Source organism: Lysobacter claricitrinus, assembly GCF_045866565.1.
Lineage (GTDB): Bacteria > Pseudomonadota > Gammaproteobacteria > Xanthomonadales > Xanthomonadaceae > Cognatilysobacter > Cognatilysobacter claricitrinus.
Window position 1 is genome coordinate 571,383 of sequence record NZ_BAAFZV010000001.1, and the last position, 230,686, is coordinate 802,068.

General features: G+C 69.1%; 188 protein-coding genes, 1 tRNA gene and 2 pseudogenes (2 of these 191 only partly in view). 86 read left to right on the top strand and 105 right to left on the bottom strand.

Going from position 1 to position 230,686, the window contains the following annotated elements; genetic code table 11:
• On the top strand, positions 1-300 hold the end of the coding sequence (rho, locus tag ACKTTN_RS02485; protein WP_407908290.1) for a transcription termination factor Rho. The gene continues 1,413 nt to the left of window position 1, outside the view; only the last 300 of its 1,713 coding nucleotides appear in the window; the start codon falls outside the window, past its left edge; it ends in the stop codon at positions 298-300.
• A 235-nt stretch (positions 301-535) separates the two neighbouring features.
• Here the strand turns inward: rho and ACKTTN_RS02490 are convergent, their stop codons facing one another.
• On the bottom strand, positions 536-1,513 hold the full coding sequence (locus tag ACKTTN_RS02490) for a GGDEF domain-containing protein (protein WP_407908291.1): 978 nt from the start codon (positions 1,511-1,513) through the stop codon (positions 536-538).
• Positions 1,514-1,655: 142 nt separating this feature from the next.
• Here ACKTTN_RS02490 and ACKTTN_RS02495 point away from each other — a divergent pair, with 142 nt between their 5' ends.
• Positions 1,656-3,455, top strand: a complete 1,800-nt coding sequence (locus tag ACKTTN_RS02495; RefSeq protein WP_407908292.1) for a monovalent cation:proton antiporter-2 (CPA2) family protein — start codon at positions 1,656-1,658, stop codon at positions 3,453-3,455.
• 12 nt (positions 3,456-3,467) lie between these two features.
• Here the strand turns inward: ACKTTN_RS02495 and ACKTTN_RS02500 are convergent, their stop codons facing one another.
• From ACKTTN_RS02500 to ACKTTN_RS02525, 6 genes are all read right to left on the bottom strand, one after another.
• Entirely contained in the window at positions 3,468-4,226 is a 759-nt protein-coding gene (locus ACKTTN_RS02500; RefSeq protein WP_407908293.1) for an alpha/beta hydrolase family protein, read from the bottom strand.
• On the bottom strand, positions 4,223-4,483 hold the full coding sequence (locus tag ACKTTN_RS02505; protein ID WP_407908294.1) for a hypothetical protein: 261 nt from the start codon (positions 4,481-4,483) through the stop codon (positions 4,223-4,225). The genes ACKTTN_RS02500 and ACKTTN_RS02505 overlap by 4 nt, the downstream gene beginning before the upstream one ends.
• A gap of 108 nt (positions 4,484-4,591) precedes the next feature.
• Positions 4,592-7,891 carry an ankyrin repeat domain-containing protein gene (locus ACKTTN_RS02510; RefSeq protein WP_407908295.1) on the bottom strand — a complete coding sequence of 1,100 codons (3,300 nt, stop codon included), beginning with the start codon at positions 7,889-7,891 and terminating at the stop codon, positions 4,592-4,594.
• Positions 7,884-8,165 carry a YcgL domain-containing protein gene (locus ACKTTN_RS02515; protein WP_407908296.1) on the bottom strand — a complete coding sequence of 94 codons (282 nt, stop codon included), beginning with the start codon at positions 8,163-8,165 and terminating at the stop codon, positions 7,884-7,886. The genes ACKTTN_RS02510 and ACKTTN_RS02515 overlap by 8 nt, the downstream gene beginning before the upstream one ends.
• 44 nt (positions 8,166-8,209) lie before the next feature.
• Complete coding sequence (cydB, locus tag ACKTTN_RS02520) at positions 8,210-9,226, bottom strand: cytochrome d ubiquinol oxidase subunit II (RefSeq protein ID WP_407908297.1); 1,017 nt, start codon at positions 9,224-9,226, stop codon at positions 8,210-8,212.
• Positions 9,223-10,641, bottom strand: coding sequence for a cytochrome ubiquinol oxidase subunit I (locus ACKTTN_RS02525; protein WP_407908298.1), 1,419 nt, complete (start codon positions 10,639-10,641; stop codon positions 9,223-9,225). Before ACKTTN_RS02525 ends, cydB begins: the two co-directional genes overlap by 4 nt.
• 213 nt (positions 10,642-10,854) lie before the next feature.
• Between ACKTTN_RS02525 and ACKTTN_RS02530 the strand changes: the two genes are divergently transcribed.
• Positions 10,855-13,242 (top strand): S9 family peptidase, encoded by a 2,388-nt coding sequence (locus tag ACKTTN_RS02530; RefSeq protein ID WP_407908299.1) that lies wholly within the window; start codon positions 10,855-10,857, stop codon positions 13,240-13,242.
• Between the two features lie 139 nt (positions 13,243-13,381).
• Positions 13,382-14,572, top strand: coding sequence for a BaiN/RdsA family NAD(P)/FAD-dependent oxidoreductase (locus ACKTTN_RS02535; protein ID WP_407908300.1), 1,191 nt, complete (start codon positions 13,382-13,384; stop codon positions 14,570-14,572).
• A 1-nt stretch (position 14,573) separates the two neighbouring features.
• Here the strand turns inward: ACKTTN_RS02535 and ACKTTN_RS02540 are convergent, their stop codons facing one another.
• Positions 14,574-15,590 (bottom strand): LacI family DNA-binding transcriptional regulator, encoded by a 1,017-nt coding sequence (locus tag ACKTTN_RS02540; protein WP_407908301.1) that lies wholly within the window; start codon positions 15,588-15,590, stop codon positions 14,574-14,576.
• 217 nt (positions 15,591-15,807) lie between these two features.
• Between ACKTTN_RS02540 and ACKTTN_RS02545 the strand changes: the two genes are divergently transcribed.
• The 8 genes from ACKTTN_RS02545 to ACKTTN_RS02580 all read left to right on the top strand — a co-directional run bounded on the left by ACKTTN_RS02545 (position 15,808) and on the right by ACKTTN_RS02580 (position 29,107).
• Positions 15,808-17,094 carry a sugar MFS transporter gene (locus tag ACKTTN_RS02545; protein WP_407908302.1) on the top strand — a complete coding sequence of 429 codons (1,287 nt, stop codon included), beginning with the start codon at positions 15,808-15,810 and terminating at the stop codon, positions 17,092-17,094.
• Positions 17,078-18,379, top strand: coding sequence for a glycoside hydrolase 5 family protein (locus tag ACKTTN_RS02550; RefSeq protein ID WP_407908303.1), 1,302 nt, complete (start codon positions 17,078-17,080; stop codon positions 18,377-18,379). Before ACKTTN_RS02545 ends, ACKTTN_RS02550 begins: the two co-directional genes overlap by 17 nt.
• A 123-nt stretch (positions 18,380-18,502) precedes the next feature.
• Positions 18,503-21,040, top strand: a complete 2,538-nt coding sequence (locus ACKTTN_RS02555; RefSeq protein ID WP_407908304.1) for a glycoside hydrolase family 3 protein — start codon at positions 18,503-18,505, stop codon at positions 21,038-21,040.
• Between the two features lie 163 nt (positions 21,041-21,203).
• Positions 21,204-24,239 carry a TonB-dependent receptor gene (locus ACKTTN_RS02560; RefSeq protein ID WP_407908305.1) on the top strand — a complete coding sequence of 1,012 codons (3,036 nt, stop codon included), beginning with the start codon at positions 21,204-21,206 and terminating at the stop codon, positions 24,237-24,239.
• 89 nt (positions 24,240-24,328) lie between these two features.
• Positions 24,329-25,879 carry a tryptophan halogenase family protein gene (locus ACKTTN_RS02565; protein WP_407908306.1) on the top strand — a complete coding sequence of 517 codons (1,551 nt, stop codon included), beginning with the start codon at positions 24,329-24,331 and terminating at the stop codon, positions 25,877-25,879.
• Position 25,880: 1 nt separating this feature from the next.
• Positions 25,881-26,588: a SapC family protein gene (locus ACKTTN_RS02570; protein WP_407908307.1), complete on the top strand. Its 708-nt coding sequence runs from the start codon at positions 25,881-25,883 to the stop codon at positions 26,586-26,588.
• A complete protein-coding gene (locus ACKTTN_RS02575) occupies positions 26,572-27,585 on the top strand; it encodes a cupin-like domain-containing protein (protein WP_407908308.1) in 1,014 nt (337 codons plus the stop codon). The genes ACKTTN_RS02570 and ACKTTN_RS02575 overlap by 17 nt, the downstream gene beginning before the upstream one ends.
• Positions 27,586-27,592: 7 nt before the next feature.
• On the top strand, positions 27,593-29,107 hold the full coding sequence (locus ACKTTN_RS02580; RefSeq protein ID WP_407908309.1) for a tryptophan halogenase family protein: 1,515 nt from the start codon (positions 27,593-27,595) through the stop codon (positions 29,105-29,107).
• 3 nt (positions 29,108-29,110) lie between these two features.
• Here the strand turns inward: ACKTTN_RS02580 and ubiB are convergent, their stop codons facing one another.
• The 9 genes from ubiB to ACKTTN_RS02625 form a co-directional block, all read right to left on the bottom strand.
• Positions 29,111-30,772 carry a ubiquinone biosynthesis regulatory protein kinase UbiB gene (ubiB, locus tag ACKTTN_RS02585; protein ID WP_407908310.1) on the bottom strand — a complete coding sequence of 554 codons (1,662 nt, stop codon included), beginning with the start codon at positions 30,770-30,772 and terminating at the stop codon, positions 29,111-29,113.
• The gene (locus tag ACKTTN_RS02590) at positions 30,769-31,410 is read right to left on the bottom strand and encodes a ubiquinone biosynthesis accessory factor UbiJ (RefSeq protein WP_407908311.1); all 642 of its coding nucleotides are present in this window, start codon (positions 31,408-31,410) and stop codon (positions 30,769-30,771) included. The genes ubiB and ACKTTN_RS02590 overlap by 4 nt, the downstream gene beginning before the upstream one ends.
• Before the next feature lie 60 nt (positions 31,411-31,470).
• Complete coding sequence (oleD, locus tag ACKTTN_RS02595; RefSeq protein WP_407908312.1) at positions 31,471-32,463, bottom strand: 2-alkyl-3-oxoalkanoate reductase; 993 nt, start codon at positions 32,461-32,463, stop codon at positions 31,471-31,473.
• Positions 32,460-34,115, bottom strand: coding sequence for an olefin beta-lactone synthetase (gene oleC / locus ACKTTN_RS02600; protein ID WP_407908313.1), 1,656 nt, complete (start codon positions 34,113-34,115; stop codon positions 32,460-32,462). The genes oleD and oleC overlap by 4 nt, the downstream gene beginning before the upstream one ends.
• A 58-nt stretch (positions 34,116-34,173) precedes the next feature.
• Entirely contained in the window at positions 34,174-36,399 is a 2,226-nt protein-coding gene (locus tag ACKTTN_RS02605; RefSeq protein WP_407908314.1) for a hypothetical protein, read from the bottom strand.
• A 96-nt stretch (positions 36,400-36,495) separates the two neighbouring features.
• On the bottom strand, positions 36,496-37,428 hold the full coding sequence (locus tag ACKTTN_RS02610; RefSeq protein ID WP_407908315.1) for an alpha/beta fold hydrolase: 933 nt from the start codon (positions 37,426-37,428) through the stop codon (positions 36,496-36,498).
• A 75-nt stretch (positions 37,429-37,503) separates the two neighbouring features.
• The gene (locus ACKTTN_RS02615; protein ID WP_407908316.1) at positions 37,504-38,520 is read right to left on the bottom strand and encodes a 3-oxoacyl-ACP synthase III; all 1,017 of its coding nucleotides are present in this window, start codon (positions 38,518-38,520) and stop codon (positions 37,504-37,506) included.
• 129 nt (positions 38,521-38,649) lie between these two features.
• Positions 38,650-38,976: a DUF4156 domain-containing protein gene (locus tag ACKTTN_RS02620; protein WP_407908317.1), complete on the bottom strand. Its 327-nt coding sequence runs from the start codon at positions 38,974-38,976 to the stop codon at positions 38,650-38,652.
• A 70-nt stretch (positions 38,977-39,046) separates the two neighbouring features.
• On the bottom strand, positions 39,047-41,905 hold the full coding sequence (locus ACKTTN_RS02625; RefSeq protein ID WP_407908318.1) for a M16 family metallopeptidase: 2,859 nt from the start codon (positions 41,903-41,905) through the stop codon (positions 39,047-39,049).
• Between the two features lie 142 nt (positions 41,906-42,047).
• Here ACKTTN_RS02625 and ACKTTN_RS02630 point away from each other — a divergent pair, with 142 nt between their 5' ends.
• Both ACKTTN_RS02630 and ACKTTN_RS02635 read left to right on the top strand, forming a co-directional pair.
• Complete coding sequence (locus ACKTTN_RS02630; RefSeq protein ID WP_407908319.1) at positions 42,048-42,752, top strand: SDR family oxidoreductase; 705 nt, start codon at positions 42,048-42,050, stop codon at positions 42,750-42,752.
• Between the two features lie 30 nt (positions 42,753-42,782).
• Positions 42,783-43,262 carry a tRNA (cytidine(34)-2'-O)-methyltransferase gene (locus tag ACKTTN_RS02635; RefSeq protein ID WP_407908320.1) on the top strand — a complete coding sequence of 160 codons (480 nt, stop codon included), beginning with the start codon at positions 42,783-42,785 and terminating at the stop codon, positions 43,260-43,262.
• A gap of 42 nt (positions 43,263-43,304) precedes the next feature.
• On the opposite strand, the gene wrbA is transcribed toward ACKTTN_RS02635, so the two are convergent.
• The 3 genes from wrbA to ACKTTN_RS02650 all read right to left on the bottom strand — a co-directional run bounded on the left by wrbA (position 43,305) and on the right by ACKTTN_RS02650 (position 53,566).
• Complete coding sequence (gene wrbA / locus ACKTTN_RS02640) at positions 43,305-43,904, bottom strand: NAD(P)H:quinone oxidoreductase (RefSeq protein ID WP_407908321.1); 600 nt, start codon at positions 43,902-43,904, stop codon at positions 43,305-43,307.
• Positions 43,905-44,081: 177 nt separating this feature from the next.
• A complete protein-coding gene (locus tag ACKTTN_RS02645; RefSeq protein ID WP_407908322.1) occupies positions 44,082-47,612 on the bottom strand; it encodes a hypothetical protein in 3,531 nt (1,176 codons plus the stop codon).
• Between the two features lie 14 nt (positions 47,613-47,626).
• Complete coding sequence (locus ACKTTN_RS02650) at positions 47,627-53,566, bottom strand: Ig-like domain-containing protein (protein ID WP_407908323.1); 5,940 nt, start codon at positions 53,564-53,566, stop codon at positions 47,627-47,629.
• Between the two features lie 636 nt (positions 53,567-54,202).
• Here ACKTTN_RS02650 and ACKTTN_RS02655 point away from each other — a divergent pair.
• On the top strand, positions 54,203-54,772 hold the full coding sequence (locus tag ACKTTN_RS02655; protein WP_407908324.1) for an OmpO family porin: 570 nt from the start codon (positions 54,203-54,205) through the stop codon (positions 54,770-54,772).
• A gap of 180 nt (positions 54,773-54,952) precedes the next feature.
• Positions 54,953-55,528 carry a hypothetical protein gene (locus ACKTTN_RS02660; protein ID WP_407908325.1) on the top strand — a complete coding sequence of 192 codons (576 nt, stop codon included), beginning with the start codon at positions 54,953-54,955 and terminating at the stop codon, positions 55,526-55,528.
• A gap of 64 nt (positions 55,529-55,592) precedes the next feature.
• On the opposite strand, the gene ACKTTN_RS02665 is transcribed toward ACKTTN_RS02660, so the two are convergent.
• The 5 genes from ACKTTN_RS02665 to ACKTTN_RS02685 all read right to left on the bottom strand — a co-directional run bounded on the left by ACKTTN_RS02665 (position 55,593) and on the right by ACKTTN_RS02685 (position 58,727).
• A complete protein-coding gene (locus ACKTTN_RS02665) occupies positions 55,593-56,648 on the bottom strand; it encodes an NAD(P)H-dependent glycerol-3-phosphate dehydrogenase (RefSeq protein WP_407908326.1) in 1,056 nt (351 codons plus the stop codon).
• Positions 56,649-56,655: 7 nt separating this feature from the next.
• Positions 56,656-57,171, bottom strand: coding sequence for a protein-export chaperone SecB (secB, locus tag ACKTTN_RS02670; protein WP_407908327.1), 516 nt, complete (start codon positions 57,169-57,171; stop codon positions 56,656-56,658).
• A 74-nt stretch (positions 57,172-57,245) separates the two neighbouring features.
• Positions 57,246-57,683 (bottom strand): rhodanese-like domain-containing protein, encoded by a 438-nt coding sequence (locus ACKTTN_RS02675; RefSeq protein ID WP_407908328.1) that lies wholly within the window; start codon positions 57,681-57,683, stop codon positions 57,246-57,248.
• Positions 57,684-57,753: 70 nt separating this feature from the next.
• Entirely contained in the window at positions 57,754-58,170 is a 417-nt protein-coding gene (locus ACKTTN_RS02680) for a hypothetical protein (RefSeq protein ID WP_407908329.1), read from the bottom strand.
• A gap of 92 nt (positions 58,171-58,262) precedes the next feature.
• Positions 58,263-58,727, bottom strand: a complete 465-nt coding sequence (locus ACKTTN_RS02685; protein ID WP_407908330.1) for a YiiD C-terminal domain-containing protein — start codon at positions 58,725-58,727, stop codon at positions 58,263-58,265.
• 33 nt (positions 58,728-58,760) lie between these two features.
• Between ACKTTN_RS02685 and ACKTTN_RS02690 the strand changes: the two genes are divergently transcribed.
• A complete protein-coding gene (locus tag ACKTTN_RS02690; protein ID WP_407908331.1) occupies positions 58,761-59,519 on the top strand; it encodes a uroporphyrinogen-III synthase in 759 nt (252 codons plus the stop codon).
• 72 nt (positions 59,520-59,591) lie between these two features.
• Positions 59,592-60,824, top strand: a complete 1,233-nt coding sequence (locus ACKTTN_RS02695) for a heme biosynthesis protein HemY (protein WP_407908332.1) — start codon at positions 59,592-59,594, stop codon at positions 60,822-60,824.
• 55 nt (positions 60,825-60,879) lie between these two features.
• On the opposite strand, the gene ACKTTN_RS02700 is transcribed toward ACKTTN_RS02695, so the two are convergent.
• Together ACKTTN_RS02700 and ACKTTN_RS02705 are read right to left on the bottom strand one after the other, a co-directional pair.
• Complete coding sequence (locus ACKTTN_RS02700) at positions 60,880-61,887, bottom strand: DUF4349 domain-containing protein (protein WP_407908333.1); 1,008 nt, start codon at positions 61,885-61,887, stop codon at positions 60,880-60,882.
• Positions 61,888-61,988: 101 nt separating this feature from the next.
• Entirely contained in the window at positions 61,989-63,266 is a 1,278-nt protein-coding gene (locus ACKTTN_RS02705) for an acetyl-CoA C-acetyltransferase (RefSeq protein ID WP_407908334.1), read from the bottom strand.
• An 88-nt stretch (positions 63,267-63,354) separates the two neighbouring features.
• Between ACKTTN_RS02705 and ACKTTN_RS02710 the strand changes: the two genes are divergently transcribed.
• Entirely contained in the window at positions 63,355-64,263 is a 909-nt protein-coding gene (locus tag ACKTTN_RS02710) for a hypothetical protein (protein ID WP_407908335.1), read from the top strand.
• Between the two features lie 9 nt (positions 64,264-64,272).
• On the opposite strand, the gene ACKTTN_RS02715 is transcribed toward ACKTTN_RS02710, so the two are convergent.
• The 11 genes and pseudogenes from ACKTTN_RS02715 to ACKTTN_RS02765 all read right to left on the bottom strand — a co-directional run bounded on the left by ACKTTN_RS02715 (position 64,273) and on the right by ACKTTN_RS02765 (position 77,772).
• Complete coding sequence (locus ACKTTN_RS02715; RefSeq protein ID WP_407908336.1) at positions 64,273-64,497, bottom strand: DUF378 domain-containing protein; 225 nt, start codon at positions 64,495-64,497, stop codon at positions 64,273-64,275.
• 256 nt (positions 64,498-64,753) lie between these two features.
• Positions 64,754-65,248, bottom strand: a pseudogene (locus tag ACKTTN_RS02720) (pyridoxamine 5'-phosphate oxidase family protein); the annotation flags it as partial.
• A 152-nt stretch (positions 65,249-65,400) separates the two neighbouring features.
• Positions 65,401-65,679 (bottom strand): hypothetical protein, encoded by a 279-nt coding sequence (locus ACKTTN_RS02725; RefSeq protein ID WP_407908337.1) that lies wholly within the window; start codon positions 65,677-65,679, stop codon positions 65,401-65,403.
• 246 nt (positions 65,680-65,925) lie between these two features.
• The gene (locus ACKTTN_RS02730; RefSeq protein WP_407908338.1) at positions 65,926-66,423 is read right to left on the bottom strand and encodes a GNAT family N-acetyltransferase; all 498 of its coding nucleotides are present in this window, start codon (positions 66,421-66,423) and stop codon (positions 65,926-65,928) included.
• 2 nt (positions 66,424-66,425) lie between these two features.
• Positions 66,426-67,007 carry a superoxide dismutase family protein gene (locus ACKTTN_RS02735; protein WP_407908702.1) on the bottom strand — a complete coding sequence of 194 codons (582 nt, stop codon included), beginning with the start codon at positions 67,005-67,007 and terminating at the stop codon, positions 66,426-66,428.
• 51 nt (positions 67,008-67,058) lie between these two features.
• Positions 67,059-68,474 carry a nitrogen regulation protein NR(I) gene (ntrC, locus tag ACKTTN_RS02740; RefSeq protein ID WP_407908339.1) on the bottom strand — a complete coding sequence of 472 codons (1,416 nt, stop codon included), beginning with the start codon at positions 68,472-68,474 and terminating at the stop codon, positions 67,059-67,061.
• Complete coding sequence (locus ACKTTN_RS02745; protein ID WP_407908340.1) at positions 68,467-69,495, bottom strand: two-component system sensor histidine kinase NtrB; 1,029 nt, start codon at positions 69,493-69,495, stop codon at positions 68,467-68,469. Before ACKTTN_RS02745 ends, ntrC begins: the two co-directional genes overlap by 8 nt.
• Positions 69,496-69,537: 42 nt before the next feature.
• Positions 69,538-69,903, bottom strand: a complete 366-nt coding sequence (locus tag ACKTTN_RS02750; protein ID WP_407908341.1) for a nuclear transport factor 2 family protein — start codon at positions 69,901-69,903, stop codon at positions 69,538-69,540.
• 50 nt (positions 69,904-69,953) lie between these two features.
• Positions 69,954-70,592, bottom strand: coding sequence for a sensor histidine kinase (locus ACKTTN_RS02755; protein WP_407908342.1), 639 nt, complete (start codon positions 70,590-70,592; stop codon positions 69,954-69,956).
• A complete protein-coding gene (locus tag ACKTTN_RS02760) occupies positions 70,589-72,313 on the bottom strand; it encodes a response regulator (protein WP_407908343.1) in 1,725 nt (574 codons plus the stop codon). The genes ACKTTN_RS02755 and ACKTTN_RS02760 overlap by 4 nt, the downstream gene beginning before the upstream one ends.
• Complete coding sequence (locus ACKTTN_RS02765) at positions 72,298-77,772, bottom strand: HAMP domain-containing protein (RefSeq protein WP_407908344.1); 5,475 nt, start codon at positions 77,770-77,772, stop codon at positions 72,298-72,300. Before ACKTTN_RS02765 ends, ACKTTN_RS02760 begins: the two co-directional genes overlap by 16 nt.
• Before the next feature lie 237 nt (positions 77,773-78,009).
• On the opposite strand from ACKTTN_RS02765, the gene ACKTTN_RS02770 reads away from it, so the two are divergent.
• Positions 78,010-80,946: a bifunctional diguanylate cyclase/phosphodiesterase gene (locus ACKTTN_RS02770; protein ID WP_407908345.1), complete on the top strand. Its 2,937-nt coding sequence runs from the start codon at positions 78,010-78,012 to the stop codon at positions 80,944-80,946.
• A gap of 110 nt (positions 80,947-81,056) precedes the next feature.
• Here the strand turns inward: ACKTTN_RS02770 and ACKTTN_RS02775 are convergent, their stop codons facing one another.
• From ACKTTN_RS02775 to ACKTTN_RS02790, 4 genes are all read right to left on the bottom strand, one after another.
• On the bottom strand, positions 81,057-82,364 hold the full coding sequence (locus tag ACKTTN_RS02775) for an ammonium transporter (protein ID WP_407908346.1): 1,308 nt from the start codon (positions 82,362-82,364) through the stop codon (positions 81,057-81,059).
• An 11-nt stretch (positions 82,365-82,375) separates the two neighbouring features.
• Positions 82,376-82,840 (bottom strand): GNAT family N-acetyltransferase, encoded by a 465-nt coding sequence (locus ACKTTN_RS02780; RefSeq protein ID WP_407908347.1) that lies wholly within the window; start codon positions 82,838-82,840, stop codon positions 82,376-82,378.
• 123 nt (positions 82,841-82,963) lie between these two features.
• Positions 82,964-84,373, bottom strand: a complete 1,410-nt coding sequence (gene glnA, locus ACKTTN_RS02785; RefSeq protein ID WP_407908348.1) for a type I glutamate--ammonia ligase — start codon at positions 84,371-84,373, stop codon at positions 82,964-82,966.
• A 197-nt stretch (positions 84,374-84,570) separates the two neighbouring features.
• Complete coding sequence (locus tag ACKTTN_RS02790) at positions 84,571-85,734, bottom strand: GGDEF domain-containing protein (RefSeq protein WP_407908349.1); 1,164 nt, start codon at positions 85,732-85,734, stop codon at positions 84,571-84,573.
• Positions 85,735-85,880: 146 nt separating this feature from the next.
• On the opposite strand from ACKTTN_RS02790, the gene ACKTTN_RS02795 reads away from it, so the two are divergent.
• The gene (locus ACKTTN_RS02795) at positions 85,881-86,711 is read left to right on the top strand and encodes an undecaprenyl-diphosphate phosphatase (protein ID WP_407908350.1); all 831 of its coding nucleotides are present in this window, start codon (positions 85,881-85,883) and stop codon (positions 86,709-86,711) included.
• Between the two features lie 94 nt (positions 86,712-86,805).
• Here ACKTTN_RS02795 and ACKTTN_RS02800 read toward each other — a convergent pair whose 3' ends face one another.
• From ACKTTN_RS02800 to ACKTTN_RS02855, 12 genes are all read right to left on the bottom strand, one after another.
• Positions 86,806-87,972, bottom strand: coding sequence for a COG3904 family protein (locus ACKTTN_RS02800; RefSeq protein ID WP_407908351.1), 1,167 nt, complete (start codon positions 87,970-87,972; stop codon positions 86,806-86,808).
• 115 nt (positions 87,973-88,087) lie between these two features.
• The gene (locus tag ACKTTN_RS02805) at positions 88,088-88,714 is read right to left on the bottom strand and encodes a YbhB/YbcL family Raf kinase inhibitor-like protein (protein WP_407908352.1); all 627 of its coding nucleotides are present in this window, start codon (positions 88,712-88,714) and stop codon (positions 88,088-88,090) included.
• A 27-nt stretch (positions 88,715-88,741) separates the two neighbouring features.
• On the bottom strand, positions 88,742-90,811 hold the full coding sequence (locus ACKTTN_RS02810) for a tetratricopeptide repeat protein (protein WP_407908353.1): 2,070 nt from the start codon (positions 90,809-90,811) through the stop codon (positions 88,742-88,744).
• Positions 90,812-90,857: 46 nt separating this feature from the next.
• A complete protein-coding gene (locus ACKTTN_RS02815; RefSeq protein WP_407908354.1) occupies positions 90,858-91,847 on the bottom strand; it encodes a YheT family hydrolase in 990 nt (329 codons plus the stop codon).
• Positions 91,848-91,854: 7 nt separating this feature from the next.
• On the bottom strand, positions 91,855-92,658 hold the full coding sequence (locus ACKTTN_RS02820) for a lysophospholipid acyltransferase family protein (protein WP_407908355.1): 804 nt from the start codon (positions 92,656-92,658) through the stop codon (positions 91,855-91,857).
• Positions 92,659-92,707: 49 nt separating this feature from the next.
• Positions 92,708-93,148, bottom strand: a complete 441-nt coding sequence (locus tag ACKTTN_RS02825; RefSeq protein ID WP_407908356.1) for a hotdog fold thioesterase — start codon at positions 93,146-93,148, stop codon at positions 92,708-92,710.
• A 31-nt stretch (positions 93,149-93,179) separates the two neighbouring features.
• A complete protein-coding gene (locus tag ACKTTN_RS02830; protein ID WP_407908357.1) occupies positions 93,180-93,548 on the bottom strand; it encodes a PDZ domain-containing protein in 369 nt (122 codons plus the stop codon).
• 20 nt (positions 93,549-93,568) lie between these two features.
• On the bottom strand, positions 93,569-93,760 hold the full coding sequence (locus tag ACKTTN_RS02835) for a hypothetical protein (protein WP_407908358.1): 192 nt from the start codon (positions 93,758-93,760) through the stop codon (positions 93,569-93,571).
• Between the two features lie 93 nt (positions 93,761-93,853).
• On the bottom strand, positions 93,854-94,255 hold the full coding sequence (locus ACKTTN_RS02840; RefSeq protein WP_407908359.1) for a VOC family protein: 402 nt from the start codon (positions 94,253-94,255) through the stop codon (positions 93,854-93,856).
• A gap of 23 nt (positions 94,256-94,278) precedes the next feature.
• Positions 94,279-96,363 carry a phospholipase D family protein gene (locus ACKTTN_RS02845; RefSeq protein WP_407908360.1) on the bottom strand — a complete coding sequence of 695 codons (2,085 nt, stop codon included), beginning with the start codon at positions 96,361-96,363 and terminating at the stop codon, positions 94,279-94,281.
• A 25-nt stretch (positions 96,364-96,388) separates the two neighbouring features.
• The gene (locus ACKTTN_RS02850; protein WP_407908361.1) at positions 96,389-96,934 is read right to left on the bottom strand and encodes a YceI family protein; all 546 of its coding nucleotides are present in this window, start codon (positions 96,932-96,934) and stop codon (positions 96,389-96,391) included.
• Positions 96,931-97,407, bottom strand: coding sequence for a SixA phosphatase family protein (locus ACKTTN_RS02855; protein ID WP_407908362.1), 477 nt, complete (start codon positions 97,405-97,407; stop codon positions 96,931-96,933). Before ACKTTN_RS02855 ends, ACKTTN_RS02850 begins: the two co-directional genes overlap by 4 nt.
• 161 nt (positions 97,408-97,568) lie before the next feature.
• On the opposite strand from ACKTTN_RS02855, the gene ACKTTN_RS02860 reads away from it, so the two are divergent.
• Together ACKTTN_RS02860 and ACKTTN_RS02865 are read left to right on the top strand one after the other, a co-directional pair.
• The gene (locus ACKTTN_RS02860; protein ID WP_407908363.1) at positions 97,569-99,056 is read left to right on the top strand and encodes an AAA family ATPase; all 1,488 of its coding nucleotides are present in this window, start codon (positions 97,569-97,571) and stop codon (positions 99,054-99,056) included.
• Between the two features lie 101 nt (positions 99,057-99,157).
• Positions 99,158-99,361, top strand: a complete 204-nt coding sequence (locus ACKTTN_RS02865; protein ID WP_407908364.1) for a hypothetical protein — start codon at positions 99,158-99,160, stop codon at positions 99,359-99,361.
• On the opposite strand, the gene ACKTTN_RS02870 is transcribed toward ACKTTN_RS02865, so the two are convergent.
• From ACKTTN_RS02870 to ACKTTN_RS02880, 3 genes are all read right to left on the bottom strand, one after another.
• Entirely contained in the window at positions 99,362-100,174 is an 813-nt protein-coding gene (locus tag ACKTTN_RS02870; RefSeq protein WP_407908365.1) for a metallophosphoesterase family protein, read from the bottom strand.
• The gene (locus ACKTTN_RS02875; RefSeq protein ID WP_407908366.1) at positions 100,174-101,106 is read right to left on the bottom strand and encodes a diacylglycerol/lipid kinase family protein; all 933 of its coding nucleotides are present in this window, start codon (positions 101,104-101,106) and stop codon (positions 100,174-100,176) included. Before ACKTTN_RS02875 ends, ACKTTN_RS02870 begins: the two co-directional genes overlap by 1 nt.
• 83 nt (positions 101,107-101,189) lie before the next feature.
• Positions 101,190-101,837, bottom strand: a complete 648-nt coding sequence (locus ACKTTN_RS02880; RefSeq protein ID WP_407908367.1) for a tetratricopeptide repeat protein — start codon at positions 101,835-101,837, stop codon at positions 101,190-101,192.
• Positions 101,838-102,050: 213 nt separating this feature from the next.
• Between ACKTTN_RS02880 and ACKTTN_RS02885 the strand changes: the two genes are divergently transcribed.
• The 4 genes from ACKTTN_RS02885 to ACKTTN_RS02900 all read left to right on the top strand — a co-directional run bounded on the left by ACKTTN_RS02885 (position 102,051) and on the right by ACKTTN_RS02900 (position 110,454).
• Entirely contained in the window at positions 102,051-105,737 is a 3,687-nt protein-coding gene (locus tag ACKTTN_RS02885) for an indolepyruvate ferredoxin oxidoreductase family protein (RefSeq protein WP_407908368.1), read from the top strand.
• 118 nt (positions 105,738-105,855) lie between these two features.
• Entirely contained in the window at positions 105,856-107,742 is a 1,887-nt protein-coding gene (locus ACKTTN_RS02890; RefSeq protein WP_407908369.1) for a beta-propeller domain-containing protein, read from the top strand.
• A 110-nt stretch (positions 107,743-107,852) separates the two neighbouring features.
• Positions 107,853-109,268 (top strand): MBOAT family O-acyltransferase, encoded by a 1,416-nt coding sequence (locus tag ACKTTN_RS02895; protein WP_407908370.1) that lies wholly within the window; start codon positions 107,853-107,855, stop codon positions 109,266-109,268.
• Complete coding sequence (locus tag ACKTTN_RS02900) at positions 109,243-110,454, top strand: hypothetical protein (RefSeq protein ID WP_407908371.1); 1,212 nt, start codon at positions 109,243-109,245, stop codon at positions 110,452-110,454. The genes ACKTTN_RS02895 and ACKTTN_RS02900 overlap by 26 nt, the downstream gene beginning before the upstream one ends.
• 18 nt (positions 110,455-110,472) lie before the next feature.
• Here the strand turns inward: ACKTTN_RS02900 and ACKTTN_RS02905 are convergent, their stop codons facing one another.
• Positions 110,473-111,294, bottom strand: coding sequence for a L,D-transpeptidase family protein (locus tag ACKTTN_RS02905; protein WP_407908372.1), 822 nt, complete (start codon positions 111,292-111,294; stop codon positions 110,473-110,475).
• 216 nt (positions 111,295-111,510) lie between these two features.
• Here ACKTTN_RS02905 and ACKTTN_RS02910 point away from each other — a divergent pair, with 216 nt between their 5' ends.
• The 5 genes from ACKTTN_RS02910 to ACKTTN_RS02930 all read left to right on the top strand — a co-directional run bounded on the left by ACKTTN_RS02910 (position 111,511) and on the right by ACKTTN_RS02930 (position 116,358).
• Entirely contained in the window at positions 111,511-112,002 is a 492-nt protein-coding gene (locus ACKTTN_RS02910; protein ID WP_407908373.1) for a hypothetical protein, read from the top strand.
• An 81-nt stretch (positions 112,003-112,083) separates the two neighbouring features.
• Positions 112,084-114,600: a DEAD/DEAH box helicase gene (locus ACKTTN_RS02915; RefSeq protein WP_456237279.1), complete on the top strand. Its 2,517-nt coding sequence runs from the start codon at positions 112,084-112,086 to the stop codon at positions 114,598-114,600.
• Positions 114,597-115,598: a ribonuclease H-like domain-containing protein gene (locus ACKTTN_RS02920; protein ID WP_407908374.1), complete on the top strand. Its 1,002-nt coding sequence runs from the start codon at positions 114,597-114,599 to the stop codon at positions 115,596-115,598. The genes ACKTTN_RS02915 and ACKTTN_RS02920 overlap by 4 nt, the downstream gene beginning before the upstream one ends.
• 61 nt (positions 115,599-115,659) lie before the next feature.
• A complete protein-coding gene (locus ACKTTN_RS02925) occupies positions 115,660-115,983 on the top strand; it encodes a hypothetical protein (RefSeq protein WP_407908375.1) in 324 nt (107 codons plus the stop codon).
• Positions 115,984-116,046: 63 nt separating this feature from the next.
• Positions 116,047-116,358: an I78 family peptidase inhibitor gene (locus ACKTTN_RS02930; protein WP_407908376.1), complete on the top strand. Its 312-nt coding sequence runs from the start codon at positions 116,047-116,049 to the stop codon at positions 116,356-116,358.
• Positions 116,359-116,458: 100 nt separating this feature from the next.
• Here ACKTTN_RS02930 and ACKTTN_RS02935 read toward each other — a convergent pair whose 3' ends face one another.
• The 5 genes from ACKTTN_RS02935 to egtB form a co-directional block, all read right to left on the bottom strand.
• Entirely contained in the window at positions 116,459-117,658 is a 1,200-nt protein-coding gene (locus ACKTTN_RS02935) for a DNA topoisomerase IB (RefSeq protein WP_407908377.1), read from the bottom strand.
• A gap of 55 nt (positions 117,659-117,713) precedes the next feature.
• Positions 117,714-118,964, bottom strand: coding sequence for a TCR/Tet family MFS transporter (locus ACKTTN_RS02940; RefSeq protein WP_407908378.1), 1,251 nt, complete (start codon positions 118,962-118,964; stop codon positions 117,714-117,716).
• Positions 118,965-119,031: 67 nt separating this feature from the next.
• Positions 119,032-120,030, bottom strand: a complete 999-nt coding sequence (locus ACKTTN_RS02945) for an NAD(P)/FAD-dependent oxidoreductase (protein WP_407908379.1) — start codon at positions 120,028-120,030, stop codon at positions 119,032-119,034.
• Positions 120,027-121,022, bottom strand: coding sequence for an L-histidine N(alpha)-methyltransferase (gene egtD / locus ACKTTN_RS02950; RefSeq protein ID WP_407908380.1), 996 nt, complete (start codon positions 121,020-121,022; stop codon positions 120,027-120,029). Before egtD ends, ACKTTN_RS02945 begins: the two co-directional genes overlap by 4 nt.
• Positions 121,019-122,311 (bottom strand): ergothioneine biosynthesis protein EgtB, encoded by a 1,293-nt coding sequence (gene egtB, locus ACKTTN_RS02955; RefSeq protein WP_407908381.1) that lies wholly within the window; start codon positions 122,309-122,311, stop codon positions 121,019-121,021. Before egtB ends, egtD begins: the two co-directional genes overlap by 4 nt.
• 75 nt (positions 122,312-122,386) lie before the next feature.
• On the opposite strand from egtB, the gene ACKTTN_RS02960 reads away from it, so the two are divergent.
• On the top strand, positions 122,387-123,535 hold the full coding sequence (locus ACKTTN_RS02960; RefSeq protein ID WP_407908382.1) for an aminotransferase class V-fold PLP-dependent enzyme: 1,149 nt from the start codon (positions 122,387-122,389) through the stop codon (positions 123,533-123,535).
• A 3-nt stretch (positions 123,536-123,538) separates the two neighbouring features.
• On the opposite strand, the gene ACKTTN_RS02965 is transcribed toward ACKTTN_RS02960, so the two are convergent.
• The 6 genes from ACKTTN_RS02965 to recC form a co-directional block, all read right to left on the bottom strand.
• Positions 123,539-124,660, bottom strand: coding sequence for a flavodoxin family protein (locus tag ACKTTN_RS02965; RefSeq protein ID WP_407908383.1), 1,122 nt, complete (start codon positions 124,658-124,660; stop codon positions 123,539-123,541).
• Between the two features lie 58 nt (positions 124,661-124,718).
• Positions 124,719-125,312, bottom strand: coding sequence for a GTP cyclohydrolase I FolE (folE, locus tag ACKTTN_RS02970; protein WP_407908384.1), 594 nt, complete (start codon positions 125,310-125,312; stop codon positions 124,719-124,721).
• Positions 125,313-125,638: 326 nt separating this feature from the next.
• On the bottom strand, positions 125,639-126,100 hold the full coding sequence (locus tag ACKTTN_RS02975) for a glycine zipper domain-containing protein (RefSeq protein WP_407908385.1): 462 nt from the start codon (positions 126,098-126,100) through the stop codon (positions 125,639-125,641).
• A gap of 168 nt (positions 126,101-126,268) precedes the next feature.
• Positions 126,269-128,014, bottom strand: coding sequence for an exodeoxyribonuclease V subunit alpha (gene recD, locus ACKTTN_RS02980; RefSeq protein WP_407908386.1), 1,746 nt, complete (start codon positions 128,012-128,014; stop codon positions 126,269-126,271).
• Complete coding sequence (locus tag ACKTTN_RS02985) at positions 128,011-131,616, bottom strand: UvrD-helicase domain-containing protein (protein WP_407908387.1); 3,606 nt, start codon at positions 131,614-131,616, stop codon at positions 128,011-128,013. The genes recD and ACKTTN_RS02985 overlap by 4 nt, the downstream gene beginning before the upstream one ends.
• Positions 131,613-134,933, bottom strand: coding sequence for an exodeoxyribonuclease V subunit gamma (gene recC, locus ACKTTN_RS02990; protein WP_407908388.1), 3,321 nt, complete (start codon positions 134,931-134,933; stop codon positions 131,613-131,615). The genes ACKTTN_RS02985 and recC overlap by 4 nt, the downstream gene beginning before the upstream one ends.
• Positions 134,934-135,193: 260 nt before the next feature.
• On the opposite strand from recC, the gene ACKTTN_RS02995 reads away from it, so the two are divergent.
• The 6 genes from ACKTTN_RS02995 (at position 135,194) to ACKTTN_RS03020 (ending at position 139,430) form a co-directional block, all read left to right on the top strand.
• The gene (locus ACKTTN_RS02995; protein ID WP_407908389.1) at positions 135,194-135,985 is read left to right on the top strand and encodes an ABC transporter ATP-binding protein; all 792 of its coding nucleotides are present in this window, start codon (positions 135,194-135,196) and stop codon (positions 135,983-135,985) included.
• On the top strand, positions 135,982-136,731 hold the full coding sequence (locus ACKTTN_RS03000) for an MlaE family lipid ABC transporter permease subunit (RefSeq protein WP_407908703.1): 750 nt from the start codon (positions 135,982-135,984) through the stop codon (positions 136,729-136,731). Before ACKTTN_RS02995 ends, ACKTTN_RS03000 begins: the two co-directional genes overlap by 4 nt.
• Before the next feature lie 61 nt (positions 136,732-136,792).
• Positions 136,793-137,296, top strand: a complete 504-nt coding sequence (mlaD, locus tag ACKTTN_RS03005) for an outer membrane lipid asymmetry maintenance protein MlaD (protein WP_407908390.1) — start codon at positions 136,793-136,795, stop codon at positions 137,294-137,296.
• 3 nt (positions 137,297-137,299) lie between these two features.
• Entirely contained in the window at positions 137,300-137,947 is a 648-nt protein-coding gene (locus ACKTTN_RS03010; RefSeq protein ID WP_407908391.1) for an MlaC/ttg2D family ABC transporter substrate-binding protein, read from the top strand.
• Positions 137,944-138,219, top strand: coding sequence for an STAS domain-containing protein (locus ACKTTN_RS03015; protein ID WP_407908392.1), 276 nt, complete (start codon positions 137,944-137,946; stop codon positions 138,217-138,219). The genes ACKTTN_RS03010 and ACKTTN_RS03015 overlap by 4 nt, the downstream gene beginning before the upstream one ends.
• 38 nt (positions 138,220-138,257) lie before the next feature.
• A complete protein-coding gene (locus ACKTTN_RS03020) occupies positions 138,258-139,430 on the top strand; it encodes an MlaA family lipoprotein (RefSeq protein WP_407908393.1) in 1,173 nt (390 codons plus the stop codon).
• A gap of 66 nt (positions 139,431-139,496) precedes the next feature.
• On the opposite strand, the gene rmuC is transcribed toward ACKTTN_RS03020, so the two are convergent.
• Together rmuC and ACKTTN_RS03030 are read right to left on the bottom strand one after the other, a co-directional pair.
• Positions 139,497-141,041: a DNA recombination protein RmuC gene (gene rmuC / locus ACKTTN_RS03025; RefSeq protein ID WP_407908394.1), complete on the bottom strand. Its 1,545-nt coding sequence runs from the start codon at positions 141,039-141,041 to the stop codon at positions 139,497-139,499.
• Between the two features lie 73 nt (positions 141,042-141,114).
• Positions 141,115-142,281 (bottom strand): class I SAM-dependent rRNA methyltransferase, encoded by a 1,167-nt coding sequence (locus tag ACKTTN_RS03030; RefSeq protein ID WP_407908395.1) that lies wholly within the window; start codon positions 142,279-142,281, stop codon positions 141,115-141,117.
• Between the two features lie 178 nt (positions 142,282-142,459).
• Between ACKTTN_RS03030 and ACKTTN_RS03035 the strand changes: the two genes are divergently transcribed.
• A complete protein-coding gene (locus ACKTTN_RS03035) occupies positions 142,460-143,158 on the top strand; it encodes a rhomboid family intramembrane serine protease (protein ID WP_407908396.1) in 699 nt (232 codons plus the stop codon).
• Here ACKTTN_RS03035 and ubiA read toward each other — a convergent pair whose 3' ends face one another.
• Positions 143,159-144,055, bottom strand: coding sequence for a 4-hydroxybenzoate octaprenyltransferase (gene ubiA, locus ACKTTN_RS03040; RefSeq protein WP_407908397.1), 897 nt, complete (start codon positions 144,053-144,055; stop codon positions 143,159-143,161).
• Positions 144,056-144,200: 145 nt separating this feature from the next.
• On the opposite strand from ubiA, the gene ACKTTN_RS03045 reads away from it, so the two are divergent.
• Positions 144,201-144,277, top strand: a tRNA-Arg gene (locus ACKTTN_RS03045).
• Positions 144,278-144,390: 113 nt separating this feature from the next.
• Entirely contained in the window at positions 144,391-145,383 is a 993-nt protein-coding gene (locus tag ACKTTN_RS03050; RefSeq protein ID WP_407908398.1) for a DUF2272 domain-containing protein, read from the top strand.
• Position 145,384: 1 nt separating this feature from the next.
• Here the strand turns inward: ACKTTN_RS03050 and ACKTTN_RS03055 are convergent, their stop codons facing one another.
• The 6 genes from ACKTTN_RS03055 to ACKTTN_RS03080 form a co-directional block, all read right to left on the bottom strand.
• Complete coding sequence (locus ACKTTN_RS03055; protein ID WP_407908399.1) at positions 145,385-146,833, bottom strand: efflux transporter outer membrane subunit; 1,449 nt, start codon at positions 146,831-146,833, stop codon at positions 145,385-145,387.
• Positions 146,827-147,561, bottom strand: coding sequence for an SDR family oxidoreductase (locus tag ACKTTN_RS03060; RefSeq protein ID WP_407908400.1), 735 nt, complete (start codon positions 147,559-147,561; stop codon positions 146,827-146,829). Before ACKTTN_RS03060 ends, ACKTTN_RS03055 begins: the two co-directional genes overlap by 7 nt.
• A gap of 18 nt (positions 147,562-147,579) precedes the next feature.
• The gene (locus ACKTTN_RS03065; protein WP_407908401.1) at positions 147,580-150,753 is read right to left on the bottom strand and encodes an efflux RND transporter permease subunit; all 3,174 of its coding nucleotides are present in this window, start codon (positions 150,751-150,753) and stop codon (positions 147,580-147,582) included.
• Between the two features lie 88 nt (positions 150,754-150,841).
• Positions 150,842-152,014, bottom strand: a complete 1,173-nt coding sequence (locus tag ACKTTN_RS03070; protein ID WP_407908402.1) for an efflux RND transporter periplasmic adaptor subunit — start codon at positions 152,012-152,014, stop codon at positions 150,842-150,844.
• Complete coding sequence (locus ACKTTN_RS03075) at positions 152,011-152,805, bottom strand: SDR family NAD(P)-dependent oxidoreductase (protein WP_407908403.1); 795 nt, start codon at positions 152,803-152,805, stop codon at positions 152,011-152,013. The genes ACKTTN_RS03070 and ACKTTN_RS03075 overlap by 4 nt, the downstream gene beginning before the upstream one ends.
• Complete coding sequence (locus tag ACKTTN_RS03080; RefSeq protein WP_407908404.1) at positions 152,802-153,071, bottom strand: hypothetical protein; 270 nt, start codon at positions 153,069-153,071, stop codon at positions 152,802-152,804. Before ACKTTN_RS03080 ends, ACKTTN_RS03075 begins: the two co-directional genes overlap by 4 nt.
• Before the next feature lie 153 nt (positions 153,072-153,224).
• Here ACKTTN_RS03080 and ACKTTN_RS03085 point away from each other — a divergent pair, with 153 nt between their 5' ends.
• Positions 153,225-154,253, top strand: a complete 1,029-nt coding sequence (locus ACKTTN_RS03085; protein WP_407908405.1) for a LysR family transcriptional regulator — start codon at positions 153,225-153,227, stop codon at positions 154,251-154,253.
• Between the two features lie 16 nt (positions 154,254-154,269).
• Here the strand turns inward: ACKTTN_RS03085 and ACKTTN_RS03090 are convergent, their stop codons facing one another.
• From ACKTTN_RS03090 to ACKTTN_RS03100, 3 genes are all read right to left on the bottom strand, one after another.
• On the bottom strand, positions 154,270-156,099 hold the full coding sequence (locus ACKTTN_RS03090; RefSeq protein ID WP_407908406.1) for a putative bifunctional diguanylate cyclase/phosphodiesterase: 1,830 nt from the start codon (positions 156,097-156,099) through the stop codon (positions 154,270-154,272).
• A 91-nt stretch (positions 156,100-156,190) separates the two neighbouring features.
• Positions 156,191-156,916 (bottom strand): response regulator, encoded by a 726-nt coding sequence (locus ACKTTN_RS03095; protein WP_407908407.1) that lies wholly within the window; start codon positions 156,914-156,916, stop codon positions 156,191-156,193.
• Positions 156,898-158,430, bottom strand: a complete 1,533-nt coding sequence (locus tag ACKTTN_RS03100; protein WP_407908408.1) for a sensor histidine kinase — start codon at positions 158,428-158,430, stop codon at positions 156,898-156,900. Before ACKTTN_RS03100 ends, ACKTTN_RS03095 begins: the two co-directional genes overlap by 19 nt.
• Positions 158,431-158,656: 226 nt before the next feature.
• On the opposite strand from ACKTTN_RS03100, the gene ACKTTN_RS03105 reads away from it, so the two are divergent.
• From ACKTTN_RS03105 to ACKTTN_RS03135, 7 genes are all read left to right on the top strand, one after another.
• Positions 158,657-160,147 (top strand): ATPase domain-containing protein, encoded by a 1,491-nt coding sequence (locus ACKTTN_RS03105; RefSeq protein WP_407908409.1) that lies wholly within the window; start codon positions 158,657-158,659, stop codon positions 160,145-160,147.
• Positions 160,148-160,149: 2 nt separating this feature from the next.
• Positions 160,150-161,751, top strand: coding sequence for a hybrid sensor histidine kinase/response regulator (locus ACKTTN_RS03110; protein WP_407908410.1), 1,602 nt, complete (start codon positions 160,150-160,152; stop codon positions 161,749-161,751).
• 100 nt (positions 161,752-161,851) lie between these two features.
• On the top strand, positions 161,852-163,063 hold the full coding sequence (locus ACKTTN_RS03115; RefSeq protein ID WP_407908411.1) for a GAF domain-containing sensor histidine kinase: 1,212 nt from the start codon (positions 161,852-161,854) through the stop codon (positions 163,061-163,063).
• 90 nt (positions 163,064-163,153) lie between these two features.
• On the top strand, positions 163,154-163,558 hold the full coding sequence (locus ACKTTN_RS03120; RefSeq protein ID WP_407908412.1) for a group III truncated hemoglobin: 405 nt from the start codon (positions 163,154-163,156) through the stop codon (positions 163,556-163,558).
• A gap of 182 nt (positions 163,559-163,740) precedes the next feature.
• Complete coding sequence (locus ACKTTN_RS03125; RefSeq protein ID WP_407908413.1) at positions 163,741-164,391, top strand: carboxypeptidase regulatory-like domain-containing protein; 651 nt, start codon at positions 163,741-163,743, stop codon at positions 164,389-164,391.
• Positions 164,392-164,394: 3 nt separating this feature from the next.
• The gene (locus ACKTTN_RS03130) at positions 164,395-166,728 is read left to right on the top strand and encodes a putative bifunctional diguanylate cyclase/phosphodiesterase (RefSeq protein WP_407908414.1); all 2,334 of its coding nucleotides are present in this window, start codon (positions 164,395-164,397) and stop codon (positions 166,726-166,728) included.
• A complete protein-coding gene (locus ACKTTN_RS03135) occupies positions 166,725-167,942 on the top strand; it encodes a hypothetical protein (protein ID WP_407908415.1) in 1,218 nt (405 codons plus the stop codon). Before ACKTTN_RS03130 ends, ACKTTN_RS03135 begins: the two co-directional genes overlap by 4 nt.
• Positions 167,943-167,949: 7 nt before the next feature.
• Here ACKTTN_RS03135 and ACKTTN_RS03140 read toward each other — a convergent pair whose 3' ends face one another.
• The 3 genes from ACKTTN_RS03140 to ACKTTN_RS03150 all read right to left on the bottom strand — a co-directional run bounded on the left by ACKTTN_RS03140 (position 167,950) and on the right by ACKTTN_RS03150 (position 171,051).
• A complete protein-coding gene (locus ACKTTN_RS03140; protein ID WP_407908416.1) occupies positions 167,950-168,516 on the bottom strand; it encodes a DUF1003 domain-containing protein in 567 nt (188 codons plus the stop codon).
• Positions 168,517-168,577: 61 nt separating this feature from the next.
• Positions 168,578-170,317: a putative ABC exporter domain-containing protein gene (locus ACKTTN_RS03145; RefSeq protein ID WP_407908417.1), complete on the bottom strand. Its 1,740-nt coding sequence runs from the start codon at positions 170,315-170,317 to the stop codon at positions 168,578-168,580.
• Positions 170,314-171,051: an ABC transporter ATP-binding protein gene (locus ACKTTN_RS03150; protein WP_407908418.1), complete on the bottom strand. Its 738-nt coding sequence runs from the start codon at positions 171,049-171,051 to the stop codon at positions 170,314-170,316. The genes ACKTTN_RS03145 and ACKTTN_RS03150 overlap by 4 nt, the downstream gene beginning before the upstream one ends.
• Positions 171,052-171,200: 149 nt before the next feature.
• Here ACKTTN_RS03150 and ACKTTN_RS03155 point away from each other — a divergent pair, with 149 nt between their 5' ends.
• The 4 genes from ACKTTN_RS03155 (at position 171,201) to zapE (ending at position 174,605) form a co-directional block, all read left to right on the top strand.
• Complete coding sequence (locus tag ACKTTN_RS03155; protein WP_407908419.1) at positions 171,201-172,094, top strand: pirin family protein; 894 nt, start codon at positions 171,201-171,203, stop codon at positions 172,092-172,094.
• A 132-nt stretch (positions 172,095-172,226) separates the two neighbouring features.
• Complete coding sequence (locus ACKTTN_RS03160; protein WP_407908420.1) at positions 172,227-172,742, top strand: c-type cytochrome; 516 nt, start codon at positions 172,227-172,229, stop codon at positions 172,740-172,742.
• Between the two features lie 77 nt (positions 172,743-172,819).
• Positions 172,820-173,518 carry an alpha/beta hydrolase gene (locus ACKTTN_RS03165; RefSeq protein ID WP_407908421.1) on the top strand — a complete coding sequence of 233 codons (699 nt, stop codon included), beginning with the start codon at positions 172,820-172,822 and terminating at the stop codon, positions 173,516-173,518.
• On the top strand, positions 173,511-174,605 hold the full coding sequence (gene zapE / locus ACKTTN_RS03170; RefSeq protein ID WP_407908422.1) for a cell division protein ZapE: 1,095 nt from the start codon (positions 173,511-173,513) through the stop codon (positions 174,603-174,605). The genes ACKTTN_RS03165 and zapE overlap by 8 nt, the downstream gene beginning before the upstream one ends.
• Before the next feature lie 80 nt (positions 174,606-174,685).
• Here zapE and ACKTTN_RS03175 read toward each other — a convergent pair whose 3' ends face one another.
• Positions 174,686-174,883: a hypothetical protein gene (locus tag ACKTTN_RS03175; RefSeq protein ID WP_407908423.1), complete on the bottom strand. Its 198-nt coding sequence runs from the start codon at positions 174,881-174,883 to the stop codon at positions 174,686-174,688.
• A gap of 142 nt (positions 174,884-175,025) precedes the next feature.
• Here ACKTTN_RS03175 and ACKTTN_RS03180 point away from each other — a divergent pair, with 142 nt between their 5' ends.
• From ACKTTN_RS03180 to fghA, 3 genes are all read left to right on the top strand, one after another.
• A complete protein-coding gene (locus ACKTTN_RS03180; RefSeq protein WP_407908424.1) occupies positions 175,026-177,146 on the top strand; it encodes a TonB-dependent receptor family protein in 2,121 nt (706 codons plus the stop codon).
• Positions 177,147-177,218: 72 nt separating this feature from the next.
• On the top strand, positions 177,219-178,328 hold the full coding sequence (locus tag ACKTTN_RS03185; protein ID WP_407908425.1) for an S-(hydroxymethyl)glutathione dehydrogenase/class III alcohol dehydrogenase: 1,110 nt from the start codon (positions 177,219-177,221) through the stop codon (positions 178,326-178,328).
• Complete coding sequence (gene fghA / locus ACKTTN_RS03190) at positions 178,328-179,155, top strand: S-formylglutathione hydrolase (protein WP_407908426.1); 828 nt, start codon at positions 178,328-178,330, stop codon at positions 179,153-179,155. The genes ACKTTN_RS03185 and fghA overlap by 1 nt, the downstream gene beginning before the upstream one ends.
• A gap of 3 nt (positions 179,156-179,158) precedes the next feature.
• Here fghA and ACKTTN_RS03195 read toward each other — a convergent pair whose 3' ends face one another.
• On the bottom strand, positions 179,159-180,499 hold the full coding sequence (locus ACKTTN_RS03195; protein WP_407908427.1) for an APC family permease: 1,341 nt from the start codon (positions 180,497-180,499) through the stop codon (positions 179,159-179,161).
• A gap of 182 nt (positions 180,500-180,681) precedes the next feature.
• On the opposite strand from ACKTTN_RS03195, the pseudogene ACKTTN_RS03200 reads away from it, so the two are divergent.
• The 6 genes and pseudogenes from ACKTTN_RS03200 to ACKTTN_RS03225 form a co-directional block, all read left to right on the top strand.
• A pseudogene (locus tag ACKTTN_RS03200) lies at positions 180,682-181,932 on the top strand (amidohydrolase); the annotation flags it as partial.
• On the top strand, positions 181,929-182,741 hold the full coding sequence (queF, locus tag ACKTTN_RS03205; protein WP_407908428.1) for an NADPH-dependent 7-cyano-7-deazaguanine reductase QueF: 813 nt from the start codon (positions 181,929-181,931) through the stop codon (positions 182,739-182,741). The pseudogene ACKTTN_RS03200 and the gene queF, both read left to right, overlap by 4 nt.
• 83 nt (positions 182,742-182,824) lie before the next feature.
• Complete coding sequence (locus tag ACKTTN_RS03210) at positions 182,825-183,127, top strand: LysM peptidoglycan-binding domain-containing protein (RefSeq protein WP_407908429.1); 303 nt, start codon at positions 182,825-182,827, stop codon at positions 183,125-183,127.
• A gap of 14 nt (positions 183,128-183,141) precedes the next feature.
• Positions 183,142-183,660, top strand: coding sequence for a hypothetical protein (locus ACKTTN_RS03215; protein ID WP_407908430.1), 519 nt, complete (start codon positions 183,142-183,144; stop codon positions 183,658-183,660).
• 96 nt (positions 183,661-183,756) lie between these two features.
• Positions 183,757-184,464: a UPF0149 family protein gene (locus ACKTTN_RS03220; protein WP_407908431.1), complete on the top strand. Its 708-nt coding sequence runs from the start codon at positions 183,757-183,759 to the stop codon at positions 184,462-184,464.
• Positions 184,465-184,750: 286 nt separating this feature from the next.
• Entirely contained in the window at positions 184,751-187,777 is a 3,027-nt protein-coding gene (locus ACKTTN_RS03225; RefSeq protein ID WP_407908432.1) for a hypothetical protein, read from the top strand.
• A gap of 81 nt (positions 187,778-187,858) precedes the next feature.
• Here the strand turns inward: ACKTTN_RS03225 and ACKTTN_RS03230 are convergent, their stop codons facing one another.
• The 3 genes from ACKTTN_RS03230 to ACKTTN_RS03240 all read right to left on the bottom strand — a co-directional run bounded on the left by ACKTTN_RS03230 (position 187,859) and on the right by ACKTTN_RS03240 (position 190,581).
• Entirely contained in the window at positions 187,859-189,115 is a 1,257-nt protein-coding gene (locus tag ACKTTN_RS03230; RefSeq protein ID WP_407908433.1) for an FAD-dependent oxidoreductase, read from the bottom strand.
• 212 nt (positions 189,116-189,327) lie between these two features.
• Positions 189,328-190,071: an SEL1-like repeat protein gene (locus tag ACKTTN_RS03235; protein WP_407908434.1), complete on the bottom strand. Its 744-nt coding sequence runs from the start codon at positions 190,069-190,071 to the stop codon at positions 189,328-189,330.
• A gap of 90 nt (positions 190,072-190,161) precedes the next feature.
• Entirely contained in the window at positions 190,162-190,581 is a 420-nt protein-coding gene (locus ACKTTN_RS03240) for a hypothetical protein (RefSeq protein WP_407908435.1), read from the bottom strand.
• Positions 190,582-190,717: 136 nt separating this feature from the next.
• Between ACKTTN_RS03240 and ACKTTN_RS03245 the strand changes: the two genes are divergently transcribed.
• The 4 genes from ACKTTN_RS03245 (at position 190,718) to ACKTTN_RS03260 (ending at position 193,592) form a co-directional block, all read left to right on the top strand.
• Positions 190,718-192,520 (top strand): DUF885 domain-containing protein, encoded by a 1,803-nt coding sequence (locus tag ACKTTN_RS03245; protein ID WP_407908436.1) that lies wholly within the window; start codon positions 190,718-190,720, stop codon positions 192,518-192,520.
• A 174-nt stretch (positions 192,521-192,694) separates the two neighbouring features.
• Complete coding sequence (locus ACKTTN_RS03250; RefSeq protein WP_407908437.1) at positions 192,695-193,072, top strand: hypothetical protein; 378 nt, start codon at positions 192,695-192,697, stop codon at positions 193,070-193,072.
• A complete protein-coding gene (locus ACKTTN_RS03255; RefSeq protein WP_407908438.1) occupies positions 193,069-193,326 on the top strand; it encodes a DUF5985 family protein in 258 nt (85 codons plus the stop codon). Before ACKTTN_RS03250 ends, ACKTTN_RS03255 begins: the two co-directional genes overlap by 4 nt.
• Positions 193,326-193,592: a DUF5985 family protein gene (locus tag ACKTTN_RS03260; RefSeq protein ID WP_407908439.1), complete on the top strand. Its 267-nt coding sequence runs from the start codon at positions 193,326-193,328 to the stop codon at positions 193,590-193,592. Before ACKTTN_RS03255 ends, ACKTTN_RS03260 begins: the two co-directional genes overlap by 1 nt.
• Here the strand turns inward: ACKTTN_RS03260 and ACKTTN_RS03265 are convergent.
• The 3 genes from ACKTTN_RS03265 to ACKTTN_RS03275 are packed head-to-tail and all read right to left on the bottom strand — an operon-like array spanning position 193,589 to position 196,390.
• The gene (locus tag ACKTTN_RS03265; protein WP_407908440.1) at positions 193,589-194,212 is read right to left on the bottom strand and encodes a 2-hydroxychromene-2-carboxylate isomerase; all 624 of its coding nucleotides are present in this window, start codon (positions 194,210-194,212) and stop codon (positions 193,589-193,591) included. The two genes, ACKTTN_RS03260 and ACKTTN_RS03265, sit on opposite strands and share 4 nt — an antisense overlap.
• Positions 194,213-194,220: 8 nt before the next feature.
• Positions 194,221-195,339 carry a Trm112 family protein gene (locus ACKTTN_RS03270; RefSeq protein WP_407908441.1) on the bottom strand — a complete coding sequence of 373 codons (1,119 nt, stop codon included), beginning with the start codon at positions 195,337-195,339 and terminating at the stop codon, positions 194,221-194,223.
• 4 nt (positions 195,340-195,343) lie between these two features.
• The gene (locus tag ACKTTN_RS03275) at positions 195,344-196,390 is read right to left on the bottom strand and encodes an SPFH domain-containing protein (protein WP_407908442.1); all 1,047 of its coding nucleotides are present in this window, start codon (positions 196,388-196,390) and stop codon (positions 195,344-195,346) included.
• Between the two features lie 90 nt (positions 196,391-196,480).
• On the opposite strand from ACKTTN_RS03275, the gene ACKTTN_RS03280 reads away from it, so the two are divergent.
• The 3 genes from ACKTTN_RS03280 (at position 196,481) to ACKTTN_RS03290 (ending at position 199,939) form a co-directional block, all read left to right on the top strand.
• Complete coding sequence (locus ACKTTN_RS03280) at positions 196,481-197,149, top strand: XAC2610-related protein (protein WP_407908443.1); 669 nt, start codon at positions 196,481-196,483, stop codon at positions 197,147-197,149.
• 42 nt (positions 197,150-197,191) lie between these two features.
• Positions 197,192-197,551, top strand: a complete 360-nt coding sequence (locus ACKTTN_RS03285) for a YkgJ family cysteine cluster protein (RefSeq protein ID WP_407908444.1) — start codon at positions 197,192-197,194, stop codon at positions 197,549-197,551.
• Positions 197,552-197,710: 159 nt separating this feature from the next.
• Positions 197,711-199,939, top strand: a complete 2,229-nt coding sequence (locus tag ACKTTN_RS03290; RefSeq protein WP_407908445.1) for an NADP-dependent isocitrate dehydrogenase — start codon at positions 197,711-197,713, stop codon at positions 199,937-199,939.
• 45 nt (positions 199,940-199,984) lie between these two features.
• Here the strand turns inward: ACKTTN_RS03290 and ACKTTN_RS03295 are convergent, their stop codons facing one another.
• Entirely contained in the window at positions 199,985-200,317 is a 333-nt protein-coding gene (locus ACKTTN_RS03295) for a hypothetical protein (protein ID WP_407908446.1), read from the bottom strand.
• On the opposite strand from ACKTTN_RS03295, the gene ACKTTN_RS03300 reads away from it, so the two are divergent.
• From ACKTTN_RS03300 to ACKTTN_RS03310, 3 genes are all read left to right on the top strand, one after another.
• Complete coding sequence (locus ACKTTN_RS03300; RefSeq protein ID WP_407908447.1) at positions 200,316-201,155, top strand: class I SAM-dependent methyltransferase; 840 nt, start codon at positions 200,316-200,318, stop codon at positions 201,153-201,155. The two genes, ACKTTN_RS03295 and ACKTTN_RS03300, sit on opposite strands and share 2 nt — an antisense overlap.
• Before the next feature lie 48 nt (positions 201,156-201,203).
• Positions 201,204-201,737 (top strand): pseudouridine synthase, encoded by a 534-nt coding sequence (locus ACKTTN_RS03305; protein WP_407908704.1) that lies wholly within the window; start codon positions 201,204-201,206, stop codon positions 201,735-201,737.
• 126 nt (positions 201,738-201,863) lie between these two features.
• Complete coding sequence (locus ACKTTN_RS03310) at positions 201,864-202,949, top strand: hybrid sensor histidine kinase/response regulator (protein ID WP_407908448.1); 1,086 nt, start codon at positions 201,864-201,866, stop codon at positions 202,947-202,949.
• 296 nt (positions 202,950-203,245) lie between these two features.
• Here ACKTTN_RS03310 and ACKTTN_RS03315 read toward each other — a convergent pair whose 3' ends face one another.
• Complete coding sequence (locus ACKTTN_RS03315) at positions 203,246-203,644, bottom strand: hypothetical protein (protein WP_407908449.1); 399 nt, start codon at positions 203,642-203,644, stop codon at positions 203,246-203,248.
• Between the two features lie 118 nt (positions 203,645-203,762).
• Between ACKTTN_RS03315 and ACKTTN_RS03320 the strand changes: the two genes are divergently transcribed.
• Entirely contained in the window at positions 203,763-204,434 is a 672-nt protein-coding gene (locus ACKTTN_RS03320; RefSeq protein WP_407908450.1) for a Fe2+-dependent dioxygenase, read from the top strand.
• Between the two features lie 73 nt (positions 204,435-204,507).
• Here the strand turns inward: ACKTTN_RS03320 and hrpB are convergent, their stop codons facing one another.
• The gene (gene hrpB, locus ACKTTN_RS03325; RefSeq protein ID WP_407908451.1) at positions 204,508-207,009 is read right to left on the bottom strand and encodes an ATP-dependent helicase HrpB; all 2,502 of its coding nucleotides are present in this window, start codon (positions 207,007-207,009) and stop codon (positions 204,508-204,510) included.
• Between the two features lie 99 nt (positions 207,010-207,108).
• Here hrpB and ACKTTN_RS03330 point away from each other — a divergent pair, with 99 nt between their 5' ends.
• The 4 genes from ACKTTN_RS03330 to ACKTTN_RS03345 all read left to right on the top strand — a co-directional run bounded on the left by ACKTTN_RS03330 (position 207,109) and on the right by ACKTTN_RS03345 (position 212,585).
• Entirely contained in the window at positions 207,109-207,903 is a 795-nt protein-coding gene (locus tag ACKTTN_RS03330; RefSeq protein ID WP_407908452.1) for a TatD family hydrolase, read from the top strand.
• 5 nt (positions 207,904-207,908) lie between these two features.
• On the top strand, positions 207,909-208,307 hold the full coding sequence (locus ACKTTN_RS03335; RefSeq protein ID WP_407908453.1) for a VOC family protein: 399 nt from the start codon (positions 207,909-207,911) through the stop codon (positions 208,305-208,307).
• 94 nt (positions 208,308-208,401) lie between these two features.
• Positions 208,402-209,514 carry an efflux RND transporter periplasmic adaptor subunit gene (locus tag ACKTTN_RS03340; protein ID WP_407908454.1) on the top strand — a complete coding sequence of 371 codons (1,113 nt, stop codon included), beginning with the start codon at positions 208,402-208,404 and terminating at the stop codon, positions 209,512-209,514.
• On the top strand, positions 209,511-212,585 hold the full coding sequence (locus ACKTTN_RS03345) for an efflux RND transporter permease subunit (RefSeq protein ID WP_407908455.1): 3,075 nt from the start codon (positions 209,511-209,513) through the stop codon (positions 212,583-212,585). The genes ACKTTN_RS03340 and ACKTTN_RS03345 overlap by 4 nt, the downstream gene beginning before the upstream one ends.
• A 344-nt stretch (positions 212,586-212,929) precedes the next feature.
• Here the strand turns inward: ACKTTN_RS03345 and ACKTTN_RS03350 are convergent, their stop codons facing one another.
• From ACKTTN_RS03350 to ACKTTN_RS03385, 8 genes are all read right to left on the bottom strand, one after another.
• The gene (locus tag ACKTTN_RS03350) at positions 212,930-213,829 is read right to left on the bottom strand and encodes a DUF2167 domain-containing protein (protein ID WP_407908456.1); all 900 of its coding nucleotides are present in this window, start codon (positions 213,827-213,829) and stop codon (positions 212,930-212,932) included.
• Between the two features lie 86 nt (positions 213,830-213,915).
• Entirely contained in the window at positions 213,916-214,269 is a 354-nt protein-coding gene (locus ACKTTN_RS03355) for a hypothetical protein (RefSeq protein ID WP_407908457.1), read from the bottom strand.
• Between the two features lie 66 nt (positions 214,270-214,335).
• Positions 214,336-215,556, bottom strand: coding sequence for an ABC transporter permease (locus ACKTTN_RS03360; RefSeq protein ID WP_407908458.1), 1,221 nt, complete (start codon positions 215,554-215,556; stop codon positions 214,336-214,338).
• Positions 215,556-216,254 carry an ABC transporter ATP-binding protein gene (locus ACKTTN_RS03365; protein WP_407908459.1) on the bottom strand — a complete coding sequence of 233 codons (699 nt, stop codon included), beginning with the start codon at positions 216,252-216,254 and terminating at the stop codon, positions 215,556-215,558. Before ACKTTN_RS03365 ends, ACKTTN_RS03360 begins: the two co-directional genes overlap by 1 nt.
• On the bottom strand, positions 216,251-217,510 hold the full coding sequence (locus ACKTTN_RS03370) for an efflux RND transporter periplasmic adaptor subunit (protein WP_407908460.1): 1,260 nt from the start codon (positions 217,508-217,510) through the stop codon (positions 216,251-216,253). The genes ACKTTN_RS03365 and ACKTTN_RS03370 overlap by 4 nt, the downstream gene beginning before the upstream one ends.
• A 7-nt stretch (positions 217,511-217,517) precedes the next feature.
• The gene (locus ACKTTN_RS03375; RefSeq protein ID WP_407908461.1) at positions 217,518-218,192 is read right to left on the bottom strand and encodes a YIP1 family protein; all 675 of its coding nucleotides are present in this window, start codon (positions 218,190-218,192) and stop codon (positions 217,518-217,520) included.
• A gap of 78 nt (positions 218,193-218,270) precedes the next feature.
• Positions 218,271-219,071 (bottom strand): ABC transporter permease, encoded by an 801-nt coding sequence (locus ACKTTN_RS03380; protein WP_407908462.1) that lies wholly within the window; start codon positions 219,069-219,071, stop codon positions 218,271-218,273.
• A gap of 33 nt (positions 219,072-219,104) precedes the next feature.
• Entirely contained in the window at positions 219,105-220,055 is a 951-nt protein-coding gene (locus tag ACKTTN_RS03385) for an ABC transporter ATP-binding protein (RefSeq protein ID WP_407908463.1), read from the bottom strand.
• A gap of 91 nt (positions 220,056-220,146) precedes the next feature.
• On the opposite strand from ACKTTN_RS03385, the gene ACKTTN_RS03390 reads away from it, so the two are divergent.
• From ACKTTN_RS03390 to ACKTTN_RS03425, 8 genes are all read left to right on the top strand, one after another.
• Positions 220,147-220,944, top strand: a complete 798-nt coding sequence (locus ACKTTN_RS03390) for a ferredoxin--NADP reductase (protein WP_407908464.1) — start codon at positions 220,147-220,149, stop codon at positions 220,942-220,944.
• A 215-nt stretch (positions 220,945-221,159) separates the two neighbouring features.
• Positions 221,160-221,741 (top strand): hypothetical protein, encoded by a 582-nt coding sequence (locus ACKTTN_RS03395; protein WP_407908465.1) that lies wholly within the window; start codon positions 221,160-221,162, stop codon positions 221,739-221,741.
• Positions 221,742-221,744: 3 nt separating this feature from the next.
• On the top strand, positions 221,745-221,945 hold the full coding sequence (locus tag ACKTTN_RS03400; RefSeq protein ID WP_027083673.1) for a helix-turn-helix transcriptional regulator: 201 nt from the start codon (positions 221,745-221,747) through the stop codon (positions 221,943-221,945).
• The gene (locus ACKTTN_RS03405) at positions 221,942-222,103 is read left to right on the top strand and encodes a hypothetical protein (RefSeq protein WP_407908466.1); all 162 of its coding nucleotides are present in this window, start codon (positions 221,942-221,944) and stop codon (positions 222,101-222,103) included. Before ACKTTN_RS03400 ends, ACKTTN_RS03405 begins: the two co-directional genes overlap by 4 nt.
• Positions 222,104-222,138: 35 nt before the next feature.
• A complete protein-coding gene (locus tag ACKTTN_RS03410) occupies positions 222,139-223,644 on the top strand; it encodes an alpha/beta fold hydrolase (protein ID WP_407908467.1) in 1,506 nt (501 codons plus the stop codon).
• 7 nt (positions 223,645-223,651) lie between these two features.
• Complete coding sequence (locus tag ACKTTN_RS03415) at positions 223,652-224,398, top strand: ABC transporter ATP-binding protein (RefSeq protein ID WP_407908468.1); 747 nt, start codon at positions 223,652-223,654, stop codon at positions 224,396-224,398.
• A complete protein-coding gene (locus ACKTTN_RS03420) occupies positions 224,395-225,579 on the top strand; it encodes an ABC transporter permease (RefSeq protein ID WP_407908469.1) in 1,185 nt (394 codons plus the stop codon). The genes ACKTTN_RS03415 and ACKTTN_RS03420 overlap by 4 nt, the downstream gene beginning before the upstream one ends.
• Before the next feature lie 125 nt (positions 225,580-225,704).
• Positions 225,705-226,229, top strand: coding sequence for a hemerythrin domain-containing protein (locus ACKTTN_RS03425; protein WP_407908470.1), 525 nt, complete (start codon positions 225,705-225,707; stop codon positions 226,227-226,229).
• 98 nt (positions 226,230-226,327) lie between these two features.
• Here ACKTTN_RS03425 and ACKTTN_RS03430 read toward each other — a convergent pair whose 3' ends face one another.
• Positions 226,328-227,383, bottom strand: coding sequence for an energy transducer TonB (locus ACKTTN_RS03430; RefSeq protein ID WP_407908471.1), 1,056 nt, complete (start codon positions 227,381-227,383; stop codon positions 226,328-226,330).
• A gap of 191 nt (positions 227,384-227,574) precedes the next feature.
• Positions 227,575-230,686 carry the 3' portion of an ATP-binding protein gene (locus ACKTTN_RS03435; RefSeq protein WP_407908472.1) on the bottom strand. The gene runs 806 nt beyond the window's last position, so only the last 3,112 of its 3,918 coding nucleotides appear in the window; its start codon lies beyond the right edge, outside the window; the stop codon is at positions 227,575-227,577.

Sequence of the window (230,686 nt, forward strand, 5' to 3'; positions counted from 1 at the left end):
CTGATCGACACCGGCTCGAAGATGGACGAGGTGATCTACGAGGAGTTCAAGGGCACCGGTAACTCGGAAGTCCACCTCAACCGTCGCATCGCCGAGAAGCGCGTCTACCCGGCGATCGACATCAACCGGTCGGGCACGCGCCGCGAGGATTACCTCATCGAGCCGGAGCTGCTGCAGAAGATCTGGATCCTGCGCAAGCTGCTGCACGGCATGGACGAAATCGCCGCGATGGAATTCCTGCTCGACAAGATGAAGAACACGAAGTCCAACGACGAGTTCTTCAGCTCGATGAAGCGCTGAGTCGGTTCGATCGACGCAATAAGGAAAAGCCCCGCTTCGGCGGGGCTTTTCTTATCTGGGGCATGGCGCCGGTTTCAGCGCGCCGGCGACGGCGAGTGAAACGAGGCGCTCGCCCGTGGATTCAGCGCGTCGCTTCTGGGGCTCCGAAAAGACACGCGGCGGCGAAAGAAGTGGTCGTGGCGCGGTACATGGCTGATCTCCCCGGATCAGCCCGCATTCTGCCACCGTGCCCGCGCTAGCCCTCCACCACCACGCGGTCCCGTCCCCCACGCTTGGCTGCGTACATCGCCGCATCCGCACGCGCCAGCCACTGCGCGTTGTCTTCGCCTTCGCGCAGGACTGCGCCACCAACGGACACGGTGATCGGCCGATCACCGACACGTACGCGCTGTGCTACGGCGGCGCGCAGTTCATTCGCCAGTAGTTGCAGGGTGTCGAGGTCGGTGCCCGGCAGGAGCAGCACGAACTCCTCGCCGCCGTAGCGGAACAGTCGATCGCCGGCGCGGCAGCGTGACTGCACGACGCGCGCGAACGAGACCAGCACGTCGTCGCCGGCTTCGTGACCGAATTCGTCGTTGACGCGCTTGAAGTGGTCGAGGTCCATCACCAGCAGGCCGACCGGCGTGCGGTGGCGACGGAACGTTTCGGCGGCGATGTGCAGCTCGCGGTCCATCGCGCGACGGTTGGCGACGCCGGTCAGCGGGTCGCGCGAGGCGAGCTGCACGAGTTGCGCGCGCTGCAGGTCGGTGCGCCGCGCGAAGACGTAGGCGAGCACGCAGCCCACCGATGCGCTGGACACGTACATCAACCGGTCGAGCATCGTGGCGAACGCACCGCCGTCGATCACGATCGCGGCGATCAACGCGATCGACGCGACAAGCCCGTAATGGCGCTTCACCAGCAGGAAGTTCGCGATCAGCACCGGGCACGACCAGAACGCGCCCGCCAAGCCGATGACGTGGCTGACGACGGCGCACGCGATCGTGGTCGACATGACAACGAACGCACCGGCCCGGGCCGCGCTGCCGCCGCGCCATGCATACGCTAGCGCGCCGCCGAGCGACGCCACGATCAGCGCGTCGACGATCGCCGCCTGCCATTCGCCCTGCGCGGCGCGATAGACGACGAAGGGCGCGATCCCGATCACGCCCACGAGGCAGAACAGGACGAGGACGGTGAACTGGAAGTCCGTGCGCAATCGCTGCAGCGACATCGCGACCTCGTCCTCGGCCGGGGGAAACCGGACGTTGGCGCCCGGCAAGCGAGCGTAACCCGGTGGACACTGCGTCGCGATGAGGGCGGCCGCGTGGCGCCGCGCGCCCGCTACGATGGTGCGTCCGGTACGGGAGCTTTCCATGCACGGCAGCGGTCTCGATCTCGCGCTCGTATTCCTGCTCGCCGCCGTCGTCGCGGTGCCGCTGTTCCGTCGACTCGGCCTCGGTGCGGTGCTGGGCTACCTCGCGGCCGGCGTGCTGCTGGGGCCGCAGGGCCTGCGTGTGGTGGCGGACGCCGACCCGGTGCTCGCGGCGTCGGAAATCGGCGTCGTCATGCTGCTGTTCGTCCTCGGGCTGGAGCTGTCGCCGTCACGATTGATCGTGATGCGACGGCCGGTGTTCGGCGCCGGCGGCGCGCAGATGCTCGCGTGCAGCCTGGCGCTGGCGGCGATCGCGCGCCTGTGCGGGCTGTCGTGGACCGCGGCCGGCGTGGTCGGCGTCGCGCTCGCGTTGTCATCGACTGCGGTCGGGCTGCAGCTGCTGTCCGAACGCCGCGCGGTGCACAGCGAGCACGGACGCCTCGCGTTCGCCATCCTGCTGTTCCAGGACCTCGCCGCCATTCCGTTGCTGGCGGCGATGCCGGTGCTCGGCCGCGTCGGTGCATCGTTCGACGGCCACACCGTCGGCAAGGCGATCGGCGCGGTGCTGCTGGTGGTCGTCGGCGGGCGACTGTTGTTGCGGCAGGGCTTTCGCCTGATCGCGCGTACGGGCATGCCCGAAGTGTTCACCGGCGCGGCGTTGCTCACGGTGCTGGGCGCGGCGTGGATCATGTCGCGCGCGGGTCTCTCGCCTGGCCTGGGCGCGTTCCTCGCCGGCGTGCTGCTGGCCGACTCCGAGTTCCGCCACGAACTCGAAGCGCAGATAGACCCGTTCAAGGGCCTGCTGCTCGGCCTGTTCTTCATGGCGGTGGGCATGAGCATCGACGTGGCGCGCGTACTCGCCGAACCGCTGCGGATGGCCGCGCTGGTCAGTGGGATGCTGGCGATCAAGTTCGTGCTGCTGGTCATCGTCGGACGCCGGCCCGGACGGCTGTCCACGCGCGACGCGGTGCAGCTCGCCGCCGTGCTCGCACTTGGCGGTGAGTTCGCGTTCGTGGTGTTCTCCGAGGCGAACCGCGTGGGCATCATCGATGCGCTCACACGCGACCGACTGGTCGCGACGGTTGGGCTGTCGATGGCGATGGGGCCGCTGCTGTTGCTGGTCGTCACGCGCGCGCTGGGACGTGCACCGGGCAAGCCGGCGCGTGCGTTCGACGCGATTCCCGACACCCAGCCGAAGGTGCTGATCGCCGGATTCGGGCGATTCGGGCAGGTGGTCGCGCGCCTGCTCGCCGCACAGAAGCTGCCCTTCATCGCGATCGAACCCAGCGCCGACCAGGTCGACTTCGTGCGGCGTTTCGGCAACCCGGTGTACTACGGCGATCCGAGCCGTTCCGACCTGCTGCGTTCGGCTGGCGCGGAGTCGGTCGAAGTGTTCGTGATCGCACTGGAGGATCCCGAAGCCTCCGTTCGCACCACGCGCGCGGTGCGCCAGTTGTATCCGGAGGCCAAGGTCTACGCGAGCGCGCGCGATCGTCGCCATGCCTGGGAATTGATGGACCTGGGCGCGCATGCGATCCGCGAGGCCTTCCATTCGAGCCTGCATACCGGTGAGCGCGTGCTGGTCGACCTGGGCCTCGACGCGGCGACCGTGCACGCGCAGGTCAAGCGCTTCCGCGAGCATGACGAACGCCTGCTGCGCGCGCAGTACGAAGTGCGCGACGACGAGGCGGCGCTGATCCAGACCTCGCGCGAGGCGCGCCGCGAGCTGGAGGAGCTGTTCAACGCCGACGTCGGCGAAGGCGTGCTCGGCGGGATGGTGCGCGAGACGGAAACGCGTTGACCGACGTCAGCATCAGCGCGCGAGCGTGCGCTGGAAGAACGCGACGACCTGCGCATCCATCGCCCGGTGCATCGCCGCGCGATCGAGCCCCGGCGGATCGGCGCAGAGCATAGGCGGACGCAGCAGACGGCACGGCGCGAGGAAGGAGAGGTGTGCGGCGCCGGGCACCACATGCGTCTCCAGCGTGGCGCCGGACCACGCCCGTTGCAGCGGAACGGCGTTGCTGGACGGCGGCACCGTGGTGTCGCGATCGCCCGTCCACAGTTGCACCGGCACGCGCACATCGCGCAGGTCGTCGCCGGCCACGGTGAAGCCGAGTCCCGGCGCGACCAGCACCGCGGCGCGCACGCGCGGATCGGTCGCGAAGTCGCTCGCCGCGGCCGGCGCCTGCGTGAGCAGCGGCGACTTCGCCGCACGCAGGACGTCGCAGACGAATTCCGGCGTCGCCGCGCAATGCGGAGCGATGCGCGCGAGGTCGGCATGCGCGCCCAGCAGCGTGAGCACGGTGAAGCCGCCAGCGGAAAAGCCATAGGCGCCGATGCGGTCCTGATCGATTCGCGCGTGCCCGGGCCAGCGCGTGAGCAATGCGTCGATGGTCGCGCGCACCTGGTGCCCGCGTTCGACGAACAGCATCGGCGAGGCAAGGGCGGACGCGTCACCCAGGCTGTCGCCCGGATGCTGCGGCGCGGCGACCACGAAACCCGCCTGGGCGAGGGCCAACGCGAGATCGACATGGCTGGCGACGCCGCCACCGTTGCCGTGCGAGATCACGACCGCCGGAGATGCGTGCCATCCGGCGGTGCGTCGCGTGCGACATCGAGCAGCGCCGCGCCGAGCAGCGTCGTCGGCCAGGGCCGCGCGCGCGTCGGATACCAGACGGCGACCGGGAATGCGCGACCATCGGCTTCCGCGCGCATGACCTGCATGCCGACGGGTCGCGTCGTGCGCCATGCACTGGCGACCGCCAAGCCAAGCACGGCGACCACCACGACGGCGAGCGCCATCAGTGCGCGGCGCAACCACTTCATGGCGACGACTCCGTTCGCGCAGCCAGCAGGGTGGCGATACGCAACGCTAGCAAGCGGTCGTCACGCGTCCGCGTGTCGGTGGTCGACGTGACCAACGGCAGGGCCGATTCAGCGATCGCGCAGGAACCGCGCCATGGAGACATCACGCTGCGACGCCGTCGGCGCGAACTCCGCCGCGATGTCGACGAAGCCGCGCATCAGCGCGATCTCGCGCGGCGTGCGGTTGAGCGAGTCACGCAGTTGCGGATCGGCGCCGGCCTTGATGAGGCGCTGCACGATGCGCGGCAAGCCGTGCAAAGCCGCCAGATGCAGCGGGCCGAAGCCGCGCGCGTCGCGGGCATCGAGCTTCACGTCCTGCGCGAGGAACTGTTCGAGCGCGGTCAGCAGCACGTCCTCGTCGGTCGCCGTGCCGGGTTCGGCGCGCGCGCCGAGCAACAGCAGAAGTGGCGTGACGCCGTTCGCCGATTCGTCCGGCTCGACACCGGCGAGCACCAGCGCATCGAGCAGCGCCGCGACGCGCGCACGCTCGCGTGAGGTGAAGGCGTAGAGCGCGGCGCAGTGCAACGCGTTGCGGCCCTGGTTGTCGACCGCATGCACGTCGGCGCCCGCCGAAATCAGGCGCATGACGAGATCCGGCAGGCCGAGCGCGCTCGCCACCATCAGCACGGTGAGATCGCCCGGCAGGCGCTGTTCGAGCGACACGCCCGACGCGACCAGCCGGTCGACGATGTCGAGGTGGCGCATCGACACCGCCGCCGACAACGCGGTCGCGCCCGACTGCGCAGCAAGGCCCGGATCGGCACCGCGTTGCAGCAGCAATTCGACGACGGCGCGATGACCACCGCCGGCCGCACGCAGCAACGCGCTGCAGCCCTGGCGATCGACCGCGTCGACCGCCATGCCGAGGTCGAGCAGGCGACGCACTGCATCGTCATCGCCGGCCATCGCGGCCGCCGGCACGTCGAGCGCGCGCAGCGGACGCCGCGGCAGCGGCCAGCCGCGCCAGTCCAGCCAGTCGGCGATGTCGCGACGGCCCGCGGCAAGCGCGACGCCGAGCGGCGTCTGCCCGTCGGTCGCGCGCAGTTCGGTGCACGCGCCGTGCGCGACCAGCAACTTGACGAGATCGACACGGCCGAGCGCCGCGGCGAGGTGCAGCGCGCTCATGCCGCGACTGTCGCGTGCATCCAGACCGACACCGGCCTGCAGAAGGCGCTCAACCAACGCGACACCGCCCATGCGCACCGCGAGCGTGATCGACGGATCGCCGCCGCGCGATGGACCGAACGGATCGGCGCCGCGCTCGAACAACTCAAGCGCCATGCGCGCGCACGCGGCGTCGCCGGCAACGCATGCGGCGAGGAAACGCGCAAGGCCGCCGCGCCCGGTCGGCGACACGCCGGCATCGAGCAGGCGACGCAACGCGGGATGCGCGGCGGGACCGCGACCGAGCAACACGAACAGTGGCGTCTGGCCCTGACCGTCGCGCACGTAGGGATCGGCGCCGCGCGCGAGCAGCCATGCGACGTTGGCCGGATCCGCGACGATCTCGTCGTCGTGCAGCAGCGAACCGAGATCGGCCGGCGACATCAATCGCGCAACGTTGTCGAGACCGTCGCCATGTTCGCGCAGGCCTTCGCGCAGCAGCGCCATGGGCGTGCGATCGGGCAGCGGGGTGTCGTCATCCTCACGGAGCGCCGCGGGCAGGCGATAGCCCGCATCGAGCGCGGCGACCAGTGCCCAGCGCCCCGCTTCCGCGGCGCGGTCGACCGGGCGCTTGCCCTGCTTGTCGACCTGCGCGGGATCGGCGCCGAGTTCGAGCAGATGGGTGATCAGTTCCGGCGTCGCACGTTCGGAATCGCAGGCGAGCGACAGCAGGCCGCGACCGTCCGCGTCCACGCGCGACGCCTGCGCCGCGCCGCCATCCGGCAGCTGGCGCAGCAGTTCGTCGGCGACTTCGAGTTGCCCGCCGCGCACGGCTTCCATGATCGGCGTGCGGCCCTGCGCGTCGGCGAGCGCCGCGTCAGCCCCGGCTTCGAGCAGCGCGATCACGATTTCCATGTGCCCGGCATGCGCGGCGACGTGCAGCGCGGTGCGGCCGGAGCGATCGCGCGCGTCGACGCGCGCCTTGTGCTTGAGCAGCAGCTGCACGCCGGCCGGGTCGTCGTCTTCCGCGCCGGCGGCGGCGAGCAATGCGGGTTGCCCGCCCGGCGGTTCCGGGCGCGCGCCGCGCTCGAGCAGGAAACGCGCGACGCGCCAGTTGCCGGCGGCGCAGGCCATGCCGAGCGGCGACAGGCCTTCGGAATTGACGACCTCGAGTTCCGCCGCGGCATCGCGCAGCAATGCGGCGACGCCGGGATCGGTGCTGCGCGCGGCGAAATGCAGCGCGGTGTTGCCGTCGGCATCGCGCAGGCGCGGATCGGCACCGTTGGACAACAGCGTCATCACCGCTTCCGGCCGGCCGTGCCAGCTGTCGCGCGTGGCGGCGAGCAGCGGCGTCATGCCCGCATGCAGCGCGTTGAGGTCGATGCCCTTGGCGATCAGTGCGCGCAGCAGGCGCAGGTCGGGCAGCACCGCGGCGAGCACGGGTAGCGCGCGCTGGTCACGTTCGCCTGCGGGCGGCGGTGCGGTGACGTCGACCCCGGCGTCGATCAGTGCGAGGGCACGCTCGACACGGCCACCGCGTGCGGCGTCATACAGCTCGCGCAGCATCACCTGCGGATCGACCACCGGCGCCGCGGGTGCGACCACGGCGGTTTCAGCGCGCGCCGCCTCGATGGACACGACGTTCTCGCTGCGCTCGGGTTGCACGCGTTCGGTGTCGCGTGCCGGCGCGTCGACACGCGCGATCAGCGCATGCAACGCGGGCCCAAGCAGCGCGACGGCTGCAGCGACCGCGATGCGCGACATGCCCGTCAACAGGCCCGGCCACGCCAACACGGTCACCGACGCGGCGACGGCAACGACCGCAGCCGCGACGCCGAGACCACGCCATGCGGTGCGATCGCTGTCGGCCATCGCATCGAGATGTTCGCGCCAGTCGCCGTCGCGTTCGACGCCGCTCCACAGCGTCCACGTCGGCCAGACCACCAGCAGCGCGATGCCGACCGCGAGGCTCAGCGCGATCGTCGCGGGAAGCGAACCGCTGCGCAGCAACGCCATCAGCGGCCATGACAGCAGCACACCGACGCCGATCGCCGCCAACGTCCACAGGCCGAGCACGACCGACGCGTGGCGACGCGGCTCGACCGCACGCCCGCGCCATGCCGACAGCCCGAGCGCTGCGAGCGGCTGCGCGAGCAACACGCCGACTGCGGTCGCCGGCGACGGCAGTGCCGCGATCGCCGCGGCCACGACCGACGCGGCGAGGAGCGCGATCGCGCGCCCGTGCAAAGAGCCGCGATCAGGCATCGCGGCTCCGGTAGTACTCGCCCGCGTCATAGGCCGCGGCGTTCGGCGGCGGCGGCATCTGCAGGAAGAAGCCGCGCGAGTCGAGCGCTTCGCGCACCTGCGCCGCGTCGGCGCGCGCGAGACGGCGCTCGGGCGACAGCTCGACTTCGAGCACGTACTCAAGCGCACCGAGTTGCGCGCGCACGCCTTCGGGCAGCGCGTCGAAACCATCGCGCTGCGCGAGATAGACGTAGGTGTCGGCCTTTCGCAGGCTCTTGTAGACGTGGGCGTGCATGACGGCAACGCTCGTGGCGGGCGTCGCTACAGCATACCCGCGGACTAGTGGTGATAGCCGCTGTCGGCGGCGACTTTGCCGGCGAACACGCGGTAAGACCACCACGTGTAGCCGAGGATCGCCGGCAGCAGCACGGCCATGCCGACCATCACGAACCCCTGCGACGACGGCGGCGACGCCGCGTTCCAGATCGTCAGCGAGGGCGGAAGGATGTGCGGCCACACGCCGAGCACCAACCCGACGAAGCCGAGCAGGAAGAAGCTGAGCGTGAGCACGAACGGGGCGGCGTCGCGACCTTCGCGCAGCGCCGCGCGCCACAGCCAGGCGGCGTTGACCAGCGCGAGCAATGGCACCGGTGCGAGCCACCAGAAGTGGCCGCCTTCGAACCAGCGCGCCATGATCCGCGAGCTCAGGAACGGCAGCCACGCGCTGACCAGGCCCATGAACGCGACCACCACCAGCACCAGCGGCCGCGCCATGTGCCGCGCCAGTCGCTGCAGCGGACCTTCCGTCTTGAGGATGAGCCACGTGCTGCCGAGCAGCGCGTAGCCGAACACCACGGCGACGCCGGTCAGCATCGAGAACGGGCTGAACCAGCCGAACGTGCCGCCGAGGTAGTGGCCCGCGTCGAGCGGAATGCCTTCGACGATCGCGCCGAGGATCACGCCCTGGGCGAACGCGGCGAAGGTCGAACCCAGCCCGAACGCCGCGCCCCAGAAGCGCTTTGCACGCGTGGCCTTGAAGCGGAACTCGAAGGCGACGCCCCGGAAGATCAGCGCGATCAGCATCAGCAGCACCGGCAGGTACAGCGCCGACAGCATCACCGCATACGCCTTCGGGAATGCCGCGAGCAGGCCCGCGCCGCCGAGCACCAGCCAGGTCTCGTTGCCGTCCCAGATCGGCGCGGCCGTGTTCATCATGTGGTCGAGCTCGTCCTCGTCGCGCGCGAACGGGGCGAGCACGCCCAGCCCGAGTACGAAGCCGTCGAGCAGCACGTACATCAGCACGCCGAAACCGATCACGCCGAACCACAGCACCGGCAGCACGGTCGCGGCGGTCACGGGCGCACCTCGCGCGCGGCGCCTTCGTCGACCGAATCCACCGACAGCGGCCGCTTGGGGCTGCGGTCGCCGTGCTCGGCATCCGGCCCCGGGTCGTGCGGCACCGGCCCGACGCGCACGAGCTTGCGGATGTACCAGATGCCCGCGCCGAACACGATCGCGTAGACGCTGATGAACGCGGCAATGGACGCGATGACTTCGCCCGTGGTCAGCATCGGGCTGACCGCGTTGGCGGTGCGCAGCAGGCCGTAGACGACCCAGGGCTGGCGGCCGATCTCGGCGACGTACCAGCCCGTCAGCAGCGCGACGAAACCGGCGAACGTCATCCATCGCCAGCCGTTGATCAGCCATCGCGTGTCGAACAACCGACCGCGACGCAGTTGCAGCGCCGACAGCCACGCAAGCGCGAGCATCGCCACGCCGAGCCCGACCATCACGCGGAACGAAAAGAACACCGGCGCGATCGGCGGTCGCTCATCGCGCGGCACCGCCTTGAGCGGCGTGATCTCGCCGTCCCAGCTGTGCGTCAGCACCAGCGACCCCACGCGCGGCAATGCGACCTCGTAGTCGTTGCGTTCGGCCTGCGGATCCGGCAGCGCGAACAGCACCAGCGGCACGCCGGCGCCGGGCGCGCCCTGCTCCCAGTGCGCTTCGATCGCGGCGAGCTTGGTCGGCTGGTACTTGTGGACCTCGAGGCCATGCAGGTCGCCGACGAAGATCTGCGTGGGCACCGTGATCGCGGCGAACAGCACCGCCATCTTCAGCATCTTGCGCGCGGCGTCGACGTGCTCGCGCCGCCACAGGTAACCGGCGCTCACGCCACCAATCACGAAGCACGTCGTGATGAACGCGGCGAGCACCATGTGCGCGAGCCGGTACGGGAACGACGGGTTGAAGATGATCGCCCACCAGTCGGCAGGCTCGAAGACGCCGGCTTGCGTGACCGTGTAACCGGCCGGCGTGTGCATCCAGCTGTTGGCGGAGATGATCCAGAACGTCGACACCAGCGTGCCGAGCGCGACCATGCAGGTCGCGAAGAAGTGCAGTTTTTCCGGCACCTTGCGCGCGCCGAACAGCATCACGCCGAGGAAGGTGGCCTCGAGGAAGAAGGCGGTCAGCACCTCGTACGTCATCAACGGGCCGAGGATGTTGCCGGCCTTCTCGCTGAGCACGGCCCAGTTCGTACCGAACTGGAAACTCATGACGATGCCGCTCACCACGCCCATGCCGAAGCTGATGGCGAAGATGCGCAGCCAGAAGAAGTAGATGTCGCGCCAGACGCTGTCGCGCGTCCTCAGCCATCGCCATTCGCAGAACGCCAGCCAGCTGGCCAGGCCGATCGTGAATGCGGGAAACATGATGTGGAACGAGATCACGAACCCGAACTGGATTCGCGAGAGCAGCAATGCATCCATCGAGGGCCCTTCCCGTCGATCGTTGGTCGTCTATTCGCCCGCGTATTGTGCGCCGCAGCGACGGTGCAGGCCAGCGACGGTCGAGCCTGCCGCCGGGCGCGTCGGCCGCGTCGCGCAAGGCGTGAAACGGCGCACGCCGGCGATGACCGACGCCACAGCCGCCCCGCGCCAGCGGCTGCTACGCTCCGCCGACTTCGTACGACCGGACCTTCCATGCGTCGCAGCAGCCTCGTCACCGCCCTCGTTCTCGCGGGCCTTGCCCCGCTCGCCCACGCGCAGTCCGCCCCGCGCATCACCCTCGACCAGGCGATGGCCGACCCGGACTGGATCGGCAATGCGGTGGAACAGGCGTGGTGGTCGTGGGACGGCCAGAACGCCTACTTCAACCAGAAACGCACCGGCGCGACCATCCGCGACACGTTCCGGCAGCCGATCGCGGGCGGCGCGGCGGCCAGGCTCGACGGCGCGGATCGCGCGGCCATCGACGGCGACGACCAGACCGTCGACGCGTCCGGCACGCGCATGGCGTTCTCGCGCGGCGGCGACATTTTCGTGCGCGATCTCAAGACCGGCGCGCTGACCCAGGTCACGCGCACCGACGCCGAGGAATCGCGTCCGCAATGGGGGCCGCAGGGCCAGCTGGTTTTCCGCGCCGGCAACGACTGGTTCGCCTGGCGCGCCGGCATCGGCGTCGCGCAGGCGTCCGCGCTCAAGACCGAGGACGACCCCGACAAGGCGAAGAAGGACGACGACCTGCGCACGCGCCAGCTGCGCCTGATCGACACCCTGCGCACCGACCGCGAGAAGCGCGAGGCCGCGAAGGCGCAGGACAAGACCTGGCGCGCCGCCGACCCCACCGCCGCGCCGCCGACCGCCTATCTCGGCAAGGATGTCGAACTGGTGGACAGCGCGTTGTCGCCCGACGGCCGCTGGCTGCTTGCGGTGACGTATCCGAAGGACGCCAACCTCGGCCAGCAAAGCAAGCTGCCGAAGTACGTCACCGAATCGGGCTACGAGGAAACCGAGGAAGCGCGCACCCGCGTCGGCCGCAACGCACCGGCCGCGCATTCGCTGTGGCTGGTCGAAACCGCGACCGGCACCGTCACGCCGCTCAAGTTCGACGACCTGCCCGGCATCAAGGCCGATCCGCTCGCCGAGCTGCGCAAGAAGGCCGGCAAGAAGCCGCTCGACGGCGCGCGCGACGTGCGCATCGAAACCGACGGGGACGGCACCGGCCCGGCCATCCACTGGAGCGACGACGGCCGCGACGCAGCGGTGCTCGTGCGCGCGGTCGACAACAAGGATCGCTGGATCGCGCAGGTCGACCTGAGCGCGAAAAAGCTGGTCACGCGCGACCGCCTCACCGACGGCGCGTGGATCAACTGGGCCTTCAACGACTTCGGCTGGATGCCCGGCGCGAACGGCCGCAACCGCCTGTGGTTCCTGTCGGAGAAGTCGGGTTACTCGCATCTGTATGTCAGCGACGCGGCGGGCACGTCGCGCGCGCTGACCTCGGGCAAGTGGGAAGTGTCGTCGCCGCACCTCACGCGCGACGGCCGGCGCTTCTACTTCGAATGTAACCGCAGCTGGCCGGGCGACTACGAAGTCTGTGCGGTCGATGCGAACGGCGGCGACGTGCGCGAGGTGACGAGCCTCGACGGCGTCGAGGACTTCGCGCTGTCGCCGGACGAATCGAAGCTGCTGGTGCGGCATTCGTCGAGCTACCTGCCGCCGCAGCTCGCGGTGGTCGACGCCAAAGGCGGCGCCGCGCGTGAACTCACCGACACGCGGTCCGCGCAGTTCAAGGGCATCGATTTCATCAAGCCCGAGATCGTGCAGATCCCGAGCAAGCACGGCGCCGGCACGATCTGGGGCAAGTTCTACGGCCCGAAGAACTACGAGGCTGGCAAGGCGTATCCGATCGTGTTCTTCATCCACGGCGCCGGTTACCTGCAGAACGTGCACGCGCGCTATCCGAATTACTTCCGCGAGCAGATGTTCAACAACCTGCTGGTGGATTCGGGCTACGTGGTGCTCGACATCGATTACCGCGCATCCAGCGGTTACGGCCGCGACTGGCGCACGGCGATCTACCGCGACATGGGGCATCCGGAGCTCGACGACCATCTCGACGCGCTCGACTGGGCGGTCGCCAACCGCCATGCGGATCGCGACCACGCCGGTCTGTACGGCGGCAGCTACGGCGGTTTCATGACGCTGATGGCGCTGTTCCGCGAGCCCGGCACGTTCAAGGCCGGCGCCGCCCTGCGCCCGGTCACCGACTGGTCGCAGTACAACCACGAGTACACGTCGAACATCCTCAACACGCCGGAACTCGATCCCGAGGCGTACGCGACGAGCTCGCCGATCGAATACGCCGCCGGCCTCAAGGACAACCTGTTGATCGCGCACGGCATGATCGACGACAACGTGTTCTTCCGCGATTCGGTGATGCTCACGCAGAAGCTCATCGAACTGCACAAGGACAAGTGGACGCTGGCGCCGTATCCGCTCGAACGCCACGGCTTCGTGCACGCGGACTCGTGGTACGACGAGTACCGCCGCATCCGCGAACTGTTCGCGCAGTCGCTCGGCAAATAATAAAGGTCGCGAACGCCTGATGCAGGACGCCGCCTCCGGGCGGCGTCTTCGTTTCCGCGTCCCGTGATCGGTTCGCGGCGATAATGGCGACACGCTATTCGTCGGCCAGATCCGGCGATCGCTTCAGCCTACGGATCCCATGCAAGACGTCGATGTCCTGATCATCGGTGGCGGTGCCGCCGGCCTCATGTGCGCGTTCACCGCCGCGCGCCGCGGCCTGCGCGTGCAGGTCATCGAGCACGCGAACCGCGTTGGCAAGAAGATCCTGATGTCCGGTGGCGGGCGCTGCAATTTCACGAACACCGGCACGACGCCCGCGAACTACCTGTCGGGCAATCCGCACTTCTGCAAGTCCGCGCTGGCGCGTTACACGCCATGGCATTTCATCGAGCTGGTCGAGCGCCATCGCATCGCCTACCACGAGAAGGAACTCGGTCAGCTGTTCTGCGACGAGTCGTCCAAGCTCATCGTAAAGATGCTGATGGACGAGTGCGACGCGGCCGGCGCGCGCGTGCGGACGAATTGCAGCGTCGAACGCATCGAGCACGAAGGCGACCGCGACTTCCGCGTGCACACGACGGCCGACATCGTACGTGCGCGAGCGCTGGTCGTCGCCAGTGGCGGCCTGTCGATCCCGAGCATGGGCGCGAGCGGTTTCGGTTATGAGCTCGCGCGAACATTCGGCCACACCGTGCTGCCTACGCGCGCAGGTCTCGTACCGCTGACGTTGAGCGGCACGCACCAGGAGCGGTTGGCCGACCTCAGCGGCGTTGCATTCCCGGTCACCGTGGAAGCGAACGGCGCCAGCTTCAGCAACCAGATGCTGATCACGCATCGAGGCCTGAGCGGTCCGTCGATCCTGCAGATCTCGTCGTACTGGCAGCCGGGCGACGAACTGCTCGTCGACCTGTTGCCCCAGCACGATGCGCATGAGTTCCTGACCTCGCAACGCCACGCGCGGCCTGACGCGATGCTGCACACCATTCTTTCGGAGGTGCTCCCGAAACGTTTCGCGCAAAGGCTCTGCGATGTGTGGCTGCCCGATCGCCCGATCAAGCAGCTCACGCCGCCGCAGCTGCGCGACGCCGCCACGCTGCTGCAGCGCTTTCCGATCGTCGCCAGCGGGACCGAGGGCTATCGAACCGCGGAAGTCACGCTCGGCGGTGTCGATACCAACGAGTTGTCGTCGACGACGATGGAATCCAGGCGCGTGCCCGGCCTGTACTTCATCGGCGAAGTCGTCGACGTGACCGGCTGGCTCGGCGGCTACAACTTCCAGTGGGCCTGGGCCGCGGGCGACGCCTGCGGTCGCGCCGTCTGCACGGACTGAGTCAGCGACGCGGCGCGACGCCGCTCGAACGCCGCACGCACAGCGTGTACGGCACATGCAGCATGCGGCCGCTGCCCGGCGTCTGCACCGCGGCCAGCAATTCCAGCGTCGCAAGCCGGCCCATTTCGTGCGTCGGCTGGTGCACGGTGGTGAGCGGCGGAAAGATCTGCGTCGACATCGGCGTGTCGTCGAAGCCGCAGACGGAGAGATCTTCCGGAACGCGCAGCCCCTGCTCCAGCGCGACCGAAATCACGCCTGCGGCCATGTCGTCATTGGCGGCGAAGATCGCGGTAGGGCGGCGCTTCTGCGCGAGCAGCTCGCGTGCGGCGCGTGCACCGGATTCGAACGAGAACTCGCCCGGCATCAGCAGCGATTCGTCGATGTCGAGCCCCGCGCGCTGCAGCCCGAGCCTGTAGCCGGCGATGCGCCAGCCGGTCGCGCCGTGCGCGACATGGCCGGAAATGTGTGCGATGCGGCGATGCCCGAGCGATGCGAGGTGCTGGACCATGTCGCAGGCCGCCTGCGTCTCGTCCATGCCGACGCCGATGCTGCCGGCGCGATCCTTCGGCGAAATGCACGCGACCGGAATCTGCATTTCCGCGAGGCGCGCGCGCAGTTCGGGGATGTCGGTGATCGGCGGCGTCAGCACCAGGCCGTCGGGTTGCGAGCGTCGCACCAGGCCTTCGACGCGTTCCAGCAATGCCGGCACGTCGGTCTCGACCGGGCACAGCAGCATCGCGTAGTCGTTCTGCTCGCAGGCGGCGAGCGCGCCCGACATCACGCCCATCAGGTAGTTGTCGGACGGGTTGTTGTAGAGCAGCGCGACCAGGAACGACTTACTGCCGGCGAGGCTGCGCGCCGAGAAGTGCGGGATGTAGTTGAGGCGCTTCACCGCTTCGAGCACGCGATCGCGGGTCTCCTCGCGCACGTTCGGCTCGCGGTTGAGCACGCGCGAGACGGTCTTCATCGAGACCTGGGCGGCCTCGGCGACGTCTTCGATGCGTACTCTCGACACCATTGATCGCTCCCATCGGCCTGCGTTCGGCCGGCGCTGCCCTGGTTGGCAGGCGACGCGGCGCGGCACAGTGTAATGGCCCCTTCCGGGCAGCCCGGCACGGCATTCCGGAATGGCGATTCCCCGGACGCCGCCGATCCTACCCGAAAAATTGACAGCGCTATCATCCGGCCAAAGTTTGCGGCAGACTCCGGCCGACCCTCCGCTGGAGACCGTGTCAATGGCTTCGTACTCGGCTGCATCGCCCGTCTCGACCACCGACGCGCCCGCGGACACCACGCGTCCGCTGGTGATCGTCACCGTGCTGTTCTTCATGTGGGGATTGCTGACGTCGCTCAACGACGTGCTGATCCCGCACCTCAAGTCGATCTATACGCTCAACTACACCCAGTCGATGCTGGTGCAGTTCTGCTTCTTCGGCGCGTACTTCCTGGTATCGCTGCCGGCCGGCGCGTTGATCCGCCGCATCGGTTACCAGCGCGGCGTGGTCACCGGCCTCGCCATCGCGGCGACCGGTTGCCTGCTGTTCTTCCCCGCGGCACGCAGCGGCTACGCGCTGTTCCTGGTCGCGTTCTTCGTCCTCGCGTCGGGCATCACCATCCTGCAGGTTGCGGCGAATCCCTATGTCACCGTGCTCGGCGATCCGCGCACCGCGTCGAGCCGGCTCACGCTCACGCAGGCGTTCAACTCGCTCGGCACGACGGTCGGCCCGTACTTCGGCGGTGCGCTGATACTCGCCGGCGCGCAAGCGCTGACGCCCGAACGCATCGCGGCGATGGACGACTCGGCGCGCGCGCTTTATCGCAGCACGGAAGCCGCGACCGTACAGGGTCCATACCTCGGCCTAGCCGCGGCGCTCGCGTTGCTCGCCGTGGTGTTCGCGATCGTGCGACTGCCGCGCATCGCGCACGACGACACGCTGCCCGGCACGCCGTCCGCATCGATCCTCCGCCATCGCCATCTCGTGCTCGGCGCCGTCGCGATCTTCCTGTACGTGGGCGCTGAAGTGAGCATCGGTTCGCTGCTGGTCAACTTCCTCGGCGAGCCGCGTATCGGCAGCCTGCCGGCGGCGGATGCAGCGAAGTACGTCAGCTACTACTGGGGCCTGGCGATGGTCGGGCGTTTCATCGGCTTCGCCGCGATGCGCCATGTGCGGCCGGGCATCGCGCTGGGCTTCAACGCCGCGATGTCGATGCTGCTGGTGCTCACCGCGACGCTCGGCAGCGGCACGCTGGCGATGGCGGCGATCATCGGCGTCGGACTGTTCAACTCGATCATGTTCCCGACCATCTTCAGCATGGCGTTGCATCGCCTCGGCGATCTCACCGGCAAGGGGTCGGGCGTGCTGTGCATGGCGATCGTCGGCGGCGCGATCGTGCCGTTCCTGCAGGGCGCACTGGCCGATCGCGTCGGCCTGCAGCCGTCGTTCTTCCTGCCGATCGCCTGCTACGCGTTCATCCTGTTCTTCGGGCTGAAGTACGCGCGGCTTTATGAGTACGCGGACTGACGCGCTGGTCGCCGCGGCGTTCGTTGCGGCGATCGCGTTACCGACGGTCGCCGCGCCGTCGGTCGTGCGCATCACGCACGACGCGGCCGGTGCCTACCACCTGCAGGTCGACGGCCGTCCGTTCGTGATCCGTGGCGCCGGCCTGCAGGACGGCAACCATGAAGCGCTGCGCGAACGCGGCGGCAATGCGTTCCGCACCTGGCGTCCCGGCGACGATGCGGACGCGATGCTCGATCGCGCGCATCGAAACGGCCTGCATGTCGCGCTCGGGCTCGAGGTGGAAAGCGAGCGCCACGGTTTCGATTTCGACGATGACGCCGCTGTGTCGCGCGAAGTCGATCGCATCCGCGACGAGGCATTGCGTTATCGCGACAAACCAGCGCTGCTGATGTGGATCGTCGGCAACGAGCTCAACCTCGATGCGAAGAACCCGCGCGTGTGGGATGCGGTGAATCGCATGGCGGCCGCGATCCACGCGGTCGACCCGAACCATCCGGTGATGACCACGCTCGCGGGCATCGATCCCGCCGTCGTCGCGCAGGTGAAGGCCCGCGCACCGCAGCTCGACCTCATCGGCGTGCAGCTCTATGCCGACATCGCCGGGCTCGACGCGAAGATCCGCCAATCAGGCTGGACCGGGCCTTACGTCGTCACCGAATGGGGACCGACCGGGCACTGGGAAAGCCCCGCTACGCCGTGGGGCGCGCCGATCGAGGACGACAGCGCCGGCAAGGCGACGCTGCTGCGCGATCGCTACCTGCAGGAGATCGCGCCCGACGATCCGCAACGCCTCGGTTCGTTCGTGTTCCTGTGGGGCGCGAAGCAGGAACGCACGCCGACGTGGTACGGGCTGTTTCTCGACTCGGGCGAATCGACGCCGGCGGTCGACGCTCTGCAGGCGGCATGGACCGGTCGCGCGCCCACGAACCGTGCGCCGCTGGTCGCGACCTTGACGATCGATGGCCGCGTGGCATCGAGCGGCGTCGTGCTCGCACCGGGCACATCGCATGCCGCGCATGCGAACGTCGACGAACCCGACGGCGACCGCACACAGGCGCGCTGGTACGTGCTCGAGGAAAGCCGCGCCACCTCGACCGGCGGCGATCCCGAAGCACGGCCGACCGCGATCGACATCGATGCGCAGCCCGTCGACGCCGGTACCGCGCGCTTCGTCGCGCCGACGCACCCGGGCAATTACCGCCTGTTCCTGGAAGTGCGCGACGGCCGCGGCCACGCCGGCTACGCGAATACGCCGTTCCGCGTCGAAGCACGCACGCCCGACTGACACCGCGCGCGGTCATGCGGCAGTGCAGCGTGCACGTGCCGCCGGTCGCCTTCACGCTTCGACTGACAACGCTGTCAGGCCAACCGGGCCGACGCGCCACTGCACGCCGCTTCGGAGTTCCACATGCCGTCATTTCCGTCCCGTGCCCCGCGCCGCCTCCTCCTCGCGGCATCGCTTGCCGTCGCGGTATCGGGCATCGGCAGCGCGACCGCGCAGTCGGCCGCTGCAGCATCCGCCGTCGCGCATCCCGACCTCTGGCCGAAGATGACCTCGCCCGTGCCGCGCGATGCACGCATCGAAGCGCGCATCCGCGAACTGCTCGGGTCGATGAGCGTGGAGGAGAAGGTCGGCCAGGTGATCCAGGGCGACCTCGGCAGCCTCACGCCGGACGACGTCCGCACGTACCACCTCGGCTCGGTGCTCGGCGGTGGCAATTCCGACCCGGGCGCGAAGTACAACGCACCGGCGAAGGACTGGCTGGCGCTCGCCGATGCGCTGCACGACGCCTCGGTCGACACGACGAAAGGCGGCCACGGCATTCCCGTGCTGCTCGGCATCGACGCCGTGCATGGCCACAACAACGTGGTCGGCGCGACGCTGTTTCCGCACAACATCGCGCTGGGCGCGATGAACGACCCCGCGCTGGTGCGCCGCATCGCGCGGGCGACCGCCGAAGAACTGCGTGCGACCGGTTTCGAATGGACATTCGCGCCCACCGTCACCGTGCCGCGCGACGATCGCTGGGGCCGCACGTACGAAGGCTATTCGGAAGATCCGGCGCTGGTGTCGCGCTATGCGACCGCGGTGGTCGAGGGCCTGCAGGGTGGCGTCGGCACCAAGGACTTTCTCGACGCACGCCACGTCGTCGCATCGTCCAAGCACTACATCGGCGACGGCGGCACGTTCGAGGGCAAGGACAAGGGCGATACGCGCGTATCCGAACAGGAACTGCGCGACGTCCACGGCGCGGGCCACATCGCCGCGCTGAAAGCGGGCACGCAGACGGTGATGGCGTCGTTCTCGAGCTGGAACGGCGCGAAGATGCACGGCAACCGCACGCTGCTCACCGACGTGCTCAAGCAGCGCATGGGCTTCGACGGATTCGTGGTCGGCGACTGGAACGGCCACGCCGACGTACCGGGCTGCACGCCGACCAACTGCCCGACCGCGCTGCTCGCGGGCGTCGACATGTACATGGCGCCCGACAGCTGGAAGGGCCTGTACGACACCACCGTCAAGCAGGTGCGCGACGGCACGATCCCGATGCAGCGTCTCGACGACGCCGTCGCACGCATCCTGCGCGTCAAGCTGCGGATGGGCCTGTTCGATGCGCCGAAGCCGTCGCAGCGCGTGCTTGGCGGACACTTCGAACAACTCGGCAGCGACGCGCATCGTGCGCTCGCGCGCGAAGCCGTGCGCAAGTCGCTGGTGCTGCTGAAAAACGACGGCGTCGTGTTGCCGATCAAGCCGAACGCGAACGTGCTGGTCGCCGGCGACGGCGCGGACGACGTCGGCAAGCAGTCCGGCGGCTGGACGCTGAGCTGGCAGGGCAGCGGCACCGAACGCGCGGATTTCCCGAACGCCGAATCGATCTGGGACGGCATTCGCGCCACCACCGCGAGCGCGGGCGGACATGCGCAGCTGTCGGTGGACGGCGCGTACACGACGAAACCCGCCGTCGCGATCGTCGTGTTCGGCGAGGACCCGTATGCGGAGTTTCTCGGCGATATCCCGAGCCTCGCGTTCCGCCACGGTCGCGGGCACGACCTCGAGATGCTGCGCCGGTTCAAGGCCGCCGGCATTCCGGTGGTCGCCGTATTCCTGTCGGGTCGTCCGTTGTGGATGAATCGCGAGATCAACGCGTCGGATGCGTTCGTCGCCGCGTGGTTGCCGGGCTCCGAAGGCGCGGGCGTCGCCGACGTGCTGTTCGCCGATGCGTCGGGCCAGCCGCGCCATGACTTCAGCGGTCGCCTGTCGTTCTCGTGGCCGCGCACTGCGGTGCAGACGCCGCTCAATGCCGGCCAGCCGGGGTATGACCCGCAGTTCGCGCTCGGGTACGGGCTGAGCTACGCCGCGCCGCGCAAGGTCGGCGTGTTGTCGGAGGAATCCGGCCTCGGCAACGCCGACGCCGATCCCGCGGTGTTCTTCGAACGCGGCAAGGTCACGCCGGGCTGGACGTTGCGCATCGCCGACAAGGACGGCGAGGCGAAGAACGTCCGAACGCTGCCCTCGCGCGATCTCGTGCGCGGGCTCGCCGTGAGCGCGACCGACCACTACGCGCAGGAAGACGCGCGTCGCCTGCAATGGCGTGGCCCGGCCGAAGTGTCGTTGAAGGCCGACGCACCGATCGACCTCTCGCGCGAGGCGATGGCCGGCGCGTCGCTGGTGACGACGCTGCGCATCGACACGCCCGCGCGTGGCGACGTCGACATCGCGATGGGGGGCGGCCATGTGCCATTGACCGCCACCCTCGCCGAGATTCCGACCGGGCGCTGGACGCGCGTCGCGGTGCCACTGGTGTGCTTCGCGCGTGGCGGCGCCGACCTCACGAAGGTCGACGACGTCTTCCATGTCACCGCCGATGCGGGCCTGGACATCGTGTTCTCGCAGATCGAACTCGACACCCAGGCCGACCACGCGGTGCAGTGCAACATGCACTGAGCGCTGCACCGCAACACGGTTTTCCCGGGTTTTTCCAGTGTTTCCCGCGTCATCCGACCGGCTGTCGCCTTCCGTTTGACAACGCTGTCATGTCCGCGTGCAATCCGACGCACCACGGCCGGTCGTCGGGCCCATCCATATGCAGTGCGCTTCAGGGGGTTTCATGAAGAAGTCCGCGCAGTACCGACCGCAACAGAGCCTGCTCACCGCCGCCGTGCTGTTCGCACTCGCGGGTCCCGCGGTCGCACAGCAGGCGACGTCGACGACGGGCACGACTGCGACCACCACGCCTGCGGGTCAGGACCCGACCGCACGCGAACTCGACACCGTGGTGGTCAAGGGCATCCGCGGCAGCCTGACGTCGTCGATGAACCTCAAGCGCAATGCGCAGGGCGTGGTCGACGGCATCGTCGCCGAGGACATCGGCAAGTTCCCCGACACCAACCTCGCCGAATCGATGCAGCGCATCAGCGGCGTGTCGATCGACCGCAAGGACGGCGAAGGCTCGAAGGTCACCGTGCGCGGCGTCGGCCCGGACTTCAACCTGGTGCTGCTCAATGGCCGGCAGATGCCGGGCTCCAACCTCGAGGACGCGAGTGCCCCCGACTCGCGTTCGTTCGACTTCGCCAACATCGCATCGGAAGCGGTGAGCGCGGTCGAAGTATTCAAGACCAGCCGCGCGAGCACGCCGGTCGGCGGCATCGGCGCGACCATCAACATCAAGACCGCGCGGCCGTTCGACAACCACGGCGACACGCGCGCGAGCATCGGCGTCAAAGGCGTGTGGGACACCTCGGCCGACAACGTGCCCGACAGCTACGACCTGAACAAGGTCACCCCCGAGCTGGCCGGCATCTATAGCACGACGTTCGCCGACGGGCGCTTCGGCATCGGCCTGAGCGGCAGCTACCAGGAGCGCGACTACGGCTTCAGCTCGGTCAACGTCGGCAACGGTTGGAAGACCTTCCACGGCGACGAGAACAACTGGGGCACGATCCCGCAGGAAGGCCAGCCGGGCTCCGAACGCATCGTCAACCGTCCGGGCCCGAACGACATCTACTCGGTGCCGCAGAACCTCAACTTCAACGTCAACGGCGTGCATCGCGAGCGCACCAACGGCCAGCTGGTGCTGCAATGGGCGCCGACCGACGACGTCACCGCCACCCTCGACTACACGTACTCGCAGAACAAGTTCGAGCGCCGCCGCAACGAGATGTCGGTGTGGTTCAACTTCGGTCCGTCGTCGAGTTCGTGGACCGATGGCCCGGTCGCCGCGCCGAACATCTATTCCGAGATCATCAACCCCGCCAACAGCGATTACGCGATGGGCGGTGCGCTGAACAAGACCAAGAGCGAGAACAAGTCGCTCGGTCTCAACGTGGCGTGGAAGGCGACCGACCGCCTCAACTTCGCGCTGGACTGGCACAACTCGACCGCGACCACCGGGTCGGACAGCCCGTGGGGCTCGAGTGGCGTGCTCGGCACCGCGGGGTTCTTCCGCGGCACCACCACCGCCGACTTCTCCGGCGAGTTCCCGATCCTCAACATCCAGCTGCCGCCGGGCCAGGCCACGGTCGATCCGGCGCAGATGCTGGTCACCGGTTCGAGCTTCCGCAACTCGTACCAGAAGGCGGAAGTCGACCAGCTGCAGCTGTCGGGTGATTTCTCGTTCGAGAACTATTCCAAGCTCAACTTCGGCGTGGCATCGACCGAAGTGAAGAACCGATCTGCGTTCTCGAACGTGCAGCTCGATACCTGGGGCGGTGCGACCAGCGCGGCCGACTACCCGGACGAGGTCTGGCACCTCGACCACATGGGCAACTACTTCGACCAGTTCTCCGGCGCGAACAATCCCAACTTCACCGACGCGTTCTTCGTGTGGGATTTCGACACCGTGCGCAACCTCGCCGAGCAGGCGTGGGTGGCGGCCGGCCACAGCGCGGCGGACTACCGCGCGTCGAACGACTTCACCACCGATCGGCGCACCACCGAGACGTCGCGGAGCGCCTACCTGGAGTGGAGCAATACCTACGACTTCTCGATGCCGCTCAACGTCGCCGCCGGCGTGCGCTACGAGAGCACGCGTGTCGAATCCGAAGCGCGCGTCCCGGAGCGCACCGGCATTTCGTGGGGGTCGGCGAACGAGCTCACCGTGCTCAGCGGCGGCTCCACGTTCACCAGCCTCATCGGCAAGTACAACTACGTGCTGCCCAACCTCGACCTCAGCCTCGACGTCACGCCGACCATGAAGCTGCGCGGCAGCTATGGCCGCACGCTGGGCCGGCCGTTGTGGTCGCAGATCCAGGGCGGGCAGACGCTCGACAACCTGGTCCGCGTCGACGGCGGCACCGGCACGCAGGGCAATCCCGCGCTCAAGCCGCTGCTGTCGGAGAACTTCGACCTGTCGTTCGAGTGGTACTACGGCCCGTCGAGCTACATGTCGGTCGGCTACTTCCGCAAGAACATCGACAACTACGTTGGCACCACGCAGATCGTCGACACGCCGTTCGACCTGCACACGCCGGTGGGCGGCGCGTACTGGAACGCCGCGATTGGCGCGGGCGGCTGCCCCGCCAGCGACGTGGTGTGCATCCGCAACTACATCTTCGACAACTTCAACGGCCAACCCGGTGTGACGCGCACGGGCGTCTCCAGCGCCACCGGCGAACGCACCGGCACCATCGTCGGCCAGCCGAACGACCCGATCGCGCAGTTCCGCATCACCGTGCCGAGCAACCAGGGCTCGTCGGCGATCGACGGCTGGGAGTTCAACATCCAGCACATGTTCGGCGAGAGCGGTTTCGGCCTGTCGGCGAACTACACCATCGTCGACTCCGGCCTGACCTACGACAACTTCGTCATCGGCCAGCAGTTCGCGTTGATCGGCCTCAGCGATACCGCCAACGTCGTCGGCTTCTACGAGAAGAACGCGTGGTCGATCCGCGCGGCCTACAACTGGCGCGACCAATTCCTCGCCAGCGTGTTCGACGGCAACGGACCGAACCCGATCTACGTCGAGCCCTATGGCCAGTTCGACCTCAACGTCACCTACATGTACAACGACAACCTGTCGTTCTCGTTCGAAGGCATCAACCTGACCAACGAGACGCAGCGCACGCACAGCCGCCACGAGAACCAGATCGAGGCGTTGTCGCAGGGCGGTCCGCGCTACATGCTCGGCGTGCGCTACAAGTTCTGATCCCGCGGTTTTCGCTGCACGAAGGGCCGCTGCGATTGCAGCGGCTTTTTCGTCAGCGGTAGTCTCGGCGGCTCAGGGGAGTTTCGCGCTTGGATCGACCGGTTCGGCACATCGTGATCGTGGGTGGTGGCACCGCCGGGTGGCTGACCGCCGGCGTGCTCGCGGCCGAACATCGCGCCGATCGCCCGGGCGGCCTGCGCGTCAGCGTGGTGGAATCGCCCGACGTTCCGATCATCGGCGTCGGCGAAGGCACGTGGCCGACCATCCGCGACACGCTGCACCGCATCGGGGTGTCGGAAGCGGATTTCATCCGCGAATGCGACGCCTCGTTCAAGCAGGGTTCGCGTTTCGACGGCTGGGTGCACGGTGGCGACGGTGAGCGCTACTTCCATCCGTTTTCGCTACCGGACGGGCATGGCGAGGTCGACCTCGCCACCGCATGGCGCGCGCTCGCGCCGCAGACGCCGTTCGCCGAATGGGTCTGCGCGCAGCCGCACCTGTGCCTGCATGGCCGCGCGCCCAAGCAGGCGGCGACGCCGGAATACGCGGCGGTCGCCAACTACGCCTACCACCTCGACGCCGGCAAATTCGCGGTGTTCCTGCGACGGCACTGCGTCGAAAAGCTCGGTGTGCAGCATGTGGCCGACCACGTGCTCGATGTCGAGATGCACGAGGACGGCGACATCGCCGCGCTGCGGTTGCGCGTGCAGGGCCGGCTCGACGCCGACCTGTTCGTCGACTGCAGCGGCTTCCAGTCGATGCTGCTGGGCCAGCGCCTCGGCGTGCCGGCCGTGCCGCTTCGCGACGTGCTGTTCAACGACCGCGCCCTCGCCCTGCAGGTGCCGTACGCGCATGCGGACGCACCGATCGCGTCGCAGACGATCTCCACCGCGCAGCGCGACGGCTGGATCTGGGATATCGGCCTGCCCACGCGCCGCGGCATCGGCTACGTGTATTCAAGCGCGCATGTCGACGACGCGACCGCCGCGGAGGCGTTCCACGCCTACATCGCGCGCACTGCGCCTGGCGTCGATACGCCGCAGCCGCGCCAGCTCGCGTTCGAACCGGGCTGGCGCGAGCGGCCGTGGACGCGCAACTGCGTCGCGATCGGTCTGTCGGCCGGCTTCATCGAACCGCTGGAAGCCTCCGCGATCGCGCTCGTCGAACTCTCCGCGGCGATGCTCGCCGACCGACTGCCCGCCACCCGCGCCGACATGGACCGGCTCGCGCCACGCTTCAACGCGGCGTTCGCGCACCGCTGGCGTCGCGTGATCGACTTCCTGAAGCTGCACTACGTGCTGAGCCGGCGCGACGGCGACTACTGGCGCGCGCATCGCGATGCCGCGTCGATGCCCGACCGCCTCGCCGAACTGCTCGCGATCTGGAAACACCACTCGCCGTCGCGCTACGACCTCGACCGCGTCGACGAAGTGTTCCCGTCGGCGAGCTGGCAGTACATCCTCTATGGCATGGGTTTCGTTCCCGCGCCACCGGCCGGCCCCAGCCGTTTCGCCGACACCGAGCGTGCGGCCGCGTTCGTCGATGGCACCGCGCAACGCACGCGTCGCATGCTGGCCGCGCTGCCGATGCACCGCGACCTGCTCGACCACATCGCCCGGCACGGGCTGCCCCGGATCTGACATGCCCCGACCTGTGCTGCTCAACAACGTCGACCACGCCGACCTGCGCATCGACACGCGCCATGCCGCCGCGCTCGGCGACGACGTGATGCTCGCGCTCACGTTCCCCGCCGAATTCCGCGACGTGCAGGCGCACTACCCGATCGTCTTCGCGAAGACGCCCGACGGTACGACGTTCCAGCCGATCGCGCTGCTCGGCCTGCGCGACGGCGAGAACCTGTTCCTCGACGGCGAGCGATGGGACGCCGCCTACGTGCCGCTCAGCATCGCGCGCCAGCCGTTCCTGATCGGCAACGCGAACGGCGAGCCGGTGATCCACGTCGACCTCGACCATCCGCGCGTCGGTCGCGCCGGCGAAGCGGTGTTCCGCGAACATGGCGGCACCACCGACTACCTCGAACGCGTCAGTTCCACCCTGCTCGCGCTGCACAACGGCCTGCAGGCCACGCGCGCGTTCGTCGACGCGCTGCTCGCGCACGACCTGCTCGAAGCCTTCGTGCTCGACGTGCAGCTCGATGACGGCTCGCAGAACCGTCTTGCCGGCTACTACACGATCCACGAGGAGCGCCTGACCCGGCTCGACGCCGCGGCCATCGTCTCGCTGCACGCCGCAGGGCACCTCGCGTCGATCTACATGGTGCTGGCCTCGCTGTCGCAGCTGCGGCCGCTGATCGATCGCATGAACGCGCGCCATGGCCGCGACCGCTGAAGCGATTCGCACGCTGACGGGCGCCGATCCGCGCGCCCTGCCGGACGACGTACTGACGTCGAAGCAGCCGGTGCTTCTACGCGGGCTGATACGCGACTGGCCGCTCGTGCAGGCCGCACGACGTGGCGCCGGCGAAGCGATCGACTACCTGCGCGTGCAGGATCGCGGTGCCATTGTCGACGTGATGGTCGGCCCGCCGGCGATCGACGGTCGCTTCTTCTACAACGACGATCTCAGCGGGTTCAATTTCCATCGCGAGCGCGCGCCGCTGGCGGCGATGCTCGATGCGATGCAGCGCCATCTCGACGATGCGTCGCCGCCCGCGCTGTATGTCGGCTCGACCACCATCGACACCGCGCTGCCCGCGCTCCGCGCCGACAACGATGTCGATCTCGGCGCGCGCGACCCGCTCGCGAGCATCTGGATCGGCAACCGCACGCGCATCGCCGCGCACCAGGACGTGCCCGACAACCTCGCCTGCGTCGCTGCCGGTCGTCGTCGCTTCACGCTGTTTCCGCCGGAGCAGCTCGCGAATCTCTACGTCGGTCCGATCGACTTCAACCCGGCGGGCCAGGCGATCAGCCTGGTCGACTTCGCCGCGCCGGACCTCGCGAGTTATCCGCGGTTTGCCAAAGCGCTGGAACACGCCATCGTCGTCGAACTCGACGCGGGCGATGCGGTGTTCATCCCGAGCCTGTGGTGGCACCACATCGAAGCGCTCGACACGTTCAACGTGCTGGTCAACTACTGGTGGCGGCGGTCGCCGGCGTGGATGGACTCGCCGATGAACGCGCTGATGCTTGCGCTGATGACCATCCGCGACCTGCCGTCGACCGAACGCGATGCGTGGCGCGACATCTTCGAGCACTACGTGTTCGCACCCGATGCGGACACGGTCGACCACATCCCACCGGCCGCACGACGCGTGCTCGCGCCGCTCGACGCCGCCACGGCGCGCGAACTGCGCGCACGCCTGCTCAAACGCCTGAACCGCTGAGGTCGCCATGGACACCGCATCGACTGCCCGCCCCGTCCGCCGCGTCGTGATCGCTGGAGGCGGCACCGCGGGCTGGATGGTCGCCGCCGCGCTGGGCAAGACGCTCGGTCGCGGGCTCGACATCGTGCTGGTCGAATCCGACGAGATCGGCACGGTCGGCGTCGGCGAAGCGACGATCCCCACGCTGGTGACGTTCCACCGCCTGCTCGAGATCGACGAACGCGAGTTCATGGCGGCCACGCAGGCCACGTTCAAGCTCGGCATCTCGTTCGAGAACTGGCGCAACGTCGGCGAGGACTACATCCACTCGTTCGGCACCACCGGCACCGACCACTGGACCGCCGGCTTCCAGCACTTCTGGCACAAGGGCCGCGAGCGCGGCCTGGCCAGCGACTACGGCGACTACTGCCTGGAGTTGCGGGCGTCGCTGGAAGATCGCTTTGCGCACCTGCCGCGCGGCGGCATGAACTACGCATTCCACCTCGACGCCGGACTCTATGCGCGCTTCCTGCGCAAGTTCAGCGAAGGCTTCGGCGTGCGCCGCATCGAGGGCAGGATCGCGGCGGTCGATGCCGATCGCGACTCGCAGACCATCCGCGCACTCACGCTCGACTCGGGCGATCGCATCGAGGGCGACCTGTTCATCGACTGCACCGGGTTCCGCGGGTTGCTGATCGGCGAGACGCTCGGCATTCCCATGCAGGACTGGTCGCAGTGGCTGCACTGCGACCGCGCGGTCGCGCTGCAGACCGAACACGACGGCGATCGTCGCCCGCTGACGCGCGCGATCGCGCACGAGGCCGGCTGGCGCTGGCGGATTGCGCTGCAGCACCGCGTCGGCAACGGGCTCGTCTACAGCAGCCGCCATCTCGACGACGACGCGGCGATCAGCAAGCTGCTCGGCCTGATGCGGGCCAAGGTGCTGACCCAGCCGCGCGTGATCCGCTTCAAACCGTGCCAGCGCGAGACGACGTGGGTGGGCAACTGTGTCGCGATCGGGCTGTCGAGCGGGTTCCTCGAGCCGATCGAATCGACCAGCATCCACCTGATCCAGCGGGGCATCATCCGGTTGATGCAGATGTTCCCGAACGCCGGGATCAGCGCGGCCGACGTCGCCGAGTACAACACGCAGACGCGCCACGAAGTCGAGCACATCCGCGACTTCATCATCCTGCACTACCACGTCAACAACCGCAGCGATGCGTTCTGGCGTGGCTGTCGCGAGATGGAGGTTCCGGCGTCGCTGCGTCACCGCATCGAGCTGTTCCGCGAGACCGGCCGCGTGTTCCGCGTGCCGAACGAGCTGTTCGCCGAGAACTCGTGGATCCAGGTGATGCTGGGCCAGGGCATCCACCCGGCCACTCACCATGCATCGGCCGACCTCATGGGCGACGCGGAACTCGCGCGCTTCCTGGATGCGATTCGCGGCAACATCGAGAACACCGTGCGGCAGTTGCCGCCACACCAGGAATACGTGAGCCGTTACTGCCCTGCAGCGAGCGACGTACCGGTGCCCGCGTAACGGTCAGCGACGCGGCCAGCCCGCCCGCAGCGCCCACAGGCCCGCGACGCCCGCGATCCACGCCGCAGCGGGAATCGACCACAGCCTGGGCCCGCCCGCCTCCAGCGCGTACAGGAGCGCGGCGGCGATCATCAGGCCGGTGCCGAGAATCGCGGCCACGGTGCGCCGCTGCATGCGGCGCACTTCGTCGACCAGCGACGTGAGTTCCGCCGAACGCAACTGCAGCTCGTGCCGCCCTTCGACCTGTTGCTTGAGCCATGAATGCAGCAGGCGCGGCATCTCCGGCGCGTGCGTCACGAGTTCGGGCAGGCGCTTGCGGAATTCGCTGGCAAGCCGCTTCGGGCTGTAGCGCTGGCGCAGGATGCGTTCGAGCACGGGCTGCGCGACGCCCCAGATGTCGATCTGCGGATCGAGCAGGCGGCCGACGCCTTCGATGTTGAGCAGCGTCTTCTGCAGCAGGATCAGCTGCGGCTGCAGCGTGAGTTCGTACTTCTGCGCGGTGCGGAACAGCTTGACCAGCACTTCGGCCAGCGGCACTTCCGATAACGGACGTGTGAAGTAGGGCTCGCACACCGCGCGTGCCGCAGCTTCGAGTTCGTCGATGCGCGTGTGCGCGGGCATCCAGCCGGCATCGACATGCAGCTCGGCGATGCGCCGGTAGTCGCGATGGAAGATCGCCATGAAATTCTCGGCGAGCCAGTACTGGTCCTCGTCCGAGAGCTGGCCCATGATCCCGAAATCCAGCGCGATGAAGCGCGGATTCGCACGACGCGCGGGATCGTCGTCCACCCAGATGTTGCCGGCGTGCGCGTCCGCGTGGAAGAAGTTGTCGCGGAACACCTGCGTGTAGAACACGCGCACGCCCTTGGCGGCGAGGGCGCGACGATCGATGCCGGCGGCGTCGAGCGCGGCGATGTCATCGGACGGAATGCCGCGCACGCGTTCGAGCGTGAGCACGCGATCGGCGCTGTGCGACCAGATCACTTCCGGCACGTAGAGGTCGTCGCTGCCTTCCCAGAACCGGCGCAGGACGCTGGCGTTTCCACCTTCGCGTTGCAGGTCGAGTTCGGCGTCGAGCGTGTGTTCGATCTCGTCGACGATCGCCTGCGGGCGGATCTTGTCCGCTGCCGGATGCGTACGCTCGGCGATGCCGGCGAGCGCACGCAGCAGCGAGATGTCCTGCCTGATCTGCCGGCGGATGCCGGGGCGCAGCACCTTGACCACGACTTCGCGTTCGCTGCTCGGCAACGTTGCCGCGTGAACCTGCGCGATCGATGCCGACGCGAGAGGCGTAGTGTCGAAGCTGGCATACAGCTCGGTGACCGGGTGGCCGAGCGATTCCTCGACGATCTGGCGCGCCGCCTCGCCGTCGAACGGCTTGACGCGATCCTGCAGCAGCGCGAGTTCGTCGGCGATGTCCTGCGGCACGAGGTCGCGACGCGTCGACAGGATCTGCCCGAACTTGACGAAGATCGGCCCGAGTTCCTGCAGCGCGAGGCGCAGTCGCGCACCACGCGGCAACCCGGCGATTTCCGGCGATGCACTCGGCACGAACGGGCGCGCGAGGCGCAACCAGCGCTCGACGGGCGTGTCGTCCAGCAACGCATCAAGCCGATAACGCAGCAGCACGCGGCCGATGCGCCAGGCGCGGATCACCGGCGTCACGCGCTACCCCGCGCTTGCAGGCGCGCCACGCGTGCGGCGATGCGCTCGACGTCGTCGCGCAGCGTGTCGATGTCGTCGTAGAACGCCGTGAGTTCGTCGCGGCTGACCACGTCCTGCGTTTCGTGTTGCACGTAGTCCGCGGCGTTCGCCGCGAGCACGCCGGCGGCCGTCTTCGCCGTGCGCAGCGCGCCCGCGAACAGCTGCGCGACCTGCACGCCGACGATGTCGCCGAACGCGGCGACGAAGGGCTGCTGCCAGTCGGGATCGAAACGCTCGGCCAGGCGCTGCAGGCGACGCGCGAGGTCGGCATCGCCCTCGATGCGCATCGCACCGACCGCCGGCGCGTCGTCGCGACGCATGAACGGCAATTGCGCGATCAGGCCGCCGATCGTTGCGCGCACCGAGAGGTCCGGCTCGCCGCCATCCTCGACCGGCCCGACGCGCAGGCGCTCGCCATCCACGCTGATCTGCAGCGCGAGCGGCGGCGTGGCGAGGCGCACGACCAGGCGTCGCCCATCGAGCGGACGCAGGCTGTCGCGGGTGTCGGGATCGAGCGCGACCGCGCGGTTGAGCGCGGCCTCGAGCGCGCGACCGGCGAGCGGCTTGAGCGTGTCCAGCGGCGTGCGGCGTTCATCCATCGCCGCATTGTAGGGCGGGGCCGTGCCCGCCACGCCTTCACGATGCCGTCGCCATGCGTCCTATGCCCGGTTCGCGGCACGCAGCCGCGCGAGGCCTTCGTCGAAGCTGATGCGCGGCGCCCAGCCGAAATCGCGCAGCGCGGGCGCCATCGAATACCAGTGCGTGGTGACGAGCTGCTCGGCAAGGAAGCGCGTCATCGGCGGCTCGCCGCGCAGCGGCAGCACGCTCCACAGGCCTTCGCAGGCCGCACCGATCGCGTAGGCGGCGCCGAAGGGAATCGACCCGCTTGGTGGCGGCGCACCCACGGCGTCGAGCAACGCGATCAGGGTGTCGCGCATCGCGCGCGGCTCGCCGTTGCTGACGAAGTACGCGCGCCCGGCGCAGGCCGCGCCCGGCGCGAGGTGGTCGAATGCGGCGAGATGCGCGTCGGCGGCGTTCTCGACGTAGGTGGTATCGACGAGATTGCTGCCGTCGCCGACCAGCTTGAGTCGACCGGCGCGCGCGCGTTCGGCGATGCGCGGCAGCAGCTGGTTGTCGCCCGGGCCCCAGATCAGCCGCGGGCGCAGCGCGACAACGGCCAGCGACGGCCCGTTCGCGGCGAGCACCATCTCCTCGGCGAACTTCTTGGTGCGCGCATAAGGCGACTTCAGGTGTTCGCCGTACGGCACTTCGTCGGCAGTCAGCCCCGCGACCGGATGCGTCGCGCGATGGGTAACGCTCGGCGTCGAGGTGTACACGAGCTTGGCGATGCGGTGCGCACGGCACGCGTCGATGACGTTCCCGGTGCCGACGACATTCGCGTTGTAGTAGTCCTCGTACGGGCCCCACGCGCCCGCTTTCGCCGCGTTGTGGAAGATCGCATCGCAACCACGCGCGGCGTCGATCACCGCATCGCGGCTGGCGAGATCGCCGCGCAACTGGGTGACGCCGATCGCGTCGAGCTCCGGATAGTGACCGCGATTGAAACTGGCGACCTCGTAGCCGCGTGCGCGCAGGCCGCGGCACAGCGCCTGACCGAGGAAACCACCGCCACCCGTCACCAGGATCTTCATGACGCCACCTTGTCCGTCGCCCACGCGGCAAGTTTCTCCCGGCCGATCTTCGCGTTGTGGCGGATGTCGACCGGGAAACCGGCATGTCGCACGAAATTGTCGATGCGCGCGGTATGCACGTGGCCGCGGCCGATGTCGCGAAGCTCGCGCTCGATGCGCGGCCATTGCGCGGCGTCGACACCTCGCTTCAGTTCGACGCACAACACCGGCGTCTGCGCACCGAACGCGCCGACACCGACCAGCGCAGTGCGACGCACGTCGGGATGGGTATTGAACACCGGCTCGACCTGTTCGGTGTACAGCGGACCCTGTGATGTTTCGACGCGCTGCGTCTTGCGTCCGCAGAACCACAGGCGGCCGTTCGCATCGATGTAGCCGACATCGCCCATGCGATGCACGACGCGCGATGTGCCGTCGGCGAGCGTTTCGCGGATCTTCGCGATCTGCGTCGACGCATCGCGGCGAAAGTAGGTGTCGGTGGCGGTCGGGCCGGCGACGGTGATCTCGCCGATCACACCGGTACCGACAACCAGGTCGGGCGACCACGTCGCGATCGGTGCGTCATCGATGCGGATGATGCGAACGTCGTTCGGCGGCACCGCGCGACCGACGCAGGTGCCCGCGCCCGTTTCGGTCGCGACGCGCGTGCCCTGCAGCTCGCGGCTTTCGATCACTGCGACCGGCAGGCACTCGGTCGCGCCGTACGGCGTGTAGAAGCAGGCGTCGTTCGGCAGCAACTCGCGCATGCGTGCGACGACATCTGCGGGAACGGGCGCGCCGGCAGACGTGACGCGGCGGATCGTCGGCAGCGGCTTTCCGTAGTCGGCGAGCACGCGCATCAGCGCGGGCGAGCCGAAAAGCTGCTGCGCACCGAAGCGTTCGATCGCCGCATGCAGCTTGCGCGGATCCGCGCTGGCCGGGCGCGTCGCATCCATGTCGGGAATGATCGAGGTGAGCCCCAGCGCAGGGCCAAACAATGCGAATGGCGGGAACGTCGGAAAGTCGACCTCGCCTTCGCGAATGCCCAGCGCGTTGCGCATCAGCTCGATCTGTGCGACGAAGTGGCGATGCCGGTACACGACGCCTTTGGGTACGCCGGTCGAGCCGCTGGTGAACAGGATCGCTGCGACGTCATCCGGCTGCGTGTCGGCGAGTTGCGGGCCCGCATTCGCGCCGTCGGCTTCGACGCGCGCGAGCGTGTCGTCGGCGAGAAATGCATGACGTCCGGTCGTGATGCGCATGCGCGCGCTCTTCGACCAGCCGAGCAGCACGCGCGCGACGTGCGCAAGCGGAATGCCGATGAAGGCGTCGGGCTCGGCTTCGTCCAGGCATTGCCGCAACGCGCGCCGGTCGATACCGGGATCGACCAGCACCGGCACGGCGCCGGCCTTGAACAGGGCGAACATCAACAGGAAGAACTCGGGCGACGGCTTGACCATCACCACCGTGCGCGTGCCCCGTACGACGCCACGCTTCGCCAGACCGGCAGCGATCGCGTCGCTGCGCGCATCGAGTTGCGCGTAGGTCAGTGCGACGTCGTAGCGTGCAAGTCCATCCGGTCCGCGCGTGCCCGGGCAACGCATCGCGATGCGGTCGGGTTCGCGCGCGGCCATGTCAGGCAGCGCGGCGGCGATGTTGCAGGCAGACGACATGCCCGCATTGTCGCCCGGCCGACGCGGCAGGGCGAGGTTGCGGGCTAGGTGCGCGACATCAGGGGTGCGGAACGGGATGGGGAGCCGGCTTGATCTCTGGGCGGATCACCGGCGTCACGCGAATGGGCAGCCGCGGCTTGGCGGAGGCGCGTGCCTGCGACGCGTTCACCTCCGCCTGCGCGGTGGCTTCGGCCGTAGCGAAGAGGGGCGCGAGCGCCTCGTACTTCGTGGTCGGATGGTCGCCGAGCGCGATTTTGGACGTCAGGTACGCCTTCAGGCTCGCGTCCTTGACGTTCTGCTTGCAGACGTCGTCGACGCACTTGGGCTCCCAGCGCGCGTTGAAGTCGTTCATCCACTTCGCCACTTGCACCATCACCGGCGAGCTCTCGCTGCTCTGGCTCGAGACCTTCGGCCCGTAGTGATAGTTGCGGGTGCACACCGTGTCGTCATGACACGCGAAGTCGATGCCGCCCGGCGGGAGTTCGATCGCGAGTTCCGGGAACCAGATCGGCCAGTCCCAATGGTCCGACCAGACTTCAACGTCGATGAACAGCCGCGCATCGAGGCCCGGCGTGATCAGGAAGCCGAGGTTGTAGATCGGATCGCCGATCGTGAAATCGGACGCCTTGCTGTCGGCGTCGACCTGCAGCTTCACCGGCGCGCTTCCCGCCGGCAGTGCGATGTCCTTGCCGGCGATGTTGTCGTGCAACGTCAGCGCGAGCTTGTCCGAGTGCAACCCGACCTTGACCGCGGGGAAGACCTGCCCGCCGGCGACGCCGAAATTCGCGCGGCCGCCGATGAGATCGAACGTGTCGAACACGATGGGATCGCCCTCGAGGTCCGAGCCCGGCATCGGCGGCATGAACTGGCCGTTGGTGAACGGTGCCGGCAGGCCTTCCGTGAAGTCCTTGCCGATCTTGAACTCGACGTTGCCGTCCCCGAACAGCGGCACGTCGTAGTTCGCGCCCGCGTAGGCACCGAACTGCGCGACGAGCTCCTTGCCGTCGAACAGCTTCGGCCCCGGCAGACCGCTCGCCGCGTAATCGGCGGTGCTGCCGTTGATGGACTTGATGTCCGGCGCGAACGTGCCGTACGAACCGAAGCCCGGGTATTTGTAGTGGCCGCCGACCGTCAGCGGAAAGCGCAGGCCGAAGCCGTAGTCGAAGCCGGCGTAAAGCTCGGCGTAGTACGTCGACTCGCACCCGAGGATGCACCACGCGATCGTCGTCTCCACGCGCTCGCGCCATTCGTACGCGCGGCCCAGCGTGAAGCCGGTCAGGAAGACGTGTGGATCGATAGTGGCATCGGCGGGTTCGGCGGCGATCGCGGCGCCGACGGCAGGAACGGCGACCTTCTGCACGCCCGGCAGCATCGACGTTCCCGGTTGCTTCTTGTCTCGGCCCGTTTCGACCGCACCGAAGTCGACGGCCGACTGCATGTTGCCGAACCGCGCGGGATCGGCGCGTCCGTCGCCCGGCACGAACAGCACCTGTTCGACGCGTGTCTCGCCGGCGTTGGCGACGTCCTGTTCGAGCTGCGTGTCGTCCAGTGCGGCCAGCCGCGCCGCTTGCCCGGCGCCGAGCCGCGCATCGATCGCCGCGCGCTGCGCGGGGTTGGCGAGCGATGCGCGCAACGTGGCGAGGTCATGCGCGATCCTGGCACGCACCTCGCCGGCCTTCGAATCCGCACGTTCGATCGCCGCGGCGCGTTTCGCCGGATCTTCGACGAAATGCGCGTCCTTGGGATTCGCAAACGCCGCCGCGCGCGTGGCCGCATCGAGCCTGGTGAAACAGTTGACGCCAATGCGCGCGAGTTGCGCCCGACGCGCGCTGTCGGTGCAGGTGCCGGGGCGGATGCGATAGCCGACCACGGTGTGCACGACGAGGCCCTGGTCGATTTCCAGCACCTTCGTGTCGTCGACGGTGACCTCGGCGAGCTGCGGCATCGTGCGAAGACGCTCCGCGATGTTGAACGGCGCGCGTGGATTCGCGAACAGCGGCTTCAGATTCGCACGGCCGGCGCTCAGCGTGATGACCGACTGCCTGCGCAACTCGGCGAGGTCGTATTCCCGCTTGATGTGCAGCGATGACGGCAACGCGGCCGCGCCGTGGAGGATCACCGCAGGGAGCGGCGCCTTCGGCGCGAGGCTTGCGCGCGACGCGATCGCGCCTGCGGATGTCGGTGCACGCACGAGCGACTGCTGCGCATACGCCGGCGCCACGCTTGCCAGCGCCAATGCAGCGCCCGCAATCCACTGCGATCGCTGACCGCGTTCCATGCTCATCGCGTCGTCTCCCCTTGGGCGATGGCGCGAGATTAGACGGGCCACGCGCGCGCGGGCCGTCGGACAAATCCGAAGGCGACGAACGGTCGCCCGGTGTCAGGCCGGATTGCGTTCCAGGAAATCGCGGATCGCCGGCACCAGCACCTCATGCTTGTCCTGCAGCACGTAGTGGTTGGCGTCCTCGAACGCGTGCACTTCCGCATTCGGCAGCGCGCGACGGAAACCGTCGAGGAAGTGCCTGTCGAACACGAAGTCGCGCAGGCCCCAGCCGATGAAGGCGGGACGATCAGCGAACTCCGGCAGGCGCGCGCCAACCTCGGCGACCAGCGGCCACGCGCGATCGCCTTCGTGCAGCGGGATGTCCTGCATGAAGCGGATCGTCGAGATCGCGTTCGTCCAGCCGTGGTACGGCGCGTCGAACGCGTCACGCACGGTGCGTGGCATCGGGCGCGACACGCCGAAGCGCGAGGCGCCGCGCGCGAACAGGTTGAAGCGACGGATCAGCCACGCGCCGATCGTCGAATCGCGGCCGAGCGAGAGGCGCCACGGCATAGGCTTGGCCGAGGGCAACGGAAACGCCGCGGTGTTGAGGATGACCAGGCGCTTGACCTGCCGCATGTGCGAAATCGCCCAACCGAAGCCGACCATGCCGCCCCAGTCGTGCACCGCCAGCGTGACCGGGCCGGCAATGCCGAGATGCGCGAGCAGCACGGTGAGATCGTCGACGCGCGACTGCAGCGTGTACTCGTACTTGCCGGCAACCGGCGTGCGCGGCGGACGCGTGCCACCACCGTCGTCGGGCTTGTCCGACAGGCCCATGCCCACGTGGTCGGGCACGATGCAGCGATAGCGGTCGCGCAGGCCGAGCACGAGTTGCCGCCAGTAGTAACTCCACGACGGATTGCCGTGCAGCATGACCACGACCTCGCCGTCGCGCGGGCCTTCGTCGAGGTACGACATCGCAATGCCGGCGCGCACGTCGAAGCGCTGCGGCGTGAAGGGATAGTCGGGAAAGGTCGCGGGATCCATCGCGGGTTCGCGTCTCGCAAAGCACGCGGCCGCACGAGGCGGCCGCGGAAAATCAGGAGCTGGCGCGCGTACGCGTCACCAGACGACTTCGGCCATCGAGCAGTTCAGGCCGGACCCGATGCCGAGCAGCGCGATGCGCGTGCCCTTCTTCAGGCGACCCATCTCGCGCAACTTGCTCAGCACGATCGGCACCGACGCAGGGCCGATGTTGCCGTGCTCGCCGAAGATGGTGAGCACCTTCTTGGGATCGATACCCATCGCCTTGGTGAACGCGGCGGTGTGCACCTTGCTGACCTGGTGCACGACGAACTCGTCGAGTTCCTCGGCAACCCAACCGAGCTTCTGTCGCGCGACCAGGAAAGTCTTCTGCGCGAGCTTCACGCCTTCGATCAGCAGCTGGCGCGTATCCGTCACCATGCCGTCGAGGTTGCCGCGGCAGAGCTTGTTCCACTCCGTCGCCGCGCGGGTGACGCCGCCTTTGTAGCGCGGCGCGCCGGGTGCGAGTTCGGCACGCGCCATCACCATCGCGGCGGCGCCGGAACCCAGCGTCAGCGTCGCGAGTTCGTTGCGGAATGCTTCCTCGGTGACGTCGGCGCGGGTAAGGCGCTCGATGGTCTTCTCGTAGGCGAGGTCGGCGGTTTCGCCGTCGACGACCAGCGCGTAGTCGATCTCGCCGCGCTCGATCATGCGCGCCGCGATGTCCATGCCGTTGATGAAGGCGAGGCAAGCGTTGGCGACGTCGAAGTTCTGGCAGGTGTCGGGCAGGCCGAGGTTGCCGGAGACGATCGACGCGGTGGACGGCTCGAGATAGTCGCGGCTCACCGACGTGTTGACGAGAAGCCCCATGCGCTCGGGTTCGACGCCGGCATCGGCCAGCGCCTTCACCGCGGCGAGCGTGGCCGCGTCGGAGGCGAGCATCGGCCCGTCCCACAGACGGCGCGCGTCGACACCCGCGATGTCCTTGATCACGTCGGTCTTGATGCCCAGGCGGTCGAGCGTCGGCTGCAGCCGTGCGTTGATCTCGTCCGTCGTGAGGCGGCGCGGCGCATCGATATGCGCAAGGCCGGCGATGGCGACGTGTTGGAACAGCATGGGGACGACTCGCAAAGGCGGGGAACACGCTAGCTTAACGCGCGGCTGGATAGCGCGCACACCAGCGTACGGCGACGCACGTCGCCGTTCAGCCGCGTGCTGCGGCCGCTTGGCGACCGTTCGTCCGGGTCAGCGGGTGCAGCGCCAGGCCGAGAAGCGCTGGCGGCCGTCGTGCGGCGCTTCCAGCGGCACCACCGTATTGGCGTTGAGGCCGACGGCTTCGTTGCGCGCCATCGTCTCCAGTTCCTCCTGCACGCGCAGCGGGTTGCGCTCGTACAGCGCGACGCGGTCGGTGACGTTGCCCTCGATCTCGCCGAGCTTGGTGCAGCCCGTCGTGGACGCATTGAGCGCGCGCACCTCCACGGTGGCGGCGCCCTGCTGCATCGGCACCCAGGTGCAGGCGGTGGCGGCGAGGACCAGCGATACGACGACGGCAAGGCGGATCGGATGCGGCATCGACAGGCTCCCTAAACGACGACGCGCGGGATTGTCGCCCCGCGCGTCTGAACCGCGAAACCCTGCGGCGTTACTTGCTGACGGGCTTGCCGTCGGCGTCGACCACCTGCACGTCGCCGAGGTTCAACTCGCGCACGCCCTTCTCGATCTTCGAGAGGTCGCCGACGATCACCCACGTCAACGCATCGGGATGCACGATCTGCGTGGCCGCGGCCTGCACCTCGGCATCGGTCTGCGCTTCGGTGCGCTGGCGCAGCGTGGCGACGTAGTCGTCCGGTCGGCCGTACAGCACGTTTTCCGCCAGCGCGCCGAGCACGGCGCCGGTGGTTTCATAGCTGCCCGGCAGGCTGCGCACGTCGTTGACCTTGATCTTGGCGATCTCGGCACTGCTGAGCGGACGTGAACCGACGACGTCGCGCACTTCGCGCAGGATCTCCGCCGCCGACTCCTTGGTCTTGTCGGTCTGCACCGGTGCGTAAAGCATGTACGGGCGCTGGCCGAGGGCGTCGTACATGAAGGAATACGCGCCGTAGGCCCAGTGCTTGTCTTCGCGCAGGTTCATGTTGAGGCGCGAGGTGAACGTGCCGCCGAACGCGGAGTTCATCGTCTGGATCGGCAGGTTGTTGGCGACGGTGGTCGACGGCGCGAGCAGGCCGGCAAGGATCAGCGACTGCTGCGCGCCCGGCTTGTCGATCAGGAACACGCGCGGCTTGGCCTGCGCAGTCACCTGCGGCACGGACTTGGTGCCCTTGGCCACCGACGGCGGCGTCCAGTCGGCGAACACCTTGTCGAGCTGCGCGGTGATCGCCGGCAACGTGGTGTCGCCGGCAACGATGATGCGCACGTTGTCGGGACGCAGCCATGCCGCGCGCCATGCGGTCAGATCGTTCGCGGTGAGCGAGGCGATGCTGGCCTCGGTACCGGTGCCGGAGAACGGAATCGCGTACGGGTGGCCGTCGCCGTACAGCAGCGGCGGCAGGGTGCGCAGCGCGATGCCGGTCGGCTGGGTCTTTTCCTGCGCGATGCCGGCGATCCACTGCGCGCGCACGCGCTCCATGTCGGGCGCGCGGAACGCCGCATTGCGCACGACGTCGGCGAGCAGGCCGAGCGACGGCGTGAGCTGGTCGCTCAGCATGTTCGCGCCGACGCTGCAGCTGTCGAGGCCGCAACCCGACGACAGGCCCATGCCCAGGCGCTCACGCTGCTTGGCGATCTCGACCGAGTCGAGCTTGGCGGTGCCTTCGTCGAGCATCGCGGCGGTGAACGCGGCGGTGCCGAGCTTGCGACCGACGTCGCTGGCGTAGCCGGCGTCGAACTGCAGGCTGACGTTGACCACCGGCACGCTGTGGCGCTCGGCCAGCACGACTTCGATGCCGTTCTTCAGGTGGCCGCGCTGCACGGCCGGGAACGTGAGGTCGGGATAGTGATCGACCGCCGGCACGCCGGCCTTGCGATCGACATCCGACGCGGTGACGGTGAACGCGGTGGTCGGCTTGCCGGCGATGTCGGCGGGGCGCTGCGCCGCCGGCAGGCCGGCGACGGTCTCGTCCTTCGGCGTGCCGGTGGTCGGCACTACGGTGAGCGTGTAGTCACCGCGCGCGATCCAGCGCTTCGCCGCCTTCAGCACGTCGGCGCGGGTCGCCGTCTGGTTCCACTTGAACGAAGTTTTCCACGCATCCGGATTGCCCAAGTAGACCTGCCCTTCGGCGAGCTGCGACGCCTTGCCGGCCACGCGTTCCATCGAACGCACGACGGCGGCGCGGTTGGCCGCCTGCAGGCGCGTCAGTTCTTCTTCGGTCGGGCCACTGGCGAGGAACTTCGCCCATTCGTCCGCGACCGCGGCTTCGACCTTCTTCGGATCGACGCCCTGCTTCACGTCGACCTGCAGGACGAACTGGCTCGCAAGCTCGAACGGGGTGATGCCGACCGACACGTCGTCGGCGAGGTGGTCCTTGTAGACCAGGCGCTGGTACAGGCGCGAGGTCTTGCTGCCACCGAGCACGTCGGCGGCGAGGTCGAGCAGCGTGAGGTCGCGCTCGCCGCGCCCGGGGATATTCCATTCGCGATAGATGCGCGTCTGCGCGACGCGGTCGTCCATCGAATCGCGCGTCGACGTCGTGCGTTCGGCGACCCACTTGGCCTGGCGGGCGACCGGCGAACCTGCCGGGATGTCGCCGAAATACTTCAGCGCCTTGGCCTTCGCGGTGGCGACGTCGATGTCGCCCGACATCACCAGCACGGTGTTGGCGGCGCCGTAATAGCCGCGGAACCAGTTCTTGACGTCCTCGAGCGAGGCGGCGTCGAGGTCGGCCATGGAGCCGATGGTGTCGTGGTGGTAGGGATGATTCGCCGGGAATGTCTGCAGCAGCATGCGTTCGTCGACGCGGCCGTAGGGCTCGTTCTCGCCCTGGCGCTTCTCGTTCTGGACGACGCCGCGCTGTTCGTCGAGCGTCTTCTTGTCGATCGCGCCGAGCAGGTGGCCCATGCGGTCGGACTCCATCCACAGCGCCATGTCGAGCGCGGTGGTGGGCACGGTTTCGTAATAGTTGGTGCGGTCGAGCCAGGTCGTGCCGTTCTGGCCGGTGGCGCCGGCCTGCTCGAAGGGCTCGAAGAACTCGCCCGGATGGTTTTCCGAGCCGTTGAACATCAGGTGCTCGAACAGGTGCGCGAAGCCGGTCTTGCCGGTCGGCTCGTCCTTGGAGCCGACGTGGTACCAGACCGCGACCGCGACGACCGGCGCCTTGTGGTCCTCGTGCACCAGCACGGTGAGCCCGTTCGGCAGCACGAAGCGCTCGTACGGGATATCGAGCGCGGCGGGTGCGCGCGTCGACGCGGCGACGGCGGGCGCGGCGATCAGGGTCGAGGGAGCGCCGACGGCGAAAGCGATGCCGAGGGCGAGGGCGGTGGCGCGGACAGGAAGACGGGACATCGAAGGCTCCGGACGCCGGCAATCCGGCCGGCCGCTGGATGCTAGCCGAGCGGCGGGCCGTGCGGACCGGCCGAAGGTCCTGCCCGCGCGGCCTGAACAGGCGTGGGGCTAGAGTCGGGCGATTCCCCGAGCGGAGTCCGCCATGCCCCGTCGCAATGTCCTGCTTACCGGCGCCAATCGCGGCATCGGCCTGGAGTTCGCCCGCCAGCTGCTCGCGCGCGGCGACCACGTGATCGCCACCGCGCGGCATCCGTCGCAGGCGCACGAGCTCGGTCGCCTGATCGGCGAGCATCCGGGGCGACTGCACGTACTCCCGCTCGACGTCATGGACCCGAAGGCGGAGGCCGAAGTCGCGCGCGAGTTGCCGCTCATCCTCGGCAACGAACGCCTGGACCTGCTGATCAACAACGCGGGCCTGCTGCATTCGGGCGAACGCTTCGGCCAGGTGCCGGCGAAGAACCTCGAAGACAGCCTGCGCACCAACGCGATGGGCCCGTTCCTGCTGACGCAGGCGGTCGCGCCGTTGCTCGCCGATGGTGCGAAGGTCGCGAACATGTCGTCGCAGCTGGGCTCGATCACGAACACGCAGAGCTTCGGCACGCCCACCTACTGCATCAGCAAGGCCGCGCTGAACATGGCGACGCGACTGCTCGCGGCGGCGCTGGGCGATCGCGGCATCGCGGTGGTGTCATTGCATCCGGGCTGGGTGCAGACCGACATGGGCGGCGAACAGGCGCCGGTGCAGCCCGCCGATTCGGTGCGCGGCCTGCTGCAGGTGATCGACCGCCTCGACATCGCGAAGTCCGGTTCGTTCGTCGACTGGCAAGGCAAGTCGCTGCCGTGGTGAGTCGACCAGCGCGACGGCGATAATGCGCGCATGTTCGACGTCGTCCTCTACCAGCCCGAGATTCCGCCGAACACCGGCAATGCGATCCGCCTGTGCGCGAACACGGGCGCGCGCTTGCATCTGGTCGAGCCGCTGGGTTTCGACATGGACGACAAGCAACTGCGTCGCGCGGGACTCGACTACCACGAGTACGCGACGGTAAAGGTGCATCGCGATCTCGACGCCGCGCTCGCGCATCTGCGCGAGCAGCACGGGGAGGCGTTGCGTGTGTTCGCCTTCAGCACGCGCGGCAGCGTGCGTTTCGATACGCCGGATTACCGCGTCGGCGATGCGTTCCTGTTCGGCCCGGAGACGCGCGGCCTGCCCGACGACGTGCTCGATGCGTTGCCGCCCGAACAGCGCCTGCGCCTGCCAATGCGCCCCGGCGTGCGCTCGCTCAACCTGTCGAACGCGATCGCGGTGACGGTGTTCGAAGCGTGGCGGCAGCAGGGCTACGCCGGCGGCGCGTGAGGCCGCACGACGCAAAGTAGTCACGACGCCAACGTCGATCGATCAACCGAATACCTTCTTGGCGAGCGTCGCGACCTCGCGGCCCTGGAAACGTGCGCCGTCGAGTTCGTTCTGCGACGGTTGCCGCGAACCATCGCCACCCGCGATGGTGGTCGCGCCATAGGGCGCGCCGCCGGTGACTTCGTCCAGCCGCATCTGCCCCTGGAAGCTGTAGGGCAGGCCGACGCAGACCATGCCGAGGTGTAGCAGGTTGGTGAGGATGGAGAACAGCGTCGTCTCCTGCCCGCCGTGCTGCGTGGCGGTCGACGCGAACGCCGCGCCGATCTTGCCGTTGAGCGCGCCCTTCGCCCACAGCCCGCCGGTCTGGTCGAGGAAGTTCGCCATCTGCGAGGTCATGCGCCCGTAGCGCGTTCCGCTGCCGATAATGATCGCGTCGTAGTTCGGCAACTCGTCCACCTTCGCAATGGGCGCCGGCTGGTCGAGCTTGTAATGCGAGCTCTTCGCGACGTCGTCCGGCACCAGTTCCGGCACGCGGCGGATGTCGACCTGCGCGCCGGCTTCGCGCGCACCTTCGGCGATCGCGTTCGCCATCGTTTCGATGTGGCCATAGGCCGAGTAGTAGAGAACAAGCACCTTGGCCATCGTCGCGCTCCGCAATGAAAACGCGATTGGGCGGCCGGGTGCGTCAGCGCAGTGTTCAAGCGGCGCTGCCGACGGCACGCGATCGCCAACGACGCTCAGGTGACTGCGAAGCCGCAAGGAAAAACGCCGCCGGAATTTCCGGCGGCGCGACATCGAGGGAGACCGCCCGCCGGGCGATCAATAGAAGCCGGCGAGATTCAGGAACACACCGTGGTGGTCGTACTCGAGGTCGGTGAGGTCGTCGCTGAAGTCGGTGAAGTTGTAGCCGACGCCGATCTTGAAGTTGTCACCGAGCTGTCGGTCCACGCCGATCAGGCCGCCGTGGCGCGTGCCGCCATCGCGCACGTCAAGTCGACGCAGTTCCGCGAGAGCGTCCCAGTTCTTCGGCAGGTGGTAGCGCAACTGCATCGCCGAGAAATCCGCGCGGCTGTCGAGCCATTGGCCGACGCCGCGTCCCATGCGGTAGTCGCCCCAGCGGCTGGCGAGCTTGGGCGCCAGGCTCCAGCGATCGCCCAGCTGCACGACGCCTTCCAGCGAAACCACCTGCGAACGCTGGTCGTACTGCGCGCCGCCGTCCTGGCCGAGCGTGGCGAGGTCGAGCAGGTACGTGTACTTGCCGAACATCGCGTAACGCGTGGTGTCGTGCGGGCGCCATGCGAAGCCCAGGTTGCTCTCGGCCAGGCGCGCGCCCGCGGCGGCATTCAGCGCATCGTCCGTGTCGGCGTAGTTCACGCGCGCGGCGATGCGCCAGTCCTCGTTGACGCGATACAGCAGGCGGTTGGTCGTCACCCATTGCGTGCGCTGCTCGGCGCCGCTGTCGCGACGGTATTCGAGCTTGCTCGACCATTGCGTGCGCAGGTCGGTATGACCGGCGCTGACGCTGTAGGCGTTGCGATCGACATGGCCGGTGCTCGCATCGAGCGCGCCGTCCATCACCGTGAAGCCGAGTTGCCAGCCGTCGGCCGGATACAGGTCCATGCCGAGCGTATGGCTGACGCCGTCGTCGCCGTTCGCCGAGCGGATGCCCTGACTCTCGTTGTAGACGTTGACGCGATTCGAGACACGCCAGCGCTGGCCGAGCGTCCAACCGTTGGCGAGCACGCGGTCGAACTCGCTCGCGACGCGCGATGCGGTGGTGTCGGTGCTGTACGTATACGCGCCGTAGACCGAGTGGTCGTCGCCCAGGCGATATTCGCCGTTGACCTGCGCGGCGTGGCCGCGGCTGCCGTCGCTGAGTTCCGCACCGACGTTCGAGCCGTTGCCGAACAGGTACTTCGCGCCGGCGGTGACGCGGTTGTTGCTGGCGTAGCCGCCGTCCTCGCCGAAGCTCGCCTGCCCGCTGCCGTACAGCTCGAGCGACGAACCGACGCGCCGGCGGTATTCGAGCGCGGCGAGCAACGCCTTCTGGTCGGCGCCGGCGCCCTGCTCGCGAACGCGACGCAGCTCCATGCCCAGCTGGTCGACATCGGTGGGGCGCCACGTGCCGGTGAGCTGGGCATCCTCGAGCGTGGAGGCGCCGCGCTCGACGCGCGACACGCGACCGAACAGATCGAAGCGCTCACCGACTTGCCCGGAGAACTCCGCACCGGCCTCCGTTGTCGGTGACGCGGTGTCGAAACGCGCGACGGAGAAGCCGGCGTCGACGTCACGCCACCACGCGCCCACGCTCCAGTCGCGCGCGGTCCAGCCGAGTTCCTTGAGGTTGGCGCGCGCATCGACTGCGCTCGCCGTGCCCGACCGTTCGGCCGCCACCGGATTGCGCACGACGAACCCGAGCCCGCCGTTGTCCGAATAGAACACCGGTGCCGCAGTCGAATCGCTGCGATGCTGTTCGAGCTTGAGGTAGGTACCGCGGCCCGCCTGCAACGTAAGGTCGCCGCCGAGCAGGCGGTAATCGTCGCCGTCGCGGTTTTCGTCGACGTAGGTGCCGCCGATGGCGAGGTGGTCGCCCATCCACTGTTTTGCGCGCACGCCGGTGCTGGCATGGCCCGCATCGAAACCCGCCGGGATGTATTCGTAGTCGGCGAGCAGGACCTGCTCCAAGCCGTCGAGCGGCATGTCGCGGGTCAGCGTGTGCACGTTCTCGCGCGTGATCTGCGCAAGCGGACGCTCGAGGATGATGCGGCCCTGCAGCTCGTCGATGTCGTAGTCGGCGCCGCGCTGCAGGTCGACGCGCGCCTCGGTAAGGCCCGTGCGTGCGTCGCGGACTTCCAGCACGACGTGGTCCGAACCCGGCAGCAGGTCGGTGTGGCGCAGGTAGTAGAGCGAGCCGCCGGTACCGAGGAACTCGCTGTGGCCCGGCGCGCTCTGCGCCTCGCTGCCGAACGCGCGCAACGTGGTGCGCGGCTCGCCCAGCGGCGTGCTGCCGCGCGAGACGTAATTCAGCGCCGCCCCGTACAGCGAACGCTGGTACTGGCCGTACTCGGTGCCGGTGAAGCCGGTCGAGAAATTGCCCCACAGCGCCTGGCTGCGATCCCAGTCGACGCGTACGTAGAGCTTGCCCTGCGTGTCGACGTCGCGCGTGGTGGTGGAGTCGTCGCCGTACACCGGGTAGTACGCATCGGGGTCGAGGCGACGGAAGACGTCGGTCGGCGTCGCGTCGAGGAAACCGTCGAACAGATGGTCGAGTTCGCGCTCCTGCGTATCGGCCTGCGCGGTGACGAGGTATTTCCCCTTCACCTTGCCCTTGAGATAGAACGCGAGGCGACCGTCCTTGATGAAGCCGTCGTCGAACTTCTCATCGCCGGCAAGGGGCTCGATGTGATCGTTGCCGCCCGACTTCGACAGCGTGACGTCGGCGAGGGCGACCAGGAACAGATAGCGGCCGGTGACGTCGACGGTGAGCGGCGCGGACGGCGCGGCGACGTCGTTCGCACCGGTCGACAGCGCGTAGCGATGCGTGCCGACCGGCTCGAGGAATTCGGCGACGAACGTGCCGTCCTGCGCGACCGGGAACGGCTGCCCGTTGATGGACAGCGCGGCGCCGCGCGGAACGTCGCGACCGAACAGCCGCACGCGCGAACCGTGGATCGCGATGGTCTGGCTGCGCAGGCCGTTGTCGGCCGATGTGGCCGCCTGCAGCTGCAGCGACTGCGCCGCATCGCCCGAGTCCAGCGCGCCGCGGCTGCGCTCGACCTGCGCGCGCACCGACTGCACGCCGCGCGCATATTCGTCGCGCGTGACGAGCTGGATCAGCTGCGGATAGGTTTCATCGACGCCGCCATCGCGACCGTAGGCACGCGTGACGTAACGCAGCGAATCGCCCGCATGCAGCACGACATTCGACGGCAGCGCGCCATCCCATTCGCCCTGCACGGTGGCGCCGGGTGCGAGCGCGATCGTCGCGAGCGGCGTGACGAGGTCGTCGTCGTTCGCGCGATAGACCGACACCTCGATGCGTTCGACGAACGCCGCGTAGTTGGTCGCACCCTGAAAGCGCAGCGGGCCGACGACATGGCCGTTGTCGAACGCCGCGGTGGGCGCCGACATGACCGAAAGGCGCGGCGCAGTCAGCGTCGGATCTTCGATCGCCCACACCACGCTGCCATTCGGCAACGTGGCGACACTGCGGCCGGCCGGCACGATCGCCGGCGCGTTGGCTACGGACATCGACGCCGTGTCGGCCGCCTGCGCGGCGGCCATCGGCGCCGCGCCGGTGTACAGGATGCCGATCAGCGCGAGATCGAGCAGTTTCATCTTGAAGGTCATGGCGTGCTCGTGTCTCAGCGCGTGGCGGTGCCGGCGTCGCTGCCCGCGGGCAGCGTCACGCCGAAGTCGAAGCGCACCGGCAGGCCCGGCGTGATGCGACGGACCAGGGGGTTCGAGGTGGTGAACGTGCTGCCCGGCGGCAACGTGGCGGCGTCGACCTTCAGCACGAAGTTGCTGCCGCGCAGCGCGTTCTGCGGCTGCACGCCGGCGACGTGGAAACGTCCGTGCACGTCGGTCTCGATGACGAGGCCTTCGACCGACGCCATCCGCACGCCGGGCAGGCCGGGCTCGCCGTCCTGCTGCACGCCGTCGCGATTCGTGTCGACGAACACCGTGCCGAGGATCAGCGCGTCGTCCATGGTCGGATCGCCTTCGACGGTGACGTCGGCGGTGGCCGTGTTCGACACCGCGGTGCCGGTCGCATCGATCGCGCTCACCGCGTTGGTGTGCGTGCCACGGCCGACGCCCGCGCCGACGCGCAACACGTAGACGATCGTCGCGCGACCGCCCACCGGAACATCCACGCCGTTGATGCGGATCGGCTGCACGCCGGCGAGCACGAAACGGTCATCGGCGTCATCGACCGCCAGCGAACCCTCGACGTAGGTGAAGCCCGCCGGCGGCGTGTCGATGACGGTCGCATTGTTCGCCGGCGAGATGCCGGTGTTCTCGACGACCACCGTGTAGCGCACGAGATCACCGACGTGGACGCCACGCGCGGGAACCGTCTTCACCAGGCGCAGCTGCGGCGCCTGCATCGCGACGCCCACCGTCACCTGCGCGACGTCGCAGACCGGCGTGGGTGCCGAGCGGTCACAGATGCGATAGCGGAAGCTGACCGTGCCGAAGAACAGGCGGTCCGGCGTGAACGTGATCGTGCCGTTCGGGTTGACCACGACGGTGCCGTTGGACGGCGGCGTCACGACCTGCACCGACGACGGATCCAGCGGCGCACCGCCACCGTTGATCGTCGTGCGCATCGGATCGATCACCACCGGACCGGTCTGCGGCGTACTCAATGCCTGGTCGATCGCGTCGACCGCGTTCGGCGTCACCAGCAGCGCGGCGGTCGCCGTGGCGCACACCGTCGGGTTGACGATGTCACACAGGCGATACGTGAAGGCATCGACGCCGCTGTAGTTGCTCGCAGGCGCGTAAGTGACCACGCCGTTCGCGCCCACTGTCGTGGTGCCGTGCTGCGGGGCAACGGTCACGGTGATGGTGACTGCGGTGGACGCGACGGTGCCGCCGGCCATCGTGTCGTTGGCGAGCACGCTCATCGCGAGCGGCGTGTTCTGCGACGTGGTGCCGACGTCGTTGGTCGCGGCCAGCGCGGGCGCGACCACGTCGATGCTGGCGGTGGCGGTGTCGCAGTTGGCGGGATTGAGCTGCTCGCACAGGCGGTAGGTCACGATGTACGTGCCCGCCGGTGTGCCTGCGGCGACGGCGACCGCACCGGTCGACACGCTGAGCGTGACGTTCGCGTTGGTGGTCGACACCTGCGCCAGCGTCGCGTTCGACACGGTGGCGGTTGCACCGTTGAGCAGGTCGTTGCCGAGAACGTTGAGCACGTTCGCGTTGCCGGCCACGCCGTTGACGTTCGAGGCGGCGTCGTCCACCGCGTCGATCGCGGCGGCGGACACCACCACCGTCACCGTCGCGCTGTCGCAGTTGGACGGGTTGAGCTGCTGGCAGATGCGGTAGACCAGCGTGTACGTGCCGGCCGGGGTACCGGCGGCGACGTTCACGGCGCCGGTCGCGACGTCCAGCGCGATCGCCGGGTTCGACGTCGACTGCTGCGTGAGCGTGACCGTCGCGAGCGAAGGCGCCGCGATGCCCAACGTGTCGTTGGCGAGGACGTTCGCCATGGCCACGCCGCCCGTTGCACCGGTGATCGGCGACGGCGCGTCGTCGTTCGCGGCGATCACGGCGGCCGACACGATGATGCTGACGGTCGCGGTATCGCAGTTGGTGGGATTGAGCTGCTCGCACACCGTGTACGTCAGCGGATACGTGCCGGCCGGCGTGTTCGCGGCGACATCGACGGTGCCGTTGGCGTTCACCGAGAGCGGGCCGTTGCCCGACGGAGTGACCGTTGCGATCGATGCGGTGGCCGGCGCTGCGCCGATGGTGTCGTTGCCGAGCACGTTCACGACGCCGGTGGCGCCCGCGCTGCCCTCGATCGGCCCCGCGGCGTCGTTGACGGCGTTCACCACCGCGGCGCTGACCGTCACGGTGACGGTGCCGGTCTGGCAGTTGGACGGGTTGATCGCTTCGCAGACGCGGTACACCAGCGTGTAGGTGCCCGCGGGCGTGCCGGGCGCGACGACGACGGCGCCGGTCGCGATGTCGAGCGTCACGTTCGGTTGCGTGGTCGACACCTGCGCCAGCGTCGCGTTCGACGGCGTGGCGGCGCCGCCGTTGAGCGTGTCGTTGGCGAGCACGCCGGCGACCGCGGTCGCACCGGTCTGGCCGTTCGCGCTGCCAGCGTCGTTGCTGGCGACGAGCGCCGCGGAGGTGACCGTGACCGTCGCGGTCGCGGTGTCGCAGTTGCCCGCGTTCGCGGTTTCGCAGATGCGATAGACGATCGTGTACGTCGCCGACGGTGTTCCAGCGGCGACGGTGACGGCGCCCGTCGTCGTGTCGAGCGCGACGTTCGCGTTCGAGGCCGGCGTAACCACCGACAGCGTCACGTTGCCGACGGTCGCCGCGCCGCTGTCGAAGTTGTCGTTGCCGAGCACGTTGGCGATCGCGCTACCGCCCGACGCGCCGCCGGTGCTGCCGGCGTCGTCGATCGCAGCGATCGGCAGCGCGAGCACCGGCACGGCCGGCGCCGTTGCCGAGTCGTTGCTCGCATCGGTGTCGATGGCGAACGTGGAGGCGGTGACCGACGCGGTCGCCGCGGCGATCGTCGACGGCGTGGTCGTCGGCGCCGTGCCGCTGACCAGGATGGTGATGCTGCCGCCGACCGGTACGGTGATGCCGACATTGATGTCGCCCGCGCCACTGGCGACGTCGCAGCCGCTGGCGCAGGTCCACGTCGCGCCGCCGAGCTGGGGCGGCATCGTCTCGAGCAGCGTCGCGCCCGGCACCGACGACGGTCCGTTGTTGCTGACGGTGATCGTGTAGGTGACCTGCGAGCCCGCGCTCGCCGGGGTGCCGCTGGTGAGTACATGCGTGACGGCGAGGTCCATCGCCGCCATCGCGGTGCCGCCGTTGCCGGTGGTGTCGGTGTTGTTGCCCGGCGTCGGATCGTTTTCGGTGGCGCTGACCGCGGCGGCGTTGTCGAACGTGCCGGCCAGCGGCTGCGCGGTGACGTTGATCGTCGCGCTGGCGCCCGAGGCCAGCGACGCGATGGTGCAGGGCAGCGCCGCACAGCCCGCGCCGCTGACGTTGGTGATCGTCAGGTTGGTCGGCGTGTCGGTGACCTGCACGTTGGTCGCGGTCGCCGGACCGGCGTTGCTCACGACCAGCGTGTACTGCAGGTCCTGGCCTTCGTGGTACGTACCAGTGGTGACGAGCGTCTTGCTGATCGAGACGTCGGCGCCGGCATTGACGGTGAACGATGCGGTCGCCGTGTTGTTCGTCGGATCCGGATCCACCGGCGTCGCGCTCGCCGTGGCGGTATCGGCGAATGCATCGCCGTCCGCCGCACTGTTGGGAATGCGCGCGACCAGCGTGAACGTCGCGCTCGCGCCCGCAGCCAGGCTGGCCGTCGTCGCGCTGATCGTGCCATTCGTACCGGCGGCCGGTGTCGTGGCGCTCCAGCCCGCGGGCGCGGCGAGCGAAACAAACGTCATGCCGGCGGGCAGCGGGTTCGACAACGCGGTCGACGTCGCGGCACCGGCGCCGTTGTTGGTGACAACGATGGTGTAGGTGACCGTCTGCCCGGGATAGTGCGCGCCACCGGAGACAGCGTTGGTCACCGCGAGATCCGCCGGCGTCGCCACGCTGCTGACGACCGGGCCGGCGCTGTTGTTGGCAGGCGTCGGGTCGCTCACGCCCGCGGGCATCGCGACCGACGCGCTGTTGCTCAGCGAGGTCGGCGACGCCGGCGTCGTGCCGTCGATGGTGAAGGTGACGCTGCCGCCGGACGGAAGCGTCGGGATCGCGAGCGCATTGAGCGTGGTCAGGCCCGTCGTCGACGGACACACCGCGCCACCCGCGGCGACGCAGCTGATCGACACGCCGGTGAGGCCCGCCGGCACGTTGTCGGTGACCTTCGCGCCATCGGCGCTGTCGGGCCCCGCGCTGCTGACCACGATCGTGTAGCGGATCGGCGCGCTGGTGCCGACGTTCGCCGGGCCTGCCTTGGTGATCGCGACGTCCGCCGCGTTGGTGACCGTGAACACGGACTGCGGCGTGTTGCCGGAGCCGGCGATGCCGCTCGTGTTGCTCACGTAGTTGACGTTCGCGACGTTCGACAACGACGCGCCGTTCGCGACCGGATCGATCTTGACCTTGAAGCGCACGGTGGTGCTCTCCGCCGGCGCGATCGCGCCGCCGGTGGTCGCGCCGGCGGCGTAGCCGACGCGGAACGTCACCGTGCGCGTGCCCGCGACGTAGTCCGCCTGGTCGTCGCCGGTGGCGTCCGTCATCGCGCCGGCGTTCGCGCCGCTCGTGATCTCGAGCGAACCGGGGACGTAACTCACGCCCACGGGCAGCGGATCACTGATGCGCGTGTTGTTGGAGTTGTCGTTGCCGCGGTTGGTGAGCGCGATCGTGTAGGTGACGATGTCGCCGGGATGGAAGCTGGTCGTGCCGTTGTCGTTGGTCGCGGTCTTGGTGAACGAGGTGACGATTTCCGGCTCGAACACGTCGGTCGCCAACGTGATCACGCCGGGGTAGTTGACGTCGTTCGCACTCGCGTGGAATCGCGCGATCGCGCCCGTCGCGCTGTGCGGCAACGGCGTGTTCGGCTTGACGTTGTCGATGTCGACGCCGAGCAGGTTGGTGTACGCCGGCGTGCGACCCGCGGTGACGTTCGCGCCCTGGTAGGAAATCGAGCTGTTCCAGACGTCGGCCTGCGGATTCACCGCGTCGGAGACCGGGAACAGGTTCGACGTGTCCACGCCGAACAGCAGCGACGCGGCGCCGCCGGCGTCGTCGTTCTGGCCGCGGTCGCCGTCGTAGACGACCAGGCCGATGTTGCTGTTCACCGTGCCGGCCGGTGGCGTGTAGAAGCCGTTGATCGCGATGTCGAGCTGGGTGGTGGTGCCATTGCCGGCCTGCAGGCCGTCGAACACGGACAGGTTGCGCAGCTGCGCACCGGCCTTCTGGTAGGCGACGACGAGCGTCCAGCCGGACCAGTTGCCCGATGCCGCGGTCTGGCCGATGTTGCCGACCGTGTACGCACCGTTGCCCGCGGCCGACACCGTCGACGTGACGTCGGCGAACGACTGGTAGGTCGAGCCGATCGCGTCGGTGACGCTTGCCGTGACGGTGGAGTAGCCGCCGCCCGGCGCTTTCAGTCGCACCGTCGTGCGTGCCGATGCGGTGGCCTGCACCGCACCCCAGTACAGGCCGGCGAACAGCACGTTCGAACCTGCCGGCAGGTTGAGCGTCGCGATGCTCGAGTTGGTGTTGGTGCCGTCCGCGTCGACGTTGACCGCCGCCATCGCGAAGCCGTTGTTGCGACCGTTCGCGCCGGCCTGCACGGCCGCGCAGGTCGCGCCGTCGTCCGTCGAGGTCGAACCCGCGGGGCACGTCAGGTTGACGTTGCCGATCAGCACGACGTCGCCTTCGATGTTCAGCGACGGCGCGCCCACCACCGGGAAGCGCCGCGCGAACGCGCGCTGTGCATGGGCGTCGGGCAGTGTCGCCAGGGTGGCGACGCCGACCAGCAAGGTGACGGCCAGCGTGCGCGTGGGCGCAAGCATCGTGGCGAGCCGCACCATCCAGCCGCCATCGCGGGTCGTCGCACGCGCGGCGCGCGATCCTGTGAACTTGATCATCGGGTCTGCACTCGGTGTCACCGCCGACACGCGGGTCGGCTTCGGGTCATGGCGAAGGGGCGGCCGGGCTTGGAACGCCGCGCCTCCCCAGGTCCGCAGACCGTGCGCGGCCGGGTCGGACCTCACGGTCGACCCGATAGGCGTTCCCGGGGGCAGGCCCGCGGGGCCGGCGGACGCCGGACGCTCGGCGACCTAAGGCAGCTTCCGTGCCAAACCGGTCACGGTTCGCGTGTGGCCGGGTTCAAAAGTGGCCGCGGTAGCGCCGTACGCATGCGCATCGCCTTGTTTTCACGTGGTTTTTACATCCACGGACAGGCTGGCGGCGGCGACCGCGCCGGGCCGTCAGGCGTAAGTGTCGGAAAACATGTCGGATTTCGCCCGACACGCAGCGCGTCGTTGTTCGGCAGCGAACGACACGGTGCGACGGCAGAACATGACGCAGTGCGTCATCACTTGTGAGGCGAGTCACATACGTGACGGCGGGCGCGCCGGCGACCGGCACAGTTGCCGAAAAGTTCCTAAACCGAACGGTTCACTATTAAGGGCGCGTTCGGCTTCATTCGGGATACTGCCCACCCACCGGCCGCTCGAGCCGGGCGTTCGACCCAGAAGAACAAATTCCTAGGACCAGACCCCATGAAGCGCACCCTGCTCGCCCTGACCCTGCTCGCCGCCCTCCCGTTCGCTGCTTCCGCGGCCGAAGGCGTGTCCTACAACTACGTCGAGGGTGGCTACACCCGCGTCGACGCCGGCCACACCGGCACCAACAACGACGCCGACGGCTGGGCCCTGAATGGCTCCGGCGCGATCAACCCGAACTTCCACGTGTTCGGCGGTTATTCGAAGGTCGACATCAGCGATACCGACGTCAGCCTCGACCAGTGGCGCCTGGGCGTCGGCTACAACCGCGAGATCAACCCGAAGCTCGACCTCGTCACCCGCGTCGCCTACGAGAAGTTCGACGCCGGCCAGGGCGTCGATGGCAACGGCTACAGCGTCGAAGCCGGCGTGCGCGGCGCGATCAACCCGAACTTCGAGGCCTATGCGATGGCCGGCTACGAGGACTACCAGGACTTCGACGGCGACTTCTACGGTCGCGTTGGCGCCCAGGTGAAGTTCAACCCGACCTGGGGCATCAATGCCGACGTGAAGTTCGCCGACGGCGGCGACACCCAGTGGTTCGTGGGCCCGCGCATCTCGTTCTGACGCACCGCGTTCCAATCACGAGTCGAGTCTTCTCTCTCTCCCCACGATTCGTGAGTGCAAAAGCCCGGCTCCGGCCGGGCTTTTTTTGTGACACTTACGTGACGATCTGGTGAATTTTCCGTTAGGATGCGCGCCCGACCGGCAGCCCCGGCGGGTTTCAGAACGCATCAGGAAGACTTAATGAACAAGAAGATCGTCATGGCGGCCCTCGTCGCTCTCGCCCCGCTCGCCGCGCCGGCCGCGGAACTCAGCTACACCTACGTCGAAGCGGGCTACAGCCATGCCGACGTCAGCGGCCTGAACCTGCACGGCTTCGCCCTGAAGGGCTCGGCCGACTTCGGCCGCGGCTTCTACGGCGCGTTCGGTGGCCACCAGGACAGCTACGACAGCGACAACAAGCTCGCGCCGGCCGAGATCACCCTCGGCTACCACAAGGCGATCGGCGGCAATACCGACTTCGTCGGTGAAGCCAGCTACGTCGGCGTCAACTCGACCGTGCTCGGCACCGACTACCACAACGACGGCTACCGCGTGGCCGCGGGCGTGCGTTCGGCCGTTGGCGACAAGGTGGAACTGGGCGCCAAGCTCACGTACACGGGCGTCGAGAACATGGATCAGGCGGTCGGCGTGACGCTGTCGGGCCAGTTCAAGTTCAACGCGACCTGGGGCCTGGTGGCCGAGTACCGCTACAAGGAACTGAACTTCCTCGGCGACGACGGCGACAGCTACCAGGTCGGCGTGCGCGCCAGCTTCTGATCGTAGTCGCGTCACGAAAAAGCCCGGCATTCGCCGGGCTTTTTTTTGCCGGTGGCCTGTCGAATCAACCGAACAGATCGGTTGGATATTCCGGTTTCTGCTCCCGCGCCAGCAACTGGCGCAAACCGTCCGATGGCGTGAGCTGACCGTGCAGCACCGCGCGCACCGCGCTCGAAATCGGCAATTCGACGCCGGCGCGTTCGGCCTGCCGCATCACTTCGTCTGCGGTCTGCACCGATTCGACGACCTGCCCGATCTCGCGCACGGCGTCGGCGATCGACTGCCCTCGCCCGAGCGCGAGGCCGAGGCGCCGGTTACGCGACAGGTCTCCCGTGCAGGTCAGCACCAGGTCGCCGAGGCCGGCTAGGCCCATCAGCGTTTCCGCCTTGCCGCCGAGTGCCTGGTTTAGGCGCAGCATCTCGTTGAGCCCGCGGGTGATCAGGCCGGCACGCGCGTTGAGGCCAAGCTGCATGCCATCAGCGACGCCCGTCGCCACCGCGAGCACGTTCTTCATCGCGCCGCCGAGTTCCGCGCCGAGCATGTCGTCGCCGGTGTACGCACGGAACGCCGGGCCGTGCAGCGCTTCGGCAACGCTCTGGGCGAAGTCCGCGTCGTCGGAATGCACGGTCAGCGCGGTCGGCAGGCCCTGCGCGACTTCCCTGGCGAACGACGGACCGGTGACGACGGCCAGCGGCACGTCCGCGCCGAGCACTTCGGCCGCGACCTCGTGCAGGAAGCGCCCGCTGCCGGGCTCGAAGCCCTTGGTGGCCCACGCCACGCCCGCGTTCGGCGGCCGATGCGGCGCGAGCGAACGCAGGGTTTCGGCGAATGCGTGCGACGGCACGACGACGAGGACAAGGTCGGCGTCGCGCAGTGCGGACGCCATGTCGACGGTCGCCCGCAGGTTCGCGGGCAACGCGACGCCCGGCAGGTAGCGGGGGTTTTCGTGCGTGGCGTCGATCGCCTGCACGACGTCGACGTCGCGGCCCCAGAGGGCCACGACCTCGTCGTTGCGGGCCATCAGCGCGGCGAGCGCGGTGCCCCAGGAGCCCGCACCAAGCACCGCGACGCGCCGGGGCGCGCGCGGATCATCAGCGCGGTCCGCTTCGGACGCCACCATCGCCGGATCAGGCGTTGCCGGCGGCCTCGGACGACTCGAGACCCTGCGTCATGCGCTGGCGCAGGCCCTCGGCGTACAGGCCTTCGAAGTTCAGCGGCTGCAGCAGGAACGGCGGGAAGCCGCCGGCCTGGATCAGGTCCGAGATCAGCTGGCGCGCGTACGGATACAGCGCGTTCGGGCAGTGCGTGCCGAGCATGGCATCGAGCGTCTGTGCGTCGAAACCGGCGAGGCCGAACACGCCGGCCTGCTTCACTTCGGCGAGGTAGAGCGGCTTGTCGTCGGCCAGGCAGGTCAGGGTGATGCCGAGCACGACCTCGAAGGCCGCGTCGTTGAGACGCGTGACCTGCTGGTTGAGGTTCATCTGCAGCTGCGGCTGCGTCTGCTCGTTGAACACGGCGGGCGCGCCCGGCACTTCGAAGGACACGTCCTTGACGTAGATCTTCTCGACGGTGAAGGACGGACCGGTGGCCTCGGCGGCGTCGGTGGCGCCGAACTCGGCGTCGTTCTGGATCTCATCAGTCATGGCGCGTGCTCCGGCACGAATATCAATGCGAAAGGGGCGGGATTATGGCACGGCGCACAGGCCGCACCGCCCGGTCAGGCGCGGCCTTTCACCAGTGGAAGGCCGGCCTGCTGCCACGCGGCGATGCCGCCGTCGAGCCAGTGCACGTTGGTGAAACCGCCCTTCTTGAGCTTGCCCGCGACGTCCGCCGAACCCTGCCCGGTGCGGCAGACCACCACCACCGGACGGTCCTTCGCGCCACCGAGCACCTTGTGGTCCGGGCCGAACGCGCTGGCCTGCGCGTGGCGGCTGCCGGCGATATGGCCCTTCTCGAAATCGCCCGCGGCGGACAGGTCGACGACCAGTGCGTCCTCGCGGTTGACGAGTGCGGTCAGCTGCGCCGGCGACAGCGCCTTGTACGGACGGAACAGCCGCGCAAGCTCGGTCGCGATGATGGCGATCGTCAGGACGACGAAGGCGATCGCGTAGAACGAGTGGCGGCCGGCGAAATCGAGGACTTCCTGGAAGGTCACGGACGGAGCGCCGACGGAAACGGGCGCGGATTGTCGCATGCGCGGGCCGGAGTCCGGCCGCGCGCCGGCGTCAGTCGCCCTGCCAGAGATCCGGCAGACCGCTGACGATCCACCACGCCTTGGCCTGCGGGTCCCAACGCCACATCTCGCGATAGCGCACCGTGCGCTCGGCCAGCGTGTTGCGGTTGATCACGCCGATCTGCACGTCGCGCACCGCGCGGCCGGCCTTGTAGTCCACGCTGGCGCCGACATCGTGATAGGTCGAGATCTGCACCTGGCGGTAGCGCGCGGCTTCCAGCGAGCTCGGCGTCTGTTCGGCGCGCAGCGCGGGGTCGATCAGGTTCACCGCGCCTTCGAAGTCGTTCCAGCGGATGGCGGCGGCCCAGGCGTCCTGCGAACGGGGCAGTTCGCGCTGGGCGGGGCCGGCCGACGCGAGGCCGAAGACGAGCAGCAGCAGGAGCGGCAGGTAGCGGAGCAGTCGGCGCATGGTGGTCTCCCCGGGATGCGCCGATCCTAGGACGCAACGGGCCGCGCGCACAGCGGACGGGGTCGCGTTAACACCCCGGCGTGGGCGACGGTTCAGTCGCCCGGCGCCCGCGCGATCGCGGCGAATCGGGCGTCGAACGTCGTCGCCGGGCGGCCATCAGGCAGGTCGACGCGCGCGACGAGGTCGATGCGGCCGCGGCCTTTGGCGCGGATCGCGGCGATGAAGTCGTCCCACGACGCGTCGTCCGCCAGCGATGCCTCCGCGAGCAGGTCGTCGTACAGCGGCGCGAGATAGCGGATGCGACTGTCGGCGACGTAGATGTCGCAGTCGAGCCCCGCGTCGTTCAACGCGAGCCAGACGCGTCCCCAGCAGGCGAGCGTCATCAGCGATGCGAGCGAGCCGCCGAACGCGCAGCCCTTGTCGTTGACGTTGGCGGCGAGCGGCGCCGAGAGCCGCAGGCGTTCGCCGTCGAATGCATCGATCGCCACGTGCAATGCGCGCACGGGCGGCATGCCCTGGTAGTGCGCATCGAGATGCGCGAGCGCGTCGGTGCTCATGGCGTCATCGGCCGGTGTGAGAAAGTGCGCGTCATGCACGACTCCCTGTCGACGGGCCCGCGATGGTACGTGATCTCGCTGCGTCCGCGCGGGCAGCACCAGCGGTTGCGGGACGCTGCGCGACGCTTCGGCCATGCGGTGATCGCGCTGTCGCCGGTGCGCATCGCGATGCACGAGGACGGCGCGACGCGCGCCGCGCTGCATGACGCACTCGCCTGCGACGTCGTCGTGTTCACCAGCCCGAATGCGGTCGCTGCGGCGAAGGCGCTGCAGCCGCTCGCTGCGACGGCGAACGCGGTTGCGCTCGGTGACGGCACCGCCCAGGCGTTGCGACGCGCCGGCATCCGCGACGTCGCGAAACCCGCGCGCATGGACAGCGATGGCGTGCTCGCGCTGCCGGTGTTCGACGCGATCGACGGACGCAGTGTCGGTGTCGTCACCGCGCCGGGCGGCCGCGACCTGCTCGCGCCGGCGCTGCAGGCTCGCGGCGCGCGCGTGGTGCGTGCCGACGTCTACGCACGCGAGCCATGCGGCCTTCCGCGCACCGGCCTGCGTGCGCTGCGCGGCGCGGATGGGCGACTGGCGATCGCGCTGTCGAGCGGCGAAGCACTCGACCTCGCCACCGCGCAACTCGAGCCAGCCGACCTAGCGCGTCTGCGGCGCGCCCGCGTGCTCGCCGCGAGCGAGCGCCTGGCCGCGCACGCGAAACGGCTCGGCTTCGACGACATCGTCGTCGCCGACGGCCCACGCCCCGCGCAACTTGTCGCCGCGCTGAATCGAAGCGACCGCTGAAGCGGCTTTTCACGGGTTCTCACACCGCCGCTATCGACACTGCGGGTCATCGCCGTCCCATCGGGGCCCGTCATGTCGTTCATCCGCAGTCTGCTGCTCTGGACAGTCGTCGTCCTCGCCGTCGCGCTCGCCGCGCAGGTGCTGTTGCCCGAACCCGGCCTGGTGCTCATGCGCTACGGCGGCGTCGACTACACGACCACGATTCCACGTGCCATCGCCGTCGGCCTCGCGATTTTTGCCGGCGCATGGCTGCTCACGCGTCTCGTCGCAGCGCCCGGCATCGCATTGCGTCGCCGCCGCGAGCGCATGGAACGCGCGCGCCTGAGCGGTGCGTTGGAGGACCTGCATCTGGGCCGCTGGGATCGTGCGGAACGTTCGCTGGCGAGCGTCGATGATCCGGACACGCTGGCCATCGCCCGCGTGCATGCCGCGCGTGCCGCCGCGGCGCGTGGCGAGCCGTCGGTCGCGCAACAGCATGTCGATGCTCTCGCCGCGACGCATCCCGCGTTGCGCGCGGTCGCGCTTGCCGAACTCGCGCTGGCGAACGGCCGCGCCGCTGATGCACTGCTCGCGCTGGATGCACCGAACGCGCAGCCGCTGCCGCCGCGCGGTCTCGCGTTGCGCGCGCAGGCGCTCGCCGACATCGGTCGTTACGACGAGGCGTACGGCATGCTCGGCGCGCTGCGCAAGGCGGACGCCGTTCCCGAAGCCGACCTGCCGCGACTCGAAGCGCGTTGGGCGCGTGGCGCGTTGCTTTCGGCGGCCGATGGCAATGCATTGGCATCGCGCTGGGACGGCGTGCCCACGTCGCTTCGCCATGATCCGGCGATCGTGTCGGCCTACGCCGAACGCGCCGCCGCGCTGCATTGGGATGACGCGGCGGCGCGCGCGATCGAACAGGCGCTCGACGCGCATTGGGACGATTCGCTGGCGGCGCTCTACGGGCGGCTGTCGATCGGTCGACTCGATGAACGCGCATCGCGCATCGAGCGATGGCTGGCGCAGCATCCGGGCAGCCCCGGCCTGCTGCTGAGCCGCGCGCGCCTGCAGTACGCGCACGGCGACTGGACCGGTGCGGAAGCGACGCTGCACCAGGCGATCGAACGCGGCGCAGGACCGGAAGCCTGGGAGCTGCTCGGCCATGGTTACGCGGCGAACACCGACGACGCGCGTGCGCGGCTCGCCTATGCGAACGCGCTGCGCAGCACGCGTGGCGACGGCCTGCTCGAGCTGACGCCGGACCCGCGCATCGCGCGGCCGCTCGATCCGCTCAACGATCCGCGCGCCAGCACCCGACTGCAATAACGCTCAGCGGGAAGAACGCCTGCGTCGCTGATCCACCGGCGGCGCAGGCGTTCGATCATCCGGCGCGCGAGCGCTTCCAGGCGCGCACCACGACGACCGCGAGCGCGATGCCGAGCCACAGCGGCCACACCGCGATGAACGCGATCAGCACGTCGAGCAGGCCGCGGCCACCCTGCGCGATCGCAGTGCCGAGGCGCGCGAAGAAGTTCGGACGTTCGTTGCGCAGGATCGCGTCGACGTCGGGGCGTTCGGCGCGTCGCACCTGCTGCGGCTGGCGCAGTGCGAAATCTAGCGTCGCGAATTCGACGCGATCCTCGTACGTGCGCTGCTCGACCAGCGCTTCGTCGCGCGCGGTCTGCTGGTCGACACGGCCCTGGATCGCATCGGTCTTGTCGGCGAGCTTGCCGCCCTGCTCCGCCGCGTGGCCGATCGCGGCCTGCGCCTGGTCGTGGCGAGCGCGCGCAAGCTCGCGACGCATCAGTTCGAACTGCGCGTCGACCGCCTCGTAGTGGCGGCGATCGAGGAATTCGAACTCGCCCGCGACCGAACGCAGGAACATCTGCGCACGATCGCTGGGCACGCGCACCTGCAGGTCGCCGCGCACGGTGTAGGTCGACAGTTCGACGAGCCGGCCGTTGCCGAGCGGGCGTGCCTCGACGCGATCGATGCCGGTGCTGACGTCGTCGCGCGTCACGAAGCCGCCCTGCGAGGCGACGAGGTCGGCGATGCGCACCGACGCGCGCTGCACGTCGCGCACCTGCGCCTCGACCTGCGCGGTGCGGATGAAGCGCCGGCTGCCCACCTGCTGCGTCATCGCGGCCGAACCCATCGCATCGGCGTAGACACCCGGGCCGGTGACCGCGCTCGTCGCCGCCTGCTCCGCCCCGCCGTCGGCTGCGGCGACGGGACTCGCCGACGCGGCTGCGGCGGCATCCGCTTCGTCGCGTGCGGCCTGCATCGCGGCCGGCGCACTTGCGGCGGACGAATCGGCGGCCTGGTCGCCGCGGCTGCAGCCGGCGGCCAGCAGGACCAGTACGAGAGGTACGACAAGACGACGACGCATGCGCGACTCCGGAAGATGGGGTGCCGTTCCCAACGGCCGACCGACCTTACCGGGGTTGCGAAGCGGCCGCACGCGCGGCGGCCATCGCATCCATCGCGCGATCAGCGCTCGAGGATCGCGACCACGCCCATGCCGCCGGCGGTGCAGATCGACACCAGGCAGCGCCCGCGACCACGCATCGCGAGTTCCTTCGCCGCGGTGGCGACGATGCGCGCGCCGGTGGCCGCGAACGGATGGCCGGTGGCGAGCGACGAACCGTTCGGATTCATCTTCGCCGGATCGATGGCACCCAGCGCGCGATCAAGGCCGAGGCGCTCGCGGCAGTACGCATCGCTTTCCCACGCGCGCAGCGTGCACAGCACCTGTGCGGCGAACGCCTCGTGGATCTCGTAGAAGTCGAAGTCCTGCAGCGTGAGGTTGTTGCGCACCAGCATCTCGGCGACGGCGACCGTCGGCGCCATCAGAAGGCCTTCGCCTGCGACGAAGTCGACCGCGGCGACATGCGCGTCGCGGATCCAGCACAGCGGTTCGATGCCGCGCGACTGCGCCCATTCGTTGCTCGCCAGCAGGCAGGCGGCGGCGCCGTCGGTGAGCGGCGTCGAATTGCCCGCGGTGAGCGTGCCGCGACCGCTGGTGCGATCGAACGCCGGCTTGAGCGACGCGAGCTTCGCCATGGTGGTGTCCGCGCGCAGGATGTTGTCGCGCGATACGCCGCGGAACGGCACGACGAGATCGTCGAAGAAGCCGCGCTCGTAGGCGGCGGCGAGCTTGTGGTGCGACGCGATCGCGAGTTCGTCCTGCGCCTCGCGCGGAATGCCCCATTCCTTCGCCATGTCCTCGCAGTGCTGGCCCATCGACTTGCCGGTGCGCGGCTCGGCGACGCCGGGGAAATCCGGCTTCAGCTCGCGCGGCGAAAACCCGGCGAACGCGGCGAGTTTCTGGCCGACGGTCTTCGCGGCTGCGACCTTCAGCAGGCGGCGACGCAGCTTCGCGCCGTACACGATCGGCACGTCGGACGTGGTGTCCGAACCGCCGCCGATGCCGGCGTCGATCTGGCCCAGCGCGATCTTGTTGGCGATGTGCACCACGGTGTCGAGCGAGGTGCCACAGGCGCGCTGCAGGGTGATGCCAGGCGTCAGCGGCGACAGGCCGGACGACAACGCGGCTTCGCGGCCGAGGTTCCAGTCCGACGAATGCTTGATCACCGCGCCCATCGCCACTTCGCCCAGCTGCGCGCCCTGCAGGCCGTACTTCTCGACCAGCGCGCCGAGCGTGCGTACCGACAGGCCGAAGTTGCCGACATCGGCATAGGCGGTGTTCTGGCGGCAGAAGGGAATGCGGACGCCGCCAAGCACGGCGACGGGACGATGCAGCTGCATGGAAGGCCTCGTGGGTCGAATGACGCGGCGCGCGGCGCGCCGTGGGCATAATGCGGCGAGTGTAGCGCTACCACACGCCAGCGTACTGATGACCGACTCCCCGATCACGACCAACCCCGCTGGCGCCGTGCATGTGCTCGGCGCGCTCGCGCTCGAAGTGCCGGGCGATGCGCCGGCACGCACCGATCGCCTCGCGCAGGCCGAAGCCGGCGAACTCGCCGCGCTGATCGCCGCGGACCTCGCGACGTTCGCGCCGGGCGCTGCGGAACTCGAACTGGTCGTCGTCGGCGCGCACTACGACCCGGTCGAACTGCTGCGTCCCGGTTGGCCGCTGCATCGCGAACTCGACGACCTCGCCGCACGCGCACCCGGCCGCGGGCGCGCACGCGTCATCGCGTTCGGCGCGCACGAGGGTGGCCTGCCCGGCGCGTTGAGCCCGCGCGATGACTTCGCGGGCGGCCCGCTGCGCCTCGTCCCGTTCGTGCTGACCGGCGACATCGACCAGGTGTCGGCAGTGGGCGACCTGTTCGAGCACGAACTGCTCGAACGCGGCATGGCGGGTGCGGCGACGGCGCTCGCCGCGCAGTCGATGTTCGGCCTGCAGGTCGAGCATGCGCGCTATCTCACCGTGCACGACCTCGCGGCGATGACGTCGCTGCAGTACGAACACGCCGGCCTCGCGTCGCTATGGCCGCTGATCGAGACCGCGCTGCTCGCGCCATTGGACGAAGCCTGGCTCGACGAACCACCGGAACCGTTGATCCATTACGCCGACGGCGAAGCGCGCATCGCGATGTTCTCGACGCAGGCGTGGCAGAAGCGCTATGCGGTCGGTCTCGACTGCGACTCGGAAGCGAGCCGCGAGCGTGCGTATCGACAGCACGCGCATTTCGAAGCGCGCCAGCGCCAGCTCGCGGCAGTGCTGCAGGCGCATGGCGTGCCGGTCAATTTCGTGCACTGCGACCGCGACGACGACGCGGTGCACGCACTCGCCTAGGCGGCGACGTCAGCCCGGTTGCGCGGTCGGCGTGTCGACGCGCAGCAGGCGCATCAGCAGCATCAGCTGCCAGAGCGCGGACGCGCCGATGATGAGGTCGACCATCCGCGCCAGCGGCGAGGCGGCCCCACCGAAGATCGCGGCGACCAGATCGACCTGCAGCAGGCCGACGAGGCCCCAGTTGATGCCGCCGATCACCACCAGCACGAGCGTGAACAGGTTCAACGCTTTCATCGCGCACCTCCGCTGACCCGGGGACGGACGCAGGACCGCACGCGCGCAGCATGCCTCGGGCAGGCGCGCCCGCGTGCGGTCCGTCCCGTGTCGGCCGACGGGTGGCGCGTAGCGCCGATCAGTGCAGGGTGGTGGTCCTGCGCGCGGTGGCGCGCTTGCGCGTCAGCACGCCCGCGGCGGCCTTCTTCGTCGACGCCTTCGAGCGACCGCGCGCCGATTTGTCCGACGGCGCGCGCAGCGCGGCGCGCTTGCCGTCGCGCAGGTCGAGGATGCGGTTCTCGCCCATCAACTCTTCCTTCTTGGTGACGCGCGCCACCACGAACGACAGCAGCTTGCCGATGCCTGTGCGCGGCCCGCTCCAGTACTCGGCGCTGCGCACCTGCACTTCGATCATGACGAGGTTGGGGTCGTTGACGCCCTTCGGGAAGAACGCCTTCATGGCGTCGCTCCACAGCGATTCGAGCTTGGCGCGATCGCGACTCACGCGTGCCTCGCCGGCCACCGACACGTACACGTTCGAGTCCTTCGACGCATAGGCGACGTTGACCTTCTTCCTGCGGCGGATCTCACCGATCTTAGGGCTGTCGGCTTCGGTGAAAAACCAGATGCGCTCGCCGTCGAAGCTTGCCTGCTGCGTCGACAGCGGACGGCTGACCAGCCAACCGTCCGGGCCAACGGTGGTGAACATCGCGATGTCGATGCCTTCGATCAGGGTGGCGAGCTGCTGGGCACTGGTGGGCTTGCGGGCCATGGCGGGGATCCGGTGGAAAGACCGGGCCACGCTGCAAGCGCGCGCGCCAAAGCGCGGTGAATCGACGACGCGATCGTTCAGTCGCCGATGCCGCCGCATCAACGAAAACGGCCGCCTCGCGGCGGCCGTCGACATGCAGCGATGTGCGCGGCTCAGACCAGGCCGAGCGCCAGCTTGGTCAGCATCATGACCACGGCGGCGCCGGCGGCGACGAGGGCCAGCAACAGCGGGCTGCGCACGGGGTTGATGCCCGCGGCCTGCGCGAGGCCGCCGACGAACACCGGCATCAGCGCATCGGTCGCCTGCCACATGTCGCGACCGCTCGACTTGAGCGCGAGCGCGAGGCCCGCGGTGAGCGCGAGGCTGAACAGCATGGCGGTCATGCCGTCCCTGAGAGTGATCTTGCGCAGCGTCGCGCCCATAACCTGCATGACACGGAACTCCTGACGGAACATCGCGCCACGGCGCGATTCAAGGTGGATTCGAAGGACCCGACACCGCGGCCTCGACCGATGTAACGGCGCGCCGCGAAGGTTCTACAGGGTAATCACGTCACCCGCCTTTCACATGAACGGGCCATGCAACGACGATGCCGCGTGACGGCCGTCGCAGCCGCATGCGTGAAGGCGGCCGTGGCCTGCGCCCAGCCGGCTGTGACGGTCACGCGGCGAGGCGCGTCAACGCGCCTCGCGCGTCGTCGCCTCGAAGATGCGGTAGCCCGCGTCGCGCATGCCGAGCGCGGTGTAGGTCGACTTCGCGGTGTCGTTGTCGCGTTCGACATACAGGCGCAGGCCGAGCACGTCGCGACGGGCGGCGGCGAGTGCGCGCACATGCGCATGCAGTGCGCGGAACACGCCTTCGCGGCGATGCTCCGGCACCACGTACACACTCTGGATCCACCACCAGTGGCCGCAGCGCCAGTCGCTCCACTCGGTGGTCGTCATCAGCATGCCGACCGGTTCGGCGATCACTTCGCCGCCGGCCACCTGCACCTCGTGCACCGCAACGATGTAATGCGCTTTCGCACGATCGGCGATGCCCTGCGTCACGCCGGCCAGCACGACCTTCGGATCGAGTTCGAGGTGCTCGGTCTCGTGCGCCATCGTGCACGCCCAGCGCGCGAGCAGCTCGGCGTCGGTGGGCACCGCGTCGCGAACGCGCAGATGGCCGGGCACCGTCAGCCTCCCGCGCGGATCACGCCGCAGGCGACGCGTGCGCCCGAGTTGCCGGCCGGCTGCGACGTGTAGTCATCGGCCGCGGCATGTACCACGAGTGCGCGGCCGATGATGTTGCTCGACGCGGCGCCGCCGAGCGTCATGCCCGACACATGCACGTTGACGTGCGCGACGCCGTCGCTGCCGGCGGTGATGTTAGGCAGGTCGCCCGCGTGGTGCGTGCCAGCCTGCGGGTTTCCGTGCGCGGTGCCGGCCGGATTGAAGTGCGGACCCGCGCTGCTCGCGTCGGCCGCGCTGCAATCGCCTTTCTCGTGCACGTGCAGGCCATGCGTGCTGCCCGGCGCGAGCCCACCGACATCGCCGGTGATGTGCACGCCGTCGGTCATCGCCATCGCGCTCAGGCGACCGCTGACCAGCGAACCGGATGCCGCGGCGAGCGCGATCGTCGCGTTGCCGACCATCGGCGTCGCGACACCGATGCTCGCCGTATGCGCGGGCGCGGCGGATGGCGCGGTGGACGTGGTCGCGCAGCCGGCGACGAGCAGTGCGGGAATCACGACAGCGAGGCACGTCTTCATGGCGATCTCCTGCGAAGGTTCGACAGTCTGCGGCGCACGCATTCGCGCGCGGTGAAGCTAGCCGGCGTCGCGCGGCGTGCGCCGACGACCGGGCCCGAGCTTGCGGGTCAGCGTGTTGCGGCCGAGGCCGAGCAGCGCCGCAGCCTGCGCGCGCCGCCCGCCGGTGCGTTCGAGTGCGACGTCGAGCAGCACGCGCTCCAGGCGTTCGCGCGCGACCTCGTGCAGGTTCGCGTCGCCGCGTTCGAGCGCGTCGCGCGCCCAGTCGGCGAGCGCGGCGTCCCAGTCGTTCGCGGGCACCGTCGATGCCTGCGTTCCGAGCGCGCTGTCGACATCCGCACGCGTGATGCGTTCGGCCGGCGCGAGCGCGGCAAGTCGCCAGCACACGTTCTCCAGTTCGCGCACGTTGCCGGTCCATGGATGCGACTGCAGGCGTTCAAGCGCGTCGCGCTCCAGGCGCTTGGCGCGCGCACCGAGTCGCGACGCAGCCTGCGCGAGGAAATGCGCGGCGAGCAGCGGAATGTCCTCGCGACGTTCGCGCAGCGGCGGCAGGCGCAGGCGCACGACGTCGAGACGATGCAGCAGGTCGGCACGGAACTGGCCGCTGGCGACGCGCGCTTCGAGATCCTGGTGGGTCGCCGCGATCACGCGCACGTCGACGCGGATCAGTTCGCGGCCGCCGACGCGGAAGAACTCGCCTTGTTGCAACACGCGCAGCAAGCGCGTCTGCAGCGCCGCCGGCATGTCGCCGATTTCGTCCAGGAAGAGCGTGCCGCCATCGGCCTGCTCGAAGCGCCCGATGTGTCGGCGCGCGGCGCCGGTGAACGCGCCGGCTTCGTGGCCGAACAGTTCGGATTCGAGCAGCTCGGCCGGAATCGCCGCAGTGTTGAGCGCAACGAATGGCTTGTGTGCGCGCGGCGATTCGCGATGGAGCGCGCGCGCGACCAGCTCCTTGCCGGTGCCGGTTTCGCCGGTGACCAGCACCGACAACGATGCCTGCGCCAGGCGACCGATCGCACGGAACAGCTCGCGCATCGCCGGCGCGGCGCCGAGCAGCGTTTCGCTCGTCGCAGGAAGTTCGTCCGGCGCGGTGACCGGCGGCGTCGACGGGCCAAGGACACGCGCCGCGAGCGCGACCGCGTCGTCGAGGTCGAACGGTTTCGACAGGAATTCGTACGCGCCGGCGCGGAACGCTCCGGCGGTGCTCGCGATGTCGGTGTACGCGCTCATCACCACGACGGGCAGGTCCGGATGGCGCGTCTTGAGTTTTTCCAGCAGCACCAGGCCGTCGTCGCCCGGCATGCGCACGTCGGTGAACAGCATATCGGGTGGCGACGCCGCTTCGTCGAACGCGTGCAGTGCGGCGCTCGCGTCGGGAAACGCGTCGACACGCCAGCCCGCGTCGCGCAATGCGGTCGACAACACGAAGCGGATCGCGGCTTCGTCGTCGACGATCCAGATCAGCGACTCAGGCATCGACGGGCTCCGGCAACGGCAGCAGCAGGGTGAATACGGTGTGGCCTGGACGCGAGCGATAACTGAGCGCGCCGCGGTGTTCGCGCACGACCTGCTGCGCGAGCGCGAGGCCGAGACCGGTGCCGTCGGCGCGCCCACTTACCAGCGGAAGGAACAGGCGTTCCGCGAGTTCCGCCGGCACGCCGCGACCGTCGTCGGCGATGTCGAGGCGCAATGCGAGTGGATGCACGGCCTCGCCGATGCGCGCGGCGTGTTCGGCGCGCGTGCGCAGCGTGACCTGGGATGCGCCGGCTTCGATCGCGTTGCGCACGAGGTTCCACGTGGCTTGCGTCAGGCGATCCGCGTCGCCGTCGACATCGGGCAGGCTGGGGTCGTAGTCGCGCACCAGGCGCACCGCCCAACCGGCGTCCGATTCGGCGAGGCGCAGCACGCGCTCCAACACGCCGTGCACGTTGACCGGCGCATGCGGTTGCGGCGGCGCGGGCGATAGCAGTCGATCGAGCAGCCCGGTGAGGCGCGCGGTCTCGACGTCGATCAGCGAGGTGAGCGCATGGCCGTCGGCGTCATTCGCATCGAGTCGGCGTGCGAGCAGTTGCGCCGCGCCCTTCAATCCCGCGAGCGGATTGCGCAGCTCGTGCGCGAGGCCGCGCAAGGCCGCACTCAGCGCGGATGGCAGGCGCGCGGGATCGTCGTCGGGGAATTCGTCGACCGGATGCGCTTCCAGCAGCCAGCCGTCGTCGCGACGGCTCAGCCAACCGTCGCAGAAGCGCTCGGCGCCATCGGCGAAGCGCAGGCCGAGGCGGCGCAGGCGCAGCGGCGCATCGGTGGGTTCGGCGGCGCGATCGAGCACGGCATCGAGGCCGCCATCGTCTGCGAGCGCGGCGAGCGGCAGCCCGATCAGGCGTCGCGAACCGACACCCAGCCAGCGCGCGAACGCGATGTTGCAGCCGGCGATGCGCGCGTCGAGCGTGGTCCACGCGAGCGGCGTGGTCAGCTGGTCGAGGTCGGGCGCGGCCGTCATTGCACCATGGTAGTGCAGGCGCGACGGCGGATCGGCGTCGCGCTAGGGCTTGAACAGCCAGACGGTGGCGATGCGGCCGTCGACGACCTCGTAGACGGCCAGCGCCTCGGTCGGCGTGGCGGCGAGCCCGCTCATCCGTTCGTGGTCGACCACCTTGTTGCCGAGCGACGTGCGCGCGACGAGGTCGGCATGCAGCGTCGGGATGTTGAAGCGCGAGTCGCGGTAGAACACGCGTATCGCGTCGGCGCCATCGAGCGCGGGCGCACTGCCGGGCATGCGCCAGACCTTGGCGTCGACGGCGTAGTTCGCCATGAAGGCGTCGAGGTCGTGCGCGTTGTAGGCGTCGAGCTGGCGCTGGACGACGGCGACGGGGTCGTCAGCCGTCGGGCCGGGATGCGAGCGCGTCATCGTGCAGGCCGATGCCAGCAATGCGAACGCGGCGATGGCATGTCGCGCCCTCACTCCACCAGCGGAAGCGCGATGCGGAACGCGAGGCCGGGCGCCAGCGAATGCGCGGTCAGCGTGCCGCCGTGCGCGCGCACGATCGCCTCGGCGATGACCAGCCGCAGGCCGAGCCCGAGATCGTTCGGTTCCGGCAGCGGATCGGTGAGCAGCAACGTCGCGTCGTCCGGCGTTTCGCCGGCGTCGCTGACTTCGATCAACGCCTGGCCGCCGTCGCGCCACGCGTGCAGACCGGGTGCGATCGGCGAACGCCACTGCGCGAACGCGAGCAGGCTGCTCAACGCCTGCTGCAGGCGTGATTCGTCGCCGAGCACATGACGGTCGGCGAGTTCCGGCGCGACGTCGCCCGCCGTGGTGCACCCGGCGACCGCGCCGACCGCGAGGTCGAGCAGCATCTGCACGTCGACCGGGCGCATGCGCTGCACCAGGCGGTTTTCCTGCGAACGCACCCAGTCGCCCAGCTCCTCGATCATCCCGGCCATGCGTCGCGACTGGCGCTCGATGGTCTCCGCCAGTTCGACGCGCCGCTCGGCCGGAAGCTCGGGGCGGCGCAGGAGGTACGCGGCGGTCTGCAGCGGGGACAGCGGGCCCTTGAGGTCGTGGACCAGGCGTTCGAACAGGGGACGATCGCTCATGGAACCTTCGCTTCGCGGGCCGGTGATGCGCCGAGGATTCGGCATATGGCCTCGATTTCAGGCGGCTTGACCAGGTGGTGGTCGAAGCCGGCCTCCGCGGTGCGTTGCCGATCCTCGGGCTGTCCCCAGCCCGTCACCGCCACCAGCGTCACCGTCGCGCCTCGCGGCGAGGCCCGCAGACGGCGTGCGACATCGTAGCCGCTGATGCCGGGCATGCCGATGTCCAGGAATACGACGTCGGGTTCGAACGACATCACCGCCTGCTCGGCGGCGTGCGGATCGTAGATGCGCTGCGTGGCGTGGCCGAGCATGTCGAGCATCATCGCCAGGGTGTCGGCGGAGTCGCAGTTGTCGTCGATGACGAGCACGCGACGCGCTTGCACGTACGGTAACGGATCGAGCCGCGTATCGGGCGCGGCGGCGCCGCGGCCGATCGGCAGGCGCACGGTGAACCGGCTGCCGCGGCCAAGCCCTTCGCTGGTGGCGGTGACCGTGCCGTCGTGCATCTCCACCAGGCGGCGCACCAGCGTCAAACCGATGCCGAGCCCGCCGCGCGCGCGTTCGATCGAGGTGTCGACCTGCGCGAACGGCTCGAAGATCGCGTCGACCTGGTCCGGCGCGAGGCCGATGCCGCCGTCGCTGACATGCACGAGCACGTCGTCGCCATCGCGCTCGCAGTCGACGAGGATCGGCTGCGTCGCGTCGGAATACTTCGCGGCGTTGCTGATCAGGTTGGCGAACACCTGCGACAGGCGCGCGGGATCGGCGTCCAATGCGACTTCCACCGGCGGCACGTGCAGCTCGAGGCTGTGGCCCGTCGCCTGCAGTACCGGCGCGATGCTTTCGACCGCGGCGTGCAGCACCGCATCGATGGTGGTCGTGGCGCTGCGCAGCACGAGCTTGTCCTGGCTGATGCGCGCCACGTCGAGCAGGTCGTCGATCAGGCGCACCAGCAGGCCGAGCTGGCGGTCCATCGCCTCGTGCAGCGACGCCCCGGCCTTGCCGCCGAGCTTCATCACGTTCACCGCATTGGCCAGCGATGCCAGCGGGTTGCGCAACTCATGCGCGAGCGTGGCGAGGAACTGGTCCTTGCGACGGTCGTGCTCCAGAAGCCGCGCCTGCGCGCGTTCGCGTTCGGCGATCTGCGCCTGCAGTTCGATGTTGCGCTGCGCGAGCGCGACGTTGGCGGTGCGCAGCGATTCGTTGAGCGCTTCGAGCTCACGCGCCTTCTCGACGCGCAGGTCCTCGTTCGCGCGCGCCAGGCTTTCGTTCGCGCTCTGCAGCTCGCGACGCTTGCGATACAGCTCGACCAGCACGCTGACCTTGCTGCGCATGATCTCCGGGATCACCGGCACCATGACGTAGTCGACCGCGCCGAGCTTGTAGCCGCGCAGGCGATCGAGGTCGGACACGTTGACCGCGGTGACGAAGATGATCGGCGTCTTTTCGTAGCGCGGATGCTGGTGGATCAGGCTCGCCGTCTCGAAGCCGTCCATGCCCGGCATGTTGACGTCGAGGAGGATCAACGCGCACTCGTTCTCCATCAGCATGCCGAGCGCTTCCTCGCCCGAACGCGCTTCGATCAGGTTTTCGCCGAGCGGCTCCAGGATGGCGCGATACGACAGCAGGCGTCCCGGCTGGTCGTCGACCAGCAGGATCGTCGCGGGCGATGTCGCCGGCGACTGCGCGCCGTTGTTCGCGGCAGTCAACGATGCAGCCACTGACGAAGTACTCCCAACAACTGATCGGTGACGACGGGCTTGGCGAGGTAGTCGGACGCGCCGGCCTCGAGGCATTTCTCGCGGTCGCCCTTCATCGCCTTGGCGGTGAGCGCGACGATCGGGATGGCACGCGCTTCAGGGTCGCTGCGGATCGCGCGCATGGTGTCATAGCCGTCCATGCCCGGCATCATGATGTCCATCAGCACGATGTCGATGTCGCGATCGCTGGTGACCTTTTCGACCGCCTCGCGCCCGTTGTTCGCGGTGAGCACTTCCATGCCGTGGCGTTCGAGCACGATCGACAGCGCGAAGATGTTGCGCATGTCGTCGTCGACGACCAGCACGCGCTTGTTCTGCAGCACCTCGTCGGACTCGGTGAGGCGGCGCACCATCTTCTGCTTGTGCTCGGGCAGGTTGGCGATCACCCGGTGCAGCAGCAGCGAAGTCTCGTCGAGCAAGCGCTCCGGCGACTCCACGCCCTTGATCACCACGCTCTTGGCGACGCGCTTGAGGCGCGCGTCCTCGGTGCGCGAGAGATCCTTGCCGGTGAACACGACCACGGGGATCTCGCGCAGCGCGTCGTCCTGGTGCAGGCGGTCGAGCAGGTCGAAGCCGCTCATGTCCGGCAGGCGCAGGTCGAGCACGATGCATTCGATGCCGCCGGACTGCAGCGCCGCGATCGCATCCTCGCCGGTACCGACGCTGATGATCTCGATGTCGTCGTGGCGGATCAGTTCCTCGATCGACATGCGCTCGCCGGCGTCGTCCTCCACCACCAGAAGCTTCTTGACGCGCGGCTTGGCGAAATCGCGCATGCGTTCGAGCGCCGCGCCGATCAGGTCGGGACTCGACGGCTTGGCCACGTAGCTGAAGGCGCCGCGTTCCAGCGAGTGGTGGCGATCTTCCTCGACCGTGACGATCTGCACCGGGATGTGGCGCGTGGATGCGTCCTGCTTGAGTCGCGCGAGCACCGTCCAGCCGAGCATGTCGGGCAGGAAGATGTCGAGCGACACCGCGCTCGGCGAGTACTCGCGCACCAGGCGCAGCGCTTCCGCGCCGCGATTGGTGACCAGCACGTTGAAGCCACGCGAACGTGCGAGGTCGCGCATCACCGCGGCGTAGCGCGGGTCGTCCTCGACGACCAGCAACGTCGGCCATTCGGGATCGAGATGCTCGCGGTCGTCCTCGATGCTTTCCGGCACCGGCGACGCCGGCTCGAGTTCCGGCGGCGCGATGCTGGCAGGCAACGTGATCGCGGGACGCGCGGCACGCGCGGCAGTGGCGGCTTCCGCGTCCGACTGCGCGTAGCGCAGCGGCAGGTACAGGGTGAACGTCGAACCCTTGCCCGGCTGGCTGGACAGCGTGAGTTCGCCACCGAGCAGGCCGGCGATTTCACGCGAGATCGCAAGACCGAGGCCGGTACCACCGTACTTGCGCGACGTACCCGCGTCGGCCTGCTGGAACGCTTCGAACACGATGCGCTGCTTGTCGGCGGAAATGCCGATGCCGGTGTCGGTGACGTCGAACGCGACCACGATCGGCGTCGAATCGAGCACCGCATGCCCGGGCGACCAGCCGCTGTGTGCGCGACGCGCGGCCATGCGCACGCTGCCGACCTCGGTGAACTTCATCGCGTTGGACAGCAGGTTCTTGAGGATCTGCTGCAGGCGCTTGGGGTCGGTGGTGAGCGAGCGGCCGAGCTCCGACGCGAAGTCGACCGAGAAGTCGAGGCCGCGACGTTCCGCTTCGTGGCGGAAACCACGCTCCATGTTCTCGCGCAGGTGCGAGAAGTTGATGTCTTCCGTCTCGATCGTGACCGTGCCGGACTCGATCTTCGACAGATCGAGGATGTCCGAGATCAGGTGCAGCAGATCGGTGCCCGCCGCGTGGATGGTCTTCGCGAATTCGACCTGCCGGCCGCTGAGGTTGCTTTCCGGGTTCTCGGCCAGCTGCTGGCCGAGGATCAGGATCGAGTTCAGCGGCGTGCGCAACTCGTGCGACATGTTCGCGAGGAACTCGGACTTGTAGCGCGAGGTGAGCGCCAGCTCGGCGGCCTTGTCTTCCAGCGCGCGGCGCGCCTGTTCGATCTGGTTGTTCTTGGTCTCGACCTCGGCCTTCTGCTCGGCGAGCAGCGCGGCCTTGAGTGCGATCTCCTCGTTGGTCTGCTGCAGCTCCTTCTGCTGCGACTGCAGTTCCGCCGCCAGCTGCTGCGACTGCTGCAGCAGGTGCTCGGTACGCATGTTCGCTTCGATGGTGTTGAGCACGGTGCCGATCGAGCGGCTGAGCTGCTCGAGGAACGTGCGGTGCACGTCGTTGAAATCGTGCACCGACGCGAGTTCGATGACCGCCTTGACCTCGTCCTCGAACAGCACCGGCAGCACGATCACGTTGCGCGGCGATGCACTGAGCAGGCCCGACCGGATCTGCATCAGTTCACCGGGGATGTCGCGCACCAGGATCGTGCGGCCTTCCGCGGCGCACTGCCCGATCAGGCCATCGCCGACGCGCAACGTGTGGTTGATCGCCTGCATCGGCGCGTCGGCATAACCGGCGAGCTGGCGCAGCTGGCGGTCGTTGCCGTCTTCATCGGCTTCGACCACGTAGATCAGGCCCTGCTGCGCATCCACCAGCGGCGCGAGTTCGCCGAGCAGCTGGCTGCCGAGCGTCGCGAGGTCGCGCTGGCCCTGCATCATCGCGTGGAACTGCGCGAGGTTGGTCTTCAGCCAGTCCTGCTCGCGGTTCGACTCGGTGGTCGCGCGCAACGTCGAAATCATCACGTTGATGTTGTCGCGCAGGTCGGCGACTTCGCCGCGCGCATCGACGGTCACCGAACGCGTGAGGTCGTTCTGCGTCACCGCCGTCGCCACTTCCGCGATCGCGCGCACCTGCGTGGTGAGGTTGTCGGCGAGCTGGTTGACGTTGGCGGTGAGGTCCTTCCACACGCCGGCCGTACCCGGCACGTTCGCCTGGCCGCCCAGTCGTCCTTCGATACCGACTTCGCGCGCCACCGTCGACACCTGGTCGGCGAAGATCGCGAGCGTGTCGGTCATCGAGTTGATGGTGTCGGCGAGCTCGGCAATTTCGCCCTTCGCTTCGACCGTCAGCTTCTGGCGCAGGTCGCCGTTCGCGACCGCGGTCACCACCTTCGCGATGCCGCGCACCTGCGTGGTGAGGTTGGCCGCCATCCAGTTGACGTTGTCGGTAAGGTCCTTCCACGTACCCGCGACGCCCGGCACGGATGCCTGGCCACCGAGCTTGCCTTCGGTACCGACCTCGCGCGCCACGCGCGTCACTTCCGCGGCGAAGCCGTTGAGCTGGTCCACCATCACGTTGAGCGTGTTCTTCAGCTGCAGGATCTCGCCCTGCGCGTCGACGGCGATCTTCTTGGAGAGGTCGCCTCGCGCCACCGCGGTCGCCACTTCGGCGATGTTTCGCACCTGCGTGGTGAGGTTGGACGCCATAGAGTTGACGTTGTCGGTGAGGTCCTTCCACGTACCCGCGACGCCCGGCACCTGCGCTTGGCCGCCGAGCTTGCCTTCCGCACCGACCTCGCGCGCCACGCGCGTGACTTCGGCCGCGAAGCCATTGAGCTGGTCGACCATCGTGTTGATGGTGACCTTGAGCTCGAGGATCTCGCCCTTCACGTCGACCGCGATCTTGCGCGACAGGTCGCCTCGCGCCACCGCGGTGGTCACCTCGGCGATGTTTCGCACCTGCGCGGTGAGGTTGGACGCCATCGAGTTGACCGAGTCGGTCAAATCCTTCCACGTGCCCGCGACGCCCGGCACCTGCGCCTGGCCGCCCAGGCGGCCTTCGGTGCCGACCTCTCGTGCCACGCGCGTGACTTCCGCCGCGAAGCCGTTGAGCTGGTCGACCATCGTGTTGATGGTGTCTTTCAGCTCACGGATTTCGCCGCGCACGTCGACCGTGATCTTGCGCGACAGGTCACCTCGCGCCACGGCCGTGGTCACCTCCGCGATGTTTCGCACCTGCGACGTCAGGTTGGACGCCATCGCGTTCACCGACTCGGTGAGATCGCCCCAGGTACCCGCGACGCCCGGCACGACCGCCTGGCCGCCGAGTCGTCCTTCGGTACCGACTTCGCGCGCCACGCGCGTCACTTCCGCCGCGAAGCCGTTGAGCTGATCGACCATCGTGTTGATGGTTTCCTTCAGCTGCAGGATCTCGCCGCGCACGTCCACGGTGATCTTGCGGCTGAGATCGCCCTTCGCCACCGCGGTGGTCACGTCGGCGATGTTGCGCACCTGCAGCGTCAGGTTCGACGCCATCAGGTTCACGTTGTCGGTCAAATCCTTCCACGTACCGGCGACGCCCGGCACGTCGGCCTGGCCGCCGAGCTTGCCTTCGGTACCGACTTCGCGCGCCACGCGCGTGACTTCCGCCGCGAAGCCGTTGAGCTGGTCGACCATCGTGTTGATGGTGTCTTTCAGTTCGCGGATTTCGCCGCGCACGTCGACCGTGATCTTGCGCGAGAGGTCCCCCTTCGCGACCGCGGTGGTCACTTCCGCGATGTTTCGCACCTGACTGGTCAGGTTCGACGCCATCGCGTTGACCGAGTCGGTCAGGTCCTTCCACGTACCGGCGACGCCCGGCACGATCGCCTGGCCGCCGAGCTTGCCTTCCGTACCGACCTCGCGCGCCACGCGCGTCACTTCCGATGCGAAGCCGCGCAGCTGGTCGACCATCGTGTTGATGGCTTCCTTCAGCTGCAGGATTTCGCCGCGCACGTCGACCGTGATCTTGCGCGAGAGGTCGCCGTTCGCCACGGCGATCGTCACCTCGGCGATGTTTCGCACCTGCGCGGTGAGGTTCGACGCCATCTGGTTGACCGAGTCGGTCAGGTCCTTCCAGACGCCCGACACGCCCTTGACCTGCGCCTGGCCGCCGAGCAGGCCGGCGGTGCCGACCTCCAGCGCCACGCGCGTGACCTCGGACGAGAACTCGCCCATCTGCTCGATCATCCGGTTGACGATCGTCGCCGAGCGCAGGAACTCGCCCTCCAGCGGACGGCCGCCGGCCTCGAGCGGCACGAAGCGCGTCAGGTCGCCCTTCGACACGCCGGCGATGGCCTCGGTGATCGTTTCGACCGGGCGAACAAGGTCGTCGATCAGCTCGTTGACCGAGCGCTCCATCTGCGCCCACTGGCCGCGACGCGACGCCGGCGCGACGCGCTGGCGGGTCTGGCCGCTGCGGCCGACGGTCTGGCCCACGCGCGAAAGCTCGTCGGCGAGCAGGCGGTTCTGGCCGACGATCTCGTTGAACGCCGCGGCGAGGCGGCCCTCGATGCCGTCCCAGTGGCCGGGCAGGCGGACGTCGAAATTGCCTTCGCCGACCGCCGACATCGCGGCTAGAAGCGCCTGCAGGGGGTCGTCGAACGTGGGGGTGCGGGGCGCGGTCTTGGCGGCGGAACGGGAACGCCGCGCGGTGGCTTCGGTCACTTTGAATCTCGAGGGCGCCCATCCCCATGGGCGGGGTGTGACGAGAATAGAGGCGCTCGTGTCGACGTACCGTTCACACGATTCGCCGTATCGGCGGCGTTAATCAGCGCCATCGCGCGCGCTCGTTTCGCGGATACAGGCAAGCCAGCGATGTGATCGCGTTCCCGTCAGCGGTGCGCAAGCGGCATGGTGATTGCATGAACCGGTTCACAGGGCCGCCGCCCGGAACCGCCAGCCATGCCCAACGCCCAACCCCTCTGGTCCTACGAAGGCGCTTTCCATGACGCCGCGGGTGGGCTCGCGCTGATCGGCCTCGATGGCCGCTGGCTGGCGATGAACGACGCCGCCTGCGACCTGCTCGGCCGCCCGCGCGGACGCCTCGAAGGCCGGTCGGTCATGGGCGCCTGCGAACCGGAGGACGCGGTCGCGCTGATGCGGGAGATCGAGTCGGTGGTCGCCGACGGCGCGCGCGCATTCGACCTCGACGTGCGCGTACCACGGCTCGACGGCAGCCACAGCTGGCTGCGGCTCGCGGCCTCGGCGATTCCCGATGCGAACGGCGCACCCGCCTACCTCGCCGCGCTGGTGCACGACGTCACCGAGCAGCGCCGCGCGCGCGCCGAACGCGACGCCTTCTTCGACCTCTGCCCCGACCCGCTCGCCATCGCGACGCAGGCCGGCACCATCGTCCGCGTCAACCGCGCATGGCAGGTTGCACTCGGCTGGTCGAGCGAGGACATGCGCGCGCAGCCGTACATCGACTTCGTACACCCGGACGATCGCGAACGCACCCTCGCCGAAGCCGAACGCACGTATGCCGGCAATCCGACGCCGCGGTTCCGCAATCGCTACCGGGTGAAGTCGGGCGGGCATCGCTGGCTGGAATGGCATTCCCGCGTCGGCGACGACGGCCGCACCTACGCGATCGCGCGCGACGTCACCGAACAGCAGCAGGCGATGATCATCTTCGAAGCGGAGATGCAGCGTCGCCGCCAGCGCCTCGAGGAGGCCGAGCAACGCCTCGACGTGCACGTCAACAACACGCCGCTGGCCGTCGTCGAGTTCGACGCGCGCCTGCGCGTGCGTCGCTGGTCGTCTCGCGCGGAAGCGCTGTTCGGCTGGGCCGAGGAAGAAGTGATCGGCGACCGTCCCGACCAGTGGCATTTCATCCACGAGGACGACGCGGACGGCGTGGCCACCGCGATGCTCTCGCTGGTCACCGGCGAAGCGCCGAGCCAGGTCATCCACTACCGCAACTACACGCGCGATGGCCGCGTGGTGCACTGCGAATGGTTCATGTCGGCGGTGTTCGACGACGCCGGGCACCTGCTGTCGATGCTCGCGTTCGCACAGGACGTCACCGCGCGCGTGCAGGCCGAAGCGGAAGCCACCGAGCGCGAGGCGCTGTTCCGCGCGACGTTCGAGCAGGCGCCGGTCGGCATCGCGCATGTCGGCCTCGACGGCCGCTGGCTGCGGGTGAACCGCACGCTCTGCGAGTTCCTCGGGCATCCGGTCGACGCGCTGGTCGCGCTGTCGTTCCAGCAGATCACCCATCCGGACGATCTCGACGGCGACCTCGCGCTCGTGGAGAAACTGCTGGACGGCCGCATCGAGCGCTACGAGATGCGCAAGCGCTACCTGCATCGAAACGGCGACGTGCTGTGGGCGCACCTCACCGTCTCGCTGCGCCGCGACGACGCGGGGCGCCCGCTCCACTTCATCTCGATCATCGAAGACATCCGCGCGACGGTGGAAGCCGAGCAGGCGATCCGCGGCGCGCGCGACGACCTCGAAATGCGCGTGGTCGAACGCACGCGCGAACTGGAAAGCGCGAACCGCACGCTGGCGGTCGAGGTGGAACAACGCCGCGAGGTCGAAAGCGCGTTGCGCGAGAGCGAGCTGCGCATCCGCACCATCCTGGAGAACTCCCACGATGCGTTCATCGCCTGCGAGGACGACGGCCGCATCGCCGAATGGAATCGCGCCGCGGAAGCGGTGTTCGGCTGGCGTCGCAGCGAAGTCATCGGTCGCTCCCTGGGCGAGTTGATCGTGCCGCCGGGGTATCGCCATGCGCACGACAGCGGCATGGCGCGTTTCCTCGCCGGCGGCGAGTCGCGCGTGCTCGACAAGCGCGTGCAGCTTCCCGCGCGGCATCGCAACGGCCACGAGTTCCCGGTCGAATTCACCATCTCGCAGGTACGCCTGGGCCGGCGCCGCATGTTCACCGCGTTCCTGCACGATATCTCCGAGCGCGTGGCGGCCGAACAGCAGCTGCGCGAGAGCGAATCGCGCCTGCGCACGATCACCGACAACGTGCCCGCGATGATCGCGTACGTCGGCCCCGACCTTCGCTTCCGCTTTGCTAATGGCGCCTACGGCGACTGGTTCGGACGCAGCGGCGCCGACATCGCCGGCCTGCACATGCGCGACCTGCTGGCAGACGACATGCGCATCGTCGCGCCGTATATCGAACGCGTTCTCGCCGGCGAACAGGTCAGCTTCGACCGCGTCCGCGTGGATGCAGCGGGCGGCGAGGTCCACGCGACTGTCACCTACATCCCTGACGCGGTTTCATCCGTCGACGGCACGCGCGGTTTCTTCGTCGCCGCGCACGACGTGAGCGCGCACAAGCGCCTCGCGCAGGTACTGGAACACCGCGCGCTCAGCGACGAGCTCACCGGCCTGCCCAACCGCGCGGCGTGGACGCGCGCGCTCGACGACGCGTCGCAACGTGCAACGCGCGAATCACTCGGCACCGCGGTGATGTTCCTCGACCTCGACGGCTTCAAGTCGGTCAACGACAGCTACGGCCACGAGGTCGGCGATGCGGTGCTGCGCGAGGTCGCCGACCGGCTGCGCCGCTGCGCGGGTGAGCGCGACGTGGCGGCGCGGCTGTCCGGCGACGAATTCGTCGTGCTGCTGCAGTCGCCGCACGACGTCGCCGATTCGGCCGAACGCGTCGCACGATCGATCGCGGTGGCGATGCAGCCGCCGTTCGAGATCGGCCCGCTGCGCCTGTCGATGTCGGGCAGCATCGGCATCGCTGTGCAACGCGATGGCCGCCTCGACGGTGCGCGCCTCATGCGCGAGGCGGACGAAGCCATGTACGTCGCCAAGCGCACCGACAACGGCATGCCGTATCGCGTCGTCGAGTTCGAAGGCACGTCGGGCTGAGTCGCGCGGACGCGACACCGCGCCCGAAGGCCGCTGCGCGTTTTTGAAGTCTCCGCGGCGGTCGAGCCGGTACGTCGCGCGTAGGCGTAGGTCGGACGCCGGCGAAAGCGTCACGGCGCGTAGGCGGACTCGCCGTGCGACGTGATGTCGAGGCCTTCGCGTTCGGAATCGATGTCCACGCGCAGACCGACGACGCGCGCAACGATCGCAAGCGACAGCCATGCGACGACGCCCGAAAGCGCCAGCGTCATCGCGACGCCAACGGCCTGCACGCCGAATTGACGCAACCACGGGATGTCGGCGCCGAGCGTTCCGCCGAATCGAGGCAGGCTCAACACACCGGTCAGCAGTGCGCCGACGATGCCGCACACGCCATGGATGCCGAACACGTCGAGCGTGTCATCGGTGCGCAGGCGATGCTTGAGCGCACCGACGCCCCAGAACCCCGCAAGCCCGCCACATGCGCCGATGACGAGAGCGCCACCGACGCCGACCGTGCCGCAGGCGGGCGTCACCGCGACCAGTCCCGCGACCAGGCCGGAAGCACCGCCCAGCATCGACGCGTAACCGCGGCGCGCCGCCTCGATCGCGCTCCATGCGAGTACGCCGGCCGCACCGGCGACCAGCGTGTTGAGGAATGCGAGCGCGGCGGTGCCGTTGGCTTCCAGCGCCGAGCCCGCGTTGAAGCCGAACCAGCCGACCCACAACAACGATGCGCCGGCGAGCGTCAGCGGTAACGAATGCGGCGAAAGGCGCTCGCGCCCGAAGCCGACGCGCGGCCCGAGCCTGCGCGCCGCCACGAGGCCTGCGATGCCCGCATTGATGTGCACCACCGTACCGCCGGCGAAATCCAGCGCGCCGTGCGTGAACAGCCAACCGTTCGACGCCCACACCATGTGGGCCAGCGGGAGGTAGGCGAACGTGAACCAGAGCACGGTGAACAGCAGGACGGCGCGCAGCCGTGCACGTTCCGCGATCGCGCCGACCACCAGCGCGCAGCTGATGGCTGCGAACGCGCCCTGGAAGGCGACGTATGCGAATTCCGGGATGGCAACGCCCGCAGTGAAGGTCGGCACCGCCGACATCGGTCCGACACCGCGTAGAAACGCCTTGCCGAGGCCGCCGACCACCGCGCCGCCGCCGTCGAATGCCAGCGAATAGCCGTACGCGACCCACAGCACGAGCGCCATCGCCGCGACAACGAGTACCTGCACGAGCACCGACAGGATGTTCTTCGCCCGCACCAGCCCGCCGTAGAACAGCGCGAGCCCGGGCACGATCATCAGCACGACGAGCAGCGTCGACACCAGCATCCATGCGGTATCGCCCTTGTCGACGGTGACCGGCGCGGCGCCGGCAGCCGACGGCAGCAACGCCGCGAACACCATGGACGAGCGAATGCGGCGGGCGATGCGCATGCGGGCTCCGGTCAGGCGGGTGCGAGTTCGAGCGTCATGAAGGTGCTGTGCGGGTCGTCGACGTAGGACGCGAACGGCGCGCAGTCGACGAAGCCGGTACGGCGGTAGAGCGTGTGTGCCGCGACGAACCCGGGCGCCGTGCCCGTTTCGAGGCTGACACGCGCGCAGCCGCGACGTCGCGCCTCGTCGAGCGCGACGCGCAGCAATGCGGACGCAACGCCGCGTCGCAGGTGGTTTGGTGCGGTGCGCATCGACTTCAGTTCGGCGTGGTTCGCGTCGAGGAATTTCAGTGCGGCGCAGCCCATCACCTCATCGCCGTCCCAGGCCGACCAGAACATGACGTCGGGCGACTTCAGCCGGCCGACGTCGAGCGCGTGCATCGATTCGGCGGGGCTGAGTTGCGCGAGTGCGCCGAGATGGTCGCGCAACAGCGCGATGACGGCGGGGTGGTCGAGGTGGTCGGTGCGGATATCCATCGCGTCGATCCCGGCGTTCTTCGTTGTAGCCCTGCAAACCGACCGCACAAACGACACGGCCCGGAGTTCATCACTCCGGGCCGCGGTCGTCAGATCATGTCGGCATCGGGCTCGTGAGCGACATCAGATCGTGTAGTACATCTGGTACTCGAGGGGATGCGTCGCCGCGCGGAACGCGGTGACTTCCTTCATCTTCAAACCGATGTAGGCGTCGATGAAGTCGTCGGTGAACACACCGCCGGCCTTGAGGAAGTCGCGATCCTTGTCGAGGGCGTCCAGCGCCTGGTCGAGCGAATGGCAGACGGTGGGGATGTTCTTCTCTTCTTCCGGCGGCAAGTCGTACAGATCCTTGTCCGACGGCGCGCCCGGATCGATCTGGTTCTTGATGCCGTCCAGGCCCGCCATCATCAGCGCGGCGAAGGTGAGGTAGCCGGAGTTCATCGGATCGGGGAAGCGGATCTCGATGCGGCGCGCCTTTGGGTTGGCGACGTACGGAATGCGGCACGATGCGGAGCGGTTGCTCGCCGAGTACGCCAGCATCACCGGCGCCTCGTAGCCCGGCACCAGGCGCTTGTACGAATTGGTCGTCGAGTTCGCGAACGCGTTGATCGCACGCGCGTGCTTGAAGATGCCGCCGATGTACCACAGCGCCATCTGCGACAGGCCGCCGTAGCCGTCACCGCTGAACAGGTTGGTGCCGCCCTTGGCCAGCGACTGGTGCACATGCATGCCCGAGCCGTTGTCGCCCACCAGCGGCTTCGGCATGAACGTCGCGGTCTTGCCGTTGCGATGCGCGACGTTCTTGACGACGTACTTCATCGTCGTGAGCTCGTCGGCCTTGCGCACCAGCGTGTTGAACTTGACGCCGATCTCGCACTGGCCCGCGTTCGCGACTTCGTGGTGGTGCACTTCGACTTCCTGGCCGACCGCGGCCAGCGTCTTGCACATCTCGGCGCGCAGGTCGTGCAGCGAGTCGAGCGGGCCGACCGGGAAGTAGCCGCCTTTCACCATCGGGCGGTAACCGGTGTTGCCGCCAGCGTATTCGGTCGCCGAGTTCCAATGCGCTTCTTCAGAATCGACGTGGAAGAAGGTGTGACCCATCTCGTTCGCGAAGCGGACCGAGTCGAAGATGAAGAACTCGGGCTCCGGTCCGAAGAAGGCGGTGTCGGCCACGCCCGACGACTTCAGGAACGCCTCGGCGCGCTTGGCGATGCCGCGCGGGTCGCGCGAGTAGCCCTGCATCGTGGTCGGATCGAGGATGTCGCAGATCAGCACCAGCGTCGGGTCCGCGGTGAACGGGTCGAGGAACGCGGTGGACGGATCGGGCAGCAGCACCATGTCGGACTGCTGGATGCCGCGCCAGCCGACGATCGACGAGCCGTCGAACATCTTGCCGTCCTCGAACAGGCCGGGTTCGATGATCGACGCCGGGAACGTCACGTGGTGCTGCACACCGCGCATGTCGGTGAAACGCAGGTCGACGAATTCGACCTTGTGGTCGCGGATGAGCTTTTCGACGTTCTCGAGGGACATGGCGGCTCCGAGGGAGGGCAAGGGGCGCGGCGCGGAATTGCGCTGACGTGGCCTTCACAGCAAGGACGATGCCAACGGCCGCTCGGGCGCAAGTCGTTGATGCGCAAAGGCGGCACGGCGATGTCCCGCGTGCAAGCGCTTCATGGAGGTGCAGCGGCATTGCCGATCGCACCGTCATGGTGCGACGGCGCAGGCGCTCAGGCCGTGTCGAGCGCCATGCGGTCGCGCCCTTCGTGCTTGGCGCGATACAGCGCGCGGTCGGCGCGTGCCAGCAACGCGTCCGCGTCCTCGCCCGGCCGATGCTCGGCGATGCCGGCGGACAGGGTGACGCGACGACCCGGGTGCGCATTCCCGGCGACGGCTTCGCGGATGCGCGCAAGCGCGGCCATGCCGGCGTCGGTCGCGCCCGGCATCACCAGCAGGAATTCCTCGCCGCCCCAGCGCCCGAGCACGTCGGTCGCGCGCAGCTGTTCGCGACCGAGGCGCGCGACGTTGCGCAGCACCGCATCACCGGCCGCGTGGCCGAGCTCGTCGTTGACCGACTTGAAGTGGTCGATGTCGAGGATGGCGGCGCAGAACGGCGCGACGCCGCGGTCGGACATCGCGATGCTGCGTTCGAGCAGCGCCTGCATCGAACGACGGTTGGGCAGGCCGGTGAGTTCGTCGCTGACCGCCAGTCGCTCCACCTGCTCGAGCGCGCTGGCGAGCGCCGACCGCTGGTCGCGCAACTTCTGCCGAAGGCCCGAGAGCCGCGCGGCGATCACCGCGAGCGCGGGCAGCACCACGAGGATCATCACGACGTTGTTGATGTCGACGCGGAACGGCTCGACCGCGTCTTCCGGCGTCGCCCATTGCGGATACGCCACGCGCAGTGCCACCGCCGCGACCAGGCTGGCCACCGCGAGCGCGGTGAGTACGGCGATCTGTCGCCAGCGCAGCGCGAACGCCCCGAACGCGAAGATCACCATCAGCGGAAACAGCGCGGAGGTGCGCATCGGTCCGCAGATCACGTAACCCCAGTTCACCGCGATCACGCCCATCCCGAGCTGCCAGAAGGACAACGACGGATCGCGCAGGCGTTCGCTCCAGCCACTTCGAAGCGCGATGTAACTCGTGACCTGCACGGCGACGACGAAGCCCAGCCAGGCGCGCAGCGTGGACACCCGCATCCAGCCTTGACCGATGCCGGCCGCGAGGACGATCGCGGTGCCGCCGTACACGAGCGTCGCGATCAGCCATTGCACCAGCCGCAACCGGCGACGTGGCTCGCGGCTGGCGACCGCGTTGAACAGTCGACGTCGTGCGGACGCCTCATCGCGCGGGCGGGCGGCATCGTTCACGGTGGTGGCGGTGGTCTGCATCCCACGGAACGGTATCGGCGGTCGCAGCACGAACTGGTGCAGACGGGCCGCGCCGGGTGGAGCCGGTTCATGTCGACCGCCGCCGCCAGCTGACGTTGCGCAGGGCGGCCCGTACCATCGCGGGCTCATCCCCGATGGCGATCGCGATGCCCGACTTCCTGCAAGCCCTGCTGCTCGGCGTGATCGAGGGCGTGACCGAATTCCTGCCGATCTCCAGCACCGGCCACCTGCTGATCGCCGAACGCTGGCTCGGGCATCGCTCCGACCTGTTCAACATCGCGATCCAGGCCGGCGCGATCCTCGCGGTCGTCGCGATCTACCGCGAGCGGCTGTGGCAGCTGGCGATGTCGTTCCTCGGCCGCGGCAATCCGGATGTCGACGGCCAGCCCGCGCGCGATTACGCGATCAAGCTCGGCGCCGCGTTCGCGGTGACCGCGGTGCTCGGCCTCGTGGTCAAGAAGCTCGGTTTCGAATTGCCGGACGAGGTCCGGCCCGTCGCATGGGCGCTGGTGATCGGCGCGGTGTGGATGGTCGTCGCCGAAATCTTCGCGGCGCGGCGCGCGCGTGCCATCGGCGAGCGCCGCACGATCACATGGACGGTCGCGCTCCTGGTCGGCATCGCGCAGGTTGTGGCCGGGGTGTTTCCCGGAACGTCGCGCTCGGCGGCGACGATCTTCGTCGCGCTGCTCGCCGGCACCACCTCGCGCGCGGCAGCGACCGAGTTCGCCTTCCTCGTCGGCATCCCCACCATGTTCGCGGCGACCGGTTACGAGCTGTTGCACGTGCTCAAGGACGGCGGCGGCGCCGGGGAAGACTGGAGCGCGCTGGCGATCGCGTTCGTCGTATCGGCGATCACCGCGTTCGTGTCGGTGAAGTGGTTGCTGCGCTACATCCAGACGCACCGTTTCACCGCGTTCGCGATCTATCGCGTCGCACTCGGCATCGCGCTGCTGGCACTGGTGCCAACGGGTAACTGATCGCTCGGACGGAATAAAAAAAGGCCACGATGCGTTCGCGCTCGTGGCCTTTTGTTTTTTTCGACGACTGCGACGCAGCGTCGTGACAACGCGCTCAGCGCGCGTTGCGTGTCGCGCCGCCGTGCGTCGTCGATGCGCTGTCGTTCGACGCGACATTCGTGCCGGTGGCCGGCGCGTCGTCGGTACCATCGGCGGGCGTCGCTTCCGCGGCGGCAAGCTGTGCGGCCTGCTGGCGCAGCGTCTCGAGGTCGAGACGTCGCTGCGCATCGGCCAGCGGCGTTTCGTCCGCGCACTTCGCGTCCGGGAAGCCATAGGCCGAGCGCAGCTCGAGACCACAACGCGTCACGTCGTCCCAGGGCTTTTCGTCGACACCGCAACGCGCTTCGAACTGGCGCTCGAACGCATCGCGACGACGCATGAAATCCTCGCCGCACTTGCGACGGATGACGATACGTTCCAGGTCGTCCTGCGCGGCGTTGCGGCCAACGAGGCCGTACTCGTCGAGTTCGTCGGGCGTGAGCAGGCGCAGGCGGCGGTTCGGCACCGTCATCATCAGGTCGGCGACGGCGAGCGCGACGCCGTGGCGTTCGAAGTACTCACGCACCAGTGCGTTGACGTTGCGCAGTTCGTCGTTGAGTTCGGCGCGCGACGTCGCGTTCGACCGGTCGCGCATCAGGCGATGCACGCCGACCTTGCCGTGCACGACGCGATCGTCCGCCGCGGCGAGCACCAATACGCAGGCCGACAGGCAGTTCGCGTCGTCCTGTACGCGCACCGTCCACTTCGCGTCGGCCAGCGCATCGCCCGCGCGGATCGCTTCCTCGACATGGCCGCCCGCCGAGTCGATGTCGAGCAGCCGCTCGGGCAGGTCCATGCGCTGCGCCATCGCGGAGACGCGGCGCGTGAGTTCGGTGAAACCGCCGTCGATGCGACCGCTGTAGTGCAGGCGCACGAGCCCGGTCGACGCGCAGGTCGCCATCGCGTCGTAAAGCGGAAAGAATTCGAGCGAATCGAGCGCGCGCGGCGGATCGTCGGCGTCGTCGCGTTCGCAGCTGACCTGGGCAAGTCCGCGCTCGACGCGTGCGGCCGGCCAGTGCGTGCCGGACAGGTCATCGGCCGGTTGCGGCTGGGGTTCGTCGTTGGCCGGCATCGGGGCGACGGCGTTGTCGCCCAGCGTCACGGGCGCATGCGCGGCCGGCGGCGGCGCGGCCCCGCAGGCGGTGAGCAGCAGCGCAAGCGCGAGCACCAGGCTCCGTCGCATCACCCGTCCCGACTGCCGCACTGCCAACCTCCCCGACTCACATCGTCACCGCATCCTGAGGCCCGGCCGATGAACCACGGCTGGGCCGCCATGACCAGTCTAACGGCGCAACGGCTCAGGCCTTGACGTCCGGATGCAGTGAATAGCTGGCCTGCAGCGTCGCCTCGGCGAGCACGTGGCCGTGCATGGCGCGGAACACGTCGGCCGAGGTGAAGCGTTCGGGCAGGTCGAGCGTGGCGACGTCGAGCGCGAACAGCCGGAAGAAGTAGCGGTGCAGCCGCAGGTCGTTCGGCGGCGGGAACGCGCCGTCGTAGCCACGCCAGTCGCCGCGCATCGCTTCGTCGCCGGCGAACCAGCCGGTGTAGTCGTTCAGGCCCTGGCGGCTGCCAGCCGGACCCGCGGGCGCCTGCTTGCCGTGCGGGACGACGCCATCGCTGCAGGCGCCCGCGGCGATCTCGCGGACGTCCGCCGGGATGTCGGCCATGGCCCAGTGGGTGAAGTCGCAACGCGGCTGGTCGGCCGGGATCTCGACGCCCGCCTTGCCGACCATCTCCGGCACGGTCGGCACGTCGGGGTCCATCACCAGCAGCGCGAACGACCGGGTGCCGGCGGGCACGTCGTCCCAGCGCAGGTGCGGGTTGCGGTTCCGCCCGAAGCCGACGCCATCGCCCGTGCGCACGCCGGCCGCGAACTCGTCGGGCAGGCGCTGGCGGTGCTCGAAACTGTCACTGGTCAGGCGCATGGCGATCTCCGGCGAAGGTGGATTCGATCAGGCGGTGTAACCGAGGCGCGCCGCGACCGGGCCGAGGATCGCGAACGGCTCGTCGAGGACCTTGGCGAAGCGCTGCCACTGGCCCGATGGCAGGCGGCCCGCGCCGAACGACGGCATCGGTGCGGACGGCACTTCGATCTGCAGCGCATCGGCGAGCGCCTGCGCAACGCCGACCGGATCGTTCTCGATGCCGTCCAGGCGGACGAGCCGGTGCGGGAACAGGTCCTGCTCGTGCAGGTCGGCAACCTGCGACAGCACGCCGGCCAGCCACGTGGCCGCGGCGACGGGCGATTCGAAGCCCAGCGGCAGCGCGCCGTCGAAGGCGAGCCAATCGAGCAGCATGTCGCGCGGGTCGCGGATCGCGATCATCACGATCGCTTCCGGCAGATACGGACGCAGTGCGAGCAGCAGCGCGTTGTCCCAGTGCAGCAGCCAGTCGAACACGTTGCGGTCGGCAATGCCGCGCGCGGCGAGCACCGCGCGCCACTGCGCGACCAGGTACGCGCCATCCATGCGGCGGTCGACCAGCATCTGCGCGGTGTCGAAACGCTGGAACGGATCGCTCGGCGGCCGCGCGCCGAAACGGTCGGTGAGCATCGGCGCACCGCCTAGTTCGAAGGTGCGGACGAGGCGCTCGACCATCGACCCCGGTGCGCCCCACATCAGCAGCACGCCCGGCGCATCGTCCGGCAGCGGCGCGAGGTCCGGCCACGGGCCGGTGAAGCCCGTCGGCGCAGGCGGCGCGAGGCGTTCGGCGAGCACGTCGTGCTGCGATTGCAGCCAGGTGGCCACGGCGTCGGCCGGGCGGTCGGCGCGCTCGAACGCGAAGGCGAGCAGCTGGCGCAGGCCGCGCGCGACCTGCGGGTCGGTCGCACGCTCGGCGAGGCTGCGCAGGCGCGCAACGGCGAGTTCGGGATCACGCGCGAGCAGGCCGTCGAGCAGGCGCATTTCGGCCTGCGTGTGGCCCGGCTCCAGTTCGACGACGCGCTGTGCCGCGGCTTCGGCCAGTTCGGGCTCACCGGCGGCATCGTGCAACGACATGCGCGCGAGCAGCGCGGGCACGTGGTCGGGCATGGCGACCAGCCAGCGATCGATCACCGCGCGCGCTTCGTCGCCGGCATAAGGCTCGACGCCGAGGCGCGCGAGCCACAGATCGTGTTCCTGCGCGTGCGTCGCGAGTGCGGCGTCGAGCGTGCTGCGCGCGTCGTCGCGGTCGTCGCGCGCTTCCCATGCGGTGAGCAGCGTCGACAGCGTGCGGCGATCGCCCGGCATGTGGGCGAGCGCGTACTTCAGCCGCGGCATCGCGCTGTCCATGCGGTCGGCGGCCATCTCGAGTTCGCCGACCAGGCGGTGCAGCGCGGGCGACATGTCGGCCTGGTCGAGTAGCGGGATCAGTTCATCGGCGGCTTCGCCGGGACGCCCCTGCTGGCGGACGATGTCGGCGATCAGCGCGCGCAACGCCACGTTGTCGGGCGTGCCTTCGAGCACGCCACGGAAGGCCTGTTCGGCGAACGCGAGATGGCCTTTCGCGAGATACGCGAAGCCGAGCGAGTTGCGCACCATCGGTTCGTCGGGCGCGATCTGCGCGGCGCGCGTGAGGACGTCGAGCGCTTCGTCCGGCCGACCCCGACGCAGCGACAGCATGCCCTGCACCGCGCCCACCAGCGGGTGCTCGGGCGCGATGCGCGCGGCGGTACGCACGAGGCGTTCGGCTTCGTCGAGTTCACCGCGGCCGATCGCGAGTTGGGCCTGGATGATGTACGCGGGAAACTGGTTGGGATCGAGGCCGACACTGCGCGCGAGCGCAGCTTCCGCGGCATCGAGGTCGCGTGCCTGCAGCAGCAGCCCGGCGCGCTCGAGGTGCAGGTCGGCGTTTTCGGGCTGCTTTTCCAGCATGCCGTCGAGCGTCGCCAGCGCGGCGTCGCTGTCCCCCGACAGGCGCTGCGATGCCGCCAGCAGGCGCTGGGCGCGGAGATCGTCGGGGTGCTGCTCGACGAGCGACTGCGCGGCGTGCAGGGCTTCGTCGGCGGCGCCGCGGCGCAGCGCATCGATGACGGTGTCGTACATGGAATTCCCGGAAATGAAGCGAGGCGACCCCGGATTGTAGCGGGGGCTACGCGCCGGCCGGACGGTCCAGCACGCCGGCGACCCACTGCTCGCCGAAGCCGTCCAGGCGGGCATTGCGCAGGAAGCCGCAGTGGCCGCCGCGCGGGGTGATCGTGAGGCGGGTCGACGGCGCGAGCGTGAGCTGCTCGAAGTCGTCGACCGGGATGACCGGGTCATCCGCGGCGGTGAGGATCTCGGCCGGCACGTCGAGCGCGGCGAGGCGGTCTCCCGCCAGCGTGTACCCGTCGAAGTAGTTCTCGAGCGTGCCGAAGTCGGTGTGGCGCTCGACCAGCCATTCGGTGAGTGGACGCAGCCGCTGCGAGAGGGTGCGGTCGTCGAGGTGCAGCAGGTGCGGGAACAATTCCCGCTTGCGCATCAGCGACACGCGCCACTTGTGCTCGAAATAGCGGCGGTAAAGGCCGAAGCCGCGGTCCATCGCGTGCATGGTCTTGGCCGGATCGAGCACCGGGCAGACCGCGGCCACGCGCTCAAGCCGCAGCCCCGCCGCCGATGCGCGCAACGCGAGCCGCAGGGTGAAGTTGCCACCCAGCGAATAGCCGGCGGCGACCATGCGGTCGGCCGGGAAGCGTCGCGCGACTTCCAGCGCCGCGCGCACCACTTCGTCGATGCGGTTGGAGTGGAAGATCTGTTCGTTGAGATGGTGGCTGTCGCCGTGGTCGCGGAAGTTGAGGCGGAACGTCGACCAGCCGCGCGCGAGCAGTTCGGCGGCGGTAAGCCGCATGTAGCTGGAGTCGACGCTGCCTTCCCAACCGTGCAGCAGCAGTGCGAGGCCTTTGGAGGCGCCGTCGCCCGGCTCGTCGTGCAGGCCGGACAGGCGCACCCCGTCGCCCGCGTCGATCAGGTGCGGCGTGGTACGCGCACCGCGCGCGGCGAGCCGCCGCTGGCCGAGATAGCGGCGCAGCGGGCTGGTGCCGAGCACGGTCTGGATGTGGGCATCGCGCAGCCACCACGGCGGCGCGAATTCGGCCGGCCGCATCGCGCGCTCAGCCGCCCATCGCGGCGACGATGCGCGACCGCGCGAGATCGGCGATGCGACGCCGGCCGTCCTCCTGCCCCGCCGGGATCGGTTCGAGGAAGTGCACGGTGGCGCTGCGCGCCGGCTCGCCGAGCAGGCGGACCAGGTTGGCGGCGAAGCTCTCGCGCCGGCCGAACGCGACGGTCGTCTGCGCGGCGCCGTTCTCGCCGTACACCAGCGCCACCGGCTGCACCGGCACGCCCGCATCGACCGCGGCCGTGAAGATGCGCGCGTGGAACGGGCCGATCTCCGCGCCACCGCGGGTGCCGCCCTCCGGGAACACGCCGACCGAATCGCCGCGCTGCAGGCGTCGCACCATCTCGCCGAGCACGCCACCGAGCGATTCGGTGCTGCCGCGACGGTGATAGATGGTCTGCCCGCGCGAGGCGAGCCAGCCCACCAGCGGCCAGCGCGAGATCTCGTCCTTGGCCACGAAGCCCATCATCCGCTGGCTGTGCAGCATGGAGATGTCGACCCAGCCGACGTGGTTGGCGACGAACATGGTCGCGCCGCGCAACGGCGTGCCTTCGCGGCGCAGGCGGAAGCCGAAGATCCACATCAGCCCGTGCTGCCAGATGCGGATGACGCGGTGCTGGAACGGTTCGTCGCCCCAGCGCCAGTCGCGGGTGATGGGCGTGAGCAGAAGAAGCGTGATCGGCAGATGGACCAGCGCATGCCAGAGCAGCATGGGCACGCGGATCAGGTAGCGCGACGCGCGCAGCACGGCGGCGCCCGGTGCGGCGGCGCCTGCGGGGGACGTGGGCGCGATCATCGGTGGAACGATACCGGACGCATGCCCGCTCCGGTAACGCGGATGGCGATCAAGCCGGCGTCCGCGCGACCACGGCGAGCGTCAACCGCGACACGCAGACGAGCTTGCCGCGCTCGTCCTCGATGCGGATTTCCCAGACCTGCGTGCTCGCGCCGATGTGCAGCGGGCGCGCGGTGCCGGTGACCACGCCGTCGCGCACGCCGCGCACGTGGTTCGCGTTGATCTCGATGCCGACGCAGATGCGGTCCTCGGGGACGCACAGGTTGCCGGCGGTCGAGCCCAGCGTTTCCGCGAGCAGCACCGACGCGCCGCCGTGCAGCAGGCCATACGGTTGGCGGGTGCGTTCGTCGACCGGCATCGTCCCGCGCAGGAAATCGGCGCCGAGTTCGGTGAAGTGGATGCCCAGCGGCACCATCGCGGTGCCCGCGGACAACGCGTTGAGATCGGCGAGGGTGGTGGTGCCGCGGAACGGCGAAGCGGTCGAAGTCATCGCGCCACGATACCGTGCGCGGTCGACACGTTCAGCCGGCGGCGATCAGCTCGAGCCGGGCGACGCGGCCGTCGGCGTGGCGGACGGTCATGCGCAGGTGGTCGCCGGCTTTCATGCTTTGCAGCCTGTTGCCGAGCGGTCTGGCCGGCAGGCCACGGACCGCGGCGCCGTCGATTTCCAGCACCTGGTCGCCCGGACGCAGGTCCGCGGCAGACGCCGGCGAGCCGGCCATCACCGTCTTCACGGTGACGCGTTCGAGCGTAGGCGCCAGGAAGAAGCCTGCGGTCTCGATGTCGACGGCGAAGCCGAGACGGCCCTTCGCGGCACTCGCAGGGCACGTGACCATCGCGAAGGCGAGGCTGGCGGCGGTGGCGGCGCGAAGGGCGGTCGGACGGAACATCGGTCGTTACGGTCGATGGATCAGGCGACGCGGAAGCGCGGACCGATCGAATCGGTGGTGTAGCGGCGGGTGGTGGCGTAGCCGCTGCTCTTGCCGTAGCCGACGCCGAAATCGCGTTCACGCGGGCCAAGGCGGTTCGACAGGGTGAACGGGACGATGCGGGCGGTTTCGGCCGGGATCGGGTTCGGGGCGGTGCGTTCGGTGGCAGTCATGGCGGCTTCCTCGGTGAGTTGGTGAATCGGTGTGTTGGTAGAGTACAACACCTAGACGATTCGCCATGGGCCAGAAGTCACCCCACCGATGGACTAGCCGGTCGAGCCCGCTCCAGCGGCCGTCGCCCGGTGGGTGCCGAGCCACCAGAGGTTGCGTAGCGGGTCGCGCACGCCGGCGCTGCGATCGCCATAAGGGACGTCGCGCGGCTCGACGATGCTGGCCGCCCCGGCGGCGAGCGCACGCGCATGGCAGGCGTCGACGTCGGGCACGTAGACGTGCACCGATGCGCACATCGACGCACCGGGACGCTCACCGATCATCACGACCGAGTCCTCGATCGCCACTTCCGCATGGCGGATGCCGCCATCGGGCGACGCGTGCCGCACGCGTTCGACCGCACCGAACACCTCGACGAGAAATGCGATCTGCGCCGCGGCATCGTCGACGACGAGATACGGCGCGACTGCGGGATGTCCTTCGGGACGATGCGACATGTCGACCTCCGTGTCGTGCGCAACTAGAGGATCGGTGCGAGCCCCGCGCCGAATGCGGTGAAGATGCGCGTCATCACCGTCTTGAAGCCGATCGCGACTTCCGGGAAATCGCCGACCGGTTCGTAGCAGTCGCGAAAGCGCGGATCGTCCGGCGGCAACGGCAACGGGCACGTCGCCGACGGCTTGAACGCGTAGCTCGTGCCATAGCGTCGCGGCCACAGGTCGAAGATCGGCAACTGTTCTGACGCCTTGGTCACCGTGTAGTCGACGCCGGGCAGCACCGCCGCCTTGTCGCGCGGCGCGATCACCCACGAGTTGGCGGGCGAGATGTCGCGACCGATGCTCTCGGCGAGCGCACGCGCGAACACGGGATCGCGCACCACCACCATCGACTCGGTGTTGTAGTGATCCCCGCGCGGATCGAAGTTGTGCGTGCCGACCACGCCGACGGTGTCGTCGATCACCACCGACTTCGCGTGCAGACCCATGCGCACGCCGGGACGTTCGAGCGGGACCGGCGCGTTGCTGCGGCGGCTGCCGTAGGCGAGCGCGCCGAACTCGTGTTCGAGCGGGCGCGGTTTCGCGCGGCGCGCATCCTGCCGCGCGATCTCGCAATCGACCACGCTGCGGCGGTCGCACTCGATGCGCGTGCCCTTGGTCGCATTCGGTGGCGACGGTGTCGCGGTCGCGGCTGCCCTGGCGTTTGCAACGTCGCCCGTCGATGTCGATTGCGTCGCCGCCGGGCGTGCGGTCATAGCGTCCTGCGGTGCGCCCGATGCCACCAGCGACGCGCCGGCGAGCGGCTCGACCGCCGGCGTCGGCGCGACCGCATTGTCGCGCACCGCATCGACCGGCAAGGCGCCAGTGGTGGCGACGTCGATCGGCACGTCCTGCGGAAACGGCTTCATCTCGTAGATGTTGAAGCCGTACTCGCGCAGGTAACGGCGCTTGTACTTGTACGACAGCGCGTACGCGATGAACGCGTCGGTGGCGGCGAGGCTGTTGGTGGAGATGATCACGCGCGGTGGCTGCGGGCGCTGGTGCAGCGAGCGGAACATCTCGCGCGCGGGTTCGGACAGCACGAGGTACGGCGTCTGCAGCATCACCTGTTCCTTCGCGCCGAGGATCAGGTCGCGCAAGGTGACGCTGGCCGGCGACAGGCTTCCATCGGCCGCGACCTTGCCGGGCGGATCGGCGACGTATTCGACGTCGCCCACCGGGATCACGTGCGTCAGCAGACGCGTGCCGACGAACGCGGGATCATCGACAAGCGCCTTCGCCGCGCTGAGGCGTTCGGGATTTTCGTAGCCGGTCGGCATCGCCGGAACGCCGTCGCGCAGCAGCAGGTGGCCGACGTCGGACAGGTGTTCGATCGGTACCGCGCGGTGGTCGGTCCAGTAGGCATCGAAACTCTCGCCCATCGCGCGCGCCGCCGGGCCCGCGATCAGCACGTCGCGGTCGCGGAAGTTGTACTCGCTGCTCCAGTCGTAATAGTCGTCCTGGTAGTTGCGCCCGCCGGTGACGCCGACCGCGCCATCGATCAGCAGCAGCTTGGTATGCATGCGGCGGTTGAGGTCGTGCCAGCAGCATGCGGCGGCCCACGCGTAACCCGGGTAGCTGATGCGCGCGCGGCCGAGCACCGGGTTGTAGATCCGCGCCTGCAGGTTGGCGTGCACGCCGGCGAGCGCGGCGAGTGATTCCACGCGCTTCAATGCGGAGAGCTGGTCCATGAGGATGCGAACGCGCACGCCGCGCTTGGCCGCGGCGACCAGTTCGTCGAGCACGAAGCGCGCGGCGTCGTCCTCGTCGAAGATGTAGGTCTGCAGGTCGATGCTGGTGGTGGCGGTGCGGATCAGGTCGATGCGCGCGAGCAGTGCATCGCTGCCGCGATCGAGCAGGAGCGTGTAGTGGCGCGGATGGTCCGGCGTCGATTCGTGGAACGCGCGGCCCGCAAGCTCGTGCAGCGCCGATGGCCGCGCGCACGCGTCAGGGCGATCGCAGGTGACGGCGGTCGGCCGCGCGGCATCGACGACGGCGTCGACGCGACGCATTTCACGCGACGACAGGCCCGCGCAACCGCCGAGCAGCCCCGCAAGCAGGACGAGCACGAGCAGGCGCGGGACGACGGATCGGTCAGTCGACAAACAGGACATTCAGCTGGAACCGGACGCGGTCGGCCAGCGCCCAGCGCCAACCATCAAGGCCGTAATCATCGCGACTCACGCGTCCGGACGCGAGGATCGGGCAGTCGTAGCCGGGCCGCGCGCAGGTGGCGGCGGCGAGGTCGAAGCCTTCGCGATGCTCGACGCCGTGCATGCGCAGCACGCCTTCCATGCGCCCGCCGTCGTGCGCGAACGCCGACGGAAACGGGTCGGAGGTGAATTCGATATCGGGATAACGTTCCACGTCGAACAACTGCGGGCCGCGCGCGAGGCGCGTGTAGTAATCCGAATTGCCAACGCGCAACTGGCGCGCGGCCAGGCGCAGGTGCACCTGGCGGCGCCCGTCGACCAGCGTGTCGACGCGGCCTTCGAACACGGGGAAACGTCCGCGCACCGGCGAGCCGATGCGCGTGTGGATGTCGAAGTCGATGCGTGAGCGGGTGACGTCCAGCGCCTGCGCGGCGCTGCGCCCGCACGCGAAGCCGAGCAGCAGGGCAACGACGATGCGCGGCGTCACGGCCACCAGAACTGGGTAACGCCGGCCACGCCGGGCTCGAGCGCGGCGTCGACCGGCATCGACAGCACGACCACGCCCGCCGGTGGCACGCCGCGGTAGTCGCCGGTCTGGCCGCTCTCCATCAGCGCGGCGAGCTGCTCAAGGCCCGGGTTGTGGCCGACCAGCATCACCCGGCGCGTATCCCGGTAGCGGTCGGCGATCTCGATGAGCTGGCCGGGCGTGGCTTCGTAGATGCCGGGCTCGATGCGCTGGTCGACGTAGCCGGTCGCGCGCATCACGCCTTCCAGCGTTTCGCGCGTGCGGGCCGTCGGCGACAGCAGCACGACGTCGGGCACCTCGCCGTGCTCGACCAGCCAGCGCCCGACCGCCTCCGCCGCCGCATGCCCTTCCGCCGAAAGCGGGCGGTCGGCGTCGGCCTGCCCCGGCTGCGGGGCTTCGGCGTGGGCGTGTCGCAGCAGGATCAGATGGCGCATGGTCGGCGGGCTCCGGTTGGGGTCAGCTTGGCGCTTCGCGGTCGCCGCGAAGTGAACGCTCGCCATCGAGGCTACACCGCGCGCGGCATCGGCGGCGTGCGCCGCGCTGCCCGTATGATTCGCGCTCGCCGGCGCCGGACGCCCGGCCCGGACGACCCGTAATGAGTGAATTGCACGACCTGGTCGCGCTGATCCGCGCGAACACCCCGTTGATCGTCATCGAGACCCGCGACGAAGCCCGCGTGGTCGAACTGTTCCGGCAGGCGCTGATGCAGGTATGGCGCGAGCTGTACCGGTGGTCGATCACCGAGGGCCTGCGCCGGCTCGACTTCGACCGCGAGGATCCGCCGCACGTCGCGCCGGACGCCACACAGACGTTCCAGGCGATGCGCGACGCCGAGCAGCGTGGCATCTACGTGCTGTTCGACATGCATCCCTACCTCGGCTACGCGGGCAGCCAGCGCATGCTGCGCGACCTCGTGCAGCGTCGCGACTGCCAGCCGCACGTGATCGTGCTGGTCGGCCAGAACGTCGAGCTGCCGCCGGATATCGAATCGCTGGCGGTGCGCTTCCGCCCGCAGCTGCCCGACGCGAACGCGCGGCTGAAGATCGTGCGCGAGGAAGCCGACAACTTCGCGCGCGAGAACGGCGGGCGTCGCATCGAGGTCGATGCCGAGGCGGTGCAGCAGATCGTGCGCAACCTGCGCGGGCTCGATCCGGTCGACGTGCGCCGCATTGCGCGCCATCTGGTGTTCCGCGATGGCGCGCTCAACGCCGACGACCTGCCCGAACTCGCCAAGCTCAAGTTCGAGCTGCTCAACCGCAGCGGCCACCTGTCCTACGAGTACGACGGCGCGCAGATGGACGACGTCGCCGGCGCGCGTCGCATCAAGCAATGGATCGCGCAGCGAAAGAACGTGTTCCTCGCCGCCGAACCGCCGCCAGGACTCGATCCGCCCAAGGGCATGCTGCTGCTCGGCGTGCAGGGCTGCGGCAAGTCGATGCTGGCCAAAGCCGTGGCCGCGGGTTTCGGCGTGCCGCTGGTGCGGCTCGACTTCGGCACGCTGTACGACAAGTTCCACGGCGAGACCGAGAAGAACCTGCGGCAGGCGCTGGAGTCGGTCGAACAGCTCGAGCCCTGCGTGCTGTGGATCGACGAGATCGAAAAAGGCGTGTCGACCGACGAGGGCAACGGCGACGGCGGCGTGTCGCGTCGCGTGCTCGGCTTCCTGCTGACGTGGATGGCCGAACGCAAGTCGCGCGTGTTCCTCGTCGCCACCGCGAACCAGATCGATTCGCTGCCACCCGAGCTGCTGCGCAAGGGACGTTTCGACGAGATCTTCTTCGTCGACCTGCCCGCACGCGACATTCGCGAACAGCTGTTCCAGCTGCACTTGAAAAAACGCGGCCTGGATCCTGCCGGCTTCGACCTCGCGGGGCTGGCCGGTGCGAGCGAAGGTTTCTCGGGCGCGGAGATCGAGCAGGCGATCGTGTCGGGCCTGTATGCGGCGCATGCGGCCGGCGTCGCGCTGTCGGACTTCACCCTGCGTGGCGAGTTGCGCAATACGCGTCCGCTGTCGGTGGTGATGGGCGAACGCGTCGCTGCGCTGCGCGAATGGGCGCAGGGCCGCACGGTCCCCGCCGACTGATCGATCGCGTCGGACAAATCCGACGCGTCGCCGCGCGAACGCCCGACGGTGCGAGCGCGCGATGCGTTCCAGACTGCGCGGCATTCCACCGGAACGCCGCCATGCACCGCATCGTCATCGAACCGATTGAAGACGGCTGGCTGCTGCGCCGCCCGTGCGGCCATGCCGAATGGATCGACACGCGCGACTGGGCCGAGCGCGCGGCCGAGAGCGTCGCGCACGAATTCCACACGCGGTCGGGGCGTCCGGCCTGCGCCGTGGTCGCGAACGACCACGCGCTGGTCGAGTTCGCGCGCTTCGGCTGATCAGGCCGGCTGCCAGCCGGTGCCGTGCACGTAGCGATAGGCGGTGACGCCCTCCTGCACGAAACGCTGCTGCTGCGCCGACCAGCGCCAGGTATCGACGTCGAGCCCGGTCTCGCCGATGCGCAGCACGTTGAACGCGTTGGCCTCGTCGCGCTCGCGCGTCGACGTCGCCGTGCCGGCCTGCACCACCAGCGCGGCGAACCCGGCAATGCGATAGCGATGCGCGGTGGTGCCGACGTTGCTGTGGTGCAGGTGGCCGGACAGGAAGACGTCGACCTCGGCCTTGGCGAACTCCGCCATCGCCATCGGCGCGCGGCCGAGCACGTCGTTCTCGTCGCCGCCCGCGGGGATGTCGAACGGGTGATGGGTGACGACGATTCGCGTCACCACCTCGGGCAGGCCGTCGAAGCGTTTCGCGATCTCGCGCACCTGGTCGACGTTGATGCGCCCGCCCTTGAACGTGAGCGAACGCGCCGTGTTGACGCCGACCACCGCGATCTCGTCGTCCACGAACGTGGGCATTTCGACGTCGCTGATGTAGCGGCGGAAGCGCGTCAGCGGCGACAGGAATCGGCGCACGACGTCGTAGAACGGTATGTCGTGGTTGCCGGGAACGACGATCTGCGGGCCCGGCAACGTCGCCAGGTAGTCGCGCGCATCGCGGAACTGCCCGCTGCGCGCGCGCTGCGTGAGATCGCCCGACACCACGACGACGTCGGGGCGTGCGTCGAAGATCGCGCGACGCAGCGGTTCCAGCAGCGTGGTGTCGACGCGGCCGAAATGAAGGTCGGAAATATGCACGACGGTACGCATCAGGCAGCTCCGTCGGATGCGTCGGCGGGCGGCGCGAACACGCGCAGCGCGCGCGGGCGCACGCGGAAGTGGAGCGGCGCGTCGGCCATCGCGACTTCGCCGTCGCGGGCGAGGCGCACGCGCGGATGATGGGCGCGCACGACCAGTTCGGTGGTCGTCATGTGCTCGAGTTCGTCGCTGCCGGACAGTCGCCCGAACAACGCGCGCAGCGCGAGGCCGATCAGTGCGAACGGCGATGCAGTGCGCAGGACATGCACGCACAGTTGGCCGCCGTCCAGGCAGTCGCGGCTTCCGGCGTGCGGCCCTTCGAGCACATAGGGGTTGTTGCCGACGAAGACGAACGGTGTGCGTCTCTGCAGCGTGCGGCCATCGGCCTGCAATTCCAGCGAGAACGAGTGCGGATGGCGCAGCACCGACCACGCGGCACGCGCCAGTGCCGGCCATTTGCCGAGCCCGCGCGAGCGTTGCAGGGCTTCGCGCTGCACCACCATCGCCGGGTACAGGCCCAGGCTGGCGTTGTTGAGGAACGGCGCGTCGTCGACCTCGCCGACGTCGATGCTGCGCACGTGGCCCGCGGCGATGACGCCGGCCGCGTCCTCGAGCTCCGCCGGCAGGCCGAGATCCTTGGAGAAGTGATTGAGCGTGCCGACGGGGACCACGCCGAGCACGACGTCGTCGCGATCGAGCAGTTCCCCGGCGACGGCGCTGACGGTGCCATCGCCGCCGGCGGCGACGACGCAGGTCGCGCCGTCGTCGAGCACGCGACGGACCGTCGTCGCGATGTCGCCACCGGATTCGATCCGGTGGACCTCGGCCTCGAGGCCGTGGCGCGCGAACGCAGCGTGGATGTCGGCGTCAGCCAGGTCGCGCCCCGCGCGCGACCCGGCATTGACGACGACCGGGACGGAACGGCACCGCGACGGATCATTCATGGCCGGCGATGCTGCGGGCGCCGGCGTCGATGGGGCGTGCAGCGCGCGGCGCGCAACGACGCGCCGCGTTGGCTCGATTCAGGTCACGGCCACTTTGGCGGATTCGCCGCCCACGCGGCCTGCACTTCGGCGAGCGTCGCGCGCTCGTCGTCACGCCACTGCGGCAGCAGCTCCGCGTACTGCGCGCTGGTCGACCACTGGGTCGGCTCGGTGCGCACGGCGGCGGCGTACCAGCGGACGGCTTCGTCCTTGCGGCCGAGCTTCCACAGCGCGAGGGCGTAGGTCGTCGGCATCCACGAGGCGGTGACGCCGCGCGAGCCGATCTCCGACCACTGCTGCAGCGCGCCTTCGGCGTCGCCGGCGCGGTACAGGTCCCAGCCGTAGTTCCACTTCACCGGCTTCCACAGCCCGTTGGTGAGGTCGATGCGGGCGAGCGCGCGGGAGTAGAGGTTGCCACCCACATCGTTCTGGCCGCCCTGCATCGCGTAGTGCGCGAGCTGTGCGGTTTCGAGGACGGCTTCGGGGCGGCGCTCGACCGTACGGGTCAGGCGGTCGACCGCGGCCGGCGTGCGCTCCTTGAGCTCCAGCACGGGGCGGACGGTGGCGGCATCGGCGTCGAAATAGAACTCGCTCTGGCGCGGCAGTTCGACGGACTGCGCCATGGCGGCGGACGAACCGGCGCCCAGGGCGACGGCGAGCAGGGCAGCGGGCAGTAGGGAACGGCGGTTCATTGGACGGGGGACCTTGCTGGATTCGGAGTCGGAGCGCGGGTGCGCCCCGCGAGCAAGCAATTCTGATGCCAGACCACCCGCTTCCGTACGCCAGCGAACGGGGTATTCCGTGCCCCACTGCTAGAATTCGCAGGCTCGCCGGCGCGTCGACCCTCTCCGCCGGCCTTCCCTCCCGACGCCACCTCGCGGCCCCACAGCCGTGTCGGAGCCTGCATGACCAGCACCGCCGAACTTTCGTCGCCCGCCTCGGCCGACACGGGCCTCACGCGTTCCGTCGTCGACCCCGACTACACGCTCGACCACAAGTACAGCCGTGTCGACGGCCGCATCTACCTGTCCGGCGTGCAGGCCCTTGTCCGCCTGCCGCTGATGCAGCGCCTGCGCGACCAAGCCGCGGGCCTCAACACCGGCGGCTTCGTCTCCGGTTATCGCGGCTCGCCGCTCGGTGGCTTCGACCTCGAACTCTGGCGCGCGAAGAAGCACCTCGAAGCCGCGGGCGTGAAGTTCACCCCGGGCCTCAACGAGGACCTCGGCGCGACCATGGTCTGGGGCACCCAGCAGACCGGCCTGTTCCCGGGCGCGAAGGTCGATGGCGTCTACGGCATGTGGTACGGCAAGGGCCCGGGCGTGGACCGCTGCGGCGACGTGTTCAAGCACGCCAATGCCGCCGGCACCGCGAAGCACGGCGGCGTGCTTGCTTTGGCCGCAGATGACCATGCGTGTCGCTCTTCGACCCTGCCGCACGGTTCCGAGCACGAATTCGTCAGTGCGCTTATGCCGGTGCTGAACCCGGCCGGCGTGCAGGACATCCTCGACATGGGCCTCGTGGGCTGGGCGATGTCGCGTTATACGGGCCGCTGGGTCGGCTTCAAGACGATCGCCGAGACGGTGGAGTCGTCGGCCTCGGTCGACGCCAATCCGCTGGCGCGCGAGATCGTCATCCCGACCGACTTCGACATGCCGGAAGGCGGCCTCAACATCCGCTGGCCGGATCCGCCGCTGAACCAGGAGATGCGCCTGCACCAGTACGCGGTGAAGGCGGCGCAGGCGTTCGCGCGTGCGAACAGGATCGATCGCATCGTCATCGATTCGCCGGCTGCGCGCCTGGGCATCATCACCACCGGCAAGTCGTACCTCGACGTGCTGCAGGCGCTGGAATACCTCGGCCTCGACGAACGCGCGTGCAGCGACCTCGGCATCCGCGTCTACAAGGTCGGCATGACCTGGCCGCTGGAACCGGTCGGCCTGCGTGCATTCGCGCGTGGCCTGAGCGACATCCTCGTCGTCGAGGAAAAACTGTCCTTCATCGAAAGCCAGATGAAGGAGCAGATGTACAACTGGCCGGAGCGTCCGTCGGTCGTCGGCAAGTACGACGAGAGCGGCGAGTGGATCCTGCCGTCGACGTCGGAACTGACGCCGGCACGCATCGCGCGCGTGATCGCGCAGCGCATCCAGCGTTTCCACGATTCGTCGCACATCCGCGACGTGCTCGCGTGGATGGAGCAGAAGGAATCCGAGCTCGCGCTGCCGCGCGCTGCGTTCCCGCGCGTGCCGCACTACTGCTCGGGCTGCCCGCACAACACATCGACGGTGGTGCCGGAGGGTTCGCGCGCGCTCGCGGGCATCGGCTGCCATTACATGGTCACGTGGATGGATCGGAACACCGATACGTTCACGCACATGGGCGGCGAAGGCGTGACGTGGGCGGGCCAGGCCGCGTTCACCGAGACGGAGCACGTGTTCCAGAACCTCGGCGACGGCACCTACTTCCACAGCGGTTCGCTGGCGATCCGCCAGGCGATCGCGGCGGGCGTCAACATCACCTACAAGATCCTCTACAACGACGCGGTCGCGATGACGGGCGGCCAGCCGGTCGACGGCACGTTGAGCGTTCCGCAGATCGCGCATCAGGTGCGTTCGGAAGGTGTGCAGACGATCGTGCTGCTGTCCGACGACATCGCGAAGTGGAGCGATCACTCGATCTTCCCGAGCGGCGTCGAATTCCTCGACCGTCGCGAGCTCGACGCGGTGCAGCGTCGGCTGCGCGAAGTGAAGGGCACCAGCGTGCTGATCTATGACCAGACCTGCGCGACGGAAAAACGTCGTCGTCGCAAGCGCGGCAAGATGGTCGATCCGCAGAAGCGCGTGGTCGTCAATTCGCTGGTCTGCGAAGGCTGCGGCGACTGCGGCAAGAAGTCGTTCTGCGTGTCGGTGCTGCCGAAGGAAACCGAGTTCGGCCGCAAGCGCGAGATCGACCAGAGCAATTGCAACAAGGACTTCAGCTGCGTCGAAGGCTTCTGCCCGAGCTTTGTCACCGTCGAAGGCGGCGCGCTGCGCAAGAAGAAGGGTGCATCGAACGCGAAGGATCGTCTCGGCGATCTGCCGATGCCGACGCTGCCCGCGCTCGACAAGCCCTGGAACATCCTGATCACCGGCGTCGGCGGCACCGGCGTCGTCACCATCGGTGCGCTGCTCGGCATGGCCGGGCATCTCGAAGGCAAGGGCGCGAGCGTGCTCGACCAGACCGGCCTCGCGCAGAAGGGCGGCGCGGTCACCACGCACATCCGCATCGCGAACGCGCCGGCCGATATCCACGCCGTGCGTATTGCTGCAGGTGAAGCGGACCTTGTGCTCGGCTGCGACATGGTCGTCGTCAACGATTACTGGGCGCTTTCGAAGGTGCGTTCGGGCCGCACGCAGGTCGTGCTCAACAGTTATGAAGCGATGCCCGGCACGTTCACCACGCGCCCGGACATGGACTTCCCGGCCGCCGACATCGTCGACGCCGTGCGTCGCGCGCTCGACGGTGGCGAACCGCATGTGGTCGATGCGACGCAACTCGCCACCGCGCTGCTGGGTGATGCCATCGCGACCAACCTCTTCATGCTCGGCTACGCCTGGCAGCAGGGCCTGGTGCCGGTGTCGTTCGAATCGCTGATGCGCGCCGTCGAGCTCAACGGCGCGGCGATCGAGATGAACAAGACCGCGTTCGCCTGGGGTCGCCTCGCCTCGATCGACCCGGCCGCCGTCGCCGAGGCCGCGGGCCTCAAGACCAACCGCCGCACCGCCGCCGAGGCCACGCCGCACGCGCTGCCGATGCTGCCGCCCGCGCAGTGGGAAGGCCACGAGGCCGGCGGCCCGAGCATCCCGCGCGCGATGCCGGTGCACGACGACCTGCGCCACGTGCCCGCGCACGGCGACGACAACGTCGTGTTCCTGCCGCTCGACGACGCACGCCTGTCGCGTTCGCTCGACGAAGTGATCGCGCGTCGCGTGAAGTTCCTCACCGAGTACCAGAACGCCGCGTACGCCAAGCGCTATTCGGACTTCGTTGCTAAGGTGCGTGCCGCCGAGGAAGCGAAGGCGCCGGGCAGCACGGATCTCGCCGAAGCCGTGGCGCGTTATGCGTTCAAGCTGATGGCCTACAAGGACGAATACGAAGTCGCGCGCCTGTACACCAGCGGCGAGTTCGAGCGCCGCGTTCGCGATCAGTTCGAAGGCGACTTCAAACTGCGCTTCCACCTCGCGCCGCCGATGCTGTCGAAGAAGGACGCGCAGGGCCGCGGCGTCAAGAAGGCCTACGGCCCGTGGGTGTTCACCGCGTTCAAGCTGCTCGCGAAGATGCGCGGCCTGCGCGGCACCGCGCTCGACGTGTTCGGCAAGACGCACGAGCGCCGCATGGAGCGCCAGCTCATCGCCGACTACATGCGCACCGTCGACGGCCTGCTCGGCAAGCTCGATGCCGGCAACGTCGACCTCGCCGCGCAGATCGCGTCGGTCCCGGAACACATCCGCGGCTACGGCCACGTCAAGGAAGACCACTTCGCCAAGGCGAAGGCACGCGAGGCCGAACTGCTGCGCGAATGGGACAACCCGCTGCGACTCGTCCGCGTCGCCTGACCCCCAGGAAGCCCCGCTCCGGCGGGGCTTCCTCGTTTACGGCATGCTCCGCACGCGGCCAACCCCGTGGGGCCTGGTCGAGCGTTCGACCTCGCACACCGCCTACCGGGACCTCGCCATGTCGCACCCGCTCCGCACCGCGCTCGTCGCCGCGCTGACGCTCGCCCTCGCCGGCGGCGCAGCCCCCGCATCCGCCGCGACCCTCAAGCCCTATCGCAGCGAAGCGCAGCTCACCCGCGCACTCGATGCATGGAAAGCGCGCGAGCTGCGCGCGAGCCGGCGCCGGGAGCGCGCGATGGCCACCGCCATGCCGGCCAGCACGAACCCGCCCGCGCCGCCACCGGCACCCATGGCGGCGCCGTCGCCTGCGGAACCGGCGATGCTCAGCGACGCTTCGCCGGCTGGCGCGGCCGCGAACGAATCCATCACCAACAACCAGACCCAGGGCGTCGACGAAGGCGACATCGTCAAGCGCGCCGGCGACGTGCTGGTGGTGCTGCGCCGCGGCCGACTGTTCACCGTGCGCGTCGCCGACGATCGCCTCGAGACCGTGGCAAGCGCGGACGCATTCGGCAATGACGTCGATCCATCCGGCACCTGGTACGACGAGATGCTGGTGAGCCGCGACACCGTCGCCGTCATCGGCTACAGCTATGCGCGCGGCGGTACGGAGGTCGGCCTGTTCGATCTCGCGCGCGACGGCGGCCTGCACTACCGCGCCACCTACCAGCTGCGCAGCAGCGACTACTACTCCTCGCGCAACTACGCGAGCCGTCTGGTCGGCCACAAGCTGGTGTTCTATTCGCCGTCCGACCTGAACCCGTGGTCGGACTGGCGCAAGTCGCTGCCGGCCTACCGGCACTGGACGCACGACGCCACGCCGGAGTCGTTCAAGCGCATGCTGCCGGCGACGCGCGTCTATCGCGGCCTCGACGAACTCGGTGACTCCGTGGCGCTGCACACCGTGTCGGTCTGCGACCTCGATCGCCCGGACATGGACTGCGAGGCGACCGCGGTGCTCGGCGGTTCCGGCAGCACGTTCTACGTGTCGGAAGACGCCGTCTACATCTGGACCACCGGCGCGCGCAACGAACACGGCACGCCCGCGGCGGGCGTGGTGCGCATGCCGCTCGACGGCGGCGCGCCGTCGATGCTGGGCGCGTGGGGCGCACCGATCGACCAGATGGCGTTCCTGCAGAAGGACGGTTGGCTCAACGTGCTGGTCGCGCGCGACGGCGACGGCGACCGCATGTGGAGCGCGACGCGCGGCGGTGGCGACATGGCGCTGATGCGCGTGCCGCTGTCGGCGTTCGGCAACCTGCATGCGCATGCCAGGCGCGAACAGTTCCGGCTGCTGCCCGGCACCTCGGCGTACGACGTGCACCAGCGCTTCATCGGCGACTGGCTGGTCTACGGCGACGGCGTGTGGGACGGCAAGAAGCAGACCGTGCACGCCGTTCGCTATGCGTCGACGACACCCGCGCAGTCGATGACGCTGCCGCACCGCCTCGAACGCATCGACGCGCTCGGCACCGACGGCGTGCTGGTTGGCAACGACGGCGACGACCTCGTGTTCACCGGCCTGCGACTGCGCGGCGATTCGGCGTCGATCGCCGATGCCTACCGGCGCACCGGCGCGCAGCAGGGTGACGATCGCACCCACGGATTCTTCTATCGCCCGCAGGACGCCGACAGCGGCATGCTCGGCCTGCCCATCCTGCGCGGCGGTGAACGCGCGGGCGCATCGGTGCTGTACCTGCGCAACCGCGCGCTCACGCTGTCGCCGCTCGGCACGCTCGACTCGCATCCGGTCAGCGGCGACGACGCCTGCCGCGCCAGCTGCGTGGACTGGTACGGCAATGCGCGGCCGATCTTCCTCGGCGATCGCGTTTTCGCACTGCTCGGCTACGAGCTGGTCGAAGGCCGCGTCGACGGTGATGCGATCAGCGAACGACGTCGCGTCGATTTCGCGCCGCGCCGAGCGGTGGTCGTCAGCGGCAAGTAGTCGGCCGGCGCGTAACCGATCGCTAACGCGACGTGGCCGACGGGCGGCCGCCGAGCCTTACGACGCGTGACCTATAAGGGCTGCGGCGCGCCACGCGCCGGAGCCCGCGCATGGTCTTCAACTCGCTCACCTTCGCCGTGTTCTTCGTGCTCGTGCTGGCGATGCATTCGTTGCCGCTCGGCTGGACGACGAAGAAGATCAACCTGCTCATCGCGAGCTACCTGTTCTACGCCGCGTGGAATCCGCCGTTCATCCTGCTGCTTTGGATTTCCACGGTGGTCGACTGGTTCGCCGCGCAGGGCCTGGTGCGCGCGCAGAAACCGGTCGCGCGAAAGGCGTGGATGCTGCTGTCGGTAGTGGTCAACCTGGGCATGCTCGCCTGGTTCAAGTACGGCGAGTTCGCGCTCGACAACTTCGCCGCGCTGATGCATTCGCTGGGCGTCGCGTACCAGCCGCCGAAGTCCGACATCGTGCTTCCGGTCGGCATCTCGTTCTATACGTTCGCAACGCTGTCCTACACGCTCGACGTCTACCTGCGCCGCGCCATGCCCGCGCGCAACTTCCTGGATTACGCGCTGTTCGTGACGTTCTTCCCGCACCTCGTCGCCGGCCCGATCATGCGGCCGACCGAACTGGTGCCGCAGTTCGAACAGCCAAGGCGTGCGAGCGGCGATGCGATCCGCTTCGGCCTGGCGCTGATGACGCTGGGCCTCTTCATGAAGGTGGTGCTGGCGGACGGCTTCCTCGCGCCGCCCGCCGAAGGCGTGTTCGACGCGAAAACCGCACCCGGCGCGCTCGATGCATGGATCGGCACGCTCGCCTTCAGCGGGCAGATCTTCTGCGATTTCGCCGGCTACTCCACCACCGCGATCGGCGCGGCGATGTGCCTGGGCTTCGCGATGCCCGACAACTTCCGCTTCCCGTATGCGGCGGTGGGCTTCTCGGATTTCTGGCGACGCTGGCACATCACCCTGTCGTCCTGGCTGCGCGATTACCTGTACATCCCGCTCGGTGGCAATCGCCACGGGCCGGCGCGCACCTACATCGCGCTGATGCTGACGATGCTGCTGGGCGGCCTTTGGCACGGCGCGAACTGGACCTTCGTCGCCTGGGGCGGCCTGCACGGCGTGTACCTCGCGAGCGAACGCATGGTGCGCTCGCGCTTCGGCCATTGGCGACCGGGACCGTTCGCGTTCTTCGCGCTGGGCCTGCTCACCTACACGCTGATCAACGTGACCTGGGTGTTCTTCCGTTCGAAGACGTTCGGCGGCGCATTCACCATGCTGCGCGGCATGGCCGGCGCGACGCCGCATCCGATGCCGCTGCTGTCGGCGTTCGAACTGGGTGCGGTGGCGTTGATCATGGCGTCGATCATCGCCGTGCATTGGCGCATGCGCGACACCACGCTGGAGGCCGTCGTCGCGCGCGTACCGGCGCCGGCGATCGCGCTGGGCTGGGCCGCGATGGCGTTCGCGATCGTGATCGAACAGGGAGAAGGCAATGCCTTCATCTATTTCCAGTTTTGAGGCGCTGCCGGACGCGGTACGCGCCACCGCAGCCGATCGCCCGGGCGAAGCGCAGCCGGTGCCGGTGCGCCCGATCCCACCGCGGCCATGGCGCGGCATCGGCGTGGTCGCGCTCATGCTCACCGTCATCGCGCTCGCGGGCTGGGAATGGCAGATGCGACGCGTCGGCCTGCGCGCGGGCGACTACAGCATCGATGCCTCGGGCTGGGCCGCGGCGCGGCGACAGATCGACGTCGCCAATGTGCCCGTCGTGATCGTCGGCGACTCGCGCATCCTGTTCGACACCGACCTCGACCGTTTCCAGCAACTCACCGGCGTCCGCCCGCTGCAGCTCGCGCTGCCCGGCAGCAACGCGCGGCCGTTCCTCGAGGACGTCGCCAACGACCCGCATTTCCACGGCCTGCTCATCGTCGGCCTGGCCGACATGTCCTACTTCCGCGATGGCGTTGGCAATGGGGAGCGCGCGCTCGATCGCTACCACAGCGAGATGCCGTCGCAACGCACCGGCTACCTCGTGTCGCGCGCGCTGGAGAAACGCTTCGCCTTCATCGACCCGGCCTACCGGCTCAGCACGCTCGTCTATTCGGCCGATCGCGGCCAGCGACGCGGCGGCGCGTCGTGGTACTTCCGGCCGTGGAAACTGATCGACATCGACGAACGCGGCCAGGCCGCGCTCTGGTCGAAGATCGAAACCGATGCGCGCCTTCGCACGCAGGCGCGGCAGGCATGGCTGGACATGCCGGGCCGGCCGCCGCGGCCGCCTGTCGACGCGAAGGTCATCGCGTCGACGCTGGCGAAGACGCAGGCCGCCGTGGCGCGCATCCGTGCGCGCGGCGGCGAGGTGGTGTTCGTGCGACCACCGTCGACCGGGCCGTTGCGCATCCGCGAGGAACAGCGCATCCCGCGCCGGTCCGGATGGGATGCGCTGCTGGCGCGAGCGCACGCCGCCGGCATCCATTTCGACGACCACCCCGAGTTGCAGGGCCTCGACGTGCCCGAGTGGTCGCATCTGTCGCAGCGCTGCCAGCGCGTCTACACCGACGGCTACGTACGCCTGCTGGCGCACGCGACGCCGCGCATCACGCTGCGCGCGGACGCACCGCCGCCGCTGGCCGCACGCGATTGCGTGGCGACGACGCCGGACGCGGTCGCCAACGCGAACGCCCGGCCGAAGCCGGGCGTGTGAGCGAACGCGGCGCGTGGGTCAGTTACCGGCCAGCGCGCTGACCGCCGTCGCGGCGACCGGCGTCGTCATTGCCGGCGCTGTGTCGGCGGACGTCGCGGTCGTGGGCGTCGGAGCTGGCGCTTCGATCGCGCCGGTCGACGCGACCGTGCCGCCACCGGCGTTGATCTCCGCCCCGGTCCACGGATCCACCGGAACGCGCGCGCCCGGATAAAGCACCGCGTCACTGAAATTGGTCGCGTCCGCGACGATCACGCGGCCGCCGCGTTCGGTGATCTTGAACAGCTGTTCCGCGAACGCCATCGGCAACCGCACGCACCCGTGTGACGCCGGATAGCCGGGGATGTGCCCGGCATGCAGCGCGACGCCGTCCCACGTGAGGCGCTGCATGAAGGGCATCGGCGCGTTGTCGTACTTGTTGGAGTGGTGCATCCGGTCCTTCTCGAGGATTTCGTACACGCCGGCCGGGGTGTCGTAGCCCGGTCGCCCGCTGCTGATCGTCGAGCGCGCGATGCGCACGTCGCCGCGATACACGTGCACCATCTGCGCCGGTAGCGACACCACGATCGTGATCGGCCCGGTGGCCGCGTCGTTCGGCGTCCACTCGAACTTGCCCGCGGCGAGCGGTGCGTCCGGCGCGGGAAGTGACGGCGCGGTCAGCACTGCATCGCCCGTCGTGGTCGCCGCGGCGGGTTCGACGATGGTCGCGTCCGGTTGCGCCGGCGTCGCGACGACATCCTGTGCGAATGCCGGTGCCTGGGCGAATGTGACGAGGGCGATGGCGAGCGCGCAAAACGTGCTCGGAACGCGACGGCGGACAGCGATGCGGGACGAGGTCTTCATGGAAGCCACGCTATCGGGCGCTCCATCAGCGTCGGTTTGATCATCCCCACTGCGCGCTTAACGCGGCGTGCAAATTCGCGACTGAATTGCGCGTTCCCTTGATGCCGCGTGCAGCTCACCGCACGTCGCCTGAACGAAATTCCGGTGTCCGCCTTTTCCACGCTTTCGACACGCGCGCATGCTCCACTCCGCTTACCTCTTCGACGGAGCATCGCGATGACGACGTGGCCCGGCTGGTCGGACGACACCACCCTCGTGCTTCCGCTCGACGACGCGCCGCCCGGCGGAACGCTCGAGCTTGGCGGACGCCGTTTCGAGGCGAAGAACGAGCTGCACGTCACGCTGGTCGGCAAGCTGCTCGGCGCGGAGTTGCGACATGCACTCGGCGATCGCCTCGATGCGGCCACGCGCCCCGCGTTCGAAGCGTTGGACTGGTGGTACGCGCGCACCGGCGAGCACCGCCTGATCGAACGACCCGACACCACCGACGACGGCGATCGCGGCACGGTCGCCAGCGTGATTGAGCTGATCGAACTGCCCGCGCTCGACTGGTATTACCGCTGGCTGGGCGAATTGCTGGGCCGCCAGCTCCCGGTGCCGCCCGCGCACGTCACCCTGTACACGCACCGCAAAGCCAAGGGCATCGGCATTCCGACCACGCAGAGCCTGCGCGCGTGGTCGCGGGGCGCGGTGCCCGTGCCGGCCTGATCGCGTCCGCCGCGTCGCGGCGTCTCACAGGTTGCGACGCCTCTCCGGCCCAATGCCGCCCTCATACAACGGGGGCGGGCGATGGACACGACGGGGCGCGAACTGGCGCGGCAGGACACCGGTCGCATCGACCTCGAGGACGATGCGGCGACGGCGGTGACGCGGCGACCGCGCGCGTTGCGCAAGGGTGACGGCGCCGGGCTGACGCAGGCACTCGCCTCGCGCTACGCCGACCGCATCACCGGCCACTTCACGATTCCCGGTCGCGACGGCGCGTTCGTCGACATTCCCGCCGACGTGCCCGCCGCGCTCGCGAACGCATTGAAGTCGCGCGGTATCGAGCAGCTCTACAGCCACCAGGCGCAGGCCTGGGACGCGACACGCCGCGGCGAACACGTGGTCGTGGTGACGCCGACCGCGTCGGGCAAGTCGCTCTGCTACACGCTGCCGGTGGTCACCGCGGCGATGGAGCGTGGCGCGAAAGCGCTCTACCTGTTCCCGACCAAGGCGCTCGCGCAGGACCAGGTCGCGGAACTGCTCGACCTCTCGCGTGCCGGGGATCTCGGCCTCAAGGCGTTCACCTTCGACGGCGACACGCCGGGCGATGCGCGGCAGGCCATCCGCCTACACGGCGACATCGTGGTCAGCAATCCCGACATGCTGCACCAGGGCATCCTGCCGCACCACACGAAGTGGGCGCAGTTCTTCGAGAACCTGCAGTACGTGGTGATCGACGAAGTGCACACCTATCGCGGCGTGTTCGGCTCGCACGTCACCAACGTGCTGCGACGGCTCAAGCGCATCTGCGCGTTCTACGGCTCGAACCCCCAGTTCATCCTGTGCAGCGCGACCATCGGCAATCCGCAACAGCATGCCGAGGCGCTGATCGAACACGGCGTCACCGCGATCACCGAATCGGGCGCGCCGACGGGCGACAAGCACGTGCTGCTGTGGAACCCGCCAGTGGTGAATCCCGACCTCGGCCTGCGCGCATCGGCGCGTTCGCAGAGCAACCGCATCGCGCGCATCGCGATCAAGGCCGGGCTGAAGACGCTGGTGTTCGCGCAGACGCGGCTCATGGTCGAGGTGCTGACCAAGTACCTCAAGGACGTGTTCGACCACGACCCGCGCAAGCCGCCGCGCATCCGTGCGTATCGCGGCGGTTACCTGCCGACCGAGCGTCGTGAGGTCGAACGCTCGATGCGTGCCGGCGACGTCGACGGCATCGTCAGCACGTCCGCGCTGGAACTCGGCGTCGACATCGGTTCGCTCGACGTCGTCATCTTGAACGGGTACCCCGGAAGCGTCGCCGGAACGTGGCAGCGCTTCGGCCGCGCCGGACGACGTCGCCAGCCCTCGCTCGGAGTGATGGTCGCGAACTCGCAACCGCTGGACCAGTACGTCGTGCGCCATCCTGAGTTCTTCATCGACGCGACGCCCGAACACGCGCGCACCGCGCCCGACCAGCCGCTGATCCTGTTCGACCACATCCGCTGCGCCGCGTTCGAACTGACGTTCGTCGCGGACGAGCGCTTCGGTCCGATCGAGCCCGAGCTCTACCTCGAAGCGCTGGCCGAAACCGATGTCGTGCATCGCGAGGGCGACCGCTGGGAGTGGATCGCCGACAGTTATCCCGCGAACGCGGTGTCGCTACGCAGCGTCGCTGACGGCAACTTCGTCGTCGTCGACCGCACCGATGGGCGCCAGCAGATCATCGCGGAGGTCGACTACTCCGCCGCCGCGCTGACGCTGTACGAAGGCGCGATCCACATGGTGCAGTCGACGCCGTACCAGGTCGAACGCCTCGACTGGGAAGGCCGCAAGGCCTACGTCACGCGCACCTTCGTCGACTACTACACCGATTCCATCGACTACACCAAGCTCAAGGTGCTCGCCGAATTCGACCGCACCGATGCGGGCGACGGCAGCGCGCACCATGGCGAGGTGCACGTCGTGCGCCGCGTCGCCGGCTACAAGAAGATCCGCTACTACACGCACGAGAACATCGGCTACGGGCCGGTGAACCTGCCCGACCAGGAGCTGCACACCACCGCCGCGTGGTGGCAGCTGCCGCAGCCGCAGCTGCTCGCGTGGTTCGCGTCGCGGCAGGACGCGCTGGATGGTTTCCTCGGCGCCGGTTACGCCTTGCATGTGGTCGCCACGCTCGCGGTGATGGCGGATGCGCGCGACCTGCAGAAGGCGGTGGGCAATGGCGACGGTGCCTGGTTCGCGACGAGCGACGCCAGTGGTCGCGGCCAGGTGCGTGGCATCGACGGCCAGGAAGTCACGCCCGTCGAGCTGCAGCAGTTCGTGCCGACCATCTATCTCTACGACAACTTCCCAGGCGGCGTCGGCCTGTCGGAGCCGTTGTGGACGCGGCAGAAGGAGCTGCTCGAGCGCGCGATCGAACTGGTCGAGCGCTGCGACTGCCGAGCCGGCTGCCCCGCCTGCGTCGGGCCCATCCTCGCCAGCGACGAAGAGCGCGAGTCGGCAACGTCGCCGAAGACGCTCGCGCGGCGCGTGCTCGGCCTGCTCGCGAACCCGACACATGCCATCACGGACACCAATGCACCGCGCGCACTGGAACGCGACGCATGAGCCTCACCCTCGACAGGTTGCTCGCGCTCAAGCGCCAGGCCGGCGCGACGGATGTACCGGCAGCGTCGGCATCGTCGGTGCCGTCCGCATTGCGCGAACCGTCGCGTGACGCGCCTGCGGCCGCGACGGCGCCGTGGGACACGGTGCTGCACGGCGACGCCGCATCGCGCACGGCGGCGAACGATCCCACTTCCGTTACGGATGACGTGGCGTCGCCCGAGGCCACGTCGCGTCGTCCATCCGAGATCGACGCGCTGCGCCGCCTGCTCGGCCTGCGCGAACGTGCGCCGTCGCCGCGCCCGCGTGCGCGCGAGGTCGATCGCAGGCTCCCGGGGCAGCAGATCGACGACGGCCTGTGGCTGATCGAATCGCAGGTCGCGCATGCGACGCCGAGCGCGCCGCTTCCGCTCGCGTTCGCGCGTCGCGATGGGCATGTCGACGCCTCGCACCTGATGTTCTTCGACACCGAAACCACCGGGCTCGCCGGCGGCACCGGCACGCGCGCCTTCATGATCGGCGCGGCGGACTGGTTCGAAGGCACGCTGCGCGTGCGCCAGCTCTACATCGCCAACATGGCGGCTGAGCGCGCGATGCTGCGTACGTTCGCGTCATGGTTGGCGCCGTCGACCGTTCTCGCCAGCTACAACGGCCGCAGCTACGACGCGCCACTGCTGCGCACCCGCTACCGGCTCGCGCGCCTGAAGAATCCACTGCACGGCCTCGACCATCTCGACCTGCTGCATCCATCGCGCCGGCGTTGGCGCGGCGTGTGGGAGAACTGCCGGCTCGCGACCATCGAACGCGAGGCGCTGCGCATCCTGCGCGAGGACGACCTGCCCGGCTCGCAGGCGCCGGCCGCATGGCTCGCCTACCTGCGCGGCGGTCCGTCGACCAACCTGCGTCGCGTTGCCGAGCACAACCGGCAGGACGTGGCCACGCTGTCGCAATTGCTGCTGCGTTTATGCGACGACGGCAACGAAGCGAATGCATCGTCTTGACGGCGACGCAACGCGACACAACGGAGGCTGAAAAACGTCTCCATCGTGTCGGAGTGCCGACATGCCGTTTCAGGATTCGATTCGCGGCGAGTGGTCGCGCCTGGTGCTGCCGGTGTTCGTGCTGGTCGCGTCCGTCGCCGCCTGCAGTGCAATGGGTCCGGCCGACGCCGGCGTCGCCCATGCATGCCGACAGGGCAATGCGGATGCGTGGGTCGGGCGCGCGGCGAGCGCCGACATCGTCGAGCAGGCGCGGCAGGCGAGCGGCAGCCGCAGCGTGCGGCTGGTGATGCCGGAACAGTCGCCGCACCACGGCTTGGCGCACATCGATCGACTCAATCTGTATCTCGACGACCGCGCGCTGATCACGCGCACCGCCTGCGGCTGACGCGTTGACGCGGCTTTCTGTCGTGGCGGGCAGTCTGTTTGCACCGCCCGAACTGGAAATCGCATGAACCCGATCGTTCGCACGACGACACTACTGTCGCTTGTCGCCCTCGCCGCCTGCAGCACCACATCCAGCACGCCGCCCATGTCCGATCCGATGCCGCCGGTTACCGCGCAATGCCATGCCGACGCCGCGCAGTCGCTGGTCGGCCAGAGCGCGACGCCGCAGAACGTCGAAACCGCCCGCCAGCGTGCGGGGGCGCAGATGGCGCGCGTGCTCAAGCCCGACCAGGCGGTGACGATGGAATACCGAGAGGGCCGGCTGAACATCTACGTCGACGCGGCGAACGTCATTACCCGGATTGCGTGCGGCTGAGGTCGCTCTGATCGATCGCTCGCGCGAGGCGCAGGCCACGCGCGAGCGATTCGCTGGGACTCGTGGTCGCTCCGAGGCAGGCGTAAGCCGTCAGCCTGGCTTACGCCGGTGGCGCGGCGTCCGATCGCGCCACCGGTGCCTGCAGCGAACGCGAGCGAGTCCGCGTACGCAGTGGCGGGTTCTCCGCCGCCGCGCGCACGCGTCGACGCGTGGTGCGCATCGCCTTCTTCGCCGCGCGTGACGCCGCCGCTGCGCGCCGCCGCGCGTCGCGCAGGAAGCGCAGCGCCGCGAGTTCCCAGTTGCGGCCACTGCGCGTGCCGGTGGTGAGTTCCCGCAGGCGACCGCTGCGCCAGCCTTCGAACACGGCCGGATCGATGTAGGCCTTGCGGCACACCGCCGGCGTGTTGCCCAGCGCGTCGGCGACTTCGGACACCACCTGCTTCTCGATCGATGCCAATGCGCGTTCGCTGGCGTCGTCGGGCACGTCGGTGGCGGCGAACAGTTCGATCGCCGCCAGCGTGCCGCCCCAGGTGCGGAAGTCCTTGGCGGTAAACGCTTCGCCCAGCGCGTCGCGCAGGTAGTCGTTGACCTGCGACGAACCGACCGGCTGCGTTTCGCCGTCGTCGTCGACGTACTGGAACAGGGACTGCCCGGGCAACTGCTGGCAGCGCTTGACGAGTTTCACCAGCTGCGCGTCGTCGAGCACGATCTCGTGCTCGAGCCCCGACTTGCCGCGGAACGCGAACTTCGCACGGCCGCCGCGCAGGAAACCGACGTGCCGGTTGCGCAGCGTGGTCAACCCGAACGAGCGGTTGCTGCGCGCGTACGCATCGTTGCCGACCCTGATCAACGTGCGCGCCATTACCGACACCACGATCGCGAGCACCTTGTCGCGCGGGAAGCCCGGCAGCGCGAGGTCCTTCGACAGGCGGCGTCGCAACTTCGGCAGCGCTTCGCCGAACGCGACGATGCGCTCGAACTTGCCGTCGCCGCGCACCAGCGCCCAGTCGGGGTGGTAGCGGTACTGCTTGCGGCCTTTCGCGTCGCGACCCGTTGCCTGCAGATGGCCGTCGGGATCGGGGCAGATCCACACGTCCGTGTAGGCCGGTGGAATCGCCAACGAACGGATGCGCGCGAGCGTGTCCTCGTCGCTTATCGCATCGCCGTCGGCGTCGGTGTACGCGAAACCGTCGCCCTTCTTGTGGCGACGGATGCCCGGCTCGGCATCGCTGACGTAGACCAGCCCGGCCTGGCGCGCAGCGAGCGCGCCGTCGGGTGCGGCGGATGCGGGAACACTCATGGCGACCGAGCATCGGCACGTCCCCGTCAAGGACGCGCCAACCGGTCAAGCGCGTTCAGGCGGCGGCGGGTTCCGCGGCCGCGGCGTGCCGACGCGCGTGGCGCATCGCGATCAGCCACGCGCAGGCCAGCACTGTCGCGGCAAGGAAGAACGCCGCGCCGGGCAGGTAGACGGGTGCGCTCCTGCCGATGAAGAAGCCGAACGTCGCGGCGTACGTCATCGGCGCGACGATGCCGATCAGGCTGACCAGGCTCATGATCGCGCCCTGCAGGCGGCCCTGTACGTCGGCGCCGACTTCGCGCGTCATCAGCGCCTGCGCGGCCGGTTGCGACACCGCCCACAGCGCGCTGATCGGCAGGCCGAGCCAGAACATCCACGGCTTCGCGGCCGCGCCGTAGATCGCGAAACCGATCACGCCGCAGGCCAGGCCGATCGCCATCGCGCGCTGCTCGCCGAAGCGCTTGATCATGCGGCCGACCAGGCCCGCGTTGACGATCACGCTGAGCACGCCCACCACCGCGAGCACGTAGCTCACGCCCTTCGGGCCCCAGCCGTAGCGCACGTCGCCGTAGAGCACGAACGTGCTCTGGTACACGTAGTGCGTCGACGCCGCGAGCAGCACGATCACGATGAGGTCGGTGATCTGCGGATAGCGACGGATCATGCCGAGCGATGCGAACGGCCGCGTCTGCGTCCAGTCGAAACGCTTCGCGCGCTTCTCCGGCGCCAGCGATTCCGGCAGCACGAACGCGCCGTAGCAGAAGTTGATCAGCGACAGGCAGGCCGCGGCCCAGAACGGCGCGCGCAGGCTGTAGTCGCTCAGCAGCCCGCCCAGCACCGGGCCGATGATGAAGCCGAGGCCGAACGCGGCGCCGATCATGCCGAACGCCTTGCCGCGCTGCTCGGGCGGCGTGACGTCGGCGATGTACGCGTTCGCGGTGGTGAAGCTCGCCGATGCGATCGCCGAGATGATGCGGCCGACCATCAGCCACGCGAGCGACGGCGCGAGCGCCATGAACACGAAGTCGAGCCCGAGGCCGAGGCAGGAAATCAGGATGACCGGACGACGCCCGAAGCGGTCCGACAACGCGCCCTGGATCGGCGACGACAGGAACTGCACCGCGGCGAAGACCATGCTGAACAGGCCGACCCAGTAGGCCGCGTGTTCGATGTCGCCGCCGTTGAGCTTCTGCACCAGGTGCGGCAGCACGGGAATGATCAGGCCGAACGACAGCACGTCGATCAGCACGGTGACGAAGATGAAAGCGAGCGCGGCGCGGCGCGCGGGCGACGGTTGGGCGTCCACGGCAACTCGGGTTCGGAAGGTGGCGCGCAGTCTAGCGCCGCGCACCAAGGCCGGCGAATGCCGTCAGTCAGTCGCGCTGCGCCTTGGGCACCGCCGCGGCCTGCGTGCCCGGCGGGCTCGGTAGTTCGGTCGCGGTCTCGGGCTGCAGCTCCGGCCGCTCGCGCCAGTTGCGCGGCAGCCGGTTGTGGATCTTGGTCGCCGCGATCGCCGCATGCCCGACCGCCACCGCGATCTGGTTCAGCGCACTCACCACGTCACCGACCGCGTACACGCCGTCGACGCTGGTCTGCTGGTCCTCGCCGACGATGATTTCGTCGCAGTCGTCGAGTTCCAGCCCGAGGTCGCGCGCGAGGTCGACATTCGGCGTGCTGCCCAGTGTCGGATACAGCGTGTCGAACACCTGCTCGTTGCCGTCGTTGTCGCGAACCACGGTCTTGCCGTTCTCGAATGAGAGCCTGGCCGGCTTCGGATGCACGTCGATACCCGCGCGTCGCGCCTGCTCATTGCAGTCGTCCGACACCTCGCTGTCATCGCTGGCGATGACGCTCACATCGTCGGAAAACGTTCGCAGGAACAGCGCGTGACTCACCGTCGAGTCGACCGGCCCGTACACCGCGACGCGGCAGTCGCTGGCTTCGTAGCCATCGCAGACCGGGCACAGGCGCACCGCACCGGCGGCGATCGCGTTCTCCAGATCGTCCAGCGGCGGCATCACGTCGACGATGCCGGTCGCGAGGATGACGTAACGCGCGCGCCAGCGTCGTCCGTCCGCGGCGGTGGCTTCGAACACGTCGCCGTCGCGCTGCAGCCTGGCGATGCAGCCGTCCTCGATGGTTGCGCCGTAACCGCTGGCCTGGTCGCGTTGCTGCTGCAGCAGAGTGGTGCCGGCAACGCCGCGCGGAAAGCCCGGGCAGTTATGGCTGGTGGGAATCCAGCGCGCGCGGCTCTTGCCCGCATCGACGACGAGGATGCGGCGGTGATAGCGCACCAGGTAGGTCGCGGCGGTCAGTCCGCCCGGGCCCGCGCCGATGATCAGGCAGTCGAGGACATCGTCTGGCGTCGTCATGCGGCGTCGAGCAGGCGCAGCCCGAAACGATCGGCCGGCGCGTTCCAGCGATGCGTCACGCGCAGGCCGGCGCGACGCGCGAGATCGTCGAAATAGGCGTCGGTGTACTTGTGCGAGATCTCGACGTGGATCGGCTCGTCCGCATCGAATGCGAACGCGTGCCCGGCGACGCGTACGGTCTGCGCGCGGCGGCTCACGATGCGCGTTTCGATGCGGCTGTTCTCCGGCGACCACGTGGCGCGATGCGCGAACGCCGCGAGGTCGAAGTCCGCACCGAGTTCGCGGTTCAACCGCGCGAGCAGGTTCAACGTGAATGCCGCGGTGACGCCGGCCGCGTCGTTGTACGCGGCCTCCATGTCGGCAATGTCCTTGACCAGGTCGAGCCCGATCAGGGCGACGCCATCGTCGCCCATGGTTTCGCGCATGGCCTGCAACAGCTCGAGCGACTGCGCATCGTCGAAATTGCCGAGCGTCGAACCCGGGAAGAACACCAGCGAGCGCGCGGCAGGCATCAATGCGGGCGGCACCGGCACCGGGCGCGTGAAGTCCGCGCACACCGGCAGCATCTGCACTTCGGGGAAGGCGTGCGCGAGCCGTTGCGTGGATTCGAGCAACGTTTCGCGCGAGATCTCGACCGGCGTGTAGGCGACCGGCGTATCGAGGCCGGCAAGCAGCAACTGCGTCTTGCGTCCGCTGCCGCTGCCGTATTCGACGACGTGCGCATCCGCGCCTACCGCGTCGCGCACCTGCGGCATCACGTGCTGCAGCAGCGCGATCTCGGTGCGGGTGAGGTCGTATTCGGGTTGGCGCGTGATCGCCTCGAACAGCACGGAGCCGCGCGCATCGTAGAAATATTTCGACGACAGGTGCTTCGGCGTCGACGACAGGCCGGCGAGCACGTCGCCGCGCAGGTCATCCGGCGTCGGGCACAGGTCGAGCAATGCCGGCACATGCGTGGCGGCGCGTTGCAGGCGGGCGTCGAGCAGGTTCATGCGAGATCCTTCGCGAGGCGCAGTCCCGTGAACTGCCAGCGCGCGTGCGGCGGGAAGAAATTGCGGTAGCTGGCGCGCAGGTGGTCGCGCGGACTCGCGCAGCTTCCGCCGCGCAACACCTGCTGGCCGACCATGAACTTGCCGTTGTATTCGCCGAGCGCGCCGTCCCACGCACGGAAGCCCGGATACGGCAGGAAGGCGCTCGACGTCCATTCCCAGACATCGCCGAACATCTGCCGCAGGCCGTCGCGTGCATTGCCCGCAGGCTGCAGGCGACCGGATTCGACGAAATTTCCGTCGACGGCCAAGCCCTGCGCGGCGCGTTCCCATTCGGCTTCGGTCGGCAGGCGCGCGCCGGCCCAGCGCGCGAACGCGTCGGCTTCGTAGTAGCTCAGGTGCGACACCGGCGCCGCGGCATCGATCTCGCGTACGCCGCCGAGACCGAACGTGCTGTCGTCGTCGAGCCAGTACAGCGGACGCTGCCACTGCTCGTCCTGCACGCGCGCCCAGCCGTCGCTCAGCCACAACGACGCGCTGCGGTAGCCGCCGTCGCGAACGAATTCGCGATAGTCGCCGCAGGTGACCGGTCGCGTCCCCAGCGCGTACGCGCCCACGAGCGTGCGGTGCCGCGGCGACTCGAGGTCGAATGCGAACGCGTCGTGCTCGGGCCAGCGGTCGACGCCGATCTCCACGATCGCTTCGTCGAAGCGCAGCCAGTCGAGCGACCCGGCGTTCGCATGCGAACGCGGCAGGTCGTCGCGATACGCGGGGCGCAGCGGATTGCACGACAACGCATGCAGGATATCGGTGAGCAGCAGCTCCTGATGTTGCTGTTCGTGTTGCAGGCCGAGTTCGATGCGTTGCCGTTGCGCCACGTCGAATTCGTCGCGCGCGAACGCATCGGCGATGCGTGCGTCGACGCGTGCGCGGTAGTCGAGCACCTGTGCCAGCGACGGGCGCGACAGCACGCCGCGCATCGGCCGCGCGTGCTGCGGGCCGACGCTCTGGTAGTAGCTGTTGAACAGCACCTGCCAGGTCGTATCGACCACGCGATACCCGGGCAGCGCGGCCAGCACGAAGGTCTCGAAGAACCACGTGGTGTGCGCGAGGTGCCATTTGGTCGGGCTCGCGTCGGGCATCGACTGCACCATCGCGTCCTCGGCGGACACCGGCGCGGCGAGGTCGATGCTGCGCTCGCGCACCGCGCGAAAACGCGCGGCCAGCGGATCGACGGAGCAGGCTTCGGCGCCCTGCGCGACGGCAGGCGACAGGTCGGTCGACGTTCCCATCCGCAAAGCCTACGAAGCGACTGCGACGGCCGGGTGACGGGTGCGCGACGACGGCCGTCGCCTACAGTAGGCGGCATGCCCCTGCCCGCCGACGTGCGTGACGCCTTCCTGATCCCGGACGGCGCGATCTACCTCGATACCGCGTCGAACGCGCCGCGAACCCGCCGCGTGGATGCCGCGCTGCGCGCTGCCTGGGCCGAGCAGGCCGCGCCATGGCGGCTGTCGTTCGCCGACTGGGAAGCGCAGATCGAACGCGTGCGCACGCAGGCGTCCCGGCTGTTCCGCATCGATCTCACCGCCGACGCGGACGCGGTCGCGCTGGTGCCGTCGGTCGCGCATGCGATGTCGACTATCGCCGCCGGCTGGCCGCTGCGGGCGGGCGACGTCGTCGGCATCGTCGATGGCGAATTCCCGTCCGCGTTGCTGCCGTGGCAGGCGCGTTGCGCGTCCAGCGGCGCGACGCTGCATGCGGTGGCGCGCGAGGACGCGACATCCGGCTTCCTCGACTTGATCGAGCGCGGCACGCCCGCCGTACTCGTCGTATCGCATGCGCACTGGCGCGACGGCCGCCTCCTCGACCTCGATCGCGTCGCGATGACAGCGCAGGCGCATGGCGTGCCGCTGGTGCTCGACCTCAGCCAGAGCCTGGGCGTGCTGCCCTGTGACGTCGAGCGCTGGCAGCCGGCATTCGCGATGAGCGTCGGCTACAAGTGGTGGCTCGCACACAAGGGCTTGTGTGCGATGTGGGTGTCGCCGGAATGGCGCGAATGCCTGCCGCCGCTCGAGCAGCACTGGCAGGGCCGTTCGCCCGCTCAGCCGTGGCGCTTCGACAGCGAACACGCGCCGCCGTACCGCGACGGCGCGCGTCGCTTCGATGGCGGCGAGATTGCCGACCCGTTGCGCCTCGCGATTACGGAAGCCGGCCTGCACGACGTGCTGGCCTGGACACCGCGCGCGATTTCCGGGCGCCTCGGCGTGCTGCTGGGCCGATTGAAGCATCGGCTGGTCGACGCAGGGCTCGGCGACTGGTGCGTCGAACCGTCCGCGCCGCACCTGCTCGGCCTCGCGCCGCCGCACGATCGCGTCGACGCAGTGCGCGCGGCGTTCGCCGAGCACGCGATCATCTGCATCGAGCGCGACCGCGTGTTCCGCCTGGCGCCGCATCTGCACATCGGCGAACGCGACATTGACCGCGTCGCCGACGCGATCATCGGCGCGCGCTGACGCTCACTTCATGCGTGGCGATTCGAGGCCGGTGTCCGCTTCCTCGACGCCGTCGCGCAGCTGCTCCACGCGCCTGACCACCGCGCGCGCCACGTTGCGTGCTTCCTCGATCACCGCCTCGTCCGCGTCCAGCGCGCGATGGCTGGTCGCATACGGCTCGTAGTAGCCGATGTAGCGGTCGAGCTGCGACGCCGCGCCCGCATCGACCAGCCCCATCGCCCCCAGCCAGTCGGACAACGCATGGCGCACGCCCTTGGTGCCTTCCGCGTCGCCGTGCACGATCAGCCCGTAGGCGCGACCGGCGAGGTGCTTCGGATAGTCCCAGCCGTCGAGCTCGAGCTGCTTCGCGAGTTCGGGTTCCTTGCCCTGCGTGCGTGTCGGGTCGGGGTTGCCGCCGTCCGCGCACACGAGTCGATCGACCATCAGCTTCAGCACCGACGGCATCTGGTTCCAGTGCACCGGCGTGACGATCACCACGCCGTGCGCGGCCGTCCACAACTTGTAGATCTCCGCCATCCAGTCCGGCGCCTGCGCCATCGCGTGGTTGGGATAGCAGGAACACGGCCAGTGGCACAGCGGCATGGCCGTCGACACGCAGCCCTTGCACGGAAAGATGCGCTTGCCGTATTCGGACGTGAGCCGGTTGAGTTCGAGCACGTCGACCTCGAATCCCGCATCGCGCGCGACATCGCGCACCGCTTCGAGCAGGCGCCAGGTCTTCGACGTTTCGCCGGGACAGGTGTGCTCACTGCGCGGCGACGCGCAGACCAGCAGGATGCGTCGCGGCGTCGACGGATCGCGTTGCGTTCGGCCGATCTCGAGGAGCGCATCGCGCGTCGCGCGCCACTCGGTTGAGAGGTCGTAGTCGGGGTCTGCGAATTCCGGGCCGGCTTTCGCGGTGCGCGGGGACTTGCGGTATGCGTGGAAGCCGTCCCAGGCGATCGCTTCGAAGCGCGCGAACGCGTCGGCGTCCTTCTCGAACGCGGGGTCGTTGAACATCTCGCGCAAGCGCGCGGTGAACGCTTCGCGCTCGAGCGAGGGATCGGGCTGGCGACGGCGGATGTCGCGCGCGACGTCGCCGGGTTTCGGCACGTTCTTCTTTTCGGACTGCGGCTGATCGCTCATCGCGCGCTCCCGGAGGTCCAACGAGTGGACCCGGCGCCCGGTGAACGCGCGGTCGCGATCAGCGCGCGGCGTTGCCGCTGCGGATGAACTGCAGGAATTCGGCGCGGGTGCGCGCGTCCTCGCGAAATGCGCCGAGCATGGTCGACGTCGCCATGCTCACGCCGCGCTTGTGCACGCCGCGCGTGGTCATGCATTCGTGCGTGGCCTCGACCACCACCGCCACGCCCTTGGGCTGCAGCACGCGGTCGATGACCTCGGCGATCTGCGCGGTCATCTTCTCCTGCACCTGGAAGCGGCGCGCGAAACTTTCGACCACGCGCGCCAGCTTGCTGATGCCAACGACCTTGCCGTTCGGCAGGTAGCCCACATGCGCGCGGCCGATGATCGGCGCCATGTGGTGCTCGCAGTGGCTTTCGAATTCGATGTCGCGCAGCACGACCATCTCGTCGTACCCGGCGACTTCCTCGAACGTGCGTTCGAGGTAGGTCTTGGGACAGATGCCGTAGCCGACGAACCAGTCGCCGTAGGCGTCGACCACGCGACGCGGCGTGTCGAGAAGGCCTTCGCGCGTCGGGTCATCGCCGGCCCAGCGCAACAACGTGCGGACGGCGGCTTCCGCTTCGTCGCGGGAGGGCTTTTCGATGTCGGCCATGCGGGCGGATCCTGCTCGTGAACGCGCGCATCGTACCCGAGCGGCCGCTGGCGACGTGCGACGCCGGCGGGATGCGGCGTCCCGCGGCCACAAAAGAAAGAGGCCGGCATAGGCCGGCCTCCGGTGCTGCGGGTAGCAGTCGCAGCGGTGGTGCGTGTGCCGACCGCCGCGCGTGGCGCGTGCGGCGGTCGGTGGGTACTGCTTATCGCGAGTGCGCGACAACGTGGTGCTGGTTGTTGTCGCGCGGCTACTTCCTCGAACTCCGGCGGCGCGTAGCACGCACCGCGCATTAAGAGGCCGCGCGGCAATGCCGCGCGGGCGGCCTCTTAACGACCGTCGTTGTCCGCGTCGCCCGGGATGGCGCGCTCGATGTGGTGCCAGCCGTCACGCACGGCGCCGCGCGCATCGGACCACGCCAGACGCGAGTTGGCCTTGGTGGCGTCCCAACCGCGCTCGAGTTCCGGCTCGACCGAGTCGAACGACTTGCCGCGGTACTGGTCGTAGGTGCTGTAGCCGTACTTGTACGCCGGCTGGTAGTCGTTCCAGTCGCGCGAGCTGTTGTAGTACGGGGCCTTGGTGTACGTGTCCTGGAAATGCTTCTCGTAACCCGTCGGGTTCACGGCTTCGGCGATCGAGTCGCCCGCCTTCGAACCGACGATGCCACCCGCGACGGCGCCGACAAGGCTGCCGACGGGACCCGCGGCCGAACCGATCGCCGCACCGGTGACGGCGCCTGCAACGGCACCCGTGCCGGAACCGAGGTTATGGTCTTTCTTGACGTCAGTCATCGTTGTGGACTCCGTATTTACGTGGGGAGCCGGCAAACCGGCCGGCAGCGGTGCACAGACTCTGGGCGGCTGCCGGTACAACGCGAGTGAAGAAACGACGTCGTTTCGCGAATGGTCGCTTAACGCGCATCGCGTCGCGCATTCATCACCGCGCGACGCTCACGTCAGCTACGCGCCTAGACGACGCGCCAGCCCGGACACACGACGCGCATGGCGCGACAGCGCACTGCTGATCGACGAGGTTGGACCGAGCACATGCAACGCGCTGCGTGCGCGCGTGATGCCGGTGTAGACGAGCTCACGCGACAGCACGCGCGTATCGACCGCAGGCAGCTGCAGCCACACGGTGTCGAACTCGGAACCCTGCGCCTTGTGCACGGTCGTCGCGAATGCGCCGGTATGCGCGGGCAGTGCGCCCGGCGGGAATGCACGCAGGCCGTCGGCGCCTTCGAACCACGCGAGCATCGCGCCGTCGGTGTCGCGCACGCAGACGCCGACGTCGCCGTTGAACAGGCCGTGGCGCGCGCTGTTCTCGGTGACCATCAGCAGTCGACCGGGAAAATAGGTATCGCGTTGCGGACCGGCCAGCGCCGCTTCGATGCGTGCGTTGAGCTGCGTCGCGCCCTGTGGGCCATCACGCAATGCGGTGAGCAGGCGCGTGCGGTTGGCGCGGGCGAGCGCGTCGCGCGGGTCGGCGCACTCGCGAAGTTCGCGCCACGCTGCGAGCAGCGCGTCGCGCAGTGCCGGCGCGAGCGGATCGGTCGCGTCCTCGTGGAAGTGCATGCCGCCGCCGCCAGTTCGCAAGCGCGCGAGCGTTGCCTCGACGTCGCCGCGGCGAACCGCGTCGGCGACCGGCGCGAGAACGAGCGCGTCGGTCTGTCGATACCCGCGATCGAGATGCGCGCGACGCCCGGACAACGGCGCGTCCGGCGACGGCGCGGCATCGGCCGCATCGGCAAGCGCGGCGAGCACGTCGCCTGCTTCCACCGACGGCAGCTGGTCGCGATCGCCGAGCAGCAGCAGGCGCGCGCCCTCGGGCAGCGCTTCGACCAGCTTGCACATCAACGGCAGGTCGACCATGGATGCTTCGTCGACAACGAGCACGTCGACCTTCAACGGATGCTTCGCATCGAAGCGCGCACGCGTCTGTCCCGGCACGAGGCCAAGCAGCCGATGCAGCGTGCTCGCCGTTGCCGGCAATGCGTCGCAGAGATCGCCGTCGACGCCGGACGCGCGCAACGCATCGGCGATGCGGCGCACGCTGCCGGCCATGCGATCGGCGGCGCGACCGGTGGGCGCGGCGAGCGCGATGCGTGGCGATGCCTGGCCCGCCGCACGCGCCTGTGCGGCGAGCAGCAGCAGAACGCGCGCGATGGTCGTGGTCTTGCCCGTACCCGGGCCGCCGGTGACGAGCAAGACGCGCGATTCGAGCGCGCGCAGTGCGGCGCTGGCCTGTGCGTCGCCGGCGTCGCGCTCGGCGAACAGTCGCGCGTGCAGCGCGTCGACGTCGGCATGTATCGGTTGTGCGGGGGTCGCGCACAGCCGAGACAACGCGAGGGCGAGCCGGCGTTCGTATTCGCGGTAACGACGCAGGTAGACGCGGCCGTCCTCGACCACCAGCGGCGACGCGCTGTCGCTCTCGGCGTCGCGATCGGGCCGTGCGATCCATGCGCAGCGCGCGAGCGCTTCGCGCCAGGCCGTGGCGTCCGGCCAATCGATCGGTGTCTCGACGAGTTCGCGCGCGCTGTCGGGCTCGAACGCAGCGTGGCCTTGCGCAACCGCGTACGACGCCAGCGCCGCCGCCACCAGCACCGGGTCGCTCGCCGCGCCGTCGATGCGTTGCAAGGCGTGCGCAAGCGCGAGATCGATCGGACGCACCGCGCCGCTACGTTGCAGCGCGTCGAGCAAGCTCATGCGCCGCCTCCGAACAGGCGATCGAGCGCGTCGACCAGTGCGAACGGCAGGCGATCGGCATGGATGCCGGGCGACGCGGCGCGATGCGCGTCGACGCCGCGACAGAATACGTAGCGGATGCCGCCGAAATCGCGTTCGTAGTCGTAGGCGTCGCCGAGGCGGAAGCGCAGCCAGCGATGCAGCGCCAGCGTGTAGATCGCCGCCTGCAGCGTGTAATCGCCTTCGTGCATCGCACGGGCGAGCGTCGCCGCACCGTAGCCGGGCAGGCGATTGGTCTTGTAGTCGAGCACGAAGTAGCGGCCGTCGTGCGCGTAGACGAGGTCGATCTTGCCCGTCATCAGGCCATCGAGTTCGCGGCGCGCACCGAAACCGTCGCGCGCGGTGAGCAGGCCATGCGCCTGCACGTTCGACAGCAGCGCATCGACGCCGACATGGTCGAGCGCGAAATGGAATTCCATCTCGGCGCGGCGTGCGTCATCCGGCACCGCGCACAGGCGCGCGCCTTCGGGCAGCACGGCGGTGAGCGTGTTGCCGACCAGCGCGGTGAGCAGCGGCAGGCCGTCGTCGATCTCGGGCTGCGAATAGCCTTCGCCGCGGAACGCCGCGACCAGCGCGTCCTGCTGGCCGTCGGGCGGCGCGCCGTCGCGCCAGTCGCGCCATGCGCTGAAGTCGACCGTCTCGAACGCCGCGTGCACCACGTCGCCGAAGCGTGCGCCCGCGAAGCGTGCGTCGTCGGCGGCTGCCGCGACCAGTTCCGCGGCCGCATCTATCCGTGCATCGACCACCAGCGGTTCGTCCAGCGCTTCTTCGCGCTCACCGCGCGGCAACAGCGTTTCGACGCTGCCGCTGCCCAGCCGCGCAAGCGCGCTGAACGAATAGATCGACCAGTCGCGTGCCAGCGCGCGCTTGGCAGTGCGGGCGCGCGGCACGTGCGTCGGCGCGGGCGGGCCTGGCGGCGCGACGTCGAGTGATCCGGCGTCGCGATCGTCGACCGCGATGTCGGAATCAGCGAGCGTGTCCGTATCGCGCAGCATCGCGGCCAGCGGCGTGCCGGCATTCGCGTACAGCGGACCGGTGCACACCCACAGCGCGTGCTCGGCGCGGGTCAGCGCGACGTACAGCAGGCGCGCGTCTTCGGCGGCCTCGTCCTCGCGCCAGAGCTGCTTGCAGGCGTCATCGGGTTCGACGTCGAGCACGCGCGCATCGCCGTCGTGCACGCTGCACCACCGCGGGCTTTTCGTTGCGCCACCGATCGCCGCGAACGGCAGAAACACCAGCGGGAACTCGAGGCCCTTGCTCTTGTGCACGGTGATGATCTGCACGCGGCGCGCGTCAGACTCCAGCCGCAGCTGCTGCTCGGGGTCGCGATCGTCAGCGCCGGCGATGCGCGCGCGCAGCCAGTCGACCAGGCCCTGCGGGCCGAGCGCGCGTTGCGCGGCGTCCTGCAGCGCTTCGCCCAGCTGCATGAAGTCCGACAGGCGACGCTCGCCATCGACCAGTTCGAGCAGCCGCGGCGCGTTCTGCGCGCACAGCTCGTTGACCAGCGCCAGCGGGCCGGCGCGCAACCAGCGCTCGCGCCAGCCGGTCGCGCGCTGCAGTTCGCGTGCACGGGCGACGTCGTCGCGCGCCAGCGCATCGATGTGCGCGGCATCGGAACCGAGCAGCACGGTGGCAAGCGCGGCGTTGAGCCGCGGCAGGTCGCCCGGCGTCAGCAGCGCTTCGAACACCGCGAGCAGCTCCATCGCCTGCACGGTCGCGAACAGACTGGTACGGCCTGCAGTAACCGCCGGGATGCCGAGCGTCGACAACACGCGCTGCATGCGCGCGGCTTCGTCGTGCTTGCGCACGAGCACGGCGATGTCGCCCGGCTCGACCGCGCGGCCGTCGACCGTGAAGCGGCCTTCGGCGCCGAGCGCGAGCGTCTCGCGGATCGCGTCGGCACAGGCGAGCGTGGCCTGCTGGCGCGACGTGTCGGCGTCGTAGGGTTTGCCGTCGGGGGTGGCTGGCAGGCGCCGGATCGTCAGCGCCGCGGCCGGCCGGCCGTCGCGCAGGCAGGCGTCGTCATCGCGGCGCCCGCCCGCTTCGACCGGATGGAACTGGATGCGTGGATCGACGAACGCCGCTGCGCCTGCGTTGTGGTACAGGCGTTCGATCGCGCGCAGCACGCCGGGACGCGAGCGGAAGTTGCGCAGCAGCGACGGCGCGGGCTGGGCGACGTCGCGCGCGCGCAGGTAGGTATGCACGTCGCCGCCGCGGAACCCGTAGATCGCCTGCTTGGGGTCGCCGATCAATGCGAGGAACGGTGCGGCGTGCACCTCGTCATCGAGCAGCAACGGCGCATCGGCGACGTCGTCGGCGAAGACGCGGCGGAAGATCGACCACTGGCGCGCGTCGGTGTCCTGGAATTCGTCGACCAGCGCGGCGTGGTACTGGCGTCGAAGCTGCGCGGCGAGCGCGCGGCCACGCGGGCCGTCGAGCGCGGTCGCCACGCCGTCGATGAGGTCGTCGAAACTGCGCACGCGATGCTGGCGCTTGGCGTTGGCGAGGCGGCGCGCGGCTTCATGGCGCACGCGGTGCAGCAGCGCGATGCGGCGCCGGGCCGTCCATGCGTCGTGGCGCTGCTGTTCGTCGACATACGCCTGCATGACATCGAACAGCGGCGACTGCGGGCGTTGCGCGTCCTTGCCCTTGTTGGTGCAGGCGACGAGCTTGGCGGTCGACAGCAGTTCGAGTTTTTCGGGTGCGGCCGCGTCATCGCGCCATGCATCGAGCGCGACGTAAAGATTGGCGAGCGTCGCCGCCTTGTAGCTGGTCGCGCTGATGACCTTCGCGGCGAGCGCGGCGTCGATCGCGCGGCGGACATCGTCGCCATGCGTTCGCCATGCGTTGCGCGCGGCATCGGCGGCGACGCGCAACCCCGGCAACGGCGACGGCCCGATCTCCGGCGCGGCGGGGCGCAATGCGCTTGCGCGCAACAGGTCGCCAAGATCGGCGGCGAGCGCGTCCGGCGTGCTCCACCACGTCGTGAGCAGGTCGGCGGCGTCCGCATCCGCGGCGAGCGTGCGCCACAGGTCGTGGGCGACGGTGACCCGCAGTTCGCGATCGTCGCCGGGCGGGCCGGCGTCGTTGAACGGCTCGCCGGTTTCCAGCGCGTGGTCGGCGAGTACCCGCGTGCAGAAGCCGTGGATGGTGTGCACGGCGGCGGCGTCGACCTCGCGCGCGGCCTGCTGCAGGCGACGGCGCAATGCGAGGGGGTCTTCGAGCTGCTGCTGGCGTTCCACAAGCCGACGGCACAGCGCGACTTCCGCGTCGTCACCCGCGACCGCCGCACCCGACGCCACGCGCGCAAGCAGGTGCAGGCGACGTCGCAGGCGTTCGCGCAGCTCCTGCGTCGCCGCTTCGGTGAACGTCACCGCCAGGATCTGGCCGACGCGCAGCCCGCGTTCGACGACCAGCCGCGTCACGATCGTCGCCAGCGTGAACGTCTTGCCGGTACCCGCGCTCGCCTCGATCAGGCGGATGCCGGCGAGCGGCATGTCGAGGAAGGCGTCGACGTGGTCGCGCGCGGGATCGGCGGGTGATGGCAGGTCGAGCATGTTCATGCGTCGACCTCGACACGCGCATGCAGCACGGCGTCGAAGATGCGCCGCGCGAGCGACTGGAAGCGTGCGGCGGCGTCCGCGCCGGCGAACGGATCGCGCCCGCGCAACGTCAGCTGCGCGGCGGAGGTGCCGCCTTCGGCCCACGTGCGCAGGCCGAGCCAGCGCTCGCGCGCGGCTTTCCACACGCGATCGTCCTGGCCGTCGTACCAGGCCCAGCCGGCGTACGCGCCGAACGGCAGCGGTTCGACGAGGCCGGCCTCGCGGAGTGCGAGGAGCGCAGCCAGCGTTTCGCGTGCGTGCGTTGCGTCGATGGGCGCGCGTTCGATCGCGGCGGCGCGGCCGTCGTGCTCGACGAACTGCACCAGCGGCAGGCGACGCTCGAGCGCGGACGCGACCAACCAGTCGAGTCCGTGCGCGATGTGCGTCGGCCCATTGAGTTCGCCGAAACGGATACGCGCGAGGCCGTGCGGATGCGCGCCGCGCAGCCGGCCGTGCAGACGGATGGAATCGATGTCGAGATCGAAACCGGATTCGTCGGCCGACGTCGACGCGTGCCAGCCCGCGAACAGCTCCGCGTAGGGCCGCACGTCGTTGAGCGTTTCGTCGAGCACGCGCATGCCGAACACGCCGGCGGGCAGCAGGCCCTGTGCGCGCAGGCGGCGTGCGAGCTGCTGCGTGCGACCGCTGACCTGCGCTTCGAACACCGCATCGCGCAGGCGATCGACCGCGCGGCGTTCGAGCACAAGCGGTTCGACGTCGATGACCGGTGCGCCCGCGTCGGGCAGGCGCAACTGCAGGCGCTGGCGCAGGAACGCGTCTGGCGGGCTGCGCAGGAATGCGGCGAGATCGCCGAGCGAGACCTCGTTCACCGGCGGATCGCGCCGCGGCAACGGCGCGCCGACCCACGGCGGCGCCTCACGGCGGCGCTCGGGCGCGGTGCGCGCGGCCTGCTGCCATTCGGTGCGGTAGCTGAAGCGGCGCGGTTCGATGCCATCGCCATCGACGCCGAACGCTTCCGCGCAGAATGGCTGCAGCGGATGACGCACGGTGAACCGCTTGCGCGCATCGGCGGGATTCGCGTGGTATTCGGCGGCGACGTCGAGCAGTTCGTTCACCAGCACCGACGGCTCGCGCACGCTGCCATCGTGCGGATCGGCGCCGAGATAGCTCAGGTAGAACACGTCGTTCGCGGACGCGAGCAGCTGCAGGAACATGAAACGGTCGTCGTCGCGCAGCGAGCGGTCGCCGCGACGTCGAAGCGGGCCATCGAGCTCGCGCAGGCGCGCGTCCAACCCGCCACCCGGATCACGGCGCGGGAACTCGCCATCGTCGAGGCCGAGGATGCAGATCGCGCGGAACGGCAGCAGCCGCATCGGCACCATGCGGCCGAAACTCACGCCGCCATTCATCAGCGGCGCGCGCGTGTCGGGTTCGGCGAGGCGGGCGCCGAAATGCGAACGCACGACCTCCGGGTCGAGCGGCGCGCTGAACCCGGCGCGATGCGCGGCGTCGGCGAATTCATCGATCAGCGCACGCAGGCGATCGAGCGCGCGTTCGTCCGCGACCTCGCGCGGACGTTCGGGCAGCACCGCGGCGAGCAGCGCGAGCAGGCGTTCGCGCCAGTGCTCGGCGGGCATCGCGTTCGACAGCGCGCGCTCGTAGCGCGTCAGCACGCGCAGCAGGCCGATCAACGTGTCGAGCGCGGCGAGGTCGCCGCCTTCGAGCTCGGGCCAGCCGGCGACGTCGCCAAGCAGCGCATCCGATCCGGTCGCGTGGCCGACCAGCAGGCGGTCGAGCGCGAACTGCCAGGTGTAGATGGCGTCGTCCGGCGCGCCGTGCTTCGCGCGATGCGCGGCGTCGAGGCCCCAGCACGCCCCGGCGGCCTGCAGCCAGTCGCGCAGGCGATCGAGCGACGCGGGTTCCAGGCCGGCGTGCTGCGCGATCGCCGGCGTCGCCAGCAGGTCGAGCACTTCGTTGAGTCCGAGGCGCGACACCGGCAGCGCGAGCAGCCGCGAGAACACGTCGGCCAGCGGTTCGCTGGCGAGCGGGCTGGCATCGGCGACGGTGTAGGGAATGAAATCAGTGCGCCCGTGCACGCCGCCGAACACCGCCTCGACATACGGCAGGTAGGGATCGATGTCGGGCGCGAGCACGGCGATGTCGCGCGGCTGCAGCGGCGGATCGAAGCGTGGATCTTCCAGCAGCGCACGCAACTGGTCGTGCAGCACCTGCACTTCGCGAAGGCGCGTCGGCGCGGCGTGCACCTGCAGGCTCGCGTCGCTGCGGTCGAGCGCGTCGCGCCACGCCGTAGCCGGCGGCGGACGACGATGCAGCAGGTCGCGCTTCATGCGCTGCAGCAGCGTCTCGTTGGCGGCGTCGAAGGTCGTGGCGGCTTCGGGATCGACGTACGCCGGCAGTTCGAAGTCCGGATGCACGATCTCGTAGCCGCCGAGCACCGCCATGAAGTCGCGCCCCGATGCACCCCAAGCCTGCAGCAGCGGGTTGTCGTCGATGTCGAGCACGTCGCCGAACGCGGCTTCGTCGCCCAGTTCCAGGCGATGCGGCAGCGTGCGCACGTCGCCCCAATACGCGGCGACCGGCGACGGCAGGTAGAAATGCAGCGGGCCAACCCGCGCCGCGCTGGCGATCACGCGCAGCGTGTCCGGCGAGACGTTGAGCGTGGCGAACACGAACAGGCGTGACGGCAGGCCGATCGGCGTTTCCACGCCATCGACACCGAAGCGGTCGAGATAGCGCTGGATGCGGCGCGCGCGATGCGGGCGCTCGGGACCGAGGCGACGCCACAGCACCGCCTGCGGATCGCGCGGCGACTGCCCGGCATCCCATGCGAGCAACCAGTCGCGACGCCAGGCCTGGTACTTGTCGAACGTGGTGGCGAGCGCGCCGGCGAGCGACCACGCCTTCAGCGGATCGGGCTCACCCGCATCGGGCGCGAGATAGCCGCGCAGCGGCCGCAGCACCGCGTCGCGCATGGTCTTCTCGTCCTGCAGCAGCGCATACAGGCGCCAGCGCATGGCCTCGGCGTCGAGGTCGTCGGCATGGCCGTCGACATTCGCGTCGAGCGCGCGCGTGACCAGCTCGCCCGGCGTCAGGAACACGATGTTGGCGGCGATGCCGTGCGCCTGCGCGAGCGTGGCCTGCAACCAGCGGCGCATCGACGGCTGCGGGATGACCACGATGTCCGGCGCCAGCAACGCCTGCCCGGCCGCCGGCCGCCGGAGTTCGTCGGCCATCAGGCCGGCGAGGACTTCCAGGGAATTGGAGTGGTACAGGCGGAAATCGGAGGCCAAGGCCATCCGGTCATCTTGCCGCAGGACGTCGCAGCGGGTGCGACGGCCGGCGCACGCGACGCCATCGCGCCGGAAACCGTCGACGTCGCGAATCTCCGCTCTGGTGGAGGCATGACAGCCCGATCGCGCCGTTCACGGGACACGCCGTTACCCAGGTCATTGGTGCGCCGGCAGCGGCCCTGCGACAATGCGCGCACTCCCGGCCTGTTCAGCCGCGCGCCCGTAGCCTTCGCGCCGCCTTCGTGCGCGTGCACGTGACCGACTCCATGACCCAGCCTTCGCCCATCGTCGCCCTGCGTGGGCTGCGCCTCGCGCGCGGCGAGCGCACGATCCTGCACGACGTGAACCTCGAGGTTCTGCCGGGCGAAGTCGTGGCCGTGCTCGGTCCGTCGGGCTGCGGCAAGTCGACGCTGCTGTCGGCGCTCACCGGCGAACTCGAACCGGCCGCGGGCACCGTGGAAGTGCTGGGCCAGCCGATGCCGCGCGCCAGTCGCGCGCTGCTCGAGCTGCGCCGCGGCATCGGCGTGATGCTGCAGGGCAACGGCCTGCTGACCGATCTCAGCGTCGCCGAGAACGTCGCGCTGCCGCTGCGCACGCATACCGACCTGCCCGACGTGATCATCCGTCGCCTGGTCGAAATGAAGCTGCATGCGGTCGGCCTGCGCGCGGCCGCCGATGCGTATCCGCGCGAGCTGTCCGGCGGCATGGCGCGTCGCGTTGCGCTGGCGCGTGCGCTCGCGCTCGATCCGCCGCTGATGATCTACGACGAACCGCTGACCGGCCTCGATCCCATCGCCTCGGGCGTGGTGATGTCGCTGGTGCGCCGCCTCAACGACACGCTGGGCCTGACCTCGATCGTGGTGACCCACCACGTGCACGAGACGCTGCCGGTCGCGGACCGCGCGCTGGTCATCGCCAACGGCCGCATCGTGTTCTCGGGCACGCCGGCGGAACTCGAACGCTCCGACGACGCGTTCGTGCAGCAGTTCCTGCGCGGCGCGCCGGATGGCCCGATCGCCTTCGATGCCGCGCCGCGCGCGGCGGGAGCCGCCGCCTGATGCTCGCGACGACGATCCGCACGCTCGGCCAGGCCGGGATCTTCTCGTTCTCGGTGCTGCGCGCGAGCCGCCCGACCGGCGACTTCCTGCGCGAACTGGTGCGCGAGATCTACAAGATCGGCGCGCGCTCGCTGCCGATCATCTCGGTGGGCGGCGCCTTCGTCGGGCTGTCGCTGACGCTGCTCGGCTACAAGGCGCTGACCACCTACGGCGCCGCCAACCAGGTCAGTGCGCTGCTCGGCCTCGGCATGTACCGCGAGCTCGCGCCGGTGCTGACCGCACTCCTGTTCATCGGCCGCGCCGGCAGTTCCATCGCCGCCGAACTCGGGCTGATGCGCGCGACCGACCAGATCACCGCACTCGGCCTGATGGGCATCGATCCGGTCGGCAAGGCCGTCGCGCCGCGCTTCTGGGCGGCGGTGCTGAGCGTGCCGCTGCTGACCGGCTTCTTCTGCGCGGCTGGCATCCTCGCCAGCTATCTCGAAGCCGTGCACGTGATCGGTCTCGAGGCCGGCCCGTTCTGGCAGGTGATGCGCGACGCCGTCGACTTCCACGACGACTTCCTCGTGGCACTTGAGAAAGCGGCGGTGTTCGGCGCGATTTCCGCATGGGTCGCCGCGTTCGTCGGCTACCACGCCGAGCCGACGATCGAAGGCACCTCGCTCGCAACCACGCGCGCTGTCGTCAATGCCTCGCTGCTGGTGCTGATGTTCAACTTCGTGCTGTCGGCGCTGCTTTTCAGATAAGCGCCAACGCCGCCCTTGAATCCGGCGCGAAGCGCGCCACGTAACGTCGGGAACCCGTCCAATGCGCAGTCCACGAATCGAATTCGCCGTCGGCGCCTTCCTGCTGCTCGCGCTGGCGACACTGCTGGTGCTCGCGATCGCATCGACCAACGGCCGTTGGGGCGGCCGCGGCGACACCTACCCGATCAAGGCGCGGTTCACCGCGATCGGTGCGCTGCGTCCCAATGCGCCAGTGAAGATCGGTGGGGTGAACATCGGGCAGGTGGCCGACATTCAGCTCGACCCCGCAAAATTCGACGCCGTCGTAACCCTTTCCATAGACGGCAAGTACAAGGACCTGCCGTCCGACACCGCCGCCGGCATCTTCACGAACGGCCTGCTGGGCGAAAGCTACGTGGGCCTGACGCCGGGCGGCGACCCGACGCCGCTCAAACCCGGCGACGAGCTCTACCTCACGCAACCCGCCGTCGACCTGATCCAGCTCGTCGGCAAGTACATGTTCAGCGGCGCGGGCAAGTCCGATGCCGCCAGCGACAGCGGCCCGGATGCCGCACCCAAGGAGTAAGCCATGAAGCGCACCGCCCTTTCTGTCCTGCTGTCCACCGCGTTCCTCGCCGCGCCCATCGCGATGGCCACCGCCGCGCCGCCGGCCGCCACGCAGCAGCTCGGCACGCCGTCGCGCCTTGTGCTCGATAACAGCACGCGCATCCTCACCACGCTGGAAACGCGCCGCGCGGAATTCAGCAAGAACCGCGGTGCGCTCAAGCAGTTCGTGTCCAGCGAGTTCAACCAGATGTTCGACCGCGACTACGCGGCGCGCCTGGTGCTGGGCGCGCACGGTCGCGGCGCGCCCGATGCCGACGTCAAGCTGTTCGCCGACGCGCTCAGCGAGAACCTGATGCAGCGCTATGGCTCGTCGCTGCTCGACTTCAACACGCGCCTGACGGTGAAGGTGAAGTCCGAGACCAGCGTCGCCAACGGCAAGGCCACGCGCGTGTCGACGCAGATGCTGCGCCAGGGCGGCGAGCCGATCCCGGTCGACTACCTGATGCACCAGGTCAACGGCCAGTGGAAGGTGTTCGACGTGCTGGTCGAAGGCGTGAGCTTCGTGCAGACCTTCCGCAGCCAGTTCGACGGCCCGCTGTCGCGCGCGCCGATCGCGCAGGTCGCCGCCGAACTCAAGGCCGGCAAGCTGCAGGCGCAGGCCCAGCGATGAGCGACGTGCGCGTCCGCCGCGACGGCGACGTGCTGCACCTCGACGGCCGCCTCGACCGGGCGGCCGTCGCGTCGACATGGCGCGCGCTGCAGGCCCAACGGGCCGGTGCGCGTCGCGTCGATCTTTCCGGCGTGCACTCGGTGGACAGCGCCGGCCTCGCGCTGCTCGCCGAACTCGCGGCGTCCGGCCTCGCCATCGACGGCGAACCGGCCGGCCTGGGCGAGCTGCGCGCCGCGTATCGCCTCGATGGATCGCTGGGTTTCGCCGCCTGACGGAACGTCCGTCGCGTCGCCCCCGCTAAAATGACCGCATGACCCTTCCCGCCGCCCCTCGCCGCGCCCGTCGCACGGGTGTCCCGGCCCGGTCGTTGCTCGCGCTTGCCCTCTTCGCCGCGACCGCCCCCGCGTGGGCGCAGGACGCCGCGACGTCGGCGCCCGCCAGCGAGGCGGCCGCGCCGCAGACCGACGCGACCGTTCCGCCGCCTGCCGATGCACCGGCCGCTGCTACGAACGCGCCGAGCTCGCCGCAGACGCCGCCCACTGTGGATGCGGCCGTGCCGCCGGCCACGGATGCGCCGCAGGACACAACCACCAGCGAAACGACCGGCACCACCGATGCGCCGGTGCCCGACGTGGCAGTCGATGCCGCGGTCCCGCCGGCAGCCAGTGCGCCGCCGCCCACCGGCGATGCCGCTGCGACCACTGAAACCACGGCCACAGACGCCAACGCCACCAGTGCCGAAGGCGACTTCGATGCGCTGTACGGCCCGACCGGCGGCACGAACGTCGAGCGCGGCGTCGCCGGCGTGATCTGGGACCCGTGGGAGCCGTACAACCGCAAGATGCACCGCCTCAACAACGCGGTCGACAAGTACGCCGCGCATCCACTCGCGCGCGCCTATGTCGCCGTCGTGCCACGCCCGGTGCGCAGCGGTGTCAGCAATTTCTTCAGCAACCTCGGCCAGCCGATCACCGCGATCAATGCGCTGCTGCAGGGCAAGCCCAAGCTCGCCGCGCACGCGCTCGGCCGGTTCGTCATGAATTCGACGCTCGGCATCGGCGGCGTGTTCGATCCCGCCACCGACGCCAAGCTCGAGAACGGCAACGAGGATTTCGGGCAGACGCTCGGTGTCTGGGGTTGGAAGCGTTCGCGCTATTTCGAGCTGCCGCTGTTCGGCCCGCGCACCGTGCGCGACATCGTCGGCATGGTCGGCGACGCCCCGCTGTCGCCGATGCGCGGCATGGAAGAAGACAAGGTCCGCATTCCGCTGCAGGGCCTGCAGCTGGTCGACCTGCGCGCGCAGCTGATGTCCACCGATGCGCTGCGCGAAGGCGTGCAGGACGACTACACGCTGGTGCGCGATGCGTGGATGCAGCGCCGCATGTACCAGATCAACGGCGAGGCCGGCGAAAACCTGCCGGAGTACCTGCGCGACGCGCCGATCGTTCCGGTCAACGCGATGCCGGTGCGGCCGGGGAATTGATCGCCTGGACGCGGCGCACGATCTAGCGCCGCGCCGCCCCTCGATTCATCGCGTAATTGGCCTGACTCAGGTCTCGTGACGCGTCGTGGTGTCGGGCGCGTCGAGTAACAGGCTGTCGTCGTCCGCCTGCAGTTCAGGATGCAAGGTCTTCTTGCCGCGCGCGCCGAGTTCGGCCAGCTTGCGTGCACGCGGCAGCACGGCCTGCGTTGAATCGCTGAGGCGATTGCGCGCGTCGCGGAACGTTTTCGTCGCCTGCTCGAGCTTGACTCCGACGCCGTCGAACTCGGCCAGGAACGCGCCCAGCGCGTCGAGCAGCAGGCCGCCCGCTTCGCCGATCTTCTGCGCCTGCTTCTGCAGCTTGTCGCGGGCCCACAGGCGGTCGACCACGCGCAGCACCGCCATCAACGTATTCGGTGATGCGAACACCACGCGGCGTTCGAACGCGAACGACTGCAGCGCATCGTCGGCGCCGAGCGCAGCCGACAGCGCGCCTTCGATCGGCACGAACAGCACGGTGGTGTCGAGCGCGCTGTCGCCGATCGCCTTCGGATAGTCCCGGTCGGCGAGGTCCTTGACGTGCTGGCGCAGCGCGACGGCATGGCGACGCATGGCGTCGTGCTGCACGTCGGGCGCGTCGGCGTTCATCGCGTCCTGCCACGCGATCAGGTTGACCTTGCTGTCGATGACGATGCGGCGATCGTCGGGCAGGCGCACCACGATGTCGGGCCGCAGCACGCGGCCTTCGTCATCGCTTCCGGTCTGCTGGCGCTCGTAGTGCACGCCGGCCTCGAGACCCGAACTGCGCAGCACGTTCTCGAGCATCAACTCGCCCCAGTCGCCGCGCACCTTGGCGTTGCCGCGCAGCGCACGGGTCAGCTGGTCGGCCTTCGCCGCCATGTTCTCGTTGAGGCTGTGCAGCTTCTCGACCGCGCCGGCCAGCTTGGCGCGCTCGACCGCTTCCTCGCCGTACACGGTGTCCACGCGCTGGCGGAACTGGTGCAGCTGTTCGGCGAACGGCTTGAGCAGCGTTTCGATGTCGGCCTTGGACTGGCCGGTGGCCGTTTTTACGTTCTTTTCGAACAGTTCGCCGCGTTCGGCGAACACCTTGCCGGCCATCTGCGCGAACGTATCCGACAACCTGAGCTGCGCCTGTTCGACGAACGCACGCATCTCGTCCGCCTTGTGTTCGGCATGACGCAGGTTTTCGACCGCCTGCGCATGCTGGTGCGACAACCGGTCGCGTTCGGCGCGCAGCGCGGCAATCTCGTGCTGCGCGCGCTCGAGCGAGGCGGCGCGGTCATCGAGCGCGGAGCGCGCGGTACCGGCATCGATCGCGGCCTGCTCGGCGCGTGCACGTGTTTCATCGAGCGCGACGCGCAGGCGTTCGGCTTCCGCCAGCACACGCGCATGCGCGTCCGCGGTCGCGCGCAGGCCGCCCAGCGCCTCGCCGTCGGCGCGTGCACGCTCGCGTGCATCGGCGAGTTCAGCGGCCAGGAAATCGCGTTCGGCGGCGATGCGTGGGTCGCCGCCACGCTGGCGCAGTGTGAGCGCGCCGATCACCACCGCGGCGAGCGCGATGAGGGCGGCGACGAGAGCGACGATCGAGGTCACGGGCGATTCCTGCAGCTGACGGCGACGACACAGTAGACCGGCGACGGTCTCATGCGCTGCGATCCTCGCCTGTTCAGTCGAGCACGCGGCAGAACACCGCCTTCAGATAGCGCGATTCCTGCACGCTCGCCAGCACCGGATGGTCGGCGCCAGCGCCCGATACGCGGAGGATCTGCACGGTGCGGTTCGCGTAGAACGCGGCGCGGCGGAGCATGTCGAGGAACTGCTCCTCGCTGACCAGGCCGGTGCACGAGAACGTCGCCAGCAAGCCGCCGGGCTTGGTCACGCCCAGCGCGAGCTTGTTCATGTCGAGGTATTTCTTCAGCGCCGGGATCACCTGTTCGCGATCGCGCGTCATCTTCGCGGGGTCGAGGATCACCACGTCATACGCATCGCCACGATTTCCGGCGTCGCGCAGCCATGGGAAGATGTCGGCCTGCACGAACTTGATGCGCTGGTCGTTGAGCTTGGCGTTGCCCTTGGCGATGTCCAGCACCGCATCGTCGATGTCGACGCCGGTGACTTCGCTCGCGCCACGCACCGCCGCGTACACGCCGAAGCCGCCGGTGTTGCAGCAGAGGTCGAGTACCGTCTTGCCGTGCACGTGCTGGCTCAGCCACTGGCGGTTCTCGCGCTGGTCGGCGAAGAAGCCGGTCTTGTGTGCGCCCGACGGATCGGCGCGGAAGCGGATGCCGTTCTCGGTGATGATCGCGGCCGGCACCGCGGACTGCACGCGGAAGTCGAAGCTCTCCTGCTTCTGCACGTGCTCGTCGGCGAAGCTGAAGAAGCGGCAGCCGGGAAACTGCTCGGCAAGCGCGGAATAGATCCACTCGCGATGGCGGAACATGCCGGCCGAGAAGAATTCGACCACGAGGAGGTCGGCATAGCGATCGACGACCAGGCCGGACAGGCCATCGCCTTCGCTGTGCACGACGCGCCAGGCATCCGACACGTCGTCGAGCTTCAGGACGTCGCGACGAAGCGACACCGCCGCCGCGATCTTGCGATGGAACCAGGCTTCGTCGACGACGACGTTGCGATCGGTTTCGAGGATGCGCACGGCGATGCGCGAATGCCCGTTGTAGAAGCCGCGGCCGATCCATTCGCCGTCGACGCCGATGACGTCGACGATGGCGCCGGGCTTGGGCCGCTGCGCCGGCTTCTCGACCAGGCGCTGGAAGATCCACGGATGCGTGGACTTCCACGCGTTCTTGAGGTGTACGACGGGCAGCTCGTTCATCCGCCTATTGTAGGTGGCGCGGCGTTGCGGCCCGGCCGAACTCGTCACGGTGGTGACTTGACGCGGTCGTGGGTCGCGCGATCGACGCCACAGCGTTCCACTGCCGCCACCGGGTAGCGGCCTTGCAATCGTCCGGCCACGGCGCCACGTCCATCGAATGCACCTGCACACGCCCGCGATGCCGACCGACCCCGCGCAGCAACGCCAGCTCGACCGGCGGCGCTGGCGTCGGGCCTTCAACCTGTCGCTGGCCGGCGTGCTCGCTTTACTGGCGATCTATTCGGCGCAGTCGACTTTCGACGTCAGCGTGTGGTCGGTGCGGCCGCACGAGATCGACGGCCTGCGCGGCATCGCGACCGCGCCGCTGCTGCACGGCTCGGTCGAACACGTCGCCAGCAATGCGATCGGCCTGCTCGCGCTCGGCACGCTCACCATCGCGCAGTACCCGCGCGCGCTGCTGCGCACCGTGCCGCTGGCGTGGATCGGGTCGGGCCTGGCGGCGTGGTGGCTGGGCAGCGCGGGTTCGGCGCACCTGGGCGCGAGCGGCGTGATCAACGGCCTGCTGTTCATGGTGCTCACGCTGGGCGTGGTGCGCCGCGATCGGCCCGCGGTCGCCGCGGCGATGCTCGGGCTCACGCTGTTCGGCGGCATGTTGCTGTCAGTACTGCCGCACGAGGCCGGCGTGTCGTGGCAGTCGCATCTCGGCGGTGCGATCGGCGGCGTGCTCGGCGGGCTGTGGGGACGCAACGCCGATCCGCTGCCGCCGCGCGTGCGCTACAGCTGGGAAGACGAGGACGAGGACGCCGCCGACATCGCGGCGATGGACTCGCCTGTCGACAACGTGCACCGCGACGCGTCGCGCCTCAGCCTGGGCTGATCAGCGCGACGCGAGATCCAGCGCGAGCCCGGCGAACACGGCCAGCCCGACCCAGTGGTTGTGAAGGAACGCGCGGAAGCACGCCGCGCGTTCGCGGGTTCGCGCGATGCGGAACTCCCACGCCACCAGGACGACAGCGACCGCCAGACCCGCGTAATACGCCGGCCCCAGCGCCGCCAGCACGCCCACCGCCGCGAGCAACGCGAAGAACGACACGTACAGCACCGACTGCGCGACGAGATCGAAACGGCCGAACAGGATCGCGGTCGACTTGCTGCCCATGCGCAGGTCGTCCTCGCGATCGACCATCGCGTACCAGGTGTCGTACGCCGTCGACCACACGATGTTGGCCGCGTACAGCACCCACGCCATCGTCGGCACCTCACCGCGGATCGCGGCGAACGCCATCGGGATGCCCCAGCCGAACGCCATGCCGAGATATACCTGCGGAAAATAGGTGTAGCGCTTGAGATACGGATAACTCGCCGCGAGGACCACGCCGACGAAACTCATCAGGATCGTCAGCCGGTTCATCGTGCACACCAGTGCGAACGCGACCAGCATCAACACGGCGAACACCGCCAGCGCCTCGCGGCCACGCACCGCGCCGGTCGCGAGCGGACGGTCCTTGGTGCGCTCGACATGCGGATCCAGCCAGCGGTCGGCGTAGTCGTTGATCACGCAACCGGCCGAACGCGTGAGCCAGACGCCGAGCGAGAACACGACCAGCGTCCACAGCGGCGGCAATCCGCGGGCCGCGAGCCACAGGCCCCACCAGGTCGGCCACAGCAGCAGCAACCAGCCGATCGGGCGATCGCCACGCACCAGCGCCCAGTACAGGCGCAGGCGCTCGCGCCAGCCGGTGGATTCGGTTCGGGACGGGACGGAAGCGCTCATCGGACGGCTGCGACGCCGCGGCGCGCGGCGCATACAGGGTAGCGGCGACGGCCGGCGGCGTTCACCCCGGGCGCGGCCCGGCGGTGCGCGAATGCGGCTAGAATGCCCGTCCCGCGCGGCCTGCCGCGTGCGGTTTCGACGCAACGCGCCCGTAGCTCAGCCGGATAGAGTAGTGGCTTCCGAAGCCATTGGTCGGGGGTTCGAATCCCTCCGGGCGCGCCAATTCCCCGCGATCGACGTGACGGCTTCGCCCGCGTGCAAGCGGCGTGAACTCCGGCGCAACACCGACTGTGCGAGCGTCGGCGGCTATTGCCCGTCGCTGGATGCAGATGGCCATGTCGCGCTCCTTCCGCCTCGTGTTCGCCGCGCTCGCCTGCGCCTTCGCCATCGACGCCAGGGCCGACGTCTGCGCCGATGCGTCCACCGCGACCGCCAACGACACGGCCTCGCGCATCGCCCGCATCGCTTGCGCCGAACACGATCTCTGGTACGCGCCGTTCATCGACGAGAACGGGCGCCTCGCCAACATGCGCGTTTCCGAAGCGGAGAGCTCGCGACTTCGCGACGGTGCGACGCCTGCATGGCGGCGCGTGGCGATGTACTGGCAGGGCAGCGGCGTCGCGTGGCCGCCGCAGGGGCTGGCCGGCGATGCCGACTGCAACAGCATGAATGGCGTCAGCGCGGGCGCCGCGTTGTGCCGGGCCTTCCTGATCGACACGCCGTGGTCGGCGGTGTTCGTGTCGTACGTGATGACGCGTGCGGGTGTACCCGGTTTCCAGCCATCCGCACGCCACGTGGACTATGTGCGCGACGCGTTCCGACAGGGCGCCACCGGCCCGTATCGCCTCGCCGATCCCGATGCGGAAGCGCCCGCGACCGGCGACATGGTGTGCTTCGCGCGCGTGTCGCAGGTGTACGGCGTGCAGGGCTTCCGCGACTGGCTGGGACGCTCGTCCGGCGCGTTGGCGATGCATTGCGACATCGTGGTGTCGACCGCGAACAACCGCGCGCGGCTGGTCGGCGGCAACGTGCTACAGGGCGTGACCATGCGTGTGCTGCCGCTCAACCGCCTCGGCAAGTTCTGGGCGCTGCCGCATCGCAGCGGCGGCGAAGCCGAATGCGATCCCGGCCTGCCGTCGGCCTGCAATTTCAATCGGCAGGACTGGGTGGCGCTGCTCAAGCTCAACCCGTCGGCCAACGTGCCGTTGTCGAGCCCGCTGACGCCCACGCCGACCCGGTGCTGCACGGTGTGCATGCTGCCGATGCCGCCCGACATGCGGCGCTGCCCGGTGCCGTCGCCATCACCGACGACGACACCGGCGCCCTGAGTCAGCGCTGCGCGGTCGACGTATCGCGCGCACTCGACACCTGCGCCTGGCGCTCCGGCCAGCCCGACGCCAGCGCGCGATACACCGCCACGCCCGACACCGCCGAGCGCGAGCGCGCATCGGCCAGCGCGTCCTCGGACTGCAGCCGCACGCGGTCGGCGTCCAGCACTTCGAGCAGGCTCGAGGCGCCGGCGCGATAGCGCAGGCGCGCCAGCTCCGCCGCGCGCGTGCTGTCGGCGGCGGCGCGTGCGAGGCGTTCGGTTTCGACGTTCGCCCGATCGTGGCGCAGCAACGCGGTTTCGGTGTCCTCGAGCGCGAGCAGCACGGCCTGCTGGTACTGCGCGAGCGCGGCGTCGGCATCGGCATCGGCCGCGCGGATGCGTGCGCGGACGTGGCCGATGTCGAGGAACGACCAGTCGATGCCGAGCGCGACGAAGCGTGTGCGCGTGCCGGAACCGAACAGGTCGCCCGAGTCGATCGCCTGCGTGCCGAACAGGCCGCCGAGCGTCAGCTTCGGGAACAGGTCGCCGGTGGCGACGCCGATGCGCGCCGTCGCCGCATGCAAGCGATGCTCGGCCGCGGCGACGTCCGGACGACGACGCACCACCGACGCCGGCGTATCGCCGTCGAGCGACGCGTTCACCACCGGAATCGGTGCGGCCGTCGAGAGCACGGCGATCAACGCGTCCGGCGTGCGGCCGGTGAGCACCGCCAGTCGATGCATCGCCGCACCCTCGTCGGCTTCGAGCGCCGGAATGCGCGACTGCGTCGTCTCGAGCAACGCACGCGAACGCACGAGGTCGAAATCGTTGTCGCGCCCGGCGTCGACGCGCGACTGCACCAGTCGCAGCGACTCCTGCTGGTTCGCGGCGTTCTCGCGCGCCACGCGCAGCTGTTCCTGCGTGCCGCGCAGTTCTACGTACGTGCGCACCGCATCGCCGATCAGGCTGACCTGCAGCGCATCGAGATCCGCCGCGGTCGCCCACGCATCCGCGCGCTGCGCTTCGATGCCGCGACGGATGCGTCCCGACAGGTCGATCTCCCAGCTGGCCACCGCCTGCGCCGAATAGCTGCGCAGGTCGGTGCCGTCGCCGCCCTGGTCATGGCTGAGATGCTCGCGCGACGCCTCGCCGTGCGCGGTCACCGTGGGCAGCAGGTCGAGGCGCGCGCCGCGCAGCAATGCGTTGGCGCGGTCGAAGTGCGCGACCGCCGCCTGCAGGTCGTGGTTGGACGCGAGCGTGTCGTCGACGATGTGATCGAGCACTGGGTCGTTCAGCCGACGCCAGAACTCGCGCGCGTCGGCGGCATTCGATGGCGTCGTCGCGTCGCCCGCGGGCGCGCGCACGAAATGCTCCGGCATCGGTGAATCAGGCCGCAAGTAGTCCGGCCCGACGCTGCACGCCGCCAGCAATGCGCTGGCGACGGCGAGTGGCAAGAGTCTGGTCACCACGGCAGCACCTCGCCCAGGTGATGGAAGCCGCCGTTCGGGCCGTCCGCGCCCAGCAGCGCCATCTCGACGCTGGTGCGCGCGCCGGTCTGCACGTCGAGATCGCCCTGCGCGTTCATGTCGGTCTTCACCGAGCCCGGGTGCACGGCGTTGACCTTGATCGCGGTGTCGCGCAGCTCGTGCGCGAGGTGCACGGTCCATGCGTTGAGCGCGCTCTTCGACGCGTCGTAGGCCGGCATCTTGAAGTCGAAGATCGGCGACGCCGGATCGGTGTGCGAGGTCAGCGAACCAAGCAGGCTGGACACGTTGACGATGCGCGCGGCCGGCGCGGCGCGCAGCAGCGGCAGGAAGGCCTGCGTGGTGGCGATGACGCCGAACAGGTTGGTCTCGAAGGTGTCGCGCCACGTGCGCAACGACTGCTGCGAAGGCGCCAGGCTGAAGTCGTCGATGAACACGCCGGCGTTGTTCACCAGCACATCGAGGCGGCCGAACTTCTCGGCGACGTCGCGCGCGGCCTTTTCGATGCCGACCTTGCTGGTGACGTCGAGTGCGATCGCTTCGACGGACAGACCTTCAGCCTGGAACGGCAACGCGGCGGCGATGGCGCGGGTGTGGTCGCGACCCGCAAGCAGAACATGCAGCCCTTCGTTGGCGAGCTGGCGGACGGTCTCGAGGCCGAGGCCACGGGTGGCGCCGGTGACGAGGGCGATGCGGCGGGAATCGGTGGTCATGTCGTTGTCCTTGGTGGGTCAGGCGGGGAGGAAGTCGTTGTCGCCGTCGACGACGTCGGCGGCGGATGCGGCACGACGCGTCACCAGCGTTCGCAGGGCGACGTAGAACACGGGCGTGAGGAACAGGCCGAACAGGGTGACGCCGAGCATTCCGGCGAACACGGTGATGCCGGTGGCGCCGCGCACTTCCGCGCCCGCACCGTGCGAGAGCACCAGCGGCACGGTGCCGGCGATGAAGGCGATCGAGGTCATCACGATCGGGCGCAGTCGCAGGCGGCAGGCTTCGAGTGCGGCCTGCACGATCGAACGGCCCTGCATTTCGAGCTCACGAGCGAACTCGACGATCAGGATCGCGTTCTTGCACGCCAGGCCCATTAGCACCACCAGGCCCACCTGCACGAACACGTTGTTGTCGCCATGCGTGAGCCACACGCCGACCAGCGCGGACAGCAGCGTCATCGGCACGATCAGGATCACCGCGAGCGGCAGCGTCCAGCTTTCGTACAACGCCGCGAGCACAAGGAACGCCAGCAGCACCGCGAGGGGGAACACGACGAGCGCGGCACGGCCCTGGCTCGCCTGCTGGTAGCTCAGGTCGGTCCATTCGATGTCCATGCCCGGCGGCAGCACCTTGGCGGCGATGCCGGCCATCGTGTCCATCGCCTGCGCCGACGACATCACGCGCGGATCGGCTTCACCGGCGAGGTCGGCGGCCGGATAGCCGTTGTAGCGCAGCACCGGGTCGGGGCCGTAGGTCTGCTTCACCGTCACCATCGAACCGATCGGCACCATCTCGCCGCGGACGTTGCGGGTACGCAGCTTGGCGATGTCCTCGACGCTGTCGCGGAACGGCGCGTCGGCCTGCGCGATCACCTGCCAGGTGCGGCCGAACTGGTTGAAGTCGTTGACGTAGGCACTGCCTAAATACGTCTGCAGCGTGTCGAACAGTTCGGTGAGCGGCACGCCCTGCGCCTTGGCCTTGACCCGGTCGACGTCGGCGTCGAGCTGCGGCACGTTCGCCTGGTAGCTGCTGATCGGGAAGCTCATGCCCGGCGTCTGCGCGACCGTGCCCTGCATCGCCTGCACCGCGTTCTGCAGCGCACCGAAGCCGGCGCCCGAGCGATCCTCGATGAACAACTGGTAGCCGTTGCCGTTACCGAGGCCGAGGATCGGCGGCGGCATCATCGAGAAGGTGAAGCCTTCCTGCAGGCCCGCGATCTTCTGGTTGATCTCGGCATTGATCTCGGCCGCGGAGCGATGGCGCTTGCCGAACGGTTCCAGCGAGAGGAACGCGACACCGGTGTTCGGCGTGTTGGTGAACTGCAGCGCGTTGAGGCCGGGGAAGCTGATCGTGTGCTCGACGCCTTCGGTGTGCGCGGCGATGTCGGTCACCTTGCGCAGCAGCGCGTCGGTGCGCGCGATCGACGCGCCCTCCGGCAGCTTCACGCCGGCGATCAGGTAGCCCTTGTCCTGCGTCGGAATGAAGCCCGGCGGCACCGCCTTGAACATCAGCCCGGTGGCGAACAGCAGCACCGCATAGACCACGAACACCGCGCCGCGACGGCCCAGCGCCTTCGACACCGCACCCTGGTAGCGGTGCGAGTTGGTCTGGAACAGGCGGTTGAACGGACGGAACACCCAGCCGAACAGGCGGTCGATGATCCGCGTCGGCGCATCCTTGGCCGCGCCGTGCGGCTTGAGCAGGCGCGCGGCGAGCGCCGGCGACAGGGTCAGCGAATTGATCGCGGAGATCACCGTGGAGATCGCGATCGTCACCGCGAACTGCTTGTAGAACTGGCCAGTGACGCCCGACAGGAACGCCATCGGCACGAACACCGCGCACAGCACCAGCGCGATCGCGATGATCGGGCCGGACACTTCCTTCATCGCCTGGTGCGCGGCCGCGAGCGGGCTCAGGCCTTCCTCGATGTTGCGCTCGACGTTCTCGACCACGACGATCGCGTCATCGACGACGATGCCGATCGCGAGCACCAGCCCGAACAGGGTGAGCGTATTGATCGAGAAGCCCAACAGGTGCAACGCGGCGAACGTGCCGACCACCGACACCGGCACCGCGATCAGCGGAATGATCGACGCACGCCAGGTCTGCAGGAACAGGATCACCACCAGCACCACGAGCGCGATCGCTTCCAGCAGCGTCGACACCACGGCCTTGATCGAGTCGCGCACGAACACGGTGGTGTCGTAGACCGAGCGGTATTCGATGCCGGCGGGGAAGGTCTTCTGCAGCGTGTCCATCTTCGCGATCACCTGGTCGCGGATGTCGAGCGCGTTCGCGCCCGGCGCCTGGAAGATGCCGATGGCGACCGCGTTCTTGCCGTCCAGCTGCGAGCGCAGGGTGTAGTCGCCCGCGCCGAGTTCGATGCGTGCGACGTCGGCGAGCTTCACTACCTCGCCGTCCTCGCCGTTCTTGAGCACGATGCCGCCGAATTCGTCAGTGCTCGACAGACGACCGCGCGCGTTGATGAGCGTGAGGAACTCGCTGTTCGGCATCGGTTCCGCGCCGAGCTGGCCGGCCGACACCTGCACGTTCTGCTCGCGCATCGCGCGCACGGCGTCACCGGCGGTGAGCCCGCGCGCAGCGAGCTTGTCGGGATCGAGCCAGACGCGCATCGCGTAGTCGCCGCCGCCGAAGATCTGCGCGTCGCCGACGCCGCGGATCTTGGCGAGCTCGTCCTTGACGTGCAGTCGCGCGTAGTTGCGCAGGTAGAGCGAGTCGTACTTGCCGTCGGGCGACACCAGGTGCACCACCATCAGGAACGTCGGCGACTGCTTCTGCGTGGTCACGCCCTGTCGGCGCACGTCCTCGGGCAGCCGCGCGAGCGCCTGGCTCACGCGGTTCTGCACCTTGACGGCCGCATCGTCGGGATTGGTGCCGGGACGGAACGTCACCGTCATCTGCAGCACACCGTCGGAGCCGGCGACGGACTTGACGTACATCATGTCCTCGACGCCGTTGATCGCTTCCTCGAGCGGCGTGGCGACGGTTTCGGCGATCACTTTCGGGTTCGCGCCCGGATACACGGTGCGCACGACGACCGACGGCGGCACGACCTCCGGGTATTCGCCGATGGGCAGCAGCGGAATGGCGATCAGGCCGGCGGCGAAAATGATGATCGACAGCACGGCCGCGAAGATCGGGCGGTCGATGAAGAAGCGGGAAAAGTCCATGTCGGGGTCCTTGCGGAAATCCGGGCCGAACGGCCCCACGCCTCCACGCATGGCGGAAGCGGGGGAAATCAACTGCGGTGCGGAACGGCTACTTCGCGGCGAGCGCCTGTGTCGGCGGCGATGCGCCCATCGCGACGTTCTTCGGCGCGACCGGCATGCCGGGCATGAACACCTTCTGCACGCCGCTCACGATCACGCGGTCGTCGGGTTTCAGACCAGTCGTCACCACACGCAGGCCCTCGACCACGCGACCGAGCGTGACGTCGCGACGCTCGGCCGTGTTGTGCGCGCCGAGCACGTAGACGTACTTGCGGTCCTGGTCGGTGAGCACGGCCTTGTCGTCGACGAGCATTGCGCTCTGCGCGGTACCGCCCTGCAACTGCACGCGCGCGAACAGGCCGGGCGTGAACCGGCGATCGGCATTCGTCACCACCGCGCGGGCGCGGATGGTGCCGGTCTGCGGATCGACCTGGTTGTCGACGAAATCGAGTCGGCCGTCGTGCGGATAACCGCTCTCGTCCGCGAGCCCGACGTGCACGGCGCTCTGCGCACCGCCGCGGCCGTCACGTTCGAGTTGCTTGTAGCGCAGGAAGGCCTGTTCGTCGGCGTCGAAGTAGATGTGCACGGGGTCGACGGAGACGACCGTGGTGAGCAGCGTGCTGTCGGCCTGCGCAAGGTTGCCGCGGGTGACCATCGCGCGACCGACGCGCCCGGTGATCGGCGCACGCACCTGCGTGTACTGCAGTTCGAGCCGCGCGGTGGCGACGGCGGCTTCGGCGGCGCGCACCGAGGCATCGCCCTGCGCACTCTGTGCACGCCGGCTTTCGAACTCCTCGCGCGAGATCGCCTGCGCGGCGACGAGTTCCTTGGCGCGGCGATCCTGCGACTGCGCCAGCCGCGCTTCGCTGCGCGCGCGGTCGAGATCGGCGAGCGCGCGGTCGAGATTCGCCTTGTAGCGGCGCGGATCGATCACGAACAGCAGGTCGCCCTGTCGCACGTCCTGCCCTTCGGCGAACGCGACGCGATCGACGTAGCCACTCACGCGCGGACGCAATTCGACGGTGTCGACCGCGGTGACGCGCCCGGTGAACTCGTCCCACTGGCCAACGGGTTTGGTCAGCACGCGGGCGACGCTGACTTCGGGTGGCGGCGGCATCGCGGCCGCGGTTTCCGCGCGACTGTTGCAGCCCGCGGCGGCGAGCAGCGCGGCGGTCGCGACGGCGAGCGCGACGCTACGGGAAAGCATGTGCATTCGGCTCATGAAGAGGTGTCCTGCGGAGGAAGGGGAACGGCGAGTGATTCAAGAAGCGCGCGCGCGTCGGCGATATCCGCATCGCGCGGTGGCTGTCGCGGCGGTGGTCGTGGCGCGTGGTCGAAGTCGATGACCGGCGCGATGCGCACGCCGCGCGGCGCAGTGGCGAGGGCCACCGCCTGTGTCCCGATCGCGCGCACGCGCGGCCACTGCGGGCAGGCGTGCGCGGCGTTGTTGTCGGTGCAGGCCGGTGCGTCGACATGCAGCATCTGCACGCGCACGCCACCGGGCAGCGCTTCGTCGTGCAGCACGCGCACCAGCATTCGCAGTGCCGCTGCGGTGACCGAGCGATGGCCGTAGCCCGCCCATGGCCGCGTGCTGCCCGGCCCGCCGACAACGACGTAGCGGGTCGCCTCGCCGGTCGACTCCAGCCATGGCAGCAGGTGGCGCGCGGCGACGACGTGCGGGATCAGGTCTTCGTCGAGGCGATGGCGCAACGCGTCGACGCCGAGATCGAGCACGCGCCCCCGATCCATGCCGCCCTTCATCGCGACGATCACCGCATCGACCGGGCGTCCGAGCTTGCGCAGCTGCACGACCAGCTTGGCCGCGCCGCGATCGCCGGACACCGATGCACGCAGCAGCGTGAGGTCGGCGGTGGGATGCGCCACCTCGAGCGCCTTCAGGCCGCTGCAGCCACGGGCCACCGCGATGACCGGGCGCCCGGCCTCGACCGCCGCGGCGACCACCGCGCGGCCGACCGTTCCGGTCGCGCCCAGCACCAGCACGGCGGCCGTCATTGTCCCGCTCCCGGGATTTTCCAGCCCGTATTCGGGACGACCATCCGCGAGGCGTGGCGGCGCACGACCGGCGCGACCACCGCCGCGGCGGTCACCAGCACCGGCAGCAGCACGGCGAAACCGGCCGACCAGGCGAACAGCCACAGCCCTGCATGCGAGCCGCCGGCAACGTGGCGGGCCAGCGTGGCGGCAAGTGTCAGCACCGCCACCGCGCCGATCAGCAGGAGCGCGGTCAGCAGCATTCGCAGGGGAGTCGTGGCGGTCATGGCGGACGCCTCGGATCAGGGGCTGCGCAGGCTAGACCCCTCCCCGCGTTTTGATTAGCCACGACTTCGGGGAATGATTATCCCGCGATCGGGACAGTCATCCCGACCGACCCGTGCGATCCTGCGTTCCCCGGATCCCGCCAGGAGCGGCCCATGTCCCGCGACCTCAACGACACCCTGGTCTTCGTGAAGGTGGTCGAGCACGGCAGTTTCGTCTCGGCCGCGCGCGCGTTGCGCCTGCCCAAGACCACCGTCAGCCGCAAGGTGCAGGACCTGGAGACGCGCCTCGGCGCGCAGCTGCTCCACCGCACCACGCGCAAGCTGGGACTGACCGAAGCCGGCAACGTCTACTTCGAACACTGCCAGCGCATCGCGCGCGAACTCGACGAAGCCGAAAGCGCGGTGAGCCAGTTGCAGGGCGGCCCGCGCGGCTGGCTGCGCATCACCGCGCCGTATTCGATCGGCATCGCCTGGATCGCGCCGTTGCTCGGCGAGTTCCATGCGCTGCATCCGGAAGTGCGCGTCGAGATGATCCTGACCAACGAGCCGCTGGACCTGATCGACAAGGAAATCGACGTCGCGCTGCGCGTCGGCGCGTTGCCCGATTCGAACCTCGTCGCGCGCAAGCTCGCCTCGTTCCGCTCGCAGGTGTATGCGAGCCCCGTTTACATCGAGCGCCATGGCGAGCCGCTGCATCCCGATGACCTGCAGCACCACCGCGCGCTCACGTTCACCAAGTTCCGTCGCAACGGCACGTACGTGTGGCCGTTGTCGGATGGCGAACGCAGCGTCGAATACCGCGTGGATCCCGTGCTGGTCGCGAACGATCCGGGGTTTCTCACCGGCGCGCTGCTGTGCGGCGAAGGCCTGATGCTGTCGAGCGACGTCACCATCAAGAGCTTCGTCGAGCAGGGGCTGGTGCGCCACGTGCTTGCCGGCTGGACCGGCCCCGAGCACGACTGCAATGCGGTGTTCCCGAAGGGTCGCGTGCAATCGCCGAAGGTGCGTGCGTTTGTCGACTTCCTCGTCGACCGCCTCACCTTCGATGCGGACTACGTGCAGGCCGTATGCCCGAACAAGCGCGCGTGCCCGAACATGGTGGACGACGCCGTCGCCGTGGCGAATGCGCAGGCCGAAACCGAAAAGGCGATCGCGCGGCTGGACGTGCTGGAAGTCACCTGATCGCCGCGGTGCATCGCTAGGCCGCGATGCGCTGCATGAACTCGACGCCCGATTCGGGCCGGGCGAGCAGGAAGCCCTGCACGCGGCGGATGCCCATGCGTTGCAGCGTCGACTTCTGGATCTCGGATTCCACGCCTTCGACCACGACATCGAGGCCGAGGCTGCCGGCGAGTGTCTGGATCGCCTGCAGGATCACGCGCACGGTTTCGTCGGACTCGACGTCGTCGACCATGGTCTTGTCGAGCTTGAGCGCATCCACCGGAAACCGCTTGAGGTAGGACAGCGACGAATAGCCGGTGCCGAAATCATCGATGGCGAGGCAGACGCCGAGCGCCTTGAGCTGGCGCAGGTGGTCAAGCGCTTCCTCGGCTTTCGCCATCACCGTGGTCTCGGTGATCTCCAGGCACAGGCTGCCGGGGTCGAGCCCGCCGTCCGCAAGCGCGCGTTCGACCTCGCGACGCAGGCCGTCGCCGGCGAACTGCCGCGCCGACAGATTCACCCGCACCGTGCGGGTCGAGCCATCCGGGCGACGCGGCCACTGCGCCGCCGCGCGACATGCGTGCTGAAGCACGTGGTGGCCGATCGGCTCGATGAGGCCGGTGGATTCCGCGACCTCGATGAATTCGCCCGCCGCGATCAGGCGGCCATCGGGATGACGCCAGCGCGCGAGCGCTTCCGCACCGACGACCTCGCCCGTTTCCAGGTCGTATTCCGCCTGGTACGCGACTTCGATGCGGTCCTCGCGCAGTGCTTCGCGCAGTCCGCGCTCGATCGCGAGCCGTTGCATCAGGCTCTGGTGCTGGTCCGGGTCGTAGATCTCGACGCGGTTGCGACCGGCCTGCTTGGCCGCCTTGCTCGCCATGTCGGCGTCGCGCACCCATTCCTCGACGCTGAACGACGGCACCGCGCGCGCGAACGCGATACCGATGCTCGCGCTCGCTTCCCAGCTGCGGCCGTCCTGCACGATGGGTTCGGCGATCGCCTGCAGCAATGCATCGGCCCGCGTGGTGACGTGCCATTCCGGCCCGGGCCGCGGCAGCAGTACGCCGAACACGTCGCTTTCGAGACGGCCGATCGTCGCGTCCTCCGGCGTGTTCGCGTTGAGTCGCACGGCAAGCGTGGCCAACGCGCGGTTGCCGCCGGCCTCGCCGAAGAATTCGTTGACCGAATGGAAGCGGTCGACATCGATGAAGAGCAGCGCGGCGCCACGGCAGTCGCCGCTGTCGTGCATTCGGCGCAGGCGCTGGTGCAGCGTGCCGAGGAACAGCGCGCGATTGGCGACGCCGCTGGTGTCGTCATACATCTGCAGGTATTCGAGCCGTGCTTCGGCCTCGCGCCGCCGCTCACGTTCGATCGCGACGCCGAGCACGTCGGCGAAGTGGCGCGCGGTGGCGCGTTCGTCCGCATGCCACGGCCGCGTCGTCGCCGATTCGAACACGATGCGGCCCCACGACGCGCCGCCGACGACCACCGGCACGTCGAGCAGGGCGAGCGTGCCCAGCTGCGCGAGTTCGCCGGCCCAGCCCGGTACGTCGCCGCTCAACTGCTCGTAGGCGGCCATGCGTTCGGCGGCGGACGGCGTGGCTTCGCGTCGGCCCAGCCCGACATGCGTGGATGCCGGCGGCCAGACCGATTTGCACTCCAGCCGATCGCCGTCGGTGCGTTCCCACAGGCTTACGCGGGCCAAGCCGAGTGCATCGAGCGCGGCCGGCGCGAGCGTCGCGAACGCCCATTGCGTGCTGTCGCCCGACCGCAGGATTTCCGCCGCCGCGCGCACCAGCGCGACGGTATGGCGTCGCAACCGCGCCGCGCGAGTGCGGGGAACAGCGTCCGACGGCTGGCTCATGGCGACCTCCGGTGCACAACGTCCGTGTTCATGGAAGCCTACGCCGCGCGGTCATCGGCGAAACGTCCGCCGGTCGCGCGAGCGGGTACCGCTACTGCGGGATGAAGCGCAGGCCGACGCGCGGCTCGGTGGCGATCCAGCGCGGCGCCATCGCGTCGTCGCCCAGCTTGTTGCGCAGGCGGCCGGCGAGGATGCGCAGGTAGTGCGTGTCGTTTTCGTAGGTCGGCCCCCACAGCTCGCGCAGCAGCTGTTTCTGGGTGACGACGCGACCGGCGTGCTGGATCAGCATCGCCAGCAGCGCGTATTCCTTGCGCGTGAGCTGCACGGGCACACCGCCGACGGCGACGAGCCGCCGCGAGATGTCGACGCGCAGCAGGCCGTCGTCGAACACCAGCGGTTGCGGTGACGCCAGGCGCGGCGCACGCAGCAGCGCGCGGATGCGCGCGAGCAGTTCCTGCACGCCGAACGGTTTGGTGACGTAGTCGTTGGCGCCCGCATCCAGTGCGCCGACCTTCGCGGCCTCGTCGTCGGTGACGCTGAGCACGAGCACCGGCACGTCCGACCACTGCCGCAGTTCCTCGATCAGGTCGCGGCCGTTCGAATCGGGCAGGTGCAGGTCAATCATCACCAGGTCCGCGCCCTCCAGGGCGAGGCTCTCGAGTCCCTGCCGGCCGCGATCGGCCAGCGCGACGTTGTAGCCGTGCGCACTCAGGCTGATATCGAGGAACTTGCGCATCTGCGGCTCATCCTCGACCACGAGGATGCGCGCGGGCGCACTGGCGGCGACGGCCGACGCACTCACGTGCAGGGCTCGCATCCGACCGGCGCCACCGGAATCACCAGGCGCATGCGCGTGCCGGCGCCATCGCGGCCCGCGTGTGCGCTGACCTCGCCCCCGTGCGCGCGCACGATGCTCTGGCTGATCGCAAGGCCGAGGCCGGTGCCGGCGCGCGCCGGATCGCCGCGGTCGGCGGAATAGAACATGTCGAACACGCGTTCGCGCTCCGCACGCGGAATGCCCGGGCCGGCGTCGAGCACGTCGATCACCACCGAGTCGGCGTCGTCGACGGACGCGCGCACCGCCACCGCATCACCATCAGGTGAGAACTTCGACGCGTTGTGCAGCACGTTGAAGATCGCCTGCTCGATCAGCGCCGCGTGCACGCGGATCGGCGGCACGTCCGCGTCGATGCGCACGTCGAGCTTCACGTCCGGGTCGTAGCGACGCAGGCGCGCGGCGGCCGAGGCGATCAGCTCGTCCATGGTCGTGGCTTCGACGTCCATCGACAGCTGGCCGTCGCCGATGCGAGTGACGTCCACCAGGTTCTGGATGTAGCGATCGAGGCGCCGGCCCTCGACTTCGATCGTCGACAGCAGTTCGCTGCGATCGTCCGCATCCAGCGACGCACCGAACGAACGCAGGCTTTCCGCCGCGCCCATGATGGTGGTCAGCGGCGTGCGCAGGTCGTGCGAGACCGATGCGAGCAGCGCCGTGCACAGGCGCTCGGATTCGTTGGCGACGCGTTCCTGCTGCAGCTCGCCAGTCAGGCGCGCGCGCACTACCGAATGCGCGATGTCCGAACTCAGCGACAACGCCAGTTCTTCTTCCGCCGCGGTGTGATGCGGGCCGCGTTGGACGCCGACGGCGCCCAGGCGCGAATCCACGCCGTTGAGCGGGATCCACAACCAGTCGCCCTGCTGCACGTGGCCGTCGAGCGACGCGGGCGGACGCGGCAGGTCGGCGGCGTCGCCCGAATAGAACGCGCGCTCGCCGAGCCAGAGCACGGCGCGACGGCGCAACGACGTCTCGAGGAACGCGAGCGCGGCGCGCACCACGCCGCCTTCGTCCGGCGCTTCCGACAGGCGCTCGCAAAGGTCACGACGCACCGAGCCGTGGGCCTGGCGCACCGTGAGCGATTTCACAAGGCGACGCTGCCCGGCGGCGATCCACGCGACCAGCCCGGCCGAGCCCACGAACGCCGCGAGCACGACGACGTCGTTGCTCGAGAACAGCGGCATCGCCAACGGGTCGTGCGCCATCTTGACCCGGTACAGCACGAAGCTCAGCAGCGCGGCGACCAGCGCATGCAGCGCCGAACCCGACGTGCCGATCAACGCGATTCCGACGAGGAACAAGGCGGTCACCGCGTCGCGCAGCAAACCGTCCGGCGATGCCATCGACGCGAGCGCGTACGCGGCGAGTGGCGCGGCGATCGTCGCAAGCCAGAGAAGAGGCAGCGGCGCACGTGCCAGACCGCCGGCGACGTCGCTCGCGTTCGACATGCGCATGTGCAGGACGCCGGGGAATCGAAGGAAAGCGAGATTTTTCATGGCACCTCGCGTCCTCGCAATACGTGAAGAAAATGTTACGTGCAATTTACGGAAAACGCGTGTTCTGGCCTTTAGCCGTTACGGAAGGGCTCCGCATACTGGGCCGCCCCGTCTTTCCAGTCCGCGCGCACGGCATGCCGATCGCCGCCGGTGGATCCGAATCTTCCCAAGCGACTGTGCAGACGGGGTCACGGCTGCTTGGTCCCCATGACCAAAGGCCGAACGCATGACGACAACCGCCCCGCTGCAACCCACCATCAGTTCCGGCGTGCCGGGTCTGGATACCGTCCTCGCCGGTGGCTTCACGCGCAATCGCCTGTACCTGGTCGAGGGCGTCCCCGGCGCCGGCAAGACCACGCTCGCCATGCAGTTCCTGCGCGAAGGCGTGGCGCGGGGCGAGAAGGTGCTTTACGTCACCTTGTCGGAAACGATCGACGAACTGCGGGAGATGGCCGATTCGCACGGGTGGTCGCTCGACGGCATCGAGATCTTCGAGCTTCTCGAGAACAACGAACATCTTGACGGTGACGCGCCGTACACGATGTTCCACCCGTCGGAAATCGAACTCGCCGAAACCACGCAGCGCGTGCTCGACAAGGTGCGCGCGACGCAGCCGCAGCGGCTGGTGTTCGACTCGCTGGCCGAGCTGCGGCTGCTGTCCGGCTCCGCGCTGCGCTACCGCCGCCACGTGCTCTCGCTCAAGCAGGCGCTGGCCGGGCAGTCGTGCACGACGCTGCTGCTCGACCACGCCGGTACCGACCAGCAGGGCCTGCACGTGCACACCATCGTGCACGGCGTGATCCACCTGTCGTCGAGTCCCTCGAATTTCGGTGGCGACCGCCACCGCGTGCGCGTCAGCAAGTACCGCGGGCGCCGCATCGTCGGCGGCTATCACGACTACCGCATCGACACCGGCGGCCTGCGCGTGTTCCCGCGCCTGATCGCATCGCAGTTCCGCCGCCCGCGCGGACAGGAAACGGTTCCGACCGGCTCGCCACCGCTGGACGCGCTGCTCGGCGGCGGCATCGACCGCGGCACCAGCACCCTGCTGGTGGGCGCGGCCGGCACCGGCAAGTCGTCGCTGTCGACGCTGATCGCGGAAACCGCCGCCAAGCGTGGCGAGCACGCGTCGCTGTTCGCGTTCGACGAAAGCCTGCAGTCGGTACTGACGCGCTCGGCCGGCATGGGCATGCCGCTGGAGTCGTATATCGACGACGGCATGGTGCACGTGCAGGCAGTCGATCCGGCCGAGTTCTCGCCGGGCGAATTCACCCAGCTCGTGCGCGAGGCGGTGGAGGTGCGCGGCTCGCGCGTCATCGTCATCGACAGCCTCAACGGCTATCTCAATGCGATGCCGGAAGAAGAGCACATGATGCTGCAGCTGCACGAGCTGCTGGCCTACCTCGCATCGATGGACGTGCTGACCGTGCTGGTCAGCGCGCAGCTCGGCCTGATCGGCACGATGACCAGCAGCGTCGACGTGAGCTACCTCGCCGACTCCGTGGTGCTGCTGCGCTACTTCGAAGCGGCCGGCGAAGTGAAGCAGGCGATCTCGGTGCTCAAGAAGCGCACCGGCAGCCATGAACGCACGATCCGCCCGATGCGGCTGACCACGAGCGGCTTCGTCATCGGCGAACCGCTGCGCGATTTCCGGGGCGTGCTCACCGGCGTGCCGCAGGAACGCACGCCGCCGGCCGGGGCCGGAGCGGCCAGCTGAGCATGGAGCGTGGATCGATTCCCGGGCTGCACATCAGCCTGTTGCTGCCGACGCCCCGCGATACCGCGCTGACCGCGCGCATCCTCAATCGCACCGGCATCGCGACGCGGCGCTGCAGCGGTGTCGAGGATCTCGACCCGTCGTCGCTGCTGCGCTCGGGCGCGATCATGATCGGCGAGGAATGGCTGGCGATGGGCGCGATGAACGCCCTGCGCCAGGCGATCGCGACGCAGCCGTCGTGGTCGGACCTGCCGGTGCTGGTCGTCGCGCGCGCGACCATCGATTCCGACCAGATCGGCATGCTGCTGGAACAGCTCGGCAACGCGACGCTGCTCGATCGTCCGCTGCGCATCGCCGCGCTCACCAGCGCCGCGCGCGCGGCCCTGCGTGCACGCGAACGCCAGTACCAGATCCGTTCGCAGCTCGATGCGCTCGAGCGCGCCAGCAGCGAGGCCGCCACCGCCGCCGAGCGCAAGGACGAGTTCCTCGCGATGCTCGGCCACGAACTGCGCAATCCGCTAGCACCGATCCGCAACGCCGTGCACATGCTGCGCGAGCTGGGCCTCGGCGGCCCCACCGAACGCCAGCTGCTCGACACCATGCAGCGCCAGACCGACCACATGGTCCGGCTGGTCGAAGACCTCATCGACGTCGCCCGCCTCACGCGCGGCACCATGGAGCTGCGTCGCGAGCGCGCGCCGCTGGACGAACTGATCGACGCCGCGATGGCGCTGAGCCGCCCGCTGTTCGAGAGCGCGGGCCACGACGTGCGCGTCAACACCGAAGCGCACGACCTGATCGTCGATGCCGACCCCGTACGCATGGCGCAGGTGTTCAGCAACCTGCTCAACAACGCGGCCAAGTATTCCGGCCCGCGCGGGCGCATCGACATCGGCATCGCGCGCGACGACGACGAAGCGCTGGTCGCGATCGGCGACCACGGCATCGGCATCGAACCCGACGTGCTGCCCTACGTGTTCGACCCGTTCGTGCAGGGCAAGCGCAACCCGAGCGAAGCGAACGACGGGCTCGGCGTCGGCCTCGCGCTGGTCAAGCGCCTGGTGGAACTGCACGGCGGCCGCGTGGCCGCCAGCAGCGACGGCGCCGGCCGCGGTTCCACCTTCGAGATCCGCCTGCCGCTCGCCCCTGCGGCGGACGACGCCACACCCGAGGCCACGCCCATGTCCCTGCCCGAGCGCGAACCCTTTTCACGCGGCCTGCGCGTGCTCGTCGTCGACGACAATCGCGATTCGGCCGACACGCTCGGCCTGCTGCTGCAGACGCTCGACATCCAGAACCGCGTCGTGTTCAGCGGGCCGGAAGCGCTCGAAGCCTTCGACGTCTACCGGCCCACCGCGGTGTTCCTCGACATCGGCATGCCCGGCATGGACGGCTACGAAGTCGCACGCCGCATCCGCGCGCATCCGGCCGGCGGCCAGGTCGGGCTGGTCGCGCTCACCGGCTGGAGCCAGGAGCAGGACAAGGCGCGCACGCGCGAGGCCGGCTTCGATTTCCACATGGCCAAGCCGGCGGATTTCGCCGAGCTGCAGCGCATCCTTCAGCTGATGTCGACGGCAGCCGACGTCGGCTTCGCCTGGCAATGACGCCGGTGAATGCAGGGCATCGCCCTCACGGATGCGCGACGCGGCGCTTCGTATATCGAAGCGTCCGTTCGATGAGAACGGCGGAACCGAGCAGGGCGGCATGAATCACGACTTTCCGCTGGTGGGGATCGTCCAGCGACTCGCAGGCTGCATCGATGCGCAGAGCATCGTGTCCATCCTCGCGCGCTCCACCCGCGACCTCATCGGCGCGGACGGCGTCACCGTGGTGATGCGCGACGGCAGCCGCTGTCGCTATCTCGAGGAGGACGCGATCGGCGCCCTGTGGAAGGGCCAGGACTTCGCGCTGGATTCGTGCATCTCCGGCTGGTGCATCACCACCGGCGAATCGGTGGTGATCCCGGACATCCGCCAGGATCCCCGCATTCCGCTCCCGCTGTACGAAGCGACGTTCGTGCAGGCGATGGCGATGGCGCCGATCGCACGCGACAAGCCGCTCGGCGCGCTCGGCGTGTACTGGTCGACGCAGCACGAGGCCACCGAACTCGAGATGGCCGCGCTGCGTGCGCTTGCCGATTCCGCCGCGCTCGCGCTGGCGAACGTGCGCCTGCTCGAACAGCTGCGTCGCGACAACGAGCGCAAGGACGCATTCCTCACCAGCCTCGCGCATGAACTCGGCGAAACGCTGGGGCCGATGCGCACCTCGCTGCACCTGCGCAAGGATGCACGCGACGTCGCCGCGCAGTCGCGCCTGCACGAGGTCTTCGTCGAGCAGCTCGCGCGGCAGGCGCGGCTGATCGAGAACCTCGTCGACGGCAGCAAGCTGCTCACCGGTCAGGCGCGCCTGCATCCGCGCCTGCTCGACCTGCGCGAGATCGTCAGCAACGTGGTGCACAACCGCACGCCGCGCGCGTCGCATGCGGAACTGGACATGCATGTGCAGATGCCCGCCGTGGCGGTGGACGTCTGGGGCGAGGAGCGCCGCATCCAGCAGGCGCTCGGCCACGTGCTCGACAACAGCATCCGCTGCACGCCGCCCGAAGGCCGCGTCGACGTCGTGCTCGAAATGCGCGACGACTGCGCATGGCTCACCGTGCGCGACACCGGCATCGGCATCGGCGCCGACACCCTGCCGCACCTGTTCGAACCCTTCTACAAGCCCGTGCAGGAACCCGCGCGCAGCGTCGCCGGCCTCGGCCTCGGCCTCAGCATGGTCGCCAGCATCCTGCAGCTGCATGGCGGCGACGTCCGCATCGACAGTCGCGGTGTCGGCCACGGCACCGACGTGGTCATGCGCTTTCCGCTGGGCTGCGTGCCCACGACGAGTCGCGAGTCGGCGTTTTCGGCGACGTAAGGCGATCGCAGGCATCGTCGCCCTGGCGCGTATCGAGCGGCGGTGTCGCGGTAACCGGCGACACTACGCGCACTCCGCAATGGCACGGCCATGACCGACACCCCGCTCACCGACGCCGACATCGCCCGCCTCGTCGACCGCTTCTACGAGCGCGTGCAGGCGCACCCGACGCTCGGGCCGGTATTCGCGCCCGCCGTCGACGACTGGGCCGCGCACAAGGCGACGCTGGTCGACTTCTGGTCGTCGATCGAGCTCAAGACCGGGCGCTATCGCGGGCAGCCGATGGCCATGCACCGCCCACACCCGATCGAGGCGTCGCACTTTGCTGACTGGCTGGCGCTGTGGGAGTCGACCGCCCGCGAGCAACTCACGCCCGCGCAGGCCGAGCGATTCATCGAACATGCGCAACGCATCGCGCGCTCGCTGATGTACGGGCTGGGCCTGGACGCGACGCGTCGTCCGCTGGGCCTGCCGATGGCGGGCGAGCGCCGCTGAGGGCGGCCGATCGCGCCGCGCCGCGATGCGATGGGCCACTCGAAACCGCCTTGATGAACGACGTGTCGATCAAGCTTCCGCCGCTGCGGTCGACAACGACCAGATGGAGCACCTCTGGCCCACGGGCCGCCGGTGTAGGCTGGATACGGGCCACGGCCCGAAGCGACGCCGGAGGGGACGGCATGCGGATACGAGCAGGTTGCGGCGCGCTGCTGGCGGTGCTCGCGTGCGGGCAGGCGATGGCGGCGCAGGTCGCCGTCGACATCACCGATCGCCAGGGCAAGCCCGTGGGCGATGCGGTGGTCACGCTGCTGCGTCGCGATGGCGCGGGGCCGAAACCCGGCGCGCCGTCGACGCATTCGATCGACCAGAAGGACCTGATGTTCAGCCCGTACGTGGAAGTCGCGCGGCCGGGCGATTCGGTGGTGTTCCGCAATAGCGACACCACCCGCCACCACGTCTATTCGTTCTCGCCGGTGAAGCAGTTCGAATACGTCATCGCGCCGCACGACGCCGCGCCGCCGGTGAAGCTGCCGCGCACCGGCGTGGTCGCCGTGGGCTGCAACATCCACGACGGCATGATCGCCTACCTCTACGTCACCGACGCGCCGTGGACGGCGCGCACCGGCGCGAACGGCCATGTCGTGTTCGCCGATCTACCGGCCGGCGCGTACGACGTGCGCGTCTGGCATCCGCGACTGCCGCCCGCGAAACCGGACCTGGTGCAGGACGGCGTGGTGCTCGGCGCGACGGACAGCCGGCGGGTGCCGTTCTCGCTTACGTTGCTGCCCGACCTGCGCTACCAGTTCGACCGCGAGCGCACGCGGTACTGAGCGATGACGTTCCGCACGCGCCTCGCGCTGTTCCTCGTCGCGATCCTGATCGCGGTGCAGGCGCTGACCGCCGGTCTCGTCTACGGCGTGACGCGGCACGCGCTGATCGACGAAGGCCGTCGCCAGCTCGACGTCGCCTCCGGCGCCTTCGCGCGCCAGCTCGACGACCTGTCCGCGCACGTGGCGTCGAGCGTGCAGGTGCTGTCGCTCGATTTCGCATTGCGTTCGGCGATCGCCCAGCGCGACCGCGACACCGTGCTGTCGGCACTACGCAACCACGGGCGACGCGTGGGCGCCACGCAGATGCTGCTGGTGGGTCTCGACGGGCGCGTCGAAGCCGACACCGCCGGGCGCATCGCCGAAGGCGCGCCGTTTCCGTACGCCGACCTGGTCGAACGCGCACCGCAACGGCCGGCATCGGCGGTCGTCGCCGCGAACGGCCGCGCGAACTGGATGGTCGTCGTGCCGGTGTTCGCACCCGACCTCGTCGGCTTCATCGCCGCGGCGATTCCGGTCGACGACGCGTTGCTCGTGCGACTGCAGGCGCAGTCGGCGTTGCCGAAGGAAGTCGAACTCGCCACGCGCGATGGCGGACGCTGGCATGCGATCGCGCATGGCAGCGGGCAAGGCGCGCTGACGTCCGCGCTCGCCGCGCACGGCGGCACGCTGCCGACGACGCCGGAACTCACCACGCTCGACGACCGCGAATACGTCGTGCAGGCGGTGATGCTCGATCATTCGCGCAACAGCGCGCCGGTCGCCGCGGTGCTCGGCTATTCGGTCGATGCCGCGTTGCAGCCGTATCGCGCGGTCGCGATCGCCTGGGCCGGCCTGCTCGGGTTCGGGCTCGCGGTCGGCCTGGCCGGTGCGTGGCTGATCGCGCGCGGCGTGTCGCGACCCGTGGAACGCCTCGCCGCCTCCGCACGCCGCATCGAAGCCGGCGACTACGCACCGGTCGACGCGCCCGCGCGCGACGATGAGATCGGTGCGCTCGCCGCCGCGTTCGATTCGATGACGCAGGCGATCCGCGAACGCGAGGCGCACATCGTCCACCAGGCCACGCACGATCCCGTCACCGGCGTCGCCAATCGCGGCGCCGCGGAAACCGCGATCCAGCGCGCACTCGACGATGCCGGCGACGGCGATGCCGCGTTGTTGATGGTCGGTCTCGAACGCGCGCCGGCGATCGTCAAGACGCTCGGGCACGGCGTCGGCGATCGGCTGATGCATGCGGTCGCGCAACGCCTGCGCGCGCCGGTCGGAGCCGGCTTGGTCGCGCGCGTTACCGACAGCCAGTTCGCGGTGTTCGTGCCCGGCGCGACGCGACACGACGCACATTCGCTCGCGCTGCGCCTGATCGACGTGCTGTCCGATCCGTATCGCGAAGCCGACCTGCGGCTCGACCTTGCACCCGCGGTCGGCCTCGCGCTGTCGCCGGTGCACGGCCGCGACGCGGCGACGCTGTTGCGCCGCGCCGACGTCGCGCTGATCGCCGCGCTGGGCGCGGACGAGCCGGTCGCGGTGTACGACGCCGCGACCGATCCGCATCGGCCCGAACGCCTGTCGCTGATGGGCGACCTGCAACGCGCGCTCGGCGGTGACGCGCTCGCGCTGCATTACCAGCCGAAACTGCACCTGGCGAGTGGCCGCATCGACGGCGCGGAAGGCCTGGTGCGCTGGTCGCATCCCGAGCGCGGTCCGCTGGCGCCCGACATGTTCGTCGGTCTCGCCGAGGAAACCGGCAACATCCGCCGGCTCACGCGCTGGGTGCTCGACGCCGGCATCGCGCAGACCAGTCGCTGGCAGAACGACGGCCGGGGCGTGCGCGTGGCGATGAACGTATCCGCACGCGATCTCGAGGACGCCGACCTGCCGCGTCGCATCGCCGCGCTGCTCGGCACGCACGGTGTGTCGCCCGACTGCATCGTGCTGGAGATCACCGAGAGCGCGCTGATGCGCGATCCCGACGCCGCGTTGCCGGTGTTGCATCGCCTCGCCGACCAGGGCATCGCGTTGTCGATCGACGACTTCGGTGTCGGCCAGTCGTCGTTCGCCTATCTGCGCCGCCTGCCGGTGCGCGAGCTGAAGATCGATCGCGCGTTCATCTCGCCGCTGGCGACGTCGCGCGAGGACCGCATGATCGTGAAGTCGATCGTCGACCTCGCGCATGCGCTCGGTTACCACGTCACTGCCGAAGGCGTCGAAGACCCGGCCGCGCTCGACTATCTCGCCAGCATTGGCTGCGACCACGCGCAGGGTTTCCTGATCGCGCGGCCGATGGATGCGCGCGCGTTCGATGCGTTCGTCGCGACGCATGGTCACGGAGCGACGGCATGAAACGCGTCCTTGCCGCGCTGATCGCGACAGCGTCGAGCTGCAGCGCGCATGCGCAGGCCCTGCAGGTGCACGGCGTGGTCGACGCACGCGTCGGCGCGGTCGACACCGACAGCGCGAACACGTTCGAAGGCGGCCTCGGCAAGGCGCGGCTCGGCGCGCATGGCGGCGCCTTCGATGTGCATGGCGCATTGCTCGCGACCTGGCAGGTTGCGCCGACGTTGCTCGCGTCGGCGGAAGCGCGCTACGCACCGGAATCGCGCAAGCCCTTCGACGTGATCGATGCCTGGCTTCGCTGGCGGCCGGTGTCGACCAGCGCATGGCGCGGCTCGGTGAAAGCCGGCCTGTTCTTTCCGCCGGTCTCGCTGGAGAACGACGCGATCGGCTGGACCAGCCCGTACACGTTGACGCCGTCGGCGATGAACACGTGGGTGGGCGAGGAGCTGCGCGCACTCGGCGTCGAAGGCCGCGTCGAGCATCGCGCTGCGCGCGGCACGCTCACCGCCAATCTCGCGGTGTTCCAGAAGAACGATCCGGCCGGCGAACTGCTTGCCACGCGCGGCTGGGCGATGCACGACATCGTCTCGGGGTTCGACGGCAGCCTGCGTGAACCCGATTCGGTCGCGTCGGCATTTGGCGGCGCTGCGCCGGTGCGTTTCCGCCCGTACATCGAAATGGACCACCGCATCGGTGGCTATGCGTCGATCGACTGGCAGACGCCGGCGCAGGGTCGCCTCACCGCACTCGTCTACGACAACCGCGCCGATCCCGCGCGTGAAGTCGACTACGCCGGCCGCGACCTCTACGCCTGGCGCACGCGCTTCTGGAGTCTTGGCGCGCAGCATCGCTGGAACGACACGCTCATCATCGCCCAGGCCATGCGCGGCAGCACGATCATCGAGCCGGTGCCGGCGCTGCAGTTCGACACACGCTTCGCCTCGGGTTACCTGATGGCTGCGCGCGATGCCGGCGTGTGGCGGCCGGCTGCGCGGCTCGACCTGTTCCAGTCGAAGCAGACGCCGGGTGGCGGGCCCGTCGCGAGGGACGAACACGGGCATGCGATCACGCTCGCACTGAATTGGCGTCCCGACGACCGCTGGCGCGTGACCGGTGAAGTGCTGCACATCGACAGCGTGCGCAACCAGCGTCGCCTCGATGGCCTCGACCCACGCCAGCGCGAACTTCAGGTGCAGGCGAACGTGCGCTGGCTGTTCTGATCGACGATCAGGTCGCGTCGTTTGCGCGCGAGTCGAGCCGCTGCACGATCTCGCGGATCATCACCAGTTGTTCTTCCTGGCGCTTGAGCAGATCGGCGAGTTGCGCGTCGCGCATCGCATCGAGTTTCTCGTGCAGCGCCATGATCTCCATCTCGGCCTTGAGGTTGACCGCGTAGTCGTGCTCGGCGTCGAGCCGGTCCTTCGCGCCCTGCCGGTTCTGGCTCATCATGATGATCGGTGCCTGCACCGCGGCCAGCATCGACAGGATGAGGTTGAGGAAGATGAAGGGGTACGGGTCGAACGCGCGCAGCAGCAACCCGGTATTGACCAGCACCCACGCCGCGAGCGTCATCGCGAAGATGATGATGAAGGTCCACGAGCCGCCGAACTGCGCCACGCGGTCGGCCAGGCGATCGCCGAAGGTCAGGCGGCCCGCGAACGCATCGTTGGTGTTGGTGCTGAGCAGGCGCCGCTCGATGGCGTGCTCGAGTGCGCGCTTTTCGGCTTCGCGCAGGTCGGCGTAGCTGCGACCGAACCAGCGTCGCGCGGCGGGATCGTTGCGGGAGGTCTGCATGGCGGACTCCGGGGGTGTGCGTCGACTGTAGCGACAGCCTCGCCCGCGCGTGCGACGGCGATCAGCGCAGTTCGGTCGAGACGTCGAAGCGTTCGATGCGGCCACCCAGCCAGCGCACGAGGAACGCGGCTTCGGCCGCCATCACCGCAGCCGCGGCGATCGCGGCCACGATCAGCGCCGGCACCATGCCGGCGAACAGGCGGATGCCGAAGAACAGGCCGGCAGCGACCGCGGCGGCCGGCACCACCGACAGCGCGAGCACCAGCACGTAGATGCCGCCGAAGATCATGCGCTGGCCCATCACGTCGAACCCGCCGCCGCGGCCGCCGGGCGACCAGCCGGGAAACACCAGCATCCCCGCGAACGGCACGCACAGCATCACCGCGCACGTGACCGGCGCGAGCAGCACCACCGCGACCACCAGCGCGGCGAGCATGCCGGGCGTCAGCCATTCGATGCCCTGGAAAGCGCGCGACGCGGTAAGCAGCAACAGCCACTGCACCGGCACCAGCATCGCGATCGGCGCGAGCAACTGGCCGAGCGCGATCTGCCAGCCGCGCAGCGGCGTCGCGCGCAATACATCGAGATGGTCGAGCGTCTGCCGCAGGCTGCCCTGCACGAACATCGGCCCGACCACGGTGCTCCAGCCGGCCATCGCCAGACTGACGATGCCGATCACCTTCAAGAACGCCGCGCCGACCGGTTGCGTCGACAGCCACTGCGTCACGCCCAGCAGCAGCACCGTCGCGACCACCAGCGTGCGCACGCGCCAGAACGGGCCGGCGGCGATCAGGCCTTTCCACAGGAACGCGATCGGCGCGAAGCCGCGCGGTGCGAGTTCGAACGCCGGCCTGCGTGCACGCGTGGGTTTCGCGCGCAGGCGCACGCGGCCATCGCGCATCGCCGCGCTCGATTCGGCGCGACGACGCGCGAGCGCGATGCTCGCTTCCTCGAACGACACCTGCGACCGCACCACCCAGATGTAATGCAGCGCGAACATCAGCAGCGCCCCGGGCAGCGCGCGCGCGAACGCGGCGGACGACGTCGCGATCATCGGCGCGGTCAGCGCACGGAAGGGTGCCAGCACCCAGAACGCGGGGCCCTGCTCGAGCACCGAGCCGATGTAGTCGGTGACTTCGCGCGGGCCGGCGAGGTTCTGCGGCAGCGGCGCATGTGCGCGCGCCCAGCCGACGCAGGCGACGGCGAACGCGACGAACAAGGCGATACCGACCACGCGCCGCCAGACCGGGCGCACGCCGAGATCGAGCAGGCGTTCGCGGGTGAACGACGCGCCGAGGAAATGCAGGCGCGTGGTCGCGACGATCAGCCACAGCGCGGCGGCGTACTGCAGCGGGTTGATGCCCATCGCGCGGCCGCGTTGCAGCAGCAACGAAATCAGGAACACCGACACGAACAACACGAGCTGCGAGCGGATCACGCTGAAGTGGATCAGCCCGGTGCGCGAGATCGGCGCGGGAAACAGGAACGCGGCTTCGGCCTCGTTGAAGCGCAGCGCGGCGCGATCGCTGGCGAAGATCCACGCCGACAGCATGAAGATCAGCGTGCCGAGCGCGGCCAGCGCGCCGAGCACTTCGGCCGAGCCGGGCGGCATGATCATGAAACGCGCGTTGTGCGCGTTGGGCCCGATCATGTGGCGGAACACGACGCCGTAGAAGTACGCGATGCCGGCGATCGCGCCGATCAGGTACTTCGGCTGCTTGAGGCGGCGGATGCGCTGGCGCACGCGGTTCGCCAGCGACACGCACTGCATGTACGCCAGCGCGCGGACGATGTCGTTCATCCGCGCGGCGCGCCCGGCGCGTCCTCGGTGGCGAGGAAGAACACATCCTCGAGCGTCGCCCCGTCGCCGGCGAACCGGGCGCGGATGTCGGCGACGGTGCCGACCGCCATCGCGCGGCCGTCCTTGAGGATCAGCAGCGTCGTGCAGACTTCCTCGACCAGCCCGAGCAGGTGCGAGCTGAGGATGATCGCGGCGCCCTGCGCGGCGAGGTTGCGCATCATGTCCTTCATGCGTCGCATGCCGCGCGGGTCGAGGCCGGTGAGCGGTTCGTCGAAGATCACCGCGGTGGGGCCGTGCAGCAGGCCGCAGGCGATCGCCAGCTTCTGCTTCATGCCGCGCGAGAGTTCACCCGGCAGCAGATCCTGCTTGTCCGCCATGTCGAGGTCGGCGAGCAGCGTCTCGCCGCGCGCCTTGTAGTCGGCCACGCCGTACAGCCGCGCGACGAACGCGAGGTGCTGCGCGACGGTGAGGTACTCGAACAGCCGCGGCTCGTCGGGAATGAACGCCATCGTGCGCTTGGCGCCGACCGGATCGGCGGCGAGGTCGATGCCGCCGAGGCGGATGCTGCCGAGCGTGGGCGGGATGATCCCGGCGACGCAGCGCAGCGTGGTGGTCTTGCCCGCGCCGTTGGGGCCGACCAGGCCCATCACCTCGCCCGGCCGGACCGCGAAGGACAAGGCGTCGACGGCGGTGAACTCGCCGTAGCGCTTGGTGAGGCGTTCGACTTCGATCATGCCCGCTCCCCATCGGAGCGGTCATTGTGGACGCCGCGCCGGTGCGTGCAACCGCCGGTCGTAATGGCGCACCAGCCCGTTCCATGCAGCGCTCTCGCAGCGGTGACGCGTCGCGCCTATAACGTCGACGTCCGCACCGGAGCGCCGCCATGATCCAGCTCGTGATTCCCGCCCGCCGCCGCGACCTCGGCGGCTTCGAGGTCGGCCGCGTGCTGCCCGCGCCGCTGCACCGGATGGTCGGCCCCTTCATCTTCTTCGACCACATGGGCCCGGCCGACTTCCCGCCCGGCATCGCGCGCAGCGTCGACGTACGCCCGCATCCGCACATCGGCCTGTCGACCGTCACCTACCTGCTCGACGGCGAGATCATGCATCGCGACAGCGTGGGCTCCGAGCAGGCGATCCGCCCCGGCGAGGTCAACTGGATGACGGCCGGCCGCGGCATCACGCATTCCGAGCGCTTCGAGAAGGCGCGCGCGCAGGGCGACCGGCTGGACGGGCTGCAGGCCTGGGTCGCGCTGCCCGAATCGGCCGAGGAGTCCGAACCCGGTTTCGCCCATTTCGACGCGGCCGCGTTGCCCGCGTTCGCCGAGGGTGGCGTGCGCGGTCGGCTCATCGCCGGCACCGCGCTCGGACTCGCCGCGCCGGTGGCGGTGGCGTCGCCGCTGTTCTACCTGCACCTCGACCTCGACGACGGCGCCCGCTTCGCGCTGCCGCCCGACCATCCGGAGCGCGCGTTTTACGTCGCGCGCGGCGAGGTGGAGATCGACGGCCAGCGCTTCGGCGTCGGCCAGATGGCGGTGCTGACGCCGGGTCGCAGCGCCGACGTGACCGCGCGCGGGCCGGCCACGGTGATGGCGCTCGGTGGCGAAGCGATCGGCCCGCGCTTCATCGAATGGAACTTCGTGTCCTCGCGCAAGGAACGCATCGAGCAGGCCAAGGCCGACTGGCGCGGCGGCCGCATGAAGCTGCCCGACCTCGACAACGGCGAGTTCATCCCGCTGCCGCCGGACCCGCCGCCGCCGGCGAACCCGATGTCCTGAGCGCGCATCGGCGGGCCCGTCGCCGCGGGGCCGGTGATAAACTCCCGTGCCCGGTGGCGCCGCGTTGCGTGCGTCCACCGTCCCGACCCCAAATCCGGCTCCGCGCGCCCGCAAGCGCGCCCAAGGTGGATCGTGCGCAATTACGACCTCGTATTCCTCAAGAAATTCTCGATGGTGATCGGCTTCCTGTTGCTGATCATGCTGAGCCTCATCGGGGCGGCCATGTACATCAACGCCTCGCTGCCGCACGACCGCGACCCGTCGGAAGCGCGCAATACCGAGAACCGCATCGCGCCGATGGGCGCGGTCTACGCCGGCCAGACCGGTGCCGCGCAGCAGGCCGCCGCAGCGGCGGCGGCAGCCGCTGCCGCCGCTTCCCAGGTCGCCTACGGCGGCACCAAGGACGGCTCGGTGATCTTCGGCAACCTGTGCTCGGGCTGCCACGGCTCCGGCGCCGGCGGCGCGCCGACGCTGGATCACTCGCATTGGGATGCGCGCATCGCCAAGGGCAAGGACACGCTGCACAAGCACGCGATCGAAGGCTTCCAGGGCGCTGCGGGCGTAATGCCGGCCAAGGGCGGCAACCCGGCGCTGACCGACGAGCAGGTCATGGCCACCGTCGACTGGATGCTCGGCAACCTCAAGTAAGGCCCCGCGCCTTCCGCCACGACGCCGCCTCCGGGCGGCGTCGTCGTTTCCACGCCCCGACGCGTAGGCTGCAGCGCATGCCGAACCCCGCATTCCCCGATGCCCCGCCGGGTGGCGTCGTGCCCGTGATGCTCGACGGCCCGGCCGGGCCGATCGAAGCCGTGGTCGATACGCCGGACGCCGACGTCGCCGCGCGCGAGGTCGTCGCCGTCGTCTGCCATCCGCTGTCCACCGAAGGCGGCAGCCTGACCAACAAGGTGGTGACGATGGCCGCGCGCGCACTGCGCGAACTCGGCGCCACCACGGTGCGCTTCAACTTCCGCAGCGTCGGCAAGAGCGCGGGCACGTTCGACGACGGCAACGGCGAGTCCGAGGACCTGCGCGCGGTGGTCGACTGGGTGCGTCGCGAGAAGCCCGGCGCATCGCTGTGGCTGGGCGGTTTCAGCTTCGGCGCGTTCGTCTCGCTGCGCATGGCCGACGCGCTGCAGCCGGACCTGCTGTTCTCGATCGCGCCGCCCGCCGGCCGCAGCTGGGACTTCGACAACATGGGGCTCTACACCGGCCCGTGGTTCGTCATCCAGGGCGAGGTCGACGAGATCGTCGAACCGCAGCGTGTCTACGACTGGCTCGCGAACGTCTCCGAGTTACGCACGCCACCGACGATCCTGCGCATGCCCGGCGCCAGCCACTTCTTCCACGGCAAGCTGATGGACCTGCGGCAGGCGATGAAGGACGGCGTCGCCGCCCAGCTGCCCAACCTCGACGCGCATGGCTGAGCCGGTGCGTTCGCCCTCGCAGCTCTACGCCGACGGCGTGGCGCGCGGCGACTGGCAGTTCGACCCGGCGCAGAAGCCGGCGCTGGCCGAACTCGACCGCCTGCACGCCGCGCTCCTCGACCCGCCCAACGTCGGCCTGTTCGACCGACTGCAGGGCAAGCGCCCGCCCGCGCCGCAGGGCCTCTACCTGTGGGGCGGCGTCGGCCGCGGCAAGACGTTCCTGATCGACCTCTTCTACGAATCGCTGCCGTTCGCGGAAAAGCAGCGCACGCACTTCCACCGCTTCATGCGCGAGATCCACGACGCGCTGCGCCGGCATGCGGGTGCCAGCGACCCGCTGGCCATCATCGCGAGGGAATGGCGCGAAACGCTGCGCGTGCTGGTGCTCGACGAGTTCTTCGTCAACGACATCGGCGACGCCATGCTGCTCGGCCGCCTGCTCGAGCGCCTGTTCGCCGAAGGCGTGGCGCTGGTGACGAGTTCGAACACCGAGCCGAAGAACCTCTACAAGGACGGCCTGCAACGCGATCGCTTCCTGCCGGCCATCAGGCTGCTTGAAGCAAACACGAAGGTTCTCTATCTCGACAGCGCGACCGACTACCGCCTGCGTGCGCTCACCAAATCACCGGTGTACCGCGCGCCGCTCGATGCCGAGTCGGATGCATGGCTGGCGACGCGCTGGCACGAACTCACCGGCCACGCGCCGGTCGCGCACGCCCCTCTGCACATCGAAGGCCGCGAAATCCCGGTGCGCGCCTGCCTCGACGGCCACGCGTGGTTCGACTTCACGGCGCTGTGCGACGGCCCGCGCGCGGCCAGCGACTACATCGAGATCGCGACCGAGCACCACAGCGTGTTCGTCGGCGGCATCCCGCAACTCGACGACAGCCGCGCCGACGCCGCGCGCCGCTTCGTGCACCTGATCGACGAGCTGTACGACCGCCACGTCAACCTGGTCTGCACCGCCGACGCCGCGCCGACGGAGCTCTATCGCGGCGACAAGCTGTCCGGCGCATTCGAGCGCACGGCATCGCGCCTGATCGAGATGCAGTCGGCGGAATACCTCGCACTCGAACATCGCGGCTGACCGCACGCGGAGCGCAGCGACCGCCGCGGATGAGCGCGGCGACCGGCGCGACACCTGTACCCGCGGATGATCGAATCGACTCAGTTCGCCGCGCGACGGCGCGTGCCGCGCTTCATCACTTCGACGTCGATCCAGCCCAGCGCGGCATCGTCGTCGTCCCAGCCATCGGTGTAGTCGACGCGACGGAATTCATACGCCTCGATGTCGGCTCGCGCTTCGCGGCGGAAGTCGACCGGGATGACGGACGAGCGTGCGGCGGTGTCGGCGATCGCGTGCATGGCAGAGCTCCCCTTGAGGTGTGCGACCGACGCTAGGCACGCGCATTTCAAGCCGTCGTGAAGCCGGAGCGCGTTCGCGAACGGCAGCGAGCCACCGTTCAGCTGACGACGCCGACGCGGTGCTGCGACTAGGCTAGGCCGCATGCCTCGTTCGCCGCATCTCCGCACATCGCTCGGTCTGCTCGTCCTCGCCGGTGCGGCGCGCGCCCAGGGCGCGACGCCCACGCCGGCGACACTCGATCGCGTGCAGGTCGTCGCCACGCGTACGTCGCGCGCGATCGAGCGCACGCCGGCCGCGGTGAGCGTGGTCGAAGGCGATGCGCTCGACACGTCGGGCAACGGCGCGACGCTGTCCGAGAAGCTCGTCGGCGTGCCCGGCGTGCTGGCGCGCACGCGACAAAACTGGGCGCAGGACGAACAGATCTCGATCCGCGGCTTCGGCACGCGCGCGAGTTTCGGCATCCGCAGCGTGCGCCTGTACGTCGACGGCATTCCGGCGACGATGCCGGACGGCCAGGGCCAGGTCGCGCATTTCCCGCTCGGCGACGCGCAGCGCATCGAAGTCCTGCGCGGCCCGTTCGCGGCGCTGTACGGCAATGGCGCGGGCGGCGTCGTGCTGCTCACCACGGCCGACGGCGGCGAACCCGATCGCGTCGGCGTCGATGCGTCCATCGGCAGCTTCGATACGTGGCGGCTCGGCGCGAACGCACGCGGCGCGGCAGGGGACATCGACTACGCGGTCGGCGCGTCGCACTTCACGACCGGTGGCTGGCGCGATCACAGCCGCGCACGCCGCGAGTCGCTGGACGCGAAGCTCGGCATGGCGGTCGCCGGCGGGCACCTGACGCTCGTTGGTAACGCGTTCGACTCGCCCGACACCGAGGATCCGCAGGGCCTAACGCGCGAGCAGGCCGACGCCGACCCGCGCCAGGCGAGCCCGAGCGCGCTGCTGTTCGACACCCGCAAGAGCGCGCGTCAGCGGCAGCTCGGTGCGGTGTTCGCACGTTCGCTGGTCGCGGGCGAGCTACGCCTGCTCGGTTACGCGGGCCATCGTCGCGTCGAGCAGGTGCAGTCGACACCACCGGCCGCGCAACGCAGTCCGCTGAGCGCGGGCGGCTGGATCGATCTCGATTCGCCGTACGCGGGTGTCGATGCGCGCATGAACTGGCATCGCGACCTCGCGTCGCGTCCGCTCGACGTCGTGCTCGGCCTCGACGTCGAACAGCAACGGCAGGAGCGCCGCGGTTACGAGAATTTCGTCGGCAGCACGCTCGGCGTGCGCGGTGCATTGCGCCAGCAGCAGGCCGACCGCGTGCGCAACGTCGATCCCTACCTGCAGGCGACCTGGGACATCACGCCGACGTGGAGCATCAGCGGCGGCGTGCGCGCGAGCCGGGTGACGTTCGACTCGCGCGATGCCTACATCACCGCGACCAATCCCGATGACAGCGGCCGCGTGACGTATTCGGCGACGTCGCCGGTGATCGGGGTGACGTGGACACCGTCGCGCGCCTGGTCGATGTACGCGTCGGCCGGGCGCGGCTTCGAAACGCCGACGTTCAACGAGCTCGGCTATCGCAGCGACGGTGGCAGCGGCCTCAACTTTCTCTTGCGGCCGATGCGCATGCGCAATGCGGAAGTCGGCGCGAGGTTGAATACGCATCGCATGCGCGGCGAGCTCGCGCTGTTCGACAGCGATACGCGCGACGAACTCGTCGTCAACACCAGCAGCGGCGGGCGCACCACGTTCCGCAACGCGGGGCCGACGCGGCGTCGCGGTGTCGAAGCGTCGTTGTCCTTGCCTCTGGCCGAGCGCCTGAAACTCGACCTGTCGGGCACATGGCTCGACGCGGAGTTCCGCTCCGACATCGCCGCCTGCGAAGGCACCGCCTGCCGTGCGCCGGTCGCGACCGTGCCAGCAGGTACGCCGTTGCCCGGTGTACCGCATGCCGCAGGCGTGATCGCTCTGCGCTACGGCGGCGACAGCGGCCTGACCGCCACGGTCGACGCGCAACACGTGAGCGGCGTCACCGCGACCACCGCCGGCGACGTGCGCACCGACGGCTACACGGTGATGGACGCGAGCATCGGCTGGCGCGTGCAGCGCGACCACGACCACGGTCGCGTGTTCGCCGGCATCGCCAACCTGCTCGATCGTCGCTATGTCGGCTCGGTAATCGTCAACGAGACCAATGCGCGTTACTTCGAGCCGGCCGCCGGTCGCGCGCTGACGCTCGGTGTCGAATGGAACTGGGGCGACTGATCTCACGCGCGACGAACACATCCGCGGCGCGCGGTTTGTACGATGGCGCGTCCTGCCGCCGGAGTAGCCCCGATGAAGTCCCGTGCCGCCGTCGCATTCGCCGCCGGCGAACCGCTGAAGATCGTCGAGATCGACGTCGAACCGCCGCGCGCCGGCGAGGTGCTGGTGCGCATCACGCACACCGGTGTCTGCCATACCGACGCATTCACGCTGTCGGGCGACGATCCGGAAGGCCTCTTCCCCGTCGTGCTCGGCCACGAAGGCGCGGGCATCGTGGTGGACGTCGGCGAAGGCGTGACCTCGGTGAAGCCGGGCGATCACGTGATCCCGCTGTACACGGCCGAATGCGGCGAGTGCCTGTTCTGCAAGTCGAACAAGACCAACCTGTGCGTCGCCGTGCGCGCCACTCAGGGCAAAGGCGTGATGCCCGACGGCACGTCGCGCTTCTCGTACCAAGGCCAGCCGCTGTATCACTACATGGGCTGCAGCACGTTCAGCGAGTACACCGTCGTCGCCGAGGTATCGCTGGCGAAGGTCGACGCGAACGCGAATCCCGAACACGTCTGCCTGCTCGGCTGCGGCGTCACCACCGGTATCGGCGCGGTGCACAACACGGCGAAGGTGCAGCCGGGCGACTCGGTGGCGGTGTTCGGGCTCGGCGGCATCGGCCTCGCGGTGATCCAGGGCGCGCGACAGGCGAAGGCCGGCCGCATCATCGCCATCGATACGAACCCGTCGAAGTTCGACATGGCGAGGCAGTTCGGTGCGACCGATTTCGTCAACCCCAAGGACTTCGACAAGCCGGTGCAGCAGGTGATCGTCGAGATGACGGGCTGGGGCGTCGACCATTCGTTCGAGTGCATCGGCAACGTCAACGTGATGCGCGCGGCGCTGGAGTGCGCGCATCGCGGCTGGGGCCAGAGCGTGATCATCGGTGTCGCCGGCGCGGGACAGGAGATCAGCACGCGACCCTTCCAGCTGGTGACCGGACGCAAGTGGATGGGCACCGCGTTCGGCGGCGTCAAGGGCCGCAGCCAGTTGCCGGGCATGGTGCAGGCCGCGATGCGCGGCGACATCGAACTCGCGCCGTTCGTGACTCACACGATGCCGCTGGACGACATCAACCGCGCATTCGACCTGATGCACGCAGGCGAATCGATCCGCAGCGTGGTGCATTTCTGATGCAACGCATCGAATCGCATGCATGCTTCGGTGGCGTGCAGGACGTCTGGCAGCTGCCCTCGGACGCGCTGGACTGCGACACACGCATCGGTGTCTACCTGCCGCCGCAGGCGTCGCAGCGCGCGTGCCCGGTGCTGTACTGGCTGTCGGGGCTGACCTGCACCGAGCAGAACTTCGTCACCAAGGCCGGTGCGCAGCGTTATGCGGCCGAACATGGCGTGATCCTCGTCGCGCCCGATACCAGCCCGCGCGGGCCGGGCATTCCGGACGCCGAGGGTTACGACCTCGGCGTCGGCGCGGGCTTCTATCTCGACGCGACGCAAGCGCCGTGGGACGCGCACTACCGCATGCACGACTACATCGTGCGCGAGCTGCCCGCAGTGATCGAAGCAAACTTCCCCGCCACCGATGCACGTGGCATCAGCGGGCATTCGATGGGCGGCCACGGCGCGCTGGTGATCGCGCTGCGCAACCCGGGCCGCTATCGCAGCGTGTCGGCGTTCTCGCCCGTCGTCGCGCCCTCGCGCGTGCCGTGGGGCGAGAAGGCGTTCACCACGTATCTAGGCGACGACCGCGACACGTGGCGAGCGTGGGATGCCTGCGAACTCGTCGCCGACGCACGCGAGCGCCTGCCCTTGCTCGTCGACCAGGGCGAAGCCGACGAATTCCTCGCGACGCAGCTACGCCCCGACCTGTTGCGCGAGGCCTGCGACGCCGCGGGCCATCCGCTGGAGTTGCGCATGCGCGCCGGCTACGACCACAGCTACTACTTCATCGCGAGTTTCATCGGCGAGCACATCGCGCACCACGTCGCGGCAATGCGTTGACGATCACGGCGCCGCCGGCGCGTGCCCGCGACGCATCAGGTGCAGCACGCCGTAGACCACGATCATCGCGCCGAGCGAAATCAGGATCGCGCGCCACTCGTCCGGCTTCAGCGTGAACAGGATCGCGAACATGATGCCGGCACCGATCACGGGCATGAGCGCGCCGCCCGGCATGAGGAACGGCGTGCCGCGCTCCGACACACCGGTGTGCTGCAGGCGCCACGCGGCCAGCGCGACCAGCGCGTAGACCACGCAGATCGCGCCGCCGGACACCGCGGCGAGGCCGTCGAAATTACCCAGTACCGCGAGCAGGCAGGCGATGCCCGCATGCGTCGCCAACCCGAGCAGCGGCACGCGGTGCGCGGCGCTGACCCGGCCGTAGATCGACGGCAGGTAGCCGTCGCGACCCAGCGCGAACAGCAGCCGCGACGAACCCAGCAGGTTGCCGAGCAGGAAGCCCGCCATCGACACGCAGGCGGTGGCGAGCAGCAAGGTGCGGCCCGCGGCGAACAACTTGCCCGCCGTATCGGCGATGGGCACCGGGCTGGTCGCGAGCGCGGGGCCGAGCACGCCCTGGCCGACGATCTGCAGGCCGAGATAGAGCGCGACCACCATCAGGATCGCGACCATGGTCGCGCGCGGCACGGTCCTGGCCGGGTCGTGGAATTCGCCCGATGGCACCAGTGCGGTCTCCAGGCCGGAGTACGCAAACATCACCAGCACCAGCGAACCGCCGAGCGCGGAGATCGACGGCACGTCGCCGGGATTGAAACTCACCGCGCTCCAGTCGACGAAGGCCAGGCCGATGATCGCCAGCAACGCGAGCGGCGCCAGCTTGATGCTGGCCAGCGTCGCCACGGCGCGCGCACCCAGTCGCACGCCGAACGCGTTCAGCAGGAACAACACGATGTAGGTACCGATGATCAGCGCCGCGCGTGCGCCGGCGTCGCCCATGGCCGGTGCGAGCTTGGCGACCTGGTCGGCGAACGACGCCGCCACTGCCGCGCTCGACGCGACATGGCTGATCCACATCACCGCGCCGGCGACGAAGCCCACGAACGGCCCGAACGCGACGGACAGATAGGTGTAGGGCCCGCCGGTCGCCTGCGCGCGGCTGCCCGCAGCGGCGAAGCACAGCGCGATCGGGATGATCGCGAGTGCGCCGACGATCAGCGACAGCGGTGCGGCGGCACCCACCTGCGCGGCGAGTGCGCCGGGCATGCGGAAGATGCCGCCGCCGACCGTGGAGTTGATGACGGCCGCGGCGAGCGCGAACACGCCGATGGCGCGCACGAGTGCGGCGTCGCCCTCGAGCGGGCGGGAGGTGGATGCGCTGGTCGACACGGTCAGCCCCGGGATCGTGATGTGCGTCGAGCGTCGCACGGCCCGGGGGTTTTTGCAGCGGGCCGTGCTGGAAAGCTGGAGTAGCATCGATGCCCCCGTTTCACAGGAATCCGCACATGCGCCTTGCCGTCCTCGCCACCGCCGTCGCGGCCACGCTCGCCATCGCCATGCCGGCGCGCGCCGAGGTACGGCCCGAGGTCGACGCCGCGGCCAAGGCCGTGCAGGCGCAGGTGGTGAGCTGGCGTCGCGACTTCCACGAGCATCCCGAACTCTCCAATCGCGAGGAGCGCACCGCCAAGGTCGTCGCCGACGCGCTGCGCAAGATGGGCCTGACGCCGCGCACGGGCATCGCCCACCACGGCGTGGTCGCGATCATCCAGGGCGGCAAGCCGGGGCCGAAGCTCGCGCTGCGCGCCGACATGGACGCGCTGCCGGTCACCGAACGCGTCGACCTGCCGTTCGCATCGAAGGTCACCACCACGTTCAACGGGCAGACGACGGGCGTGATGCACGCCTGCGGCCACGACGCGCACACCGCGATGCTGCTCGGCATCGCGCAGTCGCTGGTGAAGATGCGCAAGGATCTTCCGGGCCAGGTGATGCTGATCTTCCAGCCCAGCGAGGAAGGCGCGCCGGTCGGCGAGGAAGGCGGCGCGTCGCTGATGCTCAAGGAAGGCCTGTTCAAGGACTTCAAGCCCGACGCCGTGTTCGGCATGCACGTGTTCTCGACCGTGCAGGTCGGGCAGATCGCGGTGCGCAGCGGCCCCGAGATGGCGGCGAGCGATCGCTTCAACATCACCGTGCACGGCCGGCAGACGCATGGCTCGCGCCCGTGGGGCGGCATCGACCCGATCGTGACCGCGAGCGAGATCGTCACGAGTTCGCAGTCGATCGTCGCGCGTCGCACCAACATCGCGCAGCTGCCGGTGGTGGTGACGTTCGGCGCGATCAACGGCGGCATCCGCTACAACATCATTCCCGACGACGTGAAGATGATCGGCACCATCCGCACCTTCGACGAAGGCATGCGGCAGAAGGTGTTCGCCGATCTCAAGAACGTCGCCGAGCACGTCGCCGCCGCGAACGGCGCGACGGTCGAGGCGAACGTGCCCGACACGCAGGGCAACCCGGTGACCTACAACGATCCGTCGCTGACCGCGCGCATGCTGCCCAGCCTGAAGGCCACGGTGGGCGACGCCAACGTCATCGAGCCGCCGCTGCAGATGGGCGCCGAGGATTTCTCGTATTACGCCAAGGAAGTACCGGGCCTGTTCTTCTTCGTCGGCTCGACCAGCGAAGGCATCGATCCGCAGGCAGCGCCGAGCAATCACTCGCCCGAGTTCAAGCTCGACGAGAAGTCGCTCGACATCGGCCTGCGCGCGATGCTCGAAGCCACGCTGGATTACCTCGACATGCCGAAGGCGGGCGCATGACGGGAGCCTCGATCCCGCTCGGTCGGCACGTCGACTATCCGTCGACGTACGACGCCTCGCTGCTGTTCCCGATCGCACGCTCGCAGGGTCGCGACGCGATCGGCGTCGCCGAGCCGCTGCCGTTTTCCGGGCATGACCGCTGGCATGCGTACGAACTTTCGTGGCTGGATGCGCGGGGCAAGCCGCACGTCGCCACCGCGACCATCTGCGTGCCGGCCAACACACCGAACCTGGTCGAATCGAAGTCGCTCAAGCTGTATCTCAACTCGTTCAACGGCACCACGTTCGCCGGTTACGACGACGTGCGTTCGCGCATCACCCGCGATCTGTCGCACGCGGCCGGTGGCGCGGTGTCGGTGGCGTTCGGCCTGCCGCCGGTGGATCGCCCCGGCCCGGCAGTGCTGCTCGACACCCTCGAAACCGACATCACCCACTACGGCCCGCCGGATGCGTCGCTGCTCGCGCTCGATGCGGCGCGTGGCGACGTCGAGGAAACGCTCACCAGCGAACTGCTGAAGTCCAATTGCCCTGTCACGGGCCAGCCGGACTGGGCGCGCGTGTCGATCAGTTATCGCGGTCCGGCGCTCGACCAGGCCAGCGTGCTGCGCTACATCGTCTCGTTCCGCGACCACTGCGAGTTCCACGAGCAGTGCGTCGAGCGCATCTGGGCGGACATCGCCGCGCTTGCGAAGCCGTCGATGCTGTCGGTTGAAGCGCGTTACACGCGGCGCGGCGGGCTCGACATCAATCCGTGGCGCGCAACACCGGGCACGCCGGCACCGGCCGCCGCGCGCGACGAACGCCAGTGACGTAAGCGGCGGTTCACGGCGGGCTCCCGCCGGCTTAACAACACGGATGCGACGGTGGCCGCGCTTCTCCACAGGCCACCGTCATGACCCCGCAGAATCCCGACTTCTCCAACGTGCGCTCGGGCACGTCGTCCACGCCGGCATCGGCGCCGGATTTCTCCAACGTGCAGAGCGGCACCAGCTCCGTCCAGGGCGGCGGCGGCGCCGCGAGCCAGCACTACACCGTGCAGAAGGGCGACACGCTGTCGCACATCGCCAAGCACTTCTACGGCAAGGCGAGCCATTGGCACGCCATCTTCGAGGCCAACCGCGACCAGCTCGACGATCCCGACCTGATCCGTCCCGGGCAGGTGCTGGTCATCCCCGCATCCGACGCCACCAACTGACAGGACACGCCCCGATGATCTCAGCCACCCATCGCACACTCGCCATCACCCTGATCGCGGCCGCCACGCTCGCCGGCTGCAACAAGAAGGTCGATGAAACGCCCGCGCCGGCCGACACCACGCCGGTCGCGAGCACGCCCACCACCGAACCGGCACCAATGCCGATGCCGGCCACGCCGGCACCGACGCCGTCGTCGAACGTCAGCGACCTGCAGCTCGGCACCGCGGTCGGCGCCGACAACCGCGTCGGCACGCCGGCAACGTCGTTCGGCACCAAGGACACGCTGTACGCGTCGGTCACCACCGCCGCCAACACCACCGGCAAGCTCGGCGCGCGCTGGACGTACCTGGGCGCCGATGGCAGCTCCGCGCCGAAGGACGTCGACACCCAGACCAAGGACGTGAGCGGCGCCGCCGCGACCACGCACGAGTTCCACGTCAGCAAGCCCGACGGCTGGCCGGCCGGCAAGTACCACGTCGACATCACGCTCGACGGCAACGTGGTGCAGTCCAGCGACTTCGACGTCCGCTGAGTTTCCGCGACAACCGGGCGCGGCTTCGGCCGCGCCTTTTTTCGTTTCCTCCACCGCGCGCACTACCATGGCGCCCCCGCCGTACCGAGTTCCGCCATGAAAGTCGCACCGCCGCTGTCCGACGCGCAGATCGAACGCCTGTCCGAACTGCTCGACCAACGCGCCGTGCCGTTCAAGGGCTTCAACCTCGAAGCGCTCGACGGTTACCTCACCGCGCTCGCGCTGTCGCCCGAGGTGGTCGCGTTCGACGAATGGGAAGCGCCGGTGTGGGGCTCGACGCCGCGCTGGGCCGACGAGGACGAAGCACGCGACGTGCGCGCCCTGCTCACCACCCACGCCGCGACCGCCGAACAGCGCGTGCGCTACGGCGACGACGACCTGCCCGACACCTACGCGCCGCTGCTGTGGCTGCCCGAGAACCTCGACGAGCATGAGGACGACGAACTCGACGTCGGCCGCGACTGGGCGATGGGTTTCTTCCGCGCGGTCGAACTGCGCGAGCCTGCGTGGGAGAAGTGGCTCGACGAGAACGACTGGATCGAGGAGATCTTCGACCTGTTCGATCGCCTCGCCAGCGGCGAGATCGCCGGCGAAGATCCCACGCAGCCCGGCACGCCGGTTTCGTACAAGGAACGCCTCGAGATCATCGGCAGCATGCCCGGCATGCTCAACGACCTGCACCACCACCGCATCGAAGCACTGACCCCGCGCGAACCGATCCGCCGCGAGGCGACGCCGGAACGCAATGAGCCGTGCCCGTGCGGAAGCGGGAAGAAGTACAAGAAGTGCTGCGGCGCTGGTTGATGCACGGCGCCGAACGCGGCGAAACTTAACGTTCATTCTGCGCATCGCCACCAGCGAGACGCACGCGAAGTGGCAAGGTGCGCGGGTGATCGCACCGCTCACCGCTACCTCCGCGACACATGCCCACGCAAACGCGTCGACATGTGACCAATCGCGACCAGTGTCGCGTTTGGGGTGAGCAACCTGTCACGCATGTCTGTAGCGTCCCCGGCGACCGATCGACTCAGCGCACCGCTGCGCTGTCGGCGCATGCGTGCGCCCATCGGTCCCAATCACAGGGATCTACATGACTCGTAATACACAGCTCGCCCTTGCAATCGCCAGTGCGATCGCGGTTTCCCTCTCGTATGCCGCGCCTGCCGCGGCGGGCGAGACCTGCGTGATGACACCCGACGGCAACGTCACGCAAGACGTCGACGGCAGCACCGCCGCCGGCCTCGACGCTGTCGCCTGCGGCCGCACCAACATCGCCTCGGGCCAAGAGGACAGCGCATTCGGTATCGGCAACACCTCCAGCGGTGGTGTATCGGCCCAGGCGTTCGGTCGCCTGAACCTTGCGAGCGCGAATGAAAGCTCGGCATTCGGCGACCAGAACCAGGCGACGGCGCTTGCTGCGTCGGCGTTTGGCTTCAGCAACCGAGCCCTTGCGCAGAACGCGTCGGCATTCGGCTTTGGCAACCTCGCCGACATGTTGAACAGCTCGGCGTTCGGCTTGGGTAATCAGGCGACGGGCGAATACGCTTCGGCATTCGGCTATCAGAACATCGCGTCGGGATACGACGGCGCCGCCTTCGGCTTGCTCAACCAGGCGAGGGGCCAGGACGCGTCGGCGTTCGGCAATCAGAACGTTGCCGAGGGCGCCCTCAGCAGTGCGTTCGGATACGGCAACACAGCGTCAGGCGACAACAGCTCGGGCTTTGGCTTCCAGAGCACGGCGAGCGGGTCCAATAGCAGCAGTGTCGGCTTCCAGAACAATGCGGCCGGTGGCGACAGCTCGGCGGTAGGCTTCAGCAACGTGACGGGCGCGGGCGCGCAGAACAGCAGCGCCATCGGTTTCACCAATACGGCGACCGGTACGAGTTCCTCGGCGATCGGCTACACCAACAATGCGACGGGCGCCCAGAGCGTCGCGATGGGCTTCGGCAATTCATCCGATGGCGCGTCGTCAAGCGCACTTGGTAACAACAACAGCGCGGGCGGGTTCCAGGACAACGCGGTCGGCTACGGCAACAACGCAGGCACCATGAGTGGCGCCAACGCGTTCGGTACCGGCAACCAGTCCACCGGCCTCATCACCAGCGCGTTCGGTTACTTCAACAACGTGAGTGGCGACCGTGCCTCGGGCGTCGGCTACCTGAACAATGCGAGCGGCTTCCAGAGCAACGCGTTCGGCTTGCAGAACGTCGCGTCGAAGCAGTTCAGCGCGGCGTTCGGGACGCAGAACACGGTGAACGGCGACTTCTCGTCCGCGTTCGGTATCGCGAACCAGGTCACGTCCACCGGTTCCGGCAGCGCGATCGGCGTGGCCAACACGCTCAGCGGCACCGGCGGGTTCGCGGCGGGCACGCTCAACAACGTCAGCGGATCGAACGGCACGTCCGTCGGCCGCCAGCAGACGATCACCGGTAGCGACTCGGCCGCGTTCGGCGGGAGCAACACAGTCGCCGGCAACGCCTCGCTGGCTTCCGGTTTCGCCAACCGCGCAGACGGCTCGACCGCCACGGCGGTCGGCGCCAACAACACGGTTGCGGCCGGCACGAATGGCGGCACGTCAGTCGGCTACCTCAACACGGTGACGTCGTCGTACTCGACCGGCCTCGGCAGCTTCGGCCAGGTGTTGGGCAATAGCGCCACGGCGTCGCAGGGTTCGATCGCGATTGGCGGCGGCAACTCGGCGGCGACGGGTGCGCGCGTCGGTACCGCAGCAGGCGCGGGTTCGCAGAACTCGATCGCCATCGGCAACACGGCGACGGTCGGCGACACGTCGAACCAGTCCATCGCCATCGGTGCGGGCGCCAACGTGTCCAGCAATGCACAGGGCGCGACGGCCGTGGGCAACGGCAGCTCCGCACGCGGGCCGCAGGCCAGCGCGTTCGGCTGGGCGAGCACCGCGGGCGCGTCGGACAGCACCGCGGTCGGTCGCAACAGCTCGGTCAGCGCGGGCGCACAGGGCGGCAATGCTTTCGGCCTCGGCAACGTGACGAGCGCGACGTTCGCGACGTCGATGGGCGTGTCGAATACGGCGTCGGGCGTCAGCTCCGGCGCGTTCGGTCGCGGCAACACCGCCAGCGGCCTGCAGGCGTTCGCGACCGGTTTCAACAGCGTCGCTTCGGCGCAGGACACGTATGCCGCCGGTAGCGACGCGCAGGCCACCGCGCTGAATGCCATGGCATTCGGCACCGGCTCGCGCGCCACGTTCGCCAACAGCATCGCGATCGGCGGAGGTTCGGTCACCAACCGCGCCAACACCGTTTCGTTCGGCGCCGTCGGCACCGAGCGTCAGCTGACCAACGTGGCCGCCGGCACCGTCGGCACGGACGCGGTGAACCTCAACCAGCTGCAGGCGGTCGATGCGCGCGTCACCACCGCGCAGACAACGGCGGATACGGCGGTGGCGAACGCGGCGACGGCGCAGACGACAGCCAACAATGCGCAGGCCTCGGCCAGCGCCGCACAGGGCACCGCCGATACGGCACTCGCCGACGCGGCCACGGCGCAGAGCACGGCCGACAATGCACAGGCGTCGGCCAATGCGGCGCAGTCGACGGCCAACACGGCGATCACCAAGGCGGACAACGCGCAGAGCACGGCGAACACCGCGCTCAACACGGCGAACAACTCGGTCGGTATCGCGAACACGCACGCCGACCAGGGTGACGCGGCCACGCTCGCCGCGGCGAAGTCGAATGCGGCAACGGGTGACGCAGCCACGCTGCAGACCTCGAAGACGTATACCGACACCCGCTCGACCGCGACGCTGGCTTCGGCGAACTCGTACACCGATGCGAAGGTGCAGTCGCTCTCGCTGGACTTCAGCAACTTCCAGAGCGGCGTGAATGACCGCTTCGAGCAGCAGGACCAGCGCATCAGCCACGTCGGCGCGATGTCGGCCGCGATGTCGAACATGACGGCCTCGGCCGCCGGCGTCCGCACGCAGAACCGCATCGCGGTGGGCGTGGGCAACTATCGCGGTGCGAATGCACTCGCGTTCGGTTACCAGCGCGCGGTGTCCGACAGCATGGTGGTCACGGTAGGCGGCGCGTTCGACGGCGACGACAGCACCGTCGGCGCCGGTGCGGCGATCGGCTGGTAATCCATTCCGTCACGCGTCACCGAGCGGCTCCGGAAACGGGGCCGCTTTTTTTTGTCTATGACGACGCGTCGAAGCGCTGAATCAAATCGCCGCTTCGAGCGCGGGCGCGGTCGACGCCCGGTGCGGCAACGCATCGACGAACCCCGCCGGCAGCGCGTGCGTCGACAACCAGCCGCGTCGCGTGCCGGTCAGCACGCGCAGCATCATCCCGCGTGCGATCGGCAGGCGCGACAGCGGATGGAAAGTGAGGTCGCGCACGCGCGCGGCGGCGTCGCGATGCGACTGGAACAGCGGTGTCAACGCGCGGCTCCAGAAGTGGTAGGCGGCGAGGTGTGCGCGGCGTTCGTGCTGGTAGCGCTGCAATGCCGACGCCACGTTCGTCTGCGCGCGCAACGCGTCGCGCAGGCCCTGCGCGTCGAGCAGCGCCATGTTCACGCCCTGGCCGAGCTGGGGGCTCATCGCATGCGCGGAATCGCCGAGCAGCACGGTGCGGCCGCGATGCCACGTGCGATGCACGGTGTCGCGGTAGCGCGCCTGCGCGAGCGCGGAGGGCGCGTCGATGCCGTCCAGGCGCGCCAGCGCGTCCGGCCAGACCTCGGCGACGTCGCGCCGCCATTGCGCGGCATCGACGTCCACGCGGTCGAGTTCGTCGGCGGGCACGCTCCAGAAGAAGCTCAGCCGCGGCACCGGGTCATCGGGCCGCGTGCCCACCGGCAACATGCCGGCCATGCGACGAGCGCGCACGTAACGTTGCTTGAGCACGTGCGGCGACGCCCAGTCGTGCATCGGCGCGAGGCACCATTGCGCGCCCCACGCATTCGGTCGGTCGATGGTGGGCGTCGACACGCGCGTGCGCAGCGACGACCCCGCCCCGTCGGCGACGACCACCAGGTCGAACCCCGCATGCCGGCGACCATCGGCGTCGACCAGCGCACCGCGTTCGGTGTCGACATCGACGATCCGCGAGCCGCAGTGCAGCACGCGATGCTCGGTCCACGCGGCGTCGAGCAACTGGAACAGCGCGCCGCGTTGCAGCCCGAGCCCAGACAGCCGCGCGTCGAGTTCCGCGTACCGCATATCCATGACCGGCCGACCGGCATGCGTCTCGCCGTACAGGCTGTCGATGCGCGCGCCGTGCGCGAGGGCGGCGTCGAGCAGTCCCATCGACCACAGAACCGCCTGCCCTACCGGTTGCAGCAGGAATCCCGCGCCCACCGGCCCGAGTTGCGGCGCACGCTCGAACACTTCGACGCGATGCCCGTCGCGCGACAACAACACTGCCGCAGCCTGCCCGCCGGTGCCGTACCCCACGATCGCGATGCGCAACAGTCCCGGCATGCCCGACGCTCCTTCCCCGCGGGAAAGTTTACGCGGGGCCGTTCGCGAGGCGCTCGAAAACGCGTGCGCATCCTGGTGCGCGAATGACCGGTTCGCGATCGCCCCGGGACTCGCGTGCCACGCCAGCGATTCGGTATCGCGGGCGCGAGCAATGACATCTCGAAACGGTCGCCGGCGCGGAGCGTCGATGCCCGATGCGCCGGCAACGCGCGTCACGGGTGGTGCGTCTTGACCTCCTGCAGGCCGCCGACTTGGGCTGCGCCGCTCAGCTGAAGATCCTGTACATGCCAGTACGCGGCGAAATCCTTGGCCCGCTCCGGGTAGAGCGCGTCGACTTGGGACACCTCGGAATTGACGTATTGCGACTGAGCCCCGCCCACCTGCGGTGCGAACGTGCCGCCGTCGGGCTTGCCGCTTATTTCGAGGCGAGCGCGCTGGAAGCCGATATGGCTGCCCGTCATCTTGTTGAGGAATAGACGGATCGCACCTTCCGTGCGCGGTTGCGCGACCGCATCGCCGTACCGGTCGTAGTACGACTCACCTTGGGCGACGGCCTCCTTCTGCTGCGCAGGCGTTAGTTCGCTCCAGATCTTCTCGCGCACCAGCAACATGCGCTTCACGGGGCGCTCCGCCGCGAGGTCGGCCCAGATGTACGCCTGCACCGGATCGCGTGGCACACCGACGCCTTGCCAGTACATCAGGCTGAGCGCGTGCTGCGAAAACTTGTCGGCGTAATAGGCCGCCTTGCGGAACTGATCCGCTGCGGTCTCCATGTCGCCACGAACGTAGGACTTCAACGCCGCGAGGCGTGCTTCTTCATTGGGGCGACCTTTCGCACTGCGCTCGAGAGAGGACAGGTCGTTGAACGAGAGGTGGGTGAGGCTGAGGTTGCCACCATTCTGCGGCGTGGCCGCCGTGGCCGCCGTGGCCGTGCAGGCGAGGGCGGCGAGAAGCATCGTGAGGCTGAGGCGTGTCGTCGTGCGCATTCCTTTTCTCCAGTCGGACAGTGGCTGCGGCAGGCCGGGCGATCCAACGCCGCGCCCGGCTCAACGCCCGAGCGCGGGCGATGGGGTTGACGCAGTGGGTACGACGAACGGCGGGGTCGGGGTGATGGTGCAGCCGGCGGGCGGCGAGGCCAGCGCCGTCGCCGACACCACGGCGATCGACGGCCGCATCTCGTGGTCGAAGGACGAGCGCTTGTCCTCAACCATGCCATCGACGGCGACATAGGGCTCCGGCATGTTCGAGCGCACCAAGGCGTCGAGCGCGGATGGATCATCGACGTCGTACAGATCGCCCCAGTTGCCGCAGCCGATCACGTGATGCCTGCCGTGGACGATGACGTAGCGACCCACCACGTGTTCGGAGTGCAGCGTGGAAACGTGAGGCGGGCGCGGCTCGTGGTGGACGCTGGCGCAGGCGGCGAGCAGGCAGGCCGATGCGATGCACAGGACGGCGGTCTTCATGCGGCCTCCCTCGCCGACAGGTCGATCTGGTGCGACGCACGCATCATGCACCTCGCCGTGCGGGTGTGCAGCCCGACACGCGTGGCGGCACACACCGCCGCTTATGCTTGCGGCTTCCCTGCCCACCGGAGCCGCCATGCGCGCGTCCCTGCTCGCCCTCGCCACCGTCCTCGCCCTGTCCGGCTGCCAGACCGCACCGGTCGCGACCGCGCCCGACGCACCGCCGGCCACGTCCGTGCAGCCGAGCGCGGACGTCCGCTTCAAGGCGGTATCCGACGCCTGGCTCGACCGCTGGATGGCGCTCAACCCGGTGGCGGCCACGCAGCTCGGCGATCACCGCTTCGACGACCGCCTCGACGATCTCTCGGCGACCGGCCGCCAGCAGCTCGTCGATTTCAGCCGCCAGCTGCTGACCAAACTGGATTCGATCGACCGCGCCCAGCTCTCGCGCGAGAACCAGGTCGACGCGCTGATCCTGCGCAACCAGCTGCAGGGCGACATCTGGAACATGGAGACGTTCCAGAGCTGGGCTTGGGACCCGCAGGTGTACAGCGGCCTGGCCGGCGGTTCGATCTACAACCTGATGGCGCGCGAGTTCGCACCCATGCCGCAGCGCCTGAAGTCGGCGACCGCGCGCATGGAGCAGCTTCCCGCGCTGTTCGCGCAGGCGCGCGCCAACCTCGATCCGGCGCGCGTGCCGCTGATCCATGCGCAGACCGTGGCCAAGCAGAACGCCGGCGTGCTGCAGCTGGTCGATGAATTCATCACGCCGAACGCGGGTCAGCTGACCGGCGCCGATCGCACGCGGCTCGATACCGCCGTCGCCAACTTGCGCAAGGCCGTGGCCGACCAGCAGACCTGGCTGGACAAGACGCTGGTGCCGAACGCGAAGGGCGACTTCCGCATCGGCGGCAAGCTCTACGACCAGAAGCTGCAGTTCGCGCTGATGTCGTCGCTGTCGCGGCAGGAGATCGGCGAGCGCGCGAAGGCCGAGCTCACCCGCGTGCGCGGCGAGATGTACGGCATCGCGCAGAAGGTGCTCGCCGGCAAGAAGGGCGCGCCCGCGCTGCCGGCGAATCCGACCGACGAACAGCGCCAGAAGGCGATCGAAGCCGCGCTTGAACTCGCGTATCGCGACCACCCGTCGCGCGATGGCGTCGTCGATGCGGCCAAATCCGCGCTCACGCAGGTCACGCAGTTCGTGCGCGACAGGAATCTCGTCAGCGTCCCGAACGATCCGGTCAAGATCATCCTGATGCCGGAATTCCAGCGTGGCGTCGCGGTGGCGTACTGCGATTCGCCCGGTCCGCTCGACAAGGGTCTCGACACGTATTTCGCGATCTCGCCGATCCCGGACGACTGGACGAAGGAACAGACCGAATCGTTCCTGCGCGAATACAACTCGCGCATGATCCACCTGCTCACCATCCACGAGGCGATGCCGGGGCATTACCTCGAGGGCGCGTACTCGGCGCGTTACCCGTCGACGCTGCGCGGCGTGCTGCGCTCGGGCCTGTTCGCCGAAGGCTGGGCGGTCTACACCGAGAACCTGATGGCCACGAACGGTTACATGGGCGACGACCCGCTGTTCCGCCTCGTGCAGCTCAAGTTCTACCTGCGCACGATTGCCAACGCGATCCTCGACCAGGGCGTGCACGTGGACGGCTGGAGCCGCGAGCAGGCGATGCACCTGATGACGCACGACGCGTTCCAGCAGGAACGCGAGGCGGCGGGCAAGTGGGTGCGCACGCAGCTGAGCTCGGCGCAGCTGCCGACCTACTTCGTCGGCGTGCAGGAGCAGTACGACACGCGCAAGGCGGTGGAAGCGAAGGAAGGCGCGGCGTTCAACCTCAAGGCCTACCACGACAAGGTGCTGAGCTACGGCGCGCCGCCGGTGCGCTTCGTGCGCGAGATGATGCTCGACCAGCCGATCGACTGATCGATTGAGAGCATGCGGCAACGACGGCCGACGGCAGCGATGCCGCCGGCCTTCGCGTCGAAAAGTGCGTGATGCGTGGCACGCCTTCGTAGTTTGGTATTGCAAAGCGCTTGCACGGATTGCGTCGCACTTCAAGGGGTTGCGATGCGGCGCAGCGCGGGCCAGCATCGATGCATGGCGAATGCAGTGATGGCACCGGAGCTTCGACGCTTCGTCGCCGCCAAGATCCATTCGATACCGATGCTGGAGGCACTGCTGCTGGTGCGCTCGCGCGATGACGGGTGGGCGACGGTGGAGCTGGCCGAGCGGCTCTACCTGCCCGAATCGAAGGTCGCGCAGCTCGTGGCCGACCTCGTGCGCGAACAGCTTGCGCGCATCGACAGCGGGCGCGCGTGTTACGCACCGGCGAGCGTGGAGATCGAGCAGCTTGTCGATGCACTGGTCGCGACGTACAGCCGCCATGTGGTGGCGGTGACGGAACTCATCCATTCCGGCGTGGGCCGCCAGGCACGCAGCTTCGCCGATGCGTTCGTGCTACGGAGAGACGAATGAACGCGATCATCTACACCCTGTGCGCACTCGCCGCGCTGCTATGTGCCGTGCTGCTCGCGCAGGGCGCGCGTCGCTCGCGCTCCCGCATGCTGGTGTGGAGCGCGGTCTGCTTCGGGCTGCTCACGGCGGCGAATGTGGTGCTTGTGCTCGACTTCCTGGTGTTCCCGGGCGTCGCGCTGTGGCCGGTGCGGCAGGGCCTGTCGCTGCTCGCGGTCGGCGCGCTGATCTACGGCCTGATCATGGAGGAACGGTGATGCAACTGTTCCTGCTCGGGATGATCTCGATGGGCTCGGCAGTCGCGGCGTTGCTGTTCGTGCGCTTCTGGCGCAGCGGTCGCGACCGCCTGTTCCTGTGGTTCGCCGCGGCGTTCGCATGGGAGGCGTGCAACCGCGCGATTTTCGCGTGGCAGGGCGCGCGCGACGAGGCCACCACGCCCTACCTGATCGCGCGGCTGGTCTTCTTCGCGCTGATCATCGTCGCCATCGTCGACAAGAACCTGCGCGCGCGCCGGCCTCGCTAGCGTCGCGACACACCGATCGGCAGCGTCGCCACGCGCGACATCTCGCCGGCTTCGAACGCTGCGCGGTCGTGCAAGTAGTCCTCGAACATCGCAGTCGCGTCGTCGCCCCAGAACACGTCGCCGTCCATGGCGAGCGTCGGCACGCCGAACACGCCGTCAGCGATGGCGGCGTCGAAGTTGGCCTGCAGTCGCGCCCTGACGGTCGTCTCGGCGATCGCGGTGGCCGCGTCGAGGCCAAGGCGCTGCGCGACCGGCGCGAGCGATTCCGCGTCATCGCCGCGAAGGCCGTCGCGCCAGAGGTGGTCGAAGATCGCGTCGATCGCTGCGTCGGTGCAGCCGGCGGCGATGCACAGCCGCAACGCGGCGAGCGGATTGAACGGATGCGCGGGCGGAAATCGCAGCGGTCGACCCATGCGACGCGCGCGCCAGACGACGTGGCGATAGGTGAAACGGCGTTTGTCCGGGATCTCCGCCGGGCCCTTGTGATCGAGCCGTTGCAGCAGGCCGGCGAACAGGATGGGGCGGTATTCGATCGCATGCTGCTGCGCGAGTTCGCGCACGCGCGGGCGCTGCAGGTAGGCGAACGGCGAGATGAAATCGAAGTACCAGCGGATGGACACGGCGCGCCTCAGTTCTGTCCGTTCAACCAGACGTAGATGAAGAACGCGAGCAGCGCGGCGAGCACCGCGAACGTGATCTTGACCCAGCTGTACGGGCGCTGCCCGGCGATCGCACCGGTGTAGCCGTTGGCGAGCAACTGGAAGCTGCGCGCGCCGTAGGTATAGCTGACCAGCCACACCGGCATCAGCACGTGCTTGAAGGTGCGACCGTGATACGTCGACTGCACCTGCAGGTTGCGATGCGTGTCGCCGGGCACGGCCTGTTCGCACAGGCGACGCACCTCGAACTCCATGTTGGTCATGTTGAGGTCGGCCGCGAGACGCAGGTCGACCTGGTAGCGCTCCACGGTCCAGCCGCGCACGAACTCCGCGGCATACGGCTTGAGGTCCGTGGTCGTCGGAAAGGGCCCGATCTTTTCGAGCAGGTCGCGCTGCGCGCCTTCGCTACCCGGCACGAGATCGTCGTCGAAGAAGTGGTCGAGCTCGCCGGACGCCGGCGTCCAGCGCACGTGCTGGACCTGTCGCGTCTCCATGCGACCGTTCCGCATCGTGGTTTCGGTCGTGTAGTAGTAGGTGCCGGACTCGGCGGTCCACGCCGCATGCACGTGCGCGTCGAACGTCCAGTACGGCAGGTAGAGGCCGTGCAGCGTGTCGGTTAGCGCTGCACGCTTGAGCTTGTTGGGCGCGAACCAGCGCGTGCCGTACCACTTGCGAATCTCGTCGCGCACCTGCGACTCCGACACACGGAACGGCAGCAGGCTCTGCGGCGTGATCGCATCCTTCAGCGCGGTGTACGGAACGATCGCCGGCGAGCCGCAGAACGCGCAGCGGGCGGCGACCTTGTCGGCCTCGAACACGCTGATCGCCTTGCAGCTCTGGCACTGCACTTCGCGACGCGCATCGCCGTAGCCGCGTCCGCCGTCGTCGGCTTTCGCCAGTGCGTTGGCGAGGTCGAGTTCGACGATCGCACCGGGCGTCGCCGCATCCGGCGTCCACGGCGCGACGGTGCCGCAGAACGGGCAGACCAGCGCCTGTTTCGCGGCGTTCCACTCGAGGTCGCCGCCGCACTCGGGGCAGGCGCGCTTGTCGAGCGTGACGGACGCGTCCGGTGCGAGCGGTTGGTTCATCGACTCAGGCGCCGCGCAGGTACTCGTCCAGCGACGCGCGCGCGATGCGGTACGCGTTGCCGATCTTGCGACCCTTGAGCTCGCCCTTGTCGATTGCCGCGATCACGTCCTCGGTCGACACGCCGAGCGCCTGCGCGGCCTGTTCGGGCGTGAGCACGTCGAGCGTGGGCGCGGCGGTCGTCGCTGCAGCCGCCGCTGCCGGCGCGCCCATGCCCTGCGCCATCTGCTGCGCCATCGCGAAACCGATCGCCATTTCCGCCGGTGCCGCGGCGACGCTGCCGCCACCCTGGCCCATGCCGGTGCCCATCTGGAACTTCACGTAGTCGTTGAGGTTGCCGACCGCCGCCATGCCCGAACGCTTGTCGATCGCCTGCTCCACTTCCGGCGGCACCGACACGTTCTCCACCACGAACGAGCTGATCTCGATGCCGTACTTGCCCTGCATGATCGGGTTGACCACCGGCAGCAGCGCGTCGCCCACTTCGCTGTAGCGCGTGGCGATGTCGAGCGCGGGGATCTTCGCCGTCGCCAAGGCTTCGGTGAACACGCTGACGATGCGCGAACGCATCGTGCCTTCGAACTCGTCGAGCCGGAAATTCTGGTCGGTACCGGCCACTTCGCGCAGGAACTTCGGCGCGTCGACGATGCGGAAGTCGTACGTGCCGAACGCGCGCAGGCGCACGATGCCGAAGTCGGCGTCGCGCATCATCACCGGGTTCGCGGTGCCCCACTTGTTGCCGGTGAACACGCGCGTGTTGAGGTAGTAGACGTCGCATTTGAACGGCGATTCGAAGCCGTACTTCCAGCCCAGGATCCGCGACAGGATCGGGATGTTCTCGGTCTTGAGCGTGTGTTTGCCGGGACCGAACAGATCGGCGAACTGGCCGGCGGCGACGAACTGCACCAGCTGGCTGTCGCGCACGATCAGCTGCGCGCCGTTCTTGATTTCCTTGTCGTCGTCCGGGAAGCGGAACGACAGCGTGTCGCGCGAGTCATCGGTCCACTCGATGATCTCGAGGACCTGGCCCTTGATGAAGTCCAGAACGCCCATGTGCCGCTCCCTGCCTGTGGCGCCCGCGCGCCGTCCGGGCCGATTCTAGGCATGCGTCGGCGACAATGCGCCACCGCCGGAGGTCACCCGATGCGCCGCACCAACGTCCTGCTGCTCGCCCTGCTTCCGCTGCTCGCCGTCGCCGCCCGTCCCGCGCTGCACGTGTCGAAACAGTTCGACGTGCGCATCCGTCCCGACACCCCGTGCGCGCCGGACGGCGACGACTGCATCGGCCCGGCCACGCTCGTGTTCACCGCGCGCGGCGGCCGCGCGATTCCCGCGCTGCACGTCGACACGCTGAAGCTCGACGCCGCCGACCCCGCGGACGTGCGCATCAACGACGCGCAGATGTACGGCGCGCAGTCGACGCTGATCGCCGGCGATTTCGATTTCGACGGGCACGACGACCTCGCGGTGCGCACCGGCGACGACGGCCCGTACGGCGGCCCGACCTACGACGTCTACGTGTTCGATCGCGCGCACGGGCGCTTCGTCGAGGATGGCGCGCTCAGCGGCCTGACCTACGACACGCTCGGGATGTTCGGCGTCGACGCCAGGCGCCATCGCATCAGCACCTGGGCGAAAAGCGGCTGCTGCTGGCACGAGTACGTCGAATACACGAACGGTGCGAAGGGGCTGGTCGCGGTCTACAAGCGCACCGAGGACGCCACGCGCGATCCGATGACGATCACCGAGGCGCGGCTCGACGCGCACGGCCGCTGGCACAGGCGGAGCCACCGCGAACCCGTGAAGGGCTGAGCCCTCGGCGATAATGGCCGCGCCTTTCCGCATCACCGCACCATGGTCCATCCCTGCCTGTCCTGCGGCGCCTGCTGCGCCCAATTCCGCGTCGCCTTCCACTGGTCGGAAACCGACGCCGCGCCCGGCGGCCTCACGCCCGCGGCGCTCACCGAAGCCGTCGACCCGCATCGCGTCGCCATGCGCGGCACCTACGGCGGCGGGTCGATCCGGTGCGGCGCACTGCGTGGCGTGGTCGGCGTCGCCACCTCCTGCACGATCTACGCACAGCGGCCGTCGCCATGCCGGGAGCTGCAGGCGAGTTGGGAACACGGCGTCGCCATCGCGCAATGCGATCGCGCGCGCGCCGCACATGGATTGCCACCGCTGACGCCGGCCGACTGGGCGCGCACGCCCGCCTGAGCGGCCGTACGCCGTCGCACGGCGGCTTCGGCGGAATGCAGTCATGCCGCCATGTCTTTGCCCCGGCCCCGGGCGAGACGCGACAATGCGCGGTCCCGCGATGCCCGCATCGCCTCCGCACGCCGCGACCCGCGCGTGCCCGATCCCGCGAGTGCCTCCATGTCGAACACCCCGAAGATCATCTATACGCTCACCGACGAAGCGCCCTTCCTCGCCACGGCCTCGCTGCTGCCGATCGTGGAAGGTTTCGCGCGCAGCGCCGGCATCGCGGTGGAGACGCGCGACATCTCGCTCGCGGCGCGCATCCTCGCGCAGTTCCCGAAGGAGCTCGGCGACAAGGCGGTGAGCGACGACCTGGCCGAACTCGGCAAGCTCGCCACCACGCCCGACGCGAACATCATCAAGCTGCCGAACATCTCGGCGTCGGTGCCGCAGCTGAAAGCGGCGATCAAGGAACTGCAGGCGCAGGGTTACGCGCTGCCGGATTACCCGGACGAGCCGTCCAGCGACACCGAGCGCGACGTCAAGGCGCGTTACGGTCGCGCCATGGGTTCCGCGGTGAACCCGGTGCTGCGCGAAGGCAACTCCGACCGCCGCGCGCCGGCGTCGGTGAAGGCGTACGCGCGCAAGCATCCGCACCGCATGGGCAAGTGGTCGAAGGATTCGAAGACGCATGTCGCCCACATGGACGGCGGTGATTTCTACGGCAGCGAGACGTCGGCGACCATCGCCAACCCGACCACCGCGCGCATCGAGTTCGTCGGTGCCGACGGCGGCACGCGCGTGCTGAAGGAAAAGACCGCGCTGCAGGCCGGCGAAGTCATCGACACCGCGTCGATGAACACCTCGAAGCTCGCGAAATTCATCGACGCGCAGATCGAGGACGCGAAGGCGCAGGGCGTGCTGTTCTCGCTGCACCTCAAGGCGACGATGATGAAGGTCAGCGACCCGATCATGTTCGGCGTCGCGGTGAAGCGCTTCTATCGCGACGCGCTGGAGAAGCACGCCGATGCGCTGGCGAAGATCGGCTTCGATGCGAACAACGGCATCGGCGATCTGTACGCGCGCCTGCCGCAGCTGGACGAGGCGACGCGCGCGGCGATCGAGGCGGACCTCAAGCAGGTGTACGCGAACCGCCCGGCGGTCGCGATGGTCAACTCCGACAAGGGCATCACCAACCTGCACGTGCCGAGCGACGTCATCGTCGACGCCTCGATGCCGGCGATGATCCGCGACAGCGGCGGCATGTGGAATGCCGAAGGCAAGCTGCAGGACGCGAAAGCGATCATTCCGGACCGCTCGTACGCCGGCATCTACCAGGCGGTGATCGACGACTGCAAAACGAACGGCGCGTTCGACCCCGCGACGATGGGCAGCGTGCCCAACGTCGGCCTGATGGCGCAGAAGGCCGAGGAATACGGCTCGCACGACAAGACCTTCCAGCTCGACGCGCCGGGCACCGTGCGCGTGGTCGATGCGGACGGCAACGTGCTGCTGTCGCAGACCGTCGAGGCCGGCGACATCTTCCGCATGTGCCAGACCAAGGACGCACCGATCCGCGACTGGGTGCAGCTCGCGGTCAACCGCGCGCGCCTGTCCAACACGCCTGCCGTGTTCTGGCTGGACGCGAACCGCGCGCACGACGCGCAGCTGATCGCGAAGGTCGAGCGCTACCTTGCCGAACTCGACACGAACGGACTCGACGTCCGCGTGCTGTCGCCGGTCGACGCGATGAAGTTCTCGCTCGAGCGCATCCGCAAGGGCCAGGACACCATCAGCGTCACCGGCAACGTGCTGCGCGACTATCTCACCGACCTGTTCCCGATCATGGAACTCGGCACCTCGGCGAAGATGCTGTCGATCGTCCCGCTGATGGCCGGCGGCGGCCTGTTCGAAACCGGCGCGGGCGGTTCGGCGCCGAAGCACGTGCAGCAGTTCGTCGAAGAGAACTACCTGCGCTGGGATTCGCTGGGCGAGTTCCTCGCGCTCGCGGCGTCGTTCGAGCATCTCGCGAACTTCGCGAAGAACCCGCGCGCGCAGGTGCTGGCCGACGCGCTGGACCGCGCCAATGCGCAGATCCTCGACAACGATCGTTCGCCGGCGCGCAAGGTCGGCGAGCTCGACAACCGCGGCAGCCACTTCTACCTCGCGCAGTACTGGGCGCAGGCGCTTGCGTCGCAGACGGCCGATGCGGAACTCGCCGCGCTGTTCGCGCCGGTGGCGAAGGCGCTGACCGACGGCGAAGCGACCATCCTCAGGGAACTCGTCGACGTGCAGGGCCACGGCGTCGACATCGGCGGCTACTACAAGCCGGACATGGGCAAGCTCGCGAAGGCGATGCGCCCGAGCGCGACGCTCAACGCGGTCATCGACGGCCTGCGCCGCTGACCCGCGCGCCGGGCGAGGCCTTCCCTGCCTCGTCCGGCGTCCCGCTCACTCGAAGAAATACTCCTCGAACTCCTGATCGACGGCCGGCGCCGGCAGTGTGGCGTCCTCATTGGCGGCCATGCGGTGGGCGTCGTCCTGCACGGTGCGCACGCTGCCGTAGCGGCGCGACCACGCCAGTCCGGAACTGAAAACGGGAACCGGCGGCGGCTGGATGCCGGGGCTGCGGAAAAGATCCATGGCGGCGGTCTCGCGGTCGGGGGACGCGCGCAGCCTCGCGCACCGATATGACGCGGCGATGCCGCGGGCGTTGCAGTTCGGCGGCGGCCGCCACGCGCTGCCGGTAAGCTCCGCGCTTTCCCCCCCGCTGGAGCGACCCATGCGCACGATCCTGCTCGCCGCCGTCCTGTCGTCCTCCCTGCTCGCGCTTGGCGCGACCGCCGCCACCAAGGCGCCCGCGGCGAAGGGCGATGCCGCGCTCGACGCCGCCATCCATGGCGCGTGGCGCGACCCCAAGAACGTCGCGCGCGACATCTACCGCCACCCGAAGCAGACGCTCACGTTCTTCCATGTGCGCAACGATGCGACGGTCATCGAGATCACGCCGCCGCCGGGCTGGTACAGCGAGATCCTCGCGCCCTACCTGCACGACAACGGCCAGTACATCGCCGCGGTGATCGACCCCGCCTCGCAGGCCGACGCCAAGAATCGCGACTACTACCAGAAGAACCGCGACCAGCTGCAGCAGAAGTTCGACGCCGACAAGGCGCACTACGACCGCGCGAAGATGGTCGCGTTCGACCCGAAGGCGCCGGTGTTCGGCCCGGCGAAATCGGCCGACGTCGTGCTGACCTTCCGCAACGTGCACAACTGGCGCATGGCCGGCACCGCGCCGCAGATGTTCAAGGGCTTCTTCGAGGTGCTGAAGCCGGGCGGCGTGCTCGGCGTGGTCGAGCACCGCGCCAAGGCGGACGTCGCCGACAACGACAAGACCGGCTACGTCGGCCAGGCGCAGCTGATCGCGATGGCCAAGGCCGCGGGTTTCGTGCTCGACGGGCAGAGCGAGATCAACGCGAATCCACGCGACACCAAGGACTACCCGGGCGGCGTGTGGACGCTGCCGCCGACCAATTCGCACGATGCCAAGGACGACGCGAAGTACAAGGCGATCGGCGAAAGCGATCGCATGACGCTGCGCTTCGTGAAGCCGCGTGCCTGATCCGATCGCGCGCGCGGCGTGGCGTCGGCGTCATCGCGTGCGCCGCGCGTGCTGATCGCGTTCAACAAACCGTACGGCGTGCTGTGCCAGTTCACCGATCGCAGCACGCCGCCGCGGCCGACGCTGGCAGGCTTCGGCCTGCCGGCGGACGTGTACGCGGCGGGTCGGCTCGACCACGACAGCGAAGGCCTGCTGCTGCTCACCGATGACGGCGCGCTGGCGCATCGCCTCACCGACCCGCGCCACAAGCAGCCGAAGACGTACTGGGTGCAGGTCGAAGGTGATCCGCAGCCTGCGCAGCTCGACGCGCTGCGTCGCGGCGTCGAGCTCAACGACGGACCGACACGCCCGGCGCAGGCCCGTCGCATCGATACGCCGACGCTGTGGCCGCGCGATCCGCCGGTGCGGTTTCGCAAGACCGTGCCCGACGCGTGGCTCGAACTCGTCATCACCGAAGGCCGCAACCGGCAGGTGCGACGCATGACCGCGGCGGTCGGCCTGCCGACGCTGCGACTGGTGCGCGTCGCAGTGGGCGAACATCGACTGGACGATCTCGCGCCCGGAACCTGGCGTGTCGTCTGACCGCCACGCGCCGCGTGGTGAACCGTTCACCGAATCTGAATAGGCGACACGGCATAACGCGGGACCGTCTGTTAAGGTCGATGACTCTTACTGCGCCATGGATTCGGCGCTCGGTCGCGAGGGCGAATGGTCAGCAACACGGGCACTGCCGCGAGAATCCTGGTCGTCGACGACCAACCGGCGAACCTGCGCGTCGTCGGCATGCTGCTTTCGCGACAGGGCTACCAGGTCGTAACCGCCGACAGCGGCCCGAAGGCGTTGGAGATCTGCGAGAACGAACCGCCGGATCTCGTGCTGCTCGACATGATGATGCCGGGCATGGACGGCTTCCAGGTGATGGAAGAAATGCGCGCCGGCGCCGCGCCGCCGAGCCTTCCCGTGGTGTTCGTCACCGCCGCGCAGGACCGCGACCTGCTGCTGCGCGCGTTCGACGCCGGCGCGGTCGATTACGTCACCAAGCCGTTCCTACCCGAAGAACTTCTCGCCCGAGTGTCCGCACACGTCGGCCTGAAGCTCACGCGCGACCGCCTCGAGCGCGTGGCGCGCGAGCGCGAGGAGCTCGTCAACCTCGTCGCGCACGACCTCAAGAATCCGCTGTCGTCGGTGCTGTTCGCCAGCGAGATGCTGATCACCGGCGCGACCAAGCCCGAGCGCGTCCCGCGCTACATCACGATGATCCACGAGAGCGCGACCGACGCACTCGGCTACATCCGCCAGTACCTCGAAAGCACCGGTCGCCGCGATGACGACACCGCCGCGCCGAGCGCGTCGCTCACCGCCACGCTCGACTGGCTGGTGCAACGCTACGAATACCAGTTGGAAGCACGCGGCATCGGTGTCACAGCGCAACGCCCATCGCACGACGTGCACGTGCGCATCGACGAACGCGTGCTGCGCCAGGTGAGCGAGAACCTCGTCACCAACGCGATGAAGTACGCGCCCGCAAGCGAACTCACCATCGCCGCGCGCCCGGGCGCGCCGGGTTACTGGCAGCTGGTGGTCGAAGACCGCGGCCCGGGTATCCCTGCGCACAAGCAGCGCGAACTGTTCAAGCCGTTCGTGCGCCTGCACGACGGCGACGACGGCATCTCGTCGGGGCTGGGCCTGTCGCTCGCGAAGCAGATCATCCAGAAGGCCGGCGGCCAGCTCTGGTACGAAGACCGCAAGAATGGCGGCGCGCGATTCGTGATCGAACTCGCGCAGAGCGCCTGAGTCCGACGCGGCTCCCAACGCATTTCATCGACGCGATGTCGCCAGCGGACTGATCCGTGCGGGCAGCCAGATGCAGCGACGATGCGACAACACCCGTAGTCCGCCGCGTCAGCTGACGGCTACGGCGACTGCGTAGCAAGCGCATTCCATCGCGTCCCGACGGCGCAGGATCCGCTCGGCCACGACGCGTTCCAACCGATCAAGTGGCCACGCCCGACGTGGTCCCGCACAAACGAAGATGCCGCCGGAGTGCGGCGGCATCGACGGGTCGGCCCGGGCCGACCTCCTGGCAAACCTCAGTGCTCGGTGCGCGACTCGCGCGTGCTGCGCGAACGGCTCGTCGCCGCGCGCGTGCTGCCGGTGCGGCGCTTGGTGCGCGTAGTGCGGGCGCTATCCTCGTCGCCGCTGCGCGTTTCGATGCGGCGCGAACGGCCGTCGATCGCCTCGTTCTCGGCGCGCTTGGCACGACGTCGCGCCGCATACCAGAGCAGCCCGGCACCGGCGAGCGCCGCGCCGAACACCACCGGATTACGACGAACCACCTTCATGCCGACCTTCGACGCGCCCTTCAGCGCACCGAGCTTGGCGCCGGCATCGAGCCACTCGCTCGCGCGCGGGGCCAACTGGCCGATGCGATCGCCGGCGTGGCTGGCGAGATCCAACATGCGTTCGGGGAGACGGTCCAACGTGCTCATGGGCGCAGTCCTGCAGGGAATCGACCGACAGTGTTGGCGCGAATTCGTCGAAGCGATGTGAGCAATTGCCCACCGGCCGCTGAACGCCGAAGATGCGCGTTCGATCGGAGTACTTCTGATGATCCGCACGCTTACAGATGTCCTGTCGCCCGCCGAGCTTGCGCAGGTGCGCGAATGGCTGCCGCAGGTCGGCCTCGCCGACGGCCGCATCACCAATCCGGACTCGAGTGTGAAGCGCAACCTGCAGGCGCCGCAGGGCGACAGCGCGAATGAACGCATAGCGCAGCTCGTTCGCGACGCGCTCGGCCGCCACCCGGATGCGCGACGACTGATGCTGCCCAAACAGATGGCGCGGACGACGGTGGTCCGCTACGAGCCGGGCATGACCTACGGCTGGCACGTCGACGAAGCCCTGTTTCCCTCGACGCCGCCGATGCGCAGCGACATCTCGTGCACCGTGTTCCTCAGCGATCCGTCCGATTACGACGGCGGCGAACTCACCATGCAGCTCGGCGAGCAGGAACTGGCCTACAAACTGTCGGCCGGCAGCGCGCTGATCTACCCATCGACCACCATCCACCAGGTCGCACCGGTGACGCGCGGCGTGCGCATCGCCGCGATCACGTGGCTGCAGAGCTGGATCGCCGACAGCGCCCGGCGCGAGGTGATGGTGCAACTGGAAGAAGCGCGTGCGTTGATGTCGCGCGGGCAGGCCAGTGACGCGCCGCGCATCGACGTGCTGCTCGCCGCGGTGCGCTCCAACCTGTTCCGCATGTGGGCCGACACCTGAGTCGCACCGCGCTTGGTCGGCGCGACGGCGTGCGGCCGTCACGCGGAACGATTTGATTCGCGCCCCGCTGCGCTTACGTTCCGCGCGGCTTCGCGCGATGCGTCGCCGTTGCGGTCCACGGATCATCCGGCCACGGATGTTTCGGGTAACGGCCCTTCATTTCCTTTTTCACTTCCGGATACGTGCGCTCCCAGAACCCGCGCAGGTCCTGCGTGACCTGCAACGGCCGGCCGGCGGGCGACAGAAGGTGCAGCGTGAGCGGCACGCGGCCCTCTGCAATGCGCGGTGTATCGGCGAGCCCGAACAGTTCCTGCAACTTCACCGCCAGCACCGGCGACTGCGGCGTGCCGTCGGCATCGGTCGCGTACGTGATCGCACGCTCCATGCCGGAGGGCACGGCGATGCGCACCGGCGCGAGCGCGTCGATGCGCTGGCGCAGCGACCAGTCGACGCCGGCCTTCAACGCTTCGCCGAGTTCCTGTTCGCCCAATGCATCCAGTCGCGTTTTGCCGCTGAGCGCGGGCTTGAGCCATGCGTCGAGCGATGCGAGCAATGCCTCGTCCGACATGTCGGGCAAGGCATCGGCGAGGTCCGGCATCCACGCGCGCAGGCTGCGTACGCGCTCGCGCCACTGGCGCAGCGGCTCGGTCCACGGCAGTTCGTCGACACCGAGCTGGCGCACGGCATCCACCAGCGCGTCCGCATACCGCGACGGATCCGGCTTCGGCAGCGGTTTCGACTCGAGCACGATGCGATCGAAGCGGCGTTCGCGCACCGCGGCGATCGCACGCGCGTTCGCGTCCCACACCACGCGATCCTCGCTGACGAAGCGCGACGGGAAGTCGCGTTCGAGCCGCGACTCGTCGAGCGGCGCGGCCTGCAGGATGCGCGCGTCGCGCATCTCGTCGCGCAGTTCGTTGACCACCAGCCACGGCTCGCCGCGCAGCAGCGAGTCGTCGAACAAGCGCACGGTGCGGCCGGTCGCGAGCTGGTAGCGCAGCGCGTCGCTTGGATGGCGACGCGCGATGCGATCCGGAAACGCGTGCAGCAGTACGTCGCCGAGCGCATGCGGCGCGACGTGCGGTGGCGGCGTGGCGTCGAGGCGCAGGCGACGACGCCACTGCTTCGCAGCCTGGTCGATCTGCGCCAGCGCCGAGCGCGATGCGTCGGCGGGAACGCGGCCTGCACGGAATGCGGCGAGCGCCTGCCAGCGATCGGCGAGGGCGTCGCTGCGCGGCCGGCCCGGCGATGCGCGCAACGGATCGCGCGCTTCGATCAACGCGGCGAGATCACAGGCCAGCGTCTGTTCGCGCGCGTCGGTCGGCGCGAGCAGCATCGCGGCGAGGCGGGGATGCGTGCCAAGCGCGAGCATGCGTCGACCGATCGGCGTCACCGCGGCGCCGTCGAGTGCACCGAGGCGTTGCAGCAGGTCGCGCGCGGCGTTCAGCGCACCGGTGGGCGGCGCATCGGGAAAGCGCAGGTCACTGCCACCCCACAACGCCAGTTCGAGCGCGAGCTGCGACAGATCGACCTGCGCGATCTCGGGCCGACGCTGCGGTTCCAAGCGCTGCGACTGCGGCCACAGGCGATACGCCCAGCCGTCGGCAATGCGGCCGGCGCGGCCCGCGCGCTGGTCGGCCGACGCCTGCGCGATCGGCACGACGTCAAGCCGCGAAAAACCGCTGACCGGGTCGAAGCGCGGTTCGCGCGCAAGACCGGTATCGATCACGACGCGCACGCCGGGCAGCGTCACGCTGGATTCGGCGACGTTGGTTGCGAGCACCACGCGTCGTCGCCCGTCGGTCGACGCCTGCAACACGCGCGACTGCTGTTCGACCGGCAATTCGCCGTGCAGCGCGAGCACGTCGGCGTCGACGTGCTCGACAAGCCGCTGCACGCGCGCGATCTCGCGCTGGCCGGGCAGGAACACCAGCAGGTCGCCGGGATGCGCGGCGAGCGCGTGTTCCACCGCGCGACGCACCTGGTGCTCGCTCTTCTCGTCGCGTCGTGCCGGGAAATGCGAGACGTCGACCGGATGGCTGCGGCCTTCGCTCGACAGCCGCGGCGCGTCGAGGAATGCGGCGAGCCGCTCGCCGTCCAGCGTCGCCGACATCACGACGATGCGCAGGTCCTCGCGCAGTTGCGCCTGCACGTCGAGCGCGAACGCGAGGCCGAGGTCGGCGGCCATGTGCCGTTCGTGGAATTCGTCGAACAGGATCGCGCCGATGCCGTCCAGCATCGGATCGTCCTGGATCATGCGGGTGAGGATGCCCTCGGTGACGACCTCGATGCGGGTGTCGGCGGACACGCGGTTCTCGAAGCGGATGCGGTAGCCGACAGTGCGGCCGACCTCCTCGCCGCGGCTCGTCGCCATGAACATCGCCGCGGCGCGCGCGGCGACGCGGCGCGGTTCCAGCATCAGGATCTTGCGACCTTGCAGCCACGGCGCATCGAGCAGCGCCGGCGGCACCTGCGTGGTCTTGCCCGCGCCCGGCGGCGCTTCCAACACCAGGCGCGGGTGCGCGGCGAGCGACTCGCGGATGCGCGGCAGCAGGGGATCGATGGGGAACGGCACGGTCGGCGTGATCGGCGGCGCGCGGGCGGTGGGTCATTCTCGCAGCCCGTGCGCGGTGGGTCGCTAGAATCGCGGCCTGTTTTCCGCGATCGGCCTCCCGTGCAGCTCATCGACATCGGCGCCAACCTGACCCACGACTCGTTCGATCGCGACCGCGACGCCGTGATCGAACGCGCGCGCGACGCCGGCGTCGCGCAGATGGTGGTGACCGGCGCCAGCCGCGAACATTCGCCGATGGCGCTGGAGCTGGCGCGCAGGTATCCGGGCGTGTTGTTCGCGACGGCGGGCGTGCACCCGCACCACGCGGTCGAGTACACCGCCGAATGCGACGCCGAAATGCGCGCCCTGCTCGCGCATGACGAAGTCGTCGCGGTCGGCGAATGCGGCCTCGACTATTTCCGCGATTTCTCGCCGCGCCCGGCGCAGCGTCGTGCATTCGAGATGCAGTTGCAGACGGCGGTCGACACCGGCAAGCCACTGTTCCTGCACCAGCGCGACGCGCACGACGACTTCATCGCGATCATGAAGAACTTCGAAGGCCGGCTCGGCCCGGCGGTGGTGCACTGCTTCACCGGCACGCGTGAGGAAGCATTCGCCTACCTCGATCGTGACTGGCACATCGGCATCACCGGCTGGCTGTGCGACGAACGTCGCGGCCAGCACCTGCGCGAGATCGTGCCGCACCTGCCGGCGAACCGGATGATGATCGAGACCGATGCGCCGTACCTGCTGCCACGCACGTTGAAGCCGATGCCGAAGGATCGCCGCAACGAACCGGCGTTTCTCGCGCACATCGTCGAGGAACTGGCGCGCGATCGCGGCGAGGACGTGGCCACGGCCGCGGCGATGACGACCGCCACGGCGCGCGATTTCTTCCGCCTGCCGATCGCCTGACGCAGATGCGCCAGTCGATCGCCCACGTCACGCTGGTGGTTCGCGACTACGACGAGGCCATCGCGTTCTATGTCGGCCGGCTGGGCTTCGAACTGGTCGAGGACACCTACCGCCCGGAGCAGGACAAGCGCTGGGTGGTGATCGCGCCGCCGGGATCCACCGGCACGTCGCTGCTGCTCGCGCGTGCGTCCACCGACGAGCAGGCCGCGCGCATCGGCGACGCCACCGGCGGCCGCGTCGCGCTGTTCCTGCAGACCGACGACTTCGCGCGCGACTACCGTCGCTTCGTCGACGCCGGCGTCGAATTCGTGCGCGCCCCCGCGGTGCACGATTACGGCACCGTGGCGGTGTTCCGCGACCTCTACGGCACGTTGTGGGACCTGATCGAATACCGCAGCGGTTGATCCGTCGCGCCCGGCAGGTCCGCACTGCCGCCTGCACATACCCGCCCGTATCCTTGGCGGCCTCGGCCTTGGGCCTGATTCCGACCACACGCGCATGACCACACGCCTCCGCTGGGCGATTTTCGCCGTCACCGCCCTCGCGCTCGCCGGCTGCGGAAAGAAGGACGACGCCGGCAAGGCCGCGGAAGCGACGCCGGCGATGGCGGTCACCGTCGTTGCTGCGCGCGAACAGGAGATTCCGCGCGAAGTGCGCGTGTCCGGCCCCGTCGCCGCACGCGAGGAGATGCAGCTCGGCGTCGAACTGAGCGGGCTGCGCGTCACCGGCCTGTATGTCGACGTGGGTGATTTCGTGCATCGCGGGCAGGTGCTGCTGGATCTCGACGCGCGCGCGCTGCAGAGCGAACTCGAGCAGGCCGAGGCGAGCTATCGCGAAGCGCAGGCGGCGACCGCGCTGGCGCAGGCCAACCTGCGTCGCGCCGAACCGCTGCTCGCGCAGAAATACATTTCGGCCGGGCAGGTGGACGAACTGCGCGCCGCGCGCGACCAGGCCAATGCACGCGCGGCCACAGTGCGTGCGTCGCTCGACGCCGCGAGGCTGCGCCGGAGCTATGCCGAACTGCGCGCGCCCGACGACGGCATCGTCAGCAAGCGTGCGGTGCAGCCGGGACAGATCGTCGCCGCCGGCACCGAGTTGATCGGGCTGATCCGCGACGGCCGCCTCGAATGGCGCCCCGACCTCGCCGATGCCGAACTCGCCGCGGTCAACGTCGGCGACGCGGTGATCGTGCGCGCGCCGGACGGCCGCGACGTCGAGGGCGAGGTGCGCGCTGTGCCACCGGGCGTCGATCCGTCGACGCGCACCGGCACGGTGTATGTCGACCTGCCCGACCCCGACGGCCTGCGCACCGGCGCCTACCTGCCGGGCCGCATGCTCGTAGGCAATGCCAGGGCGCTGGTGGTGCCTGCGACGACGGTGGTCGAACGCGACGGCAATCCCTACGTGTTCACGGTCGACGCCAACGGTGTCGCGCATCGCGTGCGCGTGCGCACCGGCACCACCACGAACGGTGTCGTCGAGATTCTCGATGGCGTTGCGCCCGGCGCGCAGGTGGTCGACCAGGGCGCGGGCTTCCTCGGCGACGGCGACCACGTGCGCGTGGTGCCGGCGACCGCAGCGACAGCGACGACGGCGGGCGCGTCGCGATGATCAACGTCTCGGCCTGGGCGATCCGCCGGCCGTTGCCGGCGCTGATGATCTTCTTTGTGCTGTGCGTCGCGGGCCTATGGGGTTTCTGGAAGTTGCCGGTCGCGCGCTTTCCCGACGTCTCGTTTCCGATGGTGGTGGTGACGATCAGCCAGCCCGGCGCGTCGCCGAGCCAGCTGGAAACCGAAGTCACGCGCAAGGTCGAGGACCAGGTCGCCACGCTCACCGGCGTCAAGCGCGTCACCTCGACGGTGACCGAAGGCGTGAGCACCACCGCGATCGAATTCCAGCTGGAAACCGACCTCGCCGGCGCGCTCGACGACACGCGCGCGGCGGTCAGCCGCATCCGCGCGGATCTTCCGCAGGACGTGCAGGAACCGCTGGTCACCAAGGTCACGATCGGTGGCGCGCTGATGACGTATGCGGTGGTGTCGGACCGCATGGGCGTCGACGAGCTGTCGTGGTTCGTCGATCGCGATGTCACCCGCACGCTGTTCGGCGTACCCGGCGTGGCGCAGGTGGCGCGACAGGGTGGCGTCGACCGCATGGTGCGCATCGACCTAGACCCGGATGCACTGCAGGCCTTTGGCACGACCGCCGGCGCGGTCAATGCGCAGCTCGCGCGGTCGCAGGTCGAGCGGCCCAGCGGCAAGTCCGAAGTCGGCGGCGGCCAGCAGGTGCTGCGCACGATCGCGACGGTAACGACCGCACGCGATCTCGACAACTTCGCGATCACGTTGCCTGACGGCCGCGCGGTGCGGCTCGGCACGCTCGCGCGCATCAGCGATTCGACCGCCGACCCGACGCAGGTCGCATTGCTCGACGGCAAACCGGTGGTCGCCTTCTCGGTGTCGCGCACGCGCGGCTCGAGCGAACTCGACGTCGCCGGCGGCGTAAAGGCCGCGCTCGACACGCTGGCGAAAAAGAACCCCGGCATGCGTTTCCAGCTGGTCACCTCGACGGTGGGCGAAACCGAGCGCTCCTATCACTCGTCGATGGAGATGCTGGTCGAGGGCGCGCTGCTCGCGCTGCTCGTGGTCTGGTTGTTCCTGCGCGATTTCCGCGCGACGTGGATCTCCGCGCTCGCACTGCCGCTGTCGATCGTGCCGACGTTCGCGGTGATGTACTGGTTCGGCTTCTCGCTCAACATGATCACGCTGCTGGCATTGAGCGTGGTGGTCGGCATCCTCGTCGACGACGCGATCGTCGAGATCGAGAACATCGTGCGCCACCTGCGCATGGGCAAGACCCCGCTGGAAGCCGCGCGAGAAGCCGCGGACGAGATCGGCATCGCGGTGATCGCGACGTCGTTCACGCTCGCCGCGGTGTTCGTGCCGGTCGCGTTCATGCCCGGCATCGCCGGCAAATTCTTCCGCGAATTCGGCTGGACCGCGGCGACGGCGGTGCTGTTCTCGCTGCTCGTCGCACGCCTGCTGACGCCGATGATCGCGGCCTACCAGTTGAAATCGCATGGCGACGAGGAAAAGGAAGGGCCGCTGATGCGGCGCTACCTCGGCCTGGTCGACGCCGCGCTGCGCCATCGCTGGATCACGCTGGGCATCTCGACGCTGTTCTTCGTAGCGTCGCTCGCGCTGGTGCCGCTGATTCCGACGACCTTCATTCCATTCACCGATATCGGCCGCAGCAACCTGCAGCTGGAACTGCCGCCGGGCACGCGGTTGGACGACACCACGCGCATCGCCGAACAGGCACGCGCGAAGTTGCGCGCCATTTCGGAACTCAAGCAGGTGTACACGACGGTCGGCAGCGTGCTCGACGTCGGCGACCCCAACAAGACCGGCGTCGGCGAGCCGCGCAAGGCCACGCTTGTGCTCGACTGGGGCAATGCGCGCGATCGCGACCGCGACCAGAAGCAGCTCGAACGCGCGGTGCGCACGCAGCTCGGCGACCTGCCCGGCGTGCGGCTGTCGTACATCTCGAACGAACCCGGCGAAAACCTGATGCTGGTACTGGCCGGCGACGATCCGCAGCGCCTGCAGGACGCGTCGATCACGCTCGAACGCGAACTGCACACGATCAAGGGCCTCGGCAGCATCAGTTCGTCGGCGTCCCTGCTGCGTCCGGAAATCGAGATCCGTCCGGATCCGCAACGCGCGGCCGATCTCGGCGTCTCGACTGCCGACATCGCCGAGGCCGCGCGCATCGCGACCAGCGGCGACTACACGCAGCGCCTCGCGAAACTCAACCTGCCGGAGCGGCAGGTTCCGATACGCGTCGGCTTTTCCGAAGACACGTTGCACGACCCCGCACTGATCGGACAGTTGCGCGTTCCCGGCCGCAACGGACCGGTGCCGCTCGCGGCGGTCGCCGATATTTCGCCGGGCAGCGGGCCGTCGGTGATCTCGCGCTACCAGCGCCAGCGCAACGTCACGTTCACCGCCGAACTCAACGGACGCCCGCTCGGCGACGTCATGAAGGAAGTGCAGCAGCTGGGCACGGTGAAGAATCCGCCGCCGGGCCTGAGCTTCATCAACACCGGCGATGCCGAGGTGTTCGTCGAACTGTTCACCGGCTTCGTGGTCGCGATGATCGCCGGCATCGCCTGCATCTACATGGTGCTGTTGCTGCTGTTCAACCACGCGCTGCAACCGCTGACCATCCTCACCGCGGTGCCGCTGTGCGCGGGCGGCGCGTTCGGTGCGCTGCTGCTGACCCACAACCTGCTGTCGCTGCCCGCGCTGATCGGCCTGCTGATGCTGATCGGCATCGCGACCAAGAACTCGATCCTGCTGGTCGACTACGCGGTGATGGCGGAAGACGGGCAGGGCATGACGCAGCACGACGCGCTGGTCGACGCCTGCCGGAAACGCGCGCGGCCGGTGCTGATGACGACGATCGCGATGGGTGCCGGCATGTTGCCGATCGCGCTGGGGTTGTCGGGGGATTCCAGTTTCCGCCGGCCGATGGCGGTGGCCGTGATCGGCGGGTTGATCACGTCGACGTTGTTGTCGCTGGTCGTGATTCCGGCGGCGTATACGGTGGTGGATGATCTGGGTGGGTGGATGCGGGCGAAGCTGCATCGCAAAACGACGCCCGTGGATGCTTCGGTGTGATGCCGTGAAGCGGCTGCGTTTAGTGCGCTGACGCGCGACCGAGTTACTTTTCTTCGCTGGTGCACAGAAGACCTAAGCAAAAGAAGGCACCTTCCCCGATCGGATCTATAGCCTGCGATCGTGAAGCGTCACCGCGATGGGCACACTCGCCGTCCTAGCTCGGGTCTTGAGGGCGACCATCCGTGGTCGCCGCGCTTCCGGTCTCACGATTGGCCTTGCGTGCGGACGTCGCTGTTTGATCTCCGCGCAATGGCGTCGTCCACGCCTTTGCGTTGTTTGCGAACGCCGAAACGAAAACGCCCACCGTTTCCGGTGGGCGTTTTTCCATCGACTGACGACGCGGGTTACGACACGACGCCCTTCTGGCGGCGGAACAGGCCCGTCACCTTGCGGAAGCCGGCGGCGACCGCCAGGAACAGCGGGATCAGCAGTTTCTTCAGGCCGAGCAGCAACAGGCCGAGCTTGGCGAAGAGGCCGGTCTTGGCGGCGATGCCACCGGCGACGAGTGCGGCGAGGCCGTACGCGGCCACCTTGTCGGTGCTCTTGTCGAAGTCGGCGTAGCGCGCGCCGCTGTCGAAGCTCACCTGCGGCACCAGCTGCTCCATGCCGGCGCGGACCTTGGGCAGGTCGTCGATCGCGGAGACGGCGTTGAAGCTGAGGTAGCCATCGCGTCCGAGCACGCGGATGTCGTAGTTGAGCGTGTGCGACGACTCGCCTTCGAAGTCGACTTCCTTCGCCCAGTACAGCTTCTTCGACGCGGCGTCGTAATGGGGCGGCACCGCCCAGCCGACGATGTGCAGCGCGCCGAAGCCGGCCTTCTTGCGCTCGTCGTTGGCTTCGTCCGTGCCCTTCTTCATGTCGGCGAGCAGATCGGTGTAGTCGATCTTCGCTGCGTCGTCGTCGCTGACGTGTCCGTCGTGCGACTGCGTGACCACCACTGCCCACGACCCCGCCTCGGCCAGCGACGGCGTGCGCGGCACGACCAGGCCGACGATCTCGTCGTCCGGCGGATTCCCCCACAGCTCTTCGAGCACACGGCGTGCGTCGTCGTGGGCGAGATAGCGGAAGTCCGAGCCGAGATCGACGTGCGCCTTGGCGTCGCCGAGCGCGACGTTGCCATCCTGGTAATGGAGCGAGTTCACGAAGGCCTGCACCTTCTGCTTCGCCTGCGCCTCGTCGGCGTCCTGCGCATGGGCGAGCGGCGCCACGGCCAGCAGGCCGGGCAGTAACCATTTCAACGACATCGGATTCCCCTGGTGAGCGGGCGTCCCCACGCCCGTACCGGGATTTTCGCGATCGCCCTGCGCGCGCACAAGGCGCGCGACGTGGCTCAGTGGTGCGCGGGCTTCTTGGCGCCGAAGTGCACGCCCTGTGCGTCCAGCTGCATGCACATCGTCTTGCGCTCGCCCTTGGTCATCGCGTTGACCCGCTTGGACTCGGCGGCGTACGCGTTGGCGAACCTGGCGTCGAAATCCTTGGGCAGCATGTGGCGCGCGCTGAGCATCTGCTTCGCGCCTTCGCGCGCATTGCGACGGTGCTCGTCGGCAGTGCCCGGGCCGCAGGTCGCGGCGGCGATCGCGCCGGCGGCGCTGGCATGGATGACGTCCGACGCGGTCATCGTCGGTGCGGCCGACGCCGCGGTGGCGGCGACGAGAAGCGCAGTGGCGAGGAAGGTACGGAGCATGTCGGCGCGTCCTGCAGTGGAATGCGCCGGATTCTAGCGACGCATTCTGAACCCGCCGTCACGGCATCATTCGTAACGCAGCGCTTCGATCGGATCGAGACCGGCCGCCTTCGACGCCGGCATCAGGCCGAACACCACGCCGACCAGCGCCGAGAACCCTGCGGCGACCAGCACCACCCACAGCGGCACGCTGGCCGGCGGGAAGTTCGGGATCAGCGCCGCGATGCCGGCACCGGCGCCGAAGCCGAGCACGATGCCGACCACGCCACCGAGCAGCGCGAGCAATGCGGCTTCGAGCAGGAACTGCACGAGGATGTCGCGACGCGTTGCGCCGAGCGCTTTGAGGATGCCGATCTCGCGCGTCCGCTCGGTCACCGACACCAGCATGATGTTCATGATGCCGATGCCGCCGACCAGCAGCGAAATGCCGACGATGCCGCCGAGCACGGCGGTCGCGGTGCCGGTGATCTTCTCGAACTGCTGCTTGAACGAATCGGCGGCCTGCACCTTGAAGTCGTCGTCGACGCCGGGCTTGAGGCCGCGGCTCGCGCGCAATGCGCGCCGCGCGCGTTCGCGCACGGCATCGAGTTCTTCCATGCGCTGCGCGGTGAACGACGCGCTGATCATCGGCTCGGAGGAATTGCCGGTCATCGCGCGCGCGACGTCGAACGGAATCGCCACGTAGTCGTCCTGGCTGAAGCCGAACACTTCGCCCTTGGGCTCCATCATGCCGACGACCTTGAACCAGTCGCCGCCGAGCTTGATGTACTCGCCGACCGGGTTCCTCGGCAGGTGCAGGTCCTCGCGCAGCTTGGCGCCGATCACCGCGACGTGCCGATGGCCGGCGTCATCCGCGGGCACCAGGAAGCGCCCGACCTGCGGATAGCGCGCGCGCACCTGCTGGAATTCGCTGCTGGTGCCGAGCACCTGCGGATTGCTGCTGCGGCCGTGCCAGCTCGCAGGCGCGGCCGGCACCACGAGGATGGGCGCGACTTCGCCGACGCCGACCACGCGGCGGCGCAGCGCGTCGATGTCGCGCGCGGTCAGCGTGTTGATCTTGCCGCTGCGGAAGTTGTCGTTGTCGTTGACCGCGTCGACGCTGAGCGTGGTGCCGCCGATGTCGGCGAACTGGCCCTTGATCGATTCCGACAGGCCCTGCACCAGCGACACCACCGCGATCACGCTGGCGGTGCCGATCAGGATGCCGAGCGTGGTCAGGAAGCTGCGCATGCGATGCGCGGACAGGCTGGCCAGCGCGGCGCGGAACGCTTCGAACAGGGCCTGCATCAGTGCACCCGGGCCGCGCGCGGCGGATTGCGCACGTCGTCGACGATGAGGCCATCGTGCACGCGCAGCACGCGATGGCAGTGCGCGGCGATGTCGGGTTCGTGCGTCACCACCACCACTGTCTGGCCCTGAGCGTGCAATGCATCAAACAGCGCCATGATTTCGGCGGAGGTCTGCGAGTCGAGGTTGCCGGTGGGTTCGTCGGCGAGCAGCAACGACGGTTCACCCACGAGCGCGCGCGCGACCGCGACGCGCTGGCGCTGGCCACCCGACAGCTGGTTGGGACGGTGGTCGAGGCGATTGCCGAGCCCGACTTTCGTCAATGCATCCGTGGCGCGGCGCACGCGTTCGGCGCGCGGCATGCCGCGATACACCAGCGGTTGCATCACGTTCTGCAGCACGCTCTGCCGCGGCAGCAGGTGGAAACTCTGGAACACGAAACCGATTTCGCGGTTGCGCACGCGCGCGAGTTCGTCGTCGTCCATGCCGGCGACGTCGCGACCGTTGAGCACGTAATGCCCTTCGCTCGGCGAATCGAGGCAGCCGAGCAGGTTCATCAGCGTGGACTTGCCGGAACCGGACGGCCCGGTCAGCGCAACGTATTCGTTGCGGCCGATCGACAGGTCGACGCCGCGCAAGGCGTGCACCGTTTCCTCGCCCATCGTGTAGCGCTTCACGATGCCGGCCAGCTCGATCACTTGGCGGCCTCGCCGTCCTTCGTGTCCTCGAGCTCCTTCGCGCTCTTCTCGACCACCGCGTCGCCGTCGTGCAGCATGCGCAGCGTCTTCGCCGGGCCGATGATCACGCGATCGCCCGACTTCAGCCCCGACGCGATCGCCTGCCAGCGGTCATCGGCGACACCCGTCTTCACCGGCAGCTTGCGCGCACGGCCGTCGCGCGCGACCCACACGAATGTCTTGGCGACCACCGCCTTCGCGGCCTCGTGCCTGGGCGCCTTGTCGTCGTCGACTTCGGCGGCCGCGGTCTCGTCGCCGTCGTCCATCACCGCTTCGACCGGCACCGCGAGCTGCGGGCGGCCGTCGCCGAGGTAGACGTCGGCGCGCGCGCTCATGCCCGAGCGCAGGTTCAGGCCGGTCGGCGGATCCAGCGTCACCGTCACCTTGTAGGCGCGCGCCTGGCCTTCGATGGTCGGCGCCAGCGCGATCTTCTCGACGCGTCCGTGCAGCGCGATGTCCGGATACGCGGCGGGATACACGTCGACGGCCTGGCCGATCGACACCTGGCCGATGTCGGCTTCGTCGACCTTGAGCTCCGCGGTGAGTGCGGAGACGTCGGCGATCTTCATCAGCTTCGCGCCGGCGAGCGCGTTCGTCGACGGGATCGCGGTTTCGCCGACCTTGATCGGCAGCTCGACGATGCGGCCGCTCATGGGCGCGCGGATCTCGGTCTTGGCGAGCTGGTCGTAGGCGTCGCCGAGCACGGCCTGCGCCTGGTGCAGGCTTTCGCTGCTGGTCGCGAGCTGCGCGCGCGCCTGCTCGAGCGCGAGGCGATCTTCCTCCAGCTTGTTGCGATCGATCAGTTGCTGCGCGGCCAGTTTCTGGCTGCGCGCGTACTGCGCTTCGCGCAGCTTGAGCGTCGCGCGCTGGCGTTCGATGTCGATCTGGCCTTCGCGGCGACCGGCCGAGCTGCGGTCGATCGCATTGCGATACGTCTTGGGATCCAGCGTCATCAGCAGCTGGCCCTTCTGCACCACGTCACCTTCGGCAACGAGGATGCGCTCGACCTTCGCGACGACTTCGGCGGTCAGGTTCACCTCGGTGCCGTAGGCGAGCGTGCCCGAGGCGAGGATGGTCGGCCGCACCGCACGCGCGGCGAGCGGCTGCACCTGCACCGGCGTGCCGTGCTCGCCGTGCAGGCGTCGCAAAGCGAACGGCAGCACGAGGACCGCCACGACCAGCCCTGCGGCCAGCCCCTTCTTGGTAGTCGGACTCATCGAGATCTCAGCCGGGAATCAGCGCCATCACGGCGTAGACGACGAGGTACGGCAGCACGACGACCAGCAGCGACTTGGCCCACGACGCGCCGGTGAACGTGCGCCAGCCGAGCGCCGCGAGGAACATGCACCACAGCGACAGCAGGTCGAAACCCTGCGCGAGGCGGTGCCAGTGCGAGCCGGTGCTGTCGACCATCAGCGGGTCGACGTGGGTGAGCATCAGCGATTCGATCGCGGTCTGCGGCGACATCGTCATTGCGCCGACCAGGCCGACCAGCGTACCGAGTGCACCCGGCATCGCCGACCACGCGACCAGGCTGACGCCGTGCTTGTAGCCGAGCGCCGCACCGGTGACCTTCGATGCCAGCCAGTAGTACAGACCGATCACGGCGAAGATCAGCGCGACCGCGATCGGCCCGGTGATGGCGCCGAAGATGCCCATCTTCTGGGCGCCCGGCATCATCGACTTGGCCTGCGCGATTTCCTTGGCGGTCATCGTCGCGCGCTTGGCGTCGAACATGTGGTCGAGATACCAGGACGCATCGACGCGCGAGAAATACGCGAGCGTGAACACGACGGTCAGCGCGGCGAGCACCAGCCAGGGCACCAGGAACGTCGGGCGTTCGCGTTCAGCGGCGAACACCTTCGACGGCTGCAGAAAAATATCGACGAGCTTGGCCATCCCTGTCCCTCCCCGGACGTTGGTGGCGCGGACTGTGGACCGCGTGGGTTCCGGCCGCAATGGGCCGGAGGTCACAGTCTAGCTGCGCAGGCCGACGCCGCGCTTGAGCAACCACAGCGCGAGCGCGGCGAGCGCGGCGACGAACGCAAGCATCAACCCGTAGGCGACGGCGAGCGGTACGTCGCTGCGGTCGAGCAGGCCGTAACGGAACGCGTTCACCATGTAGAAGATCGGGTTGAGATGCGTCGCCGCTTCCGCCCACGTCGGCAGCAACTTCACCGAATAGAACACGCCGCCCAGATACGTGAGCGGCGTGAGGATGAAGGTGGGCACGATCGCGATGTCGTCGAACTTCTTCGCGTACACCGCGTTGACGAAACCGGCGAGCGCGAAGATCGTCGCGCCCAGCAGCACGGTGGTGAACGTCACCAGCGGATGCGGCACGCGCACGTGGGTGAAGAACATCGCGATGATCAGCACGATCGCGCCGACCATCAGCCCGCGCAGCACGGCGCCGGCGACGTAACCGGTCAGGATCACCCAGTTCGGCATCGGGCTGACCAGCAGCTCTTCGACGTGCCGGCCGAACTTGGCGCCGAAGAAACTCGAGCTGATGTTGCCGTAGCTGTTCTGGATGATCGACATCATCACCAGGCCCGGCACGATGAAGTCCATGTACTTGATGCCGTCCATCTGGCCCACGCGCGAGCCGATCAGGCCGCCGAAGATCAGGAAGTACAGCGTCATCGTGATCGCCGGCGGCACCAGCGTTTGGCCCCAGATGCGCAGGATGCGGTGTACCTCGCGGCGCACGATGGTGCCGAGCGCGATGAGGTGGCCGGCGCGCGGCGTCTGGACGATTGCGGAAGATGTGGACATCGGGGTTCCGTGTAAGCGTCGGCGTTCGAAGCGTCAGACCGCGGCGGTGCCGGCGTTCTCGCCGGTCAGTCGCACGAACAGCTCTTCGAGGCGGTTGGACTTGGTGCGCATCGAACGCACCCGGATGCCGGCGGCGTCGAGCGTGGCGAACACGCGGTTGAGGTCCATGGCGCGCGGCATGTCGATGTCGAGCGTGTGGTCGTCGGTGGCGGTCATCTCGGTGCCCTCGACCTGCGGCAGCGCCGCCGGCAGCGTGCCGTCGATGTCGAGCACGAAGCCTTCGACGTCGAGCTTGGCCAGCAGCGACTTCATCGAACCCTGCGCGACGATGTTGCCGCGGTCGATGATCGCGACGTTGCGGCACAGGCTCTCGGCTTCCTCGAGGTAGTGCGTGGTGAGGATTATGGTGGTGCCGGACGCGTTGATGTCCTTCAGCGTCTTCCACATGCCGCGGCGGATCTCGATGTCGACGCCGGCGGTGGGTTCGTCGAGGATCAGCAGGCGCGGCTGCGTCATCATGGCGCGGGCGATCATCAGGCGACGCTTCATGCCGCCCGACAGCGTGCGGCTCATGACGTTCGCCTTCTCCCACAGCTGCGAGCGGCGCAGTTCGACTTCGGCGCGCTTGAGCGCGTCCTCGCGCGGCACGCCGTAGAAACCGGCGTAGTTCACGAGGATGTCGATCGGCTTCTCGAACATGTTGAAGTTGATTTCCTGCGGCACCAGCCCGATCTGCCGCATCGCCGCCGCGCGGTCGCGCGTGAGGTCGATGCCGAACACGTCGACGGCGCCGGAAGTCAGGTTAACCAGCGAGCTGACGATGCCGATCAGCGTCGACTTGCCTGCGCCGTTGGGGCCGAGCAGCGCGAAGAAATCGCCGGGCATGACGTCGAGGGAGACACCCTTGAGCGCCTCGACGCGGTTGTCGTAGGTCTTGCGCAGGTCGCGCACGGACAGCGCGGGAGTGGGAACGGCTGCGGCCATGTCAGGGCTTCGAACGGCGATCCCGCTAGTATAGGCAGCCCGTGCATGCGCCCCGCGCGCTGCAGTGTTCCAGCGGCCGCGCCGTCGCGCGATGTGCGTGGCCCGTCAGGATTCGAACGCCTTGGCCATCGTCCAGTTTCCGCTCCAACTCGTCTCGCGCCGCATGCTCGCGCCCAGCGTCGGGCATTACTCGTTCGTGCGTGGCGATGGTCAGCCGCTGGACTTCATCCCCGGCCAGTTCATCCAGGTGCATTTCGAGTACGCGGACGGCACCGCGACCAAGCGCAGCTATTCGCTGGCGACGATCCACGACCACGCGATCGGCCCCGGCGAAGCGGTGGAGATCGCGGTGAGCTACGTGCCCGGCGGCGCGGCGACCGCGCTGTTCGAAGGGCTGGAGATCGGCGGCACGGTGAGCGCGAGCGGGCCGTTCGGGCGCTTCTGCCTGATGCCGGCCGATGCGAATCGTCGCTACCTGCTGATCGCGACCGGCACCGGCGTCACCCCGTACCGCGCGATGCTGCCGGAGATCGAGCGGCTGATCGGCACGCGCGGCATCGAGGTCGTGCTGCTGTTCGGCGCGCGCACGCCGGAAGAACTTCTGTACGGCGACGAGTTCCGGGCGTTCGCCACGAAGCATGCGTCGAACTTCCGCTTCGTTCCCTGCTTCTCGCGCGAGCTGCCCGCCGCCGGTTCGCCGCATGCGCACGCCGACGTGCGACATGGCTATGTGCAGCAGTTCCTCGGCGAGTTCGCGCCGAACGCCGATGGCGACATCGCCTATCTCTGCGGCAACCCGAACATGGTCGACACCTGCTTCGACGCGCTGAAGGGGTTCGGCCTGCCGGTGCCGCACGTGCGTCGCGAGAAGTACGTCAGTTCGAAGTGACGCGTCCAGCGACGCGGCCGGATGCCGGCCCGCGAAGCGCATGGCACCGACCGGCGCGGGCGCCGCGTCCGTCATCCGTCGCGAGAAGTCCGTGAGCTCCGGGCAGGAATGGCCGTTCTGCAGGCCCGACCACTCGTCGGCAGCCGTGTAAAGCACGCTTGACACGCCTGCGGGGCGGTCCTAACGTGCCTGTCAAGTTTGTTTGACAGGCCGTCATGACCCGTTTTTCGCCCCGTACTCTCATCGTCACCGGCGTGCTGGTGCTCGCCGTCGCCACGGTCTTCGAACTGTTGCTCGCCGACCGCGTGCCCGATTTCTTCCGCGGCCTGCTGTTCGGTATCGGCGCCGCCATGTGCTTCGCGGGCGTGCTGCGCTCGCGCATGCCGGACCCCTGCGACGCCAGCACGCCGGCACTGCGCAAGCGCTACGTGCGCGAGTTCACGCCGCCGATGGTCGGCTACGTCGTCACCCTGATGGGGTCGGTGTGGCTGCTGAAGACGATCAGCGATCCGGCGCTGCGCGCGGTGGTCGCGCTGGCGCCGGTTCCGTTCGTCGCGCTGACGATGCGCGCGGTGATCCGCTACATCCGCGACACCGACGAATTGCAGCGCCGCATCGAGATCGAGGCGGTGAGCATGGCGACCGCGCTGGTGTCGCTGGGCTACTTCGCCGCGGGGCTGCTGCAGTCGGCGAAGGTGATCGACATCCCGTCCAGCGCCGCGATGATCTGGGTGTTCCCGCTGATCTGTCTGGTCTACGGCCTCGCCAAGGTCGTGATCGCGCGCAGGTTCGCGTAAGCCATGGAAAGCCGGGTGCGGGAATTGCGCGAGACGCAGGGCTGGTCGCAGGGCGAACTCGCCGAGCGGCTCGCGGTGTCGCGGCAGACGATCAATGCCATCGAAACCGGCAAGTACGACCCGAGCCTGCCGCTCGCGTTCCGCATCGCGCGGCTGTTCCGCGAACCGATCGAATCCATCTTCATTCCTGGAGACCTCGCATGAACCTGTTGCATGACCGCCGCATCGTGCTCGCGCTCGTCGCGATCGCCTGCGCCGCGCTCGCCATCGGCGCCGACCGCCCGGTGTTCGCCACCGTCCTGTTCCCGGCCGTCTTCATCTCGATGTTCCGCCGCACCCGCCTCGGCCCGCCGTCGGCGTGATCGCCGCTGTCCGCCCGACTCACTGGAAGGAATCCATGTCCCGCACCCGCATCCTTGCGACGGCTGTCGCCGTCGTGCTCGCCGGCTGCAGCGCCGCCCCGCACGGGCCCGCTGCCAAGCCCGAAGCCGAGTCCGCCAAGCGGACCGTCGGCCGAATCGAATTCGAACCCTGCGCGCTGTCGAGCGCGCTCGCCGCGCAGACGCTCGACGGCATGTGCGGCACGCTCGCCGTGCCGGAAGATCCGGCGAAGCCGAACGGTCGCAAGGTGAACCTGCGCATCGCCTGGCTGCGTCCCGGTGACAACGCCGATGTGGCCGCTGATCCGGTGTTCTTCCTCGCCGGCGGCCCCGGCCAGGCGGCGACCGAATACGCGGCGCCGGTGTCGACCGCGCTGCATGAAGTGCTGAAAACGCGCAACGTGTTCCTCGTCGACCAGCGCGGCACCGGGCAGTCGGCACCGCTCGATTGCCCGAAGGAACTGCGCGACGAATACAAGGATCGCGAGGACGACACCGCGATCGGCGAATACGCCGGCAAATGCGCGGCGGCGCTCAAGAACGATCCGCGCTTCTTCACCACGACCGTGGCGGTCGAGGATCTCGACACCGTGCGCAAGGCGATCGGTGCGGAAAAGATCGACCTTGTCGGCGTGTCGTACGGCACGCGCATGGCGCAGCAGTACGCGATGCGCCATCCGCAGCAGACCCGCGCGGTGGTGCTCGATGGCGTGCTGCCGAACGACGTGGTCGCCGGTGGCGAGTTCGCGCGCACGTTCGAACGCACGCTCACCCTGCGTGCCAAGGCCTGCGCGAGCGATCCCGTGTGCAGCAAGCGCTATCCGCAGGACCTGCGCGCGCAGCTGGCGACGCTCAAGCAGCGCCTCGCCAACGCGCCGGTCGATGTCGAATACCGCGACCCCGCGACCGGCGAGTCCAAGCACGACAAGCTCACGTCGCAGACGGTCGTCGGCCTGACGCAGCTGTTCTCGTACGTACCGCAGGCCGCCGCGCTGTTGCCGGTGGTGGTCGACGAAGCCGTGCACGAACGCTACGGCCCGCTGATGGCGCTGGCCTCGCTCGGTGGCGAGTCGATGGCGGGCAGCATGAATCGCGGCATGCAGTGGTCGGTGATCTGTGCGGAGGATGCGGATCGCTACGTCGAGGATCCGAACGACGCCACCACCGCACTCGGTACCGACATGGCGAAGACGTTCTTCGCCGCCTGCCGCACATGGCCGCATGGCACGCGCCCGGCCGATTTCGCCAAGCCGCTGACCGGCAACGTGCCGGTGTTGCTGATGTCGGGCGAACTCGATCCGGTGACGCCGCCCGAATATGCCGAGCGCGTCGCCAAGGGGTTGCCGAACTCGAAGGCCGTCGTGCTGAAAGGCCAAGGCCACAACGTGATGGGCACGGGTTGCATGCCCAAGCTCATCGGCAAGTTCATCGAAACCGCGAACACGAAAGCGCTCGACACGAAATGCCTGGAGACGGTCGCGCCCGTGCCGCCGTTCACCAGCTTCAACGGATGGGAGCCGTGAGCCGGTCATGATTACCGCACGCAATCTGCATAAAGCTTTCAAGACCAAGGCCGGCGTGGTGAAGGCCGTCGACGGCGTCGAGTTCGACGCGCGCGACGGCCAGATCACCGGCCTGCTCGGCCCCAATGGTGCCGGCAAGACCACCACGCTGCGCATGCTCTACACGCTGATGCGTCCCGACAGCGGCGAAGTGATGGTGGACGGCATCGACGCGGCGAAGGAGCCGCTGACCGTGCGTCGCGCGCTGGGCGTTCTTCCCGACGCACGCGGCGTCTACAAGCGCCTGACCGCGCGCGAGAACATCGCCTACTTCGGCGAGCTGCACGGCATGTCGACGGCGCAGATCGCCGAACGCACGCAGATGCTGTCGCGTGCGCTGCAGATGGAGGACATCCTCGACCGGCAGACCGAAGGCTTCAGCCAGGGCCAGCGCACCAAGACCGCGATCGCACGCGCACTGGTGCACGACCCGAAGAACGTGATCCTCGACGAGCCGACCAATGGCCTCGACGTCATGACCACGCGCGCGATGCGCGCCTTCCTGCAGCAGCTCAAAGCGGAAGGCCGCTGCGTGATCTTCTCCAGCCACATCATGCAGGAGGTCGCCGCGCTCTGCGATCGCATCGTGATCATCGCGAAGGGACAGGTCGTCGCCAGCGGTACGCCGGACGAGCTGCGCGCGCGGTTCGGTGAAACCAACCTCGAGGACGCCTTCGTCAAGGCGATCGGCTCCGACGAAGGACTGCACGCATGAAGACCGGACTTCTCTCCACCGTGTGGTCGGTGATGCGCAAGGAGTTGCGCGATATCTCGCGTGACCGCCGCACGCTCGCGATCGCGCTGCTGCTCGGCCCGCTGCTGTATCCGCTGATCATCATCGGCACCGGCTCGATCGCCGAGAAGCGCGCCAAGACCGAACTCGATCGCACGCTGGTGCTGCCGGTCGAAGGCATGGAACGCGCGCCGAACCTGATCGCGTTCCTCGCCACGCAGGGCATCCAGGCGAAGAAGGCGCCGAAGGATCTCGACGGCGCGGTCGCGCGCCAGGACGAGGACGTCGGCCTGCGTATCGACGCGGACTACGCGAAGGACTGGCGCGCCGGCAAGCCGGCGGTGGTCGAGATCGTCGCCGACAGCACGCGTCGCAATGCGGAGATCCCGATGGCGCGCGTGCGTTCGGCGCTGGAAGGCTATCGCGACCAGATGGGTGCGCTGCGCCTGCTGGCGCGCGGCGTGGACCCGTCGGTGACGCGCGCGGTGAACGTCGGCAGTCGCGACGTCGCCAGCGAACAGGCCAAACGCGGCCTCGTGCTGTCCTTCATGCTGCCGTACCTGCTGATCATCGGCTCGTTCCTCGGCGGCGCCTACCTGATCCTCGACGCCACCGCCGGCGAACGCGAACGCCAGTCGCTGGAACCGCTGCTGGCAACGCCCGCACGTCGCGGCGGGATCGTTACCGGCAAGATCGCGGCGGCGTGCGCGCTGGGCCTGCTGTCGCTGCTGCTCACGCTGCTTTCCTTCAAGATCAGCGCACAACTGGCGACCACGGCGCGCATGCTGGACGTGAGCTTCCTCGCCATCGCGAAGATGCTGTTCACGCTGCTGCCGATGCTGTTGATCGGCACGTCGCTGCTGACGTTCCTCGCTGCGTCGGCGAAGAGCATGAAGGAAGCGCAGAGCCACATGACGTGGTTGATGTTGCTGCCGATGCTGCCGTCGATCGTGCTGATCGCCAACCCGATCAAGACGCAGCTGTGGCAGTTCGCAGTGCCGTTCCTCGCGCAGAACCAGTTGCTGCTCAAGATCGTGCGCGGCGAAGCGATCGATCCGCAGGTGTGGGCGGTCTACCTCGCGTCAGGGTTCGGCCTTGCGCTGCTGCTGTGGTTCGCCGCGGTGCGTCGTTACCAGCAGGAGCGCCTCGCGATCTCCGGCTGATCCGGCGCGCGGCACGCCATGACGGGCCGGCCTTCGGGTCGGCCCGTCCTCGTTTACGGCTGCTTTCACCACGTATCGCCGGCACGTTGCCGACGCTGGATGCCTGACCGACCGGGAGGCCGACCATGCGCAGCATCCTCGCGACACTCAAGACCGAGCACGACCAGCTGCGTGCGTACTTCGAGCACATCAACGCCACGACCGATCGCGCGGAGAAGACGCGCGTCGAACTCCTGCACAAGATCGAAGCCGCCTTGGTGCCGCACGCGAAGTGGGAAGAGCTCGTCTTCTATCCCGCGTTGAAAGCGCGCGCGAGCCACGAACAGAAACTGCTGTGGGCGGCGGCCATGCAGGAACACCGCGCGGTCGAGCAAAGCGTGCTGCCCGACCTCAAGGCCTGCGAGCCGACCAGCCGCGAATTCGCGGGCAGCGCGAAGGTGATGGGCGAGCTGATCGACCACCATGCGAAGGAGGAGGAACGCGACATCTTCGCGGTGATGCGCGAGCTGTTCACCGCGCAGGAGCTTGCCGACATGGACGCGCAATACGAGGAGTGGAAAGCGTCGGGCTTGGGCGAGGGCGTGGCGCTGCACGCGAAGATCAAGACCGGGCTTGCGTCGATCTTCCGCTCGCCGGGGTCGCCGGGCTGACGGCATCGCGACATCGCGAAATCGCGACATCGAGCTGCAACAAAAAAGCCCGGCAGAAGCCGGGCTTTTTCTTTTGCGTGTCGCGACGTCGCGCCGGATCAGGTGCCCGGGTTGAACGAGATCGTGCGGCGGGTGGTGACCGGTGCATCGACCGGCTGGAAGCGCCAGCGCTTGACCGCATTCACTGCAGCGCGGTCGAAGATGCGCGGCGGGTTGGCGCGCACCACGCGGGCGGCGGTGACCGAGCCGTCGGCGGCGACGGTGAACTCGACCTGCACTTCGCCCGACTGCGCCGAGCGCAGCGCTTCCGGCGGGAACGCCGGCGCCGGCGTCGACAGCGCACGCAGTTCGGAGTTGCCGCCCGCAGCCGGGCGCGCGGGTGCCGCGGCCGTCTGCGCGGCGGCGCGCTGCGCGGCCTCGCGTTCGGCGGCGGCGCGGTCGGCTGCTGCCTTGTCGGCGGCGGCCTTGTCCGCGGCGATCTTGTCCGCAGCGGCCTTGTCCGCAGCAACCTTGTCGGCGGACGCGCGATCGGCGAGCTGCTTGGCGGCGACGTCCTGCTGCTTCTTCTGGTCTTCCAGGCGCTGCTTCTCGAGCTCGGCCTGCTTCTTGGCCTGGTCCTCGGCGGTGAGCTGCTGCTGCGTGGCGCGCTGCTGCGCGACCTGCTGCTGCTCGGTGATCGAGGTCTTCAGGCGGTTGAGTGCCGGATGCTTCGGATCGGCCTTCTCGAGCAGTGCGGTCAGGCGCTGCGCTTCGCTGAAGTCATCGCGGGCGACGCTCTGCTCGGTGGCGATCACCGCCATCGGCAGCAGGTCGGTCAGTGCGCTCGACACCGCCGGATCGTTCGGCGACTTGTCGCGCAGCGCGAGGTAGTACTCGATCGCGTTGTCGCCGGCCGGTGCGTACAGGCGGTTCTCGTTGTAAGCCTTGCCGGCAGCGTCGCGCAGCTGGTCGGCCGTCATCGCGGTGACCTTGTCGGAAATCACCGTCGCCGGCGTGGCGGCCGGTGCCGCGGTCGACGCGGCCGGCGTGCCCGCGGTCGGCGCGGTGTCGTTCTTGCCGCACGCGGCGAGCAGGCCACCGAGCGCCAGCACGAGGGCGGCGCGCGGCAGGACGGAGACGCGCGGCATCGGCCGGACGCGGGTATCGGAATTCATCGGTCTCACTCCCCAGAGGTGCACGCGGCGCGCGCACGCGCCTAGATCGCCCGTCGTACCTAGCTTTGTCAAGCACTTGGCGGCCGCTTTCGCGCGTGGATCGTGAAGTCCGTCGCACCCCGCCGCGGGGCGTCGCCGCAGTGCGTCAGAGAGCGACGCGATGCGGCAACCGGACCGGGCGACGCCGTGGTTCAGGCATCGACCGCCGCCTGCGAGCGTGCGCGTGCGAGTGCGAGCGCTTCGTCGATGCCGGCGAGATCGACCGGCTTCACCAGGTGCAGGTCGAAGCCCGCCGACGCGGTGCGTTCGCGATCTTCCACCTGGCCCCAGCCGGTGAGCGCGACCAGCGTGATCGCGCGGCCGAAACGCGCACGCAGTTCGCGCGCGACCGCGTAGCCGTCCGGCGGCGGCATACCGAGGTCGAGGAACACCAGGTCCGGCCGACGCACGTCGACGGTCGACAGCAACTGGTTGCCGCCGTAGGCCACGCCCACGCTGTCGACGCTGCATTCGAGCAGCATGCGCAGGCTGTCGGCCGCGTCGCGGTTGTCGTCGCAGACCATCACCCGCAGTGCGCGCGCATCGGTGGGCGCAGCGTGGTCGGTGACCGGTGTCGACGCCGCTTCGTCGACCCGCACCGGCAACGTCACCCGGAACACGCTGCCGCGGCCGACACCGGCGCTGTACGCGGTCACCCGCCCGTCGTGCAGTTCGACCAACTGGCGCACCAGGGCGAGACCGATGCCGAGACCGGTCGGCGGCGCCTGCGTGTCGATGCGGCGCCCCTGCACGAACAGGTCGAACAGTTGCGGCAGCAGGTCGGGCTCGATGCCGATGCCGGTGTCGCGCACTTCGATCGCCACATCGTCGCCATCGCGCCACGCCACCAGTGCGATGTCGCCGCCGTGCGGCGTGTACTTCGCCGCGTTGTTGAGCAGGTTCACTACGATCTGCGTGAGCCGCACCGGGTCACCGTCGATCGCGATCGCCTGCGGCGGCACCACGACCGACAGGCGATGGCCCAGCGCCTCCACCGCCGTGCGCGCGGCTTCGACAGCGGAATCGACGATCGACTGCACGGTCACGCGTTCGCGCTTGAGCTCGATCTTGCCCTGGCTGATGCGCGAGACCTCCATCAGGTCGTCGACCAGGCGTACGAGGTGATCGACCTGGCGCCGCATCATGCCGTGCAGGTCGGCCGGTGGCGCGGTGGCGACCTGGCGCTCGAGCAGCGTGATCGCCGTGCGCAGCGGTGCGAGCGGGTTGCGCAATTCGTGCGCGAGCGTGGCGAGGAATTCGTTCTTGCGACGATCGGCGAGCTGCAGCTTGGCCATCGCCTGCGTCAGCGCGTGTTGGGCGCGCAGGCGTTGCAGCGCATCCCAGCAGCGCACGGCGACGGCTTCGATCAGTTGCACGTCGGCCGCGCTCCACTGGCGTGGCTGGCGCTGGTGCGCGCCGATGATCGCGACCAAGCGCCCGTCGACGACGAGCCCCACCGACACGTTCGCGGCGATGTCGATCGCAGCGTAGGCGTCGACGACGTCGCGCGTGCGCGGATCGTTGCGCACGTCGTCGACGACGAATGCGCGGCCGGCGCGATACGCGTCGAGCTGGTCGACACCGTAGTCGGCGAGCGGCCAGCGCCCTTCGAGCGTGGCGAGCGTGTCGTCGGCGACGAACGCACCGAGTACGTCGACCGTGCCGCTCGCTTCGTCGACCTGGCAGAACGTGCAGCGATCCAGCCCGAGCTGCGTGCCGAGCACGCCGACGCCGGTGACGAGCAGTTCGCGCGGGTCGTCGATCGCGTGCGCATGGTCGGCGAGCTGCGCGAGGATGCGGTGGCGCGATTCGCTTTCGCGCAGCGCGTCGTTGGCGGTGGCGATCTCGCCGCGCGCGTGCGCGAGCTGCAGCACGCCCTGCACGCGCGCGATCAGCTCGCGCGCCTGGAACGGTTTGGTGAGGTAGTCGTCGGCACCGGCCTGTAGGCCTTCCAGGCGCGCTTCGTCGCCGGCGCGCGCGGACAGCAGGATGAGCGGAAGCGCTGCGGTTTCCGCGTTCTCGCGCAGGCGACGCAGCAGCTCGAAGCCATCGATGCCCGGCATCATCACGTCGGACAGGATCAGGTCGGGCGCGTCGTCGCGCACGCGTTGCAGCGCGTCCAGCCCATTGCTGCAGGCGATCACCTCGTGCAACGGCGACAACAGGCGCACGAGGTAGGCGCGCATGTCTGCGTTGTCGTCGACGACCAGCACGCGGTAGCGACGCGCGCCCTGCGGCGCATCGTTGCTTGCATGCTGCAACGCCTCGATGTTCGCGCCATCGGTGGACGTACCCAGCCAGCCTTCGAGTTCGTCCATCCAGCCGGCCGCCCAGGCGCCGTCGCGGTGGGACGCCGGGCGCGTCTCGTCGACCTGATCCTCGGGCAGGTGCGCGCGGCCGGTCGGGATGGACACGGTGAAACAGCTGCCTTCGCCCGGCACGCTGTACACGCTGACGTTGCCGCCATGCAGGCGCGCCAGTTCCTGTACCAGCGCCAGGCCGATGCCGCTGCCTTCGATCGAGCGCCCGGCCGCGCCTTCGACGCGATAGAAGCGTTCGAACAGGCGGGCCTGCGCATCGAGCGGAATGCCGCAACCGGTATCGCGCACGACCAGGTCGAAATGCGCGCCGTGGTCGATCACCGACAGGGCGATGCGGCCGTCGAGGGTGAACTTGAACGCGTTCGACAGCAGGTTGAAGACGATCTTTTCCCACAGGCCGCGATCGAGATAGACCGGCGCCTCGATGGTCGCGATGTCGATGTCGAACTCGATGCCGGCGCGCTCGACCGCCGAGCGGAACATGCTGGCGAGGTCGCGCGTGTACGCGGCGACGTCGATGCGCTGGAAGCTCGCCTGCATGCGCCCGGCTTCGATGCGCGAGAAATCGAGCAGCGTGTTGACCAGGCGCTGCAGGCGGCGGCCGTTGCGTCGCGCGGTCTGCAACAGCTCGTGGTCGACGCCGGCGTCACCGCGTTCGGCGAGTTCATCCAGCGGCGACAGGATCAGCGTCAACGGCGTGCGCAGTTCGTGGCTGACGTTGGAGAAGAACGCGGTCTTGGCGCGATCGAGTTCGGTCAGCTGTTCGGCGCGACGCGCCTGGTCTTCGAACGCGGCGGCGTCGGCCATCGCGTTCGCCACCTGCGCAGCAGCGAGTTGCAGGAAGCGTTCGTATTCGCCATCGAGTGCGAGCCGCGGGCTCAGGCCGACCACGAACAGCACGCTCGGCTGCTCGTCCTGCGGCGCGCGACGCAACGGCACCACG

Excerpts from the sequence above, each read along its gene's own strand:
- ACKTTN_RS02490 (WP_407908291.1), bottom strand. The coding sequence starts at position 1,513 with ATGTCGCTGCAGCGATTGCGCACGGACTTCCAGTTCACCGTCCTCGTC.
- ACKTTN_RS02495 (WP_407908292.1), top strand. The coding sequence starts at position 1,656 with ATGCACGGCAGCGGTCTCGATCTCGCGCTCGTATTCCTGCTCGCCGCC.
- ACKTTN_RS02505 (WP_407908294.1), bottom strand. The coding sequence starts at position 4,483 with ATGAAGTGGTTGCGCCGCGCACTGATGGCGCTCGCCGTCGTGGTGGTC.
- ACKTTN_RS02510 (WP_407908295.1), bottom strand. The coding sequence starts at position 7,891 with ATGCCTGATCGCGGCTCTTTGCACGGGCGCGCGATCGCGCTCCTCGCC.
- ACKTTN_RS02515 (WP_407908296.1), bottom strand. The coding sequence starts at position 8,165 with ATGCACGCCCACGTCTACAAGAGCCTGCGAAAGGCCGACACCTACGTC.
- ACKTTN_RS02525 (WP_407908298.1), bottom strand. The coding sequence starts at position 10,641 with ATGGATGCATTGCTGCTCTCGCGAATCCAGTTCGGGTTCGTGATCTCG.
- ACKTTN_RS02530 (WP_407908299.1), top strand. The coding sequence starts at position 10,855 with ATGCGTCGCAGCAGCCTCGTCACCGCCCTCGTTCTCGCGGGCCTTGCC.
- ACKTTN_RS02535 (WP_407908300.1), top strand. The coding sequence starts at position 13,382 with ATGCAAGACGTCGATGTCCTGATCATCGGTGGCGGTGCCGCCGGCCTC.
- ACKTTN_RS02540 (WP_407908301.1), bottom strand. The coding sequence starts at position 15,590 with ATGGTGTCGAGAGTACGCATCGAAGACGTCGCCGAGGCCGCCCAGGTC.
- ACKTTN_RS02545 (WP_407908302.1), top strand. The coding sequence starts at position 15,808 with ATGGCTTCGTACTCGGCTGCATCGCCCGTCTCGACCACCGACGCGCCC.
- ACKTTN_RS02550 (WP_407908303.1), top strand. The coding sequence starts at position 17,078 with ATGAGTACGCGGACTGACGCGCTGGTCGCCGCGGCGTTCGTTGCGGCG.
- ACKTTN_RS02555 (WP_407908304.1), top strand. The coding sequence starts at position 18,503 with ATGCCGTCATTTCCGTCCCGTGCCCCGCGCCGCCTCCTCCTCGCGGCA.
- ACKTTN_RS02560 (WP_407908305.1), top strand. The coding sequence starts at position 21,204 with ATGAAGAAGTCCGCGCAGTACCGACCGCAACAGAGCCTGCTCACCGCC.
- ACKTTN_RS02570 (WP_407908307.1), top strand. The coding sequence starts at position 25,881 with ATGCCCCGACCTGTGCTGCTCAACAACGTCGACCACGCCGACCTGCGC.
- ACKTTN_RS02575 (WP_407908308.1), top strand. The coding sequence starts at position 26,572 with ATGGCCGCGACCGCTGAAGCGATTCGCACGCTGACGGGCGCCGATCCG.
- ACKTTN_RS02580 (WP_407908309.1), top strand. The coding sequence starts at position 27,593 with ATGGACACCGCATCGACTGCCCGCCCCGTCCGCCGCGTCGTGATCGCT.
- ACKTTN_RS02590 (WP_407908311.1), bottom strand. The coding sequence starts at position 31,410 with ATGGATGAACGCCGCACGCCGCTGGACACGCTCAAGCCGCTCGCCGGT.
- oleD (WP_407908312.1), bottom strand. The coding sequence starts at position 32,463 with ATGAAGATCCTGGTGACGGGTGGCGGTGGTTTCCTCGGTCAGGCGCTG.
- oleC (WP_407908313.1), bottom strand. The coding sequence starts at position 34,115 with ATGTCGTCTGCCTGCAACATCGCCGCCGCGCTGCCTGACATGGCCGCG.
- ACKTTN_RS02605 (WP_407908314.1), bottom strand. The coding sequence starts at position 36,399 with ATGAGCATGGAACGCGGTCAGCGATCGCAGTGGATTGCGGGCGCTGCA.
- ACKTTN_RS02610 (WP_407908315.1), bottom strand. The coding sequence starts at position 37,428 with ATGGATCCCGCGACCTTTCCCGACTATCCCTTCACGCCGCAGCGCTTC.
- ACKTTN_RS02615 (WP_407908316.1), bottom strand. The coding sequence starts at position 38,520 with ATGCTGTTCCAACACGTCGCCATCGCCGGCCTTGCGCATATCGATGCG.
- ACKTTN_RS02620 (WP_407908317.1), bottom strand. The coding sequence starts at position 38,976 with ATGCCGCATCCGATCCGCCTTGCCGTCGTCGTATCGCTGGTCCTCGCC.
- ACKTTN_RS02625 (WP_407908318.1), bottom strand. The coding sequence starts at position 41,905 with ATGTCCCGTCTTCCTGTCCGCGCCACCGCCCTCGCCCTCGGCATCGCT.
- ACKTTN_RS02630 (WP_407908319.1), top strand. The coding sequence starts at position 42,048 with ATGCCCCGTCGCAATGTCCTGCTTACCGGCGCCAATCGCGGCATCGGC.
- ACKTTN_RS02635 (WP_407908320.1), top strand. The coding sequence starts at position 42,783 with ATGTTCGACGTCGTCCTCTACCAGCCCGAGATTCCGCCGAACACCGGC.
- wrbA (WP_407908321.1), bottom strand. The coding sequence starts at position 43,904 with ATGGCCAAGGTGCTTGTTCTCTACTACTCGGCCTATGGCCACATCGAA.
- ACKTTN_RS02645 (WP_407908322.1), bottom strand. The coding sequence starts at position 47,612 with ATGACCTTCAAGATGAAACTGCTCGATCTCGCGCTGATCGGCATCCTG.
- ACKTTN_RS02650 (WP_407908323.1), bottom strand. The coding sequence starts at position 53,566 with ATGATCAAGTTCACAGGATCGCGCGCCGCGCGTGCGACGACCCGCGAT.
- ACKTTN_RS02655 (WP_407908324.1), top strand. The coding sequence starts at position 54,203 with ATGAAGCGCACCCTGCTCGCCCTGACCCTGCTCGCCGCCCTCCCGTTC.
- ACKTTN_RS02660 (WP_407908325.1), top strand. The coding sequence starts at position 54,953 with ATGAACAAGAAGATCGTCATGGCGGCCCTCGTCGCTCTCGCCCCGCTC.
- ACKTTN_RS02665 (WP_407908326.1), bottom strand. The coding sequence starts at position 56,648 with ATGGTGGCGTCCGAAGCGGACCGCGCTGATGATCCGCGCGCGCCCCGG.
- secB (WP_407908327.1), bottom strand. The coding sequence starts at position 57,171 with ATGACTGATGAGATCCAGAACGACGCCGAGTTCGGCGCCACCGACGCC.
- ACKTTN_RS02680 (WP_407908329.1), bottom strand. The coding sequence starts at position 58,170 with ATGCGCCGACTGCTCCGCTACCTGCCGCTCCTGCTGCTGCTCGTCTTC.
- ACKTTN_RS02685 (WP_407908330.1), bottom strand. The coding sequence starts at position 58,727 with ATGAGCACCGACGCGCTCGCGCATCTCGATGCGCACTACCAGGGCATG.
- ACKTTN_RS02690 (WP_407908331.1), top strand. The coding sequence starts at position 58,761 with ATGCACGACTCCCTGTCGACGGGCCCGCGATGGTACGTGATCTCGCTG.
- ACKTTN_RS02695 (WP_407908332.1), top strand. The coding sequence starts at position 59,592 with ATGTCGTTCATCCGCAGTCTGCTGCTCTGGACAGTCGTCGTCCTCGCC.
- ACKTTN_RS02700 (WP_407908333.1), bottom strand. The coding sequence starts at position 61,887 with ATGCGTCGTCGTCTTGTCGTACCTCTCGTACTGGTCCTGCTGGCCGCC.
- ACKTTN_RS02705 (WP_407908334.1), bottom strand. The coding sequence starts at position 63,266 with ATGCAGCTGCATCGTCCCGTCGCCGTGCTTGGCGGCGTCCGCATTCCC.
- ACKTTN_RS02710 (WP_407908335.1), top strand. The coding sequence starts at position 63,355 with ATGACCGACTCCCCGATCACGACCAACCCCGCTGGCGCCGTGCATGTG.
- ACKTTN_RS02715 (WP_407908336.1), bottom strand. The coding sequence starts at position 64,497 with ATGAAAGCGTTGAACCTGTTCACGCTCGTGCTGGTGGTGATCGGCGGC.
- ACKTTN_RS02725 (WP_407908337.1), bottom strand. The coding sequence starts at position 65,679 with ATGCAGGTTATGGGCGCGACGCTGCGCAAGATCACTCTCAGGGACGGC.
- ntrC (WP_407908339.1), bottom strand. The coding sequence starts at position 68,474 with ATGCCTGAGTCGCTGATCTGGATCGTCGACGACGAAGCCGCGATCCGC.
- ACKTTN_RS02745 (WP_407908340.1), bottom strand. The coding sequence starts at position 69,495 with ATGACGGCCGCGCCCGACCTCGACCAGCTGACCACGCCGCTCGCGTGG.
- ACKTTN_RS02750 (WP_407908341.1), bottom strand. The coding sequence starts at position 69,903 with ATGACGCGCTCGCATCCCGGCCCGACGGCTGACGACCCCGTCGCCGTC.
- ACKTTN_RS02755 (WP_407908342.1), bottom strand. The coding sequence starts at position 70,592 with ATGAGCGATCGTCCCCTGTTCGAACGCCTGGTCCACGACCTCAAGGGC.
- ACKTTN_RS02770 (WP_407908345.1), top strand. The coding sequence starts at position 78,010 with ATGCCCAACGCCCAACCCCTCTGGTCCTACGAAGGCGCTTTCCATGAC.
- ACKTTN_RS02775 (WP_407908346.1), bottom strand. The coding sequence starts at position 82,364 with ATGCGCATCGCCCGCCGCATTCGCTCGTCCATGGTGTTCGCGGCGTTG.
- ACKTTN_RS02780 (WP_407908347.1), bottom strand. The coding sequence starts at position 82,840 with ATGGATATCCGCACCGACCACCTCGACCACCCCGCCGTCATCGCGCTG.
- glnA (WP_407908348.1), bottom strand. The coding sequence starts at position 84,373 with ATGTCCCTCGAGAACGTCGAAAAGCTCATCCGCGACCACAAGGTCGAA.
- ACKTTN_RS02790 (WP_407908349.1), bottom strand. The coding sequence starts at position 85,734 with ATGCAGACCACCGCCACCACCGTGAACGATGCCGCCCGCCCGCGCGAT.
- ACKTTN_RS02795 (WP_407908350.1), top strand. The coding sequence starts at position 85,881 with ATGCCCGACTTCCTGCAAGCCCTGCTGCTCGGCGTGATCGAGGGCGTG.
- ACKTTN_RS02800 (WP_407908351.1), bottom strand. The coding sequence starts at position 87,972 with ATGCGACGGAGCCTGGTGCTCGCGCTTGCGCTGCTGCTCACCGCCTGC.
- ACKTTN_RS02805 (WP_407908352.1), bottom strand. The coding sequence starts at position 88,714 with ATGCGCCTGACCAGTGACAGTTTCGAGCACCGCCAGCGCCTGCCCGAC.
- ACKTTN_RS02810 (WP_407908353.1), bottom strand. The coding sequence starts at position 90,811 with ATGTACGACACCGTCATCGATGCGCTGCGCCGCGGCGCCGCCGACGAA.
- ACKTTN_RS02815 (WP_407908354.1), bottom strand. The coding sequence starts at position 91,847 with ATGCGGCCGGCCGAATTCGCGCCGCCGTGGTGGCTGCGCGATGCCCAC.
- ACKTTN_RS02820 (WP_407908355.1), bottom strand. The coding sequence starts at position 92,658 with ATGATCGCGCCCACGTCCCCCGCAGGCGCCGCCGCACCGGGCGCCGCC.
- ACKTTN_RS02825 (WP_407908356.1), bottom strand. The coding sequence starts at position 93,148 with ATGACTTCGACCGCTTCGCCGTTCCGCGGCACCACCACCCTCGCCGAT.
- ACKTTN_RS02830 (WP_407908357.1), bottom strand. The coding sequence starts at position 93,548 with ATGTTCCGTCCGACCGCCCTTCGCGCCGCCACCGCCGCCAGCCTCGCC.
- ACKTTN_RS02835 (WP_407908358.1), bottom strand. The coding sequence starts at position 93,760 with ATGACTGCCACCGAACGCACCGCCCCGAACCCGATCCCGGCCGAAACC.
- ACKTTN_RS02840 (WP_407908359.1), bottom strand. The coding sequence starts at position 94,255 with ATGTCGCATCGTCCCGAAGGACATCCCGCAGTCGCGCCGTATCTCGTC.
- ACKTTN_RS02855 (WP_407908362.1), bottom strand. The coding sequence starts at position 97,407 with ATGCGCCATCTGATCCTGCTGCGACACGCCCACGCCGAAGCCCCGCAG.
- ACKTTN_RS02860 (WP_407908363.1), top strand. The coding sequence starts at position 97,569 with ATGAGTGAATTGCACGACCTGGTCGCGCTGATCCGCGCGAACACCCCG.
- ACKTTN_RS02865 (WP_407908364.1), top strand. The coding sequence starts at position 99,158 with ATGCACCGCATCGTCATCGAACCGATTGAAGACGGCTGGCTGCTGCGC.
- ACKTTN_RS02870 (WP_407908365.1), bottom strand. The coding sequence starts at position 100,174 with ATGCGTACCGTCGTGCATATTTCCGACCTTCATTTCGGCCGCGTCGAC.
- ACKTTN_RS02875 (WP_407908366.1), bottom strand. The coding sequence starts at position 101,106 with ATGAATGATCCGTCGCGGTGCCGTTCCGTCCCGGTCGTCGTCAATGCC.
- ACKTTN_RS02880 (WP_407908367.1), bottom strand. The coding sequence starts at position 101,837 with ATGAACCGCCGTTCCCTACTGCCCGCTGCCCTGCTCGCCGTCGCCCTG.
- ACKTTN_RS02885 (WP_407908368.1), top strand. The coding sequence starts at position 102,051 with ATGACCAGCACCGCCGAACTTTCGTCGCCCGCCTCGGCCGACACGGGC.
- ACKTTN_RS02890 (WP_407908369.1), top strand. The coding sequence starts at position 105,856 with ATGTCGCACCCGCTCCGCACCGCGCTCGTCGCCGCGCTGACGCTCGCC.
- ACKTTN_RS02895 (WP_407908370.1), top strand. The coding sequence starts at position 107,853 with ATGGTCTTCAACTCGCTCACCTTCGCCGTGTTCTTCGTGCTCGTGCTG.
- ACKTTN_RS02900 (WP_407908371.1), top strand. The coding sequence starts at position 109,243 with ATGCCTTCATCTATTTCCAGTTTTGAGGCGCTGCCGGACGCGGTACGC.
- ACKTTN_RS02905 (WP_407908372.1), bottom strand. The coding sequence starts at position 111,294 with ATGAAGACCTCGTCCCGCATCGCTGTCCGCCGTCGCGTTCCGAGCACG.
- ACKTTN_RS02910 (WP_407908373.1), top strand. The coding sequence starts at position 111,511 with ATGACGACGTGGCCCGGCTGGTCGGACGACACCACCCTCGTGCTTCCG.
- ACKTTN_RS02915 (WP_456237279.1), top strand. The coding sequence starts at position 112,084 with ATGGACACGACGGGGCGCGAACTGGCGCGGCAGGACACCGGTCGCATC.
- ACKTTN_RS02920 (WP_407908374.1), top strand. The coding sequence starts at position 114,597 with ATGAGCCTCACCCTCGACAGGTTGCTCGCGCTCAAGCGCCAGGCCGGC.
- ACKTTN_RS02925 (WP_407908375.1), top strand. The coding sequence starts at position 115,660 with ATGCCGTTTCAGGATTCGATTCGCGGCGAGTGGTCGCGCCTGGTGCTG.
- ACKTTN_RS02930 (WP_407908376.1), top strand. The coding sequence starts at position 116,047 with ATGAACCCGATCGTTCGCACGACGACACTACTGTCGCTTGTCGCCCTC.
- ACKTTN_RS02935 (WP_407908377.1), bottom strand. The coding sequence starts at position 117,658 with ATGAGTGTTCCCGCATCCGCCGCACCCGACGGCGCGCTCGCTGCGCGC.
- ACKTTN_RS02945 (WP_407908379.1), bottom strand. The coding sequence starts at position 120,030 with ATGACGACGCCAGACGATGTCCTCGACTGCCTGATCATCGGCGCGGGC.
- egtD (WP_407908380.1), bottom strand. The coding sequence starts at position 121,022 with ATGAACCTGCTCGACGCCCGCCTGCAACGCGCCGCCACGCATGTGCCG.
- egtB (WP_407908381.1), bottom strand. The coding sequence starts at position 122,311 with ATGGGAACGTCGACCGACCTGTCGCCTGCCGTCGCGCAGGGCGCCGAA.
- ACKTTN_RS02960 (WP_407908382.1), top strand. The coding sequence starts at position 122,387 with ATGCCCCTGCCCGCCGACGTGCGTGACGCCTTCCTGATCCCGGACGGC.
- ACKTTN_RS02965 (WP_407908383.1), bottom strand. The coding sequence starts at position 124,660 with ATGAGCGATCAGCCGCAGTCCGAAAAGAAGAACGTGCCGAAACCCGGC.
- folE (WP_407908384.1), bottom strand. The coding sequence starts at position 125,312 with ATGGCCGACATCGAAAAGCCCTCCCGCGACGAAGCGGAAGCCGCCGTC.
- ACKTTN_RS02975 (WP_407908385.1), bottom strand. The coding sequence starts at position 126,100 with ATGACTGACGTCAAGAAAGACCATAACCTCGGTTCCGGCACGGGTGCC.
- recD (WP_407908386.1), bottom strand. The coding sequence starts at position 128,014 with ATGAGCTTGCTCGACGCGCTGCAACGTAGCGGCGCGGTGCGTCCGATC.
- ACKTTN_RS02985 (WP_407908387.1), bottom strand. The coding sequence starts at position 131,616 with ATGAACATGCTCGACCTGCCATCACCCGCCGATCCCGCGCGCGACCAC.
- recC (WP_407908388.1), bottom strand. The coding sequence starts at position 134,933 with ATGGCCTTGGCCTCCGATTTCCGCCTGTACCACTCCAATTCCCTGGAA.
- ACKTTN_RS02995 (WP_407908389.1), top strand. The coding sequence starts at position 135,194 with ATGACCCAGCCTTCGCCCATCGTCGCCCTGCGTGGGCTGCGCCTCGCG.
- mlaD (WP_407908390.1), top strand. The coding sequence starts at position 136,793 with ATGCGCAGTCCACGAATCGAATTCGCCGTCGGCGCCTTCCTGCTGCTC.
- ACKTTN_RS03010 (WP_407908391.1), top strand. The coding sequence starts at position 137,300 with ATGAAGCGCACCGCCCTTTCTGTCCTGCTGTCCACCGCGTTCCTCGCC.
- ACKTTN_RS03015 (WP_407908392.1), top strand. The coding sequence starts at position 137,944 with ATGAGCGACGTGCGCGTCCGCCGCGACGGCGACGTGCTGCACCTCGAC.
- ACKTTN_RS03020 (WP_407908393.1), top strand. The coding sequence starts at position 138,258 with ATGACCCTTCCCGCCGCCCCTCGCCGCGCCCGTCGCACGGGTGTCCCG.
- ACKTTN_RS03030 (WP_407908395.1), bottom strand. The coding sequence starts at position 142,281 with ATGAACGAGCTGCCCGTCGTACACCTCAAGAACGCGTGGAAGTCCACG.
- ACKTTN_RS03035 (WP_407908396.1), top strand. The coding sequence starts at position 142,460 with ATGCCGACCGACCCCGCGCAGCAACGCCAGCTCGACCGGCGGCGCTGG.
- ubiA (WP_407908397.1), bottom strand. The coding sequence starts at position 144,055 with ATGAGCGCTTCCGTCCCGTCCCGAACCGAATCCACCGGCTGGCGCGAG.
- ACKTTN_RS03050 (WP_407908398.1), top strand. The coding sequence starts at position 144,391 with ATGTCGCGCTCCTTCCGCCTCGTGTTCGCCGCGCTCGCCTGCGCCTTC.
- ACKTTN_RS03060 (WP_407908400.1), bottom strand. The coding sequence starts at position 147,561 with ATGACCACCGATTCCCGCCGCATCGCCCTCGTCACCGGCGCCACCCGT.
- ACKTTN_RS03065 (WP_407908401.1), bottom strand. The coding sequence starts at position 150,753 with ATGGACTTTTCCCGCTTCTTCATCGACCGCCCGATCTTCGCGGCCGTG.
- ACKTTN_RS03070 (WP_407908402.1), bottom strand. The coding sequence starts at position 152,014 with ATGAGCCGAATGCACATGCTTTCCCGTAGCGTCGCGCTCGCCGTCGCG.
- ACKTTN_RS03075 (WP_407908403.1), bottom strand. The coding sequence starts at position 152,805 with ATGACGGCCGCCGTGCTGGTGCTGGGCGCGACCGGAACGGTCGGCCGC.
- ACKTTN_RS03080 (WP_407908404.1), bottom strand. The coding sequence starts at position 153,071 with ATGACCGCCACGACTCCCCTGCGAATGCTGCTGACCGCGCTCCTGCTG.
- ACKTTN_RS03085 (WP_407908405.1), top strand. The coding sequence starts at position 153,225 with ATGTCCCGCGACCTCAACGACACCCTGGTCTTCGTGAAGGTGGTCGAG.
- ACKTTN_RS03090 (WP_407908406.1), bottom strand. The coding sequence starts at position 156,099 with ATGAGCCAGCCGTCGGACGCTGTTCCCCGCACTCGCGCGGCGCGGTTG.
- ACKTTN_RS03095 (WP_407908407.1), bottom strand. The coding sequence starts at position 156,916 with ATGCGAGCCCTGCACGTGAGTGCGTCGGCCGTCGCCGCCAGTGCGCCC.
- ACKTTN_RS03100 (WP_407908408.1), bottom strand. The coding sequence starts at position 158,430 with ATGAAAAATCTCGCTTTCCTTCGATTCCCCGGCGTCCTGCACATGCGC.
- ACKTTN_RS03105 (WP_407908409.1), top strand. The coding sequence starts at position 158,657 with ATGACGACAACCGCCCCGCTGCAACCCACCATCAGTTCCGGCGTGCCG.
- ACKTTN_RS03110 (WP_407908410.1), top strand. The coding sequence starts at position 160,150 with ATGGAGCGTGGATCGATTCCCGGGCTGCACATCAGCCTGTTGCTGCCG.
- ACKTTN_RS03115 (WP_407908411.1), top strand. The coding sequence starts at position 161,852 with ATGAATCACGACTTTCCGCTGGTGGGGATCGTCCAGCGACTCGCAGGC.
- ACKTTN_RS03120 (WP_407908412.1), top strand. The coding sequence starts at position 163,154 with ATGACCGACACCCCGCTCACCGACGCCGACATCGCCCGCCTCGTCGAC.
- ACKTTN_RS03125 (WP_407908413.1), top strand. The coding sequence starts at position 163,741 with ATGCGGATACGAGCAGGTTGCGGCGCGCTGCTGGCGGTGCTCGCGTGC.
- ACKTTN_RS03130 (WP_407908414.1), top strand. The coding sequence starts at position 164,395 with ATGACGTTCCGCACGCGCCTCGCGCTGTTCCTCGTCGCGATCCTGATC.
- ACKTTN_RS03135 (WP_407908415.1), top strand. The coding sequence starts at position 166,725 with ATGAAACGCGTCCTTGCCGCGCTGATCGCGACAGCGTCGAGCTGCAGC.
- ACKTTN_RS03140 (WP_407908416.1), bottom strand. The coding sequence starts at position 168,516 with ATGCAGACCTCCCGCAACGATCCCGCCGCGCGACGCTGGTTCGGTCGC.
- ACKTTN_RS03145 (WP_407908417.1), bottom strand. The coding sequence starts at position 170,317 with ATGAACGACATCGTCCGCGCGCTGGCGTACATGCAGTGCGTGTCGCTG.
- ACKTTN_RS03150 (WP_407908418.1), bottom strand. The coding sequence starts at position 171,051 with ATGATCGAAGTCGAACGCCTCACCAAGCGCTACGGCGAGTTCACCGCC.
- ACKTTN_RS03155 (WP_407908419.1), top strand. The coding sequence starts at position 171,201 with ATGATCCAGCTCGTGATTCCCGCCCGCCGCCGCGACCTCGGCGGCTTC.
- ACKTTN_RS03165 (WP_407908421.1), top strand. The coding sequence starts at position 172,820 with ATGCCGAACCCCGCATTCCCCGATGCCCCGCCGGGTGGCGTCGTGCCC.
- zapE (WP_407908422.1), top strand. The coding sequence starts at position 173,511 with ATGGCTGAGCCGGTGCGTTCGCCCTCGCAGCTCTACGCCGACGGCGTG.
- ACKTTN_RS03175 (WP_407908423.1), bottom strand. The coding sequence starts at position 174,883 with ATGCACGCGATCGCCGACACCGCCGCACGCTCGTCCGTCATCCCGGTC.
- ACKTTN_RS03180 (WP_407908424.1), top strand. The coding sequence starts at position 175,026 with ATGCCTCGTTCGCCGCATCTCCGCACATCGCTCGGTCTGCTCGTCCTC.
- ACKTTN_RS03185 (WP_407908425.1), top strand. The coding sequence starts at position 177,219 with ATGAAGTCCCGTGCCGCCGTCGCATTCGCCGCCGGCGAACCGCTGAAG.
- fghA (WP_407908426.1), top strand. The coding sequence starts at position 178,328 with ATGCAACGCATCGAATCGCATGCATGCTTCGGTGGCGTGCAGGACGTC.
- queF (WP_407908428.1), top strand. The coding sequence starts at position 181,929 with ATGACGGGAGCCTCGATCCCGCTCGGTCGGCACGTCGACTATCCGTCG.
- ACKTTN_RS03210 (WP_407908429.1), top strand. The coding sequence starts at position 182,825 with ATGACCCCGCAGAATCCCGACTTCTCCAACGTGCGCTCGGGCACGTCG.
- ACKTTN_RS03215 (WP_407908430.1), top strand. The coding sequence starts at position 183,142 with ATGATCTCAGCCACCCATCGCACACTCGCCATCACCCTGATCGCGGCC.
- ACKTTN_RS03220 (WP_407908431.1), top strand. The coding sequence starts at position 183,757 with ATGAAAGTCGCACCGCCGCTGTCCGACGCGCAGATCGAACGCCTGTCC.
- ACKTTN_RS03225 (WP_407908432.1), top strand. The coding sequence starts at position 184,751 with ATGACTCGTAATACACAGCTCGCCCTTGCAATCGCCAGTGCGATCGCG.
- ACKTTN_RS03230 (WP_407908433.1), bottom strand. The coding sequence starts at position 189,115 with ATGCCGGGACTGTTGCGCATCGCGATCGTGGGGTACGGCACCGGCGGG.
- ACKTTN_RS03235 (WP_407908434.1), bottom strand. The coding sequence starts at position 190,071 with ATGCTTCTCGCCGCCCTCGCCTGCACGGCCACGGCGGCCACGGCGGCC.
- ACKTTN_RS03240 (WP_407908435.1), bottom strand. The coding sequence starts at position 190,581 with ATGAAGACCGCCGTCCTGTGCATCGCATCGGCCTGCCTGCTCGCCGCC.
- ACKTTN_RS03245 (WP_407908436.1), top strand. The coding sequence starts at position 190,718 with ATGCGCGCGTCCCTGCTCGCCCTCGCCACCGTCCTCGCCCTGTCCGGC.
- ACKTTN_RS03250 (WP_407908437.1), top strand. The coding sequence starts at position 192,695 with ATGGCGAATGCAGTGATGGCACCGGAGCTTCGACGCTTCGTCGCCGCC.
- ACKTTN_RS03255 (WP_407908438.1), top strand. The coding sequence starts at position 193,069 with ATGAACGCGATCATCTACACCCTGTGCGCACTCGCCGCGCTGCTATGT.
- ACKTTN_RS03260 (WP_407908439.1), top strand. The coding sequence starts at position 193,326 with ATGCAACTGTTCCTGCTCGGGATGATCTCGATGGGCTCGGCAGTCGCG.
- ACKTTN_RS03270 (WP_407908441.1), bottom strand. The coding sequence starts at position 195,339 with ATGAACCAACCGCTCGCACCGGACGCGTCCGTCACGCTCGACAAGCGC.
- ACKTTN_RS03275 (WP_407908442.1), bottom strand. The coding sequence starts at position 196,390 with ATGGGCGTTCTGGACTTCATCAAGGGCCAGGTCCTCGAGATCATCGAG.
- ACKTTN_RS03280 (WP_407908443.1), top strand. The coding sequence starts at position 196,481 with ATGCGCCGCACCAACGTCCTGCTGCTCGCCCTGCTTCCGCTGCTCGCC.
- ACKTTN_RS03285 (WP_407908444.1), top strand. The coding sequence starts at position 197,192 with ATGGTCCATCCCTGCCTGTCCTGCGGCGCCTGCTGCGCCCAATTCCGC.
- ACKTTN_RS03290 (WP_407908445.1), top strand. The coding sequence starts at position 197,711 with ATGTCGAACACCCCGAAGATCATCTATACGCTCACCGACGAAGCGCCC.
- ACKTTN_RS03300 (WP_407908447.1), top strand. The coding sequence starts at position 200,316 with ATGCGCACGATCCTGCTCGCCGCCGTCCTGTCGTCCTCCCTGCTCGCG.
- ACKTTN_RS03295 (WP_407908446.1), bottom strand. The coding sequence starts at position 200,317 with ATGGGTCGCTCCAGCGGGGGGGAAAGCGCGGAGCTTACCGGCAGCGCG.
- ACKTTN_RS03310 (WP_407908448.1), top strand. The coding sequence starts at position 201,864 with ATGGTCAGCAACACGGGCACTGCCGCGAGAATCCTGGTCGTCGACGAC.
- ACKTTN_RS03315 (WP_407908449.1), bottom strand. The coding sequence starts at position 203,644 with ATGAGCACGTTGGACCGTCTCCCCGAACGCATGTTGGATCTCGCCAGC.
- ACKTTN_RS03320 (WP_407908450.1), top strand. The coding sequence starts at position 203,763 with ATGATCCGCACGCTTACAGATGTCCTGTCGCCCGCCGAGCTTGCGCAG.
- ACKTTN_RS03335 (WP_407908453.1), top strand. The coding sequence starts at position 207,909 with ATGCGCCAGTCGATCGCCCACGTCACGCTGGTGGTTCGCGACTACGAC.
- ACKTTN_RS03340 (WP_407908454.1), top strand. The coding sequence starts at position 208,402 with ATGACCACACGCCTCCGCTGGGCGATTTTCGCCGTCACCGCCCTCGCG.
- ACKTTN_RS03345 (WP_407908455.1), top strand. The coding sequence starts at position 209,511 with ATGATCAACGTCTCGGCCTGGGCGATCCGCCGGCCGTTGCCGGCGCTG.
- ACKTTN_RS03350 (WP_407908456.1), bottom strand. The coding sequence starts at position 213,829 with ATGTCGTTGAAATGGTTACTGCCCGGCCTGCTGGCCGTGGCGCCGCTC.
- ACKTTN_RS03355 (WP_407908457.1), bottom strand. The coding sequence starts at position 214,269 with ATGCTCCGTACCTTCCTCGCCACTGCGCTTCTCGTCGCCGCCACCGCG.
- ACKTTN_RS03360 (WP_407908458.1), bottom strand. The coding sequence starts at position 215,556 with ATGCAGGCCCTGTTCGAAGCGTTCCGCGCCGCGCTGGCCAGCCTGTCC.
- ACKTTN_RS03370 (WP_407908460.1), bottom strand. The coding sequence starts at position 217,510 with ATGAGTCCGACTACCAAGAAGGGGCTGGCCGCAGGGCTGGTCGTGGCG.
- ACKTTN_RS03375 (WP_407908461.1), bottom strand. The coding sequence starts at position 218,192 with ATGGCCAAGCTCGTCGATATTTTTCTGCAGCCGTCGAAGGTGTTCGCC.
- ACKTTN_RS03380 (WP_407908462.1), bottom strand. The coding sequence starts at position 219,071 with ATGTCCACATCTTCCGCAATCGTCCAGACGCCGCGCGCCGGCCACCTC.
- ACKTTN_RS03385 (WP_407908463.1), bottom strand. The coding sequence starts at position 220,055 with ATGGCCGCAGCCGTTCCCACTCCCGCGCTGTCCGTGCGCGACCTGCGC.
- ACKTTN_RS03390 (WP_407908464.1), top strand. The coding sequence starts at position 220,147 with ATGTGCGTGGCCCGTCAGGATTCGAACGCCTTGGCCATCGTCCAGTTT.
- ACKTTN_RS03395 (WP_407908465.1), top strand. The coding sequence starts at position 221,160 with ATGACCCGTTTTTCGCCCCGTACTCTCATCGTCACCGGCGTGCTGGTG.
- ACKTTN_RS03400 (WP_027083673.1), top strand. The coding sequence starts at position 221,745 with ATGGAAAGCCGGGTGCGGGAATTGCGCGAGACGCAGGGCTGGTCGCAG.
- ACKTTN_RS03405 (WP_407908466.1), top strand. The coding sequence starts at position 221,942 with ATGAACCTGTTGCATGACCGCCGCATCGTGCTCGCGCTCGTCGCGATC.
- ACKTTN_RS03410 (WP_407908467.1), top strand. The coding sequence starts at position 222,139 with ATGTCCCGCACCCGCATCCTTGCGACGGCTGTCGCCGTCGTGCTCGCC.
- ACKTTN_RS03415 (WP_407908468.1), top strand. The coding sequence starts at position 223,652 with ATGATTACCGCACGCAATCTGCATAAAGCTTTCAAGACCAAGGCCGGC.
- ACKTTN_RS03420 (WP_407908469.1), top strand. The coding sequence starts at position 224,395 with ATGAAGACCGGACTTCTCTCCACCGTGTGGTCGGTGATGCGCAAGGAG.
- ACKTTN_RS03425 (WP_407908470.1), top strand. The coding sequence starts at position 225,705 with ATGCGCAGCATCCTCGCGACACTCAAGACCGAGCACGACCAGCTGCGT.
- ACKTTN_RS03430 (WP_407908471.1), bottom strand. The coding sequence starts at position 227,383 with ATGAATTCCGATACCCGCGTCCGGCCGATGCCGCGCGTCTCCGTCCTG.